Raw genomic sequence first — 230686 nt, forward strand, 5'->3', positions numbered from 1 at the left:
ACCCAAACCCAAACCCAAACCCAAACCCAAACCCAAACCCAAACCCAAACCCAAACCCAAACCCAAACCCAAACCCAAACCCAAACCCAAACCCAGACTTCAAACCTAAGACTCAGCTACACTCCAGTGAAGCCTGGGGCTTTCGGCCGTATTCATCCTATGGCGCATACTTCTCAATAATGAAAATAGCTCTCTATTCCCAATTAAGTGCAATTTTGTATCTTAATTTCCCCTTCAGAAGAGAAAAATGGAATATAAGAGCATTTTTGTACCTTATTTTAGGAGAAATAAGCCCATAGAGCGTATTTCGAGGAATATAACATACAAAAATGCACTTATTTAACTTATACCTTTATCTGCAGCTGAATTAAGGTACAAAAATGCTGCTATTTACACTTTGGGCGCGGTTAAAGCAATGTTACTCTTCAATCGGCGTTGTTTGTTACTACATTCTATTACATCAAGCTATTGTTGCTTATGATCTTAACGTTGGTGCTCCAACACAAAATGCCCGGCCGCGAAGACCGCGTACCGGGCGCAAGAAAAGTTATTTGTTTGCAGGTTGTAGGGCTGAACCGCCAGTGCCCTTTTCCAGAACAGCTTCCTGTAACATCGAGAGATACGCCTAAGTTACAGGTTTGCAAACTGTATGGAGAAATCGCCAATGCCCTTTTCCAAACCAAACTTCTGTAGTATTGAGATACACCTAAGTTACTTGCTTACAGATTGAAAAGCCGAATCCCCAATACCCTTTTCCAGAACAAATTCCTGCAGCATCGAGAGATACGCCTTAACCGGTTGACTCAGGAACTTGCCACGATTATGAATAACCGCTACCTGTCGAACGAGTACGGGATGAATGATAGGGATGGCGCGAATACTACCGTCATTGTACAGATGGATCAGCGACTTGGATAAGACACTTACGCCAGCTCCGGATTTGATAAGGCTAAAAATGGAGTCTATAGTGTTCGTTTCGATGAATGGCTCCAGTGAGAAGCCGGAGGTACTACAAGAGGCGTCTATTAACTGGCGGCACCGGTGCTCCTTAGGGAACATGATGATCGGCAGCTTCTGTACCTCAGCAAACTCAACAGAAGGCGAGTCGGCTAAAGGATGTCCGGCTGGAACGGTCAAATAAAATTGTTCCTCATAAAGCGGAATATGTTCTAACCGGTCGTCCTCAATGGGTAGGATGGTCACAGCGATATCCATCTCATTTTGCAGGATGGGGTCTATGACATTTTCAGCGGCAACGATTCTGATCTTGATCTTTGGAAATTGGCGATTGAACTCCACCAGTAGCAGTGACACGAGATGATTCAGTTCGCCTGGAAGCGAGCCGATCGTAATGGTACCCCGTTCGCCATCCTGCAATTCCTCCAGTTGCTCCTTAGCGCTGTGCATTACATTGAAGATGGTACACGCATGGGTATAGAGTATAGATCCAGCTGCTGTGATGGCAATTTTCTTACCAATCCGGTCAAAAAGCGGTATGCCAAGCTCGTCCTCCAGCGCTTTGATCTGATGACTAAGTGTAGGCTGGGTAACACCCAGCTTGTCTGCCGCACGCGTAAAATGTAGCTCATCGCAAATGGTTTTAAAATATTCGAGTTGTCGCAGTTCCATATGTCCGTATCTCCCTGTTACATTGTCGATGCCTACTATAGCAGAAGCCCTCTTGACAGGCAAATGATTTAATACTTTATAGACACAATCCGTTATAATAAGCAATGCGGAATGTCAGCAAGGGAGAGGGAGAGATGAAGATTAAGCGGATAATTTGGAAATGGTTCAGTGGAATGACGTTCAAGAGCAAGCTGCTGACTGTCTTTATACCTTTAATTGTTGTGTCGCTTAGCATTTTGGGAGTGGTGTCCAGTGAGATTTTTAGCCGTTCCCTCATCAACCGTAGCGTCAATGACGTCATTGATCAATCGAGTCTGATTATCAATAAGCTGGATTCCATTACGAAAAATATGGAGATTTGCTCCAATATGCTGGTCACGGATGTGAACCGGTTATACGATAACTTTCCCATTGAACGAACAGCTGTAGAGGAGAATCAATTCCGGCTGACCATACAGAGCCGCTTGGCGATTGATCTGTCATTGTTCGCGGAAACAGATGCAGCCGTTTTCATTGACAGTAACGGTAAAATTTATACGTCCTATCCAGCACGAAATGATGAAAGCGAAGCCATTCGCAGTGGCGTTCCTGAGGAACTGCTGAAACAGGGCAACTATGGCTCAGCTTACTGGTTTCCTATGCAGAAAAGGAATTACATGACACCAAATCCTGATGTACCTGTCCTAACACTAGGAAAGGTAGTTATTAACATCAACACTGGGGAACGCTATGGCACGTTATTCCTAATTATTAAAGAGCCTACCCTGTCAGCTTCTCTTGTAAGCGGGAACAATATTAATCAAAAGAACTATTTTCTCGTGGACGAGCGCCGGATCATCGTGGCCAGCCCGGACAAGGAGCAAGTACTGACCCCAATTACGAATCCAACAGAGCTTGCGCTGCTCAAATTAACATCAGATCAAACAGAGACGGCTACCCGAAATACAGATGGCAAGAGACTAATTACGGTTACAGATTATCCGGGGATGCAGTGGAAGCTGCTTAATGTAGCGGACCTGGATGTTCTGACGAAGGATGTTGGCAAAAACACAAAGCTCACAATTCTGATCGGCTTCACCTGTCTTCTGTTGTCTTTGCTGGGGGCCCATTTTCTCTCCAAGGTGGTCCTGAATCCACTGCAGGATTTGACGAAAAGAATGCGCCGGGTTATGGACGGTAACCTGTATGTAGAAGCACCAGTTCACACCAATGACGAAATCGGTTTGATTTCCCGTGTGTTTAATTCCATGATCAAGCAGATTCAGGAGCTGCTGCAGAATAAGGAGAAGGAACAGAAGCGGAAGCGAGAATATGAGCTGGCATTGATTACTTCTCAGGTGAAGCCGCACTTTTTGTACAATACGCTGGATACGATTTATATTCTGAATGATATGGATCGTAATCAGGAGGCTCGGGATACAACCAAGGCCTTGGCGGATTTTTATCGGGTGGTGCTTAGCAAGGGCCGTGAGCTCATTATTCTGGATCAGGAAATCAAGATGACTACCGACTATTTGTCCATCATGCAGATGAGATACCCCGATGTGTTCCAGTATGAGATTCGTATCCCGCAAGAACTGCGGAACACGCCGATTCCGAAGTTATCGCTCCAGCCGTTGGTGGAGAACGCTATCTATCATGGCCTTAAGACCAAAGGGGAGCGTGGACTCATTGTTATCTCCGCAGTGAAAGAGAAGGCGAAGATCATCCTCCGCGTGGAGGACGACGGAGTGGGAATGAGTGAGGAGCAGCTGAAAGAGGCTTGTTGCTTCCAAGAGGAGGAAAAGGTGGTTAAATCCATCGGGGTTTATAGTGTTCAGGAGCGAATAAAATTGTATTTTGGAGCAAAATACGGTTTAACCATATTCAGTGAAGAGGGAAAAGGAACAAGGGTGGATATTACTGTTCCAGGCGGAAAAACAGGAGGGAAAGCGGATGTACCGGATTATGATCGTGGACGATGAACCCTTGTTTCGAGATTATTTACGGATGAAAATGGATTGGGAAGACTATGGCTACAGGGTATGCTGCGAAGCCCGCAATGGCAAAGAAGCGCTGGAGGAAGCAGAGATTCATCGCCCTCATCTGGCCTTGATTGATATCAATATGCCGTTCATGAACGGCTTTGAGCTTGCAGAGCAACTGAAGATACGTTTCTCGGAGATGACGATTGTCTTCGTGACAGGCCACAATGAATTTGAGTATGTCCAGCAAGCGGTTCGTCTGGGCGTTCATGATTATTTGTTAAAACCATTTAATCGGGAGGAGCTCGCGGCCATGCTGGAACGGATTCAGCCGAAGCTGCCGAAGCTCCAAGAATCGCCCGAAGAAGCACAGGCTGCTCTGCAGAGTGCTGATGTCAATAACAAGCAATACCCTGCAGCCGCGATTCAGGAGAGTATCCTGATCTCGTTGCGACTTAGTGACCAGGACACATTAAGTGAGGTAAAGCGCGCCATTCAATCGCTTCGCTCCCATGATTTGAACAGCGAATACGTCTATACGATGCTTATGGGGCTGGTCTCGATCGGACTGTCCTTTGCCGGAGAGCGGGGAGTAGCCTCAGAGCATCTGCTGGAGAATCTGACTGGGTCGTCTCCTGACAAGAATCTCCGCGGGTGTGTGACCTGGGATGAGATAGAGGTTTGGTTGCTGAGCTTTTTCGAACGGCTGATTGGCTTGACGGAGAGCACAAGACAAACCAAGTCTTATAAGCTTTACAGTGATGCAAAAGCATATATTGAACAACATTACACCGAAGAAGAGTTATCCGTTGAGGCTGTTGCTGCCATCTTATTCGTGGACCCCAGCTATTTGCGGCGCGTATTCCGCAAGGAATCCGGTTATTCGGTGCTGGATCACATCACCCATATCCGAATGAAAAAGGCTAAGGAACTGATCCAGAAGGGGAATATGAAGCTATCGACGATTGCATACGAAGTTGGATACAGTGATCCGAATTATTTCAGCAAAAGCTTCAAAAAGAAATTTGGCATGACGCCTACAGAGTTTGAACAACTGAGGTAAAAGGGAGCCGGGTCTGCCCGGCTCTTTTGCATGAATATAGGAATTTATATGTTCTACGCTATAAATTATCCATACATTTCTCGCTGAAGCGGGTACTGTCCCTTAGAGGACGGCATTGCTGTTTCTACTTGTTGTCCCGTTTTTTACTTATCCGGCCCGTTTTGCTCATTCTGCAAAAGGCACAGATCATTTTATAATGAAAGCGCAAACAAGAAAGCGCTAACTAAATTAAGCTACAGGGGGAAATAAAGATGAAGAGCACATGGAATAAAACGTGGGCTGGAGTACTTGCATTGACACTGGTTGCGTCCCTGACCGCCTGTGGCGGCGGATCTTCTTCAAACAAACCGACTAACACAGGCACCTCAGGAGGAAGTGAAGCCGGAGCGAATGAGAAAGTGAAACTGAAAGTGTACGCACAGCATTTTGATGATGATACCGCCAAGCCGTTTGATTACGCAGTTGAAGAACTGAAGAAGGAAATGCCAAATGTGGAGATTGAGCTTGATCCGGCAGTTCAAGACGGATTCCAGAAGCTGAAAACCTATGCGGCGACAGGAAATCTGCCTGATATCTACTATACAGATTGGAACACACTACAAACTTTCTCCAAATCCCAAAACGTACAGGTACTCGACGATTATGATACGACCAAAGAATACAAGGCAAATCTTAATCCAGGCGTCGAATCCCGTATGGTTGCTCCAGATGGTCACGTCTATGCCTTCCCGGATACAGGTGTAGAGTTCGAGCTCCTGTATTACAACAAGAAGATTTTCCAAGAAGCTGGCATTCCGGTGCCAATCAAAACGATTGACGAACTCGCCGCAGCAGCCCAGAAATTAAAAGCTAAGGGTCTTGTACCACTCTCTATTTTTGCCAAAGAAAAATGGATCACTACAGCGTTCTACAATGCCTTCTTGACACGTGAGGATGGTATCGGAACAGGCGTATTCGAAAAGGGTAACCCTACGGAAACTCCGCAAAGTGCTGTGACTGCTGCTGAGCAAGTGAAAAAGTTGCAACAAGCCGGATTGCTTGATGTCAATGCAACCAATACGAACTATGACCAGGCCTCTTCCATGTTTTATACCGGAAAATCCGCTATGATGATTAACGGCCAATGGGAAATTTACAGTGCACAAGAGAAGATGGGCGACAATGTAGACTTCATGTACTGGCCTGCCAAAGACGAGCAAACCTATGAGAACATGAAATTCCAAATGAACGGCTCCGGTGGACCACAAGGATATGCTGTATCCTCCAAGAGCAAAAATATTGATGTGGCTGTTAAAGTAGCGGCTTTCATCGCAAAAAAATCGGCTGAGTACAAATTTACGGTACTAGGTAACCCGATCGTTGCACCGAAGATCGATAAGCCTGTTACGGCAACAGATATTCCGGCAATGATGAAGCGCCTGACTACGGATGTACTGCCTAACGCTAAGGGCTACGCTGTAGCGGTCAGCAAGTTGAGCATCAGCACGGCGATTGATGATAATACGCAAAACCTGCTGGTTGATGGATTTAGTGTAGATGATTTTGTTAAAAATATGAATCGCGCTTTGGGCAAATAAAGAGAGAGCTACAGAGAAACGTTTAAGAACCCTGGACTTCAAGCTTCGGCTTGGGGCTTCCGGGGTTCTAAACCAGAGAATATTTATTTTGGAAAGGAGCTGTGGAGGGTTATGAGACAGTATTTGGGCAATAAAAAAGCGATTCTATTCTTCCTTCTGCCCGCCATGCTAATCTACACCGTAATTATTATCTATCCCGTGCTGCAAACCGTTTACCGCAGTTTTTATAACTGGGACGGACTCAGTGAAGCTACCTTCAATGGGCTAGGGAATTTCCGCGATTTATTCACGGACCCGCTGCTCAAGACATCGCTGAAGAACGGCGGGATTTTCGCTTTAGTGCTTGTTGTGTTTCAGATCGGCTTGGGTACGATTTTGGCTCTGGTCTGTGCAGACGTTAAGGTAAAAGGACGCAAGCTGCTTAAGACGGCTTACTTTATTCCGGTTGTATTGTCTGTGACGGTTGTCTGCCAGCTCTGGATTGCGATCTATGATCCGACTAACGGGCTTATCAATCGCCTGCTGCAAATGTTAGGTATTCCTTATCAGCAGCATTGGTTAACCTCACCGACCAAATCGATTATCGCAATTGCATTTGTCAATGCATGGCAGTTCATGGGCTATCAATTCGCACTCCTGTATGCAGGCGTCAAGTCGATTCCTGAACAATACATGGAGGCCGCGACGATCGACGGCTGCAGCAAATGGAAGGCCCACTGGAAAGTAACACTACCGCTAATGAAAGAAACGTACAAGTTCTGCTTTACGATCGCTATCACCGGCGGGATTAGCGCCTTTACACAAATGCTGATCATGACCAACGGTGGACCGGGAACGAGCAATTATACGATGACCTTCATGGTATACCGTTACGCTTTCTTGGAAAGCAACTATGGTTATGCTTGCGCCGTAGCGGTAGTTCTGGTAATCATTTCGCTCATTGCAACGGTGGTTATCAACAAAGTATTTGATCGTAACGAGGCGGTCTAGGCAGAAAGGGGAACGTGACATGAAAAAGGCGTTAGGCGTACTTTACCAGGTTCCGCTGTGGATCTATTTTATCGTTTCGGTATATCCGCTAGTCTGGATGATTTCATATTCATTGAAAAATAACGACGAAATTTTCTCGACCAATCCGTTTGGCTTACCGACACACTTCCGCTTTGAGAACTATGTGACTGCATGGTCACAATTCAATATTCCAAAATACTTTATTAACAGTATTGTAGTTTCATCCATTGCTACAGTCTTCATTCTGCTCTTTGCGTTGATGTTCGCCTTTGCTGTAGCCCGGCTGACCTGGAAGTTCAGAAATGCTGTTCGGATCTATATGCTGGTCGGGATGTTTATCCCGCTTCAGGTAATTATGATTCCGCTCGCGATTCTGGTTCGGGACTTCCATTTATCTAATACGTATGGAGCTCTGATTGTTCCTTATATAGCCTTAGGGCTTCCGTTCTCAACCATGATATTCTACGGATTCATGCGTGGAATTCCAACGGAGATTGAAGAAGCGGCTTGTATGGATGGTGCGAATATCTACCGGATGTTTATGCAAGTGATCATGCCGATGGTTATGCCGGCTATTGCAACGGTTGCAATTTTCCAATTCCTTACGAACTGGAACGAATTCACCCTTGCATATATCCTGATCTCTAATGAAGCGATGAAAACTCTGCCGCTCGGTCTCTTGTTCTTCCAAGGACAATACAGCACGGACTGGGGCGGAATGGGTGCCGTAATGACGATGGCTTCGCTGCCGATGATCATCGTGTATCTGTTCTTCAGTGAGCAGGTGGAACGAGCAATGACGGTCGGCTCTGCGGTTAAGGGATAGGCGAAACAAGCTGAAACTTAGTAAGGCTAAAAACTTTCTGTCTTTCGAGACAGAGAGTTTTTTTATTGTTTTTTTGAAACGAAGCGCCCTCATGCTATAATGTTCAGAAAAACAAACGCAGGAGACTGAAATGACTACATTGATTGATAAAATAGCTTTGGTTCATATGGTTGAAGGTCGTGTGCTGGCTGCCCGCTCCACCGGAAAAGATACCTACTATCTGCCTGGAGGGAAACGTGAGCCCGGCGAGACCGATGAAGAGACGCTTGTTCGTGAGATAGAGGAGGAATTGTCCGTTCAGATTAAGCCAGAGACGATCTCGCCATTAGGGACCTTTGAAGCAGGGGCACATGGCAAAGCAGAAGGTGTGACTGTGCGAATGACCTGCTATACTGCGGAATTTGAAGGGGAGTTAGCCGCCGCCTCGGAAATTGAGGAATTGACATGGTTAACCTACAGCGATCGGGATCGCGTCTCCGCCGTCAGCCAATTGATTTTCGACAAGCTGCATGAGTTGAAGCAGCTATTCTAAATGAAGTCCTGAATGAAATTCCAAACGAAATTCCAAACGAAATTCTGAGTAAAAGTCCGTTTACAGCCTATAATAGGCGTGAAGCGGGCTTTTTTTATGCAAATATAAGAATTTATATGTTTCACTGTATAAATCATCCTTATATTTCTCGCTGAAACGGATACCGTTCCTTAGAGGACGGAAAAGCTGTTTCTACTTGCTGAAAGCGGAATTTACGAATTAAGGACAGATGTCCTTCCCGGAATGCCCCGTAATGTCTTTTAATTAGTAGGAGAGTTAAATGAAGGAGAGAGACGAGAGATGAGAGGAATTATTTTTGCATTTTTGGGTGGGGCCTGCATTACACTGCAAGGTGTCGCTAACGCGAGAATTAGTCAGGATATTGGCACCTGGCAGGCTGCGACAATCACTCAGCTGACCGGATTTTTGATAGCATTGCTGATCCTGTTGTTCGTCCGGGACGGCAAGCGGCAGGGTTTTAAGAAAGTGAAGCCTTTATATTTGCTGGGAGGCTCCTTTGGTGCTGTTATTATTTTCACCGAGGTTACAGCGATTCGGATGATGGGTGTGACCTATACGATCTCTGCGCTGCTAATTGCCCAGTTATGCCTGACATTCTTAACTGATGTTCGTGGATGGTTTGGGGTCAAAAAATTGAAGCTGCGGGTACCGCATTTTATTGGCATCGGGATGATGATCGCTGGTGTCGTAATCATGAAATTTTAAAATTGTAATACACAAATGGGGGAAACACATATGCTAGCGGGAATACTACTGGCGCTTATCGCCGGTTCACTTGTCGGCCTGCAAAATATTTTTAACAGCAAAGTTAATGAACATACCGGTTCATGGTCAACCACTACATTGGTGCTCGGTATGGGCTTCATCGCTTCACTGACCATCAGCCTGATTGTTGAAGGAAAAGGCACCTTTGCGCTGCAAAATATGCAGCCATGGTATTGGATCAGCGGAATGATCGGCGTTGGCGTTGTGATCTGTCTCGTTCAGGGAGTGAAGCTGCTGGGGCCTACCTTCGCGATCTCCATCGTGATGACTTCACAACTCGCTTTTGCCCTGCTATGGGATTCTATGGGGTGGCTTGGACTAGAAAAGGTTCCGTTTAACTTTAATCAGTTTCTTGGAGTACTGGTCATTGTCGGCGGAATTATTGTGTTTAAATTTGGAGGTAAAGCGAAAGGGACAGAAGCAGCACAAGCACCTGTCCTTGGCAGAACGGGTACACAGGAGTAACGCAGACAAGAGGTTTGAGCACCACCTTAGACCCCGCACCGCGCGCCGGGAGGCGCACGCGTTGCGGGGGAACTCTTACAGTATTTCGTGCAAATTGTATCCATTGACTTTAACCGAACGATCATTTAAGGTGAGGTCATGAGACATAAAGACGAAAAAAAGAGTGAAGCCATCTTTGAAGCAACGATTAAACTATTGAATGAAATTGGATTTTCGGATATTTCCATGTCCAAAATTGCCAAGGTAGCGAACGTTTCCTCGGCAACCATCTATGTGTATTTTGAAAATAAGGAGGATATGTTAGCCAAGCTTTACGTTAAGGTTAAGGAAAAAATGAGCCAGCAGATGAGCAAGGGACTGGATGAATCCTTGTCCTCCCAAGAATTGTGCGAGCAGCTTATGCGAAATTCTCTGGATTTTATCATGAACAACAAGGATTACTTCCTGTTGCTGGAACAGTATCAGCACTCTCCCTATGTTGAACGGCTATGCCTGGATGATACGTCATCGATGTTTGTTGGGCTGTATGAACTATTCGACAAAGGGAAGCAGAAGGGAGAGCTTAAAGCGCTGAACACTATGCTGCTCTTGTCCTACTGTTACCTGCCAGTCACGCATTTCGCCAAATCGGTATTCAAGGGGCAACTGGAGGGCAGCGAAGAGAATTTCCAGCAGATTATTCGTATGAGTTGGGATGCGGTTCGCTCCTAGATGGAGAAGCCGCTACTATATGTATGACCGAAGAAGTGTTTTACTGGGGGAAGCTAGAGAATATTTAGCACACAACGGATGACATCCAGGCGCATATAGGCGGTAAAAGAGTCTGCAAATAAAAGAACCCTGTCGCTAACCGACAGGGTTCTTTTTGGTTATGGGGGGACGCCAGCCATTAATTTGCACCATACCATTCCTTAGCCTCTGTCTTGCCGAGTCTCCAAACGACAAGGACCGGCAGGATGATGCCAACCAAGAATCCGAAGTTATGCCAGACAAAGTACTCCACGATCCGTAGAAGAATTAGAATGCTGGCGAGTACGATAGCATGGTTACGCCGGGAGGGAATGGGTTGTCCCAAGCGGCTTGCGACCCAAATGGCGACCAAGCCAAAGAGGATCATGATCGTCGCCAATGTCATTTTCAGAGAATTATTACTGCCAATGGAATAGAAACCGTTGAAAAGGTTAACAACCGCTGCGAGATATAAAAGGATTTGCGTCAGCATCACCGCCTGCGGCTTCTGACTGCTTGTCCGAAGATTGCTTGACATATGGATCACTCCTCTTCAATAGGTGAATATGATCACGTTGCTGAGAGCAATTTTTCATCGTCGCTATTAGCTGTATGACTATTCATAAAGGAACTTCACCTCTTTTTGATTCCCTGAACCACGTTGTATTATTCCTCTGACTCGGCCACCGGTGAGGTTTGTTCCACGTACGCAATAAAGCGTTTGGTAGCTGGCGAGAGGTAACGGTCTTTGCGCCACTTCAGCCCGATCTCCCAGTACCAGCCCTCCTCCTGGATGGGAATCCAGGCCAAGCCATCGAGCATGAGGCCCAGCGTCTGAGGAAGAACAGACACCCCGAGTCCGGCTTTGATAAAGCCGGCAACCGTAGCCAAATCCTCAGCGTCATATGTGGAGGTCAGCATAAAGCCTGTATTTTGAAAACGAGAGGTTAGGGTAGCCTTCAGGCCACAGTTGTTCTTGAGTCCGACAAAGGGTTCCCCGGACAGCTCCAGCAGGCTCAGTGATTCACGTCCGGCAAAGGGGTGAGTGGAGGAGACAACGATATATAGGGGCGTTTTCTCGATGATGATCCATTCGTGATTGTCCATGATGGTTTCCCTGGAAGTGATCATCAGATCAGAGTGACCGGTCTCCAGATGCTCATCAATATCGCTATTGTTGCCTTGCTTTAGTTCAAATCTCACTTCTGGATGGTCTACGCGGTAGTCCCTGATAAGAGAAGGAACTCGGTCTACACCTAAGATGTTCAAATAAGACATGGAGATGACACCTTGGTCGGGATGAATCCATTCCTCGATTTCCTGCATCCCGTTCTTGATGTCCTGCAAAGCTTGTTCCACCCATTTCACGAACATATTCCCGTAACGATTCAGTTGTATATTGCGTCCATTACGCTCGAAGAGCGGAATACCTAACTCGCTCTCCAGCTTGGTGATCGAATGGCTTAATGCAGGCTGGGTGATGTTTAAAGCCTTGGCAGCCATGGTCATATGTTGCAGACGGGCAGCAGTCAGGAAATATTCTAGTTGAGTAAGCTCCAACTTCGGCACCTTCTTTTATATGAAATATATTAATGAATTTGATTATAACTATGAATTAGACAATATAACAAGTCGGAGGATAAGATTACAGTGAACTTGATGAACAAGTGCATTTGCCTAGTCGGCATAAATAAATAGCAGGAGGATGAATCATGAATACATTTTTGAAAAATCCGTTAAACGAGTTTGCAGGAAAAACGGCGCTGGTTACCGGTGGGACAAAGGGAATGGGTAAAGCGATCGCCAGCAGACTGGCTCAAGCCGGAGCCACGGTGATGACCAGCGCCCGCTCTGTCCCCGACGAGTTGGTGGACGCTAGCTTGTTCGTCCAAGCTGACTTGGCTACTCCTGAAGGGGTGGAGAAGGTCATTCAAGCGGTGAAAAGCCGTTTTGGCAGCATTGATATTGTGGTGCACTGTGTAGGTGGATCGACAACTCCCGCCGGGGGCGCGCTCGCCTTGACCGATGAAGATTGGTTGCATGAGCTGAGCTGGAATCTGCTAGCTGCTGTTCGCCTGGATCGGGGCCTGCTGCCGCTGATGGTAGAGAAGAAGGCCGGAGCCATCGTTCACATCTCGTCAATCCAGAGAGTTCTGCCGTTGCACGAGTCGACCTTAGCGTATGCTGCAGCCAAAGCTGCGCTTACGAACTACAGTAAAGGGCTGTCTAAGGAGTTTTCGCCCCGAGGCATTCGTGTAAATACAGTAGCTCCTGGTTTTATCCAGACGGAGGCTGCCGATGCTATGATAGACCGTCTCGCTATTCAGACGGGCAGCAGAGAAAGTGCACTGGAAGAATTGTTGCAATCTCTTGGTGGCATACCCATTGGACGTCCGGGTACCCCTGCGGAGGTGGGAGAATTAGTGGCTTTCCTGGTATCAGATCGGGCAGCGTCAATCACGGGCAGCGAATTTGTTATTGACGGGGGAACGATTCCGACGGTCTAATTATTTATCCGGGTGGGCATAACCATTCTTGTAGTGCGATGGAGAAGGAATCCGCTCGGTCAACGGCACAGAATCTTAGGAAGAGAAGCACCATCAGATTGTGCGATTACAGCAAGAAAAGGCGGGGCAAGTGCCCCGCCTTTTTCATAGCGTTTAATCTATGCATCTACCGCGAAATAGTTCATACCCATCGCCTCACGCACCTCGAGCATCGTTTCTTTGGCAGCCAGGCGCGCTGTTTCCGTACCGGATATCAGAATTTCATCCACACGCTTGGGATGATTCTGATAGGTTACACGTCGTTCCCGCATAGGCTCCAGCAGCTCATTGATGACAGCGAAAATCTTTCTTTTACACTCCGAGCAACCGATCTGCCCTTTAGTACAGTCTTCATGAATTTCCTGTGCTCCTTGCGGGCGGAAGGCCTGATGATAAGCGTAGATTGGACAGATGTCAGGGTGACCGGGGTCGGATTTGCGGATACGGGCAGGATCCGTAGTCGCTTTTTGAATCTGCAGACTGATTTCCTCCGGTGTGGAGTCCAAATAGATGGCATTTCCAAGACTTTTGCTCATTTTGCTGTTTCCATCCAGACCGATGAGACGAGGGATCTCGCCTACAAGGGCTCTTGGTTCAATTAGTACAGGCTTCTTATACAGCTGATTGAAGCGGCGGACGATTTTGCGGGACTGCTCGATATGGGGAAGCTGGTCTTCACCCACTGGCACCAATGACGCTTTGCAAAAGGTAATATCTGCGGTCTGACTCACCGGATACCCGAGGAAGCCGTAATACATATCCTGAAAGCCGCGTTCTGCTGCTTCTGCCTTGATTGTGGGGTTATGGCGCAAAGCGTTCACCGTTACGAACATGGAGAAATAAGCTGTTAATTCGGCAATCTCCGGGATCAAGGACTGCACCAGAATAGTAGCCTTCTCAGGCTCAATTCCCGCCGCCAAATAATCCATAGCCACCTGACGCAGATTGCGCTGAATCAGCTCCGGCTGTTCGAAGTGGGTCGTGAGGGCCTGCACATCTGCAAGCAGTAAAAAGGTGTCATATTGATGCTGCAATTCTACCCGGTTCTTCAGACTTCCGACGTAATGTCCAAGATGGAGCTTTCCTGTAATCCGGTCTCCGGTTAATATACGTTCTTTCATGAATAATCCTCCTCAATAATAGGCTTGTGCGACTAGAATTACGGAACCACCAACCATCGTCCATGGACATCACCCCCTTTAAAAAATACAAAAAAACCCCGTCCGCAAAGGACGAGGTTATCGTGGTACCACCTTTTTAACCGCTACATAAGCTGAACTTAAGAATTTGGCTCCGTTAGATTCCTAAGTTCACATTCTATATAAGCGGTTCACTAAAAGTACAGGAAGACGCCATGAATAGGCGGTCTTGCGATACTCCTCTCTTGGTAACGGGGAGAGACTCCCGGCAACGCCTACTTAGGGTTCAGCGTAGCGACTCAGAAGCCCATTCGGCATCAGGTGAGGATCGGTTCACAGCGGCCACCGACTCTCTGGACCTCAACATCTGATGCGTACTTACTCTTCTTCAACGTCGTTCATCCGTTTCACATTTCTGTTATTATAATCGACTTTATGTTAGAAATCAAAGCCTCAGGCTTTAAAATCTTCAATTCGTTCAGGACTGGCGTCTGCCAGGGCTTGGCGGAGACTATCTGCTCCATGCTCCCGGTAGCTCGGTGTACCCGGCTGCTGACGCCAGGACTCGTCCAGTCCGCCGGCATCTACAGCGTCAAAACCCAGCTCTTCGACAAGCTGCAGCACAATGGTCTTGGCTGCGGGATCATCCCCGGCTACCGGCAGGGCAATGCGGTTAGGTGAACCAGCGGGTACTCCGCGTTCAAGCAGATTAGCAGCGGTAATCCCATTGAATACTTTATTGACGGGGCGTTTCAAGTACTGCTCGACCCACCGGCTTTCCGGCAAGCCAGCCTCGATCTCCGTAATCAAACCGTCTCGTTGACGGGGATAATAATTCCCGGTGTCAATAATGACAGCGTCTGGTGCAGTGTGATCTAAGATCCCCTCGGGAAGATCAGGAATATTCTTTTGCGGAATCGTTACAATGACTAACTCTGCTCCACGGGCGACTTCTGTAACTTCTTGAGGCGTGGCGCCAGTCTCTGCTGCGAGGTCTGTCAAAGTGTGAGGTCCGCGGGAATTGGCAATTGAGACTTCATGTCCAAGCTTGGTAAGACGACGGGCAAGATTTCCACCGATATGTCCGGCTCCAATAATGGCAATTTTCATATATTCCGACTTCCTTTCCCGATTTAATATGGTATAACATCTTCACTGTAACAGAGAAGTATAGCACTGTAAACAACTTCTTGACTGAACGTTACAAATTATCTATACTGTGATTTATTATTGTTTGGAAAGGAGGACTATTGTCATGACCAGAGGTGGGCGACCACGAGAATTTAAAGATACGACGGTGATCGACGCAGCCATGGAAGCTTTTTGGATAAACGGATATGAAGGCTGCTCTACTGAGGATTTGTGCAAACAGACCGGCCTTGGAAAAGGCAGCTTGTATAATGCATTTGGCAGCAAGCATGAGTTATACGAACAAGCCCTTCAGCGGTATCATGAGCAGGGCATTCAGGAGCAGAGCGAGCTTTTGCAGCGTCCGTTGCCATTGAAAGAAAAGCTGCGGGGACTACTGGAATGGGCCGTTCAGGAGGATTTCTCTGAAACAGGGCGCCGGGGCTGTCTCTTGATTAACGCAGCCATGGAACGGGCAGGGGTTGATCCGATGGTGGAGCAGGTGGCAACGCGGCATATCGGGTTTTTAGAGGAGATGCTTTCTGGGCTGATGGAGCAGGGGATTGAGACTGGTGAAATCACTTCAGGGAGAGCAGCCAAAGAACTAGCGGGTATGTTTCTCAGCAGTTATTACGGACTTCGTGTACTTAACAGTTCCGCACAGAATCGTGATTTGGCCAACACCATTGTGGAAGGCACATTGGCAGCCATTTACTAGCCGGGTATCCGGCACTTTTTTTTGTGCTAGAATTGTACCGATCATTACAATACTTAGATTTTACAATATTTTATGAAAAGAGGAGATTGAAATGCCATTTGCAATCTATGTACTTAGCTTGGCTATTTTTTGTATGACCACCTCAGAATTTATGGTAGCCGGAATGATGAATACACTTGCCGCAGAATTCGGAGTAACCGTATCAGCAGTAGGGTATCTTATTACCGCCTTTTCGGCAGGGATGGTTGTGGGTGGACCGTTGCTGACCGCAGCTTTGCTGAATACACCAAGGAAAAAAGCATTTATTACCCTAATAGCAGTCTTCTTCGTCGGACAACTGCTTGGTGCTGTGGCGGAAAACTATGCGCTGATGATGGTCTCACGTATTATTACCGGTATAGCCTCATCGGCAGCCTTCGGTGTATCGATCTCCATCTCTGCTTCGCTCGTGGATGAGAATACCCGCGGACGTGCGGTGTCAATTATCTTCGGCGGTCTTATGATCGCTACGGTTCTCGGTACACCTGCGGCAACATGGGCTGCGGAAGCTTATGGATGGCGATTCAGCTTCTGGGCAGTCGCGGTTCTTGTCTTGCTATCAGGAATGACCGCCTTGCGGTTGATTCCGGTATTGTCTACGCCCGAACCTACAAGTTTGCGGCATGAGCTGAAATCCTTTCGTAACCGTGGTCTCTGGGCAGCTTATCTGACCAGCTTTCTCATTATTGGGGCGACATTTGCAGCGTTCAGCTATTTTGCGCCTATTTTCACCGATTTGACAGGCTTTTCTGCAGCCTCGGTTCCACTGCTCTTTGTCGTTTATGGAGCTGCGACTGTGGTAGGGAATTTAATTACGGGCAGACTAGCCGATCGATATATGATGCCACTGCTGACCATAGGTCTGATACTCTTGTCGGTAGCGCTCCTTGCATTTGCCATTGGTGCACATGAACCGGCTGTGGTCATACCAGCTGTTATAGTTATTGGACTTGCCGGGGTTCCCATGAACCCGCCTATGGTGACCAGGGTTATTCGAGCGGGAGGGAGTGGTCTTATGGTTAACACCATTCATACCGCAATCGTTACCTTTGGTGTAGTGGTAGGCTCGTCGGTTGGTGGCCTGGCCATTAGCGCCGGTTATGGATTGGTAGCTCCGCTCTGGATAGGGCTTATCCTCGCCCTGGCGGGTGTAATCTCCTTACTGCCATTTTTGCTCGGGTTCTCCCGTAGTAAAGTGGTGGAAATAAAGTGATCATTCACAGGCTATGCTAAGCCACAGGAATATTTTTTAAAAGCGGATGTCTTGACATGGAGTGAACTCCATGGGATAAGATGCAGAAGAAATGACAAGCTTGGGTGATAAGCTGCCCAGTTGAAAGGAGCGAAAGATGGAGTCTGTGTACAGTATTGCAGACATTGCCCGGGAGACGGGCCTGACTTATGATACGATCCGTTATTATGAGAAAATCGGGCTGGTGCCGCCTTCTGAGCGGACGGAGAATGGTCAACGCCAATACGGAAAATTGGATCTGGAACGGTTCATATTCATCGTTCGGCTGAGACGAACCCGTATGCCGATAAAATCGATTGAACGCTACATGCAACTGGCGATGGATCAGCAGTATGAGAGCTGTTATAACGTATTGCTTGAGCATAAGCAGCAGATTGATCAGCAACTGACAGAAATACAGTCTACGCTTGAGGTTATGAATTTCAAGCTGGAGCATTATCAGGATATGATGAGGCTCTCAGAATTAGGAGGAGAAAACTTTATGAACAATTATTCTTATTATACTGCTACACCGCAAGCACCGCTTCCTTCCGGATTTGGAGTGACTACTACAGCCGAAGAAGCACTTGGAGGCCGTGATCTGACCGGGAAAATCGCTATTGTCACTGGCGGCTATTCCGGTATCGGTCTGGAAACGACCCGAGTACTGGCAGAAGCCGGCGCTACAGTAATTGTGCCTGCAAGAACGCTAGGGAAAGCCCGGGAAGCACTGGCGGCCATTCCACGCGTAGAGTTGGAAGAACTGGATCTGATCAATCCGGCATCCATTGATGCCTTTGCCCAGCGGTTCATAGATTCCGGACGTCCGCTGGATATCCTCATCAACAATGCAGGGATCATGGGACCTAAGGTCACACACGATGCGAGAGGGTATGAGGCGCAGTTTGCCACTAATCACTTAGGTCACTTTCAATTGACGGCCCGCTTGTGGCCAGCGCTCAAGCAATCAGGCAACGCCCGTGTAGTTTCGTTGTCTTCTATCGGGATCCATATTTCTGGTATCGACTTCGATGATCTGAACTTTGAGAACCGGCCGTATGACAAATACGTGGCTTATGGTCAATCCAAGACGGCGAATTCACTGTTTGCTATAGGACTGGATCGTCGCGGGCAGCCGCACGGCATTCGTGCATTTGCCGTTCATCCCGGCTCGATTGAGACAGACTTGGCACGGGATGTCTCGGAGGAAGAGCTGACTGCTACTAGCAGTCAATATACCTTCATCACTACAGAACAGGGGGCCGCGACCAGTGTCTGGTGTGCTGCCAATCTACAGCTTGAGGGCAAAGGCGGAGTATATTGTGAGAGTGTGGATATCTCAACGCTTGTCCCGGACGATGCTCCCTTTGGTCCTGGAGTGCTTCAACGGGCCATTGATCCCGGTTTGGCGGAGCGTCTATGGCTGCTGAGTCAGAAAATGACTGGTGTGACCTTCGATAGCTAATGCTATTTTTGGAATGTGAATGGAATCATTCCTGATTGTAATATAAGGACAAAAACAGGCCGGAGGAAAGAATCTCTAGCCTGTTTTTTTGCTGTGAACCTAAGTAGCAGATGGAACACTGTGGAAGTAGGACAGAAGCATCACATACAGGAAATTGGGCATAGTGTGAAATTCCGACTTTTGGATTATTTGCCTCAATTATCATGGAAACGCCTATATTTACCGTAGAATTGCCACTTATTTCTAGATCGATGATGCCTCTATAATGAGTGTGAATGTCATAGAAGGGAGGAGCGCCTGCGATAACAGATTGTTTAAGTAAGAGCGGGTTGGGCAAGAGGTGGTAAGCGCTTTAAAGAATGGATGCATTGTTTTGTAACCGCTAACAACTCGTCCATTGATGGGATTAAAGCTTTTTTACGTACTTACACATCACCTGAGGAGGAATATAATGCGCAACAAGTATGTTGTATGGTCACTCGTATTAACAATGCTGATCTCGAACTTATTCCTGACCGTTGGATCTCCTGAACCTGTATCGGCTGCCGGTGGACCAAACCTGGCACTGGGCAAAAATGTTACTGCGAGCGGCTACACTCAAACTTACAGTCCGAACAATGTGAATGACAGCAATCAAGGGACTTATTGGGAGAGCACGAACAATGCATTCCCTCAATGGATTCAAGTGGATCTTGGTGCCAATACAAATATTGACCAAATCGTATTGAAGCTGCCAACGGCCTGGGGTACACGGACACAAACGCTAGCTGTGCAAGGCAGCACGAACGGTTCAACGTTCTCGGACATTGCCGGCTCTGCGGATTATGAATTCAATCCAGCCGTTGCTGGCAATTCAGTTACCATCAATTTTACTGCCACGAACACACGTTATGTTCGTTTGAACGTGACGGCCAACACCGGTTGGCCAGCAGCCCAATTTTCCGAATTTGAAGTGTACGGTGCCAGTGGCCCAACGCCGACTCCGTCGCCGTCCGCAACGGCAACTCCGGTGCCGACTGCATCGCCAACCGCTGTACCTACGGCGTCGCCAACAGCCACACCAATAGTAACTCCGTCGCCAACGACCGCACCTACGGTCGCTCCTACGCCAACACCGACCCCTACGCCAACACCGACTGCAACACCTGTACCTACAGCAACGGTGACCCCGTCGCCAACGGCTAGTCCGACCGCAACGCCTACGCCACCAACAGGCAGTAACATTGCAATCGGCAAAGCGATCACTGCCTCTTCCAGCACTTTGAACTTTGTAGCTGCGAATGCTAATGATAACAACACCAACACGTACTGGGAAGGCGGCAGCAACCCAAGTTCGCTGACGCTGGATCTCGGTGCGAATCATAACATCACTTCCATTGTGTTGAAGCTGAATCCTGGTTCTGCTTGGAGCACACGGACACAAACCATTCAAGTGTTAGGCCATAATCAAGATACAACCACCTTCAGCAATCTGGTTGCTGCACAAACCTACACATTCAATCCCGCTTCCGGTAATACAGTAACGATTCCAGTTACTGCAACGGTTAAACGTCTGCAATTGAACATTACAGCCAATTCCGGCGCGCCTGCCGGACAAATTGCTGAATTCCAGGTATTCGGAACACCGGCACCGAATCCCGATCTTACAGTTACTGGAATGTCTTGGACACCGACTTCTGTAGTTGAGAATAATGCAATCACATTGAATGCAACCGTCAAGAATATCGGTTCCGCAGGTTCTCCAGCTGCTAAGGTGAACTTCTATCTGAACAATGAGCTGGCCGGGTCTGCGACAGTAGGTGCTTTGACAACAGGGTCATCGGCCACAGTATCTGTGAATGCGGGTACCAAGACTGCCGGTACGTATACGGTCAGCGCCAAGGTAGACGAGAATAATGAGATCATTGAAGAAAATAAAGCAAATAACAGCTACACACATCCATCTTCACTGGTTGTTGCGCCAATTACAAGCTCTGATTTGGTCGGCACGGTCTCTTGGACCCCTAGTAATCCAACAGTCAACAATCCAGTAGCATTTACTGTTAACCTGAAGAATCAAGGGAATCTGGCTTCGGCCGGGGGAGCTCATGGTGTTACAGTCGTTCTGAAGAACGCCGCTGGAACAACTGTTCAGACTTACAATGGTACTTATAACGGTACACTTGCGCCGGGAGCATCAGTGAATGTCAGTGTAGGTTCCTGGACAGCAGCAATTGGGAACTATACGGTGACGACTACCGTTGAGGTAGACGCCAATGAAGCTCCGGTTAAACAAACCAACAACGTCAGCACAACTAATCTGACCGTATACTCGGCTCGTGGTGCAAGCATGCCTTATACCCGGTATGATACGGAAGATGCTACCCGAGGTGGGGGTGCAACACTCCAGACCGCTCCGACCTTCGATCAAGCACTAACCGCATCGGAAGCCTCCGGGCAGAGTTACATTGCTCTTCCTTCCAATGGTTCCTACGTACAATGGACTGTTAGACAAGGGGAAGGCGGCGCGGGTGTGACGATGCGCTTCACTATGCCGGATTCAGCCAATGGTATGGGCCTTAATGGAGCACTGGATGTGTACGTGAATGGTACTAAGGCCAAGACGGTTCCGTTGACTTCTTACTACAACTGGCAGTATTTCTCCAGTGACCAGCCAGGAGATACACCGGGTGCAGGACGTCCGCTGTTCCGTTTTGATGAGGTTCACTGGAAGCTTGATACAGCCCTTAAAGCCGGAGACACCATTCGTATTCAAAAGAACAATGGCGACAGCCTTGAATATGGTGTGGATTTCCTCGAAATCGAGCCTGTTCCTGCGGCCATCGCCCGTCCGGCCAACTCGGTATCCGTAACCGATTTCGGTGCGGTTGCGAATGATGGTCAGGATGATCTTGCAGCCTTTGAAGCAGCGGTTCAATCCGCGGTTGCAACCGGCAAGACATTGTACATTCCTGAAGGCACATTCCATCTAAGCAGCATGTGGAAGATCGGTACGCCAGCCAACAAGATTAATGATATTAAGATTCTGGGTGCAGGAATTTGGCACACGAATATCCAGTTCACTAACCCGAATATTTCAGGCGGCGGAATTTCCTTCCGTGTTCAAGGCAAGCTTGATTTCAGCAATATCTACATGAATTCCAATCTTCGTTCACGTTATCACGAAGGTGCGATCTACAAAGCGTTCATGGACAATTTCGGCAAGAACTCCATAGTCAGCAATGTCTGGGTAGAGCATTTTGAGTGCGGCTTCTGGGTGGGTGACTATGCCCATACACCAGCTATCATCGCTGATGGTCTGGTCATTGAGAACAGCCGGATTCGCAACAATCTTGCTGATGGTGTGAACTTTGCTCAAGGTACCAGCAACTCTACAGTTCGTAACAGCAGCATCCGTAATAACGGTGACGACGGTCTGGCGGTATGGACCAGTAACGTCAACGGTGCGCCGGCAGGCGTGAACAACACGTTCTCCTTCAATACGATTGAGAACAACTGGCGTGCAGCAGCGATTGCCTTCTTCGGCGGCAGTGGTCACAAAGCCACCAACAATCTGATCGTGGACACTGTTGGCGGGTCTGCAATCCGCATGAATACCGTATTCCCTGGATACCATTTCCAAAATAATACAGGTATTCTGTTCTCCGATACTACTATAATCAACAGTGGTACGAGTAAAGACCTATACAATGGTGAACGTGGAGCAATAGATCTTGAAGCCTCCAATGATCCCATCAAGAACGTAACATTCACCAACATTGATATTCAAAGAACACAGCGCAGTGCTATTCAGTTTGGATATGGCGGCGGGTTCCAGAATATCGTGTTCAACAACATCAATATTAATGGCACAGGTCTGGATGGCATTGAGACATCGCGATTCACATCGCCACATAAGGGTGCAGCAATTTACACCTATACCGGCAACGGCTCAGCCACATTCAACAACCTAACAACCAGCAACATTGCCAATCCTAATATCAACTTGATTCAAAATGGTTTTAACCTAACTATCAACAACTAATAGTAAAGCCCAAAGCAGGGTACTCTTCGGAGTATCCTGCTTTTTTTCACTGGTTTAATCCGTAGAAAAATATCGAAATTTGGAACGTAGAGTTAGGAGATATAAGAGTTAATTACTATTTATTACCTCTAATATCATTAGGATGCATACATTAATCGTAGAATTACCACTTATTTCATTGGCAATGATTCATCTATAATTGGAGTATATGTCATTGAAAGGAGGATCGACAGTAATTCCGATTTATAGACAGAGAGGCGGGCAAAAGAAGAAAATAGCGTTTTACTAGACAAAATGTAACCGTTATCAATTATTCGTTTTAGGATATCTATGCTTAATCGTACTTACATTTGCCTTAGGAGGAATAGAATGCGTAAAAAATATATCGCGTGGTCTCTAGTATTGACCATGCTAATCTCAAACTTATTTCTGACAGTTGAATCTCCTGCTCCAGTGTCTGCTGCCGGCGGACCGAATCTAGCGTTAGGGAAGAATGTAAGCGCTAGCAGTTATACCCAAACCTACGGACCGGGCAATGTGATTGATAACAATCAAGGAACATACTGGGAGAGCAATAACAATGCTTTTCCGCAATGGATTCAAGTGGATCTTGGCGCGAATACGAACATTGATCAAATCGTGTTGAAACTGCCGTCTTCCTGGGGAACACGGACACAGACTTTGGCCGTACAGGGAAGTACGAATGGTTCGACATTCAACAATATCGTAGGCTCTGCCAACTATGCGTTCAATCCTAACGTTGCTGGCAATTCCGTTACCATTAATTTCGCGGCTGTAAGCACTCGTTACGTTCGTCTGAACATAACGGCTAACACGGAATGGCCTGCAGGACAATTATCTGAATTTGAAATTTATGGTGCGGGCGGTACGACCCCTACACCAACGCCAACGCCAGCACCAACGTCAACACCAGCACCTACAGCCACTCCAGCTCCAACGCCACCTGTAAATTCTAACCGTGGGGCAACCATGCCGTATACGCGTTATAATACTGAAGATGCAACCCGTGGCGGCGGGGCAACGTTAAAATCGGCTCCGAATTTCGACCAATCACAGACAGCTTCAGAAGCTTCCGGTCAGCGTTATATCGCACTTCCTTCCAACGGTTCTTCCGTGCAATGGACGGTAAGACCAGGTGAAGGCGGCGCAGGTGTGACCATGCGCTTCACGATGCCAGACTCTGCTAACGGTATGGGTCTTAACGGAGCGCTGGATGTCTACGTGAACGGAACCAAAGCTAAGACCGTTCCATTGACTTCTTACTACAACTGGCAGTACTTCTCTAGCGATCATCCAGGAGACACGCCAGCGGACGGGCGTCCGTTGTTCCGCTTCGATGAAGTGCACTGGAAGCTGGATACTCCGCTCAAAGCGGGCGATACCATCCGCATCCAGAAGAATAATGGCGACAACCTGGAATACGGTGTAGACTTCCTTGAAATCGAGCCTGTTCCGGCAGCCATTACCCGTCCGGCGAATTCCGTATCCGTAACGGATTTCGGCGCCGTAGCCAATGATGGGCAAGATGATATTGCTGCCTTCGAAGCAGCTGTTCAATCGGCAGTATCTACAGGCAGAACGCTCTATATTCCTGAAGGCACCTTCCATCTGAGCAGAATGTGGAAGATCGGAACAGAGAGCAATATGATTAACAATATTACCATTCTAGGTGCGGGCATCTGGCATACCAATATCCAGTTCACGAACCCTAACATTGCAGGCGGCGGGATTTCCTTCCGCGTTTCAGGCAAACTTGATTTCAGCAACGTCTACATGAACTCCAATCTTCGTTCACGTTATGGTGAACAGGCCATCTACAAAGCTATGATGGATAATTTCGGCAAAAACTCCAGAGTCAGCAACGTTTGGGTAGAGCACTTTGAATGTGGTATCTGGGTGGGCGATTATGCTCATACACCGGCTATGATTGCCGATGGTTTGGTGGTTGAGAACAGCCGTATTCGCAACAACCTTGCAGACGGCGTTAACTTCGCTCAAGGTACAAGCAATTCTACTGTGCGTAACAGCAGCATTCGTAATAACGGTGACGATGGTCTGGCCGTATGGACCAGCAGTGTCAATGGTGCACCTCAAGGTGTGAACAACACCTTCTCCTTTAACACCATCGAGCATAACTGGCGTGCTGCGGGTATTGCCTTCTTCGGCGGCAGTGGTCACAAGGCTACCAACAACCTGATCGTTGATACAGTAGGCGGTTCCAGTATTCGGATGAATACGGTGTTCCCTGGATACCACTTCCAGAACAACACCGGAATTACTTTCTCTGATACTACCATTATCAACAGCGGTACAAGTAAGGATCTGTATAACGGTGAACGCGGAGCGATCGACCTGGAAGCATCGAGTGATTCGATTCGTAACGTAACGTTCACGAATATCGATATCATCAACACTCAGCGCAGTGCCATTCAGTTAGGATACGGCGGCGGATTCCAGAACATCGTATTCAACAACATCAACATTAATGGCACAGGTCGGGATGGTATTGAGACTTCGCGTTTCACTTCCCCGCACAAAGGGGCAGCAATCTATACCTACACCGGCAACGGTTCGGCAACCTTCAATAACTTGAATACCAGCAATATTGCCAACCCGAATACCAACTTTATTCAAAATGGCTTTAACTTGACTATCAACAATTAATGGTTAAAGTCCAAGACAGGGTGCTCTTCGGAGAGCACCTTGTTTTTATTAACCAACGGCTCCTTCTCTAGAGTATCTCTACGGTTAACTGACAATAGGAAATGATTTACTATATTGTGTAATCATGATACGATGGCAACTGGAGATGTTACGAAAGGAGCATGGACTGGAATGGGAGATATCCTTTAATGGCTAAGTGAATGGAATAGATGGGCTGATGCCTTCTTTAAAGGAGGGTCAATTTTGTCTATTTTAAATTTAACCATTATTGGGATCGCTGGGTTCATGTGCTATAAATACGCCAAGCGAATGCCTAGTTTAGGGTATTCGTTTTTTATTGGGAAGCTTGCATCTCCAAGTAGTGCATTATTTCAGCGTTTCCGCAAGGAGATGATCTCGGATGAAATCATTAATGAATAAGATTGCGATTGTTACTGGAGCTAGCCGGGCGCAAGGAATCGGCACTGCAATCTGTCTAGAGTTAGCTAGAGAAGGCGCTGATATCTTTTTCACACATTGGTCCGTATATGATCGCGGAATGAACTATTATATGAATGAAGATTTAGACTGGCCGCAGCAGTTGAGAGAGGAAATTGTCAGCTTGGGGGTACGCTGTGAGTCCATGGCGCTAGATTTGTCGCAGCCGGATGCACCAGGGATATTGTTGGGTGAAGTTCAAAAGCAGTTGGGTTCCCCGTCTATTCTAGTGAACAACGCAACCTATTCTGTGGATGTAGATTTTCGTTCCATTGATGCAGCGATCCTGGATGCTCATTATAACGTGAATGTTAGAGGTACATGCCTCTTAATGGTTGAGTTTGCCCGCCGGATAGAAGGACAACATAGTGGGCGTATTATTAATATGGTGTCAGGACAGGACAAGTCACCGGAGCCGGGGAATTTAGCCTATGTTGCAACCAAGGGGGCGGTTTCTACGTTTACAAAATCCATCGCACTTGAATTAGCCCCGTTGCAAATTACGGTTAATGCAGTAGATCCTGGACCTACAGATAGCGGATGGATGAACAGTGAAGTGAAGGAACACTTACTCCCTAAATTCCCGATGGGACGCATTGGTGAACCTAAGGATGCTGCGAAGCTAATCGTTTTTTTGGCAAGTGAAGAAGCAGGATGGATTACGGGGCAAATCATTCATTCAGATGGGGGCTTCTGGTGAAGTAACGATTGATATACTTACTAAGGGAAGGACATGATGTCCTTCCCTTTTTTTCTCAACTATTCTCCAGGCTATTCATCGGGTATTGTAATACTCGGTTCCAGTTCCTTGAGCGTTAGCCATTTCATCCCTATTTCAAAATCTTCTTGGAATGTTGTTTCCAATAAAACTTCAGGTTCTACAGGCATGTTGTGTTTGGCCCTGTACTCCTTCCAGTATTGCGCCCAATCCGCCGGGTTCATCTGTTGCTGATAAATGACAATTTTATGCGGAGCGAGAATGGCATTGGTAATATGAATAGTTTGGCTAACAACCTCGGCAAACGCCTGAAAGTCCAGGGAGCTTCCCCAATCCACATGTAGTGGGAGGAATTTAATTTCACCGGCCATGCCGTCTTTTCCTTTGACAATTCTGCCATCCAGATAGATGCCCATACCAGGAGGGGTCTTGTCTGGAAAATAGATGCCGACCACCGTTTGCTCTTCTTCAGGCTCTCTCTCTACACAATATCCAACCACAGCAGCGTTGACGTCATTTTCAAGCACGACAGGAAGGCCAAACTCTTGCTGCAAATCTTCAATGATTCGAATCCCGTTGAGCCGTTCATGACTGCTTACGGTAATTTCACCATGAACAGATTGCCCTGGAATGCCAAGCCCGATGACATTAATGGAAGGATACTGCACTAGAAATTGGTTAATTATTGCATAGAGACGTTCTTTTTCGAACAATGCCATTACATAGTCTTCCCGTGCCAATACATCACCTTGCAGATTGATTACTGTTGCAACAACAGTATCTTGACCCTGATATTCCCTCATATAGAGGACTAATGCCAAATGATAGTTGAAATTATACCGGTAATTTAAAGCGGGTCTTCCCCCGCTCGATGAGACTAACTCATCCTCCAATAACTCTCCATACTTCACAAGATCTTTAACGAGCGAATTAATAGTCACGACACTTAACTTCGTTAATGCCGATAGCTGAGGCTTTGTTGCTGTTTGCACTTGCTTCATTACTCTTCTTACGTGATTCAGGTTGATTTCTTTGATAAGGTTCTTACTAGGCTGATTCATTGGGAGCCTCCATTATTCCTTAATGAAGATTTTTATTCACTATGCAGCAAAATTGATTCTAAAGTCAAGTGTAGTTAGAGCTCACAAGTTAGTGAAGCTTATTGTAACGGTATTGCTAGAATTAATCTTGACAATAAAATCGTACTGAATTATAAGGTGTCTCGAACCCCGATGATACGGGATACGCTGGGTGCCTCTACGGAACAAATGGGGTGGATCATATTTGGGCTGGCCACAGGCTCTCTCATCGGACTCTTGAGTGCCAGCTATTTGATTGCGCATAAAGGCGGACGTTATGTCATGATGATGGGTCTGATCATTAGCTCAGCCCTGATTGTAGTGTTAATAGCTGTAGGCATAGCGGGTTTATTCTCACATGCGGCAAAGCCAATTGGGGAAAGAGATAGCGAGTCATAAATGCTGTGAATGAATAGAAAATATGCAAGGCTTCCGAGTTGCTTTAGATTCGGCAGCCTTGTTTTTATAATTTAGGAAGAAAAGCGTGATATCCCTTTCGTTTGGTTCTCCAGCAGATTGTCATAGTCTGGAATAAAGAGTAGGATAAGAAAGATGAACCAGACTACTGCTGAAAGGGATGATTGTTTTGAGTAAAGTGCAGTTTAACCCCGTTACATCCTATGAACCATCCCGTAGAGGTGAGGGGGAGAGACACCAATGCAATCCGCAAAAATGAAACTAGAGGCTTATATTCGCAGCTATCTGGAATTGTGGGAATTCTATGGGGTTATTCAAGTAATCAGCAAAGGTGAAGTTTTATTTGAAAGCGCATACGGATACGCAAATCTTGAGTTTGGGATCAAAAATAATATCCATTCGTGCTTTTCTCTCGCTTCCGTGTCGAAGCAATTTACCGCTTTTGCAATTATGCTGTTGCATGATCAGAACAAGCTGAATATCGATCAGCCTGCGCAGGTTTACCTTCCTGAAGACATGATGATTGATGAGTCTATCCGTGTACATCATTTACTGTCGCATACATCCGGGTTATATAATTTTTATAATTTTGAAAATGACTTTTTTGCTGGATACAACAGAAACGAGTATTCGCAAGACGACTTCTTTAAAAGATATATTAACAAACAGCCTACAACACCCCCAGGTACCACCTTTGACTACAATAATTCCAACTATAATTTACTGGCCTGGATCATCGAGAATGTCTCTGGAGAGCGTTATGAGGATTTTATCCGAAACAACATTTTTAAGCCTTTGAAAATGATGAACAGTGATGTAGATGATGGCTGCAAACCTATTAACAACAAATCTACTCCGTATACAAAAGATTTTAATACAATCATTAAGAGTCCTTATCATAATGAAAAATTCAGCATCGGTGCTGGCGCTATCGTTTCTAATTGCGAAGATTTGTTTAGATGGTATACCTGTTTGCGGGATCGGAAGCTCCTTTCCCCAGAAGCCTATTCCAGGTTCTTCAACGAAAACCAAAATAACTACTGCAACGGACTGGAACATCATTATGTGTATGGGGCACACAGTTATGCTCATGGGGGAGATCACCTGGGAGTAAGCACGTATATGCAGAATTACTTCGATGAGGATCTTTGTATCATCATTCTTTCGAATAACGAAGCCATCGACCAGTACAGACTGGGTCAAGCCATTGCAGATATACTGCATCATGTAGAGGTCAAGGCTCCTACACAACATGATGAACAGATCATCAGCGAAGACATGCTTACAGAATTTTGCGGGACCTATCTGAAGGACAAGATCGAAATCGAACTTATTCAGGGGAAACTATACTTTACGAGATTTTCAGGGAATCTTCATATAGAGATTTACCCGGTAGGTGAAGGGAGATTTGTGCGTAGACATTCGGACCAGGTTGACCCCTATCGTATTGAAATGAACGAACATGGGAAGAGGACATTTTTCGGGTATCCGAAGAATGGATAGCCACTACCCGAATTGAAGTCCGCGACCGTCGCGGGCTTTTTTTCGTTAAAAGACAGTGATTACCAGCTGCGCTGCGTCAAACATATATAGACGATAGGGAGGAGAGAACAAAGTGACTTTTAAAATACGAAAAACGGCCGTACAGTCCCTCTGGATGATGTGGGAAAAAGCGTTCGCGCTGCTGTCTCATTTTCGCGGTTCGCACAAATCTCGATTTGGCATATGTACAGTGTTGCTTAAAAAACACCGGGGGAAGTCCATAGTTTGTCAGGATGACACGGTTATTCAGCACGGGGAGTGGATAGGGGAAATCCATCTCGATAATGAAATGATCCTGAAGCTGATTCAAGCCGAAGGTTCGGACCGGGCTGCGCTGCAAACCGCCCGTATGCTACGTAAATCCATGCAGCAAATCAACGATGCTTTCGAATCGCATTCCGAGTTCAAGCAGGCTAAAGCTTTGATGGGGATTACACTGCTTCACCGGGGACTAGTTCACGGTCTGGGTTTTGAACAACAAAGCCTTAAATCCGGATTTTTCGAGTGGTTCACAACGATCTATCTTCGACTGCTGCTCTCAGCTATGCACCCGGAGGGAAGACAGCGAATTCGCCGGAGGACAGAGCTGCTGGTACCCATACGGCTCATTCATTCGCGGAATTCCTTGCAAAAACGTTTCTCCCCCTTGCAGAAAACTACGGGTTAACATAGTTTATGATGAAATAGACAAACGAGCTATTCTCCCCTGACATTAAACGCATATATTTAATTTACCATCATTATTTTTCATATGGAGGAGAGTCATGCTCAAATACCTGGCAGGCGGAATATTGTGTGCAGCCTCTTGTTACATGTTTGTTCCAAGCTTGATCAGCCGAATCACCGGTTTTGGTGTTTTCCGCAAGGGAAGAGCTCAAAAGCAGGTGGCTTTTACTTTTGATGATGGCCCGCATCCGAAATATACTCCAGTATTATTAGATTTATTGGAATTGTATCAAGTTAAAGCAACCTTTTTTGTGCTTGGCGCGCAAGCAGAGCAGTATCCGGAGCTCATCCGCAGGATGGACCGGGAAGGCCATCAGATCGGCATTCATAATTATTATCATAAGACTAACTGGCTGATGCTGCCCGGTACGATCCGGCGTGAGCATCTGGAACGTTCTGCCGATATTATAGAATCGATTGTTGGAATTCGGCCGAACCATTACCGCCCGCCTTGGGGCTTGATCAACCTGTTTGATTTTTTCCATTACAGACATTACCGCATTGTTCTTTGGTCGCTAAAAGGCGGTGATTGGAGCAGCAGGGTCTGCCGCACCCGCTTACAGTCCACACTCTTAGGCCGAATTACCGATGGTTCTGTTGTCCTGTTACACGACAGCGGAGAGACCATGGGTGCAGACCCGAATGCACCGTACTACATGATGCAAGCGCTGGAGGAGGTACTGGGAGAGCTGAAGACCCGGAACCTGCAATTCGTGCGTCTGGATGAGATGGCTTAGGAAAAAGTGAGAGCTGGGATCCAGGTTATGGACCTCAGCTTTTTTGCCTTTTATCAAAAGTAATCCGGGCGATCGCATCATGGTGATGAATCGATTCTTCATTACGGCATTCCACTGTGAACCTCTCCACAAAGTCATATTCGTAGAGATCAGCAGCAATTAGCCGAGTGAGATCCTCAACAAAACGGGGATTCTCGTAGGCCCGCTCGGTCACCATTTTCTCATCAGGACGTTTCAGCACGGGGTGAAGCGCAGCACTGGCATTCGACTCAGCCGCTTCCAGCAGCATTACCTTCCAATTGTCGTTCAGAAGCTGCGGGTCAACATTGACCCGAATCGAGACCAATCCCCGCTGATTGTGTGCGCTGTATTCACTGATTTCTTTGGAACACGGACAAAGTGTAGTTATAGCAGTTGTAATACCCACCGTAATTTCAAACTTCCGGTACTTAGACCCGTCATACGCTATTTCAATATACAACTCGGAATGCCCTAACCCGATTAGATTAGAGGCAGGTGCTGAACGCTCATAGAACCAAGGGAACTCCATCACCAGCTTCGAACCAGTCTGATTCATAACTACGGCTAGTTCTTTTGTCAATTTACATAATTGAGCAAGATCTGTAGACAACCCTTCCTGCCGATAGGATTCCAAAGTTTCTGTCAAGCGGCTCATATTGATTCCCTTACTCTTTTGACCCAGATTCGTAGTCAACTCTATGCTTGCTATGGTCGTCTGAACATGAGGTGCCAAAGTTGAATGGATGGTGAGCGGATGCTTAACTCTTGTGATGCCGACCTCTTCAATTGCAAACAAATAATCTTCTCTATGATTCTGCAGGTCGGTCATCTGTTCTTTAAGGGTGGGCTTGTTTCCGTTAACGGGAGGAACAGACCCGAACAGCACATGCCTTTCTTTTTTGCTTGGAAAAGAGGATTTGCTCATCTATATTAACGCTCCTTATTGTAAAGTAAATGAATTGTTATATTAATAGTAAACATTACTAATAACAAGTCAATAGTTTTATGTGAGTAGGTCTTATATTTGCTCCCATAATTCGACAAAAAAGTTTGAATAGTTGGTTTATAATGGCTGAAGAGTTTCTGGGTAAAGGAAGTTAGTCATGCTTAGAGAATGAAGGGGATTAGTCGATGAAAAAATGGCTGTATGTGTGTTTGTGCTTTAGTTTGCTGATGAGTCTGGGTGTATCTAAGGGACCTGTAGCTTCTGCTGCAAAGGCCCAGCAGGTGTTTCGAATCGGGGTTGAACACCTGCCAGAATCGCTCGATCCAGCAGCGGCTGAGGTGGGTAGTTCTTATACGATCGTGAAAGGATTATTTGAGGGCTTGGTTCGTCTGAATAACGCAGGACAAGCTGTTCCCGGCATGGCTGAAAAATGGACGCTTTCGGATGATGGCAGAACGTATACCTTTACCCTTCGATCTGGTGCCAAGTGGAGCAACCAGCAGCCGGTGAAGGCGTCAGACTTCGAGTACGCATGGAAACGGGTCCTTGCACCGAGTGCTAACACTCTTTATGCGTACAGCTTCTTTGTGATTGCTGGCGCAGAGGACTATAACAACGGGAATTTGAAAGATCCTGCGAAGATCGGTATCAAAGCAATAAATCAAAATACGCTGCAAGTGAAGTTGAAGCAAAAAACTCCTGAGTTCCTCCAAATTCTTGCACATCCAATCTATCTGCCGGTTCATGCAGACACGGTCAAGGGAAATAAGAATTGGGGTAATACGGACAAAACCATGGTCACTAATGGCCCATTCAAGCTTAAATCGTGGGATGACGATGAGGCCGTATTGGTCAAAAATCCCGACTACTACTTGGCGAAAGAGATTTCTTTCTCAGAGGTTCGTGTAGTGGTTCCAAGAATCAGTCTGGATGGGATCAACACCGTGACATCAGCTTATCTTATGAATAATGTAGATTGGGTAGGCGGAGAAGAGAATATTGATTATGAAGGTTTGGATGACAAAACTTTCGGTGATCTAATCCACTTGCCATATGGTAGCACGTATTTCTACCAATTTAATCTTAACAAAGCGCCGTTCAAAAATGTAAAGATACGTAAAGCGTTAGCGATGGCTATTGATCGGAAGGCCTTATCTTATGGCACGCCAGCGTATGGTTTTGTGGCTCGGGGGATTCGGGGAACAAAAACGGATTTCCGCTCGGAAATATCGGATACGGCATACTTTAAAGAGGATCTGAAACAGGCTGGGCAGCTGCTAAAAGAGGGTCTGAAGGAAGAGGGACTGAAGGCACTCCCAAGCTTCTCTATTATTATTAACGAAGGTGACGGTCATAAGACTATAGCACAAGCAGTGATTGGAGATTGGAAGAAGAACCTTGGAATTAATGCAAGTATTGAAGTGAAGAGCTTTGGAGAACTGATCGATAAACGGCATAAGGGGAGCTATAGCATAGCCCGAGCAGGATGGGGGGCGGACTTCAATGATCCAGCAACCTTTTTGGAGTATTTCACCTCTTGGAGTGGCACAAATGATTCAGGCTGGAGCAGCCCACAGTATGATAATTATATCAAACAAGCCCAGCAGACCTTTGATACTCGCAAGCGCATGCAGCTATTAGCCAATGCAGAAAAAGTTCTGATCGAACAAATGGTCATTATACCGTTGTATTATTATGTGGTTGATGTTTTACGTAAGCCCGATATCAGGAATGTGTATATTGATAACGATAGATCCGTTATATTCAGCAGAGGATATTTTCAGTGAAATTTAACGCGAAATTTTGAAGATCACCACATAAGGCCCGCGTTTGCGGGCTTTTTTAGCTGTTAGCCTGTGAAATATTAGGTAGATGTATCTGTTTCTAGGGAAACATAACTTTATAGTGGGAGTGTGAAATATGAAAAAAATATTAGGGGTTTGTATTATGATAATGTTGATACTAGCATCGGCTTGTGGAAATGTTGAAATGACATCAAATCCAAATACTTCCAGTGAGCTTAAACCTGCAACGGATGAATCTATTATTCCAAAAAACACATCCGAATATTGTGATATAGAAAGTATAAATTTGGATAGTGAAACTGAAAAATATTTCTATGGAACTTGGAAAGTAGAGAAGCATTTAGGATTTGCAAACTCATATAATGATGCTTCTGAATATCCAACAGGGCAAAAATTTATTGGAGATGAAATTATCATCAAACAAGACTTTTTTTCATCAAAAGGACTTAAAAACTATAGTGTTTATCAATATGAACTAAAAAAACCATTATATGAGATTACAGCGACATGCTATAACTCTGACTCTTTTTATAGATTATATAAAATAGATATCCCAGATTTAAATATAAATGATGTAGTAAAAGTAATAAATATAAGTGACCCTTCTACAAAAATTAGAGTACCTTTAAGTTTTTTTGTTGTTAATACCGATAGGCTTATCTTGTTATCAGAGGCAACTATTTTTGAGCTTAAAAAAATTACTGATTAAATGAATTAAGGTTATGTAATAATAATGGATGCCGCTCTTCCGACTCCAGGTGTCGAGGATTTGGAAGCCGCCGTGGAGTCGATCCATCTGAGACGTAATTAGTTGACGCATATTGTGCAGCAAAGTAGGTAAGGCAGTTCAAGTAATTGCTACTGATTTACAGCTAAATTTTGTAGCAACAGATTATTATATTTAGCCGCATGTTTTTGCTCATCGAGAATAATTCCATACAAAGTATCCTTGTAAATACCGTACGGAAGACCGAACCATATCTTTCGATATTTTTCAACTGCAGATAATTCACCTTGGAAGGCTTTTTGCAACCCGGCAATATAAGAATTAACATTATCTGGAACTTCATTGCTAACTCCCATCACTTTATGTCCTGTTAATTCCCAATACATTTGGTGAAACATTTGATTATGTCCTCTTTCATCGTTCCGAATAGAGGTGATAACTTCAGCTTGTTCTTGGTTCGGAGCAAGTTTGATGAGCTGGTCATAAAAAAGCTCATCATTTCGTTCACCTTGTATCGAATTCCTCATTAATTCAAGTGCATCTTGTGTTGAAGTGGCCCAAACGGGAACGAATTGTGATCTAGACCAATGCGGATAAATCATATGCATGAGCGTAGCCTCCAGAAATATAAGTATTTATATCCTCAATTATATGCACATGAGCCTAGTGTGTGATTAATTCTGAGTTTTGGTTGAACCATACAGAGGTTGCTTATATGGGGCTACAGGGTGCCAAGTAAATGAGCAGTATACACAAGTGAGAGGTAGTAGATGTATCCGTTTCTAGTGACTTGTATTGAAACAGCATCTTACCCTAATTAGAGCGTCTCAACCAATTTCTGAATCTTTGAGTGGGAAATTAAATATACAGGACCCATTATTTCTATTTTGCCATCCTTTACACGTATAGCGCTCTTCTGTTCTGCCGCATAAACATCAATCTCTTCAGACAAGGGGAATAGGTAGCCTTGAACAAACGTGGCGTAGTCGCGTTGAGAGTGAGATTCATAGGCAAAATGATCAAAGCCAATACTATCATAAATACTACTTGTTTCAACTTCATCAGTGTTATTCAAGCTTAACCATTTTGCAGCCATGTTTAACGCACCGGCGCTGGCACCCATTATAACGGCATTGCTGTTCTTAATAACATCCGATAATTCATATTCCGCCAAAAAATCGTTCTGCAGAACAGGATCTCCACCGCATAAAAAAATGACAGAAGCGTTTTGAATTAATCGCTGGGCATCTTCCTTCTGCATCCGGTAATCAATGAAATGATATTCATTAAAAATAATGTTAGCCTGATTCAACCATGTCCATTCAGAAACATCATCAAAGTTAATTTTCTCATCTGTATAACCAGACGGTGTAGCACTAATCATAACAAGCGATTTTCTGTCTAGTATATCCTCATGCAAACATTGGACCAGCTGCTCTGGAAAAAAATCATTAAACCAACTGAAATAATAGTGAGTACTCAAACTTAATTACCTCCATATGTATTATTTACATGGAGGCCGCCGGTATTCGGCAGCCTCGTTTTTGAGCCAGGTATCCGCTAGTTGAGTGACGATCTCTTTTCTGACTTATTTCAAATTTCAAATGCTGATAAATGGTTATTGGATTGACTTCAACAACTTTATTTCGGAGGAGGGTAAAACTAAACGCTCAACCTCCACATCAAGTGGCATGAATCCTAAATTATAATAAAGGGATTCGGCATATGTTCCTTGCAACACACCAATCCTTAATATTGGATAATCCCCGTACAAATGTGTTAATGCTCTCTTTAGCATTTTGGAAGCTAATCCCTTGTTCCTGTATGTGGGGAGGACACCGATGTTAAATACACCAGGAGAAAATATTCGCTGGTGCTGGTAGTTACACAAGAATAACAAACATGCTCCGACTAATTGATTAGTATTATTATCATATACCAGCGTAGATGCATTAAGCATTGAACTGGTAAAATGATTTAAATTCAAGTTAAACATAAAGCTTTCATTTGAGGAATGACCTCTTCGAGCTGCATTAATTCCCCCTTTAAAGCTCTCAAATAACAATTCTGCTATTTCTAATTCGTTTGCATACTTTCCGTACTCGATAACAGGCGTTTCAATTCTAACACAGTCATCCCATATGATATCGAGGACTTCGGTTGGCCGTTGCATCCAACGGGAACGATTAATGTCTACCCAAAAGCCTGCTCTGGAAAATAAATCAACTTGATGCGGAAGTACATCAATCACCGTTATATCCTTAGAGCCGTCAGAAAAATCCACAAGAAGTTGCTTTATTAATTTCACTACATTTAATTCATCATTAAAAGGCGGAATAAAAAACAAGTTATACATACTACTTGCGGATAGAATTACCCCGCCAATTTTTGCCTCATCTTTAAAAACCCAAAATGAATTATCGCCATCATATACATCAAAGGCAGATTCTTTAAAAAATCCGTTATGCGCTTGATTATAATAAACACTGTAATAAATACTCCAGGCTTTAGCATCAGCTTTGCGTAAAGAGAATTGATCTGACAATGCATAGAAAGTCAGATCCGTCGACCATGTTCGGGTGTTTGTGCACATCTAATTTCCTCCGTTTTAATTGATTTAACTTGCAAAGATTAGATAATTGATAGCTGTTCGTCTTTACCATTTCACATCACCCTTTCAAAACATTATAATTACATTTTAATCCAACAATAAGTCGGAATTTTGATAAAAAACAAATAAAATAAAAAAATATTTTGTGGTTGGAGCGGACGAAATTCCATCTCGGAAATTATAAGAGTATGATCCTGCTGATGGAGAACTACGAGAAGAACACTAAGGATCTTCAGCCTGTGAAATATAAATATTAGGTGGATGTGTCCGTTTCTAGTGACTTGCATTGTTATATAAGTATTCATAAAGAGAGAGGGGGACTACATATCGACACCACAGGGATCGAAGATTATATTCAACAGGTGCAGCAGGGCGCTGCGGAAGCATTCATCTCGATTGTAGAGGCGTACCAGCCCAAGAGAGGACAGAGGCGGTGTATCTGACGTTCAGCAGTATTAAAGAGCAGTTGACGCAAACTGCGTAATAAGGACAGGAATGTATAAAAAAGACGCCGCATTATTTGCGCCGCCTACGATTATGTAAAAAACCTAGTAATACCAATGCAAAAAAGCGGTGAGGGGTATCGGTTGTTTAAGGTCTATTTGCTGATGACCATAGGAAAGAAAAAATAAAAACGTACGCTAAAAAACAAATTACAAAAGCAGCCGAGATCCATCTTATTGAAGAGTTCATTATACTTTTTTTCCCAAAAAAACTTGTTATAAAGGAGCCCGTAAATCCAAACATGAAGATATAAAGAAACTCTTTATTATATTCAATAAAAACATCAAAAAAGTAGGTTGCGAACACTACTAGAGAGACAAAAAACAAAATACGAGTGAAGTATTTCATGTTACCTCCTTAAAATGGTTTATTTACTATTATTTATACTACAGCTTATTTGGCTTATTGCCAATAAGAAGAGATGAAGGATATAACTTGAATGTAAATATTACGATAACCCAATGCAGTTTATTAAATTATGCTAAAGACCTGGCATGTAGGATATGTGCCGCTGAATTGACAGACTCGGATTAATTCCAAATTCAAAAATTTATTATTGTCATAAAGGTCTTGTGATTTTTCCACAATGAATACCTCCGTTAACAGTTAATGGACTACGCAATTAAATGTGATCTGACAGATGCTGAAGTAGCCCAAGCTTTTTAAAACGTAGTTCAAGCAGTAAAGGGACTTCATGATCGTGGTTTGATGCACAGTACGAAGATTCTTGACATTACCTGTGAAATACTATGTGGATGTGTCCGTTTCTAGTGACTTGCATTGTTATATAAGTATTCATAAAGAGAGAGGGGGACTACATATCGACACCACAAGGATCGAAGAGTATATTCAACAGGTGCAGCAGGGCGCGGCGGAAGCATTCATCCCGATTGTAGAGGCGTACCAGCGGCAATTATTTATCTACTGCTGTCGTCTGCTGGGTGACGAGCAGGATGCTGAGGATGCAGTGCAGGATATTTTTCTGAAAGCCTATAAGTCAATCTACAGCTATGCGCAGGCCGTCAGTTTTAGCGCCTGGCTATACAAGATTTCCTACCATCATTGTCTGAATCTGATTCGCAAACGCCAACTTTACGATAAGCTGAGCCGGATCTGGAAAGGGCATTTTGTTGTAGAGAGCGCCGAACAGGAGTATCTGAGAGGAATCTTCAATGAACCGCTTTCTAAAGCACTGACCAAACTTTCTGTGGAGGAAAGAAGCTTGCTGGTCCTGTATGTTTTTCATGAGAAGAGCTACACAGAGATCGGAGAAATTGCAGGCAAAAGCCCGGAAGCTGTTCGTAAAAAGATAACCCGGGTTCGCAGAAAGGTTAAGGAAGACATCAATATCTATCAGGAGGAAGGTCAATGGGAGCATACATGGATTCAGACGAAGAGTTAAGAAGGTACTCCGTTTCTGACGATCATTTTCGAGAGATAGACCTCACATCCAGCATAAGACAGGAAATTGAGAAGATGGGGCATACCAATGCTACCAAATCCCGGCCCGCTAAAAGAAAAACAGTTCTATCCATTGCTGTAAGCTGTGTTTTTCTGCTCTCATTTACCGCTTATGCGGCCTCTGGACACCTTCAAATCTTCAATAGTAAAGGGGAGGTTGTGGTTAAAACGACCGATCCATCGCCTTCGTTGCCTGATAAGCTGAGCAATGAATTGGAGATATACGGGAGACAAGTACTGAGTCTTTTAAAACCCGGCGAATTGGCGGCTTATTACATCAAAGATGATTATATCAACAAGCTGAACGGCTATGACACAGTAAATGAACTTAAATTTGAGCAACTACCTATAAATTATCGATCCTATAAAGAGTTCTTGGCTGAGCAGGCCCGGACTTCGGCACCGAGACTTCAGCAGCCCGTATATCTTCCCAAAGGGTTAAGCTTCTCATACGGTAAAGTATTTCTTGAGATGCCTCTTGGTAAGGAGAGCGAACCGTTAAAACAAAAGCTAATCGATAGGGCGAATGCTTCCAATAATAATGACAAATTATTTATCGAGAAACTGCAGGGTTCCAAAGCTTCCTCGTCAGTCCTCCATTTAACAGATGGGAAGAATGATACTGCTGTAGGCATTACGGCCAGTTATGGCCTGGGAATCAGCTTGACTAAATCGCCGGATGCCACGTCCGAGATCATCCAGTTAAAGCAAGTAGAGGCCGTCTATCTCAATCAGCCTATTCTTGGCGAAACGATCACCTGGTATGATAGCAAGCAAGGGGCTGCTTACTCTATAATGGTGAATAAGCCTGGACTGGTGAGTAAAAAGGAGCTTATAAAGATGGCAGAGAGTATGGTTACGGAGTGATTCTGCCGTTGCGCTAGCGACGGATGATTAAGAAGGAAGCTGTCATGTGGCCGAGGGCTCATAAAGTGAAGCACAACAAAGGAGGCTGTTCCCAAAGATATATCTTCTTATGGGACAGCCCCTTCTTTTTGTAATAAATCTAACTTGTTGTGATTCTAAGCGGGAAATGTAGCCGTTAAATCATCTGCCTGATTGCCTTCTTGTTCGGAAGCTTGAAATTGAATGTTATATAACTGTGCGTAAAGTCCATTTCTTTCTAACAAAGAATCATGTGTGCCTTCCTCAACAATAGCACCTTGATCTAAGACGATAATTCTAGATGCTTCTCTTACGGTTGAGAGTCTGTGCGCAATCACTAGTGTTGTTCGATCCTTCATTAACAAATCAAGAGATTCCTGAACCATACGTTCGGACTCATTATCGAGAGCGGAGGTAGCTTCATCCAGAAGAAGGAGTGGAGCATTACGTAGAAAAGCTCTGGCAATAGCTATACGTTGTCTTTGACCTCCGGATAAAGTCGATCCATGTTCACCTAGCAAAGTGTCATAGCCATTAGGCAGCTTCGAAATAAATTCTTCTGCGCCTGCAAGACGGGCAGCTTGATGAATTTCTTCATCCGTTGCTGTATTAGAACTGTAAGCAATATTATCCCGTATAGTTCCTGAGAACAAATAAGGAGTTTGTGGGACATAGGTTATCATTGCCCGGGCCTCTTCAAGCTGATCAGGAATAGATTTTCCATAAACAGAGATACTGCCTGCACTTGGCTCATACAGCCCGCAGCATAATCGAACGAGTGTCGTTTTCCCCGACCCGCTTGGTCCCACCACAGCGACGGTTTCACCATGCTGGATATGGATATCGACCCCAGCAAAAAGTGACGATTCACTTTCCTTGATAGATGAATAGTTGTAATGGACATTCTGTATCTGTAGTGCAGCCACTTCATCAGTAATTACAGGTGATGTGTTAGTTTCACGTGCAACGTGATCGTTTCCTTCATCCGCTGAATCTAATATAGCGAATACGCGGTCTGATGCGCCTAAAGCTTCCTGTACACTGCCCCATGTTTGGGACATATGGACAAATGGCCATTGAACCCTTCCCATCAGAATAATAAAGGCGAGTACTTCACCTGCAGTCGTCCCGCCTTTTAGAGCAGATAAAGCTATTAAAGCCGCACAGGTTATCATAATGAGATTGTTGATAAAAGCGGAAGATTGCCATAGGAGTCCATTCAATAGTGATTTTCTCAGCTGCATCCTTCGTAGCTTCTCACGTTCTAACGCATATTTGTTTAAGAGAATTTCTTCTAGCGAGAAAGCTCTCACGACTGCCATGCCTTGTAGTGTTTCTTGTAGAATCCCCCGTAAAACCGCCTCTTTAGCGTATATTTCAGTAGATAATTTACGTAGCCTCCGATCAAAGAAGCGGCCAGAAAGAAATACAAGGGGTCCCGATCCGAGCGCAAGCAGGGCGAGCCAGACATCCGTTTTGGCCAAGTATAGAAAGGAAATACAACATAAGAGAAGGTTATAGCCTAAATCATATACAATACTGTTAATCATACCAATGGCTGCACCTGCATCCTGATTATTACGTGAAGTCAAATCACCGGAATGCATGGATTGTACTTGCTGGAAAGGGATTCGGTTACTCTTGCCAAATAGCTTACCACGGATATCCCAGGCCATCCGGCTTTGAATGACAAAGCGGAAGTAATGCTGCAGCATAAGACAGCAAATGATAATCACACAGACAATGGCACAAATAACGGTTATCCGCGTAAGCGTATCCATATTAGAGCCGTTGATCGTATCAATAAACACCTGCTGTACAGCTGCAATTCCTACATCCATTACTAACCTGGCGGAGAGGAGGAGTAGAGCAACAATAAAGCCAATACGATAAGGCCTAGCATAAGACATTAATCGACGCAGCACATATCCTAGTTTAAGATTTTTGGATTCTTGTATATTCATTACGCTTCCTCCATGACTGCAGCAGAAATATCATTCTTCTTCAATGTTGTCTCCACCATGGTGTAATACTTTCCTTTCAAATCCATTAGCTCTACATGAGTTCTTTCCTCAACAATAGAGCCCGCTTCCATATAATAAATATGGTCTGCATTTCTGATCGTAGAGAGTCTGTGAGCAACAACAACGGTTGTTCGATCATGCATGAGTTCTTGCAGTGCTTGCCCGACAATTTCTTCATTATGACTGTCGAGCGCTGCAGTGGGTTCATCAAGTAGTAGAAGCTTAGGCTTTCGCACAAACGCCCTGGCAATGGATAGTCGCTGTCGTTCGCCTCCAGATAATGTAAGCCCCCGTTCACCGATAAAAGTCTCATATTGATGAGGGGTTGTCATAATGAATTCATGGATACCAGCGTGTTGTGCAGCTGAAATAATGTCTTCAAAAGTAGCATCAGGTCTTCCCCATGCAATATTCTCATAGAGTGTTCCGGAGAATAGATAAGATTCCTGAGATACATAAGCCAAATTGCTACGCCAGGATCGAGGTGGAATGCTGCTTAACAGCAGGTTACCGGAGTGAATTGTACCTTCATTAGGCTCATAAGATGACAGTATTAATTGAAGAAGGGTACTTTTTCCGCTACCGCTAGGACCGGCAAGCGCGGTTACCTTACCAGGTTGAATCGTCAGATTGACATTAGTTAATACTTGATCATCACCATAGCCGAAACCGACGTTGTTAAAAGAAATGGGATATAATCCGCTAACCGCCTGATTGGTGTTCATCGAGACTCCCGAATGAAGATTTTTATCATTGGAATCACGGTGTACACCTTCTTCTTGTAAATCCAGGACCTCAAATAACCGCTTACCTTGCGCCAAAGAGCCTTGTAATTCAGTCCATAGATTCGCAAGCTTCGACACTGGGTTTGCAATTTGCTCGAAGCATACAAGAAAGGCTGCCACAGCGCCCACATCCAAACGACCATGAATAACGAGATATCCACCATAGGAGAGAACATAGAGCAAACCACCAAGAATAACGGCAAGAGGCATATTATAAGCTACAGCTTCTAAGCGTGAGACCGGTAAATGTATTTTCAAATATTTCATAACCCGCCCTGTGAATTGCTGCTGAAGCTTGGGCGCAAGGGAGAAGGTACGAACAACCTCAGCACCCTGTACCGTATCCTGTATAAACATTTGTTGAGTAGTTTCAATGTGCTGTCTTTGCTCATGCATGGAACGTAGGCGAGAAGAAAAGGGAAGCATCACAAGCGGAACCAATGAGCAGATCAATAGCATCCCCAAGGTTAAGGCATATTGGAGAGAGAGCAGATAGGTCAGAAGAAATGTAATTTGCATCAGATTACTGAAGAGATCAATCGTCTTCTGATTGATGCCTTGTTGGGCAGCAGTCGCAGAATCATTAATACGACTGATGAGATCGCCAGAATGATAACGGTCTAAATCTTTCATTTGAACATTTAATAATCTGGACAGAACAGATACCTGAAGCTTGGAGGTGGATTTGAACTCAAGTACACCTGATAAGTAAGTTTTTAGAAAATTAGCCGAAGCCTCCACAGTAATGATTACTATTGCAATAATTGCTCCGGAAATCAAACTGGACAAGTCTTTATTCGTAGCAGCATTGATTATCCGCCGTAATGATTCAGCGATCCCAACTGCTGCAAGAGAAACGATTGCTGCCAAGATACACAATATGAGATACCAGCCAAAATAGGGTTTTCCAAGTTTCAGTAAACGCATAAATGTATTCGAAATGGCTCGTGATTTCTTTGTTGGCTCCGCTTGAGCATTCATCGATTTATTCAAATTAAATCCTCCCTGGTTCCTCATCTAGCATGACCTTGGTAGTGATAGCCAGCAGTTCTCGCAATTTATCTACTTGAAGATGGTAATATAACCGATGATCTTCTCTTTTGATCTCGATGAGGTCTAAGAAGAATAAGAAGTTGGCATGATAAGATACCGCTGCGGGTGTGATGCCAAGTGCTGTTGCAATTTCTTGCCCATAGTGAGGGCGATTGCGTAATAGTAACAAGAAGTCTAAACGTCTTTTATCCGAGAATGCCTTTAAGAATAATTCCGTTTTCTCCCGATCGGCGGCAGGGCCGAATATAAGATCATTATGTACTCCGAAGATTACTGTTACCACACGTTCAGATTCTGATGTGTTAAAAAAGAGACAATGGTTTCCAAATTGAGTTATGAAGCTAACGTGAAAATTAGTAGGGACGTCATATAAGGCAGGTTCATTTTTGTTAACCTCACGAATAAATCGTTCAGGATTATCTAGGAACATTTCTTCATACCGCCGGGAAGCTTCTTCAGATGCCTTTCTTAGTGGCTCTTTCAAAAGTGAAAACACATCTCGATAGAACTGTTTGAAGAGCTGCATATAACGTTGCTTCGTATCCTCCGGATGATTGAGGCATTCGAACAATGGTCCATGAGCCTCAATAACCTCATGATGTGGTTTTGTTCTAGTTAGAAGCTCTGTCATTAAGCGAAAATCCTTTTTAACGACCTCCCAATCGTTTCCATCGAGTAGTTCTTCTAATTTATCGTAATATACGCCATATACCATCTCTGCAACTACCTTCTTGGCTGGGCTTTCCTCCAAACGAGTGATCCATGCTTCAGCCGTTAGTGGTTCTGCCCAGGTACAGATGGACTCAAAGAAAGCAAAGTCCAGTGCTTTATGAAAAAAGTTAAATTGAAAGAAAAACAGGAGTTCCCGGTGTGCATGAGGCGACAAAAGTGACCGTGCTTCTTCATGATAGGATAAGGCAAGGGGATCCAGTTCAATTTTATAATCCGCTGCCCACGTCCGTATCTGCTCTTCATTAGCAATCATCCCCATGAAAAGAATGAATTCTAAAGCCTCGTTGTAAGCAAAATTAATGTTCTTTAGTAAGGTATTCTTCATCGTATCTGCCATCTTAGCCTCCATTTTTGAATAAAGTGAAATTTAAATATTATGTATGATTGATCAATGTTCAATAATCACTTAATGTTAAAATAAACCATATCCTATTTTTTGTAAAGATAAATATTTATTTCGTGATTTGACGATGTAATTCAATTTGAACAATTTTGAGGAACTGAAAAAGTTTGTGTGGTAAATTTTTCATGGTAAACTATGGAGAATTAAATCTCTTTTGGAGTAAGCATAGAGGAGGAAATGATGATATGGAAGTTGGAAAAATATTAGGTATAGCCTACAATGTGATTCCTGTTAAGGATCTGGAGAAATCGGCGGCATGGTTTGTCAAGCATTTTGGATTTAATATTAGACATCAAAGAGAAGATTATTTAAGTTTATTTAGAGAGAACAGACCGATTTTAGATTTAATTCAAAGTGATAATGATTCACGAGCGGTCTTTGAAATAAAACAGAAGAAAAGGTGGATCATTACATTCTTCACTAATGACATTGTATCTTTACATGACTACTTGAAATCAGAAGAAGTTAAGGTAGGAGATATTAGTGATGAGGGGGAATACGGGAAGTTTTTTGTGCTTGAAGATTTGGATGGTAATATATTTGATGTATGGCAACATCATGATTGTGAGCTAGTTTACTAGATATAATTCCCACGAAACGAGCCCTACAAGTGATTCTAGAGGCTCGTTTTTTCTCGTATGTTCTTAATGGAAACTCCTTCAGCGGCCTCATCACCAACAGTGTGGCTAGTTTAGTTCTTTTGATGAGACTCGTTAAACCATGCAAGTGCAAGCTGTTCCATATCTCTTACAAATCCTTTTTTGGCTGGGCTATATTCGCTTGTGTTTTCATAGTTTGTAGCTAATTCTTCTTTGAATTGAATGTACCGGACTATTTCTTCCGGATGGCACCTTAAGTAATCTCTAAATATAAGATGCCGTTTAATAATCTTCTTCCTGGAATACCCCATTCACCTGCAACGTCATATCCGAGTGAGTTCATCATGTCGATAACAGGTTTAGCTTTTAAGCCCGGAACGGATGTACTGCCAAAATGTTCAAAGCGAATGATTTCATCTCCAAATATTGCTTTTAAAAATTCGGTCTCATCTTGAAATTGTCTAACCCAGTTTTCATTATAATCAGTTAATCTTACTTTCACAGAATGCCCTCCTAAGAAGTCTTGAGGATTACGTCGCAGAACGCCGAGAGATAAATGGATTTCCGGCTTGAAAAAAGAGCAGCTCAGAAACTAGTAAATAGTTCTGGACTGCTCTTATGTGTTTGAAGTGTCGCCCCGGTTCACTTCTTCTTGGTGAGTTGTTGACGCTTCATTAAGACCGCTGCGGATGCGGAGGGTTCTTCCGATCCTCCGCTCTAATGGTTCCGTATTTTCAACCTCTGATTTTTAGATAGAGCCATAAAATCATTCCAAAAAAACTATTCCGCAGTAATAAATCTTCTGCCAAGCCACCACATTACACTGCTGATCGCGAGGAAATATAAAGGCATTGTCAGCAATGAACCATTATGGAGAAGGCTCATTCCCCAAGTAGTCAGACTCACCAGCAAGTAGTATCCCAAGCTGAATATCGCACCTGCGGTGCCAATCACGTCATGAAATTGAACCAGTGCGAGACTCAAGCTATTAGGCAAAGCCATGCCGGCTCCAATCAACATCACGAACATAGCCATTAACATGCAGATGACGACCACGATGTTCGGCACCCCGGACAGGCTGCTTCCCACAGTTAAGAGTAACGCCCCACTGGCCATGACTAGACAGCCACGGTGAATGATTTTTTCAGGTGCATAAAGGGGTAATAATCTTCTGGAGATCATAGCCCCGACAACGGAGGCCAGAGCCACGATAATGCCCATAAAACCATAGACTCCCGGGGACAGCTTAAAGTGTTCGATGAAAATGAAGGGCGCTTCGGCATAATAACTGAATAATACCCCGTTAATTCCACCGATTAAACCTCCGAATACCAGCACACGTGGCATTGCAAGCATTCTTCGAACTACCGGCAGTATCCCTACCTTTGATCTCTGAGAGACGTTAGTTGTCTCTGGCAGTTTCAAAAAGGCATACACAAACAACAACACACTCATCACTACAAGGACAAAGAACACCGCCCTGAAGCCGAAGACCTGGTCAACCCAGCCGCCAATAAGCGGTCCAACTGCGGGGGTAAACGCAATAACCGCTGATATTTGGGCAAACATGACATGTCTTCGCTCTCCCGATACACTTTCGCGGAGCATCGTTTGGGTGACGACCGAGCCTGTTGCAGCACCAAAAGCCTGGATGAAACGGCTGACCAGAAGCCAATCGATGGAATTCGCATACAAACACATTAAGCTTCCGATGCCATAGACGATGAGACCGCCCAGCATCGCAGGCCTGCGTCCGATCAGGTCAGACAACCAGCCCCAGCAGAAGACGCCCAGAGCAAATCCGATAAAATAGATACTTAATGTAAACTGTACGGAACTATTAGATACACCCAGTGCCGCTGCCAGATCCGGTAGAGATGGGGTATAGATGGTCTCACTGATTTGTGGAAAACCCACAAGAACAATCATTAATAGTAAAGATGGTACTGCATATTTCTTCATTATAGTTTAGCCCTCCTACAAGCTGAGACTCCGTTATGACAACAAGAATATGAGCCTAGCTAGGGAAAGGGGGGCATCATGATGGCGAGACGACTATAAATCATCATTTGTTGAATTACCTTTCATTGTTATAAGTGTAGGAGGGTTTGTAAATCATTGTTAATGCTCGGCCTAGGTTAACATGCTTGATATGGCAAGTCAACCATCCCAGGCCAATATTACTATAAGCCCATGCTGTCTACAATTTCTTTAGTCGTCCGTGTTCGGCCTATACGTGGGAAAATGTAATCGCGAACATGGTTATGTTCAGCTTCACTGAACCCCGTCATGGCGTCCTCTGCGAAAATGAGATTGTAGCCATGCATGAACGCTTCGCGCGAGGTCGTATCAACACCGAGTCCAGTAGCAATTCCGCATAGAACAATGGTATCAATTCCCCGTCGGCGTAATTGGAGATCAAGATCTGTTCCATAGAAAGCTCCCCATTGCTTCTTGGTCACAATATGATCGCTTTCCGTCACACCCAACTCTGGCAGAAGTTCATCCCACCCTGCAGATAAATTCATTGGAGGAGGGCTTTGGTCCAGTGTTGGACGAGGAAGATCCATCATATCTTTGCTTGATACATGTACAAGAACGACAAAGGATTCTTGCTGACGAAATGCCTGGGCTAACGAAGCGGCATTGGCTACAACCTGCTGGGAAGTATAGGGAGCATACTGGTTGCCCAGCCACTGTTGAAGATCAATGACAACCAATGCTGCTGTTGCGGGGTTAAATAAAGAATTCATATCTTATTCACTCCTCGATTAATTTATTGACTAGGTGTTCGTAATTATGTACTATGGGTCAAAAGAAGTCAAGAAGGGGTGTTATATATGGCGGTAACTAAGCAGGAGGTCTTGCGTTCGGCTTACAGGTTATTTAAGGAACGAGGATTTCTGACTACGTCCATACAAGATATTGCCGACGATTGCCAAATCGCCAAAGGTTCTGTATACAAGTATTTCTCTTCCAAAGAGGACCTATTCAGTGAAGTGTTCGATGCATGCCAGAATGATTACTTTGATATGGTGGAGAATTTACAATCCATTCGAGAACTCTCGCCTAAAGAAAAGCTTCTTCAGCAAATCGTCTTGCGATTTAGATACTTTATCGAATACAAACGTATCCTTGTAGATTTCACTGAGTTGCCCATCCAGCAAGACCCTACATTTGCTCCGCTTCGGGAACGGGTTCGGGGCCGGCTGATGATGCTGCATCGAGATTGTCTGCTGCCTGTTTACGGTGAGCCAATAACACCTTTCCTAACGGATCTGGTTTTTATTTATAAAGCGATTCTTAAAGAATATTTATACTGGCTGATTGATGGATTTGAAGTTGCATCTATCGAAGAGACAGCCCAGTTTATTGTGCAAAAAGTAGACGTGCTTGCGGATTCCATGCTGAATACCAAAGCAGCACCATTAATGCCGGCTTCTATGCTTCAATCCCATCCTCATTGGGGATTCCAGGGGAAAGAAGAAAATAGGCAAGAGGCCATCCAAGACCTGATTGCACAGATTGGGCTTCTTATAGAGAAGATCCCTGCAGGCAATACGACTCGAAAGGAACTGCAGGAATTGCTGCATTTATTTAGCGAGGAAATGAGCAAAGCCGAACCTTCCGTAGCTTTAGGAGTGGCCATCTTAACCTATTTAGAGAAAGAGAATGAAATTAAGAGCCGGGCGGTGCAGCTGAAGAATATGATTCAGGGACCATTTTATTCGTAATAGCCCTCAGTAGATTTACGAAGTTGCTTGAATTGATCCCCATCATGGCCAAACCACACTTGCGAATTCGTACGTGTAGCCAGGGTGCGGATCCTTTCTACTGTCTCCCGGTACCCAAGCAGATCATAAATAATGCCTGGCGGCCGGACGGGTGGTCCGTAGCTTTCCGCTGAATAGATCGCATCCGAAGCCAGAATAATTCCTCCTGTCTCCGGCAGTTCAATGTGCAAGCCAATCATGCCCCAAGCATGTCCGCTGCCAAAATTGAGGATCTTAATGCCCTCAGCAAGCTCCAGATTATCCTCTTGGCGTTTGATGGTTTTCCATTGCAGATGATTCTTGATCCAGGCATCAATGTCGCCCCAGACATAAGCACCGTCCTTGATATTACGGGCATAGCTCTGCAGCGCACCGTTCAACTCATCTTCATGTACGATAATAGTCGCGTTTGTGAACATCTCCAGGCATCCCGCATGATCCAAATGCAAATGGGAAGCAATGACGTACCGAATGTCTTCGGGTCGTACGTTCAGCTGTTCCAGCCGGTTATGCAGATAACATTCCTCACTGGCGACCCATGGAGAGGACAATTGGGTAGATTCAGCCCAACGTCCTTCAGGGCCCATTGAATTGGGATTACATGCAGTATCGAATAAAATCTTTCCCTCAGGGTGGTCAATCAACACGGTATAGATCGGAAATTCAACGAATTGCGTTGCCGCATTAGGGTTATTAATCGTAGCCGGATTATGCATGGCGATGATCCAGTTCTTGTCCATACTCATTACTCCGTTATCCATTACATACAGTTTGGGCCGTGGTTTAATTATATTTGACATACTCATTTCCTCCTGATAAAGAGTTATTTTCATTCCATTGCACACTCCACTCGTAACCGTTACGGTAGTGTGGCGGCAGCTATAGACATACCTTAATCTAAAATCTAAAATTACATAAGGAGGCACTTTAAAGTGCCCAGGTTACTTACAAGTTCATAAGGAGGAGAAGGTATGACATCTTCCAATAGAAAAAAACAACCCGACTTTACGCTGGCAGGCTGTGGCTATAGCAGGGTCCTTGATATTATTTCCAACAAATGGACGGGGCTCGTCATTTATGCATTAGAGAACGGCCAGATCAGGTATGGGGAAATTTCCAGAAAAGTCGATGGCATTTCCAAAAAAATGCTGACAGAAACGCTGCGAAAGCTGGAGCGCGATGGAATCGTAAAACGCCATATCACACCGGTGGTACCACCAATCGTGGACTATTCGCTAACTGCATTAGGCGAAACCTTACTTGAACCGATGAAGGAACTAAGGCAGTGGGGCAGAACGAATTATTCAGAAGTCGAAGAGGCAAGGGCCAACTATGATCGGACATTACCAGAACGAGGCTAAGCAAGTAATAGCCTCTTTTTTTGGCGATGCGAGAGTTATGTATGAATTAAGAATTCCTTAAGAATTGTTTCATAACCAGTTTATACTTGGGCATTACATTGGTTTAGACGAATTCTTGAATTGAAACGGAGTGAATATTCGTGCACCAATTATTATCCTGGATATCTGAAACAGCCCTGCATCTGGTAAACACAATGGGAGTATGGGGGATATGGATAGGCATGATTCTGGAGAGCGCCTGCATTCCGATTCCAAGCGAGGTAATTATGCTCAGCGGTGGTTGGCTGGTTGCTCAAGGCTCACTTTCATTTGTGGACGTAGCTGTAGCCGGAATCATCGGGAATCTCTTGGGTTCGATCCTTGCATATTATGTAGGCCGGGCCGGGGGACGGCGCCTGCTCCAGAAGTATGGCAAATATATTTTGCTGAATGAGCATCATCTGGAGCAAGCAGAACGCTGGTTTGAGCGTTTTGGAGAGAGTACTGTATTTTTCACCCGTATGCTACCCTTTGTCCGAACCTTTATCTCTTTACCGGCAGGGATTGCAGGCATGAAGACCTGGAAGTTTGCAGTGTTTACCTTGCTTGGCAGTATTCCCTGGAATTTGGCCCTGCTGTATTTGGGATATCGTTTGGGAGGAAACTGGAGTATTGTGGAACACTATTTACGCCCGGTTAGCTATGGCATTTGCGGTGTGGTATTGCTGCTTCTCGTGTGGTGGTTGCTGCGCAGAAGAAAGGATCGAACAGTCTGACTTTAGAGCAACGGAGGTTGTACTTTTAGATCTCATGTGAAATGACGTATGATAAGTGCATCCTGAAACAAATAGAGGTAGGGTGATTGGCCGAGATGTCCATTCGAATGAAATTTCTGCTGTCGTACGCGGCAATGCTGGTGGTACCGCTGCTTCTGATTCTGATAACAGCTATACTGCTAACTATCGTCTATCATGGGGATGTGCAAAGCCTTGAAAGTGCCTATGGGAGTAAATTTGATGGTATGGAAGAGAGAGATACCCGCGATCTGATCAAACACACCTTCATGCAGAATAAAGAATTACTAACAGACCCTGTTTTTTTGAATGATTTATCCGCAGATATGCTCAAGAAGAACACTTATATTTATATTCGTGCTGACCATAAGGCTTTGTATGCATCAGACGATTTCCTCCTTAAGAAAGGGCTGATCGACAGCCTGCCGGATTTCAAACAAGCTGGAACTCATAATGAGCCCTATCGGGAGAAATATAACAATGACTCGTATCAGATTGCTCAGTTTGATCTATTATCCAAGGATGCAGAACCGGTAAGTATTTTTTTGGTGAGTAAAATCGACCCGTTGGTTCAATTCGTGCGAACGTTTTTTCCGATTTTATTCCTCTCCACCGTCGTAGTCCTCTTGCTGACACATACCTTGCTGACAACCTATATGTCGAGACGAATTATCCGTCCCTTGCTTGAACTGCGTAAAGCTGCGCGAATGGTGACTGACGGTGATCTTGATTTCAAGGTGGAAATCCGCGGCAAGGATGAGCTCGGACAGTTAGGCATGGCCTTTGAAGAGATGAGGTCACGGCTTCAGGCGTCTATTCAAGTCCAGCAGCAATATGAGAACAACCGCAAAGAATTGATTACGAATATTTCCCATGATTTAAAAACACCGATTACTGCTATAAAAGGCTACGTGGACGGAATCTTGGAAGGTGTTGCAGACTCACCCGAAAAAACTGAAAAGTACATGCGCACCATCGCCGCCAAAGCCGGTGAAATGGATCATCTGATTGATGAATTATTTTTGTACTCCAAGCTGGATATGCAGAAGCTGCCGTTTTCCTTTGAATCCGTACCGATTCTTCCTTTTCTAAATGACTGGGCGGAAGAGCTGAAGGTGGAACTGGAAAAACAGAAGGTAGATTTGCAAATTGATATGGACGGCGGGGAAGCAGCCAAGGTTGCTGTAGACCGTGACTCGTTTAAGAGAGTGCTCGGCAACATCATTCAGAACAGTCTGAAATATATGGATAAGCCGAATAAGAAGATCGCCGTTAGCACCCGGATAGAAAATCACGCCCTTACACTGGCTATTGGAGACAATGGTCCTGGTGTTCCTTCGGAAGCCGCTGAGCATATATTCGAACGGTTTTACCGTGCGGAGCAGTCCAGAAATACGAAAACAGGCGGGAGTGGTCTTGGTCTTGCCATCGCTAAGCAGATCATAGTAGAGCATGGGGGGGGCATTTATGCGGACAGCCAGGAAGGTGAGGGAATGGTGATTCGAATTGTATTACCGATAGAAGAGGAGGCGCTGGTCCATGCAGAGAACGATACTGATCGTAGAAGATGAGCCTTCCATTGCTGAGCTTCAGCGGGATTATTTGGAGATGAACGGATATCGAACGGAGATTGCTGTTGATGGAGAACAGGGGCTGGAGCTAAGTCTTAGCGGCAAATTTGAATTAATCGTGCTGGATGTGATGCTGCCCAAGCTGAATGGCTTTGAGGTGTGCAAAAAAATCCGTGATGTACTGGATATTCCTATCCTAATGGTCACTGCACGACGGGAGGATATAGATATTGTGCGTGGGCTTGGACTTGGCGCGGATGACTATATGACCAAGCCCTTCAAGCCTGCTGAACTGGTCGCCAGAGTAAAAGCCCATTTGTCACGTTATGACCGTCTGAAGGGGAGCGGGAGTGGATCTTCCACGACAGAGCTTGAAATCAGGGGGCTACGATTGAACCCCGACTCCCGCCGTGCTTTTGTCAGAGATGAGGAGGTCACGCTGACGACCAAGGAATTTGATCTGCTCTATTTTCTTGCCCAGCACCCCAATCATGTATTCAGTAAAGACCAGCTCTTCGAGCGGTTATGGGGCATTGACTCGCTTGGCGATACCCAGACGGTGACCGTGCATATCCGTAAACTGCGGGAGAAAATCGAAGAGGACTCCGCCAATCCAGTGTATATTGAGACGTTATGGGGAGCGGGCTATCGATTCCGTCCTTAAAATGAATATGGCAAAGCCAAAGCTAATCTGCGGATGATGCTTTGGCTTTTTTTGTTATCAGGGGAGTTAATAATTATTTAAGAGTCTGTTCACAGCCATTTTAGATTTACCCAGTAGTCTAATGTTGCGGGAAAGCTTCCGGGAACTAGACATTATAGCTAAGGGGGAGTAGACATGGAGGATATAGCGAAGTTAACAGAAGTAAGCAAGGAATTCCGTAACGGCAGAGGCATTAGCGGTGTGAATCTGTCGCTGCAAAAAGGTGATATATACGGATTGCTCGGACCTAATGGTGCCGGCAAAACGACCCTTCTAAAAATGCTGACCGGACTGATTTCTCCAAGCTTCGGAAGCATTTCATTGTTCGGACAAGATTTGGAGCATTCCTTCGCATCAGGGATGCGGAAGGTGGGTTGTATGATTGAATCCGCTGATTTTTATGATTATGTCACCGCGGTTCAATATTTGAAGCTGAATGCCAGCTTTTATCCGAATATCCGAGTGCAGCGGATTGATGAAGTACTTGAGGCTGTGGGTTTAGCCGCTTTTGGCAAAGAAAAAATAAGACACTTTTCCACCGGCATGAAACAGAAGCTTGCCATGGCCTCGTCGATTCTGCACTCCCCCGAACTTGTCATCTGGGATGAGCCGACGAATGGACTGGATATTGAAGGGGTGGTTCACTTCCGCGCGCTAGTACAACAACTATCTGCTGAACAGGGGATTACCTTCCTGATTTCCAGTCATATGATTCATGAATTGGAGCAGCTCTGCAACAGAGTAGGGATCTTGAATCAAGGCGTTCTGATCCGTGAAGGCAACGTTCAGGAGCTGCTGACGGATAATCATTCTCTGGAGCAGTATTATATCGCGGAACTTCAAAAAGGAAAGGAGCTGATGAACCATGGACGGCTTGACAGCAGGATTTAAAAACGAACTCCAGCTCATGATCTATCGTAAAAAGACAATCTTCTTCTTCGCAATATCCGTATTCATTCCGTTGCTGCTGATTGCACTATTTCATTCGCTGCAGCCTGTTCTGGGACTGTTTACAGTCAGTCCAACCTATCCAGTCCAGATGCTGGAGATCTATACAATCTTCTTGATTCCGCTGTTTCTGTTTCTGGAGATTGCTGATTTATTTCCACAGGAAGTCTCCTCTAGGACCTTGAAACTGGCCCTGCTGCGGCCCATTACGAGATTAGGTGCTTATATGGCTAAGTTTCTTGCGCTGGGGGTAGCGATCGGAGCATTGCTGCTTCTTCTTGGAACCGTGAGCACCTTGTGTAATCTAATGTTTGGAACCTCAGGCACTGGAAGTATCGACGCTTTCGGATTACTAAAAGCTTACGTAGCAGCGTTCCTGTCCATGTGGTCCCTTGCAGCCTTGTTTGTATGCATGGCCCAATTTTTCCGGAGTGCTGGCGGCTTTCTTGTGTTCTCAATTCTAATATACGCAGGGACCAAAGCCGCTCCTTACTTTCTGCAAGGCTTCTCCTCCTTCTCCATAACTTCATATACAGGCTGGTATTCCTTATGGCTAGGACATTCCATCTCCGTTGCCAAGCTGGCAACGGGTTCGGTATTTGTGTTATCCAGCCTGGTTATGTTTTTGGCCCTAGGCTACATCTTCTTCGAGAGGAAGGAGGTCTAGCCTGGAATTTTGGTGGTAAGCAAATCATTCATGCTGTTATATGGAAGGGGAATGGGTCGATGAATAGCACAAGCACTTTAGTAGAGAGAGAACTCCAATTATGGAACAAGGTTCCGCAGGTCACGATCTTTTTCTGGATGATTAAAATCATGGCTACGACTGTGGGAGAAACGGCAGCAGATTATCTCAATTTCAATTTGAATTGGGGATTAACAATCACCACTCTCGCAATAACGGGTCTGCTGATTGTCGCGCTGTTTTTTCAAATGTCGGCCAATAGATATATTCCTTCGTTGTATTGGCTGGCAGTCGTACTGATTAGCGTTGTAGGGACGCTAATTACTGACAATCTCGTTGACAATCTCGGAGTTCCGCTGGAATCAACCACTCTTTATTTCTCTCTGGCCCTGCTGGTTACCTTTGTGGCTTGGTATGCAAGCGAGAAGACGTTGTCGATCCATTCCATTACCACAAGAAAGCGGGAAGCGTTCTACTGGCTGGCGATTCTCTTCACCTTTGCATTGGGAACAGCAGCCGGTGATCTTGTCGCCGAAAGTATGAACCTGGGGTACCTGGTCTCTGCAGTGATCTTTGCCGCTATTATTGGATTGATTACCTTGGCACACTTCCGCCTGAAGCTGAATACTGTTGTGGCGTTTTGGCTAGCGTATATTTTGACCCGCCCTATGGGGGCGTCACTGGGAGATTACTTATCACAGCCCCGTAGTGAAGGCGGACTTGAGCTGGGGACGACTGGTACCAGCATTATTTTTATCGTTATTATTCTGGGACTGGTTCTGTATTTGACCAAAACCAAGAAAGATCAGGTTTCTCTGTAGTCTCTTTCATTCTCTGAAATCAATGCTGAACTAGAAGGCAAGTGAAACGAGGAGTTTTTCTATGAAACAGAATCCAGTAGTACTTATTGTAACCTCCAAATTCGGAGACGGTCATGTGAAAGTCGCTGAGGCCATCGAGCTCGCTTTTAATAACAGAGGCTTTGGCCGTGTCCACACCATAGACATGCTTGCTGAAGTATACCCTCGTGTGAATGAGTTCTTCCGCAGATTCTATTTGAGTGGCTCTGTCCTTTCACAAGAAATCTACGGATTGGTGTATTCACTGACGAGCAAGATGAATCCGGGACACCCCTTGGGGAGCTGGGTTCATTCCATGGGCAAGCGGCAGGTGCAGGAGATCCTTGATAAGATACGACCGGATATCATTATTCATACCTTTCCGTATTTAGCTGCCGCTCAGCTTATCAAGGAGACGGGGCGTCCCGTCCCGTCATTCACAATCCTGACGGATTATGTATTGCATGGAAGATGGCTGCATCCCCATACCACCAAGTATTTTCTCGCCGCCGAAAGTGTGAAGCCAGCCTTCCTGGAAGCGGGAATATCGGAAGAAGCACTCATGGTTAGCGGTATTCCCATTCGTTCAGATTTTGAACAGCTTCAGGATCGTGAGGACCTCTTCGATAAATATGGACTAAGCATTAACAGGCGTTATCTTCTTCTAGCGGCAGGTGCATACGGTGTGTTGTCTAATATTAGAGGTTTGATCCAGAGTGTGGTCGATAAATCCGATTTTGATGTCATCGTCGTGTGTGGGAATAATCACAAGCTTCGAACTTCGACTGAGGATTTATTTGAGCAGAACAATCGTGTCCATGTGCTGGGCTATACGGATAAAATGCACGAGTGGATGTCTATCGCATCTTGTCTGCTGACTAAGGCGGGCGGGATCACTTTGACGGAAGCGATTGCTCAATCCCTCCCGGTGCTAGTCTATCGCCCGCTTCCGGGACAGGAAGCAGGCAATGCAGAGTCGTTGGCAAGCCAAGGAATCATTGATGTTGTTAACAATGAAGATCAGTTCATCCGTAAGCTTCGGCAGTTGGAACAAAGAAGCTATAGAGAAGTGAAGCAACAATTAATGAAGAGTTTTTCGCGAAAATCCTCTTCGGAGCTTATTGTCTCGGAAGTGCTGCAAGTGATAGAGGCTCGGCAACCGGTGGCTCGGCACACCAAACCCAGAATCACCGAAGGGCAGGCGACCACCATCCAGGGTCTCTAAAAGAAAGGGTAAGCAGCAGATCTTTACCCGACTGGCCTTGGTTCTCTTCTTTATAGAATGGATTGCACAATCATGATTTAAGATTTATTTAATAGTCTCTTCACGATGAGTTTAGGATTATCACTTAGGCTTAGCATTGTGCAAGATAAAAACTAGCAATGAAGGGAAGGAAGAAACATGAAGAAGAAATGGCTTTTAACCGGAAGTGCAGTTGGAATTAGTGGTGCGCTGATGTTGGCCACTGGCTTTACGGCGTTTGCAGGAACCTCGGGGTATGAAGATTACAAGGCTGCGCTGAAGAATACGGTGCAGAATCTGCAAAGCGTGACTGTTCAGGCAGATGCAGTTCTTAAGGATAACGGTTCCCTTCTTAGTGGGGCACAAAGTACATTGAAGGCTAACCTGAAGAATGAAGCGGTGAGTGGAACCGTTAAGATTAGCGGAAAAGCAGGTTCTCAGAACCTCAATCTTTATAGTCAGCCTGATGGGCAAGTCTGGAAAAGTGATGCCTCCGATACCTACTATGTGAAGCAAGACAAAGCAGAGAAGGATGAGCAGAAACAAGGCAAAGAGCACAAGGATGGAGCTTGGTTCAACAGTCAGGAAGAGACGGTCATTGATGCACTGATCGGTAACTTGAAGAATGAAATCACCTCTACCACTGCAAACGACGGGTCCAAGAATATTTCCCTGCAGCTGGATAGTGCGCAAATTCCGGCGGTTGTTCAAGCGCTCGCACCGGTTGCTTTCAAGCATTTGTCGGATCAATCACAGCGTGAGGACCTGCAGGACAGCGGGGCGAAAGTGCAGCTGAACGATCCGGAGAATCTATTTAAGCACAGTCTGTTTAAAGCCAAGGATATCGCGTTGACCGAGGGTGTGCAAATTCAAAGCATCCATCTGAACGCAGTGGTCAATCCGGCCAATGAAATTCAGCGCCAGCAATTCGACATTACATTTACCGGTAAGGATGCGCAAGGGGTGTCCCATACATTAACTGCAAGTCTGGATGTTCAATTGTCGGCTTTGAACACTACAACTCCTGATACCATTGATTTGAATGGGAAAAAGGTGCAGCAAGTACAGGATCATCATGAGGGTAGACATCACGACTAAACGGAGCTAGAAATAGCAATTGTACGGAATTTAGAACGGATAAGAACCTTGAGTTCCTATCCGTTCTTTTTTGAAGTCACGATAAGGATGAGGAGCGCACGATAATTGTGGAAGGCGTTAAGGCGGCTGAAGCTTTCACCCTTTGCATATTAACGGTTTAGACGTGCAGCGGTATTTGCAATCTACCTGTGGGTTCGTTAATTCCGCAGAGGACAACTTTAGCTTGATTAAAATGCAAATGAATCCGTATCATAGAGAGGAGCTATACAATGAACGAGAAGTAAAAACAAGGATTTATTAGTCCTACCTTTGGAGGAATCGACGTGAGTGCAATTTTTCAAATTCATAACTTGGCTAAATTGAATTGGTCGACAGATGCCAACGCTCTGAACAAGTATTTATTCTCACAGATCTCTGCGGAGATCGCCGAGCCGACCAGGATTGCATTGATTGGGGCTTCTGGTCAAGGGAAAAGTACGCTGCTGCGAATCATGGCGCTGCTGGACACGCCGGATGAAGGGGAACTGCTGGTCAACGGTAAGTCTTTTCAACATATTCCTGCCCGGCAATGGCGAATGACTGTTACCTATGTGGCTCAGCAAGCGGTCATGCTTCCGGGGAGTATAGAGGATAATTTACGCACGGTAAGCAAGCTGCATGGCCAGCCGTACGATTTTTCCCTTGCCGCCGAGCTGCTAGAGCAGCTTGGACTTGATTATCTGGATCTTACTAAAGTGGCGGAAGATTGTTCAGGCGGAGAGAAGCAGCGGATTTCCCTGATTCGTTCGTTGCTGCTTCGGCCTGAGATTCTTTTGCTGGATGAAATCACAGCTTCGCTGGATATCAACAGCACGCATAAGGTAGAATCGTTGCTGCTGAAATGGCACGAGGAGAAAGGCACAACCTTCATCTGGGTCACTCATGATCTGGAGCAAGCTCGTAGAATCAGTAACCGGACATGGATGATGGACAAGGGCGGGTTACAGGAATACAGCAGTGACTCTTTCTTTAATGAACCTGTGGCGGACTTAGCTAGGAGATTTGGGCATACGGAAGGAACCTTACAGTCATGACATTAACCGCACTCAGCTTCACACTGCTCTTTGTGATGGGCACGATGATGGTCTCGATCTGGCAGAAGCTAGGCCTGGAAAAGGACATTGCTGTTGGAACTGTACGGTCCGCGGTTCAGCTTCTGGTCGTTGGTTATGTGCTACAGTTTATTTTTAATGCCGAGCATATCATATACATAATTCTGATTATTCTCTTTATGATTGCTGTTGCCTCTTGGAATGCTGCCAAGCGGGGAAAGGGCTTGCCTGGACTATTTTGGAGGATTGCTCTGGCAATTTCGGCTTCGGAGCTGCTGATGATGGGAATTCTTCTGGGTCTACATATTATCAAGGCTACCCCGCAATATATTATTCCGATCAGCGGAATGACGATTGGGAGTGCTATGATTGTCTCCGGACTGTTCATTAATCATATCAAGCAGGAGGTTCAGTCGAATAAGGGAGAGATCGAGACACTGCTATCTCTTGGCGCAACCGCTCAGCAGGCGATGCAGAAAGTTCGGGCAAGCTCCGTGAAATTCAGTATGATTCCAACGATTGATGGAATGAAGACGGTAGGCCTTGTACAGCTGCCCGGAATGATGACCGGAATGATTATTGCCGGAGCCGATCCTATCATAGCTGTCCGTTATCAGATTCTAATTGTATTTTCCTTTACTGCTTCTGCTGCGATTACGAGCATGCTGCTTAGTGTGCTGATTTATCGGCTCTTTTTTACGGCTGGTTTGCAATTGAAGCACCCGCAATGAATCTAGGTTTCTGATGAAGCTAGACAGGCCTGTTAACATTGATTATAATTGATACTGATTATCATTATCTTTGTGAAATATCTATTACACAAACACTGCCCAATTGGGTAGTGTTTTTTTCTAGAGAGATGGGAGGAGGCTGTCCATGCTAACACCGGTCAAGGCAAATCATTTTCTTAAAGGTGTACTCTATGAAATCGTGGAGGCGCGCCAAGATTCTTCAGTACCGGTCTGGGCGAAGAGCGAACCTTTGGCTCATCATATGCTTTTATATATCGCACGCGGTAAAGGACAATTGTACGTTAATGGGCAGCAGCACCAGTTGGAACGGAACACTCTGCACATGCATCGGCCGGGAACCCGATTACAGCTTACGGCCAGCAACGCAGGGGATGAGCTGCAGTTCTACTGGATTGCTTTTGATATCTATCGATTGATGGAAAAGAACTTGAGCCGCAGAGAATATATGCGAGAGCTTGAATTCCCCCTCCAAGGCCAGATCGCAGTTGGTGGCAGCCAGTTCAAGAGACTCTTTTATCTCATGGTGGCCGAAGGTAAGACTGTAAACGACCGAAATCCGTTCATAAGTCAACAGTATCTGCACGATATGCTGGATGGAATATTACGTTATGCTGAGCCTCAAGCTCCCAATGATATGGATATCCGGCTGAAGCTGACGCTCGATTATTTGCAGAATCATTACCGTGAGGATATTCGGATTGATAAGCTGGCAGAGATGGCGGAGCTGCATCCGTCTTATTATTCCCAGGTATTCAAGCAGGCGATGGATAAATCCCCGGTAGTTTTCCTTACGCATCTGCGGATGAATAAAGCCAAAGAAATGCTGCTTCAATCTGACAAGGCGATTAGGGATATCGCTACGGATGTCGGGTATAAGGATGAATTCTATTTCAGTAGACGATTCAAAGAGTCCAGCGGCTATTCTCCAAGGGTTTTCACGAAGAACAAGGACAAAAAAATCATTTCGCTCTCATCGCCTTATACAGATCATTTATTTACGCTCGGCTTAATTCCTAGTGCAGCTCAATTGCATCGTCACATTCCCTTGATTACGAAAGGTCTCACACTTCCTGAGCATGCCAGAGATCCATGGGGGATTAGCCGGGAAGTCTTTCTGTCTGAACAGCCGGATCTGATTTTGTGCAAGGATAATGTACTCTCCAAAGCCCGTGAGCACATCAATGATGTCGCCCCGATTATCGCCATTCCGTGGGTAAGCCAGGATATGTACGCTCATCTAATGACCATTGCGGAGTTGGTCAACAGGAAGGATGAGGCTGTACGGTGGCTGCATAATCATGAACAGAAGGCTGAAAAAATCCGCAAATCGCTTCGCTCTACTGTCGGTCAGGGCACTGTAGCCATATGCGTATGTCGTGAGTCTGAATTGCGTATGTACGGGGCAAGGAATATCGGACATGTCTTCTACCGCTCGTTGCAGCTAGCTCCTCCTGAGAAAATGCAGAAAGAGATGGATAGACATCCGATCGGCACAGTACATAACTGGACGGCGATAACCCCAGATGAGCTGGGGGAGTATGAATCTGATTTTCTATTTTTTGCGGTGGAGACAGAAGGGGACAAGCGCCGGATCCTTGATTTGCAGAAAAACAATCCTGTCTGGAGACGGCATGCCGCGGTCAGAAATAGACGGGTCTATTTTATCGACTGGGAGAAGTGGATGATCTATGCTCCTTTTGTCATTAACCAGCAGTTGGAGGAAGCCGCTTCATTACTTACCCAATCTGCAAGCCTTGCAGAAATCTAAAAAAAGTCCATGTTCCGATCTTGGATATTGGCATGTACCTATCCGGGAAGTCAGATATAATTAGAAAATGATAATGATTCTCATGATCATTAAGTGAGGGGGAGGCTTTCAAAGCGCAGTTCTATGAGATTAAATCGAAGAATCTGTACGTATCTATGGTTTATCACCGCGATAGCGGGATTATTGCTGACGATTTTCCTGGCGATTTCCTTTGGCGCCAAAGGAATGACACTGGGCACCGTATGGTTGGCTGTCTTTCAATATGATCCTTCGATAACCAACCACCAAATTGTGCATGAACTGCGGCTTCCCCGGGTCCTTGGAGCAGCCGTAACGGGAATGGCTTTTGCTGTGGCGGGCGCAATAATGCAGGGTGTAACGCGCAATCCGCTGGCAGACAGTGGCATCCTCGGTGTCAACGCAGGCTCCGCCTTTGCGGTATGTCTATGTTTTGCTTTTATGCCGGGACTCTCCTATTGGGGACTCATTATCTTTTCATTCATGGGCGCAGCTTTAACGACTTCATTTATCGTGCTGCTCGGTTCCTCCACCCGGGGTGGACTGACTTCCATAAGATTAACCATTGCCGGGGCTGTCGTTGCAACGATCCTTCATTCACTCAGCACAGGCGTTGCGATTTATTTCGAATTAAGCCAGGATTTAGCCTTTTGGTATGCGGGTGGCGTGGCGGGAGTGAATTGGGAGCATTTGCGGATTCTGACACCGATAGTCCTGATCACGATCCTATGGGCGATTAGTATGGGGCGGCCAATTACCTTTATGTCGCTTGGAGACGAAACCGCCGCTAATCTCGGAATACATACGAACAAAATTCGTATCCTGGGGCTAATTGCAGCAGTAATTCTTGCCGGTTCGTCCGTAGCTGTAGCAGGTTCTATAAGCTTCGTAGGCTTGGTTGTGCCGCATATCGCCCGGCGTGCACTCGGAGTGGATTATCGGCTATTGATTCCATTCTCCGCCCTACTCGGAGGGATATTACTTGTCTGGGCTGATTTTGCCTCACGAATGGTCAATCCGCCGCAAGAGTTTGCAATTGGTGCAATGGTAGCGATGGTTGGGGTCCCGTTCTTCCTTTACCTGGCCCGTAAAGAAAGGAGAGATCTCTAACATGAAACCCAATATGGCGTCAATGGAGGCACAAAGGAACAGACGCGCGCTCATAGTGAGCAGCATCCTGATACTGCTTGCTGTAACCGTAATTATGATTAGTCTCAATACCGGAACAGTTTCTTTAACCCCGCTGACAGTGTGGAAGACGCTGCTAGGGTATGGCACCAGCGATGAACAGATGATTTTATTTGACTACCGCATGCCGCGGATTATCATAACGATGCTGGCCGGAATCGGACTGGGAGTAGCGGGTGCGGTATTTCAGGGAACGACACGGAATACGCTTGCCGATCCAGGCATTCTCGGAATTAATACCGGGGCGGCGCTGGGGCTTATCATCTTCGTCTCCTTTTTTCGGACAATGGAAGGTCCTGTTGCCCTTCTGATTCCGCTGTTTACCTTTGTTGGGGGGACGCTGAGCGCACTAATTATCTTCATATTCGCGTATGACCACCACAGGGGGTTAATGCCGATTCGTTTAATCTTGGTTGGGATTGCCGTTGCTGCCGGGATTAGTGCGGTTACCCTTTTACTATCCTTGAAGTTGGACGAGAAGACCTATGCCTTCACAGCACGCTGGTTAGCAGGAAGTGTCTGGGGAAGGGATTGGATACATGTAGGTGCGCTTTTGCCATGGATTTTGGTACTAGTTCCGTTAATCTATAGCCGCTCTAAAGCGCTGGATCTCTTTGTGCTGGGCGATGAGACCGCCTACAGCGTGGGCAGTCATGTTACCCGGGAACGTCTATCTTTACTGGGCATGGCTGTTGCACTCTCTTGCGCCAGTGTGTCGGTTGCAGGCGGGATCGGATTTATCGGTTTGGTCGCACCCCATATCGCCAAACGTCTGGCCGGCCCGCAGCACCGTTATTTTCTACCGGTAGCTGCGCTTATCGGTCTGGTTATTCTGGTCACAGCGGATACAATCGGCCGATCGATCTTTCGCCCCAATGCCATTCCGGCAGGTGTGGTAGTTGCTGCAATTGGCGGTCCTTATTTTCTATATTTATTGTTTAAGACAAAATAAAAGATTGAACATTCTGGAGGAAATGAATCATCATGAAAAAAATCACCTTAGCTATAATCTCAATGATGCTGCTCGCAATATTGGCTGCCTGCGGGAAGTCTAACGAATCGACAAGCTCCACAACAGCAAATTCTGCAACTACTTCGGATTCAACGCAATCGGAATCGGCTTCACCGACCCATAGTGCGGACGCCAAAATCGCCTCTATGTCCATTCATATCACCAACAATCTGCTGGCGCTGGGCATTACTCCTGCTGGTTCTGTAATCGGCGGTGATCTGAAAGATTTCCTGCCTCATGTGGCTGACCGATTGGAAGATGTGACCAAGCTCGGGGTGGTAACAGATCCGGATATGGAAGCGGTTCTAGGGTTAAAGCCGGATGTAATCTATATTGATAAGGTCTATTCCGGCGAGGATTTGCCCAAGTTCGAGAAAATCGCTCCAACCCTGACCATTGATATGGATAGCGGAACCTGGCGCGATCATCTCACACGGATTGCTGAGCATGTCGGACGCGAAAAGGAAGCCCAGGATTTCATTCAGGATTACGATGCCAAGGCCGAGCGGGTCAGTGGCTTGATTAAGGAACAGTTGGGTGAGAATGCGAAGGTTATGGCCATCCGAATGACGGCGAAAGAACTTCGTGTAATGGGAACAAAACGCCCGCTGGGACCGATCATGTTCGAGGATTTGAAGCTGAATATGGCTGATGGAGTAGAGAAAATTCCAGCCAGTGATCCATACCAGGTGATTTCCAAGGAAGTACTGCCAGACTTTGATGCTGATGCGATCTTTGTGATCATTAGTAAAGGCAATGAGGCGAAGAGCAATTTTGAAGAGCTGGAGAAGAACCCGGTCTGGAAAAATTTAAAAGCAGTCAAAAACAATCATATCTATATGCTGGATGGGCAAAAGTGGCTGGATTATTCCTCCATCGGCCAAAGTATGGCACTAGATGATGCTGAGCAGCTGTTTCAAAAGTAATTTTTGAAAAAGAAAAGAAGAGACTGTCCTTTCAATTCATTGAAGGGGCAGTCTCTTTTTCATTGAGAAGAAAAGGTATAATTGAGAAAAAATAAATCGTTTCTCGACAGAACTGCGTCTTACTTTTAGAACGAGGGGGAGTGATGGTGGAAAATACAATAGATGAGATCAGACGAACAGATTTTGCACTGTCAGAAGAAGAAGCTTTTTTTAAACGTTTGTATGTTGAACATCGTAAACTATATGCAATTGCCTACAGCTACCTTGGAAATGAAGCGGATGCGCTCGAAGTCGTACAGGAGGCCTCTTGCCGGGCCTGGATGAAGCGTAAGAAGCTGAAGGACGAGCAGGCTTTTACACCTTGGGTGATTCGGATTACCATCAATTGCTGTATGGACGAGCTCCGGCGTAAGAAACGCGTATTCCCAGCTGAGCAGCTGATAGAGAAGGCAGCGCAGGAAATGCAGAGCAACGAACGAATTGATCTGGAACGGGCGATGAATCGGATGAAGCCCAAATACCGGCATGCTGTGATCCTGAAATACTACCAGGACATGACTACTGTAGAAATTGCCAAGGTGCTTAAAAAACCCGAAGGTACCATCAAGACCTGGGTACGCGAAGGCCTCAAGCAGCTTCGGAGATATCTTTAGAGATGCAGGAGGTGAATGATAATGATCGATAAAGAGAAAGACATTCTGCTCCGGAATGCTCATGAGGTGAACCAGCATGCCGAAGCGTTCGAGGAAAAGCATCTATACAATGCCATGCGAGGTGGAATCATGACAGGGAGAAAACGAGAGCGAAGACGCAAGTATTCATTGGGTATCGGGATGGCGGCTGCGGCCGTAGCGGTTATACTAATCCTTTCAATCGTGAAAGCCCCGGTGAAAGAGGTTGTTCAGGCTACGGTACGGAGTGAAGTGAACAAGCCCTGGAGCGATTCTGAATTGTTCAGATCATCCAGCGTAAGAGATCAATCCTTTGAAGGCTTGCTGGATCGGAATCTTATAGCCCCTGTATACCATAGCGTAGAAAAAAAAGGTTTTCGGGCAGAGGTGATGGGAGCTGTTACGGATGGTCGGAAAGTGTACGTCTTGTACAATGTACAGAATGATTCAGTTCATCCGGTAGTTCATGCCGGTTTTACTCTGGATTATGGTACTGTTAAAGCGCCTTCCATAGGAACTTCACTGGACATAACTAAAGGTACGAGCGAAATTAAGCCGGGCCAAACTAAAAGTTTTATATATTCAGCTAATCTATTACCATCAGTGTCCTATCCAAAAGATGTGAAACTCAGTATTATTCTTACCGAGACTTCAGAGAAGGCCCTTCTATCCAGCAGCAAGAAATATCGGACCGAGCTTGATATCCCGTTCGAGCTTGACTCGGATATGCTCAAAGAGCAATCGCATACAGTCACTGCTAACCGCACTTTGATAGTGGATGGACAAAAAATTAATGTGCAGAAGGTACTCTATACGCCACTCGGGACCTATGTTGATATCGAATATGATAAGAATAATGAGAAGCAAATTTTTCAATTGATAAATCCTGTACTGATGGTTGAAAAAGGTGGGAAAACCGAAAAAACGTATTACCCCTCGCTGATTACATCTTACAACTCTGAAATTTATAAGGATAGTTCCAAGGCTACGCTGGTGTTCAAAAGCAGTGAGTATAATGATCCGGACTCCATCTCGTTGAAGGCTTTTGGGATTTCTGCTGTGGAGAAGGATCAGATGAAGATTGTCGTTGATCTTAATAAGAATCAGATTATTGAAGCCCCGGGAAGTAATCTTGAACTTGTCGAGCCTAAGCCAGAAGATTATGCAGAGCCCGGAGAGATCCTGTTGCGGCATAAGTTTGATAATGCGCATTACCTAAGCACAGATAACGCCTTGTCGGAAACGTTCACTGACGCGGAAGGTCAAGTGCATAAAAAAGTCAGTGTGAATAAAACCACTCCAGGAGGGAGTTGGGCTGGCTCTAGTGTGTCTAGGGATGGTACGGCAGAAGATCAGCTTCGTTATCGGTTCGGAGAGAACGCTAAGGATTATCCGCAACCGCTGACAATAACCATTGAGAGATATAAGAATCCGATTATGGATACACAGGCTGTAGAGTTGTACTCGAAAAAGTAAGAGAGGGCCTGCCTTTGAACGGCCTCTAAAATGCTAAAAAGCTGCTACGGAACCAGCAGTTCCGAGCAGCTTTTTAATTTACGCTTATACTGATCATAGCGGAGCGTAGCTACCTATGGAAGAACTGCAATCAAGCGATTTTACCCCAAGATTTGCTAGTTCTAGACTTGGTATTATGAAATTTAATGAAGCTAGCCATTCGCCAAATGGCAATATAGGTTAGGGTGAATACATTGTTCAGGAAACCAAGTGTCTTCGGATCAATGCCGGAAATGAACAAGAAGTCAAGTAAGCGGAACGAGAAGATAACAATAATTAAAACATAAAGAGACACGTTTCTTTTATAATACATCTTGCCATCCGATTTCCGTTCAAATTGTGTCACCAGAATTAATGGGATCGACAGAATCGCACCTATAGCAATTGAGCTAATAATTCTGCCAGAAGTAAGCACTAACGTAGGGTCGAACAATTCAAACAAAGATGAAGAGATATAGAGAACCGGGATCAAAAGTCTCCGACCAGATTCATGCAATGGCTTCTTACTGCCCTGGATAACGCCCCTCAAAATAAGTACGATAATTAGGAATGAGATTGTTAAAGATAATGGATTCATGGTAGCACCTCGTCTGTTTTTTGTGTAACCTAAGTATCGCGGATATTTAAAATTTTTATAAGTGTACAAAGTAATTCGTTAAGGTGACTTTTGTCATCTTCCCGCAAAAAAACAGCGTCAGACGAGGATGTGAAATTACATCCCGATCTGACGCTGTTTTAAGATTAATAACTTCTACCACACAAAAATGAACAACAGGTTAGCCAGTGAAAAGGTGAAGACTGCATAATCACTGAGCCGGAATCGATAGATACGGATCGGTGTACGGCCTTCGTCACCCTGGTAACAGCGGGATTCCATCGCTACTGCCAGGTCTTTGGCACGGAGAATGGACATCACGAACAATGGCATCAGCATTGGCAGTACACCGCTGAAGCGGGAGGTGATCCCCTTTCGGTGGAAACCGCCTCCACGAGCCAGCTGTGCCTTGCGAATTTTGTCGAATTCCTCCATAAGGATGGGCAGGAAACGCAGAGCGATGGAGAACATCATCACGGCTTCATGTACGGGGAGCCGCCATTTTTTTAAAGGCTTCAGCAAGATCTCCAGCCCCTCTGCGAGCAGAATGGGGGAAGTCGTCCGCACCAGCAGAGAGAGCAGCAGCACGATTCCGGCAATCTGCTCACACATCATGATTCCTTTGATGGCCCCTGGCCTAGAGAAATGAAGCGGTCCCCAGGTGATCATTACATCCCCTGCGCTCGTCACCAGTAAAGCTTGATAAATCATTGTCGAAGCGAAGAAGAGTGACAACGACAAGAGGGTAAAGACCAATACCCGCCAGGATAACTTAGCAACTCCCCACAGTGCAATAAGAATCAGAAGCTGAGCCGTCTTCAGCACCGGGCTATGGGTCAGCAGAAGCGCAGCCCCGAACAACAGCACAGCTAATATTTTCATCCGCGGGTCCCAGCGCTCCAGCCAGGAATTGCGTTTCTGATAAAGTAAGAAGCTTTTTCCGGACATACTATTCCCTCATTTTCATTAGACTGATATTTGCCGGCTGCTTAGCAACTTGGTGATGGTATCTGCTGCTTCCTGCAGGGAGAGGATTTCCCTGCTGGGGACGACTCCCAGCTCCCGCAGCAACCGCGTTACAGCTAAAGCGGGCGGTTCTTCCCATCCAAAGGCTTCTAGTAATAACGGATCCGACAAAAGGGCTGTGGGGTGCCCGTCGGCCAGGAATTGTCCTTCCTTCAGGGCGATGAGACGTGAAGCATGCTCCAGAATTTCCTCCAGCTGATGACTGACCCACATCACAGTCATTCCCCGTTGCCGGTTCATGGAATGCAATAGATCGAAGAGGGCGGTCCGGGACTGAAGATCCAGTCCAGCTGTTGGCTCATCAAGGATCAACACTTCTGGCTCTAACACGACTACACCGGCGATGGCGACCCGACGTTTTTCACCACCGCTCAGCTCAAACGGACTGCGGTCCTTGAATTGCTCGTAATCCAGCTGCACGGCCTCCATGGCTGCGCGTACTTTGACTTCTTTCTCTTCCGCTGTGAGCTTAGCGCTCTGGAGGCCAAAGGCGATGTCCTCGAACACGGTGGTAGAGAAGAGCTGATGCTCTGGATATTGAAAAATAAATCCGACCCGGTCAAACACCTCAGGTCGGCGGCTAAGATGCGGATCTGTGGCGTCCAGTTCTACCGTACCCTCTGAAGGAGCCAGGAATCCTTTTAGAAGCTGGAGAAAGGTAGACTTGCCTGATCCGGATTTCCCGGCGATGGCAAGCATCTCGCCGCTTTCCACGCTCAGACCTAGATGCTGCAGTACGAACGGACCGGCCAGAGGTTTATTCCTACGGCGTTTGCTGTACGAAAAGGTAACGTCATTCAGCTTTATCTGCATAATAAATCCCTCAAATTCTGTTCGTTCATATCTGCCGGAACAGAGATGCCTTGCTGGCGAAGCAGCCCGGCAAGCCTGTGGTAATAAGGCAGCTCCAAACCGCAATTCTCCAGTAACACGGTATCCTGTTCCAGTTCGGTCGGGGTACCTTCCGCTACGATCTCGCCGCTGCGGAACAGCACCCAACGGTCCGCACCAGTAACCTCTTCCAGATGGTGTGTAATGTAAATAAGGGTGAAGGGCACCTGCTTCCTGACTTCGTGCAGAGTCTCAACGAACTGCCGGCGGGCTACAGGATCAAGCATAGAAGTGGCTTCATCCAGAATGAGACAGCGTGGGGCCAGAGCGAGAACCGAGGCTAGAGCCAGTTTCTGCTTTTCGCCACCAGACAAGTTGCTGACAGGACGTTCTTCATCTGCTTCCAGCCCAACCAATTGAATGGCCCAGGCGATACGGCTTGCGATTTCCTCCTGTGGCCAGCCGATATTAGAGAGACCAAAGGCGATGTCTTCTCCGACAGTGATGCCCACCTGCTGGTTCTCAGGATTCTGAAACACGATCTGGACGGCCCGGCGGATCGCTGGAAGGGAGGAACGCTCAGACGTATTATGTCCCTCTACCAGAACTGTTCCTTCGGTTGGTAACTCTATGCCATTTAACAGCCGGGACAAGGAAGATTTGCCGGAGCCATTGCGCCCCAGAAACGCAACAAATTCACCGAAGGGAATGTTAAGGGATACATGAGATAATGCCGGCTTGTGGCCGGCATCCTCATCTTCTTCATCAGGTTCATTGTAATAGAAGGTGGCGTTCCGGATATCAATCATTGATGGTCGCCGCCTTCCCTTCGGGTTTGTCTTGATTTACTGGGCCGAAGACGCTTTTGGCATCATCAGGATTGAAGGTGCCGTCAGCCGTGTTGGGGATTTGCCAGAAGAAATCAATATCCACACCGCCCTCGTCGGCTAGCTCCAGAAAGTCGCGCATGAACACGCCTTTTCCGGGATCGCAGGAAGGACTGCCTGAAATACCAAGGCCGCCTACAATCGTATATCCGTGATCCTGATAAGTCTTGAGCTGCTCGACCACAGGCAGCAGAATTTTGCGGTTGTGTGCGCGAAACTCCGGTGTATCATATTCTTCTACGGTCATTGGAGGCCGTTCAGGCCCCAGAAATGTGAATTCGGGACAAGGCAATTGGAACATCCCGTATCCTTGCTCGTAGGTCCAGTCGACTGCCGCTTTCATGACGCCTGGACTCCGGGCTTCGCCTTCCACAACGGCATTTTGGTTAATGACGCAGTGGGAGGCGACAACGATACGTTTACTACGCTGCACGGGAAGCCTTCTTTTTCAGGGATGGACGTTTGATCAGGGATTGCGGCAGATTTTTAACTACATAGTAGACAAGAAGTGCAGACAGAATTTTATCGATCAGATTCTCGCCAAGCCGTGGCAGGAAAGCAGCCGCGAAGAGACTAGAACCCGCTTGTTTCAACCAAAGTACAGCAACATCCTGCACGCCTCCGGTCAAACCGCCGAACAAACCAATGGCGATCACGGAGCCGACTGCAGGGCAGAGAACGCCAAGTAAGATACCGGAAATTAATGCGGAAGAAAAACGGAAGCCGTTCTTACGCGCCGCGTAACCAACGACAAGTCCCACAATTACGTTAACTAGTGCAAACGGGATAGCGGTGTAGCCGGAGGTTACACCGAGTACGAGGTTGGTCAGCAGACCGACCAGCGCACCCCATAATGGTCCGAATACAGCAGCAATAAAGATGGTACCAACAGTGTCGAGGAAAAGAAAAGGGATTTTCAGATTACTGACGACGGTGCCTGCGATGACGTTGATCGCAATCGCGAGCGCGCCCAGTGTGATTACAAGTGTCTTTTGATTCATGTACTTGTTCCTCCTAGGGATTCATAATTTGTCTTATGACTTTACAAATAGATGTGCAATGTAAATATGAACCCTACTCCCCCTTTGTACATAGCGAGCTGTTGAAGGAAAGACCTCTAAGCAGAGACAACAGCTACAGACGAATCAATAAATCCAAGTGTGTATATAGGATTAATAAATTATATTCTAAGTCGAATTCCCTAGATGTCAATGGTATTTTTATTCATTTTTAAGAGAGAAATCGTTTTATTCGCATATAATCCGATAATAATACTAGTTGTTAATATTAGGGTGTCATGATATTATCGTGAAAAAATAAAGACTTCTCTAATAATGAGAACAAAGGAGATGAATCTTTTTAAACAGATCGAACTGTAATTTTTCCGGAAAATAGGCTAAAATCACAATATTACAAGTCTTCTATTGGATAAAAGAGGAGTCGTTGGCTAGTGCAAAAAATGAACGGAACGCAGACGTTAAGCCGTGCGCTGGATATCTTATTCGCTTTGTCGGAAGAGAGCGGGACGCTGACGGTGAGTGAAATCGCGCAGAAAGTGTCCATTCCGGAGAGTACGACCTATCGTTTTCTGCAGACCTTAGAACAGAATGGAATTATCGAAAGGAGGGGGAAGAACCAGATTGGCCTTGGCCTGCGCATTCTTGATTTGGCGCGTAGTCTGAACATGCAGTTCCAACGTGATTTACTGCCGCTGGCCCTCCCCATTATGGAAGAATTGACGGAGAAGGTACAGGAAACTTCAATTCTGTTTGTCCGAACGGGCAACAATGCGGTATGCATTCAGAATGTGAAGAGCCGTGGCCTGATTCAATTCTCCATCGACAATGGACGGATTCTGCCACTACATATGGGGGCTTCGGGCAAATGCATTCTTGCTTTCGAAAGCGCCAAGGTAACGGAGAGAATCTTGCAGCTGCTTAGCAGTGACAAGGAGAGGGAAGGGCTCATAGCTGAACTTGCGACCATTCGTGAGCAGAACTACAGCATTACCAAGGGTGAGGTTGACCCTGATGTGTATGCCATAGCGGCACCAATCACGGACGGTCAAGGTCCTGTAATTGCAAGCCTCGCCGTGGCTGGACCCAGCTTCCGCTGCAGCAACGAGCAGGACAAGACAAACATTGAAGCAGTAACCAAAGCGGCAGCGGAGCTGTCACGACGGATGGGTGGCGGGAATTAGTTTTTAATTCCGATTAGAATAGTTTAATTTATGATTGACAAAAGTGTATCTCACCAATATTATTGTCTTACGGTATCTAATTATCACATGACAATAATATGACTGACCATACCTATGGAGGTCTTGTTTTTCGCTCAGACGAAGAATAAGGCCTCTTTTGCTATTTGGAGGTAAGTTTTTGCACCAAAACCAAGTTTACAAATAAGAATAATACATTTTGAAGGGAGAGGGGCAGTATGGCTGAAGCAGTAGCGGTTGAGTTCAGGAATGTAAGCAAGGATTACGGTTCAGGTACAGTGCTGCGTGATTTTAACCTCACGGTACCAAAAGGGCAGATAGTAACGATTATCGGACCTTCCGGCTGCGGTAAGACTACACTGCTTAAAATGATCAACCGGCTAGAGGAGCCCAGTGAGGGACAGGTTCTTGTTGAAGGAAGGGATATCGGCTCTGTGGACGCTGTGAGTCTGAGACGGGATATTGGATATGTCATTCAGCAGATCGGTCTCTTTCCCCATATGACCATCGAAGAGAATATCGGGATTGTTCCGAGACTCAAAGGTGCAGGCAAGGGGGAGCGCAGAGAGCAGGTAACCAAGCTTCTTCAGTTGATTGGTCTTTCGCCGGAGCAGTACCGCAAACGTTATCCCCATGAGTTAAGCGGAGGACAGCAACAGCGAATAGGGGTGGCCCGTGCTCTGGCATCCGACCCTTCAATCATCCTGATGGATGAACCATTCAGTGCGCTTGATCCGATCAGCCGGGTCCAGCTCCAGAAAGAACTGATCAACCTCAACCAGCGCCTGCACAAGACGATTGTCTTCGTGACACATGACATTGATGAAGCGCTGAAAATCGCTGACCGGGTTATTCTGCTGAGCGAAGGTGAAGTGGTGCAGAGCAGTACGCCCGCTGAACTACTGGCTCACCCGGCCAATGAATTTGTGGTTGAATTTCTGGGCTCGGAACGTTTCCAGAACGACTTGTCGCCAGGGACGGCTCACCATATCATGATCGATGGTCTGTCTATTGATCATCAGGCTCCAATTGATGAAGCCCTTGAACTTCTGAGAGCAAACAGCGCAGAAGCTTTGGCTGTAACCGGGGCATGGGGTGAGCTACTGGGGATTGTCGGAATTGAAGAAATCAGCCAGCATCTTCTGCATGACAGCACGCTAAAGGTTGGCGCGATCGTCCAAAGTGATACAAGCTCCCTTTTGGCACACACACCGTTGTCCGAGGTCTTCGAGCAGATTCGCAGTCACCGGATCCTGCCTGTTGTGGATGACAGCAACCGGCTGATTGGCACCGTCACCCGTTCCAGCGTTATAGAAGCACTGGGACGACATCTTCACAGGGAGGAGCATAGCGCATGAATCATGTATGGGATACGTTAGCCGCCGACTGGCCGATGATACTGAGCAAAACGGGAGAGCACATGTATCTATCTCTGATATCTGTTCTCATTGCTGGATTCATCGCGGTTCCCCTCGGGATTTTTCTGACCAGCCACAAGCGGATGGCGAACACGATCATTACCGTTGTCTCGGCCATCCAGACCATTCCGAGCCTGGCACTGTTCGGGTTCATGATTCCACTGGTAGGTATCGGTACTACCCCAGCCATTATCGCGTTGACCTTATATGCTGTGCTTCCAATGCTTCAGAACACCTACGTTGGCATCAATGGGGTTCAGCCTTCTCTCCTTGAGGCGGGTACCGGAATGGGCATGACCAAATGGCAGATGATGAGTATGGTTCAGCTCCCCATTGCACGCAGTGTCATCATGGCAGGTGTAAGGCTGGTCGCTGTACAGACCATCAGTCTTGCTACGATTGCTACTTACATTGCTGCCGGAGGGCTTGGAGACATCATCACCAGAGGAATTGCCATGATCAACACAGTTACCATTATGGAAGGGGCCATTCCGGTCTCACTATTGGTAATCTCCGTTAACTTCATATTGCTGCTGCTGAACCGGGCACTTACCCCTAAAGGCCTGCGGCACTTGAATAAATTTTAAGAATTTACCCAGGGAGAGTGGTATGGATCATGACAACTGTAAACCCAACAAGATGGACGGCAACAAAAGGAAGTAAGCTGCTTATCACCCTAGGGTTAGTACTCACCACTGTGTTTACTGCGGCGGGCTGCTCCAATTCCAAGGCTTCTGAGGGCAAGGATACGATTGTCCTGGCTACCAAAGGATTTGCTGAGTCGGATATTTTGGCAAATGCTTTAAAACTTCTGGTTGAGAATGACACGAAGCTGAAGACAGAGATCAAGAAGCTGGACAACACGTTGCTCTGGAATGCCATTGGCTCAGGAGATGTGGATGCATATGTGGAGTACAGCGGGACGGCACTGATCAATATTTTAAAGCTAGAGCCCGAATTTGATCCGGACAAAGCATTTAAGACCGTTGTCACCCAGCTAAAGGAAAAAAACAAGCTGATCGCGCTTGATCCGCTTGGCTTTAATAATACCTATGTCTTTGCTGTACGTAGGGAAACCGCTGAAAAGTATGACTTGAAGACAGCATCACAGCTTGCTGAGAAATCGGGCGAATTGGTCTTCGGGGCCAGTGAGGAGTTCCTGAACCGTGCGGATGCCTGGCCATACGTAGAAAGTATTTATAAGCCAAAGTTCAAGGAAACGAAGTCCATTCAAGACAGTTCCTTGCGGTACCAAGCGATCAAGCAGAAGCTGATTGATGTGATGCTTCCGTATTCGACAGACAGCCAAATCTTGGCGAACGATCTCGTGGCGCTCGAAGATGACAAGCATGTGTTTGTGCCTTATGACGCTTTCCCGGTTGTACGCGAGCAGACGCTGGATGAGCATCCTGAGTTGAAAGAAACGCTCAACAAACTGGCAGGCAAATTGGACGAAACCGCTATGCAGAAGCTGAATGCCGAGGTGGAGCAGGAACAGAAACCCGCTATCGATGTCGCCCGTGAATGGCTGAAGTCACAAGGACTGATTAAGTAGGCTTTCTCATTACCGATTGAGGCCTGACAATGACATAACCCAACAATTAACGGATGAGAGGGGATAACACGTTATGAGCAACAGTACACGGCAGCTCGCCCTGGGAGCGATGATGTTTTTTCCGGCGGGTGAGCATATTTCAAGCTGGAGACATCCCAGGTCTGAGGCCGAGGGGCTTCTGAGTTTCGATTATTACAAAAGAATTGTACAAACGGCGGAGCGTGGGCGATTCGACATGTTCTTCTATGCGGATGAGCTCTATGTCTGGGACCGTTTTGAATCGGGGGTTAGCCATTCTAACCATATTCGGCCGGAGCCGTTCACCCTGCTGTCTGCACTGGCGGCGGTAACTAGCCATATTGGGCTGGCTGCAACCATCTCCACAACATATAACGATCCGTATCATATTGCGCGCAAGCTGGCAACGCTGGATCATTTCAGCGGCGGGCGGGCCGCGTGGAATATTGTGACCTCTCAAACGGACGAGGAGGCCCGGAATTTCGGAAAGGAAAGTCATTTGCAGCATGAGCTGCGATATGAGCGGGCCAAGGAGTTTGTCGATGTTACTCAGGGACTCTGGGATAGTTGGGATGAGGATGCGCTGCTGTTTGACAAGGAAACTGGCTTTTTCGCAGATAAAGATAAGCTTCATAATCTGGATCATGAGGGCAAGCACTTTAAAGTCAAAGGCCCGTTGAATGTTTCTCGTCCGCCGCAAGGCTATCCGGTATTGATTCAGGCTGGAGCTTCTGAGGCGGGAAAAGAAGTGGCTGCCGCTACAGCTGAAGTTGTGTTCGCTCCTGGCGGCACGCTGGCTGAAGGCCAGGCGTTGTACGCAGATATCAAGGGCAGATTGGCTAAATACGGCCGTTCTCCGGATGATCTCAAAATCATGCCGGCTCTGATGCCAATCCTTGGAGACACCGAAGAGGAGGCGGCGGAACGCCTCGCTGAAGTGGAGAACCAGACCCCTGACCGGCTGGCACTGGATCTGTTGTCCCATTACATTGGGGTGGACGTATCGGGTTATCCACAGGATGAACCACTGCCTTTTCTGCCGGAGGAAGAGGGGTTCAACCAGAGCAAATCTAGATTGCAAAGCATCCGCGAGCTTCTGATTAATGAGGACCTAACACTCATACAAGTCGCAAAAAGGGTCACTACGAAACGGGTTTTCGCCGGCACGCCGGAACAGGTTGCTGATTACATTGAAGCCTGGTTCACCGGTGGAGCTGCCGACGGCTTCAATATCGCTTTCCCGTATTTGCCGGGAGCGCTCGACGATTTCGTGGAGAAAGTCGTACCAATTCTTCAGCAGAGAGGTCTGCTACGCCAGGAATATGAAGGTACTACACTACGGGAACACCTAGGCTTCAGCAAGCCGGAAAGCCGGTATGCTAAAACGCCGGAAGCCGTCACACCACAATGACAGAACAGCGAACTGAAAGCGGGGGATGGCAGTGACAAGAATTACTGCGAAGAGAGGCGGAACACTGCGCTGCAAGGGCTGGAGGCAGGAAGCACTCTTGCGCATGTTAGAGAACGTGCTGGAGAACGGTGAGAACCAGAAGGAACTAATTGTGTATGCTTCTCTGGGAAAAGCGGCGCGGAATTGGCCCTCGTACAGGGCAATCGTGGAGACACTGAAGCAGTTGGAAGAGGATGAGACACTCGTCATCCAGTCCGGCAAGCCGATCGGTATCTTCAAAACGCACCGCCAGGCACCGCTGGTTGTTATGGCGAACTGCAATCTCGTGGGACGCTGGGCGACCAGTGAGAACTTCTACGAGCTGCAGGACAAAGGGTTAATCATTTGGGGCGGGCTCACCGCAGCCGCCTGGCAGTACATAGGTTCACAGGGGGTTATCCAGGGAACCTATGAGATCTTTCAAAGTATTGCCCGATTGCATTTTGGCGGCGATCTGCGTGGACGCTTCATTCTGACCGCTGGGCTCGGCGGCATGGGTGGTGCGCAGCCGTTGGCTGGCCATATGGCGAATGCCGCTATTCTTTGTGTGGAGGTGGCGGAGGAGCGGATCGACAAGCGGATCGCTGCCGGTTACCTGCAGCGGAAGACAGACAGCCTCGATGAGGCGCTGTCCTGGATTAAGGAGGCGGTAACGAATGGCACGAGTGTATCGGTCGGCCTGCTGGGCAATGCCGCCGATGTTTATCCGGAGCTGCTGCGACGGGGCGTACAGCCTGATGTTGTGACGGACCAGACGTCCGCACATGACCTGCTGTACGGATATATTCCGAGCGGCTATACACCAGCTTCAGCTGCCGCGGCCCGCAAGGACCGGCCGGCTGAGCTGCAAGCCGCTGCCGGAGCCTCCATCGCCAAGGAGGTCCAGGCGATGCTGGCGTTCAAGGAACGGGGGGCGGTTGTCTTCGACAATGGCAACAACATCCGTTCCCAGGCGGTGCAATACGGCGTAGATAACGCGTTTGATATTGATATTTTTACAGAGGCTTTTCTGCGTCCGCTGTTTGCAAGAGCAATTGGGCCTTTCCGCTGGGTAGCACTTAGCGGTGAAGCTGAGGATATTCGCATCATCGATGATTATATCTTGAAGGAATTCAGCGACAATGAGATCGTCTCTAATTGGATCAAGCTAGCCAATACGTACGTTCCATTCGAAGGCCTGCCAGCCCGGATCGGCTGGTTCGGCCACCAGGATCGCAGCAAGCTGGCGCTCGCGGTTAACCAGTTAGTACGCGAAGGTAAGCTTGCTGGTCCAGTAGCCTTCTCGCGTGACCATCTGGATGCCGGAGCCATGACGCATCCCAACATCATGACGGAGCGGATGAAGGATGGTAGCGATGCTATCTCTGATTGGCCGCTATTGAACGCGATGCTGAACTGTTCGTCGATGGCTGATCTGGTGGCCATTCATTCCGGTGGGGGAGGATACTCCGGCTATATGACCAGCGCAGGGGTTACGATTGTAGCTGACGGTACGGAGGCAAGCGATCTGCGTCTTCGTACTGCACTTGACAACGATACAGGGATTGGCGTTCTTCGCTATGCAGATGCCGGTTACGGCGAATCACTGGAAGAAGTGCAAGACAAAGGCATCGCCCGGATTGATACGACGCGCTATGAGACCATTCCAGCGGAATAACGCAATGCGTAGTCTAATGTCCCAGCGCAGAAATTGCATAATTGACATAAGGGGGAAATACACATGCGTGAACTGACAAGAGATGATGTGGAAGCAGCGGTTAAAGGGGGCTCCGTATTCGCCAGCGGCGGCGGCGGTTGGGTCGACCATGGACTGGAGATCGGCCATGCTGCTCTTGGTCTTGGCCGGCCCAAGCTTTTGTCCATAGATGAACTGCCGGATGATGCGATCATTCTGACCTGTACGGCCATAGGTGCTCCGGCAGGCCGGGACTGGCAGATGCTCGGCAAAGATTACATCAAAGCGGTACAGCTTGTGATTGATAAATATGACGGTAAGATTGCCGGAGTCATGACACCGCAAAATGGTATGTCCAGTACGATTAACGGCTGGCTGCCTGCGGCCGCGCTTGGTTTGGCAGTCATTGATGCCACTGGAGACATCCGCGCGCATCCTACTGGCAAAATGGGCTCGCTCGGCCTTGCGTCTTCCATTGATTACGAGACTATACAGGCTGTGGCCGGGGGCAATCCGGAGAACGGCAGCTACATTGAACTGGTGGTCAAAGGGACGCCAGCTCGAACTTCTAATATTCTGCGGACGGCCTCGGACATGGCGGGTGGATTCATTGCCGCTGCACGTCATCCACTACCAGCCAAGTATATCAAGGAGCATGCCGCAATCGGGGGCATTTCCATTGCTCTAGAGCTGGGCAGAACGATCTTGAAGGCTGAACCGGATGGACCAGAGGCTGTGCTGAAGGCAGTTGTTCGCAAGACGAAGGGCAAAATTCTTGGCAGAGGCACGGTGACTGCGAAGAACGTGCGTTATTCGGGCGCTTTTGACATCGGCACGATTGAAGTCGAAATTCCCAAGAAAACGCTGGTCCTTCATGTCATGAATGAATATATGGCTGTGGACGATCAGAAGGGCAAGCGTCTGACAACCTTCCCGGATGTTATTACTACGTTCGATTTGCAGACGGGATTGCCGGTGAGTGTAGGTGACATAAGAGAGGGGATGGAGGTTGCTGTATTCTCCATCGATAAATCCAAGATTCCACTCAGTTCCAGTGTAAAAGACCCTAGCGTGTATCCTGAGGTTGAAGAAGCACTCGGTATTGATCTACAAAGCTATGCCTTCGACAAAGAGAAAAAGGAAAGTAAAGTGAAGAAGGAGAGTAAGGAGATAGAGGTTTATGCCTGAGGATACAGCAGTCTTTGGAACAGTAGCTAAGGGCGATCATGGAGTGGGCAGTCATTCAGTTAATGGGATTAATCACTTGATTCTGGATGGAGACAGCTTGAGTATCGAAGATGTTGACGGTGTAGCACGACAGCGTAGGCCTGTAGTGATTGCAGCAGAGGCCCGGGAGCGGCTGGAAGCAGCCCGTAAAGTGATTTTCGAGCTCGCTGCCGAAGGCGTGCCAGTCTATGGATTGAATCGGGGAGTGGGCTGGAACAAGGACAAGATCATTGACTCTGGTTATTTTGAAGCCTATAACCGCAACTTGCTGCTATCGCACAGTGCTGGCGTGCAGCCGGACGCGCCGGAGGAAGTGGTCCGGGCAGTCATGCTGGCCCGGCTCAACGGCCTGCTGGCGGGAGCGACAGGCGCTCAGCCGGAAATTGCCGAGCGTTATGCTGAATTTCTGAACCTGGGGATTCATCCGGTTCTGCCACTGCGTGGATCTGTGGGCGCAGCGGATATCACGACCATTTCGCATATTGGCCTGGCCATGATTGGCGAAGGGGAAGTCGATGTCTCCGGCCGCCGGTTACCTGCTCTTGAAGCGCTTGCAGCAGCAGGTCTGGCACCGCTAAGTCTCGGTCCAAAGGACGGGCTGGCCATTGTCAGCTCCAATGCACTCTCTGCAGGCAATGGTGCCTTGGCATTGGTCGAAATCCGTGATCTATTGGAGGCTGCAGATTACGTCTACGCATTGTCTCTGGAAGCCATTCGCGGGAATATCAGTCCGCTGGATGAATCAGTGCACCGCAAGCGGCCGTTCCCAGGCCAGCTAGGCAGTCTGTCTCAGGTCCGGGCAGCGCTAAAGAACAGCGATCTGTGGGGCGGATTCAATCCGGAATCACTGCAAGACCCGCTGAGCTTCCGGGATGCCTGCCAGATTCACGGAGCCGCCAGGGATGCTTTGGATTACACACGTCAGCAATTGGAGATTCATTTGAATAGCTCTGACGATAATCCTTGTGTCCTGACGGAAGAACGGCGCATCTTGTCTTGCGCCAACTATGATCCGGTGACATGGACGTTAGGCTTTGAGATGCTCGGCAGTGCCCTGCATCATGTGTCCAAAAGCTCCTGCTACCGGATGATCAAGCTAGGTGATCCTGGCTTTACTGGCTTGAGCCGGTTTTTGACTGCTGACCCAAGCCGCTCGATCGGCTTTTGCACAGTACAGAAAACTGCCGCCTCCCTGGATGCGGAGATTCGTCATCTCAGCAACCCGGTCTCTGCCGATTATATGTCGCTTGCAGGAGACATTGAAGATCACGCAGCTAACTCCCCTTATGTCGTTTCCAAGCTTCGGGAGATCGCTGACCGCTTAGCTTACATTCTGGCGATCGAAGCTCTTCATGCAGCTCAAGCCATTGACCTTCGTGGCGGTTTGCGCTTGGGTGAGGGTACCGGAGCTGGATATGAACTACTGCGTTCTGAAATACCTTTCCTGTCCGAGGACCGCAATCAGACTGTGGATATCGAACGGGCTTACCGTTTGTTTAAGGATGGTAAATGGCTCAATGCAGTGAGAAATAAATTTGGTAATCATATTAATAATTAATTATATCAATAGATTGATTATGGTTTTGATCTATATTTTTCAAAATGATGATTCAAGGAGAATGGAGTCTTTCTAAATGAATGGCATCAAATGCTCACTTGAGGCAGGCCGGAGCGCCTGCTATACCATCAATCAAGCTGAATAGAACAACGCCATTTTTCAGGGAAAAAGAATTGTAGGACTGACAGCCGGGCTGCCCTTTTCGGGGAAGTTCCGGTTTTTTATGTTTATTCTCGTAAACTTAAGAATTTCCCGAATTTTTTGATCGTAACTTTCTTATTTGCCTTCCACTAAGATCACTCCTTAGCTCTCTATGCTGTGATATAATCTCAATTCAGAAAATTAGATTTGGAGTTAGAAGAGGCACGTCTCTCAAGCGTTTGGGCTGGGAAAGAAAAATCACTTGGAGTAAGTATCTTCAAACGGGAAGTTTGTCAAAACCGTATAAGCTTCTCGTCATAGGAGATAATAATAAAATTATACAGGGAGCAATCGCGTATAAATACGAAGAGGGATTTGTTTATGGCGAACTTCCCGGAAGCGCTCCTGTCAATCGTCACAACAATCCTTTGAGAGCGTTTACTAATATATTATTAGATAAAGCTTGCCGGAAAAGTTTCGAAGTTGGGTTGATGGTTTTATTTGTTTTTGCCAAGAGGTTCCTCCCTAATTAACAGCATTTTTGCACCTTATTTTTCTTGAAAATAATTAAATAAGGTAAATAAGTACATTTTTGTATCTTGTTTTCCGAAAAAACACACCGGATGGGGTATTGTGGAGGATTTAAGATACAATATTGCACTTAATCTCCATTACCCTTTAGTTGCGGCGAATTTAAGGTACGAAAATGCCGTTAATTACATTCGATCCTTCTTGTATAAGCTCTCTTTTTTTCTGGCTATGTTTGGTTTTTAAATACGTTCTATGATAAACTTAACCTGAAGCGGATGTTTCCATGGATGAAGTTGGAAAAGGCATCCACGCTTTTATCCAGAACTTCAACAATCAAATGCTGGTGAAGTAAATATATAGGGATGCGATAAACGCATTCCTTTTTGTTTGGAACAAGAATAATTCATACTTTCATATCTCCATAACTACAAGAAACAGGAGGTAAATGATGACAAGAAATATTGTTCACGTCCCTTACGGCTATGAGCCGCCCGTCGAGCAGCGTAAAGGCACTTTGATTTTCTATGATTCATTTGAGCATATCCAAAGCTTTGAGCTTGCGGCAGCAGCCAAGACCGCTACGGATCGCAAGTTCACTAAATTAGTGCTCTATCCGCTGCATGAAGAGACCGTGCGCCGTTTGTCCAAAGAACCAGTCCAAGCTTTTTACAAGCGGGAGGATCGTCTGCATGAATGGAAAAGAGAACAGGGTGTGTCCTTCATAACGGTTGAAGGCTGGGAAGGAAAGAGGAAGAAATATACACCGCTAGATTCTGCGCTTCGTCATCTGACGGAGAGATATCCGGCTCCGCATTTTTTATATCTGACACCGGATATGGCGAACCAATTCGCCTCGTTTTCCTCTTTTGAAGAGTGGATTGTGAAAATTCGCCTGCTCTTGTCGGAAGCGCCGGCATTTCTCCATCCGCGTCTGGAGAAGTATCGCCACCGCTGGGACGCAGCTGAATAATAATACTGAAGTTATATCAAATAAACCCCGGTCAGAATTATGGAATCGTGTCCATAACTCCGTCCGGGGTTTCTGTTATGACTTAATGCGTGCTGCTTTGCTTGCGACGATAGGTATACATTCTCCATTGATAATGGATGAAGCAGCCGATGCAGAAGCCGAGAATAGCTACAGTTGCAGCAACGGCAACCAGTGCAGTGAATATGTAGGCGGCAACGGTCCAGCCTACTAAGAAGCTGAGCAATCCGGCAGCAAGGCAGCCCACAGCGATGCTTTGGTTGAACTGCTGCTGATCCCAATCCTCAAGGACATACGCAGAGCGTTCTTTTCTAAGAAAAGTGGCAGCCAGCTTGATGACAGGATTATATCCGAAGATCAGGCCCGATAATCCGGCTGCGAGCGGCAGTGCAAGAATCCAGTATTGCCCGGTAAACCAGGTTATCAGGACAGAAAGAACTATAAAGCTCTGGTTGGTTTTCACAAGTGGGCGCGGAATGCCTTTGGTACCATTGCTCACATTAATCACACCTAACATATTGGAATAATTATAGTATAACGGTGGCTTAGGCGTTTGGGAAGACATCATCTGTTTTTATATAGGTTAAACAATCGTATTCAATGAGATTGCAAGCAGCATAGGGTTCGCCTGACCTACCGAAAATTGAAAGTTCGTAAATCAAATTCATGTATTGCGCTTCAACCTAAACATAAGATAGGATAGAAATTAGAAAAAAGAATATAACGTTATAATGTTTAGAATGCGAATTCGGCATAGCGTAGAGGGCACAGGGAAGGTTATTAGTGGGAATATTGAGGAGGATGAGAAGATGAAGTTGTGGTTTGAGGGTGACATATTGGCTCTGCTGCCTGGAATCGAGATTCTGGCTGATGAGTTAGGGATTCAGCTTGAGGAAGACGGAATGCCTGTCCGGGTAGAGAGTTCCAGTGAAGGCATAGAGGTCGGCTGTGAGGATGGCCAAGGGTATATTAGGTATGAACATATCCACCAGTTTTTCCGCGGACTTGGTCTACTGGTCCAACACGCTCGAAAAAGCGCGGTATTCCATATCACTGAACAGCAGCAATTTGATCTCGTCGGCCCGATGTTCGACCTATCCCGCAACGCGGTGCTGACCACGGACAGCTTCAAGGATATGCTGAACAAGATGGCCTTGATGGGACTGAATACAGTCATGCTCTATATGGAGGATACATACGAAATCGAGGGCGAACCTTATTTCGGGTATATGCGGGGCCGTTATTCGCAGCAGGAACTTCGCGAGATCGACGATTATGCGGCTCAGTTCGGCATCGAGGCCTTCCCAAGCATTCAGACGTTGGCGCATATGGAGGAATTTCTGAAGTGGGAGCCGGTGTCCCATTATAAGGATACAAAAGGTGCGCTGCTGGTAGGTGAGGATCGTACGCTGAGTTTGGTCGAACGCATGATTGAGTCGGCTAGTGCACCGTTCCGCAGCCGCAAAATCCATATCGGAATGGATGAGGCTGAGGAGCTGGGCCGGGGCAAATATCTCGACCGAAACGGATACAGTAGCCGATTCGACATCATGACTTCACATCTTGAAAAGGTGCTGGACATTGTACGCAGGCGCGGACTTGAACCGATGATGTGGAGCGACATGTTCCTGAAGCTCGCTTCCGGGAACGGCAGTGAATACTATGACGCGGAAACGTCGATACCAGAAGAGATGCAGCGCCGCATTCCTAAAGATGTAGACATGGTGTATTGGGATTACGTGCACACGGAAGCCGAGGAGTATGAGCAATTAGTCGCGAAGCACCGACCTCTCGGGTCAAAGCTGGCTTTTGCCGGAGCTGTGTGGATCTTTAATACATTCGGGGTTAACTACGGCTTGTCTCTCAAGGCGTCAGATACGGCACTGCAGGTGTGTAAAAGAGAAGGCATCAACGAGGTGTATGCTACAATGTGGGGGGATGACGGCAACGAAGGGAATCCGTTCGCTGCGCTGCTAGGCCTGCAGTTGTATGCAGAGCATGCTTACTCACCGGAACGTCCAGAGTGGGGGCATCTTGCGGAGCGTGTAAAATTCTGCACCGGGATTGAGGCAGATAGCTACCTTCTGATGAAGGATCTGGACGAAACGCCCGGGGCTGAACCGGACAACCGTGTGCAGAGCAACCCTTCGAAGTTTTTGCTGTATCAGGATATATTGCTTGGACTGTTCGACCATCAGATTGAGGGGCTGGAGCTGACCGCCCATTACGAAGCACTTGAGCAGAGCCTGGCGGAGCGCCGTGCTACCGATCCTGCCGCAGCCCAGATGCTGGAGGTTCCGGAAAAGTTGTGCGCAGTGCTGAAACGCAAAAGTCTAATCGGCATCGAATTAAAGCGGGCATATGACGCCGGCGATAAGGCAGCGCTGGTCCTGATTGCAGAGCGGGAGTTACCGGAGATTGCAAGAGCGGTTAAGGAGCTTCGGGCAGCGCACCGCACCGCATGGCACCACATGTTCAAGCCATTTGGCTGGGAGGTGCTGGACATCAGGTACGGAGGTCTTGTGAACCGTCTTGATTCCGCTGCCTTGCGGCTGCTGGATTACGCAGAAGGGCGAATCGCCAGAATCGAAGAGCTGGAGCAGGAACGGCTGCCGTACAGCTCGGCAAACCGGTTCAATAATAGAGGGGCTGGATGGTGCAGCTATTATTACCGCATGGCAACGCCAAATGTATTTTTTCACGTCTTAAATCCCTTTTAATCTTCTAATATAAGGCGGCATTTCAAGCTGTTCCGACCGGTTAGACCGGATAACCGGAGCAGCTTCTTTACTACTATTCGCAAGAAATTGGAGTATGACGAGAACTTTTTTTGATAAATAGGAGACCCGGATGGCGCATGGTGTTGTACAATGATGAGCAATCGAAACAAGGAAAGGGGGAGAGGGAAATGTGGTTCAAGCGTTCTTTGAAAAGGAAGCTATCGCTGCTGCTCCTCGTAGCGATCGTATTCCCGCTGCTTGGCGCCGGAGTCGTCACTTACCGGATCGCCTCTAATCTGACAGAAAAAATCGAAAAGCAGTCCGGGATGAATACGCTCCGGCAGCTTTCGGACAAATTGGATTTTATAATCAACGACATCGAGACCATGTCAGTGTTCATTATTGGACAGCGTAATATACAATCCTATCTCGGCAGCGATAGGGAGGACATTTCCCTATACTCGCAAAGTGTGGCCTTTTTGCTGAATCTGGCTTCTTCCAAACCGTACATTTCAAATATCACTATCACCTCTGGCAACGGATATCCGGCGCTATCTAACACGACGATACTGCACTCCGGGCTGCACAATTTATTGGAGAACTCAGCTGATTATAATCCCACTCAAAAGTGGTGGACTCCGCTCTATGAGAACCAGACGACTGACGACGGCATCAAGCGCGTATTCTCACTGGTTCGTCCGATTCGCAGTACAGATAAGTTCCAGCTGCTGGGAGAAATGTCGATCAGTGTGGATGTAGACGAAATACAAGAAATGCTGGGGGACGCAGCCTGGAATGAAACAGGTCGGCTGTGGCTCATTAATCAGGATAACCGGATCATGTCTTCCCAGACAGGTGAAGGGCTGAATCGGCCGCTTGCACAGTTGCTTCCGGGGCTGGGCGATCTGAGAGGAACCGATGGTGTCCTTAAACTGGATCAGGGTGGGGAGAGTAATACGCTGCTCTATTACACATTGCCGAGTCTGAACTGGAAGCTGGTCGGCGTCATCCCGACCACAATGTATACTGCGCAGAATGAATACGTGCTTACACTTACAGCGGTAGCGATTGGCGTTGCGGCAGTGCTCGCAGGAGGACTGGTATTGTATTTTACCGCATGGGTTACACGGCCATTGACCAAGCTAGCCAGAAAGCTGAAATCTTTAAGTCCTGGAGATCCGGTCAAACAATTCGAGGTCCGCTCCACAGACGAAATCGGGATGGTTCTGCATAGTTATAATAAGCTCGGCCAGCGGATCGAGCGCCTGAAAAGTCAATTGCAGTTGGAAGAAGCGAAGAAGAAAGAGGTGGATATCCAGGCTCTCCAGGCTCAGATTCATCCGCATTTTCTATATAACACGCTGTCATCAATTCACTGGATTGCACTCATGAACAAGGACACGCAGGTAGCAGAGATGGTCGGGGCACTCGGCGACTTTCTGCGGTTCAGCCTTAACGACGGCAAGGAGTTCTGTTCCGTAGGACAGGAGGTATCGCATGCACAGAACTATGTCCACATTATGTCAAAGCGGTTCCAGGATAAATTCGATTGCACCTTCCTGATTGATCCGGAAATACAAGGGAGGACGATGCTGAAGCTGCTGCTGCAGCCGCTGATCGAGAACAGCATCATGCACGGATTGAAGAAAAAGCAGGGCAAGGGCACGATCTTCGTCCATGCCGAGCCGCGGGGAGAAGGCATGTCCTTTGTTGTTGAGGACACGGGGGTTGGCATGGATGAGGAGAAGCTGATACAGCTGCGCAGCATGCTACTAGTAGGGGAAACCAACGAACAGTCGCGATCTGGCTCCTTGAACTCAGGATATGGCCTGAGCAGTGTACACCGCCGCTTGAAGCTGCATTACGGCAACGGAGCAGGTCTTCATATCGAGAGTACGCCGGGAGGCGGCACTCGAATCTCGTTTACTATACCTGTATTGGAGGGCTAGCTGTGAATATATTGATCGTTGATGACGAGGCCATCATTCGCATGGGACTCTGTACGGTTATTAATTGGGAGGCGCTTGGCATGACGCTGCTCCCACCGGCGGAATCGGCGGAGGAGGTATTGGAGCGTATTCCCGGCGAAAGACCTGATGTCGTGTTAACTGACATAAGAATGTCAGGAATGAACGGGATTGAGCTTGCTAAAGAGATCAAGGAGCAGTTGCCTGATGTTGAGATTATTATTTTGACCGGCTACGATGATTTTCGTTACGCCCAGCAGGCGCTGCGTGAGGGAGTGACTGACTATCTGCTGAAGACCAGCGGTCCGGAGGAAGTCATCAAAGCGGTAATGAAGGCCCAGCAGAATTTGAGTATGAAGCGGGAAGCGGCAGAGCATGGAGCGGTTTCAGCAGCAGCGCTGCGAAGTCGTCTGCTTGAAGAATGGTTGACGGGCGGGGGCAGGCGATCCTCGGACACGGCAGGCTTTAAGCCGGTAATAGACTGGCTCCAGCAGAATGGTGTCCTCTCAAAGGATGAGAGCTGCGGCGCTCAGCCGATGCGGGTACTGCTGGTCGGCGCTTCTGGCTGGGGAGATGAACGGTTCAGTGAGCTGATTTTGGGAAGCGCGGAGAACCGTCTACAAGAGCTTTTGCCGTGCGTTACGTTGGTTCGTAACCATACAATCATCGTTGCACTCCGTGCTGAAGAAGGCTGGCCCTGTATGCGAATGTTAGAGAAAGCGCTATACCAGGTGCGGGAAATGCTCAAATGCGATCTCTTTGCCGCAGCGGGAGAAATCGTTCATTCGCTCAGCGAGCTGCCACAGTCCTACGAGGAAGCAGCTAAGATTTATGCCTATCGGGTCTTGTTCGGAGATCAAGGTCTGTACGGAATGAAGGATATTGAGCGGCGCCGGGGAGGTCGAACAGTCTGTTCGGAGAAGGAGGAGCGAGAGCTTCTAGGGCTGCTGATTCAGAATTATGCGACTCAGCTGCATGCCTGGACTCACCGGATCATAGAGGAGCAACTTCAGGACCCTGATGCAACCCCGACAGCGCTGCAGGCTTATCTGCAGTCGATCATTATCGTTGCGCACCGCTGGCTGGACCGGAACCGGGAGATTGGCGCTAGCGAGCCAACGGCGGTTCCGATCTTCACCTTTGAGGCCGGCGTACGGCTGGAAGACGAGCTTTTCCGTCAGCTACTGAACGTCATGAACGAGTTTCACCAGGGGGCTAGCGACAGCCGCTACGCTTACATCCAGCGTGCCATCGCATATATACGAAATCACCTCAACCAACAACTGAGCCTGCAGCAGGTCGCCGGAGTCGTCCATTTGACCCCCAACCACTTCAGTGAGGTCTTCAAGCGGGAGACCGGTCAGGGCTATATAGAATTCGTGACCAGAGAACGGATGCTCCGGGCGGGCCGCTTGCTTCTCACGACACAGAAGAAAATCGGCGAGATTGCGGGTGAGGTCGGTTATGAGGATATGAAATATTTTAGCCAGCAGTTCAAAAAAATAATGGGCAGCACACCATCTGAATACCGATTGTCTAATGTTAACTAACGTGACTTAAATGTGTTACGTATAGGGTTATTTCACAACTATTTCTGAAAATCATGTCCGTTTTCATGCCATAAACCGAATTTTGTCTACCCTGTTCCTGTAGAATGTCTCCTGTTGGCTCCGCCCTCGCACACCTATACTAAATGTATAAATAGAACTTAAGGAGGGCATGGCAATGAAAAAGAAAACACTCGCCATTACGGCCTGTACAACAGCAATGACGTTACTGCTTGCAGCATGCGGAGGAGGTAACACGGGAAACTCAGGTACAGCGGAGGAGGGTAATAAAGCCGGAACAGCCTCCCCAAAAATCAAGCTATCCATCTGGCATAATTTCTCCGGCGACGACCTAAGAGCCAAAGCAGTACGCGCTCAGATCGACAAGTTCAAGGCCGAGCACCCTGAAATCCAGTTGGACGCCCAAGCCATTCCTCCTGACGGTTACCGCCAGCGTCTGAAGACTGTGGCTGCAGCCGATGAAATGCCGGATGTCTTCTTTACCCAATCAGGGACGTCTATCAAAGAGTTCTACGATGGCGGGTTGATCCAACCGATTACGTCCTTGCTTGATGAGCATCCTGAATGGAAGAATAATTTCATTCCAGGTTCGCTGGATACACTGTCCTTTAACGGAGAAGTGTATGCGACACCGCTAAGTGGCTCTGCAACGTCTTTCCTGTTCTATAACAAATCTCTTTTTGAAAAATACAATGTTAAGGTTCCAACCACTTGGGATGAGATGATGACGGCGGTTAAAACGTTTAACGACAATAAAATCACCCCGATTTCACTTGGTAATAAAGCATCATGGTTGGCACAGTCCAGTATCATTTCGTCCCTGGCGGATCGCGCAACTGGAACTGACTGGTTCAAGAAGGCGGTTAATCAGGACGGCGCTAAATTCACCGATCCGGAATTTGTGCAGGCCCTGACTTATTTTAAACAATTATCCGACGCTAAAGCGTTTCAGCCCGGCTTCAACAGCTTGGACAATACGCAGATGGAACAGTATTTCGTCGAAGGTAAAGCTGCAATGATGATCGATGGCGCATGGGCCCTGACAAATATGGCTGCATCCGGTACGGAAGAACAGCTGAACCAGGTGGACGTGACAATTCTGCCTTCTGTTCCTGGGGGCAAAGGTGATCCAAAATCCATGTCCGGCGGCTCGGGCGGTGGTCTTGCGCTCAGCAAGCGTGCAACAGGCGATCAGCTTAAAGCGGCGCTGGAGCTGATATATACCGTCAGCGGCCCGGATGCCATGAAAGCAATCGCAGGCAGCAACTCGATCGTGACGTACAATGTGGATCTGGATGAGTCGCAGGTTATGCCGCTGTTCTACAAAGCGTACAACCTGTACAAATCGGTGAAGCTGACGCCAGTCTATGATGCCTATCTAACCTCCTCGGCTACGGAAGCAGTGAATAACGGATTGCAGGAGCTCTCTATGGGCGGCAAACCGGAAGACATTGCGAAGAAGATTCAAGATGCCCAGGCTCGCGATCTCGGCAAATAAGTTCATCTCACGCCCTGTACCGCAACCTGAAACTTCTTGTATGAACAGTGTCCGTCTTCTGAGCGGAGACGGACGTCCGTTCACTTCTTTTATCTTACAACGACACGTAACCAAAGGAGGCCGCCTATGGCATTCACGAACCGACTCAGAAGCTTTATTATCATTGGGCTGCTGCCTGCCTTGACGATCTATTTACTCTTCGTTATTGTTCCTATTCTCTGGTCTGCGTACTACGGTTTTTTTGACTGGAAAGGCATTGGTGCCGCCCGCTTTATTGGTTTAGATAACTACGCCGAAGCGCTCAAGGACCCTATTTTCTGGCGGGCGCTCAAGAACAACCTAATCATCGTCGCCGCCTCGATTCTGGGGCAACTGCCGATCGCTCTTTTACTGTCTCTCATTCTCAGAAAAAGCACGCTGTTTCACCGGTTTGTCCGCTCCGCTGTTTTTATGCCCATGGTCGTATCGAGCATCGTGATCGGATTGATCTGGGGTTATATCTATCACCCGCAGATCGGGATACTGAATGTACTGTTGGAGCAGATTGGGCTTAGCTCCTGGATTCGCGATTGGCTCGGCGACCCGAACATCAATATGTATTCGGTCAGTGCGCCGGTGATCTGGGCGAACATCGGACCTTACCTGATTATTTTTCTATCCGCGATTCAGAACATCTCTTCGGATGTGGAGGAGGCGGCCAAGATTGACGGGGCTATTAAGGGGAAGTGGCTGTATCTCATAGTCATTCCGATGATCTGGGATACAATTAAGGTAGCAATCGTGTTATGCATATCAGGAAGTCTTAAAGCGTTTGACCTGATTTTTGTCATGACGGGTGGGGGGCCTGCGCAGTCCACTGAACTTCTGGCCACGTACATGTACAACAATACCTTTGAAATCTACCGTTACGGCTACGGGTCGGCGGTTTCTACCTTAATTATTATTATCAGCATGATTCTGGTGCTCGGCAGTCAGGTACTGATGCGGAAGAGGGGGATGGAATGAAAACGATCACTCCCGGCAGAGTGCCTAAAACCACGACGAACACTTCGTCCAGAGTCCTGAATTTCAGAGCTTCCTGGCTCCTTCATCTCTTTCTTCTTGCGTATGCGCTGGTTACGCTGTACCCGCTGCTGTGGCTATTTATTAGTTCCTTTAAATCAAATCAGGAATTCTTCGGCAGTCCATTCGCACTACCGTCCGTCTGGCAGTTCGAAAACTATACCCGGGCTTGGGAAATCGGTGGCATTGGTAAAGCATTCCTGAATTCGGTTATCGTCTCTGTCTTATCATTGGTACTGACTCTATTTCTGGGAACACTCACGGCCTTTATTGTATCCCGCCTGAATTTCCGCTTCAAAGGCTTCATTATGATGCTATTCGTGCTCGGGATGCTGATTCCCATTCATAGCACATTGGTGCCGCTCTTTATTCTGATGAAGAGTCTCGGTATCCTGGATACGTACGCTTCGCTGATTCTGCCGTATACAGCCTTTGAACTGCCGATCGCAGTCTTCGTCATTGCAGCCTATCTGACTTCCGTGCCGAAAGAGCTGGAAGAAGCGGCTATGATCGACGGCAACGGATACTGGGGGATTTTCTATCGGATTATCGTTCCACTGGCAGTTCCCGCCATGGCTACTGTGTCTATTCTCGGCTTTCTCAGATTCTGGAATGATTTTGCGTTCGCGCTCGTCTTTATCAATAAACAGGCGCTGAAGACACTGCCGCTCAGCCTGTCGATGTTCTCGGATGGCTACGGTACGGACTACAGCCTGACGATGGCCGCCATGTCGATCGCAGTCATTCCGACTATTATCATTTATCTGCTATTTCAGAATCAAATAATGAAGGGGATGGTGGCAGGAGCCGTTAAAGGCTGATCCTCATCTATATCAATATCATAATAAAGCAAAGGCAAGGCCTTCAGTTCACTGAAGTGCCTTGCCTTTTTATGCCTTGGGATTCTCCCTAAATTAAGCTGTGCCAAGCTGAATCTTGCCTGAATATATCGATGATTATTTGTTAATCGCTAGTTGTGTAAAATGTCTTAATCTTAAGAAAATAAAAATTGACACATTTCCTGGGCTGTGGTTTTATTATATAGACCAATTGTTATAATGCAAAGGAAGTGTCGGGTTGTCTAATAAGCCGAATGCACGTGAAGCCATACTGGATACTGCTTCGCGGCTATTTTTCACGCAAGGCTATCATGCAACGGGTCTGAGCCAGATTATCAAAGACAGCGAATCGCCGAAGGGATCACTCTATTATTATTTTCCCCACGGTAAGGAGGAGCTGGCACTAACTTGTATCAACCGCACCAGTGAGATTGTAGCCTGCAAGCTTAGACATTGTATGGAGACTAGCGAATCCGCTGCGAAGGGGATACAGGATTTTATTCTGGACATGGCCAAGGAGGCTGTGGATTCTTCATTCGAAGGCGTAGTTCCGTTCAGCTTCTGGCTGGCCGTAGAAACGTCCTGTATCAGCGAAGAGCTGCGAGCCGCATGTCAATCTGTATTTAAAGACTGGCAGGAGGTGATCAAAGAACGTTTGCTGACAGAAGGTACTGAAGAAGAAATAGCGACGACTCAGGCGTCCGCAGTGGTATCTTTGCTAGAGGGATCACTGCTTCAGGCGCTGACTTACCGGGATGAGCAACCGCTGCTTGCGGCGGTCAAGATTGTTCCGGCTTTGCTTAGCATAACAGAGAGAGAATAATAGATTTTCAGGAGGATAAGAGAGTGGACACAACTTTACACAAACAGCAACAGTCAGAAGAAAAAAAATTCAGGACAATGCCGATCCTGATTTCCTTGTTGCTCAGCGGTTTTATCGGGATGTTCAGTGAGACGGCACTCAATGTCGCGTTAAGCGATCTGATGAATGTACTGCAAATCACACCGTCGACCGCACAATGGCTGACAACAGCGTACTTGCTAACACTAGGTATTCTCGTGCCGATTTCCGGTTTACTGCTACAATGGTTCACAACAAGACAGTTGTTTGTGGCCGCGTTAATTTTTTCAATCTTAGGTACTTTCCTGGCGGCGATTTCGCCGAACTTTGAGTTTCTGTTGACAGCGAGAGTGGTACAGGCGATGGGTACGTCGCTGCTGCTGCCGCTAATGTTCAATACGATCCTTGTAATTATTCCAGCTGAAAAAAGAGGCGCGGCGATGGGGATGATCGGACTAGTCATCATGGTTGCCCCGGCGATTGGGCCTACGATTGCCGGTCTGTTGATCGAAAGCCTCAGCTGGCATTGGATTTTCTGGTTGTCATTGCCGTTCCTGGTGATTGCTCTGCTGTTCGGAATCGTGTACATGCAGAACGTTACCGAAGTTACTAAGCCGAAAATTGACGTGCTGTCCATCATCCTGTCTTCACTTGGTTTTGGCGGAATCGTCTTCGGGTTCAGCAGTGCTGGGGAAGCCGAGGGCTGGGGCAGTCCGAAAGTAATCTTTTCTATCGTTGTAGGTGTCGTCGCTTTGCTGCTCTTCGTTATTCGTCAAAACACAATGAAGAAGCCGATGATCAACCTGCGTGCCTTCAAATATCCGATGTTCGTAGTCGGTGTGGCGATGGTCTTCATCTGTATGATGGTTATTCTGTCGTCCATGTTGATTCTGCCAATGTATTTGCAGCAAGGTCAAGGTTATACGGCCTTCAAAGCAGGCTTGCTGTTGTTGCCGGGTGGTCTGATCAATGGTTTGATGTCTCCAATTATGGGTCGTCTGTTCGATAAGTATGGTCCAAAATGGCTGGTCATTCCGGGTCTAGTGATTGTCGCAGTTACACTGTGGTTCTTCTCCAGCATTAATGCCGCTTCGACGGTTGCTTTCATTATCGTACTGCACAGCGCGCTGATGATCGGGGTATCGATGATCTTCATGCCTGCACAGACGAATGGTATCAACCAGTTGCCGATGGAGCTGTATCCTGACGGTACGGCAATCATGAATACACTGCAGCAAGTAGCGGGTGCCATTGGTACAGCGCTTGCGGTCAGCATCATGACGGCAGGTTCGAAGAATTACCTGAAGGGTGTCGACAATCCTGCCGATCCCGCTAATCTGCTTCCTGCATTCACGCAAGGGGTGCAGAACGCCTTTATCTTTGGTCTGATTATGTCCGTAGTCGGATTGATACTGGCATTCTTCATCAGACGTGTTATTGTTCAGCATAAAGCGCAAGCTCCAATGCACTAATAGTTATTAAAAACAAAGCGCACTCGCTACGGCGGGTGTGTTTTTTCATTTTCACATAAATCCAAGCGTAACCTTCATAACCTTTATTAATCGAATCAAGAGGAGTGAAGTGGATGTCAGATATGTTCGTAGTTCGTTCTCTGGAAGAGGTTCGCTTTTGGTCGAGGATAATGAAGGAACATTCCTTTTTCTTGAGGCTCGGATTTCGTTGTGAGGATACCACACTGATTAATGAAGCCAATCACTTTTATCGAACCTTCGAAGGAATCGAGCGACGGGCGCTTGCATTCACAGATGACGCAGATCCTGCGACCATTCGTCAGTTCAATATTGAAGTTCATACCTCGGTGTGTCACATCTGGGCTTTTAAGCGTAAGGTGCTTGGGCTAATATTGACCTGCCAGCTTCCGGGAGGAACCAATTTCCCCCTTCTAGTAGATCACGTAAGCAGAGAAGCCAACTATTTTAGAAAACGTTTGGAAGAATTAAACCAGGGCCAATTAGAGCCATTACACGATGCCATTATTGATGAGAACGTGTTCTTCTTACGTATCATGGCAGACCATGCCAAATTTATAGGGCATCTTTTGGACCCCTCTGAACGAAAGCTTGTTGACCAAGCCCGTGATTTTAGTCATGATTTTGATCAATTGCTGTTCCAGGCCAGAGATATTGAATCTATGCGACCCCAATCCCAGACCGGTCCGATTTTAAGTCAATTTCTGGATCAGAACAGAGTATCCGTAAAATCATTGCGTGATTTCAAAAAGACAGCCAGGGATTTGATCGACCAATGCAAAATAAAAAGCATTATTCATCCCTTGCTTGCAGATCATGTATTCCGTGAAGCTGAAAGATTTTTAGAGATTATAGACATGTTCGAAAAATCACTTACTGGAAAAAATAACACTTGGATTCATCACTAAATACTCCATCTTGGAAATTCTCGACCAATAGCGGCACTGGTATGCGTTCAGTATAGTGAGAGGATTGGATTCAAAGCCTCTCACTATCGTCTGGACTGGACACTTCCAGTGGTTTACTGTATTATATACCTAGATTTACTAAGCATAGATATACAAGGTATACTATTTTCCCAATAACTGTGGAAGGAGTGCATCCCATTTGAAAGTGAGTAAAGAAATGCTGAAGGGCAGCACGACAACGTTGATTTTGACCCTGCTGCTAGACAAGCCTCTGTACGGATATGAATTGATCAAAGAGCTGGAGAACCGATCCCAGGGCGTTTTTTCACTTAAGGAAGGCACGCTGTATCCCATTCTGCACACGATGGAGAGCGAGCGCTGGGTAGAGGCTTACTGGCTGGAGGTAGAAGGGCGCAAGCGCAAGTATTATCGGATACTGGATGAGGGAAAAGCGAAGCTGAAGGAAAAAAGAGCGGAGTGGCTGCTGTTCCGGCGGGCCGTGGACGATGTGCTGGGAGAGGGCGGGGTATGATGAATGAACAGGGTCACCGTAAGCGGTTTCTCGATCAGGTGTGTCTGGAGGTGCGGTCCAAAGACATGCATGACGATATCCGGGAGGAGCTTTCCGGCCATCTGGAAGAGTTAATTCAGGACCGGCAAGCACAAGGCTATCCTCAGGCGGAGTCAGAGGTTTGGGCCGTTGCCCAGATGGGCGATCCTCGGTCGCTCGGCAAAACGCTGAACCGTGTACATAAACCGCGGATGAATTGGGGATTGCTAGGGGCCGTGTTGTTTTTTGCGGCATTAAGCCTTGTAATGATGCTATCTGTAGATTCGAATCCTGCAAGTGCAATGCAGGGCTGGAGCTTTTTTAGAAATCAGACCTATTACATGATCATCGGACTAATTTTAATGCTCGGACTGTACTTTGTTGATTTTCGGAAATTGCAAAAGCTTGCCTGGCCGTTGTACATCGGCACCTTGATAGGCATAATAGTATTGTACTCGGGTGGGACAACTATCAACGGTGTAGCCTTCCTGATTTTGAGAGTGGTGCATTTCCCGATTACGCTGAGTTTCTTGACTCCTTTTCTGTGTATCGCGTTAGCTGGCATCTTGACGGGTTCAAAAGAATCTTTTTTCGCCTCGGTGCGATATCGCCGATGGATAGAATTGCTGATCGTTGCTTTTCCACTTCCACTACTTGCAATGTTCCATTCCTTACCCGAATTGATCAGTTATTCATTAATTGCATTGACTGTATATGTTTGGTGTACTCGTCAATGGCAATGGGCGCTGGGGCTAGCTTCGGTTTTAGTAGCTATAACTGCCGTTAAAGCGTGGAATACACCCTCCTTTGTGGAACGGTTTCAAGGTGCATTCGATCCGAACGCACATGCGACAACTAGTGGATATATGTACATTCAGATTCGCGATGTGGTCAGATCCGCCGGATGGTGGGGTCATGGATTTGCCAATCTCCCGGAATATTTGCCTTATCCTCATACAGACATGCTTCCCGTTTACCTGGTCTATTGCTTTGGCTGGGCTGGCGGTCTGCTGCTATTAGGTATGGTGTTATGGTTTACAGCCAGACTGGTCAAGGCTTTGCACCTGATTCGAGACCCTTTTGGCAAAGCGCTGGTTTTGACACTCGGTAGTACGCTAGTCATTCGTTTGCTTTATGGATTGTCTATTATGAGTGGAAAGATGGTACTGAGTAGTATTGCTTTTCCATTTCTAAGTTATGGCGGTCATGTCATTATGGAATTCGCTGCGGTTGGGCTGCTTTTGGGTATCTATCGAAGAAAAGATATGATGCCAACAGCTCCGTTTCATCCAATAAAGTAAGTGTAACCTGCCCCTTAACGGAAGTTGGGGGTTATTTTATTGTATTTTTCTAGTAAAATAATCGACAGAGTAGATATACCTGATGATAGGAAAGAGGAGACTGTAACCATGAAGCAGCATACAAAGGTGCTGAGGAGATTTTCATGCATAGGCGCCGCTCTTATGCTATTAATGACAGCTTTGGATTTGGGGGATTATGCCTCAGCTGCGAACACTGGAGTAAGTTCTGAAAGTGTTGACAATTTGGAGAATTCCGGTCAATCCAAGTCATTGTCGACGCCTGAGAAGGGGCATAAACTACCCCAAGGTTTTGTTTATCTGGACGAAATCATTCCTTCTGCACAATACGAGATTCGTTATTACAGCAGTAACAACTTTGTTGGAAAACGTATCGATGGCTATAAAGCGCCTTTAGCGATTATGTCAAAACCCGCAGCTAATGCGCTTAAGGCAGTCAGCGATAACCTGGCACGCCAAGGCTATATTCTGAGAATCTATGACACCTACCGTCCGCAAAAGGCGGTTAATCATTTTATCAGATGGTCGAAGGATGCTAGCGACATCAAGATGAAACAGCAGTATTACCCCGCACTCGATAAAAAGAATCTGTTCAAGCTCGGCTTTATCTCCAGTAAATCCGGTCATTCGCGAGGCAGCACGGTGGACCTGACACTGGCTTACCTAAAAAACGGTGCGGCTGTGGACATGGGTAGCCCTTATGATTTTTTCGGTCCCATTTCATATTACGACACAAAGCTGATCAGTAAGACACAGATGGCCAACCGCAAAATCCTTAAGGATGCCATGATGAAGGAGGGTTTCCATCCCTACAGCAAAGAATGGTGGCATTTTACTTTAAAGAAGGAACCTTATCCCGGGAAATATTTTGATTTTGACGTGGAGTAGCATTCATTATTGAGAATGAAGGGGAGAATGATTATGAGCTTACCCGTAATTAACAAGGAACTGGCCAAACGGCTGCAGCAGGCTGAAATTAGCTTCTTTACCTCCAGAATAGCTTCCATCGGCGAACGGTCTGGCAACCCCATGGGTGTGGAGATCCGGCATTTCGGAACGGCTACAGCTTATTACATACAGGAGATGCCATGGGCGCTTTTTAACTCAGTTAAAGGGATTACAGACGCTGAGAAAGATGAGCTTGGAGCGGTTGCAGATTTCTACCGGGCCAGGGACCGGCATTTTCAAATCGAGATTGACCCCTCTGAAAGCAGTCCGGCGTTGTTGGGAACATTAGCGTCACTCGGGTTGTACCAGCACAGTTTTCAATCCGTGTTATATGGACTACCTATTGCGCAGCCAGCTCAGCTTCCCGTGAATATCACCGTTACCGAGGTGGTGGATGAGGTTCTCTTTGACACGTATGCGGAGGTGCATTGTCTGGCTTCAGGTATGTCATTGGATGCTAAAGGACACTTTATCAGCAACAATATCGGGCTTCTCCATCGTACAGGCTGGAAGCTATTCCTCGGCTTCTGGGAAGGGCAGGCAGCAGCCGTCGCCGCTATGCATATTCATGAAGGTGTTGCCTCCTGTGCACTCGCTGCGACCCTGCCAGCCTTCCGGGGACGCGGGCTCCAGAGCGCTTTGTTACAAAGACGTTTGCACGAAGCCTACAGGGCAGGCTGTGAACTGGTAGCCGGGCAGGCCGCATACGGCAGTGTCAGCCAAAATAATATGGAGCGCGCTGGACTACGGATTGCCTGGACCCGAGCGATATGGAGGCCGTTACCCTGAGATTGTGTTCTACTCATAACCCTCAGAATATATGAAAGCGGTGTTTTCCAATAAGGAGAGCACTGCTTTTTTTTACAGGTAGAAGTGTCTAATCTTAGCTATTGACAATGTCAGGTGTTCGGGTGTAAATTAATGTTCGGTTAAACAGTGTTTAAAACAGTGATTACATGAAGAGTGAAGATTGTACTAATGAATTATTTAGTATGTCTCCAGGGAAAGTATAACGTGTGATGACCAAACTGCCGGATAGAAGGAACAGAGTACACCCTTTACCTGATGTTGACTATTGACAAGAGCAGGCGTTCGGGAGTACATTAGTGTTCGATTAAACAGTGTTTAAAACAATGATTACATAAAGAAAGGAGGTTGTAACGGTAGCGATGAACACACTGGACCAGAGCGCAGACCATTCAGAGAAAGATACAAAACAAACGATTTTGGATGCTACGGTGATGTTGATCAAAGAGGAAGGGTTCCAATGCGCGACACTGCGTAAAATTGCCGCCAGAGCTGAAACTAATCTTGCGCTCGTGAATTATTATTACGGCTCCAAGGAAAGTCTAATGACTGATGCCGTTCGTGTATTGCTTTCAACGTTCGATGATGCCTTCCAGGCACTTGAAGATGTCTCCTTGCTGCCGCAGGAGCGGCTCAAGCAATTTTTAAGTCGGTATGTTGTGAATCTTCTCCGATATCCCGGGTTGGCCAGACAGGTACTGGAGCAGGGACCCCAGATCATGTGCTCACCTACAGAATATGATCGTTATGCCAAAATCCTGAGAGTCAAAAAAATGCACAATACATTGAAAGAGATCACTCATGTAGAGGACGATAACCGTCTGCAACTGATCATGCTTCAGCTGTATGGAGCCGTGGTGATTCCAGCGCTGATTACAAACATGCCTGGCAAGCGGGAACAGATCACGCCGGTGTTTAACCTTCCGGCTCTCGATGAGCAGATTGATACTCTGTTTGAGCATTATTTCAACAAATATAATTTATAGAGAAAAGAGTGGAGAAAAGCATGTCAAATAGTGTGAATGGAAATACAGCAGGAGGGCAGGCTTTCTCATTGAAAGCAATTATTCCTCCATTACTTGCGATTATCGTGGGTATGATTATGGTTATTCTGGATGGTACGGTCGTCAATGTCGCCGTTCCTAAACTTGTCGATTACTTCTCGACAGACCTCAAGACAGTGCAGTGGGCCATTACAGGCTACACACTAGCCCTGGCTGCGGTCATTCCGCTGGCTGGCTGGATGACAGACCGTTTTGGCTCTAAGCAGGTCTTTCTGGCTACGGTAATCATGTTCGTACTGGGTTCCGTACTGTGCTCCATAGCTCAAACTTCGGGCCAACTTGTTCTTTTCCGCGTAATTCAAGGTCTTGGCGGCGGGATGGTTGCCCCAATCGGGATGGCAATGGTCTTCAAACTGGCACCGCCAGAACGTAGAGGTTCCATTATGGGGATGCTCGGGATTCCGATGCTGCTTGCCCCAGCCCTTGGACCGATTCTCTCCGGTTGGCTGGTGGAGTACGTAAGCTGGCACTGGATCTTCCTGATCAACCTGCCAATTGGTATCGTAGCTGTTATTCTGGGCATTAAATACCTGCCGGCTTCCGAGAAAAAAGGCAGAACACATCTCGATCTGCTGGGCATGATCCTGGCACCGATCGCTTTCTCCATGCTGGCTTATGGCGTTAACGAAGGCGGTGGTGGCAGCTGGTCGTCCACATCGACAATCGTAGGGTTGTCCGTTGGTGGCGTAGCTCTGGTCTTGTTCGTTATCGTCGAGCTCCTGCATAAGCATCCGCTGCTGGAACTGCGCGTTTTCCGTTCTTCCGACTTTACCCGCGGTATTATCCTGACTTGGGTAACACAAGCGGCACTATTCGGTACCATGTTGTTCGTTCCGCTCTACCTTCAGCAGATCCGCAATTTCTCACCACTTGAGACTGGCTTGATACTGCTGCCGCAGGCGCTGGCTGCCGGTTTCGGAATGCCGATTGGAGGTCGGCTGTTCGACAAGATCGGTGCACGTCCGCTTGCTTTTGTCGGCTTGACGATTATCTCTATTGCACTATTCATGTTGTCGGGTATCACAATGGACACCGCACTTCCGCAGATTATGGTGTACCTGTTCATGATGGGTCTGGGTATGGGCTTGACCATGATGCCGCTGAACACACATGTTCTCAATTCCGCACCGCGTGAATGGGTTGGCCGTGTAACGCCTCTTACTGCAGCTGCACAACAAGTTATTGTTTCCTTTGCTGTAGCAGGTATGACCGGATACCTAACCAGTCAAATCGCAACCCATATGGGTGAGATGGGCAAAGGCGGCAACCCGCTGGCAGCCTCTGTATTAGCTTTCAATGATGTCTTCTTCCTGGCTGGCTGTATCGCCGTGGCCGGTGTAGTCATCAGTATTATCCTGCGCAAGCCAAAGGTAGCATCGGCTAACCCTGAAGAGGGCAAGAAGGCGGATGCGGCTATGATGATGGGGCACTAAGCCACTGATCACAGGACTCCGTAATGCATAGTTATAGCACAAAAAACCGCAAGTCTCCCGTTCATGGAGGCTTGCGGTTTTTGCTCTGTAGGAGTATAAGGGGGCAGCACAGTTGCCACGCCCCCTTAAGACTGCGCCATTAACTGGCGCCGCGTTTCCTATGCATCCAAGCCGGGGCGAAGGATGCCTTACCCAGCAGCTCGGAAGCAACAATACCGAGCAGAACGAGCGCCGCTCCGGCATACCCCTGGTTCGTCAGCTTCTCTCCGACGAACCAGTAGCCGAACAAGGCGGCGAATACTGGTTCTAACGAGAAGATGAGTCCGGTGCGTGCAGGCGAGGTGTATTTCTGTGCCACCGGCTGCAGGATGAATCCGCAGGCGCTGCACAGAATGCCCAGTGCCAGAATGGCGGTCCAGCCAGGTAAGGTAGAGGGCAGATGTGGCGTCTCGAACATTAAGGACAGCACAAGTGCGTAGCCGCCGGCAAAGCCAAGCTGCAGGATGCCGATGCTGAGCGTGTCGTGCTCTTTGACAGCTTTGCCGGTAACGATGATCTGTACGGCATAGAATACCGCCGATAGCGTACAGAGCAGATCGCCGGGCTGTACGGTCAGCGAAGCGTTCAGTGTCAGCAGACCGATTCCGCCGATGGCCAGCAGGGACCCGAAGATTTGCGGGAATCCGACTTTATTTTTGAAGAACAACATCTGAAGCAATGGAACGAAAATAACGGTCAACGCGACCAGGAACCCTGCATTTGAAGTGGTGGTTGTCTTGAGTCCGAACGTAATACACGTGAACACGCCCAGCAGCAGGAATCCAAGCAAGGCCCCATATTTCAAGGTCTTGGCATTGATCCTGCGCAGGCGCTTGTGGAAAATCGCGGCAGACAATATAAAAGCAAGTCCGAATCGGAGCGCAATCAGATTAAATTCGCCGAGGGTATCCAGCCCCATTTTCATAAACAGATAGGAAGAGCCCCAAAATACAGTTACAACCAGCAGCAAGAGATCAGCCTTAAACGGCTTCATCAGTTCATCATCCTTTTAATCATCAAAGTTAGTATAGTATAATATGCCTGATTATATAAGTTAACTGAATGTTTATCATGTCATACATGAATATAACTAATATATATGATTGAGGAGGACACGGGCTTGAGTCTCAGTAAATACGAAGTGTTTTTAAAGGTAGTGGAGCTAGGCAGCCTCACCAAAGCAGCAGAGGTTCTGGGGTTCACTCAATCGGGCATCAGTCACACCATTAACAGTCTGGAGACGGAATTTGGCTTCTCACTGTTGATCCGCAATCGCTCGGGTGTCAGACTTACGGTTAACGGGGAACAGGTGCTAAAGCCGATCCGTGAGATTCTAAACTGGAATGAGCAATTGAAGCAGAAGGTAACGCATATTCATGGGCTGGAGACGGGAACGGTTACCATCGGCACATTCACCAGTGTATCCGTCCATTGGTTGCCCGGGATGATCAAGCAATTCCGCAGTCTGTATCCCTATATCGAGTTCAAGCTTATGGAGGGAGATTACCTGGAGATTGAACAATGGATCGAGGCCGGGGTGATTGACTGCGGCTTTATTTCGCTGCCCACGCGGGATAAGTTCGAAGTTTTTCCTTTGAAAAAAGACCGTATGCTCGCCATTGTCTCGCAGGAGCATCCCATCAGCGGGGCGCCTTATTTTCCCCTGCCACAAATAGCGCATGAGGATTTCATTATCCCCAAGGCCGGCTCGGACTATGATGTTCGGCGGGTGCTGGAGAAGGCTGGTATTGAGCCAAATGTCAAATTCTCGGCAGGGGATGATTACGCGATTATTGCCATGGTGGATAAAGGACTGGGTATGAGTATCCTCCCGGAGCTGGTGCTCAAGCGTCAGAATCATAACGTGGTGATGCTGGAACTTGAGGAGCCGAGCTTCAGATCGCTGGGAATCGCCGTCCATTCGATGAAACATGCTTCCCCTGCAACAAAAAAATTCGTCCGGCATGTGCAGGAATGGGTGGAGCTCCATGCAGAAAAGAATTGACGAAGCGGGCTTTGCATGAGAGAATGTACGCGTGTACATTTTGTAAAAGGAGTTGATTCCTATCGCCAGCCGAAAAGAGGTGGCCGAGCTGGCCGGCGTATCTGAAGCCACCGTATCCCGTGTGCTGAATGATGTCGGTCCGCTCAAGGAAGAGACGAAGCAGCGGGTGCTGGAAGCAGCCCACAAGCTGGGCTATACGCCAAGCTCGCTGGCCAGAAGTTTTGCCCGTAAACGCAGTGGCAATTTGGGTGTGGTTATGCCGTATTTGCCCAAAGCGCGTCTGTTCTCTGCTTATTATTTCTCTGAGATTTTAAGCGGTATCGGGAACAAAGCCCGGGACGAAGGATATGATCTGCTCATGCTCTTTCGCAACTCGGATGGGACCATGGATTACAGCGGGCTGTTTCGAATGCGCAAGGTGGACGCCTGTATTGTACTGGGTGCCAAGGAGGAGCAGGGAGAGCTTGAGGCGCTGCGCCGCTTGAAGAAGGAAGGATACCCTTTTTGTCTTATTAACCAGCATTTTGAAGGGGAGGACTTCCCCGAAGTGGATGCAGACCATGTTCAGGGCAGCAGACTGGCAGTGCAGCATCTGCTTCAGCAGGGCTTTACGCGGATTGCCTTTCTGAATGGACCTCATGTCTATTCGAACAGTCGTGATCGGATGGCAGGGTACTCCAGCGCAATTCGTGAAGCCGGGTTATCCGTGGACCCTTCTTTGCTATTTGAAGGGAACTTCAGCCGCAGAAGCGGTGTCCAGGCGGCTTCAGAAATTGCAGCCGTTCTAGGAGAGATTGATGCCGTGTTTGCCGCCAATGACCGAATGGCGATCGGTCTGCAGCAAGGCTTATACGAACTGGGGATTACACGGGAACGCATGCCTGCTATTCTCGGTTATGACGATTCCGATGCGGCCGAATTAACTACACCAGCCTTGAGCAGCGTGCGTGTGCCATTTTATCGGCTGGGCGAGCTGGCCGCAGCCCGTGTGCTGGATACGCAGGAAGACGGAGCGGCAGAAGATAGTCCGCTGCGGATCAAGCTTCCGACAGAGCTTGTTGTACGTGCTTCAACTCTCAACTGAAACCACTAGGAGGCATTACATGAAACAGCTGCGCATTGGAATGATCGGGTATAAATTTATGGGTAAGGCCCACAGTAATGCCTACAAGACGCTGCCGATGTTTTTTCCACAGGCGCTGAAACCGGAAATGTCCGTGCTTTGTGGACGTAATGCAGAAGATTTGCAGGAAGCGGCAACCCGGCTCGGATGGCAAGATACCGTGACAGACTGGCATGAACTGGTGACCCGCGACGATATTGACCTGGTGGATATCAATGCGCCAAGTAATGTGCATAAGGAGATTGCGCTGGCTGCAGCCAAAGCTGGCAAGCATCTGTTCTGCGAGAAGCCTCTGGCGTTGTCGCTTGCGGATTCCAGAGAGATGCTTCAGGCGGCCGAGGAGGCCGGTGTCGCCCATATGGTAGGCTTCAATTACCGCTTTTCCCCTGCGGTACGACTGGCGAAGAAGCTGGTGGAGAGCGGACGCCTCGGTAAGATCCATCACTTCCGGGCCTGGTTCCTGCAGGATTGGATTCTCGATCCGGAATTTCCGCTGGTCTGGCGACTCCAGAAGGAAATTGCCGGTTCCGGTTCTCTCGGGGATCTGGGAGCGCATCTTATTGATTTGGCGCATTTCCTTGTAGGTGATGTGGAGGAAGTGATCGGTATGAGCGAGACCTTCATTAAGGAGCGCCCGCTAGCTACCGAGATGACAGGCCTTACTGCTAAGGGAAGCGGAGGGGGACCAAGGGGTGAAGTCACCGTGGATGATGCCACGCTATTCATGGCTCGTTTTGCAAACGGTGCCATTGGCAGCTTCGAGGCTACACGCTTTGCTGCGGGTCACCGCTCCACCAATTCTTTTGAGATCAACGGAAGTCTTGGCAGTGTAAGGTTCGACTTTGAGCGCATGAATGAACTGGAAGTCTTCCTGACTTCGGATGATGAGGATATACAAGGCTTCCGCCGCGTGCTGGCCACGGATCCTGTTCATGAATATGCAGCAGCCTGGTGGCCGACCGGGCATACTATCGGCTTTGAGCATACGTTCATTCATGAAGTGTTGGAATTGTCTAATGCCATCGAAGAAGGTCGTCAGCCGGAACCCAATTTCCGGGACGGCGTGAAATGCCAGGCTGTGCTTGAAGCCGTGGAACGTTCGATTGAAGAGCGACGCTGGGTCAGCCTGTCCGAAATGTAGCTTACAGACCTGAGAGGAGATTTCTAATGAGCGCAAAAAAGGCATTGATCGTATGGGGTGGCTGGGATGGCCATGAACCGCAGCAAGTAAGTGAAGTATTCGCTGGTGTTCTGCGGCAGGAAGGTTTTGAGGTGGAAGTGTCGGATACTCTGGAGGCGTTTGCAGACCGCGAGAAATTGTTAGGACTGGATCTGATTGTTCCGGTGTGGACGATGGGTGAGATCTCGCAGGAGCTTGTAGATAATGTGTCTGCGGCGGTGCAGAATGGCACTGGACTGGCGGGCTGTCACGGCGGCATGTGCGATTCCTTCCGTAACAATGTGGATTGGCAGTTCATGACCGGTGGTCAGTGGGTAGCCCATCCTGGAAATGACGGGGTGGAATATACGGTGAATATTCGTCAAAGCTCCAGCCCGCTGGTGCAGGATATCGCAGATTTCAGTGTTACTTCTGAGCAATATTATTTGCATGTCGATCCCGCTATCGAAGTTCTGGCGACCACCCGCTTCCCTGTGGCAGAAGGGCCTCACGCTGCCAACGGAGCCGTGGATATGCCAGTAGTATGGACGAAGCGCTGGGGAGCAGGACGTGTGTACTACAATTCGCTCGGTCATCATGCCGACATTGTGGAACTACCGCCAGTTAAGGAACTGATGAGAAGAGGGCTACTCTGGGCAGCTGAAGGAAAGCAGAACGGCGGACGAACCACGGCAGGTGCAGGGATCAGCTATAGCGGTATGGCAGACAGTCAACTATAATTCGGGAGAGAAGACCAATGGATAAAGTAAAAGTTGGCATCATCGGTTGTGGAAAAATCAGCGGCATCTATATGGAGAACTGCAACAAGTTCGAGATTCTGGAGTTAGTTGCCTGTGCAGATATGAATCTTGAGAGAGCGCGGGAACAGGCGCAGCAATATAATATTCCACGGGTATATACGACAGATGAGCTGCTTGCAGATCCTGAAATCGAGATTGTAATCAATCTCACGATCCCGGCTGCTCATGCCGAGATTTGCCTCCGGGCACTGGAAGCCGGAAAGCATGTCTATGTCGAGAAACCTCTCGCGGTTACAAGGGAAGAGGGACGCAAGGTGCTGGAAACAGCCAAAGCCAAGGGGCTGCTGGTGGGCAGTGCGCCGGAGACGTTCTTCGGCTCGGGCATCCAGACCTCGCTTAAGTTAATAGAGGATAGTGTAATAGGCCGGCCTATGGCAGCCACTTCGTTCATGATGTCGAGAGGCCATGAGAACTGGCATCCCGATCCGGAATTCTACTATGCCGCAGGTGGCGGACCGATGTTCGACATGGGGCCTTATTACCTCACTGCGTTAGTTCAGCTGCTAGGGCCAATCTCTGCCGTAGCCGGGATGACCGGCAAAGCACTCGCAGAACGAACCATCACCAGCGAGAAAAAAGCCGGGCAGAAGATTCCTGTGGATATTCCTACCCATGTGGCCGGAACCTTGCAATTCGCAGAGGGCGCCATTGCGATCCTCATCACCAGCTTCGATGTCTTCGGGGGCAGTGATCTGCCTCATATTGAAATATACGGGACAGAGGGAACAATTCAGGTTCCCGATCCTAATAACTTTGGCGGACCGGTTAAATTCCGGCGCACAGGTGAGAGTGAATGGAGCGAGCAGCCGCTGCTGCCTGGCTATGACCAGAATACGCGTGGTATCGGTCCAGCTGATATGGCGTATGCCATCCGCACTGGCCGGCCTCACCGGGCTAGCGGAGAACTGGCCTATCACGTGCTGGAAGCGATGTGGGCGTTCCACGACTCCTCTGATTCCCGCAGTTTCTATACCATGGAGAGCACCTGCAGCCGTCCTGCAGCGCTTCCAGTTGGTTTGACGCCGTATACACTGGATTAAATGTTGATTCAGTCATACTAAAAGAAGCCCGCCCCTACGAATGTTGTCTATGACTTTCATTCTTATGAGGGCGGGCTTTTTTGAGCAATCCAGGTAACAACATCGCTTTCTAGGCGTACTTTTCTTTCGTCCCTCATGATTTCCAGAACGTATCTGTTCACATTCTCACGCAGGATTGACCAATTTGCATATCTGTTCCGCAGAGTAGAGAGTAGGGAATTTGTCTTAAATAGAATCTCGAACATGGGTGGCAGCGGTAATCCTGTATCGATCGCTGTCTCCTGAATGTTCGAGTTAATTATAAAGCAGTGGATGCCATTCGCCTTTGTACCAAGCTCTAAGCTCTCCAACACCCTTTGGAATGTTGCAACCGTGTCCAAATGTTCTAAAGCGGAAACGCTAAATATGTAGTCATATTGATTTGTTCTGACATTGAACTCGCCGATGTCTGATTGAATCAGTTCAAGCTTCTCGCTGACGCCGTATTCCCGACTATACTTATCAAGTCCATTAATGGCCGACTCCAAAAAATCCACACACACGACTTTACTTTTTCCGTCATCCTTAAGTCTTTGTGCAAGAGGGATACTATTCCTTCCTACTCCACACCCCAAGTCAAGCAACTGCAGATCATTCTGATTCGGCAATAAATCAAAGGCATCCATGACGGATTTTACTGGAGATTGCAGCCACGAACCCTCACTAAAGAGTTTTACATTTGTGTAATATTCATCGTGATAACGCTGTTCTGTCAAGCGAATCTGTTCTAGCCGGCTTAATGACATCAATAGCTCTCCTTTTTATGGAAACAGATATGAAGATACTATCACACTTTTTATTCAAACCGCTTGATATCGTTCTCAAACAGGGTCGTCAATTATCAAACTTTACGTACCCCTGACGGGGTCATGCCCTTATACTGTTTGAACAGCTTTGTAAAATAATTGGGATTGTCACAGCCAACCCGCCCGGCGATCTCGGTAATGCTAAGATTACTCTCCAGCAACAGCCGCTCTGCTTCATTAACCCGGCACAGGTTCACATAATCAATAAAAGTACGTCCGGTCAGCTTTTTGAAGGTTTTGCAGAAATGATAAGGATTGAGATTGACGGTTTTTGCTGCCTGCTCAATGGTAATTTTATCAGCGAAATGTTCCTCTACATGGGTCAGCAGCGGCTTAAAACGTTCCCGGTTGAACGAGTGATGTTCTTTTGGACTGCCAACAAGCTGTTGAGGTAAAAAATTCCGTGACAGCAGAGTAAACAGCAGGTGAAGGTAATTCTTGATCGCCAGCTGATAAGCCGGACCCTTGACCTGATCCTCTTCAATAATGGATTGAAGTAGTGCCGATTGTGCGGCAAAAGACGGCATATGCTCAGCAGGCCTCACCGGGAACTGATAACGGTTGCTCACATATGGTTCAACAAATTGCTCATGCTGCGGGTCCTGCTTCCAGTCTTCGAAGAGCGACCCGTGGAACACGATAGAGGTATAGCAAATAGGCCCATCCTTAAGGCAGTAGCCGACATGCAGCCCCCCCGATGGAACGAACAGGACTTCGCCCGCTTCAACTTCATAAGGATGACTGTCCACATGGAAAATAGCGCTGCCGCGCTGCATCACAATAATCTCGAAATGCTCATGCCAGTGTATAAAGAGAATATTCTGACCCGCCTTTTCCTCCTGGCGGTCGTTGATGAACAAACGGAACGGATACGTCTTTTGTTCCAGTTGCGGGTATTCTTTAAGCTCCTTCGGATATGTCAATGCACTCCAGCCTCCACCACAAGATTGAACTATAATAACACAATATAATCAGAGATTTAGGTATTAATGACGAATATACTTGAAGTGTTGAATTTAATATAAACCAATATTGGAGTGGTACACAAGATGCAAGATACACTTAGAATCGGTACTTTAGTAGGCGGCGGCGATGCCGTTCGTGTGATTCCGCAAATCGTAGGACATGGCTTCGAATCCTTTAGCTTGACCTTTTGGCAAACAACCGGAGAGACCGATCTGGTAGAGACGGCTAAGCGCGTGCGTGAATTAGCGGATCAACATAACTTTGTTATTTCTTCGGTTGGTATTTTCGGCAATCCGCTCACGAATGCTAACGGCAACGAAGATACATTGGCAAGCTGGGAGCGCCTGATCGACACAGCCCACTTGTTCGGAACGGATATGGTATCCGGCTTCACCGGACGTCTACCGGGTCAATCCATTGATGACTCCCTGCCGAAGTTCGCTGAAGTATTCGGTGAACTATCGAAGAAAGCGGCTGACCGTGGCCTGCGCATTGCCTTTGAGAACTGCTCCATGGGTGGCAATTGGCAATCTGGAGATTGGAACATTGCTCACAACCCGCAAGCTTGGGAGAAAATGTTCAACGCCGTGCCTGCCGACAACCTGGGACTGGAATGGGAACCCTGTCACCAAATGGTGGCTCTGATTGATCCAATCCCGCAGCTGCGCAAATGGACGGATAAAGTATTCCATGTGCACGGCAAGGACGCAACGATCGCTTGGGATATTGTTAAGGAATATGGTATTCACGGCTCCAAGGAGTATGTATGGCACCGTACGCCAGGCTTTGGGGATACGAATTGGGCTGATATTATCACCATCCTGCGCCAAGCGGGTTATAAAGGAACGATTGATATTGAAGGCTGGCATGATCCGGTCTACAAAGATGAGCTGGAGATGACTGGGCAAGTTCATGCTCTGAACTACCTTAAGCATTGCCGCGGCGGAAGCTTCGTGCCGAATCCGACCTAATCAAAGGAGGTGCACCATGACAGTATCATATCGTATTGCTTTAGCGGGCTGCGGGGGAATGGCGAATGCCTGGGTGGAATATGCACTCGGGCGGGAGGACGCGGAAATTGTTGCACTGGTTGATCTGTATCCCTCGGCTGCACAAGCGATGGCTGCGCGGTACAATCTAACTTGTCCGACATTTACGGATCTGAAGCAAGCCATTGCCGAGACCGGTGCAAACCTTGTATTTGACGTGACGATTCCGGAAAGCCATTTCACAATTGCCCGCACGGCACTGGAAATGGGTTGTCAGGTCTTCGGAGAGAAGCCACTGGCTGGCACAATGGCCGAGTGTAATGAGATTGTGGCCTTAACGGAGCGGACGGGGAAGACGCATGCTGTGATGCAGAACCGTCGCTTTGATCATCGGATTCGTTCACTACGGAGCTTGATGGAACAGGGAACTATCGGCAGAACCGGTTATATCGGCGCAAGCTTCTTCCTGGCTCCCCATTTCGGTGGCTTTCGTGATGCGATGGAGAGTCCATTGTTGCTGGACATGGCGGTACATACCTTTGATCAGGCCCGGTACATCAGCGGAGCCAATCCGGTGACGGTATATTGCCAGGAATTTAATCCTCCGGGATCATGGTATGCTGGGAATGCCGCGGCCATATGTATTTTTGAAATGTCCGACGGTTCTGTGTTTAGTTACCAAGGTTCCTGGTGTGCGGAAGGCGCGCCGACGTCATGGGAAGCTTCCTGGCGAATTACCGGAGAGAAGGGGACTGCGCTTTGGGATGGCAATGGTATGCCTTATGCCGAGGTGGTGTCATCCGGCGACCAGACCGGCAAATTCCTCTATGATTATGAAACCGTTCAAGGCCCGGAAGTGGAAATGAAGAATACATTCCATCCAGGTTGTCTGGATGAAATGTTCTTGTCACTGGAAGAGCAGCGTCCAGCAGAGACAGACTGCAGGGATAATCGTTACAGTATGGCCATGGTGTTCGGAGCACTGGAGAGTGCTCGAACCGGGCAAAAGGTTCAAATTGCAGATTTGATGAACATTTAAAGGAATAAAAAAGCGCCAGCAAAGCGGTTACAACCGTATTTGCTGGCTTTTTGTATATATTGATTAAAAAGATCTCCGAATTAGTAATTTCTCATTGACCTACAAACCGTCCAGACGGTACACTAAATATAAAGAGGTGATGTTATTGACAGCTCATAATGTCAATTCCAAACGGGAAGCGATTCTGAATGCAGCCTCAACAATTGTACAGCGAGATGGAATGGGTCAGCTCACGCTGGATGCGGTTGCGAAGGAAGCGGGAGTCAGCAAGGGCGGACTGTTGTATCATTTTGCAAGTAAAGATGCCCTGATCACCGGCATGGTGGATAAGTGTAATGAAGAATACGGACAGAATGTTCAGCTGAAGGCAGGGGCAGATCCTACTGTACAAGGGTCGTGGAGTCGTGCATATGTGGGAACCGCCTTTGAGGAGGTGGAGCAGGGCCTTGACAGGAGTTCAGCGTTGTTCGCTGCTGCTTTTGCAAATCCCAAGCTGCTGGACGGAATGAGGGAACAGTTCAAGATCTGGCAGAATAACATTATCCATGATGGTATCGATCCCGTACAAGCTACCATCATTAGGCTGGCCGCCGATGGGCTATGGTTTACGGAGCTGTTCGGAATGGCTCAACTGGACGAGAAGCTGCGGGATCAAGTGTTTGAACAATTAATTTCATGGTCTGGAGGAAATAAAGAATAATGGGTTACTTGTATCTAGCTGTATCTATCTTATTTGAGTTGTTCGGGACGTCGATGCTTAAGGCATCACAAGGATTCAGCAAGCCGCTGCCAGTTATCGGGGTTGTTGTTGGTTTTGTGGTGGCCTTTTTCTTCTTATCGCTTACATTGAAAACAATTCCACTGAATGCCGCTTATGCTATCTGGTCAGGAGTCGGGTCGGTGGCTACCGTCATCATTTCGGTACTGATCTGGAAGGAAAAAATATCGACCGGCAGTCTTGTCGGCATCGCTCTGATCGTAATTGGCGTAGTCGTCCTGAATCTATTTGGTCCGGGTCATGGGGATACATCGAGTTCTGCACAAACCGAAGTAGTCTCTGCTAAATAAAGAATGCGGGTGTCCTAATAGCCAATGGCTGATTGGGACACCCGCATTTGTTTTAAAGGCCCAGAGATTGAATGAGGGCAAGCATACCGAAAGATAACATAACCATTCCAGACAGCTTGTTAAACAAGTTCTGCTTCGAGCCACCTGCCTTCTTTTTGCTCCGGAACAAAGTAGTGCTGCCTACCAAACAGATCCACCATATAACGGAACCGAGAAAAACACCGCCGATCAAAAATGGCATGTTGGAGTTGTTATGCGACAACTGAACACCGGAAGCGCTGAAAACGCCGAGAAAGAAAACAATCGTCATAGGATTGGATAACGTCAATAGCAGCGTTACTATGTATGCATTTAGTAAGTTTTTTGGAGAATAGGATTCGGTGCTGCTTCTCATCCGGGGAGTAAATAGTAAAGATTTCATGCCAAGATAACAAATAAACAGTCCGCCTAGGGCTTGTAGTAACGTTTTGTAGTCAACCAGAAAAGTAGTGAGAGTGGATAAGCCTAACCCGGCGATACAACCGTAGATTGCGTCCGCTGTGGCTGCTCCCAAACCACAGGATAGTCCGTTTTTGAAACCTGAGGTCAGGGTCTCTTTGATACATAATATGCTGATAGGACCTACAGGAGCTGCGATAGAAACTCCTAATAGGATTCCTTTTGCGAGCCATTCCCAAGTCATAGGGATGCACTCCTTTTTCTCTATTCTTCTTTCAGCGTAGATAATATAAAAATCGTATTGGAACGCACAACGTCATGATTCGCCTTTAGCGTATGCGTTATAAAGCTCTCCATTTCGGATAAATCCGGTAATCCAACTTTTAGGAGATAGTCATACTCACCCGAAATATGGTGACATTCTAGTACTAACGGTGACTGAGTAATGTTCTTGCGGAATGTCTCAGTTTTGGCTGAGCCATTCAGTTGTACAAAAATAAAAACCATGAAGTTGTGCCCTATAGCTTTACGGTTCAATTTGACTGTGAATTGATCAATCACTCCGTTTTTCTCTAGTTTTCGTATTCTTTCCGTGACGGCAGGCACGGATAAGTGTATGGCTTTACTAATTTCGGAACTTGTGATGCGACCGTTGGCCTTGAGCATTTCCAAAATCTGAAAATCGATGTCGTCCATTGCTTTCACTCCTTTAGGCTAATTATACAAAAAACGAAATAAATGAAAATGTATGTACTAAAAATGAAAATTTATTTAAGTGTTTATCTAATTGGGTTTAAAATAATTAAATTGAGCTTGGCTGAAAGTGGATTGAACTTTAAAACTTTAACCGCAAAAATAGTGAGATCATAAGGGAGTTCTGCACAATCGGAATAGTTCTCCCCTAAATAAAGAATGCCCTGATCCTCTAAAGGAACAGGGCATTTCTTATTTAGAAGCCTTTATATTGCGGCTCTTCTTTTTCCAATTCTTGAACCCGGCTCTCTACTTGCTGTACGATTTGCTGTGTTTGTGCTGCAGCGTTGGTAAACAGTGTTTTGGCATCCTGATTTTGTGTTGAAAGAGCGAATTGTTCCAAGCTAGCCTGAGCGCCTTTTAGAGAAGAGAGACATGTTTTTACCTGCGAAGCTACCGTCATTTGTAAGTTCCTCCTTCGGGTGATTGATACTGATTAACGTTGAATATGATTCACTCCGGTTTGCGTCATTATTCAGGGGAAAAAATCCCTGTTTTCTTCCGGTTCAATTAACAAATAATGAATGTGTTAAGCAGCATGGACACTTAAATCAAAGGAGGAGTTACAGTTGCCGTTATGGTTGGAGGTTATTGTGCGGACGCTATGCGCCGTCGTGGTTCTTTTCTTTTTAACGAGATTGCTCGGGAAGAGACAGGTGTCTCAGCTCTCGTTATTCGAATACATTACAGGCATTACCATCGGGAGCTTGGCGGCCTATATATCCATGGATACAGAGAAGAATTGGTTTCTTGGCCTCATTGCCCTTGCGGTCTGGGTTGCCGTCTCGCTTGGCACTGAATGGTTGCAGATCAAGAGTAAGAAAGCAAGAGATTTCATGGACTTCAAATCTGCGGTCCTTGTTAAGGATGGTAAAATTCTCGAAGAAAATCTCAAGAAGGAGCGCTTGTCTTCGGATGAATTGCTGGCTGAACTGCGTAAGAAGGATGTCTTCAGGCTCGCTGATGTTGAGTTTGCGATGATGGAATCCTCCGGTACAATTAACGTCCTGCTGAAAAAGGAGAACCAGCCGTTAACTGCCAAGGATCTTGGGATTATCGTTCCTCAACAGAAAGAGCCGCTGGCTGTCATTATGGACGGGAAGGTGCTGGATGAGCCGCTGGATAATCTGGGCCAGACCCGGGGCTGGCTGCAAGGCAAGCTCGAACTACTGGGATTGAATACCGAAGATGTGTTTCTGGGACAGGTGGATTCCTACGGTGATCTGACAGTGGATCTCTATGCGGACAAAATCAAAGTGCCGGAGTTACAGGAGAAGCCGCAGCTCTACGCCACCCTCAAAAAAGCCGAAGCAGACATGGAATTGTTCAGCCTTTCTACACAGAACAAGGAAGCTAAACAAATGTACGAGGACGCTTCTAAGCAGCTGCTGGAGATGGTGCAGACCTTAAAGCCTTATCTTCAGGGCTAGAGACGCGTCGCTCGTTAGTTTTCGATATCTATTTGCGCTATTGAAACACCTCACGATCCCAACAGCGGATCTCGTCAATCGTAAAGGACTGGCCATTCTCCGCGGAGTTTGTCAGCCTGAGTGAGAGGCGATCGCTGGCAAGTTCCATAGTAAACAGCTCCTCTATATGAAAAATACCGGGAGGCAGTATTGCGTCATAGATCGCTCCTGCCACAGCGGCGGCAGTCCTGGCCGTGGTTCGGGCCTCATTGCTCCCTTGAAGTCCATATTCCGCTGTAAAGGGGAGACCGTTCTTCGTGCCATAAGCATCTACCTTAATAGCAAATTGATCACTTCCATAGCGGAGCTTGCCAAAAGACCATACTGCCGCTTTACGCATCCGCTCGCTGCGGAGCATTTTTTTTAGCCCGAATTTCTGCAGTAAAGCTACAGAACCGGTAGCGATTCGGGAATCAAAGCACAGACGTGTGGAGACGGAAGGGATACCAAGTGTCCGGGGCAAGGTCTGCTGATCGGAAAAAGGAAATCGGTAGGCAGTGCGACGCCCCAGTCCCTTCCCAAGATCACTTGTCTTGCCGCTTGTAAAGCTGGTCGCTGCCACAAGGCTTCCGTTCTCCACAATATCGAAGTCTGCTCTTAGATTGTCTACGGTCCATTCAATGGCTGCTTTTCCATGACTATCACCAAGTCCGAGCATAATGGTGATGTCCGCGCGGTTCGTATGATCCATGGCTTCACTGGCTTGGCGAGCCAGCATGTTGGTCAAGCCGGGGGCTAGTCCGACACTCAATACAGCCGTTCCAGGGAGTGTTCTGGAGGGGGATGCCAGTGCTTCAAGGCGGGTAAGAAAAGCACCGTTAGCTGAAACATCCACATAATACACTCCGTTTTGCAAACAAGCTTCTGCGAAAGCGGTATCTTTCTGATCCATGCACATCACTACAAGTTTCGCCCGTTTTAGCAGCTTTGGGTCTGCTTTTTTTGTGAGGTCCAGGCGCAGCGGTTTCACCTTGCCGCCTGTGGTCTTGCTGAACTGCTCAGCACGTTCCAGGCTGCGGCCTGCGGCATAGACATGCCCAGGATAGCGTTCGCTGAGCAGGGTGCAGATTTGTGAGCCGACATGGCCGTAACCGCCGATGACGATAATATCCTTGTTCATTGTGTGTTGCCTCTCCTGACTTGATGATATAATGTGCTGCTATATAATTAGTAATTATCATCGTGAAGTTAGAATGAGACCATCCCACATTTGTGGGATTCAGAAGGAGAAGGGCATGTCACTGAGTCTGGAAGCGTTCAAGAAAGAGCTGGAGCGACTGGAGCGAAGAACGTCATCATCGTTTGAATACAGAGAGGCGATGATCAGCCGCTTGAAGGACTGGATTCCGTTCGAGGCTGCTTGCTGTACAACAGTTGATCCCTACACTCTGTTGTCCACGGGAGCCATTGCGGGGGAAGGAATTGACTCCATCCATGCCCGGCTGTTTGAATACGAATATTTGCATGAAGATTTCAACAAATACGACGCTTTGGTCCACCGGCCGGTCCCTGTGGCAACACTTAGTGGTGCCACAGAAGGAGAACTGGGGCGAAGCGGAAGATATCTTGCTGTGCTGGAGCCCGCGGGACTTGGGGATGAAATCCGTGTAGCCTTGCTGAGCGGAGGGGCCTGCTGGGGATACTTGACATTGTTCAGGGCAGCGGAAGACTCATTCTTCCAGGCAGAGGAGGAAGTCTTTCTGGCGGCTATCGCGCCATGGATCGCCCGATCCTTGCGGGGGTACACATTAAGCACGCCACCAGAGGATATCCAGGGGCTGCAGGAGGAAGTCGGCCTCCTGGTGTTGTCCCATGCGTTGAACCCGCTTGCTTCCAATGGGCAAGCCAGGAAATGGCTGGCCATGCTTGGGGAGTGGGAACAGCTTGAACCCGATATCCTGCCAAGTCCGGTGCGGGCAGTATGTTCGCGCGCGCTTGCGGAACTGACCGCTGCTGAGGAGCATCAGCCCTCAAAGGCCAAGATTTGTCTGCGATTGCCATCAGGCCATTATTTGGCCATTGCTGCCAGCAAGCTGGACGAGTCTTCTGGTCAGGTTCAGCTGGCTGTTACCTTTGAGCCAGCCCGAACCGCCGACATCTTGCCGCTCATTGCCGAGTCATATGGATTGTCATCACGGGAGAAAGAAATCGTGGAGCAAATCTCCAAGGGGCTATCGACCAAGGAACTAGCCCACAATCTACATATCTCTACGTACACCGTTCAGGATCATCTCAAGTCGATTTTTATCAAGACGGGTGTCACGAGTCGCAGAGAACTAATCTGGCGTTTGTTTTCTCGCTATAGTAGTGATAAGAAAGTGTGAGATCCTGATCCGGAAAAATCGGCTTTTCCCGGATTGGCTTTGTGTATAGGTTGATACTATTTGACTGCTAATTTCACCAAGGCGAAGAACTCCCCGCTTTACGGAATCTTGCTACATTTTTATTTCTCTACTGCAGGAGCTATACTAGTAACGTAAGCGTTCGTCATAACTTCTGGTTGAGAGGATGATGTTCAATGGATTATGCAAAGCTAGGTTCCACAGGACTTGAAGTTTCACGTATTTGCCTGGGCTGCATGAGCTATGGGATACCCGAGCGGGGGAGCCATGCCTGGACACTGGGAGAAGAAGAGAGCCGGCCGTTCATCCGCCGCGCGCTTGAGCTGGGTATTAACTTCTTTGATACGGCCAATGTATACTCCGATGGGACAAGCGAAGAGATTGTTGGGCGGGCACTGAAGGATTTTGCGGCCCGTGATGATGTGGTCATCGCAACGAAGGTCCATGGCCGGATGCGGCCGGGTCCCAACGGCGGCGGACTTTCGCGCAAAGTCATTATGAGTGAAATCGACCACAGCCTCAAGCGGCTGGGTACGGATTATGTTGACCTATACCAGATTCACCGCTGGGACAGTGAGACGCCGATTGAAGAGACCATGGAGGCACTCCATGATGTGGTCAAAGCTGGTAAAGCCCGCTATATCGGAGCTTCCTCCATGTATGCCTGGCAGTTTCTTAAAGCGCTGCATGTAGCGGAAAGCCATGGCTGGACGCGTTTTGTCTCCATGCAGAACTATCTCAACTTGTTGTACCGTGAAGAAGAACGGGAGATGCTGCCGCTCTGCCAAGCAGAGGGCATTGGTGTCATCCCGTGGAGTCCGCTGGCCCGCGGCCGGCTGACACGGGACTTCGAAGAGTCGAGTGCGCGTTCCCTGACCGATGAATTCGGGAAGCAATTATACGCCAAGACTGACGAAGCTGATCACCGTGTGACTACACAGGTGAAGGAGATTGCCGAAGAGCGCGGCATTCCGCGCGCGCAGGTGGCTCTGGCTTGGGTGCTGCAGAAGAAGCCGGTTACTGCGCCGATCATCGGCGCGACCAAGATGCAGCACCTGGAGGATGCGGTAGCAGCCGTCGACATCCGGCTGACCCCGGATGAAGTGCAGCGGCTGGAATCAGCCTATGTGCCGCACGAAGTCAGTGGTGGACTCGGCCGCACTTTTTAGCCGAGCTTATAGCCACAGCTACAGATTACACATATTCATAAAGTCAGTTCCGGGACAAGCGGGGCTGGCTTTTTTTGCATTCTGGCTTAATCAGCCGCCGTACCTCGTATCGCATAACTTATTGTTAAATTGGCAAACTAAAGCAGATTTCCATCAACTTATGACCGGAGGCGAAGACCGTGGATGCACAGATGCTCGAGACTATCAAGAAGCAGTTAGCTGGGAGCAGCGACATCGTCTATCAGGTCTTTCAGGTGCATGGGCATGCCTGTACGCTAATCTATATTCCTTCTATTGTAGACCCCCGGAGTCTTCAGGTAGGCATTAGCGAAATATTGAAAAAGGAGAGTAACTCCGGACTGGATTGGCCGCAATTTCTCGAACGGCTGGAACGAGGCTCGGCGTTCTCCATCCCCAGCCTGAAATGCTTTGATATTACTGCAGCAGCAGATCTGGTCGTCATGGGGAATGTGGTGCTGGGAATGGAGGGCTTTCCGTTCCTTTACTATTTCGATATCACCAAATATCAGAAGCGCGCAGTCAGCGAATCACAGAATGAGCTGGTGGTTATCGGCCCGCAGGAAGCTTTCATTGAGGATATAGAGACGAATTTATCGCTGCTGCGCCATAAAATCAAGCATCCTGACTTGAAAATGAAGCATTATAGCATCGGTAAATATACGAAGACCGACGTGTATGTACTGTACATAGAGGGGCTCTATAAACCAGAAGTGCTGGAGGAGATTGACCGTAAGCTCCAGGACTTGTCCATCGATGGCATCCTCGGCATCAGCTATCTGGCGGAGCATATTACATATGATGTGCTAACGCCATTTCCGTTGTTCCAGTATACGGAACGCCCGGATTCCGTGGCAGCCTCCCTCATGGAGGGCCGCATCGGCCTGCTGCAGGATGGTACACCATCTGCGCTGCTAACCCCGGTAACTCTTTTTTCCCTGCTGCAATCTTCCGAGGATTATTATCAGAGCTATTTCGCGGGCAGCTGGATACGGATTGTAAGATTCGTATTCTCCATTATCGCCTTGCTTCTTCCTTCACTATATGTGGCCATCACTACCTTTCATGCCCAGATCATACCTTCCAATTTACTGCTCACCATTGCAGCAGCACGGGAGAACATTCCTTTCTCTGCGTTGACTGAGGCTCTGATTATGGAGCTGACCTTTGAAGCGCTGCGTGAAGCGGGAACGCGTATTCCGAAGCCTGTCGGACAGACAGTATCAATTATTGGGGCGATCGTCATTGGACAGGCGGCAGTAATGGCGGGCATTGTATCGGCTCCAATGGTCATTGTCGTATCCATAACAGGTATTGCTTCCTACATCATTCCGCATCTGGAGCTTGGATTAACGTTCAGGCTCCTGCGTTTTCCGCTGCTGATTCTCGGGGGGACCATGGGCTTAATCGGTGTGTTCACGGCAGCCTTTGTCCTTTATGGTCACCTGGCCAATCTTCTTTCTTTCGGAACGCCATATATGCAGCCGATTGCGCCCTTTGTCTTTCAGGATTGGAAGGATACGTTGCTGCGGGTACCCTCTACTTATATGAACAGGCGTAGCGATGCCTTTAGCAAGCGGAACCAAAGGAGGCAGCGAAAAAAATGAACCTGCTAAAGCTGGGGATCGCCCTAATGCTGATGCTGAATCTGACGGGCTGCTGGTCCAAGGTGGAACTTGATGAATTAAGCTTCGTCTACGCAGTTTATCTCGATACGGGCAAGAAGCCAGGTACGGTCGAGCTGTCAATCAGTTCCCCCCTGACCAACCGTTTGATGAATGGGCAGCAGTCGGGCGGCGGCGATGGCAGCGGCAGCAACAAGACTTATGCGAAAGTCACCAAAACGGCGGAGACTGTCACTGACGCACTGATGCTGATCCAGAAGGATTTAACGAGAAACATCAGCCTGGCAAAGATCAAAGCGGTGGTGGTTGGTAAAGAATATGCCAGCAGCCGGATGGCCGAACTCTTGGAATGGATGAAAAGAGAACCAAGCTTGCCGCTTGGCACCTACGTTTTCGCCGCTCCGGGAAGGGCGCAGATGATCTCAAAACTTACACCAACCTTCGAGACACTTCCGGGCGAGGTCCTAATGAAGTTTGGGCAAAACAACTACGTACTGGGCACAACCATCAAGCAGTGTCTGATTGCGGAGGCAAGCGGGATGGGCTATGCCATCAATTACTTATCCTTTGGTAATAATCCGAATGATACGGTTCCGGCTATGCCTGAATATTGGGTCGGGATGCAGGGCGCCATGCTTTTCCAAAAGGATAAAATGAGGGGCACAGTCGGCCTGCAGGACGCGAGGTCACTGGCTTGGGCACTAGGGCATCCTCAGGATCCGGTGATGACGGTAACCTGGGATGAGGGGAAAAGCCGTGTGAGTGCCGTTTTCTTCACTTCCAAGGGGTCCAGAACTGTACGAATGACGGAGAAAGGGCCTGTGTTCTATGTCACACTCAAAGGGCGGGCTAGTCTGGTCTACAAGAAGGACATGGAGAGCCGGAGTAAGACTGTATTCAGTCGTATTGTAACAGAGGCATTGGAAAAGAAGGCTGTTCAAGATTTGAACGAAGCGATCAAAAAGACGAAGACAGCTGGAGCGGATGTGCTGGAACTAGGCCTGCTCATGGAATGGAACTATCCAAAGGAATGGCGGAAGATACGTGACCGTTGGGAAGATTACTATAAGAATCATGCCGAAATCCGAGTAAAGGCGAACTTCCGAATTGCCGATTATGGCACCGAGGTGTGATTCAATGTGAAGGGAGTACCGCATGCGCACAACAAAATGGCAGCTTACCCGGTTCGCGTTTATTTATCTGAATTCACAAGCGTCCATTTTTCTCGTGCCCACTCTGATTTCAAGCCCTACCTATCAATCCTGGATGGCGGTGATGGGTGGCACGTTGCTTAGCATCGGGATGATGTCCTGTGCGGTTTATGTAGGGCGGCTGAAACCGGGACAGGCTTGGGTGGATTTTGGCAGCAGTATTGTCGGCAAATGGGTTCATAAGGTTGTCATTGTGTTGCTGTTGTGCTGGTGTATATATTATGTGTCTTTGGATCTGGAGAATTTCGTGTTGTTCTTCGGCTCCAATTACTTGCGGGGAACCCCTCCATGGTTTATTCAGCTGCTCATAGGGTTGGTCATTATGTATACGGCGAAGCTTCGGTTCACAAGTTTGATTTATATGACGGATGGGTTGTTTCTGCTGATTGTTTCGGCATCGCTCTTCACTGTTTTTTTATTTGTGCAGGAAGTGGATCTTAATATGCTGCCCGCGTTGCTGCACTATCATGACCCGATCATAGCCGTTAAGGATTCCTGGATTGTGACTTCCTGGGTCTCGGAATGGATCGTCTTTCTATTCATTGTCCCGGAACTCAAACTCGATAAACATGTCTATAAAAAGCTGACAGTGGCCTCTCTGTTGGTTATGATCTCGATCCTTACAGGGTGGCTGCTCACTCTGCTCAGTCTGGGCGCCTACCTTGGCCCCCAAATTCAGTATCCTTTTCTGGAAATGATCCGCAGCTCTACACATGACAATATTATAGGGAATATAGACCCGCTTCTAATCGGGATATGGTCTTCCTCGCTGTTTATCCACAGTGCATTTCTCATTTATGTCGCTGTCCGGTGCTTGTCAAATCTGACCAACAACAAAGGGAAGAAGTACATGGTGCAGTCGCTGACGCTGATTGCTTTAGTGATTGCCTTCCTCTATTCGCAAAATGTAGCGGTGTACGACCGGGACTATAACTCCGCGGTTGCTATTTGGATTTGGTTCGGAGTGGACTGCCTTCCTGTGTTTTATTTTATCGTTGCCCTTATCCGTTTTCGAAAAAGACCGTTGGAATAGACATTATCCGGACATTTATAATGTATACGCTTTCTGGTATGATTATCCTATAGTAGATACCTTTAATCAGATAGGAAGTGTTATCCATGATAGATATCCTTGAAGGTAAGAGACTTATCAGTGATATTCGCCAGAATCTGGCCAAAGTTATTGTTGGGAAAATAGACGGAGTGGATCTGCTGCTGGCCGCATTGCTGGCTAATGGCCACGTGCTGCTGGAGGATGTGCCTGGAACGGGCAAGACCTTGCTTGCCAAGGCTCTGGCAAAGTCACTGGACTGTCATTTCAAACGAATTCAGTTTACACCGGACCTTTTACCCTCTGATTTGAGCGGCATTAATTACTATAATCAGAAGACCGGAGAGTTTCAGTTCCGTCCGGGCCCTGTATTCGCTAGCATCTTGCTGGCCGACGAAATTAACCGCGCTACACCGCGGACACAATCCAGTTTGCTGGAATGTATGGAGGAGCGCCAAATCACCATTGACGGGGTTACGCATGGGCTGGAGTCCCCGTTTCTTGTAATTGCGACCCAGAATCCTGTGGACAATCAGGGTACGTTTCCGCTGCCGGAGGCGCAGCTCGACCGCTTCCTGATGCGGATCAAGACCGGCTATCCATCCCTGGAAGAAGGGGTACATATTCTCCAAAGGTTCCGGCTCGGCAATCCGCTTGAGAACCTGACAGCGGTAGCATCGGGGGAGGAGATCCGTGCAGTACAGCAGCTGGCAGCAGAGATTAGCGTCAGTGATGATCTTCTGACTTATATCGTCCGCATCACTGAAGCTACCCGCAGGTCTACGGCGGTAAGGCTGGGTGCGAGTCCGCGGGCCAGCGGTGCACTGTTGAGATCTGCCCAAGGGTATGCGCTCATTCAAGGGCGTTCATTCGTGACACCGGATGATATCAAGGCCGTGGCTGTGCCGGTTCTGGCACACCGTCTGCTACTGCATCAGGGCATGAAAGCTCGGGAGGGGCAGGCTGCAGAAGTTGTAGAACAGGTTCTGCGAGAAGTGGAAGTGCCTGCTGAACCGCTTCTGGCTGCCAAAGGCGGAAGGGCGGACTAAGCCATGGCTTTAGTGTGGTTTATCCTCTTCGCTGCAGCGTTGCTGCTAATCATATCCTTCATTTATCAGAAGAATGCCCTGAAGGCGTTAAGCTACGACCGTTATTTCTCCAGAAAGGCCGTCTATGCAGGCGAAGAGCTGGAGATGGTTGAGGAGATTGTGAATGACAAGCTGCTGCCGCTTCCTTGGTTGCGGATGGAATCCAGTATCGCAACAGGGCTGGAATTCGGCAGACAGGATAATCTGGGGATCAGCTCCGGTGACATCTATCAGAATCATGTCAGCTTGTTCTATTTGCGCTCCTACCGTCACATCAAACGTCGCCATACCTTGGTAGGTGAACGGAGGGGCTTCTATACATTGGAATCGGTGACCATGACTACTGGAGACCTGTTCGGCTTTAGTCGGGTCGTTAAGACCTTTCCTCTTCAGCTGGAACTGCTGGTTTATCCCGAACTTATCAGCTTTGATGAGATACCCCTGCCCGTGCACAGCTGGCTGGGCGAATTGGCCATCAAGCGCTGGATTGTAGAAGACCCATTTCTGACTGCAGGCATCCGTGAGTACAGCACGGGAGATTCCATGGGTATGGTCAACTGGAAGGCTACGGCACGTACCGGAGTGATGCAGGTTCACAAGAATGATTATTCAGCTGATTCCCGGCTGATGATTTGTCTCAATGTAGAGGTTAGCGAATCCATGTGGAGGAACATAACGGATGTGGAACGAATAGAACTTGGCATTCGTTATGCAGCAGCTGTTGCCGGCTATGCACTGGATCATGGCATTGAGACCGGGTTCATCTGCAACGGGAGACTAGTAGATGGCGATGCCCGTGAGCCTGTCCTATCCGGCCCGATAGCTCAGCAAGAGGAGATGCTGGAGCTTCTCGCGCGATTGACGCTTGACCGGACACTGCCAATGAACCGTCTGTTGGAGCTGCAGGCCGAGAACGGAATCAGAGATACAGACTATCTGATCATAACCTGTCACCAGGGTGCGGATCTGCTGGAAGCGGCCGGCCAGCTTATGCAGGAAGGCAATGGTGTGGAGTGGCTGACCATTCCGGAACGAGGGAGGGAGAGCGCATGAAGCACCCTTCCCGGAGATTTTTGCAAGATTCGTTGATGTTTTGGACGCATGTGCTGATGGAACTGCTGTTATTTTTGCCTCTTCTGATGCTGTATGCCACATACCTTCTTCGTGAGTATATGACGCCGCTATGGATGATCTTATTTGCACTGTTGTCATTGGCTGGCGTGCTGCTGCGAACTCTTTGCAATATTAGGTGGAAACAGTTAGGAATGTCCTTACTGCTGGGAGCGGTGGTCGGACTTCTGTTTTCCGGAGTATCATTATCAGGCATTTCTTTGGCCATTGCTTGCCTTGTCTGTACCTATCTCGGCCTGACTACAGAGTCTAGAATTGGCCGGAATACAACGTATTACAGCGGAATCGGTCTCTATTTTTTAGCCGCTATAGTGTTTCCAAAAGTTTCACAGCTTGAACCATGGACGACACTCCTTACCTGGTGTGGCAGTCTGAGTGTCATAATTGTTCTCCTGGCATCGAACAGCGATCATTTGCGCTACACCTCTCTTTCCGGCCGGACTTCATCCTTGCCAACAGGCTTGCGGCTCCATAACCGCATTTCTGTACTCCTCATCGTGGTTGCAGCGGTAACATTGGCGGCAGGAGCGGGGCGAATGATCGGTGGTCTGCTCTTCGGCGGACTTCGTCAGCTGTTGTCCTGGATCGCCCGATTGTTATCCGGCTCGGAAGAAACTCCGCTGCAGCCGAATGAACCGGCACCTGCTACACCAGAAATGCCACCGGCAGAAGCCAATGACCCCGGTCTTATCGCACAGATCTTCAATGTGCTGTCTTATGTTATCGTAGCAGCTGTAATTGCAATAGTTGTCTTTTATATCTTACGTTGGCTCTATCGAAACACCAGCGGTCTGCTGCACAAGACCATTTCCGCTGTTCTAGCTTTATTGATGCGTAAGCAGCCGAGCCGTGACAATGAGACTTATCAGGATGAAGAGAGTAGTGTTTTTGCCTGGGAGAAAACGTTGCAGAATTTCAAACAATTCTGGACCACGGCTGTTAGCGGGGGAAGGCGGGATCGCTGGGAGCATATGCAGGGCAACAGGGATCGGGTGAGATGGCTGTACCGCCAGTGGCTGCGTTCCAAGCAGGAGAACGGCTATGAGATCAAGAAGCATCTAACCCCGCAAGAAACAGGAGCCGACGCGGCGTTGTGGAGCGCCGGCAGAAACCGGAAACGCAAGGAAAGCAGTGACACTGCCACCATGCCGGAAGAGAGGTTGCTTGATCTGTATGATCAGGCCAGGTACGGTCAGGAAGAACCTACCGATGCAGATGTGGCACAGATCACGGTATTTCATAAATCGAAATCCTGAATTTCCTATAGATAGTCCCACAAAAGCAGCAGCCCGTTTACGGCTGCTGCTTTTTTCTCGAATCTTAATTTCCAATTGAAACCTAATTAGAACAAGAAGCGTAAAATCATAAGTGAGACTATTCCAGCAATAACGGTGCCCAGCAGACTGCGTGTTTTGATGGCAATCCAGAAGGTCGGCAGGGCCGCAATCCACTCTGCGCTGTGCGAGAAGCCGGCAAGCTTGTCGTCTTGAATGAATAATTCCTGGGCGATCAGCGCCGCCATCACGGCGATAGGGATATTGTTCAGCCAGCGCATGCCCCACTCGGGAATAGTGATCCGGCTTAGAAGCATCAATGGCAGGACCCTTGGAATAAATGTCACCAGCGCTGCACCGACTATGATCAGGAAGATATCCAGCCTTACTTCCATTTTTCCATCACCATCCCTAATGTTGATGCAACGATTGTAGCAGCGATTACGCCAAGGCTTGGCGACCATAGTAAGGATACAAGCACGGCAATCAGACCTGCTGCTAGTCCGACCAGAATATCCTGTACATATTTTTTTCTGCTCATGAGGGTAAGTACCAGCAGTCCGATAAACATAGCAGGCAGGGCAAAGTCAAGACCCCACCGCTCGGGATTCGCAATCCATTGTCCAAAGAACGCGCCCAGGATGTTGGCCAGAAACCAATTCAGATAAGCAGCGACATTCAGTCCATGCATCCATTTCTCACTAAGGCGCCCTTTGGTAGTACCTGTGTTAATGGCCACACCAAAGGTTTCATCGGTTAGTAAAGAACCCACCAGCATATTGCGGAGTGGCTTCAAATGTCGGAAATAGGGGGACAGGGCTGCGCTTAACAGCACATGCCGCAGATTAACGAATAGAATCGTGAACACAATGCTGGACGCTGTACTGCCGGCTGCGATCATCCCAGCCGCAATGAACTGACCGGAGCCTGCATAGAGAATAAGAGACATTAAGGCAATCTCGGGAATGGACAAGCCCGCAGTCTTCTCCACAACTCCGGCCGCAAAGCCTATACTGAGATATCCGAGCAAGGTGGGCAGACAATCCCTGACTCCTTGCATAAAGCTATCTTCGGGTTTTTGACCCGTTCTTGATTCTGGTGAGGCCGTCTCCGGCATCATAGAAATGACCTCCTTGTCTATGCTTCATAGAATAATTTCTAATAGTCTTTGCACAAATATCATCACTATAAAATTTATCCAGTATTCTGTCAATTCATGTACCCAGAGTTTCACAAGGCGTTCAGACACATGACGGTAAATAACAGAGAAATTACAACTCTATTATAAGGGTTACAACTTGGACACAATTCCCATAGGGTTAGCCTCTATAATAATCTTTGTAAATACGTTTGGAGGGAAATCAATGAGAAAACATAGACGTACATATGTAGCCATGCTGCTCAGCACTTTTATCATCAGTCAACTATCGGCTTACTCAGCGTCTGCAGCTCCGGTCAAAACTACTAATAATGTCAATTCACCGACCAAAGTAGCGGCCCTGGAACCAAGTCCAACAACGAAATTAGGCAGTGTACAGCTGGGAGCTGGGGTCAATGCTACCCTTGAGGATATCAGGCTGTGGCCTCAAGCGGGGGGGAATATCCTCACGTATACCCTAAATTATGCCAACGGGGGCAGTAGCAATGCTGGTCTGATCCACTATTTTTCACGGGTGGTCACTTCTGGAGGCACGGTAATCCCTGGCAATCCGATAACGGCAGATGCACTGAAGAAAAGTATCGATTCCAAGCAAAATCTGCGTGTAACCTATTATGTTAACGTTGGCCAGACCAACTCCCTGAACGGCATCAAGATCGCTATGTATGTCTGGGACGCCAAAGCCAAGGGCTATTTGCGACAAGCAGGATCCATCGGCGTTCCTGCAAGCTATTCCCAGTCGACACTTCATGGGAAAATCCTGAACACCACTATGAGCGACATTCCCGTTGCTGCGTCTTCAGAATCTTTCCAAATCTATAAATATAGCAGCAAAGTCTACGCCAAGATTGGCCTGAATGTAACCAATAAAGGGAACAAAGTACTCAGCGATCCCGGTTATAAGGCTTACTTAGTAACGGCAAGCGGAACCGCCTTTGAGCTGGCATTAGACAGTTCGCAGGCCGGGTACAAGATACAACCGCAAGAGAAGAAAACCATCTATTATTTGACCGAAATTCCATCTTACCTTAAGACGGATAATATGAGACTACAATTCGTGCAAAGAGACGAGACACTGAAGGTCGACCTTCCACAGTCCGCTTACAAGCTTCCGGCTGCTACAACACCTGATTTGACGGTCGCCAAGGGCGTTACTAAAAAAATCATTATTAACAATAACTCTGTCGAGACTCAATTGAGCAATGCAGCAGTCTATGCAGAGAACGAAACCGGGATGTGGACCTTCCAACTCCGTTTCAAGAACACCGGGAACAAGGCCGTCACCTTGCCGAATTATGAGCTGGCCGTGAAATCTGCCAAAGGAACTTCATTCCCGGTAAACGCAAATGGAATTAACGGACTTCTCTTGAAGCCGCTTGAGGAGAAAGTGATCTCGCTCAAGGCCCAGGTTCCGCTGTCAGTTGAACAGAACACGTTACAGCTGCAAATGATTGAATCCGTTGGCTCTACGCCAGATAAGTCCATCTCACCGGACAATACCGGAAGTGGCGGCAGCGATGCCGGAACAGGTTCGGGAACTGGCAGTAATACGGCCAAGCTGACCATTCCAGTGGCATATTTCACCATCCCTTATACGTTAAGACCGGATACACAGAAGGGGCAGGATTATAGAACAACGAATGATTACGGGACTTTCAATTACCGTCTGCTTTCTGTGCAGCGTTTTCCGTGGAAAGACGACGATATCATCGTTGCGAAGCTGAACATTAATAACACTCAGTCTGTAAACCTGTCTCTGCCTGATCTAAAAGGCGCCGTCAAACTGGACAATAACGATCTTACCGGTTCGACTGAGTTGTTCATGGACAAGGAGTTCCAATCGCTCGCACCGGGTAAATCGGCCGACATCTATGTGATGGCCAAAGTTCCGTATACACAGAAGTTCGATAAACTAAGTATTAACCTGTATACAACCGTCAAAGAAGAACCCGTCTCTTTCCTATCGTTCACTACAGACAGTATGATCAATGCTGTGGCGCAGATTGAGCGTGGAGGAAGCTACGATGTCATTGCTAAAGGCAAGAATGCCAAGGTTCAGGAGAACAAGACCACGATCTATGAAGGCGTCAACTCCAACATTGTGTACTCCGAATTGCTGCTGAGTAGCGAAGAGAAGAGACAGGGCAAGATGGCCCGTCTTCAAGGCTACTTTGCAACGCCGAACGGTGAGCTGTTCGAAGCGGTATCCAACCAGCCGGACACCTCTGCAACACCAGGTGGCAAGCAGTTGGTCACATTCTGGGCGAAGGTTCCTAAGTCGGTGAATTTGTCCGATGTTGCGCTGTACCTGGGACCTGGCATCACTGGCAATAAGTTAAGTGAACCGGGACAGGAACCAACTGGATTTATTAACATTGCCTCACTGGATCTCAATCCAGTGGCGACTCCTCCAGAGAACAATTTGTCAAAAGTCACGCTGTATCCGTACACCTTATCTATGCTTAGATCCGATGGCCGGAATCTTCTAGGTACAGATACGATCAATATCATAATGAACTATGATCTGCTACGTGATGTTAGCTATGATATGGGGACCTTTAACCACAAGCTGGTTCTTAAAATGACAGATCCTTATGGCCAATCCCAGGAAAAGAGTCTGGCTATCGGAACAGATCTGACTGAGGGTAGTAACAATACATTCAGTCTCTCCTTCAGCAACCCGACTTACAAGAAGCTGGTTAATGGAGGAGCTTACCGTATCACCCTTTACGATGAATTCCAGGGAGAACGGATTGAGTTGGCCAGCCAGGCATACACCCTGTACATTGACAGGACGCTGACGTCAGACAAATAAGACTCTTTATTAAAGTACAGAAGGAGCAGCTTGTATGTTGCGAGTGGAAAAAGTAACCCATTCTTTCAAGAACGGCAATGAAACAACAGCCGTGCTGCATGATATCAACTTCTCGGTTCAGAAGGGCGAGATGGTCGCGCTGCTTGGCAGCTCAGGCTCCGGGAAGTCGACCATGCTCAACCTGATGGCAGGGCTGATGAAGCCTACGGAAGGACATATTTACATTGCCGACCATGATATTGTGAAAATGAGCGAGAACAAACTGTCCGAATTCAGACGAAAAAACATCGGATTCATTTTTCAGGCGTATGAGCTTATCACTAGCCTGACGGTACGTGAGAACGTGGAGCTGCCCCTGGTCTTCCAGTCAGTGGCTCCATCTGTGCGCAAGAAGAAGGCGCTGGAGCTGTTGGAGGCGGTAGGTATTCCAGATAAAGCCGATCTATTCCCTGCACAGCTGTCTGGTGGTCAGCAGCAGCGTGTTAGTATCGCGCGGTCCCTGATCACGGAGCCATCCGTTATTTTCGCGGATGAACCGACCGGGAACCTGGATTCCAAAACAGAGGAAGAGATCATCACGATTCTGCTTGATTTGAACAAGAAAATGAACACAACCTTTATAGTTGTTACGCATGAGATCGAGGTCGCAGAACAGATGCAGCGCATCTTCACACTGCGGGACGGATTTATGATCACCGGAGAACAGCCTCCTGCCGAAGTGGAGTCCAAAGGAGGAGAGCAGGATGAGAGTTAGGGATATTTCGCGTCTGGCCTGGGATCAGATCAAACGACGTAAGGTAGTTACGGGGCTTTGTATGGCGGGGATTTCTATCGGATGTGCTGCCATTATCGTTGCACTCAGTCTCGGAGATTCGGCGCAGGCATACACAGAGAAAGAGATCAACAGCCGATTCAAAATGGATGAGATCACTGTAACCCCCAACAGTGGCGTACCCAACCAAGGGAAGAATGGGAGCCAGGGGGAAGGGGATAACGAGAAGCTCGATCCCGGTAAGCTGACCCGCCAGAAGCTGGAGATCATCTCTGGACTGAAGCATGTGAATGCGGCAGCGCCTTTCCAGGAAATTGGCTGGCTTCAGATGCTCACTATTGATAACAAAATATCTGATATTCAGGTCATAGGTACCAATCTTAGCCTGCTAACAAAGTACGATAATACTTTCAAGCAAGGAGGACCTTCTGAGCTACCAGGAATGGCTGTTCTGAATTACGGAGCGACGCTGGGTCTGATTGATAATGAGACCAGGCAAAGTCTGTATGAGGCGATGGGGAATGATCCATACAACAATGATCTCAGGCTGCAATACGATAACCTTAGCCGTATGCCAACGGATCTGTATCAGCAGCAGATTCAGTTCCAATCGACCGACTTTAGCAACGGCAAGACCATTGTTAGCTCCTCCATTCGAGTCATGGGGATTCTCGCCAAGCCCAAAGGAATGGATGACAATATGGCGATGTATGACAAGAAGATCTACGTGTCTCTGGAAACGGCTGAGCGACTGCGGGATGAACTCAATCTGAACAATGATTCCAATGGACAAGCAGGTGTCTATAACAATGCGATTATCAAGGTTGATAGTATCGATAACATTGTAGCGTTGGAGAAGCTCATTCAGAAGCTTACCCTGAACACCAGCACGAATCTGTACCAGAAGGAAATGCTTGCAGAGCAGTTCAGTATGGTCAAAAAAGTAGCACTCGGGGTCGGGATATTCATTCTGATTATTGCCTCAATCTCCATTATTGTTGCCATGACCATGTCTTCCCATCAACGCCGTCGACAAATTGGAATCATGAAGGTACTGGGAGCTAATATGCGGCAAATACGCAATATGTTTATTACGGAAGCTGCATTGCTTGGTTTTCTGGGCGGACTGCTGGGCGTGGTATTCTCATATTTGATCGTTACCGGCATGAACAAAATAATCGGCTCCGCTGGCGGTATGGGTGGAAGTGAGGGAGGTCTTGTCATCGCCATTCCGCTGATGACGATTCCGATCGGCATCGCATTCGCCATTATGACAGGTGTTTTATCAGGGATTTATCCGGCCATCAGTGCATCGAGAACCAATGCGCTCACGGCTATCAAACGGGATTAGTATTTTTGTGGCAGAAAGGAAGCCGAGGGAATGAAAAGGATTATAAAGTGGGTCATCATCCTAGCGATTGTAGCCGTAGCCGGTTATTTCGCTTATGACAAAATGTTCAAGCCGCAGGAAGCACCGCCGATGGAGGAGCCTGTGCAAAGTATTACCTTCCCGGTTACCCAAGAGACGATTAACAAGACGATTCAGGTTAAAGGGAAATCTCAGTATGAACATGAAACGCTTGTCTATGCGCCGTTTGCTTCTAAAGTAACTTCCTGGAAGGTAGAGAATGGCGGACAGGTTAAGAAAGGCGATATCCTGTATACTCTGGATCAGGAGACGCTAAAGAACGATATTGCGACACAGGAAGCGACCATCCGTAAAGGCAAGCTGGAAGCAGAACTGAATGCTTTCGTGAGCCAACAGGACGAGGAGAGTGCCGCGCTGGGCGCCACCGAGGCAGATCGATTGAAGGTGCTGGCTTCCCAGGAAGCGAAGCGGATCGGCGATGAACTGAACGAGGTGACTGCGGAGATTCAGGCCCGGGAGCTTGCCAGCAAGAAGGAAAGGCTGAATACAGCGATTTACCGTGCTCCGGCAAGTGGGATTTTCCTCTTCGACAGCACTAGTGAACGTCCACAGACGGTGTCTGACAACCAGTACATCGGCAAGATTGTCGATCTTAGCAAGGTTGAATTTGTCGCACTGGTGGGAGAGCAGGATGTGTTCCGGATCAAAACCGGCATGAAGGTAGACGTGAAAATGACTGCACTCAAAGAAGAGAAGCTGTCTGGCGAAGTGACCAAGGTGGCCAAGTTCGCCACTACCACCTCAGGACAGACGAATAACACCAGTCAAGTGCCGCAATTTGAAGTCGTTATTAAGCTTGATGCCAATGAGCATCTCATCGGCGGTCTGAGTCTGAATGGCGAGATTGAAGCTATCCGAAAAGAAAAAGCAACAGTAGTCTCGAGCATGGCTGTAATCCATGATGGAGATGCTGCTTATGTCAATCTGGACAAGGGCAATGGTGAGGTCGAGCGGAGAGATATCAAGATTGGACTGGAGACAACCGACAAGACAGAGATTCTGACCGGTCTTAAGCCCGGTGATACGGTTGTTCTCCAGTAGCAGCATAGTTATTTAGCAATCGATGAACGCCAAGCTTTAATATCTTTATTGAGGGCGGTAAGATCAGGAACGGGGACAGGGTTGTCAGTCAATCCGTATTTATGCTTCAACGCTAAAATACGGTAGACACTCTCGTCAATTCGCGATTCCTTGAGCTTACCGTTTTTTACGCTCTGTAGAATCGCTTCGCGGACCCGCTTCTCATTATTATACTCATGGGCGACCAGCAGAATATCGCTGCCGGCATTGACACTGTCAAGCGCAGCTTGGCCCAGGTCGAAATGCTTCATGATTGCGCCCATTGTCAGGTCATCGGTGATAACGACACCCTTGTAGCCCATCTCTTCCCGAAGCAGATCGCCAATGATCATACGGGACAAGGATGCAGGTCTGTCGGGGTCCAGCTTGGGAAACAGAATGTGGGCCACCATGACCGCATCGGCATTCTCCTTAATGGCAGCCTGGAAGGGGAGCCATTCTAGCCCGGCCAGCTGATCCCTTGTTTTATTCACAACAGGCAACTCCAGATGAGAGTCTACGGAGGTATCGCCATGCCCGGGGAAATGCTTCACTACCGGAACAACGCTTTCGCTCTCGATGCCTTTCATCTCGGCAATGCCCAGTTTCACAACGGTGTCCGCCGAATTGCCGAAAGAACGGTCGCCGATGACAGGGTTCTTGGGATTGCTGTTAATGTCCAGTACCGGAGCGAAGTTCATATTGAATCCGGCGGACCGCACCTCCCGAGCAAGCAGCGTGCCCATGGTTCGTGCTGCATTCGTATCATTGCGGAGCCCCACCTTGGCGTTAGAAGGGATGGTAGCGTACTCCGCAGGCATACGGCTGACTTTGCCGCCTTCCTGATCGACACTCATGAACAGGGGAGCAGGATTTGCTGCGTTACTTTTCTTCATGGAATTAACCAAAGTGACCATCCCTTGCAAATTATCGATGTTGTTACTGTAGAGGATAATACCGCCTACCTTATCCTCTGTGATCATCCGTTTGGCCCCTGCATCCAGGGTTGTACCGTTAATACCGACCAGCAGCATTTGTCCGATCTTTTCCTCAAGGGTCAGGGACTGAAGCTGAAGGGCTACAGGATCAGGCTCTGCCGTAGGCGTTGCGGGAGTAGGCGTTGAGGTGTTAGCTTCTGTTGTGGACGGCCCTGCTGCTGACACGGTTGGTGCTGCGGCAGGTGCCCGTGTGGATGCTGTGGATGAGGAAGTGCTACTGCCACAGCCGCTGATAAGCGGAATCAGGAGCAGAACAGAAGCAATGGGAGCAAAGCGTTTTTTATATAAGGGAAATATCGTTAGGCGGTCTATTACTTTCATCAGTTAGAGTCTTCCTTTCCTCTACGGAATGTAATGTCGGGTGGTATCATTAAGACCTGCTTTAGTGTAACCACCTTTAAATTCCATAATACCATTATCCGTCTAACTCTCCCAAGGAGAAGCGTTGCGGGAAGTAGCTCTGAGAAGTGATATTGAGAAGTAAGGGGAAGGGCGGACTTGCCCCATTATCAGTCTGAATGATAAGATATACAGGAATCGATACATATTTTGAAATTTAAAAATTGAGGTGACGTGTCCATGAAAGACGAATTATTTAATGCACTTAATGAACAGATGAACTTTGAGTTCTATTCCGCTCACGTTTACCTTGCTATGGCAGCTTATTGTTCCGGTGAGAGTCTCGACGGATTTGCTAATTTCTTCTTGGTTCAAGCCGAAGAGGAAAGATTTCATGCAATGAAAATATACAGATTCCTCAATGACCGCGACAAACGGGCAACACTGGCTGCACTCAAAGAGCCGAAAAATGAATACAGTTCGATGCTGGATGCGTTTGAACATGCCTATGCTCATGAGCAACAAAACACCAAGAAGTTCTACCATCTTGCAGACATTGCCTTGGACGAGCGCGAGCATGCGACCATCTACTTCCTGAAATGGTTCATTGACGAACAAGTAGAAGAAGAAGCGTTGTTCAGCAACATTATTTCCAAGCTGAAACGTATCGAAAAAGACAGCAACGCTTTCTACATGCTGGATGCTGAGTTTGCTACCCGTAGCTTTACTGCTCCAGCTGAGTAACAGCAGTTAACACATATTAATCCCTGCAGCCCTTTGGCTGTGGGGATTTTTCATGTTTGTTATCGCCCGTTTAGCCTAAAAAGTTGAACGGAGTCAAATAATGTTGCATACGACAACAAAATTCATGTATTCCAACTCTATTTGGCAGGGGTAACTCTTGCGCCACTCGGCAACACTGTTTCTCTAGACCCACCCGATTAGCTGCGTGTAATATAGAACAATACTATTGCTTGGGGGTTACTGGTTTTGGATAATTACAAAGACATCAAACAGGGTGAAAGAGGTGCCTGGCTAAGCATAGCAACGTATATTTTGTTATCCGCCGTCAAGCTGTTCATAGGAACGATCTCGGGTTCCCAGGCGCTGCTTGCCGACGGATTGAACAATACTACGGATATTATAGCGTCTATAGCTGTCCTGACGGGGTTGAAAATATCGCGCAGACCTCCGGATTCCAATCACCGGTACGGACATTTCCGTGCAGAGACGATTGCGGCAATGATAGCCTCTTTTATTATGATCGCGGTCGGACTTCAAGTCTTGTACCAGGGTGTGAACAAATTCATGGAGCCGTCACTTGTGACACCGGATCTGATCGCTGCCTGGACAGCAGCGGGAAGTGCAGTCATTATGATGGCAGTCTACATGTACAACATAAAGCTGGCGCGGCGCATCAACAGCAATGCTATCGAGGCTGTGGCGCAGGACAACCGCTCGGATGCGCTGGTCAGCATTGGGGCTTTTATCGGGATTATCGGCTCCCAGTTCGGGATTCCTTGGCTGGACCCGCTTACAGCGACCATCGTCGGCCTGATGATCTGCAAAACCGCATTCGATATCTTCCGTAAGGCTACTCATGACCTCACAGACGGGTTTGATGCGGCAGAACTTGAACGGATGAAGAATACGGTGGCCGAAATTGATGGCGTGCAGTCGATCAAGGATATTAAGGCCCGTGTGCACGGCAATAACGTCCTGGTGGATACAACCGTGCTGGTGGATGCCAAGCTGAATGTGGTTCAGAGTCACGACATTACCGAAGAAATTGAAGATCAGTTGAAAGACCGTCACCAGGTTTCTTACGTGCTTGTCCATATTGAGCCTGTTTAATAGAACCAGGGATATTCCTCTTATGAGGATGTTCCTGGTTTTTCTGCGTTATTGACTGGGCACAGGGAGATGTGTGTATAATTACAATATGATATTAACAACTGGATAATATTAATGTTTTTATAGAAAAGGAGCACTGTAACCTATGTCTGATCACCCTCTTACTAATGCCAGTGGGTTAACTGAAATACAATTTCTGGCGACTTATGATGCTGATGCGTATGAACATCCTTCGGTGACAGTGGATATGCTGATTTTTACCGTGATGGACCTGGAACAAAACAATTACCGCAAGCTTCCCCAGAAATCTCTCCAGCTATTGTTGATCAAACGGGGCGAGCATCCGTACCTGGGCCAGTGGGCACTGCCGGGCGGCTTCGTAGCTGTAGATGAAAGTATTGAGGATGCGGCACGACGAGAGCTATACAGCGAAACGAATATAGAAGATCTGTATATGGAGCAGTTGTTTACATGGGGAGCTGTGCACCGTGACCCGCGTACACGGGTTATTAGCTGTTCGTACATGGCGCTCGTTGACCGAACCACGCTGGATGTGCGGGCCGGGGACGATGCTACGGATGCAGCCTGGTTCGATGTCTCTTATACAATTGAGGCTGAACACACAACAACCACTGAACAGGGAACGGAGACAGAGAAGCGGGTTCGCATCAAACTTCAGAATGAGCAACAGACTCTATCTGCAGTTGTGCGGATTGTAGAGTCCGTACAGGGACGTGTCAGAAAGCTGTCACGTGAGATTGTAGAGAGTGAGGGAATAGCGTTTGACCATTCCATCATGATTGAGTATGCGATCGAGCGTCTGAGAGGCAAGGCTGAATATACCGATATCGTGTTCAACCTGATGCCGCCATTGTTCACATTGTCTGAATTACAGCGGGTGTATGAGATTATTCTCGGAAAAGAGCTGCTGGCCGCGGCTTTCCGCCGTAAAATGGCCGATGCCGTTACCGAAACCGACGAGTACACCAAGGATGCTGGACATCGTCCATCGAAGTTGTACCGATATAACCCGGAGTGGAGCCATAGATAGCCCTCATCGATAATATTTCATGTAGAATATTGTCGTGTGATGTTGTTAACTGAACTTTCATGCAAAATGGTAGAGAATATACCTTATTTCCCATTCGAATGGTTTGGGATAACGAAGGGATGAGGCCATGATTGCCTGGAAAGATTCTTACGATATTGGGGTAGAAAAAATTGACTGTCAGCACCGACAGCTGCTGGCGAAGCTCAATGAGTTTTTCGAAGCTTGCTCGAATCAGCAGGGCCGGGACAAGATTATGGAAACACTGAAATTCCTGAAAGAGTACACACTCGAGCATTTCGGCGACGAAGAAGAGCTGATGGGAGAGATTGATTTTCCGGAGCTGACGGAGCACCGCAAGACCCATGCGGATTTTGTGAAAACAGTGCTTGAGCTTGAAGAAATGATCAACGCCAAGGGCGTATCCGTTCTGTCTACGATCAAGTTGAACCGCACCTTGACGGATTGGCTTGTTAATCACATTAACAAATGTGACAAGCTGATCGGTGAATACATGGCCAGCCGCGGCAAAGCCGTATAACATGACTTAAAGCCAGTAAAGTTCCTATCCAGAGCTTTGCTGGCTTTTTGCATACAGAATAGATATGTTTCAATAGTTGATATGAATGGATCAGTATTTGATCTACTGCTGCCTTTGATTTATTATGGCTACACCACAGACAAGAGGTGAGTAACTTGAAGCAATATGAATCGGCCACTTTAAAAAAAGGGCTTCTGATCCTGGATACGCTGCAGCAGACAGAGTCTATGAAACTAAGCGAGATCATCCAGATCGTTAATCTGAATAAATCTACCGTATATCGCTTGCTGTATACCCTGGAGCTTGCAGGCTATGTGAAAAAGACGGATTTTGCTTATAGTGTGACGGAGAAAATAGGCGGAGCCGTGAGTCACCCTTCCCCTAGACTGGAGTGGGTGGCTGTCCCGCCGTTGTATCATTTGAGCCGTGAGGTCGGTGAGACCCTGTACATTGGGATTCTTAACGGTATCCATGCCGTGACAACCCAAGTGATAGAAGGAACACATACGATGCGGATTCATTCCAAGGTGGGCGACCAGGCTTACGCACATCTGAGCGCCTTCGGCAAAGCCATTCTTGCTCATCTGGATGAACGCAAGCTGGAAGCTATACTGAAGAACGTTATCCAGCACAAAAATACCCCAAATACCTTTGACGATTTCCACTTGCTGAGAGAGCATCTTAAAGTGATTCGCCAGCAAGGGTATGCCATTGATGACGAAGAGACGGAAATCGGCCTCCGCTGTATTGCGGCTCCTGTTTTTTATAAAGAGACTGCTATAGCTGCTGTTGCCATCTCAGGTCCTTCTGCGCGGATGACCAAAAAGAAAGACCGGGCGCTGAGCAGACAATTGCTGGAATGCAGCATGCAGATATCGAAACTGCTGGAGAATGAATAACAATGCCGGCCGGGATGGCCCCGCTTTTTATCATAGAAGATTAATCTTAATAGCGGGGCGCACGCCGTAACAAGCTAAGTTGACACGACCATAACTGCGGATACTGCTTCGAGGACCAACAAAATACGCGCGGGAAGAAATACCGAGTTGAGTTCTCAGCCACCACCATGAGCAGCCAAGCGCTTCATCATTCTCGAGGATATAGTCAGCTATGATTGTTTTATCATACACATACAAGCGGCATCCATCGTTCTTTTGTATTCTGGACAATTCCGTTCCTACTGCACGACGTCTGACACCTAAAGAGTCTTCGTCAAGTTTATAGGTCAGCTCTTTCACTTCTGCAACGCTGAGCAGAAATACCTTGTCCTCCGTATCTGAACTTCCGTCCCCGTTGTCAGCGCAAAGTGTTGGCTTGATGAACTTCATCTCAGCATCATTGAACGCGGCATGATAAAACTCTTCGTTCAGCCACCTTCGCAGATCAGAGTCACGCCAAGTAATATCGACATTTTCATGATGATATCGTTTGCAGTCCAAAATGTACTGGCTCAAAACGAACAGCTCTCCACCTGAATTTTGCAGCACCCGCCACTTGATCGGCGTTTTGTCCGCGCCGTGTACAGTTTGCGGGTAAGTGCCAAAAGTTATGATGTCGCCGGGCGCTGCGCTACGGTTCTGTGTGAAGGCAAGACTGTTATTTTCCAATCAGATTCACTCCTTATCGTGTCTAGTTCAATTGTACAACATTCATGCAAGTGCTAAAGATGAAGCCGTCAAATCCTTGATTTAGCGCAATAGTAATCATAAAAAGCTTCTCACTGTTCTTGAATGTTCTTGTTTAAGATGTCATTAAAACCGACAAGTAAAAAAACAGGAAACGTCCTGGAAATTGGCTTGGCATTGTGCAGCCGCATTTTCCCGACGTTTCCCCTGAATTAATTACTATCTATAAATCGCTTAAGACCCTCTACCGCATAATCATGGTCAAGTTGACCTGTTAGTCCGGCTACTGTAACGGAGCCTATTACACCTACGTTTTTGATGCGAAGCGGAAAGGTGCCGCCTACCGCCTGATATTCAGCGGGTGATAGAAGAGAGCTCTCTGTATGCGTAGTTCCACTCTGGGCGAAACGTTCGGCAATGTAAGCGGAGCTACGGTTGTAGTGGTCGGTTACCCGCTTTTTACGGAAGAGCCAGTGGTAATTCTCATCAGAGGTGCCTTCCATCAGATGGGTGAACAATGGGACGCGGTTCCGCTCAATATGAACGGCAATTGAGGTGCCTTGTTCTTTGGCATAGTTGATAATGGTAAATCCGAGCTCCAGGGCATCCTCGTTAGTAAAATGATCTAATTGGAGTTGGTTCTCCAGTTGTTCCAGCAATTGAAGATTCATCATAATTTCACTCCTCAAAAAGTTGTTGTTGTCTGTCTAGACGATAGTTCAGCATGGCCAAAAGCATAGCTCCGCACACCATGATGGATCCAAGCCAAGCAGTGTCCAAGTAACCCAGATGGTCCACGGCATAGCCTCCTATGGTAGAGCCAGCCGCAATGCCGATATTAAAGGCGGAAATATTCAGTGCTGATGCCAGATTTTTAGCTGACGGGGCGAACTTTTCAGCGAGTGTCAGGATGTAGGCCTGTACTCCCGGAGACATCATGAAGGCGAAGAAGCCCATTAAGATGAGCCCCAGAATGGTCAGTTGCTTGCTCGGCAGCAGTACGATTTGCAGCAGTAATACAATGCTTTGGCACAAAAACACAAGCCGCAGCGATTTTACAGGGTGCGCATTGGCGAGTTTTCCGCCGACTAGGTTGCCTATCGCAACAGCAACTCCATAGACTAGCAGCAGAAGCGTAATAGAGCCGGGAGAATAGCCGCTGATATTTTCCAGAATAGGCGTAAGGTAGGTGAATAAGGTAAACGTTCCCCCGAAGCCGAGTATGGTCATCAGTAAAGCCAGCAGGATGCGGTTGTTAAAGACCAGCTTTCTGATATCGCTTAAGCGAAGCTTGCTCGAATCCTGATTAACCTTACCGATCGCCAGACCATTGGAGACCAAAGCTATGAAGCCAAGTGCGGCTACAACGCCAAAGGTAGCCCGCCAGCCGAAATGCTGGCCGATATACGTTCCCATGGGAACGCCGGCAATGGTGGCTACGGTTAGTCCGGTGAACATGATCGAGACAGCGGTACCTTTATGACTGGCGGGAACCATGTCCACAGCAACGGTAGCTGCTACTGCAAAATACACACCGTGGGCGATGGCTGTAATGACCCGTGACAACATTAGCAGACCATACGAATGCGAGAATGCTGCCAGCAAGTTGCCTAAGGTAAATATGGTCATCAAAAGGAGAAGAAGCTGCTTTTTGGGAAAACGCCCTGAAAAAGTCGCGATGAGCGGAGTTCCTACGGCAATTGCGACGGCATAGCCGGAAATAAGTGTTCCTGCTCGTGTGATACTGATGGAAAGATCATCTGCTACCGTTTGCAGCAGCCCTACCAGGACAAACTCCGTTGTTCCGATAGCAAACGCGCTGATGGCAAGGGAGAGTAGAGCGATATAAATCTTGGCTGACATTAGGGATGAAGTCACTTCCTCTCTTGAAGCTCTGTTGCTCAAGTTCCTTCTCCGGAGAAGTCTTGCAGTAAAAGCTGTCTTTATAATAACGGAAGTTAAAAACAACCCTCAAAAAATGCGTAAAAGTTTCAAAAATAGAAACGAGCGAGGACCATTACAGCACGAATAAATCTGCGGTCTTTGACGATTCCCTGCGTGGATTTTATACTGTGTTAACGGTTTGTGTTATGATTTGAGTTAGATACAGAAGAACGCGGTGAAGGGGAGAAACATAATGAAGACTTTGCAAAGAATAGCCTCGGGAGTATTGATGCTGCTTGGGTTGGTTCTAGTGAATTATTACATCGGCTATCACCTGTGGTTGTTGGTACAGGAATGGCTGCCAGGATCGTCTCCGGCCTTGTTCTGGAGTCTCTTTACAGTTGTAGCGCTGGCATACGTCATCGGAATGATTCCATGGCCGCAGGTGCTTAAACCAGCTGGAAGACTGTTTAAGGTCGTAGGCTCATACTACTTGGCTTGTATGGAATTTGCTATTCTCCTGCTGCCTTTGACAGATTTGGTTTACCTGCTGCTCTACTGGAGCGGTAAGGTGCCTGATTCCTTTGTCACTGATGCTGGCGGGGTGCTGTTGGTGCTATTGGCTCTGTTCCTGATTTGGGGTTCCAGAAATGCTTGGAGTACGGTTGTGCGGAATCATTCGCTGCCCATCGCCAAATCGCGTGGAACCCGGAAGCCGCTGACCGTTGCCGTAGCATCTGACCTGCATTTGGGGAACATCGTCGGCAATCGTCATCTGAAAAAAATGGTGGCAGAGATCAATCACATGCAGCCGGATATTGTCCTGCTGGCTGGGGATGTGCTGGATGATAGCATCGAGCCGTTCGTTCGTAATAAGATGAGCGACCAGTTAAAACTGCTTAAAGCCCGTTATGGCGTATATGCTGTGCTGGGTAACCATGAATACTACGGTGGCTCCATCGAGGAATATACTCAAGTGATGAAGAGCATCGGGATCAGGGTGCTACAGGACGAAGTTGTGGAGACTGCCGGTGTTTACATCGTAGGTCGTAAGGACAAAACTGCGGAAACGATGGAGGCCGGCGGCAGATTGAGCGTACCTGCGCTGCTTGAGGGAATTGACCATTCCAAGCCTGTCATCATGATGGACCACCAGCCGACCGGCTTTGGAGCTGCAGCTCAGGCAGGTGTGGACGTTCTCCTCTCGGGTCATACGCACCGCGGCCAGATCGCACCCAACCACTGGATAACCAAACGATTATTTGAGCTTGATTGGGGATATCTGCAAAAAGAAAACCTCCATGTAGTAGTCTCTTCTGGCTACGGAACGTGGGGGCCGCCAATCCGCTTGGCCAGCCGTTCCGAGCTAATTAAGCTGGAGGTTTTGCCGGAAGGTAGAACGAGATACAGTGAAGAGCCGGTAACTGCGAAGACTGTGCTGGTTTAACCAGCGAAAACTATCACCGAAATCAAATGATCTGGAGTCATGATTGAAGCGATGATTGTGTGCCCTGAAGCTATGGCTTCGGGGCTTTTTTGTGTAATAGTTGGAGGAGCAGACAAAATTCAGTTTTGACAAGTCTGAGGTGGTAGTGTATTTTGAATATAGTTAAGTTATTAACTAATTGGAGCTGAAAACGAAGTTATGGATGATTTGCAGAAATATGTACTGAACCAGCCGCTGCCTACAGAGGCGTTCTTTACCCTGGTGGAGACGACTGCTAAGCTGGTGGCTGTTTCCGAGAAATACTGGCAATCCAAGGGCCTGAATGGAGCGAGAATTCGCATCCTGGTAGAGATCGCCAAACAGGGTGGTAGCATCCTGCCCTCCGAGCTGGCGTCGATCATAGGCGTTACCAAGGCAAATATTAGCCTGCTGCTGACCCCAATCGAAAAGGACGGCTATATCAGCCGGGCCAGTGATGCAGCCGATGGCAGGAAGACGGTGATTTCTTTGACTGGTAAAGGTGAAGCGTTGCTGGAGGAGCATTTACCAGAGAACCGGCAAGCGGTGGGCGAGCGGATGCAGCAGCTGGAGCCGCAGGAAATCCATCAGCTGATGGGATTGTTGCGGAAGTTGACCAGAGAGTAGCTGATTGGATCAGCGTACTCTTTTTAATTATATAGTTAATAACTTAACTAAACTCAGGAGATGGAAAGGACGTTATTCATGTCGATACTTATTACCGGAGCAACCGGACAGCTTGGCACTAAAATTATCGAAAAACTCGCAGAGATTATTCCCCCGGAACAGTTGATTGCAGGTGTCCGGGACCCGCAGAAGGCAGAGTATTTGCAGCCCCTTGGAGTACAGATCCGAATTGTGGATTATGATCAGCCGGAGACCCTTGAGGAAGCTTTCACCGGGGTTTCCAGGCTACTGCTCATCTCCAGCTCAAATACGGATGATGGTATCCGCTATGTTCAGCATAGTCATGTTATCGAGGCAGCTAAGAAAGCGAAGGTAGAACATTTCTTGTACACAAGCTTTGCCTTTCCAAAACCCGGTGCCGATCCGCAGCATAATGTGCATCTGCGCACCGAGCAGGCGATTCTCGATTCCGGCCTAAATTATACTTTTCTACGCAATGCCCTTTATACGGATTTTGTCGGTGTACTTGGATTGAATGAAGCACTTGCCAGTGGGGAACTAATTACCGCCCCGGGAGACTGGGTGTTCAACACCGTTACACGCCGCGATCTCGCCCTTGGAACGGCCAGCATATTGGCTTCATCCGATCATAAGAATGCCATTTATGAATTGACTGCCTCGGAGACGTGGGATTTCCATCAGCTGGCAGTGGTACTGTCGGAGATAGCCGGTCAGCCAGTGGTTCATAAGCAGGACGCAGGGGTGCAGAACTGGATCTACCCGTTTCTGTCCAGACTCGATACCGCATCCACTTCACAGGATCTGGAGCGTTTTGTTGGAGGACCGTTGCTTTCTCTAAAAGAGAGCATAATTCCCTTCATCCGTTCCACAGCTGACTGAGCGAACGTATTGCAGATTAGATAAAGTTGTTGAATCGCTCTAATGTTGATACTATGGGAGCATTATATGATGTCCAGGTATGGCAGAGAGTGAGTGAGAAGCAATGAAGAAGATTCTAGTGACCGATGATGATATGAACATCCGCACCTTATTGAAGCATGTGCTGACAAGAGAAGGGTATCAGGTGCTTGAGGCAGGGGATGGCCGGGAAGGGATTACGGTGTTAAAAGAACACACAGTGGACATGGCGATTGTCGATGTGATGATGCCCCATGTTGATGGGCTGGAGCTGTGCCAATATATCCGTGAGACGTACGATATCCCGGTCATTCTCCTGACGGCACGGCAGCAGCTCAGTGACAAAGAGCAGGGGTACTTGCGGGGAACTGACGATTATTTGACCAAGCCTTTTGAGCCGGAGGAGCTGATCTTTCGGATGAAGGCGTTGTTCCGGCGTTATTCGGTGGCTTCCAACGATAAGATTCGCCTGAATTCCCTTGTCATTGACCGCAAAAATTATGAGATCAACGATGGGGATGATGTCCTGCTGCTTCCTGTAAAGGAATTCGAGCTGCTGGCACAGCTGGCTCAATATCCGGGTCGGCTGTTCTCTCGCTCTGAACTGATTGAGCTGGTCTGGGGAGCCGGGTACGAGGGGGATGAGCGGACGGTCGATGTACATATTAAGCGGCTGCGGCAGCGGTTTGCCGGGTATCAAGATGATTTTGTAATCCGGACGGTGCGCGGCATCGGCTACAAGGTGGAGATGATCAACGCATGAAGTCCTTGTATGTTCGGATGTGCCTTGTTTTTTGCTCTGTCATTATTGTGAGCAGTTTGCTCGGCTTCCTGATCTCTAATCTCTATTATCAGTCGCAGGTAAAGCCGGAGAACGATGCCAAGCTGACCGGGATGGCTGTACAAATCCAGCAGTTTATTGCCACGCACCCGGAGTCGCAGGAGGATTATCTGCAAAGCACGGCAGCTCTTGGTTATCGACTCTACCTAACGAATGGGAACGGCGACGAGCGAACCTATGGCGAGCCATTCCGGGTCATGGATCTGGAGAAAGAGCAGATTGACACGGTGCTGGGAGGACAGGTATACCACGGAATTGCCGAGTTTCCAAGCAAGCCGTTTATCACCGGTTTTTTTGATAACCAGCTGCGGAATTCGATAGGCGTGCCGATCCAGACGGCGGAAGGTACATATGCGCTGTTCCTACGGCCGGATGCTCAGGTTCAGTTCGGAGAGCTGCGGATCTTTTTTGCGATGATTATCGGGTTCACGATACTAATCAGTCTGGGCTTTGTGATGATCAGTGTATTTCATATTGTCCGGCCGATCACCCGGCTGACTACAGCCACGAAGCGGATCTCCAAGGGCCGGTACGATATCAGGCTGAATACGTGGCGGAAGGACGAGATCGGTCAGCTGGCTTCTCATTTTATGGTGATGAGCCGGGAGCTGGAACGGACGAACCGTGCACGGCAGGATTTTGTCGCTAATGTCTCGCATGAGATTGAATCCCCGCTTACGTCTATTCAAGGGTTTGCGCATGCGCTCAGAGAAACCTCACTGCCGGAAGAACAGCGGCTGGAGTATCTCACCATCATTGATGGAGAAAGCCGCCGTCTATCCCTGCTTAGCAAGCAATTACTTACGTTGTCTTCCCTGGATTATGATGCTGAGGCGTTGACCAAGAAAGATCTCGATCTCAAAGCACAGCTGCGTCAGGTTGTGCAGATTATGGAGTGGAGACTGACGGAGAAGCAGCTCGCTGTGCGTCTGAATCTGGTCGATATCAGTATCCGGGCTGATTCTAATTTGCTCTATCAGGTGTGGATGAACCTGGTGTCCAATGCTATAAAATACACGCCTGTCGGCGGTTCCATCGCCATAACCTCCAAAACAGCCGGAGGAAATTGTATCGTATCGGTCACAGATACTGGCGAAGGCATCGCCGAAGAAGAATTGCCGATGATCTTCGACCGTTTCTATAAAGTCGACCGGGCGCGTACCCATGAGACGCATAGCAGCGGCCTCGGACTTGCCATTGTGCAAAAGATTGTTGAAGCACATGCCGGAACCGTGGAGGTCTCCAGCAGTGTAGGTGAAGGGACCATCTTCACCGTGACCCTCCCACTATTGTAAATAGTGGGTTTTTGTAATTCTTTATTCATACTCCGTTCATTTTCACTTTCTACACTGTAGCTATACAGAGTAGAAGGAGTGGTACTATGTTTTTAGCCCTGAGAGAGATGAGGCATTCCAAAGCCAGATATTCGTTGATCATGGTGATTATGCTCTTGGTCTCATTTCTGGTCTTGTTTGTTACGGGACTAGCAAGAGGCTTGGCTTATGCCAATATTTCCGCCGTGGAGAATATGCCTGCGAATTATTTCGCGGTTCAAAGCGACGCGGAGCATACCTTCAGACGTTCCGTTCTGGGCGGTACAGAGCTTGAAGCGGTTCGGGCAGTCAGCGGAGAGGCTAATGCAACCCCGCTTGCGGTGCAAATGAGCACGATTACCGCAGGGACTAGTAACGCCGATGACGTGAAGGCTGACATTACTTATTTTGCAGTGGATATGAACGGAATGTTGGCACCCAAAGTGGTTGAAGGGGATAAGCTCACCAATGACACCACAGGCAGTGTGCTCGTAGATAAGAAGCTGGAGCAGTCGGGCATCACAATCGGGAGTACACTCCGTGATCAAGCAACTGGCAAAAGTTTTACCGTAGCCGGATTCGTGAAGGATAACTCCTATAGCCATACCCCAGTGGTCTATATCAATCAACAAGAATGGCAAGAGATGAAGCAAGGTTCCAGCCAAGGAGGGGGCTCTCCGCAAGAGGCATCCTTTAATGTTATTGCACTGAACATCACCGCTGATCAGGCCGCCGAGCTTAATGGCAAGCTCGATCATGTGGAGATCATTACCCAGAAGCAGGCTATTGAGAGCATTCCGGGATATTCCGCGGAGCAAGGTTCTCTGCTCATGATGATCGTTTTCCTATTTGTTATTGCCGCTTTCGTGCTGGCCGTCTTCTTCTATGTCATTACCATTCAGAAAACAAGCCAGTTCGGTATCCTCAAAGCCATGGGCACCAAGATGTCTTACCTTGCCTGGAGTGTTGTAGGTCAGGTCATGATTCTGTCCATTGCGAGCTTGGTTGTCAGTCTGGCACTGACCTTTGGGATGAACATGGCACTGCCGGATTCGATGCCGTTCCAGCTTGAACCGATGACGATTCTGTGGACCAGCTTATTATTTGTAGGCATGTCCTTGTGCGGATCGCTCATATCAGTGGTACGAGTAGCGAAAGTCGATGCATTGGAAGCGATAGGGAGGGCTTACGCATGAGTGCGAAACTAACAATGAAGCAAGTGACTAAAACTTATGGTGACGGGGATGCGACCATATCGGTGCTGCACAACCTGAACCTGGAAGTTCAGGCGGGCGAATTTGTAGCGGTGCTAGGACCCTCGGGTTCCGGGAAAAGTACCTTTTTGTCTACAGCAGGTGCGCTGCTCTCGCCAACCAGCGGAGAAGTTCTGATTGACGGGGAATCGTTAAAAGACAAGGATAAAAGCGCGCTGACCCAGCTACGGCTGGAGAAAATCGGCTTTATGTTCCAAAGCGCTCAGCTGCTCCCATACCTGAAGGTAGAGGAGCAGCTACTATACGTAGCCAAGCTGGCGAAGCTTGGAACGAAGGAGTCCAAACAGCGGGCGGACTACTTGCTGAAGCGCCTGGGGATCTGGGAACGGCGGAATCAATACCCGGAAGCACTCTCCGGCGGGGAAAAGCAGCGGGTCGCTATCGCCAGAGCGTGGATGAACAAGCCGGCGATTCTGTTCGCGGATGAGCCGACGGCAAGCCTCGACTTTAAGCGAGGCAAAGAGGTCGTCAGCATGATCGCCGACGAGGTGAAACGGGAAGGCAAAGCGGCGGTAATGGTCACGCATGACGAACGAATGCTGGAATGGTGTGACCGTGTGCTGCATTTGGAAGAAGGTATACTGGTTGAAGGCGTTTAGCCTTCAGCCTTCTTTTTTGCCAAAAAGCAGCTTTTGCAGGAACACATCCACCGCCATGGAGCGGGAATGCTCCTTATGACGGATGATCGAGAAATTTCGTTCTAATTGCAGCTGCCGGATGCGGAGTTCGGTAATTTCACCAGCAGCCAGTTCTTTTCGTACCACCCATCTCGACAAAAGAGCGATCCCAAGCCCGGCGGCGACGGCTTCCTTCACGCCCTGGCTGCTGGTGAAGACATGGGACCGCTTCGCTTCAATCCCCGTCTCCTGTATAAAATGATCACTGAAGGCGCGCGTGCCGGAACCTAGTTCGCGGAGTACCCAGACCTGGTTCTGTAGCATGGCCTGCTCCACAACGACGGATTGGGACATCGGGTGGCCGGAGGCGGCCACGACAATCATCTCATCCTTCATATAGGGGATAATCTCTAAGTCAGCGGAGGCTTGGACCTCCCCCTCAACAAAACCGATATCCAGCTGATTTCCCCGGATGGCCCCGATAATCTCCTGTGTATTGCCGATCGTGACCTGCATATTGACCTGCGGATACTGTCCGGCGAATGCCGCAAGCTTCCCCGGCAAAATATACTCACCGATCGTAAAGCTGGCCCCGATCAGAATACCACCGGTCACCTCATCCCGAAGCAGTTGAATCTCCTGGCGCGCCTCCTCATAGTGGGACAAGATCCGCTTAGCATGTCTATAGAGAATGGACCCGGCTTCAGTCAGGGACACCTGCTTCGGCGAACGATGCAGCAGCTTGGCTCCAAGCTCATTCTCCAGATTTTTGATATGCAGACTAACGCCCGGCTGAGACAGGTTCAGCAGCTCTGCAGCTTTGGAGAAATGGCGTTGCTCCGCAACAGTTACAAACACACGAATTGCATCAGTGATCATTATAATCCCTCATTTTTAAAATAGTTTCTGCGGCTATATGGGCTTGTTAGAGCCATTTTAGCACAGGATAGACTTTCAATCATAAGTTTTTATAATGATAAGCATCGCAAAGTCGTATTTCACTTTCGGCTTCGCTCCTTCTATAGTGAGAATATAATTTATCACATTAAGGAAGTGCAACGAAGATGATGGGACTTATACACCGAATGCCTTTAAGGGGCATGAAGAACGGCGGATTTTTGCAGGGGATAGGCTTGACGATACTGCTATCTATCATAGCTAAGCTGCTGGCGTACTTGCCATTTTTGAGTATTATGGGCCAATTGGTCATTGCGATTCTGTTAGGTATTCTGTACAGGGCGGTCAGGGGTGTACCTGTGCAGGCTCAGACCGGAATAGCCTTTTCCAGTAAAAGACTCTTAAGATTCGGTATCATACTGCTTGGATTGAAGCTGAATGTACTGGATATCGCTCATGCGGGCTATAAAGTGGTGGCGATTGCCGCCATCAATATTGTGTTCACGATTGTGGTTGTCTATGGATTAGCGAAATGGCTCAAGGTCGACAAGCGGCTGGGGCTGCTGACCGCATGCGGAACGGCCATCTGTGGCGCTGCGGCAGTGGTTGCCATTGCACCGCAAATCAAGGCGAAGGACGAAGAGACGGCAGTGGGCGCGGCTACGGTAGCCATTCTTGGCACTATTTTCACACTTGCTTATACACTGCTGTACCCGCTGCTCGGCCTAACCGTGACTGGCTACGGGATATTCGCAGGGGCAACGCTGCATGAGGTGGCGCATGTTATTGCAGCGGCGGCACCGGGAGGTCAGGGAGCGCTGGATATGGCTGTGATTGTGAAGCTGACACGTGTGGCGATGCTAGTGCCGATTGCTTTGGTGATTGGCCTTTGGGATGGGCGGCAAGCGCGTGAGGAACAATCGCAGGAACAACAAGGGCAGAAACGGCAAGGACAGAAACAGCAAGGGCAAGATCATAAAATAAAGTGGCGTGAGTTGCCGGTGCCATGGTTTATTTTTGGCTTCCTGCTCATGAGTGGGGTGAACACGCTGGGAATTATCCCAGGCGAAGTGATATCGGCACTTCTCGTGTTGTCCTATATGCTTCTGGCGATGGCTATGGCGGGCCTCGGACTGGGTGTGGATGTCGCTACCTTCCGTCGCCTGGGCAAGAAGCCGTTCTACGCCGGGCTGATCGGGTCCGTCTTGCTGTCCATCCTCGGTTTCCTGCTTATTCATGCCTTTGGGCTGAATTGAGTAAGACCCTATTAAAATAACACTTCATGTACACCTGTTGTACACATGCGGGTACTATACTTGGTTTATCAAATGACCGCTGGAGGTAATAAATAATGAAAAAAATCGCATTCCTGCTAGGACTCACAGTAGCTACAACCGCGTTGACAGGGCCGGTATGGGACGATCAAAAGGCTGGTTCCACCAAAGCTGTTTCCACTACAGTAGCAGCTCCTGCAGCTCAGAAAAGTGTCAACAATCCGTATTACAATGCAGGTTTCGATGATCCTAAGGAATTCACAATCTTCCTAGCGAAGCTACAGAAAGCAGTCTCTGAAGGCAAAAGCAAAGATGTGGCCGAGCTGATGTCCTACCCGCTTAATCTGAACAAGGGCAGCAAAACCTTTCCGATCTACACCAAAGAAGAATTCGTAATAAAATATGACCGGATTATGACCGCCAATGTACGCGCCAAGCTGCTGGCTCAAAAGCCGGATCAAGCCCTTTCCAATGCTAATGGCATTATGATCGGGGATGGGGAGCTGTGGATCAGCAAAATCAATAATCGTGTGGTTGTGTACGCGGTCAATGTGATAGAGAATCCATATGAAGTTGCGGGTATAGATAATCCTGTAGCATTTACGCACTTTTTTAACAAGCTGCAAAAGGATGTAGCCGCCAATAACAAGGCAGCAGTAGCCGACAGCATATCCTATCCGCTGCGCGTGAACACTAAAGGGAAAAGTGTGCAAATTAAAACGAAGAAAGAGTTTATCGCCAAATATAATGACATCATGACTGCCAAAGTGAAGAAGAAGTTACTGGCTCAGAAAGAAGACAAACTATTCGTGAACTGGCAGGGTGTTATGGTGGGTGACGGTGAGCTATGGATTGGACAAGTTGATAAGAAGATCAGCGTGATCGCAGTTAATCGGTAAAGCAAGTTTTTTTGACAGGCATTCACGTCTCCTGTTAAATGGACTAATGAATTTTTGGTAGATGTGGAGTGTGTACGACATGAAGAGAAGTATTTTGCTGGTGGAAGACGATGCGCTGATGCGGGAGTTTATCACGGACTATTTCAAGAAGGAACAATGGGAAGTCTATGAAGCGGAGAACGGACGGCAGGCGCTGGAGATTTTTGCACAGTCGATGGTTGATCTGGTGGTACTCGATATTATGATGCCGGAAATGGATGGCTGGTCGGTGTGCAGACGTATTCGCCAGAAATCGGATGTCCCGATCATTATCATCACGGCGAGAACAGAGGATGATGATCAGCTGATGGGCTTTGAGCTTGGAGCGGATGAATATGTGACCAAGCCATTCAGCCCGAAGGTACTGGTGGCCCGCGCCACGGCTTTGATGAAGCGAACAGAAGGGACGATTGGCCGGGAAGGCGACACGTTGATTTACGGAGAGTTGTCGGTGAATCAGAAAGCCCATACGGTAACGGTAAGCGGTGAACTGCTGAGCCTGTCGCCCAAAGAATACGATCTGCTGCTGGTGATGATCAAAAATTATGGTATCGTCCTGTCCCGGGATCATATTCTGAATGCGGTGTGGGGCTTGGATTACTTTGGCGATCACCGGGCCGTGGATACCCATATCAAAAAGCTGCGGGCCAAGCTGGGCAGAGGAGGCTCCTTAATACGGACGGTCATCCGTTCAGGCTATAAATTCGAGCTGGAGCCATGAAGAAGAACGGGGTAGTTTTGAAGCTGTTTGTTGTGACCTCCGTGATGATTGTGATTGTTTTTTCTATTGCCATGCTGGTGGAAGGGCTGTTCTTTGAGCGCTTTTACCGTACGACCAAGATCAGTAAGCTGGAACAGAATGTGCAGGAGTTTGGCCGGCAGTATGCGGCAGTGCATTCCGGCGGGGATCAAGCCGCGCATCTTCTTGGTGACTTTATGAACCAGCATGATGTCAGTATCGCGATATTTAATCATCAGTTTGAGCGTATAAGTGTAGAGCCGTATTATATTCGGATAAAGTCACCTGCCAAAAGCATTACGATTCGCATCTCGTCAGATGGAACTATGCTGAATGACATTCCTGTCGGGCTTCACATCGGTGATCACTTGGTTGTAGACGGGCTGTATATGGATGAAAAGGATACCATTATGCAGCCTGCAAAGCTGCAGCCGTCCGGTGCTCAGCCTGAGGAAGGATTGTCCCGTGTCACGGGCACAATCACAGATTTGTTACTGCCGGAGGACCGGTCATTTAACCCTTATTATCAAGACACACTAATTCAGAACGCGCTTGGCGATTGGATGAACAAGATGGACACTGACAGAGACCGTCTGACAAAAGGGCTTCCCGTTCAGATGGAGTGGACCGATAAATGGAGCGGCATTGTGTACGCAGTGGTGGTTCTTTCACTTCCTGAAGCTGGAGAGGGGGGCCGTTATGTGTTTGCGATGACATCGCTTCAGCCCGTCGGGGAAGCGGTTAGCATCCTGACACAATATTTTCTTTATTTGGCTCCGGTGATTCTGATTCTGGTGACGCTGCTATCCTTGATCTATTCCAGGATCGTTTCGTTTCCGCTAGTGAAGCTCAGCAAGGCGGCTACGCGCATGGCGGAGCTGGATTTTAGCCAGCAGCCGGCCATTAATTCGAAGGACGAGTTCGGCGATCTGTCACGGAGTATGAACAAGTTATCTCAGAACCTCGACGCTACCTTGAAGCAGCTCACTGAAGCCAACCAGGAGCTGCAGGAGGAAGTGGCCAAGAAGGAGCGCTCTGAACAGCTGCGCAAGGAATTGATCGCCAATATCTCCCATGAACTCAAGACCCCGCTGGGGATTGTTAAAGGCTTCGCAGAAGGACTGCAGGATGATGTGGCCACCGATAAAAGAGAGCGTTACCTCCATCTGATTGTGAACGAAACGGACCGGATGAACGCATTGATTATGGACATGCTGGAGCTGTCCAAATTTGAGGCCAAAGCCGTCCGCCTGCATCCCAAGGAGATTTATCTGGGGCGTCTTGTACGAAATGTGGCCTCATCGTTTGATCATCAGTTGGGAAGCAAAAATCTTCATATCGACATCCTGGAGACAGAAGAATGGGCCGTGCAGGCAGACCCTAGACGAATGGAGCAGGTTGTCCTGAATCTGTTGAGCAATGCCGTCCGGTACGCCGAGGAGAATAGCACAATCCGAATTGAGATTCAGCAGGATTCACCCGGCATTATTATGACCCGCATCGACAATGAAGGTCCGTCTATCCCTGAGGACGATCTGGAACGGATCTGGGATCAGTTCTACCGGGCTGAGCGCTCCCGGGACCGGAAGTTCGGAGGAACCGGGCTCGGCCTCGCCATTGTGAAGAATATTCTGGACCTGCACGGAAGCCGGTACGGGGCCGAGAATACGAAGCAGGGCGTCGCCTTTTATTTTACGCTGGAACAAGCAGAGCCAATGATAATAACGGAAGAAAGTTGAGGATGTATCACATGAACAAAATGGCAACGATGAATGTGCTCGCGGTACTTGCAGCAACTCTGCTGCTTAGTGCTTGCGGGGCAAAACCGGAGTCCGCAGCCAATGGTGGTACGCCTTCCGCATCACCAAGTGCTACGGCACAGGTTGTGCCTACGCTGGCACCTACAACAGTGTCAACAGAGCAGCCTTTCGGAGCAACTACAGAAGAGCCTACAAAATCGCCTACAGCAGTACCGACGGCAGTACCGACAGACGAAGCGTCAACCCCTGACGGCAGCGGCGCAAAGGCAGGAGATGCAGAGCCTAACGACGGCGCACAGACAGATCAACAGATATTGATCGTAATTGATCAGACACCTAAACCCATCGAGGGGAACAGTTTTGATTTTGCCGTCAAACAGCGGCCTGAAGGGTATGCATTGTCGCAGATCGAGTGGAAGTCGGGTAAGAACGATATCGTGAATACACTGCAAGAAGCTGTGGAGCATGGTCAGAGCGGAGGCGATGGCTTCTACATTAGCGGTGACGGCCAGTTTATGGGCTTCATTTACCCGGATAGCATGAAGGGAGAGCAAGGAGAGGTGAAGTTCACCTTCAAGAACGATCAAGGCCAGAAACTGACGTGGAAAAAGACGATTACGCTAAAGTAACGGGTATGATTGTTTAGCTGTATATAGAGATACGTATAGAGATAAGTATAGTGATAAGTATAGAGATATGAGGTTAGTGAGGTACGTATAGAGATATAAGGTTAGAAGGAAAGCCGCGTAAGCGGCTTTTTGTCTGTGCTATATGTAGTCTATTTTGTCTGTCCTATGTGGGCTATATAGCTGAATTTTAATTTTGGCTATGTGTAAAGCTTAAATCGAACTGAATGCAAACATAATTTCTGCTTCACAAACTAACTCATCGTTAACCTTAGCGACACCTTTTCCTTTGACAATCTTCCCTTTGATCCGTGTTACATCGAATTCGAGAAGGAGCTGGTCTCCTGGCTTCACTTGCCGTTTGAAACGACAATTATCAATACCCGTTAATAAGCCTATTGTTTGATCACTGCTTGCTCCATCCGACATAACGAAACCACCGACTTGTGCTAAGGCCTCTACGATTAAGACTCCAGGCATAACGGGATACTCGGGAAAATGACCCGAAAAATATGGTTCATTGATGGACACATTTTTAATCCCAACAGCTCGCTTTCCTTCATCAACTTCCAAGATTCTATCAACCAAAAGAAATGGATAGCGATGAGGAATCACCTTTTTTATAGCTTCAATATCAAGCATCACTTGCCTCCTCTGATCAGTTTATTACCATTTTAACGTCATTTGGAAAAATTGACCATAACCAAATCGGCAGCCAGTTTGTTGAGCTCGTAAACGACGTTATCTTTAGTACTGTACGGAACTGTAAAAGTGCAAACACTGCAGCGGGGCGGAGGACTCTGAAGAATCTTTTTACAACCAGGAAATCTGGCTTTAGAAGCGATCGCAAGAACCAGTGAACCCCGCAGTGGCTTACCTGTAAGTGCTGAGCAATAACTGTTGCTATCAAACAGTCTATGTCAGCTATTTTGATAGAGGATTTAGCTCTAAATGTAGCTCTAAAAGTAACTTTAAAAGTAACTCTAAATTAGTTCTGAATCACGTACTTACTGTGTGCTTTGTTCTTCATCTTCGCCATGCTAACGGACTCCAGAGCCTTTATTTGCTATAGAGTCAGGGATTACAGATTGTAACGGACTCCACAGACCTTATGAGAAGAAATCCTGTTCAAAAGCCGCTGGTGAGAAGGAAATAACGCCTCCTGAGTCCATTACATCTTCTAGAAGCAGCTATTTGCTTGAATAAGGGCGATATGGTCCGTTAGCTAAACATGTGAGCTGCAATCTTATGAACGGGTTATTCAGCTAAGCTTTGTTTTGATGAGCTTGTTTTGATGAAGTTATTTGGACGAGGCTATTTAGGAAAATGGTGTTTTGCAAGCGTTGTTTATGCGAATGTTATTTATAACCTGAGATTTTTTCAAAAAAAATTTGTTTTATAAATACAGTACATTATGCAAATCCTATCCTGGAGAATACCTGCGCCCAAATTCTAACAGGAGCTGATAACGTTATGGCGAAGAAGCAATGCTTATTCTGTGATGAAATCGTTCCACTGGAAACCAGTGGGGATTATGATAAATTTATCGACTGCCATTGTGCTCCGGGTGATTCCTACCGACTGCTTCGTGGGAGCTATGAAATCGTTAATGCCTTGAGCCATCAGGACAAACGGCAGCTTTTTCCCATTCTGTCCGCATATATCCGGGAACAGCTCGACCGGGGAAATCAGGTGGTTCTCGCTGCGAGCGAACTGGAGTCCATCGCCAACTCACCGGATATTCCGGCCACCATCGAGGAAAAGGGTGCACGTTTCCTGCAGTATCTGTACCGGCATTCAGAGGTGGCAGGTGAAGCGGTGGTTATTCAGCCGCTGGCCAACAGCTATAATATAACCTACTCGCCGAATCTACAGGAATTAGTCTATATCATAGATAAACTCGCTGGCGACGAACTGCTCGTACGCGAAGGGATGAGTTTCAGGCTGACTGACAAAGGCTGGGCGGAAGCTGCTGCAAGGGCCGGGGGAAGAAAGCTTAAGTCTTGCAGTGTGCTGTTATCGGCCGATCAGGAGCTGCTCAAAGAGTGGTCAGCCCATGTACTGCCCCGAATTGAACAATGCGGGTACAGTCCTCAAGTATTTAATGCTGCGGACCCTGACCGTCAAGCAAGTTATGCGTTGGACACTATCGCGGCAAGCAAGCTGCTAATTGCGGATGTGACCACTCATGCGCCAGAGGTCTATTTTGGAGCAGGATATGCTCTTGGACAGGACATACCTGTTCTCTGGACGATGAAGAGTGTTCATCACGATCATAGGCCTATTTTGCCAAGCGAGATACGTCCATTGCTCTGGGACACAGCAGAGGAACTGGCAGTCATTCTGCTGCAGCGGTTGAGCCACTAATTATTCCAGCCATTTCCTCCTGCTTATCAGCTTGAACAATTCTATAAAGCCGCCGGCTCACGGACGCTCCAGCAGATCCAACAGCAGATTCAACAGCATATCCAGCAGGTCCAGCAGCAGACCCCCCAGCAGATCCGGAACTTCGCCTGTCCCTTGTCGAGCTACATGCCGGACTGCTGGGATATGAACATATGAGCTGGCACCTTTATTGAAAATTACCTTTCCTTAATGAGACTCCCTTAGGAGGTTAGACACCCGAATACGCCATAAATCCACCGTCGACAGGAACCGTAATCCCCGTAATAAAGCCCGAGGTCTCTTCATCGGCGAGCCAGAGTAGTGTGCCCAGAAGGTCTTCCGGTTGGCCGAAGCGGCGCATTGGGGTATGGGCAATAATCTTCTGAGAACGCTCTGTCAGCTCCCCGTCTTCCCGGATTAGCAGTTTCTCATTCTGTTTGGTCAGGAAAAAGCCCGGGGCGATTGCGTTCACGCGAATACCCGCGTCAGCCAGATGAACAGCCAGCCAGCTCGTAAAATTGTTGATGCCCGCCTTGGCGGCGCTATAAGCCGGTATCTTGGTCAACGAGGATTCGGCGCTCATCGATGAGATATTGATGACAGCCGCACCTTGTCGTCCAAGCATCTGAGCGGCAAAAATCTGGGTAGGAATCAGGGTGCCGATCAGATTGAGATCAAGTACCTGCCTAAAGCCTGGAACGCTGAGATCGAAGAAGGAATGAATGTCGGGATTGTCCAGATCCCCCGGCTCATAGCTTTCTTTCGTTGTATTGGCCGAAGCATCATTGCCACCGGCACCGTTGATCAGCAGATCGCAAGGGCCCCAGCGCTGTTCTACTTCATTAGCGGCTTTTGCAACGCTGTTCTTGTCCGTTACATCACAGGCAATTGCATAAGCCTGCCCGCCTGCCCCTTCAATCTCGGCCTGCAAAGCCTCGCCTTTCTCCAAAGTACGATTAAGAATAGCCACCTTCGCGCCCTGGCGAGCCAGTTCAAGCGCCATCGCACGACACAAGACACCCGCCCCGCCTGTAATGACCACCACTTTTCCTGCCAGTGCAGGATGTATTGCCAGATTGCTCATAAGAATCGCTCCTTGTCATTTCATAGGATTTATAAATTATTTCGTACTGATCCGGTAAGCGGAGGGAGAGACTCCCGTATTTTTCTTGAAGCTTTTGGAGAAGTGCGCCAGCTCCATCCCGACCTGCTCGGCGACGCTGGAGATGCTGGAATCTGAATAGGAGAGGAGCCGCTTGGCATACTCCATCCGTTTGAGCTGGACATACTGCATGGGAGGGACCCCCACGAATTTTTTGAAATAGGGAATGAAGTAATTCGGATGCAAATGCACAATCTCGGCGAGATCTTCAACCTCCAGCGGCCAGTTCAGGCGTTCGTCAATGAAATTGAGGACACTCGCCAGCTTGCCCTGATCGCCGGTCATGATAAATTCTTTCATGAAGTCCTGATACCCGCCAGATTCGAGGCAAAGGGCTAAGAGATTCATCAGCGAAGCCTGTGTACGCATTTTGGAGAAAAAATCATTCCGGTGGAAGTTGGCGATCATCTCGGCAAAAATCTTCCGCACAGCATCCCGGTCCGGCGCATCGCTGATATACAGCTTGCCTGCGGCATGGAACAGCGGCCATTCCCCGATACGGGCATCGAAATGACAATAATAGCGGGTATAAGGATTTTCACGGGAAGTGTCTGTGGTCTGTGTGGTACCTGCCGGCATAATCATCAGCTGCCCTGGCTTCGGATAGTAAGTCATCCCGTTAAGCACGACCTTACCTTCACCCTTGTCTATGTAATAGAACCGGCCAAAGGAGGGGGTCTCATTGGTTCGGTTCCATCCAGGATATTTGGTGCTGACCTGGGCATAGGATACGTTGACACTCAAATTCTCCAGCATACCGCTTGTAAGATTGGGAGGGGTATTCATCATCAGGCTCCTTGTGAAAGCGTTCTAAATCCATTATAGCGATTATTGTTGATTTATCTAATGTATCTTATTTATTTACAAAAGAATCTTAATTCCTGGCATGTTCACTTTCCGTTTGTCGGTATATCCTCAAGTCATACTTATGAACAGGGAAGTGATCCATTATGTCAACCGTACGTTATGGGATTATTGGAATAGGGAATATGGGTCGTGCTCATGCGATCAATCTATTAAGTGAAATTAAAGGCGCGGAGCTGGCAGCAGTCTGCGATATCAGCCCGGAACGTCTGGAGTGGGCCGGGGAGCATTTGCCGGAAGCTGTTAAGCATTACAGCACTCCCGCAGAGCTGTTTGCAGCGAAGACTGTGGATGCTGTACTCATCGCCACACCGCATTACGACCACCCGACGCTGGCGATTGAGGCGCTGAACGCTGGGTACCATACCTTGATTGAGAAGCCGGCAGGCGTCTACACCAAGGCTGTGCAAGAAATGAATGAAACGGCTGCGGCCCATCCCGAGCTGAAGTTCGGAATTATGTATAACCAGCGTACGAACCCGCTCTACCAGAAGCTAAGAGACCTCATCCAATCCGGTGAGCTTGGTGAGATCCGCCGCACCAACTGGATCATTACGGACTGGTATAGAACGCAGAGTTACTATAACTCCGGCGGCTGGCGGGCGACTTGGGGCGGGGAAGGTGGCGGTGTGCTGCTGAATCAGGATCCGCATCAGCTCGATTTGTGGCAATGGACGACCGGGATGATGCCGAAGCGTGTGCGTGCCTTCTGTCATTTCGGCAAGTACCGGAACATTGAGGTCGAAGATGATGTAACCGCTTATGTTGAGTATGAGAACGGGGCGACTGGCCTGTTTATTACGACAACAGGAGAAGCACCGGGCACGAACCGTTTCGAGATCACAGGTGACAATGGGAAAATAGTGGTCGAGAACGGCAGCCTGACCTTTTGGCGGCTACGTACCCCTGAGCCTAAATTTAATGCTGAATTCGAAGAGGGCTTCGGCGCGCCGGAAAGCTGGAAATGCGAGATTCCGGTCGAGCCGGGCGGCGGTGATCAGCATAATGGTATTCTGCGGAATTTCACCCGTGCGATCCTGCACGATGAGCCACTACTGGCTCCGGGACAGGAAGGTATTCGCGGCCTGACACTTTCGAATGCGATGTATTTATCTTCTTGGACCGACAATTGGGTGGATCTGCCGATCGATGCTGAGCTGTTCCATAAGAAGCTGACCGAGAAGATCGAAAGCTCTACTTTTCAAAAAGCAGCAGCCGGGAACAAGACACTCGATGTCAAAGGAACGCACTAATCAACTAACATTCAGGAGATGATTTCCCTATGCAACATTCCAATATCGCATTGCAGATGTACACTTTAAGAGATTTTACCCAAACACCAGATGAGCTCAGAACAACTTTTCAGAAGGTGGCGGCGATCGGTTATACTGCTGTCCAAGTGTCTGGGATCGGACCGATTGACCCGGCAAAAGTTAAGGAATACGCAGACGAGGCAGGTTTGAAAATCTGTGCTACTCATGTTTCTTGGGACCGCTTGGAAAATGATCTGGACGCCCTGGCCCGCGAGCATCAGCTGTGGGACTGTAAGTATATCGGTCTTGGCGGGCTGCCTGATCATTATCGTACCAGCCAGGAAGGTTACCGGACGTTTGCGCAGCAGGCTTCGGAGATTGCTCGTCGTCTAAAGGAAGAATATGGCCTGCAATTTATCTATCATAATCATGATTTTGAATTTGAACGGGTAGATGGTGTCACGGGAATGGAGATTCTGCTGAATGATTCCGCTCCGGACTTCGGACTGGAACTGGACTTGTACTGGGTGCAGGCGGGTGGAGGCGATCCTATCGAATGGACACGCAAGGTAAAAGGACGGATGGGAGTCGTTCACCTTAAGGACATGGCCATTGTGGAGAGAAGGCAGACCTTTGCCGAACTGGGTGAAGGAAACATGAACTATAAAGGGATTATTGAAGCCTGCCGTGAGACGGGTGTGGAATGGTACGTAGTTGAGCAGGATGCATGCCGTCGCGATCCATTCGAAAGTGTGAGCATCAGTCTTAAGTATTTGCAGAGCTACCTTCAGGGAGGGGCCAAATGAATCGCAAGGACGGGATGAATTATGCCCCTCGCCACGAGGCTAAGCCGGTGGTGCAGACGGGAGAATTCGTGATTGCAGCAATAGCACTGGATCACGGTCATATCTACGGGATGTGCAACGGTCTAATCGAAGCTGGAGCACAGCTGAAATGGGTGTATGATCCTGATCCCGCTAAAGTGAAGGTCTTCTTGGATACCTATCCAGGCGTAAAGGCTGCCCGATCAGCGGAAGAAATTCTGGAAGATGCTGCAGTTCATCTCGTTGCTGCCGCTGCGATCCCCTCGGAGCGTGCAGCGCTCGGCTTGAAGGTCATGGCGCATGGCAAGGATTACTTCACAGATAAGACACCGTTCACAACACTGGATCAACTGGCCGCTGCCCGGGTTCAGGCGGAACGGACCCGGCAGAAGTACATGGTCTACTTCAGCGAACGGCTGCATGTGGAAAGTGCAGTCTATGCCGGGCAACTGATCCGTGATGGTCGCATTGGACGGGTGCTTCAAGTTATCGGTATGGGACCTCATCGTCTTAACGCGCCTAGTCGTCCGGACTGGTTCTTCAAACGGCAGCAGTATGGGGGGATTCTCTGTGACATCGGCAGCCATCAAATTGAACAATTCCTGTATTATGCCGGCTGCCAATCTGCCAAAGTGCTGCATAGCAAAGTGGCCAATTATAATCATGCCGACTACCCTGAGCTGGAAGACTTCGGTGATGCAACGCTTGTCGGCGATAATGGTGCCACCCAGTATTTCCGTGTAGACTGGTTCACCCCTGAGGGGCTCGGTACTTGGGGCGATGGGCGAACGATGATCCTTGGGACGGAAGGATATATTGAATTGCGCAAATACACCGATCTGGGCCGCTCGAACAGTGGGGATCACGTATTCTGGGCTGATGCGGAGGGTGAGCATTACGAGCATGTCGCAGGCAAGGTCGGTTTTCCATTCTTCGGTGAGCTGATCCTGGATGTTCTGAACCGGACCGAGCTGGCCATGACTCAGGAGCATGCCTTCAAGGCAGCAGAGCTGTGTCTCACAGCCCAGGCTCAGGCAGTCAATCTGACGCCGGACCAATTACGTTAGCGCTGGCAGCGCGGAAGGACGAGCGAACCATGCAAAATACGAAAAAGCTTGGCGCAGCGATTATTGGCTGTGGTGCAATTTTCCCGCTGCATGCCCAGGCACTGGCTGGGCTTCAAGGCGTGGAGCTGCTTGCTGTTGTGGACAGTGATCCCTCGAAGGCCGAACAGGCAGGTCGGGAATACGGCTGTATGTCCACTACTGATTATCGAACCATCATCGCCAGAGACGATATTGATGTAGTTCATTTATGTACTCCGCACCACTTACATGCGGACATGGCCGTAGAACTGCTACATGCCGGCAAGCATGTCCTGACCGAAAAGCCGCTGGCAGATAGCCTTGATGCTGCTCACCGCCTGCTTAAGGCTGCCGCCAACAGTACAGGGCAGCTTGGCGTAGTGTTCCAGAATCGCTACAATGACCCATCCGTGCGCGTCAAGCAAATGATCGAATCAGGCGAACTGGGACGGTTACTCTGCCTGAAAGGCGTAGTCACTTGGCACCGGGACGAAGCCTATTATCAGTCCAGCAACTGGAGAGGCTACTGGGCGACTGAGGGCGGAGGAGTCCTCATGAATCAGACCATTCATACGCTGGATCTTCTGCAATGGTTCGGAGGAGAGATTCGCTCGGTACGGGGAAGTGTAACGACGGATGTCCTGGACGGTGTAATCGAGGTTGAGGACACCGCACATGCGTGCATTGATTTCAGTAATGAAGCCAGAGGGCTTTTCTACGGAACGAACGCTTATCTGGTCAATTCACCAGTAGAGCTGGAAGTGGTGTTCGAGCAAGGAACACTCCTGCAGCGGAGAGATTGCCTGTATCTCTGGAAGGACGATCAGGAGACACTCTTATGTGAACCAGCCACCAAATCCGCAGGAGCCAAATCCTACTGGGGCACTGGACATTTTCGATTGATTGAGGACTTCTATAGCCATATCCGTGAGAATCGTAAATTCTGGATTGACGGTGAAGAGGGCTTCAAGGCAATGAAGCTGGCGAAGGATATTTACAGCTCATCTAACGCCAGATCATAGAAGGATATATGATTTTATAATTAAATCGACACGTATGAAGCAGGCCGCGATATTTCGCGGCCTGCTTCATTGTATAAGCCCAGTAACCGAAACCTCCCTACAGGAATAAGATAACAGATGGAGAATCAGCATTACACATTCATTAAAGAGGCGGGAGGATTGCTATGACTTCCCCTGGAAGGAACAAAAAAACAACGGTTTCATCTAGCAGATCGAAGAATGGAGCAAGCGCGGACCGTTCCATTCAGGCACTCCTTAATGGTGGAAAGAACTTGGAGATCATTGTTGCAGCCTTACTTTTAACCGGGAAGCTGAATGTAGATTCGGTAACTATATTCAAGCAAGCTACACTGCTTGTCGGGCTGACTGGTAAATATAAAACGCTGATTAAGAACGCCAATGTGGACAACATGGTGAAGTTTCTTAACGACAATGGCGATATGACGATCGACGAGGTACTTCAAGCCTTTACGCAGAAGAGCCAAAAAGGCTAGAAGAGTTCAAGACACTGCAAGTTAATTACAAGTGAAGGAGCAAATAAGTAATGAGCGAAACTGTTGGGCCGGATTTTGGGATGTGGGTTATTTTTTTTATATTGTTTGGATTATTTTTCTTTGGCTCCACCGACATCGAGACACTTTCTACTCAACCGACAGATTCCTAGTCTACGTAAACCATCCAGCATGTAGCTTGATCCATATTGACCTCAGCAGGCAAATGTGTCTTTAATATAAGTAGATACATGACTGTATAGAGAGAGGAATTATAATGATGGAACAAGCTATGTTTGCTGGAGGATGTTTTTGGTGCATGGTAACCCCTTTTGAAGAGCTGCCGGGCATTCACGGTATCGTCTCAGGATACGCCGGCGGACAGACGGTTAATCCTACTTACGAAGAGGTCAAGACAGGAGAGACAGGCCATTACGAGGTTGTACAGATTACGTTCGACCCCTCGCTATTTCCATATGAAAGACTGCTTGAGCTGTTCTGGCCACAGATCGATCCTACGGATGACGGAGGTCAATTTCAGGACCGTGGCTCTCAGTACCGGACAGCGGTTTTCTATTATAATGAAGAACAGCGCTTGGCAGCAGAAGCTTCCAAGGTGGATGTGGCTGCCAGCGGCCGTTTTGAAGGACCCATTGTGACAGAGATTCTGCCGGCTCCGGTCTTCTACCGTGCGGAGGAGTATCACCAGGATTATCATAAGAAGAACCCCAAGCATTACAAGGAGGACCGGGAACAGTCTGGTCGTGACACCTTCATCGAGAAGCACTGGTAATCAATAATTCTAATATTCGTTGTTTATTTCGGAGGGAGTTTGAAGGTGTGAGCAGAACATTGCAAAGTATTTTGTTTGATCTGGACGGTACGTTAACCGATCCGAAAGAGGGAATTACGAAGAGTGTGGCCTATGCCCTGAACCAGCTGGACAATCAGGTCGAGGATCTGGATACGCTGCTTCCCTATATCGGACCGCCATTATACGATTCTTTTATCGAATTGAATGGTTTCTCAGAGGACAAGGCCCGCCGGGCCGTTGAGCTCTACCGTGAGCGCTACAGCACCATTGGTAAGTTCGAGAACGCTGTTATTCCAGGTATTCCTGAACTGCTTGAGGGGTTAAAAGAGCAGGGATATAGCCTGTATGTGGCGACCTCCAAGCCGACCGTGTTTGCCGAACAGATTATCGAGCATTACGGACTTGCCGCTTACTTCAAGCATGTCGTGGGCAGCAACCTCGACGGAACACGATCCAAGAAGCAAGAAGTGATCCAATACGTTCTGGATCAGAACGATATCGCGCCAGAGCAAGCGGTGATGATCGGCGACCGGAAGCATGACATTATTGGTGCCATAGGCTGTGGCGTGGAATCTATCGGCGTCCTGTTCGGATATGGTTCAGAAGTAGAGCTTAGCAGTGCCGGAGCAGATCACATCGCCAGCCGAGTAGAAGAGGTTGGAGAGATTATCGCCCGAATTCGTGAGGCTGGGATCGTCAGCGGGGCCTAATCTGTAGATTGTGTAAAGAAGCGAGAAGCCCCAGATGGGCTTCTTTTTCTTTTGCTTCAGCTGAAAAATTAAACAAAACTATGGACGGCTCGTGCATGATCTGGAGGGTAAAGAACCGCTGAGCAAACCGTTCATGTTCAAGCAGGCAGCATCAGCGGCAAACGTGGAGCAAATATCTTGAATCGATACGTTTTGGACTTCTTCAACAAGGAACTAAAAGGGACGGACGGAGCCCTGATCGACGGAAGAAATGGATCATTTCCCAAGGTGAAATTCCAGCCTTCTGGCAGGGAATTTGTAGAATAAAAAACTAGTTGATTTCATGCCCATTGGTGAAGCATACTTGGTCTTGGAAGACCATTTTCTCAAGTTCTATCATCTTACCAAAGGGAGCGTTGGATTCACATGTGGCCTACACATCTTGATGAACTGTCAGGCGAAGCTATACGGCTTGTTCCAATGGAAAAAAGTCACACTGCCGGGCTGACTGCTGTATTGGCAAGCCCTTCAATCTGGGAGTATACCTGGAGGCAAGTCACTACGCCTGAGCAGATTGACCAATTACTTTTAACCGCACTCGCGAACAAAGAAAATGGCACAGAGGCTCCTTATACTATCTTCGATAGGGCTACCGATCAAATCATCGGCACCACCCGTATTCATCACCTGGAAGTGAATCACCGGAACGCGGAAATTGGCTGCACCTGGATCGCCCCGGAATACTGGCGAACGAGGGTCAACACCGAGTCCAAATCCCTGCTTCTACACTACTGTTTCGAAGAACTGGAACTTGTCCGCGTACAGTTCTCAGTGATCGGCAATAATCAAAGGTCCCAGCGGGCTGTTGAACGGATCGGCGGGGTCAGGGAAGGCGTACTGCGTAACCACCGTCTGAGGTCTAACGGCACCGTGCTGGATAATGTCATCTATAGTATTCTCGATTCAGAATGGCCTACCGTTAAAGACAACCTGCATTACTTGTTGAATCATAAATACTAATTAGCAAAAATACTCAATTATGCTATAATAGAAACATATATTCGTGTATGTTAAGAGGTAATGCTGAAATCTCCAACCCATATTTATCCCCTTCGAGGGGCGGATATGGGTTTATGTTATTTTTATGGAGGCTGATGGATTGAGAGTGGTAGTTTTAGACAATGAAGGGTTGGCTGAAAGATGAACTGGTCTGATTTTGGTGAGCGGAATAAACGCCTGAATCCCTTGTGGAATCTGGGCGCTGGTATGAACCTTGGGGAGATTCATCCTTATAAAGAGATGCTGGCGTTAAGTGTCCTGCTCCAAGTCTATTATCTGGAACTGGAATCCAATGAAAGACGCTCGAAAGAAGATATCATTGCGCTAGTCTGGACGGCGCTGGAGCGTTTTAATATAGCCCCATTAGGCACAACCGAGTCGGTGGAGCGTTTAGTAGACGGCTTGCTGTGGAGCGGGAATGGGGGGGCTTTTGAATCCTGGTATTATGATGATGACACGGGGCAGATGACGCTGCAAAAATATAAGTATTTTACGGTGGATGAAGACGCAACGCGAAGTAGCTGGGAGGAGAACGGCAAGACGATCTACCGGCTCTCGGAGTATGCCATGGAGCTGATCTTCATGAGCCACGAGATTATCGAGGAATTCCAGATCAGCATCAAGCTGTTGGAAATTCAGATGCATATCAAGCATGGCCGGGTGACCCGGGCGCTGCAGGATGTCAATGAACTGATCTCCAGGGTGCGCAAAATGACGCAGCAGCAACAGGAATACCGGAACGCGCTGCGCCGCAATCCAAAGCATATTTTCAGCGAATACGGGGTGTCACGTCACCAGCGGTTGGAGGAGATCCATCAGCAGTTCGACGAGGAGCGCAGGCACTTTGACAATATTCATCGTTCGCTGGCCCGGCTCGCCAATGATGAGAAAGATGTTATCGACTTTAACGAGATTCGTCTGCTGTCAGAGCGGGTGGAGCTGTCCAGACGGGTGCATGATGAGCTGGCCGAGATGGTCCTCAATATTTTCGAAGTGGAGACGAATCTGCGGCTGAATTTCCCGGAACTGTTCTGGGGCGCGACGGGCTTCAACTTCCGTACACATGTATGGGAGGAATGGGTCAAGGAAGAGGGACTACCTTCTGGGGACAGTCTGGATCTGTTGATCGGTGGTCTGTTCGCACCGAATCAGGATTTTGTCTATCCGCTGCCTTGGGCTTGGGAAGAACAGGACGTTGGTTTTATGCCTGAGCTATTGCCGGAAGAATTGGAGGAAGATGAGCAGGACCTCTCTCCACCCTATGTTGCCAAAGGCATTCCGTGGGCAGAGGTGGCCCTACTGTGGATGCCGGTGTTTCATACTTTGGCAGAACAGGGGTCGTTTACATTCACAGCGCAGGCTTTTACAGCAGAAGAGCAGCTCAAATGGGCTGCCACTCCCCATGCGATCGATTTATGGATTCAGTTCTTCCAGACTGAAATTACAGTGCAGGAGCAGGAGGATGACAGCGGCAGTGGCAGCGACGAATGTCAGCAACTGATTGCGCACTTGTTAACGGGTAATTCGCAACTGGAGGTACTGCGTGGTAAAAAGCTGCGGACGTCTATCGCTGTGGAAGGACCGCAGCGTGTTTCCTGGCCAGGCCTTGATATCAGTCCATATACGATTACGATTGTAGAATAGAAAGGTGAGAAGCACATCATGAGTTATTCACTGGAACAAGTGCAGCAGGCATCTCGGCTGTTTTTTGAACTGCTCCGTAAAAAGGTGCTGCCCCTCGATGATCCCGCTGCCGCTGAATGCCTGCAAGATACCGCTTCATATGACGCACTTCAATATGTCGCGAGAGAAGCGGGCTGCCGGGTGATGAATTCCGGGCATCGGCTCCACCTGCTGGTGAATCCGCTAGGCTCGGTATTCGCTACGAACTTTACGCAGCTGAAGAATAAATACTCGCGCATCGAGCGCAAAACTCATTTACATACGATTAATATCATCATCCTCGTCTTCCTGGCAGAAATGGATCAGGACGAGACAAATTTCAAGCCGGGACAGGACAGTATGTCTTATATTCAGATTGCCGATCAGGTGTCTTCGCTTTTTTCAGCCTGGATTCAGATGGATGAGGACGGCCGGTTCAGCCGCCAGTGGCAGCTCGATATTCAGGCTATGCACAAGGTCTGGTCCAGTCTGTACATGCAGACCAAGAGCCAGGAGGAGAGCGATCTTTTGTCGAGAGGCGCCAATTCGCGGATCGGCCTGATTCATGAAGGGATGAAGCTGCTGGAAGAGGAGAAGCTGGTTTTCATCTCCGAGCAGGAGAAACGGATCTTCCCGCGTGAAGAACTCTATGAGAGAATGCGCTACCTGTATCATGATGTCGACCGTTATCAGGAATTAAGAGGCTTGATTGGCCGGACTTTGGCGGAAAAGGAAGGTGAAGTCTATGCCGCGGATTGAACGAATTCGGATAACTGGACTCAAATACGAGAAAATGCTCAAGAAATATGACGATATGGTGTTGGACCTGTGCAATGAGGAAGGACCCGCCAATACGCTGATCACGCTGATGAACGGGGGCGGGAAAGGGGTATTGCTGCAATCCATCTTCCAACTCCTGATTCCGAAGACGCCATGGGGAAAAGATAGCGAGAACCAGGTCGAGGCTTTTTTCCATAATCATAAAAAACAGCTCAAGCCCTACACCTTCCACGTGGCGATAGAATGGCGGCTGGATAACAGCGAGCGTAACGAATATATCACAACTGGTATCGCCATGACGGCACATAACTCGCTGGATCAGCAGGATATCAAGGTGGATTATTTGCTATATGCGCTGCTGGAATACGGCGAGGGCGCAGAGCTGAATCTCTCCACCCTGCCTCTTTATGATCAGACCACCCGCGAACCGGCAGACTTTGACACTATTCAGCAATACGTTCGTGAACGTCGGAATGAGATCATGCCGTTTGGCAGCCACAGCTCGGACATGAAGAGATATTATGATTTCCTGGCAGTCAGGGATATACATATCGGAGAATGGCGCAATATGCGCAGAATCAACGGGGAAGAAGGCGGAATCAAGGGTTATTTTAAAAAGCATGATGCCTTCACGAACCACAACGTGTTCGAGAAGCTGATTATTCCTGAGATCGGTGCCAGCCTGAACGAAGGGTCGAAGGAGGATGATAACTCTCTGCAGCGGATGTTCATTGATGCGGCAACGATAGCTCAGCGCCTGCCTATGCTGGAGCAGCGGGAACAGGCGTATACTGAGTTTCTAGGCATGGCAGGTCCGCTATATGAATTGGTTGGTGAAGGATCTGCAGCAGAGGAAGCCGTGCAGGAGACGGAGCTGCTAGGCAGGCAGATGTTCACAGTGATCCACGAGGAGCTGAACAGCACCGAAGCCGAGCGCCGCCGAATGGCAGATGAACTCGCAGGTCATCACCAAGAGGCAGATCAGCTTCGCTTCGAAGGAGATAACCTCAAGTATCTGCGCAGCAAGGAGGAGCTGGATACCAAGCAGACTGAATTCAATAGGTTGAGCGATCATCAGAATCGTGCAAAAAGCCGGCTTGCTGACTCCAAAGAAATGGAGAAGAAGCTGGAGATTGCCCACTCCCTTGCCAAACGTAAGCTTCAGATATCGCAAATAGAGCAGTGGCAAAAGGAGATTCAAGCCATTGAAGGCTCGATGGAAATGAAAGAGCGCCAAGAGGTGATTCAGGAGACGAAGGAGAATCTGCGGAAGCAGTGGGATGTCGTTGCCACTTTGTGGCAGCAGACTCTAAGTGGCTTCGCAGCTTCTTTACATACACTCACTTGGGAAGAAGAAACGCTGCGGAAGCAGCGGGATGAATCCCTGCGGGAATTGGCCACCCTTGATGTGATGATCAATGATCTTACGTCGAACATCCGCAAGTATAGCGAGGATTTGGGTAGCTTTGCTGCCAAGCACGGATCGGAAGCTGCTCATGCGCCTGCCCCTGCGCTTCAGCGATCACTTGCCACCGTACAGGAACTGGAAGAGATGTCCGCATTGTTGAAGCAGCGAGTCAAAACATCGGAAGAACAACGTTTGACGCTGCACACAGCACATACAAGGCTAGCCGAGCAACTCGCAGCCAATGAACGAGACACTGGTGAGCTGAGTGCCCTGCTGGATACGCAGAATCAGCGGGAATCACAGCTGTGGTCACAGCTTGTTGTGCTGCTGGAGTTGTATGACGAGCATAGCCGGCTTGGAACTACAGCGCTATATGAGGTGAAGGAAGACATAACCGCAAGGTTCCTGCACCGAATCGAGGAGACTGTGCAGCAGAACAAGCGGCTGCGCCGGGATTATTATCATCAGCTACTGGATGTGGAGCTGCAGAATCAATCCTATTGGGTGCCCAATGGGGATATTCTGACTGTCAAGGACATGCTGGATAATCTGAAAATCCAGTCGGTAGCGGGCAGCTCTTACCTGAATGATCTCCCTTATCTCACCCGGGAAGAGGAGCTGGAGCGATATCCGCTCCTGCCTTATGCCCTGATTCTTACCAAGCGGGAAGCAGAGAAGATCCAGCCGGATATGCTGAAAGAGGTGCTGTTGAAATCCCCTGTACCGCTATTTATCCGTGAGGATATGGCAGCTGCGGGTTCTCCAGCCTTAATGATCCTTGCTAGCGAAGGGCCGCAAATGGTGCTGCAGCCGGAACGGTTTATGAACTGGAAGAATGGCATCACCGCCAAGCTCAAAGAGCGGGAGCAAGAGCTGCAGGACGGTGAAGCGTATCTGTCGAAGCTGAGATCCGCTCGTCAGGAGTATGATCGCCTGTTCCAGCTCGACAATACGTCGGTCCTGCGCGCCAAGATGGATGCTTTGAGACTGCTGGAACAAGACCTGCGCCAGAAGATGGGGCAGCTGAATGCGGAGCTAAAGGACCATGAGGACCTTATAGTCCAGCTCGACAGAGAGCTTGCAGAAGGGGCCGCTGCTATCTTCGAACAGCAGCAACGACTGCTCGCTCTGCAGAGCTGGATTGAGCGGACCCGGGCGCATGAAGAGGCGCGTCAGGAGAAACAGAGAGCGGTAGAACGGAAAGGCCTGCTGGTCAGAGAGCTCGCCGTCAGAGATCAGCAGCTTCTCCAGCTTGCTGGACAAAGAGAAAACATGGCCGGCCAGCGTGAGAAATGGATGGGCGATACGCGGTATTCGCTTTTCCCGAGGCTTCAGCTCTGGTTCCCGGAGCTTGTGTTCCCGGCTGATCAACAAGCGCCTATAATGGAAGAGGAAGTAGCCGCAGCTTCTGAACTTGTAGACCCCGCGGAACAGAACACGCTGCTGCAACTGCTTAGCACTGTGGAGGCTCTCCAGCAATCGCTCTCTCGTAGCGAGCTGGAAATCCGAACTCGCGGGGCGCAGATTACTGCTGCCCGTGAGAATCTGAACGAGCTGGAAGCAACGCTCGGCGGGATCGATGCCGGGTGGCGTAACGCGCCCGAGCCGTCCGACTCTGCCGATTCCATCATGGCGGCCAGAATACGCCAGAAGGATGAAACGGCGAGGCTGGAGGAGGACTATCAGCAGATCCATGATGACTATATCCGCTGCCAGACCGTAACGGACAATCTGCAGAAAGAGCTGAGCAAGGCCGAGAAAGCTATCAAGATGAAGCATGAGCGTCCGGTAGAAATCTGGACGGAAGGGCTGGATTACAAAGAGCAAGAGATTAACCAGCGTTTCCAGGACAACGAGCGCCTGCTTAGTCAATGCAAACGAAGTCTTGAACGTATAGACCGGCTGCTCCAGACCTTATCCAATCAGCGGCAAATTATGAACGCCCATATTGAAGAGCGTGTGAACCTCCGCGATATTCCGGAAGAGGTGAAGCAGCGCGTTCAGGAGAGCTGTGAGGCGTTCGTGTCACAATGGCTTCTCCAGATCAAGCAGCGCAGAGAGAAACGGGCGGAACTCTCTAAGAAAGTCAAAGAGGAGAAGAACACGCTGAGCAGCAGACTCTCCAAGAGCGGCTGGAATGCAGATCTGGAGACCAAAATTCAGGACCGGTTGAACACCGTTCACTGGGACGATTTTCACATTGCCCGCCAGGTGCTGGATTCCATGCTGCGTAGCTCCCGTGACCAGATCGAGAGCATCCAGAGCGACAAGGAAGGGATGGAACTGTCCCGCAAACTGTGGGTCGGACGGGCTTCCAAACGTGTTATTCAGATTGTGGATATTATGAAGCGGATGGAGCGGCGGATGATCATTCATAATGAGAATCAGCATGCTTTTCCACTGGTTAAGTTAAGCTATAAAAATATCAACGTGCCACGTGCCACTGACGATGTGGAGCCGCTAGTCACAGACTATTTCAATCACTGTATCCAGGATCTGTTGAAGAAATATCCGAGAATGGAGCAGGTACCTGCTTCCGCAATCAAAGAAATCATTAACGACGGCCGGATCGTCTATGCCGCCTTCCAGAACCGCTTCCCAGTTCTTCAGGTATACAAGCCGGTTACTGAGAACTACTTCCTGTATGCTGCTCCTGAGGAATATCATTATTCCGATTGGGAAGTCATTAATAGAGGGGCCTTGGATGAAGCCGTCGGCAGTGGTGGTCAGCGGCAGTCCGTTCAGCTGCTGGTAGCGATGATGATTATGACCCACAAACGGGTGAACCGTGAGAACAAAGGCTGGACTGTGTTTTTATATGATAATCCATTTGGCGAGATGGTCTCGAACAACGTGCTGGACCCGGTGTTTGAAATCTCCAAGGCACTTCGGTTCCAGTGGCTGATTGTTACTCCGCCGGAGCTGGTTAAGAATGATGTTAGTATTAGGTTCGGCGTATACTGGCAGCTTTACTTTGGTGGAACCAAAGGGGATATGCTGGAATCCACGCTGGTTAAGGGCGGCAGGAAGCTTCTGCCTTCGGCGCTGTTCTGATTTTATGTACCAACTGAATCATTGAAAAGAGGGTCCTTTCTCTTCACTAAAGGAGGGACCCCGTTTTAGATTAAGAAATAAGGTTGAGCGTATTGTAACTCGTGTGATCACGGTTGAAAAAAATAAAATATCTGCTACTATTAATACATAGTAAACAGATGGGAAAAATTGATAATAGGAGTGGGAATATGGGTAATATCTATCAAAGCTTAACCGAGCTAATCGGGAACACCCCGCTGCTTGAGATTTCCAGATACAGTGCCAGTCAGAATTTAGAGGCAAGAGTTTTGGCCAAGCTTGAATACTTTAATCCTGCGGGCAGCGTGAAGGATCGAACCGGGTATGCCATGATCAAAGATGCCGAGGAAAAAGGCTATATTAATAAGGATTCTGTCATCATTGAGCCTACGAGCGGGAATACAGGGATCGGGCTGGCCTTTGCGGCCTCCAGTCTGGGGTACAGACTAATTATTGTGCTTCCCGAGACATTCAGTGTTGAACGCCGTAAGCTCATGCTAGCCCTTGGCGCCGAGATCGTGCTGACTTCAGGTGCGGAGGGTATGAGCGGTGCTGTCAGAAGAGCGGAGCAGCTAGCCGAAAGTACGCCTGGCGCGTTCATTCCGCAGCAGTTCAGTAATCCGGCAAATCGGCAGATTCATCGGACGACAACAGCTGAAGAAATCTGGCGGGACACCGATGGACAGGTGGATGTTTTTATTGCCGGGGTCGGTACCGGCGGAACGGTCTCTGGTGTAGGCCAGTTATTGAAGGAGCGTAATCCAGATGTACATATCGTTGCTCTTGAGCCGTATGATTCTCCGGTTCTTTCGGGCGGCGCTCCGGGCGGTCATCGCATTCAAGGGATCGGTGCCAACTTTATCCCGGATAACTATCGTCCAGAGTTTGTAGATGAAATTCTCCAGGTGAAAAGCGATGATGCCTTTGCCACCGCAAGAGCATTGGCCAGAACAGAAGGACTGCTCGTTGGCATCTCTTCTGGCGCGGCGGTGTACGCGGCGGCAGAGTTGTCCAAACGTCCGGAGTTTAAGGGGAAAACGATCGTAACGATTTTGCCGGATACTGGGGAACGTTATCTGTCTACGCCACTGTTTAACTACGGAGAGTAATTCTATTTCAGCCATAATTCATGAATGATTGGGAAACGGCAGGCATCCTACTAGCAGGGTGCCTGCCGTTTCTTTGGTGATGCCACAATAGAATAGGAAGTGCAGCCCCAATGAAGGATAGCTGGAAACCTTTGTAGAATTTCTAAACATAAGCTTTGCTAATCAGGCGAAACTATTCCCGGAGCTCACCGTATCCGATAAAGAGAATAGAAACATACAGGAGGTGTACTTATGAAGCATAAACCACTAAAAATCGCTTGGATTGCCATTATACTTACGATGCTATTTCCCGTACTGAGCTTCGCGAAGAGCACATTGCCGGAGCATACCGGGGCATTCTATGTGAATGATTTTGCTAATGTGTTGAATGACAAGACCGAGAATTATATGGTGAATTACGGAATTAAGATACATAGGAAAAATGAAGCGCAGGTCGTGGTGGTGACCGTTGATTCTACCAACGGGATGCCGATCAAGGAGTATGCTACATCCTTGTTCAACAAATGGGGTATCGGCTCCAAGGAGAAGAACAATGGGGTGCTGCTGCTCCTTTCCATCAAGGATGATGATTACTGGGCGGTGCAGGGAAAGGGGATTGTGAATACGCTACCGGATAGCAAGATTTCGGAGATCCTGTCCCGGCAGCTGGAGCCTGATTTTGCAGCCAAGAATTATAGCAACGGTGTCTATAAAACATACGGGTCTTTCATTCAAGCTCTGGGTGGTACTTGGACTGAAAATGTAGGCAACAAAACCTATGTTTCGGACAATGCCGGGGTGTTCAAGCAAGTCACGAAGGATTACCTCAATCAGTCCAGCAACAGGTATAAAGATACCACCGGGAACGGGATTTATGTCGTCACAGTCAAGAACACAGGCGGCAAGACCTTGCAGGATTACACGTATATGAAGTTCGCATCGGTAGGCGCGGGATCGAAGGATACGATGCTCGTACTGGACATTGGGGGAGATAACTACCACGTGCTGCAAGGTAAAGATGTGGATCAAGTGCTCACCAATGAAGTCATCAAAGGCATTTTGAATAGCGCACTGGAGCCTTCCTTTGCCAAAAAGGATTATGCGGGTGGAGCCACAGCAACAGCGAACGCTTTCTATAATTTCTTCCTTTCTAGAGCGGAGGCCGTGCCAAATACGGTAGTCGGTGATAAGGGAGCAACTCCGGCATCTGCTACCCAAGCTGATGGTACCGGTGAGAAATCCGGAAATTCTGGAGTGACTTCTGGCGTGTTTAAGGTTTTTTTGGGAATCATAGGGCTTTTCATCTTTTCTTCCTGGCGGCGGAACCGGAATCTCTCGAAGTATGGTGTGCGATACAATCCCTACAGCCGTCGCAATAAACGTCGATATAGCCATTGGGATAGGGATGACTATCGTCATCATCATTCTTCCTCTTCTAGCGGACGTCGTTCCTCTGGGGGCAGCAATTGGGGAGGTGGCGGTTCATCCAGTGGTGGTGGCGCTGGGCGTCATTCCTCAGGAGGTAGTTCTTCGGGAAATAGCGGCGGTGGGGGTTCCAGCAGTGGCGGCGGATCAGGTAGACAAAACAGCTCTGGAGGAGGTTCTTCCGGCGGTGGTGGTGCAAGTAGCGGTGGCGGCGTAGGGCGGCATTAGAGCAGATCCTTAGAGAGGTGGTTATATGATGAATGTACACAATATTCCATGGAGTAGCGGAACCTGGACGGTTCCACCGAAAAAGGTAAATACAGAAGGTGACACTCTCAATGTTGAGGCAGTGGAAGGCAGTGATTATTGGGAGAAAACACTTTATGAATTCCAGCATGATAATGGCCATGCGCTTCTGGCTCCCTGGGAGGACGATCAGGGTGTCGAGGTGACCTTCCGGCTAGACAGCTTCACCGAGCTGTACGATCAGGCCGGCCTGATGCTCTGGCATAGTACGACCCAGTGGATCAAAGCAGGCATCGAGCTTAATGACGGGGTTCCCCACATCGGTGCCGTTGTTACCGACGACTACTCCGACTGGTCACTATCGCCGGTAGCAGAATGGGCAGGGGAGACCGTCACAATCCGTGCTTCCCGGTTCAATGATGCGGTAATCATCCGAGCTCGGACGGAGCACCATCCGTGGCGAACAATTCGCGTCGCTCGCTTCCCTCATTTGACAGGTAAGCAGGCTGGACCCTTTGTGTGCGCACCTACGCGTGCAGGGTTCCATGTTATCTTTACAGCATGGCGGCATACTCAGCCTGACGAGGCGCTTCACACCGATCCACCAATATTTTCCGACAAATAATGATTAATAGGTTGTTAGATGAAGCCAAAGAGGCTCTAAAAATTGAAGAAATTGAAACCTTTACTCTCTCATTTTCGTCTATGATTAACAGATACGTTATGTATTCTTTTTATTCGTGGCAAGAATCAGGGAGGAAAGAAAAGAGTGAATTCATCATCATTACCAGAGCGCTCGACTATGCGCAAGAAGAAGCCGGTCAAGAAGCGCAAGAAAAAGAGCTTTTTTCGTAGGCTGTCCAGGGTATTGCTGTTCTTGTTAATTCTGCTCCTTGCCGGAGGAGGCTGGCTGTATTTTGCACCGTCGGCCAAAAATCTACGCTATACGATCGCGGATACGCTGATCACCACCCAACATCGGCAGTGGGCCCAATATATTATTGGTGAGGAAGAGTTGAAGGCACGTGTAGCCGAGTACACCAAACGTTTCGATAATATGGGGGATGAGAAGGATACCCATACCATTCATACACCTCCACCGGAAGTAAAAGAGAAGCAGCTGGTGGAGATCGAGCCTGTCTCTGGTACCGGCTACTCCGGGTATGTCATGATCGTCAATGATCCGACAAAGATCCGGCTCGGTATTCCGAACAAAGTCGGCTCCGGGGAAAAGGTCACCAGTATGGTGAAACGACTCGGGGCGATCGCCGGGGTAAATGGCGGAGGATTCGCCGATCCTAACTGGAGCGGTAATGGCTTCAAGCCGATCGGCATCGTCATCTCCCAAGGAAAGCTCTATTACAACGGGCTTGGCGGGAAAAAATCAACGCAGATTGTGGGCCTCGATAAGCAAGGCAAGATGATCGCGGGGAACTACACGTTGGATGAACTCAGTAAAATGGGAGTTCAGGAGGCCGTATCGTTTCAGCCGCGTATCATCGTCAACGGCAAGGGACTGGTCAAGAACGCAGCCGATGGCTGGGGGATTGCACCACGCACAGCTATGGGTCAACGCGAGGACGGTGCTATCATCTTCGTGGTGATTGACGGCAGACAGCCAAGCTACAGCATTGGCGCGAACCTTTACGATGTACAGCAAATCATGCTCAAGCACGGTGCCGTAATCGCAGCGAATCTGGACGGCGGGTCTTCGACGGTTCTCGTCAAGGACAACGAGATTATCAACAAACCTTCTTCGCAGTATGGCGAACGTTATCTGCCGACCGCATTTCTCGTCTTTGATCATCCGGAACAGGTAGAGATTCCGAATATCTGGAAAGGCCTGGACCCTTCCAAAATCGACGCGGCGAAGAAGCGGACAAAATAATAGCGTTACAATAGTATTAGATTACGCTCCCGCATGGGGGGTGACAAGAGATCGGAGGGATGCCTCCGGTCTTTTTTTGTAATTTAGTAGAGTTCATTTAAAAGAGACAAGATTGGTGCGAACCCCAAGCTCACATGAAATACCTGGGGGATTCGCACCTGAAATATTACATTTTATGTATAATGTATTGTTTTTAAACTAATTGACGCTATGAGTTTTGCGTATTAAAGTAATTTTAGAGATGTTTTAAAAGAGATTATGCTCTATTTAAGTGTTTATTCGCTGTCGCTCCCTACGTGGGAGCGTGGATTGAAAACTCCAGTTAGGTGACTGGATGCATGATTGCCCGGGTCGCTCCCTACGTGGGAGCGTGGATTGAAAATCACAATTTAGTATAGCGTTGCCGTAGTAACGGTCGCTCCCTACGTGGGAGCGTGGATTGAAATCCGGATCGGGCGGAGCTGAGTCACTGGGACCATTGTCGCTCCCTACGCGGGAGCGTGGATTGAAATTTACCTCCAAGTGGGTACGCGTCATAAATACCTGGTCGCTCCCTGCGTGGAAGCAACGTTTGAAATAATTAAACTGCATATGCATCTGCCACTCATTGTGTGCCTCTACCGGGTTCAACTACTTTCATACTTGCCCCATAAACAACTATACAGAACGCATTAAAAAACAAATATAGCCAAGAAAAAAGAGAGCTTGTATAGGAGAGATCGAAGTGTAATTAACAGCATTTTTGTACCTTAAATTCTCTGAAGCTAAGGGTTAGTGGAGATTAAGTGCAAAATTGTACCTTAAATCTTCCAGAATCCCCCTTCCAGCGCGCTTTTTAGAAAAATAAGATACAATAATGTCCTTAATTCCCTCATTTGCCTATATTAAAGAAATATAAGGTACAAAATTGCTCTTAGTTGGGGAGGTTGACCATTTCAGCTATTAAGTTTACTGCTTTTTATCACATACAGCATCCTATTTCACATGTATCAGTGCAACAGCATTAAAAAGGTATAAAACTGGTAACTTCCCATTAGGCAAACGGGCAGTATTGCGACAAACAACGCATCTGCAACATAAAACAAACCATAGCCCTCAACAGCGCGGTCCTCTTAGGTCGCGTTTTTTTGCATATATTACCTTCATAAGGAGCGGCGAAATATGTTTTACCCGGGTAATATTGATTTTTTATTTTTACCCGGGTATAATTAGGCAATCAGAGAGGAGGTCAGCATGAGTAATTCCATAACGCACTTTTACTGCACGGCATTTTTGGGTGTCGGAGTTGTTGCCAGTGGTTCGTTACAGCACGTTGTTTCTACAGTGAAGGATGCTCTGGATGACAAAGACCTCACAGAGTTGCTTATATTTGACGATTCCACGGGGAAGCCAATAGATGTTGATTTTCGTGGGAAAACAGATGAAGTGCTCAAACGATTGGGAGTACAGTTCGGTGACTTACCCAGTACGGAAGTGGATCAGCAGCCTACTCGGCGGGTTGGTCGACCTAAGCTGGGGGTTGTATCCGGAGAGGTTACGTTATTGCCACGGCAATGGGAATGGCTCAAGGGTCAACCTGGAGGGGCGTCGGTAACCTTACGAAAACTCATTGATGAGGCTCGACGTGCTGGAGAAAAACAAAGTAATATCCGAGAGTCACAAGAAGCAACATATAACTTTATGACAGCTATGGCTGGAAACTTCCATCAATACGAAGAGGCTCTGCGGGCATTGTATGCTGGTGATTTGGATCGTTTTAACCACTTCATTGATGATTGGGCGCCTGATATCAGAAACCATGTCAAAAAATTAGCTGCTAATGCATTCCCCGAAGGGGAAGTACTTCCAATACCAGATTAATTGAAGGAGAACATAATCATGAACATTATAAAAGTTAACGGTGTTGAGTTGGCCTATGATAGTTTCGGTAACGAAAATGACGAGGCAATTATTCTGATCGCCGGGCTTGGAACCCAGATGATCCGATGGACAATTCCGTTTTGTGAGATACTGGCAGCACGGGGCTTTCGCGTCATCCGCTTTGACAATCGCGACGTAGGCTGCTCAACACATTTTAGCCATTATAAGGCGCTGGATTTTGAAGCACTGGCGACTTCTCTTATGTCGGGAAAGCGACCTGACATCCCATACACTCTGGATGACATGTCCAAAGACGTTATCGGACTGCTCGACGCGCTTTTAATTGACCGGGCACATATTGTGGGCAGATCAATGGGCGGAATGATCGCACAGATTGTAGCCAGTGATTACCCTGAACGGGTGTTATCACTCACTTCTATTATGTCTAGTTCCGGTAATCCCGCTCTTCCGCAAGCTTCCCAAGAAGTCATGGCATTGATGACTAAACCGGCACCAAATCCGTTTGAGGATGAAGCAGGATTTTTGGCGCACAGTCTCTCTTTTGCCAAGCGCATCGCCGGCACCGGCTATCCGTTTGAAGAGGATGCTTATCGGGCGCTTATTTTGGAGGAAGTCCGGCGAGCCTACGATCCAGGCAGTGTCGGACGACAAATTGCTGCGATTGCTGTCTCCGGTGACCGTCGTCCGCGGCTGGCAACTATAAAAGTACCGACACTTGTCATTCATGGAGTGGACGATCCTCTATTTGTCCCTGCGTGTGGTGAGGATACGGCTGCTGCCATCTCTGACGCCGAGCTAATGCTGATTGACGGCATGGGACACGATCTGCCTCATCAACTGTACAAAGTAACTGCTGATGGTATAGAGCGAACCGCTCGTCGCAATGGGCAGGCGTTTCCTGAATAGCAAGCAGCTCCATTTCATCATTCAAAGGGGGTTCTAACAGAGCCACCATTTGAATATGTATATGGGAACAAAAGAAAAGTGCCGGTTTCATGATAACATCGTGGGTCGGCGCTTTTTCTATGGGGATTATTCTAAACAGACGATGGTTGGATTCTGAAGCGAAATATTCAAATTACAGGCACACTATCCCATATAACATGCCCCGGCTCAGGAAAAATCTCTGTGAATCCTGCCATTTTGCGGGACACAAATCCAATCGAATCATGGCTGCCGATCATCACAATGTTTAGCACATCACTAGCATTATCAGAAGGAAGTGCAAAAGCTCTTGTATAAGCAAATGTACGGCCCAGTGTAGTATGAATAGCGTTAATCATTCGGTCCTGTTCGCCTCTGCCCATCAGATTGAGAATGACGGCGCCGCGTTCATCCAGTTTCTCAGCAGCCAGTGTGAAAAATTCCTCTGAGGTCAGGTGGAAGGGCGTACCTTTGTCTGTGAAGGCATCGACGATTATGTAATCATAAGCCTGCGACGATTCACTGTCGAGCACAGAACGTCCATCTCCCACGACGACATTGTCTCTGTCATACCCGAACCACCGTCTGCTGATCTCCAGCACCTGTTTGTTATGTTCGGCCACTTTCATTCTGCGGTCTGCAAAATAACTGGCTATGGTCCCAATACCATGCCCGATTAAAAATGCAGCTTCAAACTCCGGAACGTTATGCTCCATTAAGTGGATGATCGCTCTGGGATATTCAAAGAGCACCCGATCCGGACGGTTCAAATCCAGCGCTCCCTGGATTGCCTCGTTCGAGAATTCCAGCACCCGAAAAGCACCTTTTTCTCCATAGAGTTCTGCTGTGTCGTAAACTAATATCTCGTAGTTACCGCCAGAACCTTCGTCTATTTCCTTGTGCAGCAAGTTCAAATGCCCAATCTCCTTTTCAGTATGTTACCCGGCCAGTTCTCAAGCCACCGTTATGTATTTTCTAAATATATCTTCAATTATGGATAGAGGCAATGCCAACGATTAAAACACCAGTATCCAAAGTAATAAGCCGGCATGGCGTCTCATAATCTGTAAAAGGGGAACGAAGCAATGTCTCTTTGGGAGAGGAGATGCACGTCCGAGGAGCCATCCTTTGTGAAGGAATGGAGGCGGACGCAGATGAGTATCGATCAGCTCATTGCATTGCTCGTTCTTGTCATCATGATCATACAGCTGGCAAACAATAACAAAGGCAAGTCTTAATTACGGCGCAGCCGGATTGGCTTCCGAAGCTCAAGAACACTTGAGTCTCGGAAGTTTTTTTTGAATCACATATTAACGATCTTGAACTTCATAATCCCCGCCCGGCATACGCTTCACTTGTGTAAACGCTGCTTCACTATACACTAATCTCCCAATGCACCCCTGAATCACTCCGATGAGCCCGACCGCGGATTTTCGCTCCTGATATCCTCTTAGTTTTTCTATGATATATGGATGTTCCAGCATGAAATTCTCCCCACTTTCTCTCTTTTGTTAAGGCTAATTATGTGCTTTTCAAAAGGGGACAAAAAGCGTATAATTGCCTCTAACGATTTCCCCTTTTAGGGAAAAGCATTCGGAAGGAGGCCGCAAAAGGTGATCATGGCCGAACGATATTTAACACTTTACGAACGTTTCGGGGGTGGTAGCAGTGGGGGAATGCCTGTTGAGGCCACCTTGGAAGATCTCTCGGAAGCCTTATTCTGTACGACTCGTAATGCGAAACTTATCCTGCGTAAGCTGGAGGAAGAAGAGCTAATTGACTGGCTACCGGGCCTTGGACGCGGTAATCGTTCACGGATCGCATTCAAGGCCGATAAGGAGAGGTTTCTGCTGCAACTGGCCCAAAGCCGGGCAGAGAAGGGGGACTACAAGCAAGCCTTCGAGTTGCTGCAATCGTTCGGGGAAGGCACTCAGGCCAAGCCAAAATTTCTCGAATGGCTGAACGGCCAGTTCGGCTATCATAAAGAGGAAGCCAGCGATGGTATTTCTACAAGTGACACGCTGCGATTTCCAGTATATCGTCCTGTTACGACATTGGATCCAGCCCAAGTGAACTATTCCATTGACGCACATCTAATGCGGCAATTGTTCAGCCGCCTGCTTCAGTTCGATGAGGGGATCAGTAAGATTGCTCCCAGCATCGCTCATTACTGGACATCCAATCCAGAAGCGACGGAATGGACGTTTTACTTGCGCAAAGGGGTGCGTTTTCATAACGGCCATGAATTAACAAGCAGAGATGTGGTCTTTTCGCTGGAGCGCTTACGCGGAGATACGCAGAACCGTTGGCTGCTGCGCGGCGTGCAGCAGATTGAAATGCTCGGACCACGGGTACTGCGTGTTCATCTTAAGCAACCTAACCGGATTTTCGACCGTTACATGTGTTCCAACGCCGCGTCGATTCTGCCTGCGAACCTTGGTGGGATGGAGGAGGAAGAATTCTGGCAGCTTCCGATCGGCACCGGGCCTTTTCGAATGATCTCGCAATCGTCGCACTGCATCGAATTGGCTGCTTACACGGCCTACCATGAAGGCAGGCCGTATCTGGATGGCGTGGATGTAGTTGTTATGCCAGAGGAGTGTCGGGATTCAGCGGTCGAAATGCCTGAGATGCTGCATAAGGGCTATTCCGGGAATCCTCTTCTGGAGAAACACATGGAGAACTGGCAGCTGCTTAAGAAGCTCTGCAGAGGATGTACGCTGCTCACCTGGAATCTGCGGCGTCCCGGTATCCAACAGTCGGAGGCATTTCGCCGGGCGGTGCGCATGATTCTAAATACGAGTGACCTTGTCTTGGAACTGGGTGGGGATCGCGCCATGCCGGCCTTCGGCTTCCGACCGGAAGGGAGCCAGTCCCGCTCTGCAGATCCGCTTCTGCCGGAGCGGGTTAAGACTGCGCTGCGTGAATCTCATTATGATGGCTCGGTTATCCGTTTTACCGCCCATGAGAATTTCGAAGAGGATGCCCGCTGGATTGTAGAGCGGCTTGGGCAATGGGGCATTCATATCGACCTCAAGATTGTCTCCTGGGCAGAAGCGTCTGTCTGCTCTACACCACTCCATGACGAGGACTTAAAGATCCACAGTTTTATTTTACCTGAAGATGAAGTGTGCGAGATTGAAGCCTATGAGCATGGAGACAGTGTCTTTAAGTCCTATCTTGATGATGAATTGCTTAACTGGATTAACGGCCGGATCGACGAGGCTTTAAGTGCCGATACCGAGGTCTTAAGACGTCAACACTTGAAAGTGATTGAGGAGCACTTGCGTGACGAGGCCTCAGTTGTTTTTCTCCACCACAGGGAACTGCGTACTTATCTTCACCCGACCATTAGAGGCGTCAGTCTGAATGCCCTCGGCTGGATCGATTTCAAAGATATTTGGCTGGAAAAACTGGACTGATACCGGCCATCATCCAACCTTTCGTCTAATGAACGTGAGCTTCCCTCTACGTATATTCAACTCCTCGCCCGGAGATAATGGAACAATGATTCCAGTCTACAATTGAGGAGTTTTTGTTATGCCGATTCAAGACTCGAACCCAGCGCAAGACTCATCTGCTGTGAACAATCCAGTTTACAACCAAGATGAACCGCTGTCTTTTGTGAATCAAATCAGGGATTATTTGCACAGCCCTCCTGACCTTATCATTCACTCGCTAGTCATTTCGCCAGACATTCCGTGTAACTGTTTGTTTCTAGATACCTTAACCGACAAGGATAAGATTGAGCATGAATTGCTTTCTTTTCTCTCGGAAAAGGCTTGCTTCGAGGATGTCACCCGCGCAGATGAAATGATTAGTGTCCTCAAGGGACGGATTCCCTTCAGTTCTATTTCCTCTTCCGATGATTTCACGCTTTGTGTTAACAGTTTATTAAAAGGCGTCTGCCTGGTTGTGGTTGCTGGCGCACCTGAAGTGTTATGGATCAACGTTTCCCAGACTAGTAAACGCAGCGTAGCGGAGCCCATGACAGAGTCGACGGTACGGGGACCCCAGGTAGGATTTACGGAGGATATTACAGTTAACCTGTCGCTGCTTCGTAAGCGAGTCCGCAACGTACATTTGGTTATCGAACAGGTCACGGCTGGTACAGAAACGGAAACCAGCATGGCTTTGCTCTATCTGGACAATTTAGCCTCTGGTCCGGTCATCGAGGAATTCCGCAAACGACTCGCCGCCATCCATACGGACAGTATTTTGGATAGTGCCTATGTGGAAGAATGGTTACGGGATCGTACCTATTCACCATTCTCCACGATCCTCAGTACGGAGCGTCCAGATATTCTGACTTCGCATCTACTGGAGGGAGGAGTAGGGGTGATAGTAGATGGAAGTCCTATTGCGCTGGTCGGACCGATTACTTTTTTTCAATTCTTCATTGCCCCCGAGGACTATTACCAAAGTGCTGATATTGCTACGCTTCTGCGCTGGGTTCGCTTCCTGTCGTTCATGCTGTCCGTATTCGTACCGGCTCTGTATGTGGCAGTGGTATCCTTTCAACAGGAGCTTCTTCCTCATTCTCTCTTGATTAGCATTGCAGGGCAGAGAGAGGGCGTTCCTTTTCCCGCATTTGTTGAGGCTGCGCTGATGATGGTGACCTTTGAAGTGCTACGGGAGGCGGGTCTTCGAATGCCACGGATCGCCGGGCAAGCCATCTCGATCGTCGGTGCGCTGGTGTTGGGACAGGCGGCAGTTACAGCCGGACTTGTCTCGACCGCGATGGTCATTGTGGTAGCGATAACGGCGATCTCCAATTTCGTATCCCCTTCTTACAGCTTCGGCATCACACAGCGACTTCTGCAGTTTTTCTACCTGATGCTGGCCGGTGCGCTGGGATTGTTTGGTCTGTTGTGCGGGGTTCTGATTACGATCGTACACCTTGCTTCTCTAAAATCATTCAACGTTCCGTATCTGTCGCCGGTGGCTCCCACTGTGCTGTCCGATTGGAAGGATATTCTTGTCCGTGTGCCCCGGCCATGGATGGACACTTATCCTAAAATGAACGGGACAAGGAAAAGAAGCAGGAAAAGGCTATGAATGCTGCCTTTCAAAAGCTTGCAGTCACCGGAATCATACTGTGCTGTCTGACCGGCTGCTGGGATCGGGTGGAGATCAATGAATTGGCTGTTGCCGGACTGGTGGGATCGGAGATCGATCCACAAACCCATGAACAAATCGTATATTACCAAATTGTCAATCCCGGAGCATACGCTTCGGAATCAAGCGGTCGCAGTAAGGCTCCCGTATACACGTACAAAGTGCAGGGGAAAACCAAGGGCGAGTTAGCTCAATTATCCAGTGATACGTTGCCGCGTAAGCTTTTTACAGATCATTATCAGTCCCACATCGTGACCGAGCAGTACGCAAGGGAAGGCCTGCGCACCTTCTTGAATTATTATGAACGGCAGTTTAACAGGCGCTCGAGCCTCTATTTGTTCGTTACAGACTCTCCGCTCTCAGATGTGATGATGACCTTTACGCCGCTGGAACAGCTGCCCGGACGGCTTTTGCGGTCACTAGTTTCGAATACAAACAATGCCACAGGCCGAATCAGCCTGAAATCGCGGGTGAAGGACCTGGTAGAGAATATGGATTCAACCACACTTACGATGCTCCCCATCGTCAGTTTGAAAGGTGAGAAGCCGATTCTTTCCGCCAACCGCTTTGATGACATTAACGGCAACCAGAGTAATTTAGTGCTAACGGGAGCAGCCGTGTTCAAGCAGGATCAGATGATCGGGAAAGTCTCGCTTTGGGAGAATGGGTATTACAATTTACTGAAGGGCGAAGCAGGAAACTTCTTCGAATCGATCGTACTGGACGATCGGGTTGTGGATCTATATGCCCATAAAATAAAAACGAAACAGCAGCTGTCACTTAAGAATGGTGCACCTGTCTGGAATGTGGAGATCACAGCCCATCTGGCCCTGCGGAATGATGAGCAGACCGAGAAACTGACTTGGGACAACTTATCCAAGATTACAGATCAATTTGACCTAAAGCTCATCAAGACTTCGGAGAAGCTCTATGCACAAGCTATAGAGAAGAAGTGGGATTTGTTCGGTCTGGAGGACGAAATCAAGTACAAGCGGGGGAATGCTTGGAAGAAGCTGCAACAACAAGAGAATGCCTGGACTGGGACCAAACTACATGTAACGATCAAGAGCAAAGTTGAAAATATCGGGGAAATTGTTGATCCGTATAAAGGAGGGGCAGGGAATGGAAAAGAGTAAGCTAACGGTCTGGCAGTTCTTTGTGCTGACCCTTTCCTTCCTGATTGGCACCTCCTTTTTCTTCACCCCTGGTGGCTTAATTGCCGCTGCCAAGCAGGATGCATGGATCGTTCCATTATGGGCGGGAACTGCTGGCATTTTTGCCGCACTGATCTGGCTGCATCTATCCAAGCTGCACTCGGGATTGTCTATCGTGCAAATTTGTATCAAGGTGGCCGGCAGACCAATAGGCGGTCTCCTTGCGCTTTTGTATATCTTCTATTTCATCCAGCTTGCCGCGTTTATCACCCGGAATCTGGGCGACTTTATGAAACAAGCGCTAATGCCGTTAACACCATTAACTATATTTCATGTGATGTTCCTCTTCGTTACCGGTTACGCTATATTCAAAGGGATCGAGACCATCGCCAGGTCGTCAGAATTATTGTTCCTGATTATGGTGGCCACCTTAATTTTTGTGCTCTGCCTGGCCTTACTTGAGTGGGATTGGGGACGATTCCAGGGAATATTCCGCATGGATGTCTGGAAGACAATGAAGGAGACAAGTTCTATCTTTGGATTTCCGTTTATGGAGGGATTGGTCTTTCTCATGCTGTTTCCATTTGTCCATAGCAACAAAGTGAAGAGTAGTTTTATCCTGGCGTACGCGGTCGCAACGATCCTGCTTAGCTTTGCTACTTTTATTACTATAGGCGTACTTGGCGTGACTCGCGCTTCCCATGATACCTATCCGTTCTTTGTGATTGTCCAGGAGATTCATATCGGGACTTTTTTCGAGCATCTGGAATCAACAATGGCGCTGATTTTGCTGGTCGCAATTTTTATCAAGCTCTCCATTGCCTATTATTGCTCAGTTCTGGGAATATGCCAATTGTTCAAGATAAAGAACAGATTTTGGATAACTATCGCACTCATTCTGCTAATTTCCGGCCTCGCTATGGGCTATGATAACGTGGTCGAGAATATTGAATTCAGCAAAAAATATGATTTTGAATACACGCTATTGTACAGTGTGGTTATACCGTGTCTACTCCTGCTGGTCACCTGGATTCGGAGAATCCGAAAGAAGCGAACGGAGGAGCCTGCGTCATGATCTGGTTTATTCTTTTTATGGCGGCAGCGATTGGATTGAGTCTTAGAATCATGGTAAGAGTGCGTACCCAAACCAAAGAAATTCTGGTGTTTTTGGTTATTGTTCTGCTTGGTTTGGCGGATTGGATAAGTATTTTTACTGACCACAAATTCAAACCTACCCAGCTGATTTCAATGCTGCTAGACCTCATGGGGTTGTGATAGTGGATTTCATCTAAGAGAAGATCAGTGCTGATCCGATATAGTTAATGCTGACTTTGAGCGGATACATACGAAGTTCGCGTTTATTTTAATCCGCGTTTTTGTTAAACAGAACATTAACTCCAGCCCGAACGCTGCCAAAGAGTTAAGGTTCTGTTTAACTTATGTTTTACAAGAGCTAATCCTGGCTTGTTAGAATAAGGGGGAGATAGGCGGGGGATCTAAAAAAATAAAGCACCCAGAGAGGAACTCATTTATGAAGAAAATACTGTCTTTTTTGCTTAAAACAATAGGTGTTCTAGTCTTGGCAATTGTACTGTTTATAGTCGGAGTGTTCGTCGTCAATAAGGTCAGTAACAAAACCGAGCTGGGGAAGATAGAACCTTATGGCCAGAAAGTGTCAGTGGATGGAAAGAACATGAATGTCTTGATCCAAGGTAAGGGGGACGAGACCGTCGTGCTACTTCCAGGCTTTGCAACAGCAGCCCCAGGCCTTGATTTTAAGCCACTGATAGATCAGCTAGCTCCCTTTTATAAAGTGGTAGTGGTAGAGCCTTTCGGCTATGGACTAAGTGATGTTACGGACAAAGAACGCACCATTGATAATATCGTAGCTGAAACGCATGAAGCTCTGCAAAAGTTAAATATTAACCGCTACACGCTGATGGGGCACTCCATTGCCGGTATCTACGGACTGGAATATGTGAATAAATACGAAAATGAAGTGAAAGCATTTGTAGGGATTGATAGCAGTTTTCCAACGCAAATGAATGGGGAAGATGAAGAGTTTCCAACAGGCGTGTATAAGTTCCTTCGGGATTCCGGGTTCAACAGATTGCTCATGAAATTAAGTCCAGACCAAGTGTTTGCACCAGACGGTGATGAGGCAATCAAAGAACAAGTAAGAATGATTTCGCTCAAAAATGCGTTTAATGCCAATATGTTGAATGAAGGGGAGAACTTCACGCATAACTTTAAAGCTGCTGAGAGCTATAGCTTCCCTAAGAACCTTCCGGTACTTTTCTTCTTAGTCAAAGTTAACACAGATGTTGAAGGCTGGAAAAAAGGACATGAAGAGCAAATCGAAAACTCTGCATATGGAAAAATAATTGAACTTGAAGGGGAGCACTATCTGCACCATACTCACTCCAAAGAAATCGCCGAAGATTTCAGAAGCTTTATGGCAGAAGTTAAGTAAAATAGAAGAGCCGAATGAATCCATACTCCTATGGGTCATTCGGCTTTTCTATTACTTTGGTAACATTTTGAAATAAATATTGATTTACTTGTTGCAATTATTCCCAGCAGAGTGTATAACTATTAATGAATACGCTTTCATTAAGCTTTTAAATAAACCTTGAATCACTAAATTTGACTTGTTAAGAGGAGGTGTGAACGAAGAGAGCTAAACTAACTAGATACTGCACTATTTTTTGCTTCAAAATGAAATCGATTTCATTTCTATGTTATCTTGCTTCATTCCTACAAATCTTACAAATTTAAAAGGAGTTGAGTTCATGAAAGTATGGAAAAAGAGTGCTCTTGTATTGCTGTCCGGTCTTTTAATCTCTGCAGGTTCAACAGTACCTAATGCGGCCCACGCTGCTGGGGAACAGGTGGAGGTATGGATTTCTACCTCTGATCCCAACTCTGAACCGGCTGTTGGTCTGAGTCCGACTGCCCGGCTGACCCGGATCGCGGATAAGAATTTTAGCAGCAACTCTGGCAATGCGGACGTCACCATTACGGTGAACGAGAACCAAAGGTATCAACAGATGGATGGTTTTGGTGTCTCTCTGACGGATGCTTCCGCATGGCTTATGAACTACAAACTGGATAACAATAACCGTGCAGAAGTGATGGAGCGGCTGTTCGGATCTTCGGGAATTGGACTCAGCCTGCTGAGGCAGCCTATCGGGAGTTCGGATTTTGCCTGGGCAGCGTATACGTATGCCGATACACCAAACGATACGTCACTGAGTCAATTTTCGATCGACCGGGACAAGGCCTATATTCTTCCGATGGTGAAAGCTGCGATTGCCAAGAATCCTAATATTAAAGTGATGGGCTCACCTTGGAGTGCACCTGCCTGGATGAAATATTCCAATACGCTGAATGGCGGCAAGCTGAGAGCAGAGCATTACGGGACGTATGCGAACTATTTCAAAAAATACATCGAAGCTTATCAGGCTGAAGGAGTACCGATCTATGCAGTAACCTTGCAAAATGAACCTATGTATGAACCATCCCACTATCCTTCCATGGGCATGAACGTACAGGATCAGACAGGCTTTATCGGCGACTATCTGGGTCCTACACTGCGTAATGCCGGGATGAATACCAAGATTATCGCGTTTGACCATAACTATCTGGACTGGAACTTCCCTAACCAGGTCATTACCAATCTCAAGAATGCGGGCAAAGGCAGTTATGTTTCTGGTAGCGCTTTCCACCACTACGACAGCGGGGACGGCTCGCAAATGACTTCGATCCACAACAATCATCCAGACAAGGAAGTCTGGTTCACCGAGGGCGGCTTCGGTAACTGGAATGATCCGCAGAACGGCACATCGAGCGGGTTCGATAATATGATCAACGAGTTCATCAATATTACGAGAAACTGGTCCAAGTCGATCATTACCTGGAACGCTGCCCTGGATCAAAAAGACGGTCCGGCACTGCTTGCACCGAACAACAGCAATAAAGGAATGCTCACGATCCGCAATTCGGATAACCGTAATGACGCACCTGAAAATAATGTAACTTATCATAAACAATACTATCTGCTCGGTCACTTCAGTAAATTTGTTGTACCTAATGCTTATCGCATTGACAGTAACACCGGTTCAGAAGTTAAAAACGTAGCATTCCGCAATCCGGACGGCTCCAAAGTCGTAGTGGCTTATAACTCTTCCAGCGCGCAGCGTAATGTGAAGATCCAGTGGGGCAGTCAAAGCTTCACCGTTACCATTCCAGGCAAGTCGGTTATGACTTACAAATGGAACGGAACCGTTTCATAAAATCGTATCATCAGGCCTTCGATACTTGGTATCGGGGGTCTTTTTTTTGGTAGAGCAAGGTATCTTGACAGGACACCAAATGGTGTCCTATAATCAATTCGACACTAAATGGTGTTCTATCAGATGCTAATGAAGTATATTCAGTGGCACTACAGGTAATATTACGGAAAAGGTGGGGGTGATTTTGAACGAACGAAGTCAAGTGAGAGATGTTTATGACGCTGTTGCTGATCCAACAAGGCGACAACTAATTCAAATATTGGCAGATGTTGATGAGATTCCGCTGCATGAGATTACGGTTCATTTTCAAATGGGGCGTACTGCCGTTTCTAAGCATTTGTCTATCCTTAAAGATTCTGGTCTTGTCATTGCTCGAAAGGTTGGCAGAGAAACGAGATACCGATTAAATGCCGCGCCGCTTAAAGAAATTCAGGACTGGGTATCGTTCTACGAAGGGTTCTGGAAAGAAAGATTCGACAAACTAAAACTATTATTGGAGGAAGAACAATGAAACCAGATGTATCCTTAGATTATCAATTCACAAGTTCAATCGAGAAGGTGTGGAACGCTTTAACGGATTCGGACACTCTTGCGAAATGGATCTGGAGCAACGACTTTAAACCGGTTGTGGGACATAAATTCCAGTTCCGTGCAGAGCCGAATGAATGGTGGAATGGTATTGTTGATTGCGAGGTACTCGTAGTGGATGAGCCGCACACATTATCGTATACTTGGCAGAGTGCCGGAGAAAGCACTACCGTTACTTGGACGTTGAAAGAAGGTTCCGATGGAACCGTTCATCTGCATCTTGATCAATTCGGATTTAGTGAAGCTACCAAGTCTCGTCCGGGCGCTATTGAGGGAGCTAAATATGCTTGGACGAATAATGGCGTTCAACTTGAAAAAGTGCTAGCAGAACTGTAACAATAATCTTCTATTTCTATCAACCGGACGCTTTTCCGTAACAGGGAAGGCGTCATTTTTAGATCGGAACATGGCAATACTAGATAAGATGAACAAAAGAGAGTAACAAAAGCGAGAAGGAACGAAGGGGGAAGTTTGGAACTGTAGGAGCGTTAGCGCCCGCCTTTGTCTGCGGATTTCTACCGCAAACAGCGGTATTAAATCAAGAAATCTGCAGACAACAGCGGCCGGAAGTCCAAACATTCCACCGTAGTGACGACCGAGCCTTAAGTGAAAATCTTAAGTTCAACCTTATATAGATGGAGAGAATGGAGATGAGAGGATATCACTATGAAGATTAAACAATTAATTGCGAACAACATTAACAAGCTGGATGCCGTGCTACCAGTGGATGAATCGTTAGGCATAGCTGGCTTGTCTGGGTCCGGTAAAACAACTTTTTGTCAAACCATTGGTGAAGAATCCAAGAAACGTCTCGTTTCCTTATTGCCAAAGGCCGAATACCAGTATTTATTCCCCGATATTATGGAGACTAATTTCAGTGCGATCAAGATGGAAGAGATGCCACTGGTGCTTTTTCTAGGCAGATCATCGATATCTTCCAATCCACGCTCAACCATTGGTACACATACCGGTGTGTTTACGGAGATTCGTGTGACGCTTGCGGAGCAATTCAATCTTTCTCCGGAAGTTTTTTCATTTAACAATGAGTTAGGCTGGTGTCCGGATTGTAAGGGCCGCGGAACTACTAAAAATCTCGAATGTAAGAAGTGTAAGGGTAGACGCTATAGTCAAGAAGTTGAACAGCATACCATTGAATTACTGGATCGACCACATAGTATTTCCGATATCAACAACTTAAGCATTGAAACCATTCTCTCATTGGCAGAAGTCTTAAAGATCAGTGAGGGCAAACAACTTATTCTGCAAAATATAATCAATATGAATATTGGTTATTTAACATTAAATCGGATCATGGGAACATTGTCAGGTGGAGAATTAACACGACTTTACTTGGCAGAATTCATGGCCACCAGTGAAAATACAGTGATTATCATTGATGAAATCTCCGTGGGTCTTGATCATCAAACCCTGTTGCGAATTTTAGAGCAGATTGAACAATTAGGATATAAGAATCAGATCTGGCTCATTGACCATTCCGATACGGTGCTCGACACAGCGGACAAGCACTTGTTCTTTGGACCTGGCAGTGGTAAATATGGCGGCAAAATTGTAAAAGAGTCACCGCGACCACAGCCCATCACCTGGGAACGAAATGCGGAAGCCCCAACGGGATATTATCAGTTTCATGATCTGTATTGCCGTAATGTTCAAATCGCTGAAATACAGATTCCCCAGAATAGACTTGTAACTTTTACAGGTGAGTCTGGATGCGGTAAATCTACACTGGTCAATGAATGTATGGCCAAAGATTTTGTGAAACGATATCCTAAGGATAAACTGGTCATGGTCGGGCAAGATCGAAATCAATCGATTACCAGCCGGTCAACCGTAGCGACTTTCCTGGATATTAAAAAGAAACTTACGAAGTACAGCGAAGATATCGATGATATTTTCCAGCGCTCGATTGAAGATATTATTGAGGAACTGCCAAATGAAGACATCGCTCATAAACGCTTGAGCTTGTTGATCAAGCTTGGACTTGGTTATTTGACGTTGGAAAGAAAAACTCAGACCCTATCGACGGGTGAATTCCAATGTGTCCATTTAGTTTCCGAACTGTTCGCGGGATCGAGGAACCCACATACGCTATTTATTTTCGACGAGCCTTCCAAAGGTCTATCCCAGAACATTCTAAATCAATTCATTGATAGCATCAGGGTGATTCTGCAGGATGAATCTGTATCTATGATCATGATTGAACATAACGCGTATATGCTGGAGAACTCAGATTTTATCGCCGATTTTGGGAAAAGACAGCTTTCTCCTGTGGAGCATCTTGATGTTGTCAGGCATGATGATTATTATCGCGGGCAAAACGGTGCAGATACTGCCGCTCCAGCGCATATTTCTTCAACACTGCATGAACATAATGGCATTAACTATTTAAAAGAAGATCAGCTTGCCTATTTTAAAAATGCAGAGAACGTTTATAAGGGCGGCATCTTAAAAAGCTTATCCTCCATGGCTCGTTTGATCTACGGTGAATACGAATCGGAACGAATTGCGCCGGTCGTTGCCATTGATCTGGAACGGCACTTGTATAGCCAATATACATTTCTTTATGAAATTGGTGGCTTGATCAACCATATAGTGGCAGCACATCCCACCAATAAAGATACGAATAGCTTCGATTTCTATCATCAAGATAATCATTGTCCTAGCTGCAAGGGCCGTAGGGTGATTGAAGAATTTGATTTCGATATTGTAGTCCAAGATAAAACCGTACCGTTCTGGGATGGCATGTTGCATCCGGATGCGATGGAGATTATAAAATTCTATCAATTCTCCAAAATTGAATTCATCTTTGGGGAGATTAAGAATGAGCTCGGTCAGGATCTAAGCAAAAGTTATAACGAGTTGACGGATGCCGAGAAGCACACCTTTTTATACGGGTATTGGGAAAAGTCATTTTATGATAAAGCAAGCAAAGCATCGAGGACTTGGGAAGGCTTTAATACCATCATTGGCAACTATATGGTGATCTCGAAATCGATCATTAAAGAGCATATCAAAGCGTCCAAGAAAATGATTACCTGCCCAATCTGCCAAGGAACCGTATTAAATCATCATAAGAAGCTGAAGTTTGGCGACACAGATATTCGTGCGATTATTGGGCAGCCAGTTGATCAAGCCATTAGAACCGTGGGTGATTTGCAGGTGCTAGATAAAATACAAGCCATTGTCGGTGGCGAGATGGTGTTAACAGAAGATGTCTCTTTATTGCCTAGAGAAACACAAGCTGCTCTGAAAATGCTTGAATTAGAGCAGGCAAGCTTTGCCCACTATGAAATGGTTCTACAAAATATCCTGCCATTCTGGGACCGTATTAGCGGTAGTGTTGAATCCATCAGCCGGAACAATCGGGTCACGATCTGTGATTTTGCCGATATCACCGAGACGAGAGAGAACATCATTGATAAGTATTTCACGAATGGAAAATACAAAAAACTGACCTATGTCTATGAAGCGTTTGGTTACAAAAAAATTGTCACCTTAATTAATAAGGTTAAAGCCAGTCAGCCATGTCCATTCTGTAAGGGGAAGAAGGTCATATCTGAAGATGGACTCCATGATGGTGTATATAAATTAACAATTCCTTGTGTGAGCTGTTATGCAAGTGGTATCAATGATGAAGGGCGGAAGGAGATCGTCGAAGGCATCGACGTGCAGACCTGGCTAACGGGCAAAGTCAGTGATGTTGTTGCTGAAGGGTCGAATCTTGAAGCGGTTGGAGATATTCCGATTTTCAATCGTATTCGTGAGCTCAATAAACGGGATATGATGGCGGTACATCAATTCCTTGAGCACAATAATTAAATTAAAGAAAAGAAACGCACCCGGTCCAATGATCTGATGCGTTTCTTTGTGTAGATTACTTCATTTTAGAAATACCGCCGCTAATCAGGTTCACTTTGATATCGATCTTGTCAATGCTGTTCGAATCGAGTGGTAATTGCCCCTTATCATTTAACTTGTTCCACTCCTTTACATTGTCACGATAGAATATGTTGGATAGTCCATATACATCGGCACCGATTTCTAAACCTTTGGTGTAAGTCTTCATAATTTGCTCATTAATCTCTTCTATAGCTTTCAGTTCAAGCTTTTTCTTACTTAGATTTGTGCTGATCTCGGGAAGAGTGGCCTGCATAGACACTTTTATCTCGAAGACAGGTTTGCCATTCTTTAGCTTGGGACGTATGGAGTGTTTAATTTTGTTCATGACCAACAAAGCGAGTACGTCGTTTTGTTCATCCTTGATAACCAGGGGCGTTCTTTCCGTATTTTTTTCAAGCCATCTATTCCCTAAAATATCGTTATTCTTCAAGCAGCCCCGAAATTGCTGGTTCTGCAAAAAACAAATTCCCTTCATGCTAATATTGGGTGAGGACTCTTTGTTATTCGTCCAGGACGGTATAATTTCCAGATAAGGTAACTGAACCGTCTCAGCTTTTTCTTTCCACTTCCAAATAAACTTGTAGAGATACACCGGAGCGATGACGGAACTCTGTTCATACGTTCGCATAGGACTGTTAAGCTGGGAGTAGATCACCGATAAATCGGCGATTGAAGTCGTACTCAGCACTTTATCCATGGAATCGCTAGTCCCCATGGTCCAAACGGTATAACGAAATTCATAGTATCGGTCCCACACTTCCAATACCTGGTTAACAACATCTCTTTCCTTTAGCGCTGCTTCACTAAAAACGATCGTCTTCACATTACTCCAGATAATTCTTTGCGGGCTGGTAGCATACAAATTGAAAATCGCAGTATCAAAGGATTCCCCGTCAGCTTTTCCTATGAATGTTTTCTGTTCCTGGGCTTGACCCGCTTCTTTCTTGGCGATACCACTAAAGTTAACCATCTGGATATAAACAACGACCTTGTTATCTACATAATCGACTCCGAGTGTATTCGCATAAATCATGTGCTCAATTTCCTTTGCTCCCCAACAACCTGTAAGGAGTGTGGAAAGCAGTGCAGTAATAAGAATGCATCGGATCATTTTCATTATCGTTCTCGTCCTTTAATCCCCGTATTGTCAGTTAATCTTCTCTTCCCCCACGGCATTCTGAAAATAACCTTATACCATTCCTTAAACTTCGGCGGGGATAAAGGAGAAAGATAGTAGGTCCCGAAAGAACGTAAATTGACCAAAAAGAGGATCAGTACAAGCAGACAGATCATCGTTCCAAATAACCCAAGAAACCCGCTAATGATGAGTACGGCAATTCGAAACAAGCTAACAACGCTAACTAGTGACTGATTTACTAATGTAAAGGTGGCAAGTACTGAAATGGCTATAACCACAATAGTACCTGGACCTGCAATTCCAGCAGAAATGGCCGCCTGACCAATAATTAGACCGCCCACCACCGACAAAGTCTGGCCAAAAGCGGAAGGCAATCGCATGCCCGCTTCCCGGAAGGTTTCAAACAAAATAAGCATGACAATGGCCTCTAAAGGAGCGGGAAGAGGCACTCCCTGTCTCGAGTTGACTAAGGTTGCAAGCAATGTAAAAGGGATTTGATCCTGGTGAAACGTAGTGATTGCGATCCAAAAACCCGGTAAAAACAAGGAAAACAACACTCCGAATACTCTTAATAACCTCGAAAAAGCAACAAAGACATTCACCATATGTGCATCTTCCGAAGAATTCAACAAAAAGTTAAAGGTTACCGGCGCCATGATTACTGTAGGTGAACCATTAGTTAAAAGTACAAATTTACCATGAAGAAGCGAATTCGCAGCGTAGTCAGGTCTTCCTGTGTAAGAGAATAATGGAAATAGCGAAAATCTGGTCAGGCTCTCTTCAAGCTGGGTACTGCTAATCAGTCCTTTAACTTGAACATTAGCCAGCTTTGTCTGTATTAAATGTAAAACATGAGGCTTGATCGTGTCCTTGAGATATAAGAGATGAACTTTAGTAGCGGTTTTGGTTCCAATGGTGAATTCTTCAACCGCTAATAATTCCGTTTGGAGTCTTTTTCGAATAAGGGCAATATTGGTAAAGGATTCTTCTGTAAATCCATCTTTCGGCCCCCTGGTGGATACTTCCGTATTTGGCTCTTCAGGCTGACGTTTAGGTGGATCAGCTAATTTCACAGTGTATAACTGATTCGAAGGTGTAAATATCAGAAGAAGATCGCCGCCTAGCACGGTTTCTTTTATCGATTGTTCGATCCCATCCATTGGCAGGGCAGTCATATGAAACGGAACCTTTTGCTGAAGACCAAGCTCATCCGAGGAAAGGATAGGTTCCGGGATATCTTTTAATGCGGGTATGATGGATTGCTCCACTTTGACTACATCACACAATCCCTGACAATAAACGAGTTGTACGGCATAAGCTGAATTAGACAAAGAGAGATTTATTCTCAAGATATCTGAACTTGTCCCAAATAATGTTGTAACTATATCCTCGATTCTTTGGGAATCCTTTTGCGCTTGCTCCATCATGATGTTGCTTTCCCCTTTCGATGAGCCAGGCTAATCAACCCGGCAATAACTACAGAAAAAATCAACACCCCCCATAAAGAAAAGGGAAGTACATAGGAAGATAACAATTTCAGAAAAAAACGATCACTAAAAGGGATAGCCGTGAACACTACAATCGTTAAAAAAATGCATCCAAGTATCCACATCTTCATTTTTCTGCTTTGAATTTGGAATATGTCGAGAATAAGGAACATGGTCAGCGAAATTCTCAGAAAAGCACCGCTGAACCATTGGTAAACACTAAAAAAGTCCAAATGCTCAATGTAACTGCCGATTGTTAATAATCTCCATTCTTCATATGCAGGAAATCTGAGTTTCCCTGCCTCATCCGGACCAAATTCAACAATGGCTCCAATAATCGGTCCCATGGTGAGACCCAAAATAAGCAGGGTCATGATCAGAAATGAAATATAGGAGAGCCGAGATTTGATGTGATGCTGCATAAATACGAGCATGATAACCTCAACAAAACCTGCTCCAACGTAGAGAGTCCCGTTCCAGACGGGTTGTGTGCCATGCTCAAGTATAGGTTTTAACAAGGAATAATCTTTATGGGTTGTGTTAGAGAACATTATAAAAAAGCCCAATATAACAACAAAAGGCAATAAAATACTGGCGGTATTAGCGAGGGAATGAATGCCTAAATAAGCATTTATAGCAGAAATAATAAGCAAGATGAAAGTAAGTACGAGTATGGGGGTCTCTGGGGAGAACGTGAGATGCACCCAATATACGGTGTCCCTAGTTGTAAGCATGCATATCACAAACAAATATACGCTAGCGAACACGGCAAGAATACGGCCGACGATGGGATGATACGTTTTTCCCAGCCATTCGAAAAGATGCTGTTTCTTAATTTTGGTACTGCCAATGTGCAGAATAAAAATCCAGACTAGCGCACATGCGCCTGCCAACAGCACGGAGATCCAAGCGTCCCGCTTTGCCGCATCCAGTAGAATAGGAATGATGATGACATGATTTAGAAGGCCGGTGCTCAGCATAATAATCATGGTGGATTGAATAAAAGAAATATTTGTTTTTATTTTCATCATCCTCCTAAATAAACCGGCTCATCTTTACCTTATAGTGTCATTCTTTTCAATGAAATATTCTGTTAAGTCATCAAGAAATGGAATACTGGATTACTTTTTGGTGCCTATGGTACTTATAAGTGCGTAATTTTCTTTTGACTTTATATGCATCATAATGAGTCTTGTCAGAGGATGAAACACTGCTTGTTCAGGAGTGAACGGGTATTTTCTCTAAATTTAACAACTCAGGAGGGTTTATGAATATAAGAACTGCGCTGCAAGGTAAGATTGGATTTGGGAGTGCTCCATTAGGCAATATGTTCCGTAACATTCCGGAGGAAGAGGCCATGGCGACAGTAGATGCTGCCTGGGAGAAGGGAATTCGTTATTTTGATACAGCACCATTCTACGGAGCTGGGCTGGCAGAAATTCGACTTGGAGAAGCATTGTCCACCCGCCGTCGTGAGGACTATTTGTTAAGTACCAAAGTGGGCCGCTTGATTATGGACGAGCTGGAGGATCCGGCTGCTCGTGACTTGGGAGAGAAGGGTGGATTGTTTGAATTCGGTCGTAAGAACAAGTTGGTCAACGACTATAGCGCAGATGCGACTCTACGCTCTATTGAGCAGAGCCTTAATCGGCTGAAGACGGATCATCTGGATATCGTCTATGTTCATGATATCGCCCAGGACTTTTATGGTGATGAATGGCTAGCGCAATTTGAAATCGCTCGTACTGGAGCGTTTCGTGTGTTGACACGTTTACGTGAAGAGGGCGTGATCAAGTCTTGGGGTCTTGGCGTGAACCGCGTAGAGCCGATTGAGATCGCTTTGGAATTGGAAGAAGCACAGCCAGATGTATGCTTGCTAGCAGGTCGCTATACATTGTTAGATCATGAACGGGCGTTGCAGCGAGTGATGAACGACGCCGCCAAGAAGAACGTCAATATTATTGTTGGTGGCCCGTATAGTTCGGGTATTCTGGCAGGAGGTACTCACTTTGAGTACCAAGAAGCATCGCCGGAGATCATATCTAAGGTCGAGCGAATTAAAAATATTGCGCAGCGGCATCAGATCAGCATTAAAGCTGCTGCCCTGCAATTTTCTCTGGCTCATCCGGCAGTGGCTGCCGTAATCCCCGGGGCCAGCCGTCCTGAACGGATTGCTGAGGATCAGGCTGCGCTGAACGAAGTGATCCCGAATGCATTTTGGCTAGAATTGCGTGAACAGAAGCTGGTAACCCATGACGCACCGCTTCCGGTCAATAACTGAAGTGATGGTTTGAAGGCGTTGCGAGAAGCCTTTACGAAATAAGCAATACAACACAAAAAACCGTAGTCATTGCACTTATTGTGCAGCGGCTACGGTTTTTTCAGTGTGGGACCTCGGCTCAGTTCTTTCGAGGTTTAACTTTTGCCAATAGCTTAATGTTGCCTGATAAGAATAGCCCAATCACTACAACGACAGTTGCTACGATATCGAAGGAGGTCACTTGTTCATGGAGAACAACCGCTGCGAGAATGAAGCCGAAGATGGGCGTCATAAACAACCAGTTGTTAGCTCTTACAGGATCTTGCTTCAGCAGGAAGAACCACAGCAGCATGGTCCCTATCGAGATGACGAAGACCAACCATATCAGCGAGCCAAGGAGATGCATATCTGGTTTGAAGAAAAAGGTATCCTTTTCGAGAAAATAGGCAATGGGCAGTGATACGATACCGCCGATACATAACTGCCACGTGTTGATAACAATGCTGGGCAAGTCCAGATTGACCTTTTTGAAATATACACTTCCTACTGCCATCGAAAGCATCCCAATTCCTAAAATGATTAACCCGCTTATGCTAGCCTCGCCACCTGCGATAGACGGCCAGGTCGCTATTAACAATCCGATAGCTGCGACTAACATCCCCAGCCATTCTTTTATCGAAATGCCTCGCTTCAGCCAAAGATAGGAGAGGAAGGCAACGAGAAAAGGATTCGTGGCCACGAATAAATTAAACAAGCCCGCGGACACATAGGTTAACGCCCAGAAGGTCGCACCCAAGTAAATTGTTGTATTCAAGAGACCTAGCGCGATTAATGGTAGCCATTGCCGGGGCTTCGGCCAGGGGAATCTCCTGTTCAATCCATACACATACAGAAAAAGCAGCAGTCCGGCCGAAAGAAAGCGAAACGTGGCCAATGCCAGAGGTGTTGTAGATTCCAACCCGAACTTCGTGGCTATGGCCGCAGAAGACCATAACAATGTGAATAATAAACCCAATGCTGTCGACATGATTCTGCTCCTTCAAATGAAATGCCCAAAAACCGCGATACACAGGCAATCACAGTTATAAGGGGAACTTGCCGTGTACTTGTACGGGCCAAGTTCATATTCATTTTACAGGCTCAGGGATGGGCTCTTTTGTCTGAATTCCAGGTTGATTTTACTCCGTTCCAGATGTGGCATGCTGTTTGCGGTATTGGCTCGGGGTTATCTGTTCAAATTGCTGGAACAAACGCGTTAAGGAGGATTGATGCTCCAAGCCGACTTGTAGGGCAACCTGCAGCATAGAGTAGTTGGTCTCGCGCAGTAATTGCTTTGCTTTATGCAACCTGATTTTTTGCAAATAACTGGACGGCGTTGACCCTGTTTCTCTAACAAACCAGTCTGAATAATATGACCGGTTGTAATGCTCCAGCTCCGCCAACTGCTGCACCGATATATTCTCGTGATAATGCTCATGAATATACTGGATGGATTTGGGCTGCCGCTGGCTGATTAAATTATGCGAAATATACGGAAACAGCTCCTTAAGTGCAGAGGGAGAGGCCGATTCTTGGTTCAATTCATTCAGGATGAGATACCGGATGCCTTTCCACTTGTTGTTTAACGCGTATGTGGTGCCTTTATGGTCCAGCCTGCTGGATGGAATCATCACATCTGGAATATCCAACACCAGAAACTCATTGCGTACATTAGAATAAAAAGAATGATCACATTTAGGAGGGACGTAAAATAATAGCTCGTCACCGAGCACATGATTTTCAGCGCCTGCCTCAATAGCCATTTCACCTTGCAGTGGCATTATTAATTGCGCATAGGGGTGGGAGTGTGTCACCCGAGAGGCGGTATAGGTTCGTCGTTCTGCTATAAGTTCTCTATGGATGTTCATGGTAAGTTCCCCCTCGACAGTTCAACAACGTAATTCTACGATGAATTCATTGATCTAGCAATCCCTGTATTTCTTTCTGTAATGACTCAGTGCGAGCAGCGGCCAGATGTAGCGGTAGCTATGATAATGGATGTAAAAGTTGCCAGGGAGACCAGCGCCTGTTGGATAGGTAGTCTTCCAATTATCTTCATGCATGGAGGCAATAAGCCTTCGGATGCCTTGATCTATCGCAGGTGTTGGCTTTGGCTGCGTGGCGATCAGAGCATCTAAAGCCCAAGCAGTCTGTGAGGGGGTGCTTTCCCCTAAAGGCACATAATGCAGAAGCCGGTCGCTATGGCAGGATTCTCCCCATCCACCGTCCGGGTTCTGGATGCTTAGGAGCCACTGTGCTCCTTTTTGCACGGAATCATGATCTGTCGCCACGCCGACAGCCATCAAACCGGTTAATGCAGCCCATGTTCCATAGATATAACAAACACCCCATCTTCCGTACCATGAACCATCCTTCTCCTGATTGCGGATCAACCATTTACTTCCCCGCTTGATGAACTCATACCGCATATCTAGCCCAGCAAAATTGCCGAGATACTCTAAGGTACGACCTGTAAGGTCCGCCTCGGAGGGATCTGTGGCAGCTGATTTGGCACCGTCGATGGCGAGCCATGTGAGCATTTCTTTGTTGGTGTTCTTTTCAAAAGCAGGCCAGCCGCCGTCTTTATTCTGCATGGACAGTACCCAATTCAGTCCGCGATTCCAAGACTCCTGGTACGACCCGGATGTTCTCGACAAGCTATGAATCGCCCGTAATGCCGCTGTCGTGTCATCCACATCCGGATTGATCGTATTGGACTCGGAAAATCCCCATCCTCCCGGTTCTATGTTGTCATTATGGATGCTCCAATCTCCCCGTTTATGATGCTGTCTGGGCAGCAAATAGGATGCAGCTTGCGTAATCGCTTTGTGCTCACCGCCTATTCGGGACTCTTGCAAAGCGTAGGCAATTAGAGCTGTATCCCACACGGTGGAGGGAGAGTTTTGGATCGTTGTTTTGCCTGGGGAACGGTATTGCATCGCGGTAAGTCCTTTAATGGCTTCTGTAATCAGAGGGTGTTGTTGATCGTATTTCAGGGCCAGCAGGGCAAACACCATCAGAATTGTACTGGTAGCGTAGCTGTAAAGGGTGCCGTCAGATTCGATGCGCTGGAGCATGAACTGTTCTGCCTTGGTCCTGGCGGCTTCATGGATAGAGCGGGGTGTGCCAATAAGTCTGCTTAGACCGGAATGAATGTCTTTCTGCATTTCCTGATATCCCCGTGAAATTGGCTCCTCAGCATCTACTCGTGTATCCATGAGGTCTGACAGGTCGGGAGCATCTGCTATTGTAATCGAGAAGCGCCGGTCGGCCATGATCAGCATAGGGGTGAGATGAACTCTTGAATAGCCGGAGAACTCATAATAATTAATAGGAAAATAATTAGGGAACATCAGTACTTCCAGTGGAATGAGGGAGACCGACAAGGGCCATTTGCTTTGGCCGGTAGCAGCAAGAATGGCTCTGGTCAAAATGCTGGTGACTTTTCCAAGACCACCTTTAGACTGAATATAACGTTTGGCTCGCTGGATGGGCTCGTTTGTGATTTTGCTATATCCGGAATAGAGCAGGGCGTAGTAAGCTTCGACAGTTGCGGATAAATTCCCATCCTCTTCATCAGGGTACAATCTCCAGAAACCGCCTGGCTGCTGCTCGTTAAGAATACGGTCATACAGCTGCCGGATCAGCTCCTCATTCTGCACATTCAATATCCGAAACAGAATAATGACATAGGCATCGATGACGATCCCGTTCTCAAAACAATAATGCCACGAGCCGTCTTGCCGCTGCTGCTGCAACAGGAATGCGGTTAGCTGATCAATTTCCTTATCTATCGAATTTAGTACATCGCTCATTCTTGGGTACCTCCGAAGGCCGTAATTAGTAGCATGATATGTAATTATATGATGAAGGAATGATGGAGATGATTGAGTCAACTTTGTTGCAGCAGCCTGTGGCAGAGCCAATAAGAGTTTTTGTTAGAGCGGTTCATGTAATCCTGAATAAAAGTTATAGGGCTGCAAAGTTGCCGGGTAGCAACTCTACAGCCCTATTCGTAGTTTAAATTAGATTCCGTTTATTAATTTCAATTATTCAATTACGATGCGGTTCAGCTTGAGATTCACTGGAGCGGCAAGGCTGTCTCCCACAGGGCATTTGCTCTCCAGAAATTGCACGAATTGCTCGATCCTTTCAGCAGGCGATGAGGACTTTATGTAGAAGGTGTATCGAATATCGGAGTAGCCAGGCCGGACTTCAGATCGGTTGAAAAATCCATCGAGATCCAGATCACCTTCAACCTCGACTCTGAAATCTTCCAGCTCTACTTCAAACTTGGGAGCATAGACCCGGGCTACAATGGATTGGCAAGCGCCTAATGAGGCAAGCAAGGCCTCGACTGGATTCATTCCGGTATCCGTACCTCCAAGGCTTTGAGGTTCGTCGATGATGAGTTCGAATTGTCTTGCTTTTGTAACGACTCTGACGCCGTCTTGCAAATGGGCAGTAGCTTTGAACGTTTGAACATTTGGCATGAGGCAGGCTCCTTTTTCTGGACAATCCATAATGTGATGGGATGATTCGCGATGTTTAAATCCTAGTAATATACTTTGATTAATTTAGATTATAATTCTGTTGCTTACAATCTGTCAATCTTTGAGAGATTAGCACCTGGTTAAGGCCGCATTCAAAACAAGCTATTTAAACAGTTAGGGTTTACTTATGGGGGCTAACGGACCGTAAAGCCGTTATATTCATTAGAAGTTGCTCTTGGAACATGTAGTGGACTCAGGAGTCCGGTACTTGACGAAGAAGTACGGATCTTGAGGTAGATTCGAAACCACCCCAAATAATAATGAAAATCAAAATCTTTAGACACCGGTGAAAGATGAATACGTTACATTTTTAGTTGACTATATCACATATATAGTTGACTATGGCATATTATTAATTGACTAGGTCAAATAAATGACTTAAACTATGTTCGTACAACAAGTTTGGGAGGATTTTAAAGATGAATTCTGTAGACACATCAGTTGTCCCTATCGTCAGAAGATTCAATCGCTTCTATACGAATATTCTTGGGTTACTAGATCAACACCTATTGAATAGTGAGTTTTCGCTGTCAGAAGCGCGGGTGCTTTATGAAATCGAGAACACAGAAAACTGCACCGCTAAAATGCTCATTGACCAGCTAAAGCTTGATGCCGGATATTTAAGCCGGATTTTAAAACGATTTGAAAAGCAAGGAATCTCCTATCGGATTAAGTCCAAGGATGATGGCCGATCTTATCATCTTTTCTTGACAGATCAAGGGAAGGATATTTTCTCAAGATTGGATACCATGTCTGAGGAACAGGTTCGCCAATTGGTTAACAACTTACCGGAACAACACCAAAGAAGTATTGGTAAACATATGATGGCGATTGAAAATGTTCTGTCGGACAATTCGCATAAAGTCCAGAATGTTCACATTCGATCTGATTTGAAGCCTGGGGATATAGGCTATTTGATCCACTTGCATGGCTGGGTTTATGCGAAAGAATGCGGCTATAATCATGTGTTTGAAGGATATGTCTGCAAAACCTTCTACGAATTTTTTGAAAAATACAGCCCTGATAAGGATCGATTCTGGTTTGCAGAAGCGGGTGGCGAAATCGTCGGCGCTATTGCGATAGTGGGTCATTCGTCTGAAAAAGCGCAACTAAGATGGTTTATTCTACATCCTGAATTTAGAGGAATAGGCCTTGGAAGAACATTACTTCAGGAAGCACTAGATTATTGTAAAGAAAGAAAATATCAAACCGTATTTCTGGAAACAACAGAAGATCAGACGAAGGCGATACAAATGTATCAAAATGTAGGCTTCAAAAAAACTGCAGAACGTGAAGATCATTCCTGGGGTGTGAGTCACACTGAGGAGGTCTACGAGCTTAGTCTGATATGAAAAAAGTGTGAACAAATGGAATTCTCAACCACTGCTCTGAAGAACTAATTCAGGTCAGTGGTATTTTTGTAATATAAAATTTTCGCTATAATAGGTAAAGGGCTTGAGGAAAGGAATGTTATTGTGAAGAAAGTTATCGTCATTGGATCAGGAATTCTAGGGGCTTCGACTGCCTATCAGTTAGCAAAAATGGGTGCAGAGGTCCTTATCATAGATCGTCAGGATAGCGGACAGGCTACCGATGCCGCTGCGGGCATAATCTGTCCCTGGCTCTCTCAGCGGCGCAATCAGGCGTGGTACCAGTTGGCAAAGTCCGGCGCACGCTTTTACCCCGGGTTGATTGAGGAACTCTTGAACGAAGGGGAAACCGATACTGGTTATGCCCAAGTAGGTGCGCTTAGTATTCATAATGATCTGGAGAAAATCGGGAAGATGGAAGAGCGGGCACAGATTCGCAAAATAGAGGCACCTGAGATCGGTGAAATTACCCGGCTTGATGAAAAAGAAACCCATACGCTATTTCCACTACTTGGAGAAGGTTATCATTCTGTTCAAATTAGTGGAGGCGCCCGTGTCGATGGCCGCGCGCTTCGAGACGCGCTGCTTCGATCCGCGCAAAGGAACGGGGCAGTCCTTGTAAATGGGGATGCCGAACTGCAATTTCAAGCAAACCGTGTAATAGGGGCTAATGTCGGAGAGCAAAGCTTCCCGGCAGATGAGGTTATAGTCTGTGCAGGGGCATGGGCCCCTCAGCTGCTGCAACCTTTGGGGATTCAGTTCGAGGTTCGTTTTCAAAAAGCACAAATTATGCATCTACAGCTCGAGGACCGTCAAGATGCAGGGAACTGGCCGGTAATCATGCCGCCATCAGACCAATACTTGCTCGCTTTTGATGGGCAGAAGATTGTGATTGGCGCAACTCATGAGAATGAGGTGGAAGGCTACGATACAAGGATAACCCCAGGGGGGATGCAGGAAATTCTGAATAAAGGGTTAGAACTGGCCCCTGGCTTAGCCAATAGTACGTTTCAGGAGGTACGAGTGGGCTTCCGCCCGTTCACACCAGGTTTCCTTCCTGTGATGGGTCCTATTCCAGGCTGGGAAGGGCTTATAGCAGCCAACGGGCTAGGATCTTCGGGGTTAACGATGGGACCCTTTATTGGCAGCCAACTGGCGAAGATGGCACTGGGATTGGATCTGGATATTGATATCCTTGATTATGATATTGGCAAAGCTTTGAGTTAAGAATGACTTAAAACCGCTACCTAATTTTACGAGAGCCTCTTTATCTGTACGATGTACGGGTAAGGAGGTTCTTTCTGTTGCATCCGATGTGAACATAATATATGCATGTAAACCCAAAACAAGGTAATAATACAGTTGTTATCGGTAACAAATGGAGGACTCAATTTGAAACTTACCCGAACTCAACTGATGTGGCTCATCTTTTGCATAAATGTCGGACTTCCGATCTACCTGTCCGGGACAATGAAGGTCACGAAGCAGGACGCCTGGTTCAGCGTGATTCTGGCAGGCGTTGCAGGCTTTATCGTGCTGGCACTGGCTGTCCGGAACGCTAAATATTTCCCGGGGCAGACCTTTATAGAATTCACTCAGGAAGTACTCGGCAAATGGGTGGGGCGGTTTTGGGTGCTTCCTTATCTGGCCTTTTGGATGATTTCACTAGGGAATATCCTGCGCTCCGTCGTTGATTTTATAATCATGGCTTTATTCAAGGAAACGCCGCTTACGGCTGTAGTTATTGTCTTGTTCGTCGTTGTTGCCTTTGCTGTAGCCACGAATGGAATCAACACGATCGCCCGCTGTGCTGAACTAATGGGACCACTTATTGTGTTGATGTTTTTGTGTATTTATATCCTGAATTTGAGCAACCTCGATCTCACATTCCTTCTTCCCATTGCTGCCGATACGAGCCCATTAAACATGGCAAGAGGCACCTTTACGATGATGGAGATGTACGGGGATTCTTATTTGCTTGTATTGGTCTATGGGTTCTTGAACAAACAGAAAGGGGTCACTCCGAAGATTTATGTCGGATTTACACTTGCTGTCGGCTTAATGGTCCTTACAACGACCTTTATCCTGTTAACCTTTGGACCGGGATTGGCCGCTAAAATGCAATATCCGCTCTACGAATTGGTCCGCTATATTGAAGTCGGCGAATTTCTGCAGCGGATTGAGGTAATAATGATCGCGCTATGGGTCTGTAGCGCATTCATTAAGCTGGGGTTTTATTTATTTTGCCTCAGTTACGGGACTGCTCAGTGGCTTGGGATAAAGAAATGGAAGCTACTCATTATCCCCATTTCGGTACTCGCCGTATGGGCAGCGGGTCTTACGTCCAGTCTACTAACGACCCGAGCGCTTCTCCTGAGGTACATCGATCCGGTGATGATTCCGCTACTTTACTTGATCCTTCCGGTAATCCTCTGGATCTTGATTCTGCTTCACAGACGAAAGAAACAACAAGCGCAATCTGGAGTAGTTCCAAGAATCCCCAAGGTGAGCCTGGGGTGGAGATGGTCCGGGGTTACACTTCTGATCCTTATGCTAAGCATGTATTACTATACGTACATTCGTTATTTCAAAGTCTAGCCACATGAATAAATCAGGATAAAGCGAGGGATGGTCTTGAGTAACCTGCCACGAAACCCGTCACGGTCAGATCAAACTCCATACCGCGAGCCGCATTCTATCCATTTGACGGAAGACCTGGATCAGACTGAACATGCCATACGGGATATTTTTGAGGACTGCACGGACGTTATATTCAGACACCTTGAGTTTGAGGGACCCTCCCGGCTCCTCTTCGTCTATCTTCAGGGATTTACCGATCCCCATTTATTGAATCTCGATATTATTAAGCCCTTGAGTGCGCTTCCTGGTAACGAACCCTTTACTGCCAACATCCTCAGAACTTTCGTATCCTCGATCTCTGAACCCATCACTGATGTCAATCAGGTGGCAGCCGAGATTGCCTGCGGTGCCATTGTTTGCTTCAGTCAAGGGGAAGCAGCGGCGTACAGTATGGAAATCAGCCAGCCTCCCAAGCGAAGTATTGAGGAGCCAAGCAATGAGGTCGTGGTTCGGGGACCCCGGGAGGGATTCATCGAGGATTTAAACACCAATATTACAATGCTTCGCAGAGCACTGCCCAATCCATCGCTTAAGACAGAGGCTTTTCGAACGGGTGAGAACGCCAAACGGAAAATTGTCATAGCCTACCTTAAGCATATAGCGCCTGTTGATATCGTGAATGAAGTCAGAGAACGGATTAAGAATATTAAGGCCGACCAGGTATCGAATTATATGGAAGAGTTCATTGAAGAGTCCGCGTTCACTCTGTTTCCACAGATCCAGAACACAGAGCGGCCAGACATCGTGAGCTCCAGTCTGCTGGAGGGGAAGGTGGCCATCCTTATCGATGGCAATCCGTTCGTATTGATTCTGCCGATGACGCTTTTATCTGGTCTTCAAGCAGCAGATGATTATTACGAACGGTTCATCTATACATCGGCGATTCGGGTGGTCCGGCTAATCTTGTTTCTCATCTCCATTTATCTGCCGTCCCTGTACATTTCGATCACCTCCTATCATCCCCAAATGCTGCCGACCAACCTGCTCTTGAGCATATTGACCGCACGTGAAGGGATTCCTCTGCCCGTTGTGTTCGAGGTTCTTATTATGGAATTTATGTTCGAAGGACTTAGAGAAGCGGGTCTCAGACTTCCGAAGCAGATTGGCTCCGCTGTCAGCATTGTAGGGGCGCTGGTCATTGGACAAGCCGCTGTTCAAGCTGGAATTGTATCGGCTCCTATGGTAATCGTTGTAGCGGCTACCGGGATTTCGTCGTTTGCGGCTCCACGTTACAATGTCGGTACAGCTGCGCGCATGCTGCGTTTTCCGATGCTGATTTTCGCTGCGTTGTTCGGCCTGTTCGGAATTATTATGGGATCGATCCTCTTGATTGTTCATCTGACGAACCTGTCTTCATATGGTACACCATATCTGAGTCCACTCGTCGACAGGGAGGGCCAGTCCCTGCGTGATACCTTCATTCGCGCTCCGCGCTGGATGATGCACCGCAGACCGCGCCCGGCCGTGCAGAAATCGCCTCCAATGTCCGGCACACCACGATCAAATCCGCGTGAGGAGAGGAATTCATGAGATGGATGCTTCATAGGCTGCTTCCCTTGATTGTCATTTCGTGCCTGCTCACCAGCTGCTGGGATCGGGTGGAGCTTAATGACCGTGCAGTGATTCTTGGATGGGGGATGGACAAAGAGAAGGATGGGCAATATTTGGCCAGTGCGATGATTTTCATCCCACAATCGAATAATAACAACAGTGATGGGAATTTAGCTTCCCTGAGCAAGCATTTTGAGGTATTTACCGGAAAAGGCAGATCCATTATGGAGGCGGCGAATCAGATCCAGCCCAAGCTGTCACGTACCATCTTTGCCGGTAACCGCCGAATGATTGTCATTGGTGAGAGTATGGCCAGAGACGGACTGTCCAATATTTTGGACGAATATAGCCGGAATAAAGATGTTCGCCTTAGAACGGATATGGTCATTGTAGAAAAGGGGACCGCCTTAAGTTTACTGGAAATGGTGTATCCGCTCGAGGACTCTCCGGCGACGGGAGCTCTGAAAATACATGAAAACACAGGAGGTCTGGCGGACAAGGCCATGGTCTATTTTCTGCAAGCCATTAATGATCCCGGCAAAAGCCCTACACTTCCACAACTTTCCTTATCCAGCAAGGAGCAATCGCATAAACAGGAAATGCAAATGACAGGTATTGCGGTCTTTGATAACAACCTGAAAATGAAATATAAACTGAATGTTGATGAGACCCATTCCTTTTTTTGGCTCACTAAAAAAATCAATAAATTCAGTATCACAGTCCCCATCAAAGAAAAAGGGGTGATCAATGTAGATATGCACCGATTGTCCAGCAAAATTGCCGTGAAACTGGTTGACGGGAAACCGCAATTTGAAGTGAAACTCAAAGGTGACGTTATGATCGTAGAGAACGAAACAGCCCTGCATCTGGATCAAATGGAGGATTTCAGGAAGGTCAAAGAAGCACTTAATCTGAAATGTAAAACGGATATGGAAGCATTCCTTCACCATATTCAGCAAGAGAAAACGGACGTCGTTGGATTCAACGGTTACATTCACCGCAAATACCCCCGTACATGGAGAAAGATGGAGCCTACCTGGGGCGTTGATTTTGCCCATACATCTATTAAAGTTCAGGCGAATATGACTCTAAGACAAATCGGACTCACTGGAACCTCTATCGAAAATGAGGAGGACCCGGACTAGAAGCAGGGCTATTGTATAAAAGTTCATTGATGATGTACCTTATACTGCCTAGAATAAACCTACATCAATGCGGTAAAGGTTGAGCACAATGATTATTTTGGAATCGGAAAGACTAATGCTTCGTAATTTTGAGGCAAGTGATTGGAGGGATTTGCATGAGTACCTGTCTCAAGAAAATGTATTAATGTATGAGCCCGATACCGCAAGGAATGAAGAAGAGTGTAAATTAATGGCGGCAGAGCGCTCACAGGGGAATGCTTTTGTGGCTGTCTGCTTGAAAAATACGAATAAAATGATTGGTCATATTTATTTTGCGCAGAGAGAGCCGGAACCCTTTTTAACATGGATGATTGGATATATCTTCAACCCTGAATTTTACGGTAAAGGTTATGCCACAGAAGCTTGTCAAGCTGTATTGAAATATGGTTTTGAAGAATTAGGAGCACACCGGATCATGGCTTTATGTAACCCTGACAACGCACCGTCCTGGAGATTATTAGAGCGTCTGTCGATGCGTCGAGAGGGGCACTTCAAGAAAGAAGATTTTTTCAGAAAAACAGAAAGTGGGGAGCCCATTTGGCATGATGCGTATCAATATTCAATCCTGAACGAAGAATGGAATATTGATACATATAAACAATGAATCTTTTTATAGATTTTCATTGACTTTCTTCAACAAAGCTTTGAAGGTCTGCCGCTCATCCTCAGAGAGGGATTGAATGATTTCTGCCTCTACCTGTTGAAAAGACTGCTCGAAGGCTTCGATTAGTGCAACGCCTTTGGGCAGTACATAAATATTCTTTTGACGCTCGTTATGGGCAGGGATTTTACGTTCGATATATCCTTTTTTTTCAAGACCTTGAAGCATGCTGGTGATGCTCGCGCCGCGTACGTGGAAACGATCGGAAAGATTCTTTTGAATCAGACCCTTGTCTTGATGTTCATAAATATAGCCAATCATCTTTCCTTGCTGAGAATTTAACCCCAGCTCTTTGATGCTTTCATCTGCTCGTTTCTTTATTTTCAGTGAGATAAGCTGCAGCAAATCCAGGTAGAGTGTGTCTTGCTTGGTATCCATTAAGGCGTCCTCCTTTGGTTTTTAAATGATTATATTTCTAATTGTCAGTAATTGAACTATATAAGGATTTTCTAGGGTTTGTCAACAAACGCTGCTAACAGATGCCATCAACAGACGCCAATTAGAAAGCTTCTTGACAGATAGATTGAATTAAAGCTATCATAGATACATTAGATCTGTAATTGAGTTGATGAGTTATCGCTTAATATGCACTGCCCTTACGATTGTGAAGGTAGTGCTTAATGTTAATCAATTATAGATATAAAATGTCTTTATAGTATCTAATTTATCTTATGGAGGTTTTAAACTTATGCATATCTATGATTGTGCCATTGTCGGTGGTGGGCCGGCAGGATTAAATGCTGCGCTGGTACTAGGCAGAGCGAGAAAAAGTGTGGTGCTTCTCGACAATAGCCAGCCCAGAAACGGCGTGACACACGCCTCTCACGGATACCTTACACAGGATGGGGTTACGCCCGCCGAGTTTCGTCGTATAGCCTATGAAGAAGTGCTGCGTTACCCATCTGTCCAGCATTTGCCGGCTGAGGTGAGTGATATTCGCAGGACGGATGCTGGTTTTTCTCTATCTACCTCGGCGGGTGAGCCAGTGCTGGCCCGCAAGCTGATTCTAGCTGCCGGGCTGAAAGAGGAGCTTCCCGAAATCGAGGGGCTTCAAGACTTTTACGGAAAAAGCCTATTCAACTGTCCATTCTGCGACGGATGGGAACTACGGGATCAGCCGCTTGTTGTCGTCTCGGACAATCCTGCCGTATTCCATAAGGTTAAACTAGTCATGGGCTACAGCCAGGACATCGTGGTGTGTACGAACGGCTACGATATTCTGAATACCGAACAGCGGGAGAAGCTTGCTTCCAGAGGGATATCCATCGTGGACACACCTGTCGCATCCTTTTCCGGTCAAAATGGCTTGCTGGAACGGGTACATTTCACAGATGGCACCTCTGTAGAGCGGAGTGGAGGATTTATTGATCCCAAGCTGCTGCCCAATGCCCGATTTAATGAAGCACTGGATTATCAAATAACAGAGAACGACACGGTTATAACCGACGAAATGGGCCGGACCACCGCAACCGGAGTATACGCAGCCGGAGACTCGTCCTATGTGATGCCTTCTCAATTAATTTACGCTGCAGCCTCCGGCAGTAAAGCTGCGGTGGCTGTTGTAGCGGATCTGATGGAAGAGGATTGGGCGTAGACGCAGTACAGCGAATGTATTTGCTGATCATCTCTTCCCTAGCAACTTTTTCCGAACGTTAAAAAAAGCTCCTCAAGGTTCGATTGAACCCATGAGGAGCCTTTTTTGTATTTTAAGCCTTCATTTATGCAAATGCATTATATGAATTCATTGTGCGAAAGTATCGATCATCCATTGCGAGAATTTATCTTTTTCTTCAAATTGAGGGTAATGAGCGGATTGATCGTATTGTATAAGTTCCTTATGAGGTGCCTCTAACTTTTCCAAATAATTATTGGCTGAATTCGCAGTAGTCATATAGTCGTATTTCCCCATAATAAAGTACACAGGTAAATCTAGTTTGGTGACTAGAGTTGGTAGAGGATTATCCATAGCTGGCTTTAATAAAGTATCCTGTGAGTAAAATAAGCCGCGATAAAAACGGATGATATCCAGTAAGTTATACTCCGGTCCGAACAGGAAACCGTCCCTTATGTCGGTAGCTTCATCGATCAGTCTTGCTGCCCCGCCATATTTCCGGAGATAATCTCGTGGAGCTAACTGCTCGCCACTCTGAATTTTATCGGTTAACCCTTGCAAATGCTGGACATCGGTTGTATTGCCGCTTGATTTAGCTTGATCGATCATGTAATTCAAGGCATCCAGTTCACTCTCTACGGTATCTGCCATCTGACCAATGCCTATGTAGGCTTCATATTTTTCTGGAGCTTGATGGGCTGCCAGTGTAGCAATATAGGTACCAAACGAATGCCCCATCAGAATAACCTTCTTCTTATCCAAACGATCACTTATGTAATCTGTCAAAACCAGCAAATCCTTCACTAATAGATCACTCGTGAGATTCGAGTAGTCTTCTCCAAAGTGATACGATTTCCCGGTGGCCCGCTCGTCATAATGAACGATCGTGAAATGCTTTTCTAATTCATCCTGGTATTTGGTCACGTAAGGGATTTCCGGAACGCCGGGACCGCCATGTACAAAAATGACAACAGGGTTGTTCTTGTCCTGACCACGGATCATCAATTCATGACCGATGCCGTTAATTTCGACTTGCTTGAGTTCGCTTATGCTGTTTTCTCCTTTTATTGCGGGTGTCCATGTTGGGAAGATCAAACCTATCCCTACAAGTAAAATAATTGCGAGTCCGAGATAGAGCAGAATTCGTCTGACTTTTTTAATAATCTCATCTCCTTTGTCTAGTGTTAAAGAATAATATAGTATATCAAGAATATTTATCCAAAACAATGATGACCTTTTATATGTTTCAGCAGCTCTATATTATATATGTAGAAAATATCAATAAAGTAATATACACATAAGAACCAGGAACCCTTATAAATGCTAGTGTTATAGGGGCTCTTAGTTCTTTTTTATATGAAAAGATCACAAAAAGATCACAAAAAGATCACATTTCTTGCAATAATAGGTCATCTAATAGCTTGCTGAAGTGTGTTCTGATACCTGGAACAAAGTTAGCATTCATACGCTCTTCGGAGTGCCTATGAGAAACTCGGAATTCCGCGTAAGATCTACAATTACAAGGCGAAAGCGGTGCAGGCGTGATGCAGATAGATCCCTTCTTTAATGATATCTCGTGGGACATTATCACGGACGACAGTGGCAAGGTGATTGGAGCAGTCAACTTGACTCACCCATCCTCGCCGCCGAGGAGGACACAACCGAAATGGGCTTCAACTACTACATCACGCCCGATGAATACAAAACGGCGTCAAGTGCGGGACGTTGGAATGGCGTGTGAGAGAAGCTGGTTGGGAAAAAGAGCGGGCCATCACTACGCCTCCAAGAGCCTTGACCGATCGTAGCCAATGGAGATCTATTGCTGAACAGAACGGCATTTCAAAAGAAATATTCATTAACCGGTGTGCTAAAGGATGGTCGCCTGAACAAGCAGCAACAGAACCGTGGATGACCAGAGGTCGGAGAGTCGCCTGGATGAAGAAGAACAGACCTGCGAAAAGGAAGTATTCCGATGAGCTGCTCCAGCGCGCAGCTAGTAATGGTGTTTCAAAGGACATCTTCTATAAGCGCGTTTCTCTTGGATGAAGCATTGATCGAGCTGCGTCTGAGCCGCTTGTATCCAATAAGGAGAAAGGCCGCGGGGGACTAGCATCCACCAAGCGGCAACATGGGGATATTAATGCACTTATATTCTTGAAAAGGAAAAAACCCCTCCGAAAGGAAGGGTGATCCTTACCTACGGAAGGGTTACATCGATCCCGTACATCGCAGCAACGATCAATAAAATCGTTACGATGACGCGCGGGGCAATGATGAGCTTAAAGTTTTTGTACTCCAAGTTCATATTTTCTCGCTCCTTTCAAGATGGATCCAATTAGAGGTCACCACCCGTATCCATGGGTCTCTTATTGGCGCAGAGGTAAAGTGTTACGTGTTCTCTGCTAGGGTTCAACGCCGAAGCGGAACCGAAGTGCAACAGACCAATGGATCTGTTGCACTTCATCTTGAGGTAGCAGTTAAATATTACCATGAAAATAGTAGTTTGATAATTGGGAACTTTCGTTCTTATCAAAATGATTCATAGATTGAGGCGACATCATGCACGAACTAAACATATCGCTCGGTAAGCACCGCGGGGATACCAACTGGAAGCCGGAATACTGGACGTGGGATGAGTTCGTGGAACGGCTGCGGAAGGTCCGGCGGAGGCGGAGACGAGGATATCCTTCCAACTAAGTTGGAAGCCGGTTTGGATAGCTCCAGGTGAGGAGCAGCGACCGACAGTGCTGCAGTGATTAGGCCTGACGTGGGTCAGATGGATTCTAGTCCTTGGCCGAATTGACCCTAGCAGCCAAGCCACTATACAAGGCTAATCACAGTATGCAGAAGCATTGAAACTCTCTGGACCAATTCTATTAACTCCACCACCAAGTATCGCGTCATTATTTACTCTAATGAAAAGTGAATATACCAATTCATCATCAGTAGGTGTGGGGTTGTAGTCAGATCCGATCAAGTAAACATTGTAGAAGTTAGAAATATTCAAAGCATTAGCGTTAAAAAAAATTCTGTTTGAAGCAACTATAGTATCAGTAGATTCAGTACCTCTGACAGCGAATATCTCAAATGTATAGAATGTTGCACTGTAAAACGCAAAAAATGAAGCGGTTCCTTCCAATTGCACTCTAATGGTTCCGTCATACCCTGTTGTTATTAGTCCAACTTGACCAATTAACGTAGCTTCATTCATAGGAATTGGAATATTGATACTGTTAAAAAAGCTGGCATTTTGTGAAGTTCGCGCATCAAGTAATCGTGTCATAAAACATACCCCCAATAGTTTTTAAGATATAATATGCAGCTACTCAAACGAGTTCGTCCGCAATTTGGAAGTCATTTTATAGATTAATAGTTGCTTATGCTAGAAAGAGACTACGACAGTAACTTTATCAAGCTAACTGAGCTGATTGAAGCCCGATTTCCTTCAACAAAGATTGTCCGGACATGGAATGGGGTCATTATGAATTCCGGGATATTGAAGTTTATATCTATGATCTGCACGAGATTACAGGCAAAACTGAGGTGGAAGAGGGTTAATCACTCTTTTCCTTATAAAGTAGCTGATAAGCAATGTGTGGTCAAGAACAGGGACTCTATAACAAATATCAGATCATCAACCGGGAGACTAGCCAGGAGGCAGAGGGACAATACTTTGTGCTTAATCCGGCCAAAGACCCGGCAGCACGGGCAGCACTGATGGCCTATGCAGATGCTACAGATAACCAACAGTTGGCGATGGACATTACATTTTGGGTGTCCAATCTACCAGAATTTGCGAAATGCGACTGGTGTGATGCTGACGTTAAGGACGAGACAGAATTGAGTCACCCGCATATGTTCGATCCAGCAATCGACCACCGGATGTGCCGAAACTGCTGGGACCATGACCGCGAGGTATACAAGGGATCTTACGGTGAGGATATTGGAGAGTTCAAGCCAATTAAGAGAGAGGGTTAACCATCCTCTACCTAAACTATAAATAAGCTATAAATAAGCTAAATCACTTATAAAAGTAAGAAGGATGGTCTAGACCGGTTGGCTCATAAAATTCTTCATGAGAGTAAGTAAATCCCAACTTCTTTAACAAATTTTTAGAAGTAATATTCTGTGGATTGTGACCAGCAAATAAGTTATCAGCTTTTAAAATTTCAAAGGCATATTTTATTACGGCATTTGCGGCTTCTGAAGCATAGCCACAACCCCAAAAATCATTTTTAAGATGTATTCCAATCTCATATATATTTTTTCTTAGTTCGTACGGGCGTAGGCCACAACAACCAATAAATCCCTCAGATTCGAGATTAAACAGAGGCCAATACTGTACTTGAAATTCTTTCTGCATACTAATTTCCTTGAACAACCTATCTGCAACTTGTTCTTTAGAAAATACTCCGTTAACAGAGATATATCTTGTGACTGTTGGATCACCCCAAAGGGAATAGGCTAATTCTAAGTCACTATATTCCCAATGCGAAAAACCTAAACGAGCAGTGGTTAAAAAATAATTTTTCATTTTTGTTGGGCCTTCTTCCTAGGAATTATTTTATTTAAGGATAACATTATAGGTTAACTTGCACTGCAATATTTTACTTTCGAAAGGTAGCAATATTGCAAAATTCAGAAATATGAGGCATAACCATTATGAGCATACAACCGAAATACCGCGCTTGGTATAAGCCGAAAGGCATCATGATTGAGCCAGAAAATCTGGAAGCAATCAACTTTGAAACAAAGACAATTGCTGTCTACAAGGAAATGGACGGCAAGGGGTACAATGTGCTTCGGATGTCTGATTTTGAACTGATGCAATACACTGGCCGCAAAGACAGTAACGACAAAGAGATTCATCACAAGGATTTATGGCGTTTTCACGGTAACACATACATGGTTGAATGGGACGACGAATATGCCATGTTCTACTTTAAACACAATGGTGAACGTGCAACGGATGATGACCACATCAAGCTTTTTGTCAGTGACCAGGGCGAGGTTATCGGGAACGTATTCCAAGGAGTGGTGCAAGCATGAAGGCTATTACGATAATCCAACCCTGGGCGACACTGATTGCCATCGGTGAGAAACGTTTTGAAACCCGCAGCTGGGCAACGAAGAAGCGCGGACCACTCGCAATACATGCTGGAAAGAAGATCGACAAGGATGCCTGCCAAGAGTCGGAGATCAGCAGTGCGCTGGAGCGACACGGATACACCGCTGATAACCTTCCTACTGGGGCTGTGGTGGCAACATGTAATTTAGCGAATGTTTATCCAATTACTCATCACTTTGAGTATTCAGGCGAGGCTGCTTCAATAAACGCCGAAGGAGTAATTGAGGAAATATTCGAGGGTAACAAGCGCGTTTGGATGGTACGCGGTAGGTCGCTACGCATGGGAATTGCATGAAGTACGAAAACTATCGGAGCCAATCCCAGGCAAGGGGCAGCTGAGATTGTGGGAATGGGGTGGAGCAACATTATTTAAGTCTTGAGCGGATGAATAATACCACACCCAAAAACAGGGCGCTGTAGGAAGATTGCAACTGTAGTCTCCCAAGCTCGCCACCATTTGAGGGTAAATTAAAGAATATCTGGTACATGTAATAAAGAAATAGTGTAATGCCTATTACCACAAGAAAATTCATTACTTTCTTCATGAAGGCACGATCCTTCCAAAATAATAAACGACCCCCATATCCTTGGCCGGGGCGGGGGTCGTTAGCGGTAAAACGTGCCTCTTGACATTATAACATGACAAAGGGGAACGAGGGGAATGGCGATGGCATACGAACAAGGGGAATTGTTTGCAGAAGCATCAGAGGAGGAGATTGCATAGACCGAGTTCTACCTCGAACGATATAAGGATATGATTCTGTTCATCGCGGATTTCGAAGGAAACGAAGCTGATATGGCCCAGGTGGCCATCGATGGAGAGTCTGCTCGCAGGTTGAGTGCGAACGAGCTTCATGCTGACAAAACGGCTAATGTCGTGATCCTGACCGAAAAAAAGCAATAGATGTATGAGCGGTACCGTGTTTATACTTACATGATCTTCCGGGCATATAATCTGATCCGGCACCAGGGAATAAAGAAGGTAATCAAGGCGCGCTTCATTGAAGGGCATACGCGCGGCAATACGGTCCTGTTCGCATATGAATCTGGCAGCACTGCGGATCGATACATTGAGAAGGGCACCAAGATGATAGTAAACTCCTTGGCCCAGATGGGATTCTTCGATGAGATTCTGAAGAGGAATTGATGATAACATGGCGGAATAACGGGGTTTTCTGAACGCCACATGAGGATTTGACCGTGCTATATTGGTAATGTGGAAATCAGGCGAGAGTGACACGCACGGCTGCATCGAGGCAGCGTTAACCGAGGCGTACCTCCTCTGGTTTTTTCATGCATATGCCGTCCTTGCTCATTCCCCCTGACCTCCAGGGCAGCGACCACAGCTGATAAAGGATGGATCGTGGAGGTTGCCGGCCGCCTGAGTAAGTGCCTTGGAGCTGGGTAGAGGAAGCAACGGAATTGCAAGAATCTGACGTCGACATCCTGGATGACCGGTTGCGTGAGGTTCTGCTGAATCCAAATCTATACTATCAGATCACTTTCAGCTTTAATCCGGTGTCAGCATCTCATTGGATTAAGAGAAAGTCCTTCGATTATTCAAGCCCGGACATCTTGACTCATCATTCTACGTATCTCCAGAATCCTTTCATTGACGAAGCATACCATCGCCGCATGATGATGCGTAAAGAGCAGGATCCGGAAGGCTATGCAGTATACGGGGAAGGCGAGTGGGGCGAGCTCGGTGGCTTGATATTGGATGGTGATACAGGAGGTTGGTTATTATGTTGCCCGTACATTTGAGGTTAGCCGAAATCTTTCATATAAATATGACGGGAGCACTCACGCTGGAGGAAGCGAAGGAACTGCAGTACTGCTTGCGGGGGAATGCTAGGTATTGCTGGGACTACTTGATGATAGAGAACGACCAGTCCAGGCTGGCAAGTGCGACGAAGGATCATGAATGGCAGTTGGACCTACAGAGAAAGTTGGAGGTTCTGAGGTTGACGGGGAGAGTGCCGAAGATTTAAATACTATAATAGACTGGATTGAGATGAACGAAATTTCGAGTGTGACTTTTTAAAAAAGATCACGTAAAAGATCATACATTTGATAACAACATACAACAAATAATAAGCTCATTTAGTCAAGATATATTCATGAGAACTGGAAATAATAGTAAAAAATATAAAACAACACATTAATTGTAAATATTATCAATAAAGTAATATACTTCTTTTATTTACATAATAGCTTATGATTAGGCGATAATCATCTTTTTCACAAAGGAGCAGGATAGATCTTGATCAAAATATCCAATCACTCGCTGGACGCAATGGCCAAGAAATTCGGTACTCATATGGATGCCCTGACTTTTGTGGGCGGTGGAGGAGAGGAATCAGACGGTATTCTCTACAGCTATCGTTCCGGTTCCCGCGATATGGTTCTCAAGATTCTGGCCATTTCGAAGGGAAATGCCGATAGGGCGTTTAAAGAAATGGATGAACGCACCCGGTTTATCAACTATTTAGGAAGGCATGGGATGGACATCGCTTATCCGGTGCTGAACACGAACAATAATATCATAGAGACACTGGACACAAGTGATTATATCCTGGTTGCGTATGCGATGGATAGAATCCGCGGGAGAGTTCCGGGAGGCAATGATTATACTAAGGATTTCTACATCAGATACGGAACAATGATAGGAAAGCTGCACCGACTAACAAAGAATTATCCCACTTGGACAGGAAGTGCGCCGGATGGAGGCAGCGACGTACTGAGCTGGGAGGGGGAATGGGGCTCCTTTTATTCATGGTGCAAGGATGCGGAGGTTAAGCAAGCTTGGAAAAGTCTTAAGCGTGAACTGTCTGAACTTCCGGTAACGCGGGATACCTTTGGTTTAATCCACAACGATCCGCATATAAATAACATTATGCTAGAACATGACCGGATCGTCCTAATCGACTTTGATGTCGCCAATTATCACTGGTTCGCCAATGATATTGCTATTGCTTCACAATTTTTGTTGTTTTCGACAGCTGGTGGAATGAACGAGCCGTTCAAGGATATGGATGGTTTGAAATTTTTCTATACGCATTTTATGAATGGTTACGAAATGGAAAATCATCTGGACACATTATTTCTAAATAAGCTAGAATTATTTATCAATTACCGCAGATTGCTGATGTACACTGTTTCTCAGAGTTGGCTGGAATCGAACCCGGAGGATAAGGAATCGTGGAAGCGGATGATCCTGAACAGTCCGCAGCTCCATCTATTCAATTAAATCAAGTACAGGCGGGGATCAAAGATCACCCGTCTTTTTAATGAAGTAATTCCAAACAAATTATCGGTATTATGTCGATAAATAAATGTGAAGTTATTAATTGTAAAATCAACACGTTGGAGGGATAGTATGCAATACTCAAAATTAGGAAAACAATTTATCGCTGGGGAATGGAGAGATGGCAAAAGCGGTAAAACGCTGGCCGATATCAATCCATATAATGATGAGGTAATTACCGATTTTCAAATCGCGAGCGTGGCAGACATTGATGATGCTTATCAAGCTGCCTATAAAGCCAAGCTCGAATGGGACAAGGTTAACCCGTATCATAAACGTGATATCCTCGAGAATGCGGTTAAATATATTGAAGCGAATGAGGAAGAAATTTCGTCTATTATCGTCCAGGAGCTGGGCGGAACACGGCTGAAGGCTGCTTTTGAGATCGGTCTTGTGAAAAATATGATTAAGGAAGCAGCAACATTCCCACTTCGAATGGAAGGTAAGATTCTACCTTCTACAGAGGACGGCAAGGAGAATCGGTTGTACCGGATTCCAGCGGGCGTGGTTGGTGTAATCAGTCCGTTTAATTTCCCGTTCTTCTTGTCCATGAAGTCAGTTGCTCCAGCGCTTGGTGCCGGCAATGGCGTAGTGCTGAAGCCGCATGAGGATTCCCCTATTACTGGTGGAACACTGATTGGCAAGATTTTCGAAGAAGCGGGTATACCGAAAGGCCTATTGAATGTTGTAGTCACAGACATTAACGAGATTGGCGATGCGTTCGTTGAGCACCCAATTCCAAGAATAATTTCTTTCACAGGTTCGACAAAGGTCGGAAGCTATATTGGCCAACTGGCCGTCAAGAACTTCAAAAAACCGCTGCTGGAGCTCGGAGGAAATAGCGCATTCATAGTCCTGGAGGATGCGGATATCGACTACGCGGTACAAGCGGCGACATTCAGCAGATTCACACACCAAGGCCAGATCTGTATGTCGGCCAACCGGATTTTAGTACATAAGAACATCTATCAAGATTTTGTAGATAAATTCAGCGCAAAGGTCTCTACACTTACAACAGGTGATCCAAGTGAGCCGGGAATCATCATTGGACCTGTTATCAACAACCGTCAGGCAGATACGCTGCAGAAGCTGATTGCGAGGGGGATTGAGCAGGGAGCAGTTCCGCTGGTGCATGGTAAAATTACCGGCAGATTGGTGGAGCCTACAGTCCTCGCCAATGTCACACCGGATATGGAGGTAGCTCAAGAGGAGCTGTTCGGCCCGGTTGTATGCATTATTCCGTTCGAGACGGAAGAAGAAGCTATTAACATTGCGAACGATACCCGATTTGGTCTTAGCGGGGCCATTCACACCTCCAATCTTGAGCGTGGTGTAGAGATGGCGAAGAAGGTCCATACAGGTATGATCCATGTGAACGATGTCACGATTAACGACGAGCCCATTGTAGCTTTTGGCGGAGAGAAGCAGTCCGGCCTGGGCCGGTTGAACGGGGAATGGAGCTTGGATGAATTCACTACGTTGAAATGGATTTCTGTTAATTATGGACAAAGGACATTCCCGTACTAAGAACTGGAGGAAAATGTATGAGCACAGTCACTGAAGAGCAAACACAGCATGAGTTGATTAGATCTTTTGTAAAGGTAGCCCCACTACTGAATAGTCTTACTAACGATGACATTACGATTGGCATTTATGACACTGAGAAGCTGATCATCAACATTCCAGGTAAAACCTTCTCTCTGAATGTCACCCCCGGGGACCTGCTACGGGAAGGGGACATTGTGACGAACGCAATCAAGGCTAATAAGCCTTTGTCTGCTGTCGTTCCCAAAGAGTTGTTCGGATTTCCACTTGCTGCACACGCGATCCCGCTGCATGATGAACAAGGCAGAGTTATCGGTGGGGTAGGTATGGGGACAAGTCTTGAGAAAGCGAATAAGCTGTTTGAGATGGCCGAGAGTTTCTCGGCAATTGTCGAACAGACCACTGCCTCTATTGAAGAGATCAGCGAAGCTGTAACTCATCTAACCGACCGGGTGACTGACGTTACCACTCAAGTGAAGGATGTTAGCACAAGTGCACAGCAGATCGGTAAAATATCCACTGTTGTGAAGGAGATTTCGGATCAGAGTAACATGCTGGGTCTTAATGCTGCCATTGAAGCGGCACGAGCAGGGGAAGTGGGCAGAGGCTTTTCCGTTGTTGCCGATGAGATCCGGAAGTTGGCGACAAGCTCTAAGGAGAATGTGGACCAGATTAATGGTATTACGAAAAATATTCAGGATCTTCTCCTACGCTTAAATAATACGTTCACTGATATTCACAAGCTAGCCGATGGTCAGTCAGGCGCGATTCAGGAGTTCACTGCAACAATCCAGGAGATCAGTGCGAAAGCAGAGGAGTTAGCGCAAGTAGCGGAAGAATCCCTTTTCTCCAAAGATAACGGGTAATAAGGAGTAACTATAAGAATCCCAATTTCTCAGGTTTAACATGAGAGGTTGGGATTTTTTGTTGCTCCATTAAGGGGAAGATCAATCTCATTCGACCAAAACAACATTAAACATAGGGGGTACTTTAGTTCAAACCATTTTTTCTATATCATGTAAACCAAGCAAATGATACGGTGAATTCATAAAAATCAAATGCTGTATCTTTGGGAGGACACAATGTACAACTATCGGGAAAATGGGAGTCCATTGCACGCAATGTTGAGTGATTTTGCCCAAAATGGCTACATTCCGGCATTGGCCGTTGGAATAGTGAAGGACAATCATATTTTGTTTACTGGAGAATACGGAACAGCCAATTTATCGACTGGTGATCCTGCGGTTACCAGCACTTTGTTCCACCAAGCTTCCGTCTCCAAAACATTCGTTGTTACAGCCATTATGCAATTGGTTGAGCGTGGACAAGTAGATCTGGATTCACCAATTTCAAAATATCTCTCTTACTTTAAGATGGAGGATGATCGGCATCCATATATCACAGTTAGGCAGCTTCTGAATCATACCTCTGGCATGCCGGACGAGGAAGATTATGCGTGGGACCGGCCTGAGCACGACGAGCAAAGTCTTGAAAGATATGTTAAGAGTATCCGTTGTCACAAGCTGCTGAGCGAACCAGGTCTTAATTTCGCTTATAGTAATATAGGCTACGAGATTTTGGGCGACTTGATAGCAAAGGTTAGCGGAATGAGCTTCGAGCAGTATATGAAAGAATATATTCTTGAACCCATAGGGATGCAGTCCAGTTCCTTTTTGAAGCAGGAGGTGGAAGCTCATCTTGCTGCACCTCATGTGCTCAGAACTTCTGCTGGGTACGGCGGCTATGTCAGCGATGTTTTTCCTTACAACAGAGCGCATGCGCCTAGCTCTACACTGTATACCAATATTGAAGATATGTGCCAATATATGCTGATGCATCTTAATCAGGGACTTGCAAAGAATGGGTATCATTCCTTGCAATCCGGCAGCTATGATGAGATGTGGAAGCCTCATGCAGCAACCGGATATGGGAAAGAGAAGGCGCAAATCGGTCTGGGGTGGTTTTTGGGAGAATATAAGGGTCGCCGAATCCTTTCACATTCCGGATGGGATACTGGTTTTCTAAGTGATCTGATTCTACTTCCTGATGAGAACATTGCCATTACTGTGATGACTAATTGCGACTATATCTGGCTTGGTAGTGTAACCTTTCCAATACTTGATCTAATGCTTGGCTCGAACATTCAGCAAATAAAGAAATCAATGGCAAACAAAGTGGCAAAGTTGGTCGTATCTCATGGAGTGGAGAAGGCAATGGAAGAGTATCACCAACTCAATACCATGGAACCTGATCAGTATTATTTAGCGGATTTTGAATTTTTGCGAATTGCCGAAGCATTAACGTGGAATGGCCACGAAGAAGACGCTTTACGTATTCTGACGTGTGCTACCGCAATATTGCCTGACAGTGAGTCGATTTCTAGAAGGTTGCAGTTATAGAACTTAAACGTTGGGTATACTTCAAGATGTCTATGTCCGTTAGGAATGAGAGAAATTGATTATGCGCAGTTGTATAGAAGAACCCACCTCGGTTATTCCCGAAGTGGGTTCTTCTCCGAATAAGTTAAAGTTCTTAGCGATAAGGCGGGTGGATCACCGTATTATCGGGTGGGCAAGCTGGGTTGGGAGGGATGAAGGAGGAGTGGAAATTGTCAAAAAGGCGATGGATATGAGCAGCAGATTATAAGCATCTTGACTTGTCACACTAATCGTTGGCGTTATATTCGGTACAGAAGTATTAAATTTCAGAAAATCCTTCGTTCGAATATTGCGGTTATGCTGGGCATGATGGGCAAAGGCTTGCATCTTCTCCGCTTCCGCATTGAGAATATGGGATATTGCCAGCTCGCTCATAGCGATGGAACTGAGCAGTAGCGATATCGTCTCTTTCTTGGTAACGGAAATGATGGGGGTTATATTCGATATGGATGGTTGCGATATCTATTAATGACCTCCTAAGCGCTACTTATTCGATTACAATAAAATTCCCATTCAACTATTCTTCAATCTTAATTCAAACAGATTAATAGCTCAGGAATGAACTAATGAGAGGATGCATACCTTAGAATAGATTCTATGAGGCCTTCCCTGTTGCAGGTCTAATCGGAACGGACTCGAGGTGAACCATGACGAATCGTCCATTCAAAGATAACCATATAGAGCCTTCCGGCGACGACTTTCAGGACATTGCCCGGGAAGAGCTCGACCTCTCAAGCTGGTCCGAGTATGGTGGCCAGGAACAGAACGCCAAACCCACAGTCAAGAACGCGATAGCAGAGTTAATAGTAGCGATGGCCGCGGACGAAGTGGCTATTGCCCAGTTGATTCGCGCTGAAGCTACGAATATCGAAGCTTTTGCAGGTAAGCAAAGGGAATTCCCCACCTCACCGACAAATCAGCAGATCAATGATTTTCAGCATGAGGTTGCCCGAGTAATGGAAACGATTGTGGAGAAGCAGAAGCTCTTCCTTCGAATGATAGAGACAAGTGTAAGACTACTTCATTGGGAAGGGGAGCGGGAGGGTGATTGCGATCCATAAGAAGAGAAGGTGAGAGGAGTTACACGTATGGCACGTAACAAGGAACTTGCCTGGTAAGAGCTGCAATTAGCAGGTGAGGATACGCTGAAAAGTCTTCATCTGCTACAAATCCAATCCAGCAATCATGGATCGCTGTTAAAGGAACCTGCATTTCGGATCCAGCAAGTGACTGAACGATTACTTCAGTATATCCATGTCTTAGAGGGTGACTCGGATTATTCGTCCAAGCCTTCAGCCCCTGAGCCGAGGACGGCTCACAAACCGACGTTATTTTTCAGGAAATAACTACCACAGGTAATATCATAACCATATGATGGACAAGACCCTCTGCCGGATTAACGGCCTAGGGTCTTCTTAGTGTGGGGGGTACATATATCTAATAGGATTCAACTTTAACATTCAAGCGTCGCAATCCGTTGCAGTAAATCTGGTGCATATTGTTCCGTCTGTCTAAAAGATTTGGAAAGTTCAGTGATGATCGTTCCCATCTCTACAGCAGAAAGCGGCATGCCGTTCATTAGCCAATCAATCATGATCCCGAACGCTCCGCTCAATTGGTATTTCATCGAATATCGATAATAGAGCTGTTTACTGAATTCTTTCTCATCTCCGCACAGCTCATCACTATAGGCGCGTTCCAAACGATCGAAATGCTTCATCCATAAATGTTCAATATTGGCCTTCATCAGTCTCGTCGTGATTTGGCTCTCCCGCTCCAATCGCTCGAACAAAAGCCGTGGGATAGCATCCTCATTATTCTCACAGTCTATCTTCTTGATATCCATAATGAATTCATTGAAGAACGTCTCGAGATACGTCTCAATGATGTCATCCTTGCTCTTATAATTCCTGTAAAAGGTCTGTCTTGCAACACCCGCTTTGTTCGTAATGGCGGCAATCTTGATCTTCTCATAAGGGACAGTCTCTAAGAGGATCAGCAAGGCTTCTAATATCCATTCTCTGGTGCGTTGAACTTGTATATTGATCTCGCGTTGTGCTTGCAACACTTTCACCTCTTTTGTCCATTTTCGCCCATCAGGCGGGGATTACGTTTGAACTCCACTATTATTCAAATTATAATATACTCGCATTAGTCGTAACAAATGTTGCCCTTACAACCAACCTACAGGTGCGAAAGGAATGAACATTATGGGACAAAAATTAGAATGTGGTAAAGCTCTGGTCATCGGAGCAGGCATTGCTGGCTTAATGACCGCACGTGTTCTGTCTGATTATTATGAGGAAGTCCTGATTGTCGAACGAGAC

The 230686-nt window shown here is 47.3% G+C and carries 213 protein-coding genes, 1 pseudogene and 1 other annotated feature (1 of these 215 cut by a window edge); of the genes and pseudogenes, 158 read left to right on the forward strand and 56 right to left on the reverse strand.

Annotated features, from left to right (window positions below; translation table 11 throughout):
- Positions 1-299: hypothetical protein (locus ACFRAM_RS16235; protein ID WP_379466711.1), on the forward strand; the 299-nt coding region annotated here is incomplete at its 5' end.
- A gap of 412 nt (positions 300-711) precedes the next feature.
- Here ACFRAM_RS16235 and ACFRAM_RS16240 read toward each other — a convergent pair.
- Complete coding sequence (locus tag ACFRAM_RS16240; protein WP_379466712.1) at positions 712-1629, reverse strand: LysR family transcriptional regulator; 918 nt, start codon at positions 1627-1629, stop codon at positions 712-714.
- 134 nt (positions 1630-1763) lie between these two features.
- On the opposite strand from ACFRAM_RS16240, the gene ACFRAM_RS16245 reads away from it, so the two are divergent.
- The 9 genes from ACFRAM_RS16245 (at position 1764) to ACFRAM_RS16285 (ending at position 10564) form a co-directional block, all read left to right on the forward strand.
- On the forward strand, positions 1764-3593 hold the full coding sequence (locus ACFRAM_RS16245) for a sensor histidine kinase (RefSeq protein ID WP_379466713.1): 1830 nt from the start codon (positions 1764-1766) through the stop codon (positions 3591-3593).
- Positions 3565-4656 carry a response regulator transcription factor gene (locus ACFRAM_RS16250; RefSeq protein ID WP_379466714.1) on the forward strand — a complete coding sequence of 364 codons (1092 nt, stop codon included), beginning with the start codon at positions 3565-3567 and terminating at the stop codon, positions 4654-4656. Before ACFRAM_RS16245 ends, ACFRAM_RS16250 begins: the two co-directional genes overlap by 29 nt.
- Before the next feature lie 251 nt (positions 4657-4907).
- Positions 4908-6233, forward strand: coding sequence for an ABC transporter substrate-binding protein (locus tag ACFRAM_RS16255; protein WP_066369370.1), 1326 nt, complete (start codon positions 4908-4910; stop codon positions 6231-6233).
- A 111-nt stretch (positions 6234-6344) separates the two neighbouring features.
- On the forward strand, positions 6345-7223 hold the full coding sequence (locus tag ACFRAM_RS16260; RefSeq protein ID WP_175372659.1) for a carbohydrate ABC transporter permease: 879 nt from the start codon (positions 6345-6347) through the stop codon (positions 7221-7223).
- A 19-nt stretch (positions 7224-7242) separates the two neighbouring features.
- The gene (locus ACFRAM_RS16265; protein ID WP_175372660.1) at positions 7243-8070 is read left to right on the forward strand and encodes a carbohydrate ABC transporter permease; all 828 of its coding nucleotides are present in this window, start codon (positions 7243-7245) and stop codon (positions 8068-8070) included.
- Positions 8071-8200: 130 nt separating this feature from the next.
- The gene (locus ACFRAM_RS16270) at positions 8201-8602 is read left to right on the forward strand and encodes an NUDIX hydrolase (protein WP_379466715.1); all 402 of its coding nucleotides are present in this window, start codon (positions 8201-8203) and stop codon (positions 8600-8602) included.
- 300 nt (positions 8603-8902) lie between these two features.
- Positions 8903-9328 (forward strand): DMT family transporter, encoded by a 426-nt coding sequence (locus ACFRAM_RS16275; RefSeq protein ID WP_379466716.1) that lies wholly within the window; start codon positions 8903-8905, stop codon positions 9326-9328.
- A 30-nt stretch (positions 9329-9358) separates the two neighbouring features.
- Positions 9359-9853 (forward strand): DMT family transporter, encoded by a 495-nt coding sequence (locus tag ACFRAM_RS16280; RefSeq protein ID WP_379466717.1) that lies wholly within the window; start codon positions 9359-9361, stop codon positions 9851-9853.
- Between the two features lie 138 nt (positions 9854-9991).
- Positions 9992-10564 (forward strand): TetR/AcrR family transcriptional regulator, encoded by a 573-nt coding sequence (locus ACFRAM_RS16285; protein WP_379466718.1) that lies wholly within the window; start codon positions 9992-9994, stop codon positions 10562-10564.
- A gap of 178 nt (positions 10565-10742) precedes the next feature.
- Here the strand turns inward: ACFRAM_RS16285 and ACFRAM_RS16290 are convergent, their stop codons facing one another.
- Together ACFRAM_RS16290 and ACFRAM_RS16295 are read right to left on the reverse strand one after the other, a co-directional pair.
- Positions 10743-11120, reverse strand: coding sequence for a hypothetical protein (locus ACFRAM_RS16290; RefSeq protein WP_379466719.1), 378 nt, complete (start codon positions 11118-11120; stop codon positions 10743-10745).
- A 128-nt stretch (positions 11121-11248) separates the two neighbouring features.
- Positions 11249-12142 carry a LysR family transcriptional regulator gene (locus tag ACFRAM_RS16295; protein ID WP_379466720.1) on the reverse strand — a complete coding sequence of 298 codons (894 nt, stop codon included), beginning with the start codon at positions 12140-12142 and terminating at the stop codon, positions 11249-11251.
- Positions 12143-12294: 152 nt separating this feature from the next.
- Here ACFRAM_RS16295 and ACFRAM_RS16300 point away from each other — a divergent pair, with 152 nt between their 5' ends.
- Positions 12295-13089 carry an SDR family oxidoreductase gene (locus ACFRAM_RS16300; RefSeq protein ID WP_379466721.1) on the forward strand — a complete coding sequence of 265 codons (795 nt, stop codon included), beginning with the start codon at positions 12295-12297 and terminating at the stop codon, positions 13087-13089.
- A 158-nt stretch (positions 13090-13247) separates the two neighbouring features.
- On the opposite strand, the gene trpS is transcribed toward ACFRAM_RS16300, so the two are convergent.
- The gene (trpS, locus tag ACFRAM_RS16305) at positions 13248-14249 is read right to left on the reverse strand and encodes a tryptophan--tRNA ligase (protein ID WP_379466722.1); all 1002 of its coding nucleotides are present in this window, start codon (positions 14247-14249) and stop codon (positions 13248-13250) included.
- Positions 14250-14353: 104 nt separating this feature from the next.
- Positions 14354-14668 (reverse strand) — a binding site (T-box leader).
- 52 nt (positions 14669-14720) lie between these two features.
- The gene (locus ACFRAM_RS16310) at positions 14721-15377 is read right to left on the reverse strand and encodes an NADPH-dependent F420 reductase (protein WP_379466723.1); all 657 of its coding nucleotides are present in this window, start codon (positions 15375-15377) and stop codon (positions 14721-14723) included.
- Between the two features lie 145 nt (positions 15378-15522).
- Between ACFRAM_RS16310 and ACFRAM_RS16315 the strand changes: the two genes are divergently transcribed.
- From ACFRAM_RS16315 to ACFRAM_RS16345, 7 genes are all read left to right on the forward strand, one after another.
- Entirely contained in the window at positions 15523-16113 is a 591-nt protein-coding gene (locus ACFRAM_RS16315) for a TetR/AcrR family transcriptional regulator (RefSeq protein ID WP_379466724.1), read from the forward strand.
- A gap of 91 nt (positions 16114-16204) precedes the next feature.
- Positions 16205-17365, forward strand: coding sequence for an MFS transporter (locus ACFRAM_RS16320; protein WP_379466725.1), 1161 nt, complete (start codon positions 16205-16207; stop codon positions 17363-17365).
- Positions 17366-17501: 136 nt separating this feature from the next.
- Positions 17502-18848: an SDR family NAD(P)-dependent oxidoreductase gene (locus ACFRAM_RS16325; RefSeq protein WP_379466726.1), complete on the forward strand. Its 1347-nt coding sequence runs from the start codon at positions 17502-17504 to the stop codon at positions 18846-18848.
- 451 nt (positions 18849-19299) lie between these two features.
- On the forward strand, positions 19300-22872 hold the full coding sequence (locus tag ACFRAM_RS16330; protein WP_379466727.1) for a discoidin domain-containing protein: 3573 nt from the start codon (positions 19300-19302) through the stop codon (positions 22870-22872).
- 369 nt (positions 22873-23241) lie between these two features.
- Positions 23242-25557 carry a discoidin domain-containing protein gene (locus ACFRAM_RS16335; RefSeq protein WP_379466728.1) on the forward strand — a complete coding sequence of 772 codons (2316 nt, stop codon included), beginning with the start codon at positions 23242-23244 and terminating at the stop codon, positions 25555-25557.
- A gap of 243 nt (positions 25558-25800) precedes the next feature.
- Positions 25801-25977, forward strand: coding sequence for a hypothetical protein (locus ACFRAM_RS16340; protein WP_379466729.1), 177 nt, complete (start codon positions 25801-25803; stop codon positions 25975-25977).
- Positions 25958-26734 (forward strand): SDR family oxidoreductase, encoded by a 777-nt coding sequence (locus tag ACFRAM_RS16345; protein ID WP_379466730.1) that lies wholly within the window; start codon positions 25958-25960, stop codon positions 26732-26734. Before ACFRAM_RS16340 ends, ACFRAM_RS16345 begins: the two co-directional genes overlap by 20 nt.
- Positions 26735-26805: 71 nt before the next feature.
- On the opposite strand, the gene ACFRAM_RS16350 is transcribed toward ACFRAM_RS16345, so the two are convergent.
- A complete protein-coding gene (locus ACFRAM_RS16350) occupies positions 26806-27813 on the reverse strand; it encodes an ROK family protein (RefSeq protein ID WP_379466731.1) in 1008 nt (335 codons plus the stop codon).
- A gap of 171 nt (positions 27814-27984) precedes the next feature.
- Here ACFRAM_RS16350 and ACFRAM_RS16355 point away from each other — a divergent pair, with 171 nt between their 5' ends.
- The 4 genes from ACFRAM_RS16355 (at position 27985) to ACFRAM_RS16370 (ending at position 31253) form a co-directional block, all read left to right on the forward strand.
- Positions 27985-28230, forward strand: coding sequence for a hypothetical protein (locus ACFRAM_RS16355; RefSeq protein ID WP_379466732.1), 246 nt, complete (start codon positions 27985-27987; stop codon positions 28228-28230).
- Between the two features lie 258 nt (positions 28231-28488).
- Positions 28489-29751, forward strand: coding sequence for a serine hydrolase domain-containing protein (locus ACFRAM_RS16360; protein ID WP_379466733.1), 1263 nt, complete (start codon positions 28489-28491; stop codon positions 29749-29751).
- 112 nt (positions 29752-29863) lie between these two features.
- The gene (locus ACFRAM_RS16365; RefSeq protein ID WP_379466734.1) at positions 29864-30457 is read left to right on the forward strand and encodes a YkoP family protein; all 594 of its coding nucleotides are present in this window, start codon (positions 29864-29866) and stop codon (positions 30455-30457) included.
- Positions 30458-30554: 97 nt separating this feature from the next.
- Positions 30555-31253, forward strand: coding sequence for a polysaccharide deacetylase family protein (locus ACFRAM_RS16370; RefSeq protein WP_379466735.1), 699 nt, complete (start codon positions 30555-30557; stop codon positions 31251-31253).
- Positions 31254-31287: 34 nt separating this feature from the next.
- On the opposite strand, the gene folE2 is transcribed toward ACFRAM_RS16370, so the two are convergent.
- Positions 31288-32199 (reverse strand): GTP cyclohydrolase FolE2, encoded by a 912-nt coding sequence (gene folE2 / locus ACFRAM_RS16375; protein ID WP_379466736.1) that lies wholly within the window; start codon positions 32197-32199, stop codon positions 31288-31290.
- Positions 32200-32405: 206 nt separating this feature from the next.
- On the opposite strand from folE2, the gene ACFRAM_RS16380 reads away from it, so the two are divergent.
- Together ACFRAM_RS16380 and ACFRAM_RS16385 are read left to right on the forward strand one after the other, a co-directional pair.
- Complete coding sequence (locus tag ACFRAM_RS16380) at positions 32406-34007, forward strand: peptide ABC transporter substrate-binding protein (protein ID WP_379466737.1); 1602 nt, start codon at positions 32406-32408, stop codon at positions 34005-34007.
- 133 nt (positions 34008-34140) lie between these two features.
- The gene (locus tag ACFRAM_RS16385; RefSeq protein ID WP_379466738.1) at positions 34141-34734 is read left to right on the forward strand and encodes a hypothetical protein; all 594 of its coding nucleotides are present in this window, start codon (positions 34141-34143) and stop codon (positions 34732-34734) included.
- 149 nt (positions 34735-34883) lie between these two features.
- On the opposite strand, the gene ACFRAM_RS16390 is transcribed toward ACFRAM_RS16385, so the two are convergent.
- The 3 genes from ACFRAM_RS16390 to ACFRAM_RS16400 all read right to left on the reverse strand — a co-directional run bounded on the left by ACFRAM_RS16390 (position 34884) and on the right by ACFRAM_RS16400 (position 37345).
- Positions 34884-35360, reverse strand: coding sequence for a ferritin-like domain-containing protein (locus ACFRAM_RS16390; RefSeq protein WP_379466739.1), 477 nt, complete (start codon positions 35358-35360; stop codon positions 34884-34886).
- 209 nt (positions 35361-35569) lie between these two features.
- A complete protein-coding gene (locus tag ACFRAM_RS16395; RefSeq protein ID WP_379466740.1) occupies positions 35570-36235 on the reverse strand; it encodes a Type 1 glutamine amidotransferase-like domain-containing protein in 666 nt (221 codons plus the stop codon).
- Between the two features lie 135 nt (positions 36236-36370).
- Entirely contained in the window at positions 36371-37345 is a 975-nt protein-coding gene (locus ACFRAM_RS16400) for a GNAT family N-acetyltransferase (RefSeq protein WP_379466741.1), read from the reverse strand.
- Between the two features lie 1249 nt (positions 37346-38594).
- On the opposite strand from ACFRAM_RS16400, the gene ACFRAM_RS16405 reads away from it, so the two are divergent.
- Both ACFRAM_RS16405 and ACFRAM_RS16410 read left to right on the forward strand, forming a co-directional pair.
- A complete protein-coding gene (locus ACFRAM_RS16405) occupies positions 38595-39269 on the forward strand; it encodes an RNA polymerase sigma factor (RefSeq protein ID WP_379466742.1) in 675 nt (224 codons plus the stop codon).
- Positions 39236-40195, forward strand: coding sequence for a hypothetical protein (locus ACFRAM_RS16410; protein WP_379466743.1), 960 nt, complete (start codon positions 39236-39238; stop codon positions 40193-40195). The genes ACFRAM_RS16405 and ACFRAM_RS16410 overlap by 34 nt, the downstream gene beginning before the upstream one ends.
- Before the next feature lie 155 nt (positions 40196-40350).
- Here ACFRAM_RS16410 and ACFRAM_RS16415 read toward each other — a convergent pair whose 3' ends face one another.
- The 3 genes from ACFRAM_RS16415 to ACFRAM_RS16425 are packed head-to-tail and all read right to left on the reverse strand — an operon-like array spanning position 40351 to position 45144.
- Positions 40351-42177: an ABC transporter ATP-binding protein gene (locus ACFRAM_RS16415; protein ID WP_379466744.1), complete on the reverse strand. Its 1827-nt coding sequence runs from the start codon at positions 42175-42177 to the stop codon at positions 40351-40353.
- Positions 42177-44015, reverse strand: a complete 1839-nt coding sequence (locus ACFRAM_RS16420) for an ABC transporter ATP-binding protein (RefSeq protein ID WP_379466745.1) — start codon at positions 44013-44015, stop codon at positions 42177-42179. Before ACFRAM_RS16420 ends, ACFRAM_RS16415 begins: the two co-directional genes overlap by 1 nt.
- Before the next feature lies 1 nt (position 44016).
- Positions 44017-45144 carry a helix-turn-helix domain-containing protein gene (locus ACFRAM_RS16425; RefSeq protein WP_175372685.1) on the reverse strand — a complete coding sequence of 376 codons (1128 nt, stop codon included), beginning with the start codon at positions 45142-45144 and terminating at the stop codon, positions 44017-44019.
- 251 nt (positions 45145-45395) lie between these two features.
- On the opposite strand from ACFRAM_RS16425, the gene ACFRAM_RS16430 reads away from it, so the two are divergent.
- Complete coding sequence (locus ACFRAM_RS16430) at positions 45396-45791, forward strand: VOC family protein (RefSeq protein ID WP_379466746.1); 396 nt, start codon at positions 45396-45398, stop codon at positions 45789-45791.
- 110 nt (positions 45792-45901) lie between these two features.
- Here ACFRAM_RS16430 and ACFRAM_RS16435 read toward each other — a convergent pair.
- From ACFRAM_RS16435 to ACFRAM_RS16445, 3 genes and pseudogenes are all read right to left on the reverse strand, one after another.
- Positions 45902-46311: pseudogene (locus ACFRAM_RS16435) on the reverse strand (GrpB family protein).
- 278 nt (positions 46312-46589) lie between these two features.
- A complete protein-coding gene (locus tag ACFRAM_RS16440; RefSeq protein ID WP_379466747.1) occupies positions 46590-47771 on the reverse strand; it encodes a multidrug effflux MFS transporter in 1182 nt (393 codons plus the stop codon).
- A gap of 221 nt (positions 47772-47992) precedes the next feature.
- Positions 47993-48562: a hydrolase gene (locus ACFRAM_RS16445; RefSeq protein ID WP_379466748.1), complete on the reverse strand. Its 570-nt coding sequence runs from the start codon at positions 48560-48562 to the stop codon at positions 47993-47995.
- Positions 48563-48649: 87 nt separating this feature from the next.
- On the opposite strand from ACFRAM_RS16445, the gene ACFRAM_RS16450 reads away from it, so the two are divergent.
- Positions 48650-49543 (forward strand): TetR/AcrR family transcriptional regulator, encoded by an 894-nt coding sequence (locus ACFRAM_RS16450; RefSeq protein ID WP_379466749.1) that lies wholly within the window; start codon positions 48650-48652, stop codon positions 49541-49543.
- Here the strand turns inward: ACFRAM_RS16450 and ahlS are convergent.
- Positions 49534-50382 carry an AhlS family quorum-quenching N-acyl homoserine lactonase gene (gene ahlS / locus ACFRAM_RS16455; RefSeq protein WP_379466750.1) on the reverse strand — a complete coding sequence of 283 codons (849 nt, stop codon included), beginning with the start codon at positions 50380-50382 and terminating at the stop codon, positions 49534-49536. The genes ACFRAM_RS16450 and ahlS overlap by 10 nt on opposite strands.
- Positions 50383-50553: 171 nt before the next feature.
- Here ahlS and ACFRAM_RS16460 point away from each other — a divergent pair, with 171 nt between their 5' ends.
- The 17 genes from ACFRAM_RS16460 (at position 50554) to ACFRAM_RS16540 (ending at position 67705) form a co-directional block, all read left to right on the forward strand.
- Entirely contained in the window at positions 50554-50943 is a 390-nt protein-coding gene (locus ACFRAM_RS16460) for a winged helix-turn-helix transcriptional regulator (protein ID WP_175372688.1), read from the forward strand.
- Positions 50944-51137: 194 nt separating this feature from the next.
- Positions 51138-51698 carry a DedA family protein gene (locus ACFRAM_RS16465; protein WP_379466985.1) on the forward strand — a complete coding sequence of 187 codons (561 nt, stop codon included), beginning with the start codon at positions 51138-51140 and terminating at the stop codon, positions 51696-51698.
- Positions 51699-51793: 95 nt separating this feature from the next.
- Positions 51794-53287 (forward strand): sensor histidine kinase, encoded by a 1494-nt coding sequence (locus tag ACFRAM_RS16470; RefSeq protein WP_379466751.1) that lies wholly within the window; start codon positions 51794-51796, stop codon positions 53285-53287.
- On the forward strand, positions 53256-53951 hold the full coding sequence (locus ACFRAM_RS16475) for a response regulator transcription factor (protein WP_379466752.1): 696 nt from the start codon (positions 53256-53258) through the stop codon (positions 53949-53951). The genes ACFRAM_RS16470 and ACFRAM_RS16475 overlap by 32 nt, the downstream gene beginning before the upstream one ends.
- Before the next feature lie 174 nt (positions 53952-54125).
- Positions 54126-54881: an ABC transporter ATP-binding protein gene (locus ACFRAM_RS16480; RefSeq protein WP_379466753.1), complete on the forward strand. Its 756-nt coding sequence runs from the start codon at positions 54126-54128 to the stop codon at positions 54879-54881.
- Positions 54856-55605, forward strand: a complete 750-nt coding sequence (locus ACFRAM_RS16485) for an ABC transporter permease (RefSeq protein ID WP_379466754.1) — start codon at positions 54856-54858, stop codon at positions 55603-55605. Before ACFRAM_RS16480 ends, ACFRAM_RS16485 begins: the two co-directional genes overlap by 26 nt.
- A gap of 59 nt (positions 55606-55664) precedes the next feature.
- Positions 55665-56444 (forward strand): COG4705 family protein, encoded by a 780-nt coding sequence (locus tag ACFRAM_RS16490; protein ID WP_379466755.1) that lies wholly within the window; start codon positions 55665-55667, stop codon positions 56442-56444.
- Between the two features lie 61 nt (positions 56445-56505).
- Positions 56506-57687 (forward strand): MGDG synthase family glycosyltransferase, encoded by a 1182-nt coding sequence (locus ACFRAM_RS16495; protein ID WP_379466756.1) that lies wholly within the window; start codon positions 56506-56508, stop codon positions 57685-57687.
- A gap of 177 nt (positions 57688-57864) precedes the next feature.
- A complete protein-coding gene (locus ACFRAM_RS16500) occupies positions 57865-58803 on the forward strand; it encodes a hypothetical protein (protein ID WP_379466757.1) in 939 nt (312 codons plus the stop codon).
- A gap of 323 nt (positions 58804-59126) precedes the next feature.
- On the forward strand, positions 59127-59876 hold the full coding sequence (locus ACFRAM_RS16505) for an ABC transporter ATP-binding protein (RefSeq protein WP_379466758.1): 750 nt from the start codon (positions 59127-59129) through the stop codon (positions 59874-59876).
- On the forward strand, positions 59873-60625 hold the full coding sequence (locus tag ACFRAM_RS16510; protein ID WP_379466759.1) for an ABC transporter permease: 753 nt from the start codon (positions 59873-59875) through the stop codon (positions 60623-60625). Before ACFRAM_RS16505 ends, ACFRAM_RS16510 begins: the two co-directional genes overlap by 4 nt.
- Before the next feature lie 145 nt (positions 60626-60770).
- Entirely contained in the window at positions 60771-62414 is a 1644-nt protein-coding gene (locus ACFRAM_RS16515; protein ID WP_379466760.1) for an AraC family transcriptional regulator, read from the forward strand.
- Positions 62415-62537: 123 nt separating this feature from the next.
- A complete protein-coding gene (locus tag ACFRAM_RS16520) occupies positions 62538-63542 on the forward strand; it encodes a FecCD family ABC transporter permease (RefSeq protein WP_379466761.1) in 1005 nt (334 codons plus the stop codon).
- A 1-nt stretch (position 63543) separates the two neighbouring features.
- Positions 63544-64572: a FecCD family ABC transporter permease gene (locus ACFRAM_RS16525; RefSeq protein WP_379466762.1), complete on the forward strand. Its 1029-nt coding sequence runs from the start codon at positions 63544-63546 to the stop codon at positions 64570-64572.
- Between the two features lie 32 nt (positions 64573-64604).
- A complete protein-coding gene (locus ACFRAM_RS16530) occupies positions 64605-65558 on the forward strand; it encodes an ABC transporter substrate-binding protein (RefSeq protein WP_379466763.1) in 954 nt (317 codons plus the stop codon).
- A gap of 143 nt (positions 65559-65701) precedes the next feature.
- Positions 65702-66211, forward strand: coding sequence for a sigma-70 family RNA polymerase sigma factor (locus tag ACFRAM_RS16535; RefSeq protein ID WP_379466764.1), 510 nt, complete (start codon positions 65702-65704; stop codon positions 66209-66211).
- Positions 66212-66232: 21 nt separating this feature from the next.
- Entirely contained in the window at positions 66233-67705 is a 1473-nt protein-coding gene (locus tag ACFRAM_RS16540) for a hypothetical protein (RefSeq protein WP_379466765.1), read from the forward strand.
- A 130-nt stretch (positions 67706-67835) separates the two neighbouring features.
- Here ACFRAM_RS16540 and ACFRAM_RS16545 read toward each other — a convergent pair whose 3' ends face one another.
- From ACFRAM_RS16545 to ACFRAM_RS16570, 6 genes are all read right to left on the reverse strand, one after another.
- The gene (locus ACFRAM_RS16545) at positions 67836-68321 is read right to left on the reverse strand and encodes a CcdC protein domain-containing protein (protein WP_379466766.1); all 486 of its coding nucleotides are present in this window, start codon (positions 68319-68321) and stop codon (positions 67836-67838) included.
- A gap of 174 nt (positions 68322-68495) precedes the next feature.
- Positions 68496-69287: an energy-coupling factor transporter transmembrane component T family protein gene (locus ACFRAM_RS16550; protein ID WP_379466767.1), complete on the reverse strand. Its 792-nt coding sequence runs from the start codon at positions 69285-69287 to the stop codon at positions 68496-68498.
- A gap of 18 nt (positions 69288-69305) precedes the next feature.
- The gene (locus ACFRAM_RS16555; RefSeq protein ID WP_379466768.1) at positions 69306-70178 is read right to left on the reverse strand and encodes an ATP-binding cassette domain-containing protein; all 873 of its coding nucleotides are present in this window, start codon (positions 70176-70178) and stop codon (positions 69306-69308) included.
- Complete coding sequence (locus ACFRAM_RS16560) at positions 70169-71005, reverse strand: ATP-binding cassette domain-containing protein (protein ID WP_379466769.1); 837 nt, start codon at positions 71003-71005, stop codon at positions 70169-70171. The genes ACFRAM_RS16555 and ACFRAM_RS16560 overlap by 10 nt, the downstream gene beginning before the upstream one ends.
- The gene (locus ACFRAM_RS16565) at positions 70998-71516 is read right to left on the reverse strand and encodes a CD3072 family TudS-related putative desulfidase (protein WP_379466770.1); all 519 of its coding nucleotides are present in this window, start codon (positions 71514-71516) and stop codon (positions 70998-71000) included. The genes ACFRAM_RS16560 and ACFRAM_RS16565 overlap by 8 nt, the downstream gene beginning before the upstream one ends.
- The gene (locus tag ACFRAM_RS16570; RefSeq protein ID WP_379466771.1) at positions 71506-72084 is read right to left on the reverse strand and encodes a CD3073 family putative ECF transporter S component; all 579 of its coding nucleotides are present in this window, start codon (positions 72082-72084) and stop codon (positions 71506-71508) included. The genes ACFRAM_RS16565 and ACFRAM_RS16570 overlap by 11 nt, the downstream gene beginning before the upstream one ends.
- Before the next feature lie 458 nt (positions 72085-72542).
- Between ACFRAM_RS16570 and ACFRAM_RS16575 the strand changes: the two genes are divergently transcribed.
- The 9 genes from ACFRAM_RS16575 to ACFRAM_RS16615 all read left to right on the forward strand — a co-directional run bounded on the left by ACFRAM_RS16575 (position 72543) and on the right by ACFRAM_RS16615 (position 83844).
- Entirely contained in the window at positions 72543-73283 is a 741-nt protein-coding gene (locus ACFRAM_RS16575; RefSeq protein WP_175372773.1) for an IclR family transcriptional regulator, read from the forward strand.
- 236 nt (positions 73284-73519) lie between these two features.
- Positions 73520-74659 carry a betaine/proline/choline family ABC transporter ATP-binding protein gene (locus ACFRAM_RS16580; RefSeq protein WP_379466772.1) on the forward strand — a complete coding sequence of 380 codons (1140 nt, stop codon included), beginning with the start codon at positions 73520-73522 and terminating at the stop codon, positions 74657-74659.
- The gene (locus tag ACFRAM_RS16585; protein WP_175372710.1) at positions 74656-75306 is read left to right on the forward strand and encodes an ABC transporter permease; all 651 of its coding nucleotides are present in this window, start codon (positions 74656-74658) and stop codon (positions 75304-75306) included. Before ACFRAM_RS16580 ends, ACFRAM_RS16585 begins: the two co-directional genes overlap by 4 nt.
- A gap of 29 nt (positions 75307-75335) precedes the next feature.
- A complete protein-coding gene (locus tag ACFRAM_RS16590) occupies positions 75336-76274 on the forward strand; it encodes an ABC transporter substrate-binding protein (RefSeq protein WP_379466773.1) in 939 nt (312 codons plus the stop codon).
- A gap of 73 nt (positions 76275-76347) precedes the next feature.
- Complete coding sequence (locus tag ACFRAM_RS16595) at positions 76348-77703, forward strand: LLM class flavin-dependent oxidoreductase (RefSeq protein WP_379466774.1); 1356 nt, start codon at positions 76348-76350, stop codon at positions 77701-77703.
- A 25-nt stretch (positions 77704-77728) separates the two neighbouring features.
- Positions 77729-79399: a thiourocanate hydratase gene (locus ACFRAM_RS16600; RefSeq protein WP_379466775.1), complete on the forward strand. Its 1671-nt coding sequence runs from the start codon at positions 77729-77731 to the stop codon at positions 79397-79399.
- Positions 79400-79462: 63 nt separating this feature from the next.
- A complete protein-coding gene (locus tag ACFRAM_RS16605; protein WP_379466776.1) occupies positions 79463-80605 on the forward strand; it encodes a thiohydantoin desulfurase in 1143 nt (380 codons plus the stop codon).
- Positions 80598-82202 (forward strand): HAL/PAL/TAL family ammonia-lyase, encoded by a 1605-nt coding sequence (locus ACFRAM_RS16610; protein WP_379466777.1) that lies wholly within the window; start codon positions 80598-80600, stop codon positions 82200-82202. Before ACFRAM_RS16605 ends, ACFRAM_RS16610 begins: the two co-directional genes overlap by 8 nt.
- 1120 nt (positions 82203-83322) lie before the next feature.
- On the forward strand, positions 83323-83844 hold the full coding sequence (locus tag ACFRAM_RS16615) for a hypothetical protein (protein WP_379466986.1): 522 nt from the start codon (positions 83323-83325) through the stop codon (positions 83842-83844).
- 82 nt (positions 83845-83926) lie between these two features.
- On the opposite strand, the gene ACFRAM_RS16620 is transcribed toward ACFRAM_RS16615, so the two are convergent.
- Positions 83927-84361, reverse strand: a complete 435-nt coding sequence (locus tag ACFRAM_RS16620) for a DUF4395 domain-containing protein (protein ID WP_379466778.1) — start codon at positions 84359-84361, stop codon at positions 83927-83929.
- Between the two features lie 310 nt (positions 84362-84671).
- On the opposite strand from ACFRAM_RS16620, the gene ACFRAM_RS16625 reads away from it, so the two are divergent.
- From ACFRAM_RS16625 to ACFRAM_RS16695, 15 genes are all read left to right on the forward strand, one after another.
- Positions 84672-86582 carry a beta-N-acetylhexosaminidase gene (locus ACFRAM_RS16625; RefSeq protein ID WP_379466779.1) on the forward strand — a complete coding sequence of 637 codons (1911 nt, stop codon included), beginning with the start codon at positions 84672-84674 and terminating at the stop codon, positions 86580-86582.
- A gap of 188 nt (positions 86583-86770) precedes the next feature.
- Entirely contained in the window at positions 86771-88531 is a 1761-nt protein-coding gene (locus ACFRAM_RS16630; RefSeq protein WP_379466780.1) for a cache domain-containing sensor histidine kinase, read from the forward strand.
- A 2-nt stretch (positions 88532-88533) separates the two neighbouring features.
- On the forward strand, positions 88534-90099 hold the full coding sequence (locus ACFRAM_RS16635; protein WP_379466781.1) for a response regulator: 1566 nt from the start codon (positions 88534-88536) through the stop codon (positions 90097-90099).
- 175 nt (positions 90100-90274) lie between these two features.
- On the forward strand, positions 90275-91615 hold the full coding sequence (locus ACFRAM_RS16640; protein ID WP_379466782.1) for an extracellular solute-binding protein: 1341 nt from the start codon (positions 90275-90277) through the stop codon (positions 91613-91615).
- 126 nt (positions 91616-91741) lie between these two features.
- Positions 91742-92620 carry a carbohydrate ABC transporter permease gene (locus tag ACFRAM_RS16645; RefSeq protein WP_379466783.1) on the forward strand — a complete coding sequence of 293 codons (879 nt, stop codon included), beginning with the start codon at positions 91742-91744 and terminating at the stop codon, positions 92618-92620.
- The gene (locus ACFRAM_RS16650; protein ID WP_379466784.1) at positions 92617-93498 is read left to right on the forward strand and encodes a carbohydrate ABC transporter permease; all 882 of its coding nucleotides are present in this window, start codon (positions 92617-92619) and stop codon (positions 93496-93498) included. Before ACFRAM_RS16645 ends, ACFRAM_RS16650 begins: the two co-directional genes overlap by 4 nt.
- Before the next feature lie 256 nt (positions 93499-93754).
- Entirely contained in the window at positions 93755-94339 is a 585-nt protein-coding gene (locus tag ACFRAM_RS16655) for a TetR/AcrR family transcriptional regulator (RefSeq protein ID WP_379466785.1), read from the forward strand.
- Positions 94340-94416: 77 nt separating this feature from the next.
- Positions 94417-95829 (forward strand): DHA2 family efflux MFS transporter permease subunit, encoded by a 1413-nt coding sequence (locus ACFRAM_RS16660; protein ID WP_379466987.1) that lies wholly within the window; start codon positions 94417-94419, stop codon positions 95827-95829.
- Between the two features lie 113 nt (positions 95830-95942).
- On the forward strand, positions 95943-96755 hold the full coding sequence (locus ACFRAM_RS16665; protein ID WP_379466786.1) for a DUF2935 domain-containing protein: 813 nt from the start codon (positions 95943-95945) through the stop codon (positions 96753-96755).
- Positions 96756-96954: 199 nt separating this feature from the next.
- On the forward strand, positions 96955-97287 hold the full coding sequence (locus ACFRAM_RS16670; RefSeq protein ID WP_175372725.1) for a PadR family transcriptional regulator: 333 nt from the start codon (positions 96955-96957) through the stop codon (positions 97285-97287).
- Complete coding sequence (locus tag ACFRAM_RS16675) at positions 97284-98606, forward strand: FtsW/RodA/SpoVE family cell cycle protein (protein ID WP_379466787.1); 1323 nt, start codon at positions 97284-97286, stop codon at positions 98604-98606. Before ACFRAM_RS16670 ends, ACFRAM_RS16675 begins: the two co-directional genes overlap by 4 nt.
- 108 nt (positions 98607-98714) lie before the next feature.
- Complete coding sequence (locus ACFRAM_RS16680) at positions 98715-99512, forward strand: M15 family metallopeptidase (RefSeq protein ID WP_379466788.1); 798 nt, start codon at positions 98715-98717, stop codon at positions 99510-99512.
- Between the two features lie 33 nt (positions 99513-99545).
- Positions 99546-100361 carry a GNAT family N-acetyltransferase gene (locus tag ACFRAM_RS16685; RefSeq protein ID WP_379466789.1) on the forward strand — a complete coding sequence of 272 codons (816 nt, stop codon included), beginning with the start codon at positions 99546-99548 and terminating at the stop codon, positions 100359-100361.
- Positions 100362-100741: 380 nt separating this feature from the next.
- Positions 100742-101365, forward strand: coding sequence for a TetR/AcrR family transcriptional regulator (locus ACFRAM_RS16690; RefSeq protein ID WP_379466790.1), 624 nt, complete (start codon positions 100742-100744; stop codon positions 101363-101365).
- Between the two features lie 20 nt (positions 101366-101385).
- Positions 101386-102876, forward strand: coding sequence for an MDR family MFS transporter (locus ACFRAM_RS16695; protein ID WP_379466791.1), 1491 nt, complete (start codon positions 101386-101388; stop codon positions 102874-102876).
- A 139-nt stretch (positions 102877-103015) separates the two neighbouring features.
- Here ACFRAM_RS16695 and ACFRAM_RS16700 read toward each other — a convergent pair whose 3' ends face one another.
- Positions 103016-103909, reverse strand: a complete 894-nt coding sequence (locus ACFRAM_RS16700) for a DMT family transporter (RefSeq protein WP_379466792.1) — start codon at positions 103907-103909, stop codon at positions 103016-103018.
- A gap of 126 nt (positions 103910-104035) precedes the next feature.
- On the opposite strand from ACFRAM_RS16700, the gene ACFRAM_RS16705 reads away from it, so the two are divergent.
- Genes ACFRAM_RS16705 through ACFRAM_RS16725 form a run of 5 tightly spaced genes read left to right on the forward strand, consistent with a single transcriptional unit; the run spans position 104036 to position 109063 of the window.
- Positions 104036-104920, forward strand: coding sequence for a LysR family transcriptional regulator (locus ACFRAM_RS16705; RefSeq protein WP_379466793.1), 885 nt, complete (start codon positions 104036-104038; stop codon positions 104918-104920).
- Positions 104921-104972: 52 nt separating this feature from the next.
- Entirely contained in the window at positions 104973-106004 is a 1032-nt protein-coding gene (locus tag ACFRAM_RS16710) for a LacI family DNA-binding transcriptional regulator (RefSeq protein WP_379466794.1), read from the forward strand.
- A 19-nt stretch (positions 106005-106023) separates the two neighbouring features.
- The gene (locus tag ACFRAM_RS16715; RefSeq protein ID WP_379466795.1) at positions 106024-107184 is read left to right on the forward strand and encodes a Gfo/Idh/MocA family protein; all 1161 of its coding nucleotides are present in this window, start codon (positions 106024-106026) and stop codon (positions 107182-107184) included.
- A 26-nt stretch (positions 107185-107210) separates the two neighbouring features.
- The gene (locus tag ACFRAM_RS16720) at positions 107211-107942 is read left to right on the forward strand and encodes a ThuA domain-containing protein (RefSeq protein WP_379466796.1); all 732 of its coding nucleotides are present in this window, start codon (positions 107211-107213) and stop codon (positions 107940-107942) included.
- Positions 107943-107959: 17 nt separating this feature from the next.
- A complete protein-coding gene (locus ACFRAM_RS16725; protein ID WP_379466797.1) occupies positions 107960-109063 on the forward strand; it encodes a Gfo/Idh/MocA family protein in 1104 nt (367 codons plus the stop codon).
- A gap of 62 nt (positions 109064-109125) precedes the next feature.
- Here the strand turns inward: ACFRAM_RS16725 and ACFRAM_RS16730 are convergent, their stop codons facing one another.
- On the reverse strand, positions 109126-109848 hold the full coding sequence (locus ACFRAM_RS16730) for a class I SAM-dependent methyltransferase (protein WP_379466798.1): 723 nt from the start codon (positions 109846-109848) through the stop codon (positions 109126-109128).
- 95 nt (positions 109849-109943) lie between these two features.
- On the reverse strand, positions 109944-110831 hold the full coding sequence (locus ACFRAM_RS16735) for a helix-turn-helix transcriptional regulator (RefSeq protein ID WP_379466799.1): 888 nt from the start codon (positions 110829-110831) through the stop codon (positions 109944-109946).
- 126 nt (positions 110832-110957) lie between these two features.
- Here ACFRAM_RS16735 and ACFRAM_RS16740 point away from each other — a divergent pair, with 126 nt between their 5' ends.
- The 4 genes from ACFRAM_RS16740 (at position 110958) to ACFRAM_RS16755 (ending at position 113970) form a co-directional block, all read left to right on the forward strand.
- Positions 110958-111845, forward strand: coding sequence for a sugar phosphate isomerase/epimerase family protein (locus ACFRAM_RS16740; protein WP_379466800.1), 888 nt, complete (start codon positions 110958-110960; stop codon positions 111843-111845).
- A gap of 16 nt (positions 111846-111861) precedes the next feature.
- Positions 111862-112902: a Gfo/Idh/MocA family protein gene (locus ACFRAM_RS16745; RefSeq protein ID WP_379466801.1), complete on the forward strand. Its 1041-nt coding sequence runs from the start codon at positions 111862-111864 to the stop codon at positions 112900-112902.
- A 145-nt stretch (positions 112903-113047) separates the two neighbouring features.
- Complete coding sequence (locus ACFRAM_RS16750) at positions 113048-113602, forward strand: TetR/AcrR family transcriptional regulator (protein ID WP_379466802.1); 555 nt, start codon at positions 113048-113050, stop codon at positions 113600-113602.
- Positions 113602-113970 carry a DMT family transporter gene (locus tag ACFRAM_RS16755; protein ID WP_379466803.1) on the forward strand — a complete coding sequence of 123 codons (369 nt, stop codon included), beginning with the start codon at positions 113602-113604 and terminating at the stop codon, positions 113968-113970. The genes ACFRAM_RS16750 and ACFRAM_RS16755 overlap by 1 nt, the downstream gene beginning before the upstream one ends.
- Before the next feature lie 52 nt (positions 113971-114022).
- Here ACFRAM_RS16755 and ACFRAM_RS16760 read toward each other — a convergent pair whose 3' ends face one another.
- The 3 genes from ACFRAM_RS16760 to ACFRAM_RS16770 all read right to left on the reverse strand — a co-directional run bounded on the left by ACFRAM_RS16760 (position 114023) and on the right by ACFRAM_RS16770 (position 115564).
- Positions 114023-114652, reverse strand: a complete 630-nt coding sequence (locus tag ACFRAM_RS16760) for a LysE family translocator (protein WP_379466804.1) — start codon at positions 114650-114652, stop codon at positions 114023-114025.
- Between the two features lie 20 nt (positions 114653-114672).
- Positions 114673-115104 carry an Lrp/AsnC family transcriptional regulator gene (locus ACFRAM_RS16765; RefSeq protein ID WP_379466805.1) on the reverse strand — a complete coding sequence of 144 codons (432 nt, stop codon included), beginning with the start codon at positions 115102-115104 and terminating at the stop codon, positions 114673-114675.
- A gap of 253 nt (positions 115105-115357) precedes the next feature.
- Positions 115358-115564 (reverse strand): DUF1657 domain-containing protein, encoded by a 207-nt coding sequence (locus ACFRAM_RS16770; RefSeq protein ID WP_066368813.1) that lies wholly within the window; start codon positions 115562-115564, stop codon positions 115358-115360.
- Positions 115565-115730: 166 nt separating this feature from the next.
- Here ACFRAM_RS16770 and ACFRAM_RS16775 point away from each other — a divergent pair, with 166 nt between their 5' ends.
- Entirely contained in the window at positions 115731-116591 is an 861-nt protein-coding gene (locus ACFRAM_RS16775; RefSeq protein WP_379466806.1) for a DUF421 domain-containing protein, read from the forward strand.
- Between the two features lie 37 nt (positions 116592-116628).
- Here ACFRAM_RS16775 and ACFRAM_RS16780 read toward each other — a convergent pair whose 3' ends face one another.
- Positions 116629-117750: a saccharopine dehydrogenase family protein gene (locus ACFRAM_RS16780; RefSeq protein ID WP_379466807.1), complete on the reverse strand. Its 1122-nt coding sequence runs from the start codon at positions 117748-117750 to the stop codon at positions 116629-116631.
- A 115-nt stretch (positions 117751-117865) separates the two neighbouring features.
- Here ACFRAM_RS16780 and ACFRAM_RS16785 point away from each other — a divergent pair, with 115 nt between their 5' ends.
- The 8 genes from ACFRAM_RS16785 (at position 117866) to ACFRAM_RS16820 (ending at position 127521) form a co-directional block, all read left to right on the forward strand.
- Complete coding sequence (locus ACFRAM_RS16785; RefSeq protein ID WP_379466808.1) at positions 117866-118954, forward strand: LuxR C-terminal-related transcriptional regulator; 1089 nt, start codon at positions 117866-117868, stop codon at positions 118952-118954.
- A 194-nt stretch (positions 118955-119148) separates the two neighbouring features.
- Complete coding sequence (locus ACFRAM_RS16790) at positions 119149-120141, forward strand: aldo/keto reductase (RefSeq protein ID WP_379466809.1); 993 nt, start codon at positions 119149-119151, stop codon at positions 120139-120141.
- Between the two features lie 191 nt (positions 120142-120332).
- The gene (locus ACFRAM_RS16795) at positions 120333-121766 is read left to right on the forward strand and encodes a spore germination protein (RefSeq protein WP_379466988.1); all 1434 of its coding nucleotides are present in this window, start codon (positions 120333-120335) and stop codon (positions 121764-121766) included.
- Complete coding sequence (locus ACFRAM_RS16800) at positions 121763-122917, forward strand: Ger(x)C family spore germination protein (protein WP_379466810.1); 1155 nt, start codon at positions 121763-121765, stop codon at positions 122915-122917. The genes ACFRAM_RS16795 and ACFRAM_RS16800 overlap by 4 nt, the downstream gene beginning before the upstream one ends.
- A gap of 22 nt (positions 122918-122939) precedes the next feature.
- On the forward strand, positions 122940-124028 hold the full coding sequence (locus tag ACFRAM_RS16805) for a GerAB/ArcD/ProY family transporter (protein WP_379466811.1): 1089 nt from the start codon (positions 122940-122942) through the stop codon (positions 124026-124028).
- An 86-nt stretch (positions 124029-124114) separates the two neighbouring features.
- Positions 124115-125095: an AAA family ATPase gene (locus ACFRAM_RS16810; RefSeq protein WP_379466812.1), complete on the forward strand. Its 981-nt coding sequence runs from the start codon at positions 124115-124117 to the stop codon at positions 125093-125095.
- A gap of 3 nt (positions 125096-125098) precedes the next feature.
- Positions 125099-126187 carry a DUF58 domain-containing protein gene (locus tag ACFRAM_RS16815; protein ID WP_379466813.1) on the forward strand — a complete coding sequence of 363 codons (1089 nt, stop codon included), beginning with the start codon at positions 125099-125101 and terminating at the stop codon, positions 126185-126187.
- Positions 126184-127521 (forward strand): DUF4129 domain-containing protein, encoded by a 1338-nt coding sequence (locus ACFRAM_RS16820; RefSeq protein WP_379466814.1) that lies wholly within the window; start codon positions 126184-126186, stop codon positions 127519-127521. The genes ACFRAM_RS16815 and ACFRAM_RS16820 overlap by 4 nt, the downstream gene beginning before the upstream one ends.
- An 86-nt stretch (positions 127522-127607) precedes the next feature.
- Here ACFRAM_RS16820 and ACFRAM_RS16825 read toward each other — a convergent pair whose 3' ends face one another.
- On the reverse strand, positions 127608-127934 hold the full coding sequence (locus tag ACFRAM_RS16825) for an AzlD domain-containing protein (protein ID WP_379466815.1): 327 nt from the start codon (positions 127932-127934) through the stop codon (positions 127608-127610).
- Positions 127925-128659, reverse strand: coding sequence for an AzlC family ABC transporter permease (locus tag ACFRAM_RS16830; protein WP_379466816.1), 735 nt, complete (start codon positions 128657-128659; stop codon positions 127925-127927). Before ACFRAM_RS16830 ends, ACFRAM_RS16825 begins: the two co-directional genes overlap by 10 nt.
- Before the next feature lie 244 nt (positions 128660-128903).
- On the opposite strand from ACFRAM_RS16830, the gene ACFRAM_RS16835 reads away from it, so the two are divergent.
- From ACFRAM_RS16835 to ACFRAM_RS16850, 4 genes are read left to right on the forward strand one after another with little or no spacing between them, the layout of a single operon-like run.
- A complete protein-coding gene (locus tag ACFRAM_RS16835) occupies positions 128904-131513 on the forward strand; it encodes a hypothetical protein (RefSeq protein ID WP_379466817.1) in 2610 nt (869 codons plus the stop codon).
- A gap of 34 nt (positions 131514-131547) precedes the next feature.
- The gene (locus ACFRAM_RS16840; RefSeq protein WP_379466818.1) at positions 131548-132267 is read left to right on the forward strand and encodes an ABC transporter ATP-binding protein; all 720 of its coding nucleotides are present in this window, start codon (positions 131548-131550) and stop codon (positions 132265-132267) included.
- Positions 132257-133636 carry an ABC transporter permease gene (locus ACFRAM_RS16845; RefSeq protein ID WP_379466819.1) on the forward strand — a complete coding sequence of 460 codons (1380 nt, stop codon included), beginning with the start codon at positions 132257-132259 and terminating at the stop codon, positions 133634-133636. Before ACFRAM_RS16840 ends, ACFRAM_RS16845 begins: the two co-directional genes overlap by 11 nt.
- Before the next feature lie 30 nt (positions 133637-133666).
- Positions 133667-134755: an efflux RND transporter periplasmic adaptor subunit gene (locus ACFRAM_RS16850; RefSeq protein WP_379466820.1), complete on the forward strand. Its 1089-nt coding sequence runs from the start codon at positions 133667-133669 to the stop codon at positions 134753-134755.
- Positions 134756-134763: 8 nt separating this feature from the next.
- On the opposite strand, the gene nagZ is transcribed toward ACFRAM_RS16850, so the two are convergent.
- On the reverse strand, positions 134764-136092 hold the full coding sequence (gene nagZ / locus ACFRAM_RS16855) for a beta-N-acetylhexosaminidase (RefSeq protein ID WP_379466821.1): 1329 nt from the start codon (positions 136090-136092) through the stop codon (positions 134764-134766).
- A gap of 258 nt (positions 136093-136350) precedes the next feature.
- On the opposite strand from nagZ, the gene ACFRAM_RS16860 reads away from it, so the two are divergent.
- The 5 genes from ACFRAM_RS16860 (at position 136351) to ACFRAM_RS16880 (ending at position 140452) form a co-directional block, all read left to right on the forward strand.
- A complete protein-coding gene (locus ACFRAM_RS16860; protein ID WP_379466822.1) occupies positions 136351-136854 on the forward strand; it encodes a ferritin in 504 nt (167 codons plus the stop codon).
- A 246-nt stretch (positions 136855-137100) separates the two neighbouring features.
- Positions 137101-137964 carry a cation diffusion facilitator family transporter gene (locus ACFRAM_RS16865; RefSeq protein WP_379466823.1) on the forward strand — a complete coding sequence of 288 codons (864 nt, stop codon included), beginning with the start codon at positions 137101-137103 and terminating at the stop codon, positions 137962-137964.
- 145 nt (positions 137965-138109) lie between these two features.
- Positions 138110-139015, forward strand: coding sequence for an NUDIX hydrolase (locus ACFRAM_RS16870; RefSeq protein ID WP_379466824.1), 906 nt, complete (start codon positions 138110-138112; stop codon positions 139013-139015).
- A 127-nt stretch (positions 139016-139142) separates the two neighbouring features.
- Entirely contained in the window at positions 139143-139553 is a 411-nt protein-coding gene (locus tag ACFRAM_RS16875; RefSeq protein ID WP_083205157.1) for a bacteriohemerythrin, read from the forward strand.
- 155 nt (positions 139554-139708) lie between these two features.
- The gene (locus tag ACFRAM_RS16880) at positions 139709-140452 is read left to right on the forward strand and encodes an IclR family transcriptional regulator (RefSeq protein ID WP_379466825.1); all 744 of its coding nucleotides are present in this window, start codon (positions 139709-139711) and stop codon (positions 140450-140452) included.
- Positions 140453-140482: 30 nt separating this feature from the next.
- Here ACFRAM_RS16880 and ACFRAM_RS16885 read toward each other — a convergent pair whose 3' ends face one another.
- From ACFRAM_RS16885 to ACFRAM_RS16895, 3 genes are all read right to left on the reverse strand, one after another.
- Entirely contained in the window at positions 140483-141160 is a 678-nt protein-coding gene (locus tag ACFRAM_RS16885; RefSeq protein ID WP_379466826.1) for a DUF6273 domain-containing protein, read from the reverse strand.
- A 230-nt stretch (positions 141161-141390) separates the two neighbouring features.
- Entirely contained in the window at positions 141391-141852 is a 462-nt protein-coding gene (locus ACFRAM_RS16890; RefSeq protein ID WP_379466827.1) for a heme-binding protein, read from the reverse strand.
- A 4-nt stretch (positions 141853-141856) separates the two neighbouring features.
- Complete coding sequence (locus ACFRAM_RS16895; protein WP_379466828.1) at positions 141857-143083, reverse strand: MFS transporter; 1227 nt, start codon at positions 143081-143083, stop codon at positions 141857-141859.
- 232 nt (positions 143084-143315) lie between these two features.
- Between ACFRAM_RS16895 and ACFRAM_RS16900 the strand changes: the two genes are divergently transcribed.
- The 7 genes from ACFRAM_RS16900 (at position 143316) to ACFRAM_RS16930 (ending at position 150099) form a co-directional block, all read left to right on the forward strand.
- Positions 143316-144509 carry a metallophosphoesterase gene (locus ACFRAM_RS16900; protein ID WP_379466829.1) on the forward strand — a complete coding sequence of 398 codons (1194 nt, stop codon included), beginning with the start codon at positions 143316-143318 and terminating at the stop codon, positions 144507-144509.
- 198 nt (positions 144510-144707) lie between these two features.
- A complete protein-coding gene (locus ACFRAM_RS16905; protein WP_379466830.1) occupies positions 144708-145154 on the forward strand; it encodes a MarR family winged helix-turn-helix transcriptional regulator in 447 nt (148 codons plus the stop codon).
- Positions 145155-145232: 78 nt separating this feature from the next.
- A complete protein-coding gene (locus ACFRAM_RS16910) occupies positions 145233-146054 on the forward strand; it encodes an SDR family oxidoreductase (RefSeq protein ID WP_379466831.1) in 822 nt (273 codons plus the stop codon).
- Between the two features lie 103 nt (positions 146055-146157).
- A complete protein-coding gene (locus tag ACFRAM_RS16915) occupies positions 146158-146835 on the forward strand; it encodes a response regulator transcription factor (RefSeq protein WP_379466832.1) in 678 nt (225 codons plus the stop codon).
- Positions 146832-148208 (forward strand): sensor histidine kinase, encoded by a 1377-nt coding sequence (locus ACFRAM_RS16920; protein WP_379466833.1) that lies wholly within the window; start codon positions 146832-146834, stop codon positions 148206-148208. The genes ACFRAM_RS16915 and ACFRAM_RS16920 overlap by 4 nt, the downstream gene beginning before the upstream one ends.
- An 86-nt stretch (positions 148209-148294) precedes the next feature.
- The gene (locus tag ACFRAM_RS16925; protein WP_379466834.1) at positions 148295-149422 is read left to right on the forward strand and encodes an ABC transporter permease; all 1128 of its coding nucleotides are present in this window, start codon (positions 148295-148297) and stop codon (positions 149420-149422) included.
- Entirely contained in the window at positions 149419-150099 is a 681-nt protein-coding gene (locus ACFRAM_RS16930) for an ABC transporter ATP-binding protein (RefSeq protein ID WP_379466835.1), read from the forward strand. The genes ACFRAM_RS16925 and ACFRAM_RS16930 overlap by 4 nt, the downstream gene beginning before the upstream one ends.
- A gap of 3 nt (positions 150100-150102) precedes the next feature.
- On the opposite strand, the gene ACFRAM_RS16935 is transcribed toward ACFRAM_RS16930, so the two are convergent.
- Positions 150103-150996, reverse strand: coding sequence for a LysR family transcriptional regulator (locus ACFRAM_RS16935; RefSeq protein WP_379466836.1), 894 nt, complete (start codon positions 150994-150996; stop codon positions 150103-150105).
- Positions 150997-151202: 206 nt separating this feature from the next.
- On the opposite strand from ACFRAM_RS16935, the gene ACFRAM_RS16940 reads away from it, so the two are divergent.
- From ACFRAM_RS16940 to ACFRAM_RS16960, 5 genes are all read left to right on the forward strand, one after another.
- A complete protein-coding gene (locus ACFRAM_RS16940; RefSeq protein WP_379466989.1) occupies positions 151203-152270 on the forward strand; it encodes a YeiH family protein in 1068 nt (355 codons plus the stop codon).
- 95 nt (positions 152271-152365) lie between these two features.
- Positions 152366-153187, forward strand: a complete 822-nt coding sequence (locus ACFRAM_RS16945; RefSeq protein WP_379466837.1) for a hypothetical protein — start codon at positions 152366-152368, stop codon at positions 153185-153187.
- 79 nt (positions 153188-153266) lie between these two features.
- Positions 153267-153947, forward strand: coding sequence for a response regulator transcription factor (locus tag ACFRAM_RS16950; protein ID WP_379466838.1), 681 nt, complete (start codon positions 153267-153269; stop codon positions 153945-153947).
- Entirely contained in the window at positions 153944-155704 is a 1761-nt protein-coding gene (locus ACFRAM_RS16955) for a sensor histidine kinase (RefSeq protein WP_379466839.1), read from the forward strand. The genes ACFRAM_RS16950 and ACFRAM_RS16955 overlap by 4 nt, the downstream gene beginning before the upstream one ends.
- A gap of 11 nt (positions 155705-155715) precedes the next feature.
- Complete coding sequence (locus ACFRAM_RS16960) at positions 155716-156354, forward strand: hypothetical protein (RefSeq protein ID WP_379466840.1); 639 nt, start codon at positions 155716-155718, stop codon at positions 156352-156354.
- Between the two features lie 210 nt (positions 156355-156564).
- Here the strand turns inward: ACFRAM_RS16960 and fabZ are convergent, their stop codons facing one another.
- Positions 156565-156993 (reverse strand): 3-hydroxyacyl-ACP dehydratase FabZ, encoded by a 429-nt coding sequence (gene fabZ / locus ACFRAM_RS16965; RefSeq protein ID WP_379466841.1) that lies wholly within the window; start codon positions 156991-156993, stop codon positions 156565-156567.
- Between the two features lie 831 nt (positions 156994-157824).
- Between fabZ and ACFRAM_RS16970 the strand changes: the two genes are divergently transcribed.
- A complete protein-coding gene (locus tag ACFRAM_RS16970; RefSeq protein ID WP_379466842.1) occupies positions 157825-158718 on the forward strand; it encodes a hypothetical protein in 894 nt (297 codons plus the stop codon).
- A gap of 247 nt (positions 158719-158965) precedes the next feature.
- On the opposite strand, the gene ACFRAM_RS16975 is transcribed toward ACFRAM_RS16970, so the two are convergent.
- Both ACFRAM_RS16975 and ACFRAM_RS16980 read right to left on the reverse strand, forming a co-directional pair.
- The gene (locus ACFRAM_RS16975) at positions 158966-159820 is read right to left on the reverse strand and encodes an SDR family oxidoreductase (RefSeq protein WP_379466843.1); all 855 of its coding nucleotides are present in this window, start codon (positions 159818-159820) and stop codon (positions 158966-158968) included.
- A 36-nt stretch (positions 159821-159856) separates the two neighbouring features.
- Entirely contained in the window at positions 159857-160687 is an 831-nt protein-coding gene (locus tag ACFRAM_RS16980) for an AraC family transcriptional regulator (RefSeq protein WP_312876321.1), read from the reverse strand.
- A gap of 161 nt (positions 160688-160848) precedes the next feature.
- On the opposite strand from ACFRAM_RS16980, the gene ACFRAM_RS16985 reads away from it, so the two are divergent.
- The 18 genes from ACFRAM_RS16985 to ACFRAM_RS17070 all read left to right on the forward strand — a co-directional run bounded on the left by ACFRAM_RS16985 (position 160849) and on the right by ACFRAM_RS17070 (position 182355).
- On the forward strand, positions 160849-162015 hold the full coding sequence (locus ACFRAM_RS16985) for a Gfo/Idh/MocA family protein (RefSeq protein WP_379466844.1): 1167 nt from the start codon (positions 160849-160851) through the stop codon (positions 162013-162015).
- 29 nt (positions 162016-162044) lie between these two features.
- Complete coding sequence (locus ACFRAM_RS16990) at positions 162045-162821, forward strand: sugar phosphate isomerase/epimerase family protein (protein ID WP_379466845.1); 777 nt, start codon at positions 162045-162047, stop codon at positions 162819-162821.
- Positions 162818-163906, forward strand: coding sequence for a Gfo/Idh/MocA family protein (locus ACFRAM_RS16995; protein ID WP_379466846.1), 1089 nt, complete (start codon positions 162818-162820; stop codon positions 163904-163906). Before ACFRAM_RS16990 ends, ACFRAM_RS16995 begins: the two co-directional genes overlap by 4 nt.
- A gap of 29 nt (positions 163907-163935) precedes the next feature.
- On the forward strand, positions 163936-164946 hold the full coding sequence (locus ACFRAM_RS17000) for a Gfo/Idh/MocA family protein (protein WP_379466847.1): 1011 nt from the start codon (positions 163936-163938) through the stop codon (positions 164944-164946).
- Between the two features lie 164 nt (positions 164947-165110).
- Positions 165111-165440 carry a hypothetical protein gene (locus ACFRAM_RS17005; RefSeq protein ID WP_379466848.1) on the forward strand — a complete coding sequence of 110 codons (330 nt, stop codon included), beginning with the start codon at positions 165111-165113 and terminating at the stop codon, positions 165438-165440.
- Between the two features lie 277 nt (positions 165441-165717).
- The gene (gene msrA / locus ACFRAM_RS17010) at positions 165718-166230 is read left to right on the forward strand and encodes a peptide-methionine (S)-S-oxide reductase MsrA (RefSeq protein WP_379466990.1); all 513 of its coding nucleotides are present in this window, start codon (positions 165718-165720) and stop codon (positions 166228-166230) included.
- A 47-nt stretch (positions 166231-166277) separates the two neighbouring features.
- Positions 166278-166961, forward strand: coding sequence for an HAD family hydrolase (locus tag ACFRAM_RS17015; RefSeq protein WP_379466849.1), 684 nt, complete (start codon positions 166278-166280; stop codon positions 166959-166961).
- 177 nt (positions 166962-167138) lie between these two features.
- On the forward strand, positions 167139-167267 hold the full coding sequence (locus tag ACFRAM_RS17020) for a hypothetical protein (protein ID WP_379466850.1): 129 nt from the start codon (positions 167139-167141) through the stop codon (positions 167265-167267).
- A gap of 99 nt (positions 167268-167366) precedes the next feature.
- The gene (locus tag ACFRAM_RS17025; protein WP_066368592.1) at positions 167367-167960 is read left to right on the forward strand and encodes a GNAT family N-acetyltransferase; all 594 of its coding nucleotides are present in this window, start codon (positions 167367-167369) and stop codon (positions 167958-167960) included.
- Between the two features lie 180 nt (positions 167961-168140).
- Positions 168141-169643: a hypothetical protein gene (locus tag ACFRAM_RS17030; RefSeq protein ID WP_379466851.1), complete on the forward strand. Its 1503-nt coding sequence runs from the start codon at positions 168141-168143 to the stop codon at positions 169641-169643.
- 18 nt (positions 169644-169661) lie between these two features.
- Entirely contained in the window at positions 169662-170420 is a 759-nt protein-coding gene (locus tag ACFRAM_RS17035; RefSeq protein ID WP_175371083.1) for a DUF6063 family protein, read from the forward strand.
- Positions 170407-174903 carry a hypothetical protein gene (locus ACFRAM_RS17040; RefSeq protein WP_379466852.1) on the forward strand — a complete coding sequence of 1499 codons (4497 nt, stop codon included), beginning with the start codon at positions 170407-170409 and terminating at the stop codon, positions 174901-174903. Before ACFRAM_RS17035 ends, ACFRAM_RS17040 begins: the two co-directional genes overlap by 14 nt.
- A 188-nt stretch (positions 174904-175091) precedes the next feature.
- Complete coding sequence (gene cysK / locus ACFRAM_RS17045) at positions 175092-176030, forward strand: cysteine synthase A (protein ID WP_379466853.1); 939 nt, start codon at positions 175092-175094, stop codon at positions 176028-176030.
- Positions 176031-176261: 231 nt separating this feature from the next.
- Positions 176262-177662, forward strand: coding sequence for a TPM domain-containing protein (locus tag ACFRAM_RS17050; protein ID WP_379466854.1), 1401 nt, complete (start codon positions 176262-176264; stop codon positions 177660-177662).
- A 28-nt stretch (positions 177663-177690) separates the two neighbouring features.
- Entirely contained in the window at positions 177691-178305 is a 615-nt protein-coding gene (locus tag ACFRAM_RS17055) for a DUF1349 domain-containing protein (RefSeq protein WP_379466991.1), read from the forward strand.
- Positions 178306-178449: 144 nt separating this feature from the next.
- Positions 178450-179568, forward strand: coding sequence for a phosphodiester glycosidase family protein (locus tag ACFRAM_RS17060; RefSeq protein WP_379466855.1), 1119 nt, complete (start codon positions 178450-178452; stop codon positions 179566-179568).
- Between the two features lie 1233 nt (positions 179569-180801).
- Positions 180802-181428: a DUF2239 family protein gene (locus tag ACFRAM_RS17065; protein WP_379466856.1), complete on the forward strand. Its 627-nt coding sequence runs from the start codon at positions 180802-180804 to the stop codon at positions 181426-181428.
- Positions 181429-181446: 18 nt separating this feature from the next.
- Positions 181447-182355 (forward strand): alpha/beta fold hydrolase, encoded by a 909-nt coding sequence (locus tag ACFRAM_RS17070; protein WP_379466857.1) that lies wholly within the window; start codon positions 181447-181449, stop codon positions 182353-182355.
- Positions 182356-182522: 167 nt separating this feature from the next.
- Here the strand turns inward: ACFRAM_RS17070 and ACFRAM_RS17075 are convergent, their stop codons facing one another.
- Positions 182523-183287 (reverse strand): spermidine synthase, encoded by a 765-nt coding sequence (locus ACFRAM_RS17075; RefSeq protein ID WP_379466858.1) that lies wholly within the window; start codon positions 183285-183287, stop codon positions 182523-182525.
- A gap of 396 nt (positions 183288-183683) precedes the next feature.
- Positions 183684-183857: a hypothetical protein gene (locus ACFRAM_RS17080; RefSeq protein ID WP_379466859.1), complete on the reverse strand. Its 174-nt coding sequence runs from the start codon at positions 183855-183857 to the stop codon at positions 183684-183686.
- 135 nt (positions 183858-183992) lie between these two features.
- Here ACFRAM_RS17080 and ACFRAM_RS17085 point away from each other — a divergent pair, with 135 nt between their 5' ends.
- The 10 genes from ACFRAM_RS17085 to ACFRAM_RS17130 all read left to right on the forward strand — a co-directional run bounded on the left by ACFRAM_RS17085 (position 183993) and on the right by ACFRAM_RS17130 (position 197365).
- Positions 183993-185795, forward strand: a complete 1803-nt coding sequence (locus ACFRAM_RS17085; protein ID WP_379466992.1) for an SgrR family transcriptional regulator — start codon at positions 183993-183995, stop codon at positions 185793-185795.
- 118 nt (positions 185796-185913) lie between these two features.
- Entirely contained in the window at positions 185914-187431 is a 1518-nt protein-coding gene (locus ACFRAM_RS17090; RefSeq protein WP_379466860.1) for a spore germination protein, read from the forward strand.
- Complete coding sequence (locus ACFRAM_RS17095) at positions 187428-188627, forward strand: Ger(x)C family spore germination protein (protein ID WP_379466861.1); 1200 nt, start codon at positions 187428-187430, stop codon at positions 188625-188627. The genes ACFRAM_RS17090 and ACFRAM_RS17095 overlap by 4 nt, the downstream gene beginning before the upstream one ends.
- Positions 188614-189720 carry a GerAB/ArcD/ProY family transporter gene (locus ACFRAM_RS17100; RefSeq protein WP_379466862.1) on the forward strand — a complete coding sequence of 369 codons (1107 nt, stop codon included), beginning with the start codon at positions 188614-188616 and terminating at the stop codon, positions 189718-189720. The genes ACFRAM_RS17095 and ACFRAM_RS17100 overlap by 14 nt, the downstream gene beginning before the upstream one ends.
- Positions 189717-189920: a hypothetical protein gene (locus ACFRAM_RS17105; protein WP_379466863.1), complete on the forward strand. Its 204-nt coding sequence runs from the start codon at positions 189717-189719 to the stop codon at positions 189918-189920. Before ACFRAM_RS17100 ends, ACFRAM_RS17105 begins: the two co-directional genes overlap by 4 nt.
- 256 nt (positions 189921-190176) lie before the next feature.
- Complete coding sequence (locus ACFRAM_RS17110; protein WP_379466864.1) at positions 190177-191118, forward strand: alpha/beta hydrolase; 942 nt, start codon at positions 190177-190179, stop codon at positions 191116-191118.
- Positions 191119-191437: 319 nt separating this feature from the next.
- Positions 191438-192940, forward strand: coding sequence for a glycoside hydrolase family 30 protein (locus ACFRAM_RS17115; protein ID WP_175371068.1), 1503 nt, complete (start codon positions 191438-191440; stop codon positions 192938-192940).
- Between the two features lie 184 nt (positions 192941-193124).
- The gene (locus ACFRAM_RS17120; protein ID WP_175371067.1) at positions 193125-193451 is read left to right on the forward strand and encodes an ArsR/SmtB family transcription factor; all 327 of its coding nucleotides are present in this window, start codon (positions 193125-193127) and stop codon (positions 193449-193451) included.
- Entirely contained in the window at positions 193448-193864 is a 417-nt protein-coding gene (locus ACFRAM_RS17125; RefSeq protein ID WP_379466865.1) for an SRPBCC family protein, read from the forward strand. Before ACFRAM_RS17120 ends, ACFRAM_RS17125 begins: the two co-directional genes overlap by 4 nt.
- Before the next feature lie 330 nt (positions 193865-194194).
- A complete protein-coding gene (locus ACFRAM_RS17130) occupies positions 194195-197365 on the forward strand; it encodes an ATP-binding cassette domain-containing protein (RefSeq protein WP_379466866.1) in 3171 nt (1056 codons plus the stop codon).
- A 55-nt stretch (positions 197366-197420) separates the two neighbouring features.
- Here ACFRAM_RS17130 and ACFRAM_RS17135 read toward each other — a convergent pair whose 3' ends face one another.
- The 3 genes from ACFRAM_RS17135 to ACFRAM_RS17145 are packed head-to-tail and all read right to left on the reverse strand — an operon-like array spanning position 197421 to position 201102.
- Entirely contained in the window at positions 197421-198563 is a 1143-nt protein-coding gene (locus ACFRAM_RS17135) for a Ger(x)C family spore germination protein (protein ID WP_379466867.1), read from the reverse strand.
- The gene (locus ACFRAM_RS17140; protein ID WP_379466868.1) at positions 198563-200011 is read right to left on the reverse strand and encodes a spore germination protein; all 1449 of its coding nucleotides are present in this window, start codon (positions 200009-200011) and stop codon (positions 198563-198565) included. Before ACFRAM_RS17140 ends, ACFRAM_RS17135 begins: the two co-directional genes overlap by 1 nt.
- On the reverse strand, positions 200008-201102 hold the full coding sequence (locus ACFRAM_RS17145; protein WP_379466869.1) for a GerAB/ArcD/ProY family transporter: 1095 nt from the start codon (positions 201100-201102) through the stop codon (positions 200008-200010). The genes ACFRAM_RS17140 and ACFRAM_RS17145 overlap by 4 nt, the downstream gene beginning before the upstream one ends.
- A gap of 236 nt (positions 201103-201338) precedes the next feature.
- Here ACFRAM_RS17145 and ACFRAM_RS17150 point away from each other — a divergent pair, with 236 nt between their 5' ends.
- Positions 201339-202352 carry an aldo/keto reductase gene (locus ACFRAM_RS17150; protein WP_379466870.1) on the forward strand — a complete coding sequence of 338 codons (1014 nt, stop codon included), beginning with the start codon at positions 201339-201341 and terminating at the stop codon, positions 202350-202352.
- A gap of 118 nt (positions 202353-202470) precedes the next feature.
- On the opposite strand, the gene ACFRAM_RS17155 is transcribed toward ACFRAM_RS17150, so the two are convergent.
- From ACFRAM_RS17155 to ACFRAM_RS17170, 4 genes are all read right to left on the reverse strand, one after another.
- Positions 202471-203358, reverse strand: coding sequence for a DMT family transporter (locus ACFRAM_RS17155; RefSeq protein ID WP_379466871.1), 888 nt, complete (start codon positions 203356-203358; stop codon positions 202471-202473).
- 151 nt (positions 203359-203509) lie between these two features.
- Positions 203510-204238 (reverse strand): AraC family transcriptional regulator, encoded by a 729-nt coding sequence (locus tag ACFRAM_RS17160; protein WP_379466872.1) that lies wholly within the window; start codon positions 204236-204238, stop codon positions 203510-203512.
- Between the two features lie 54 nt (positions 204239-204292).
- Complete coding sequence (gene shc, locus ACFRAM_RS17165; protein ID WP_379466873.1) at positions 204293-206185, reverse strand: squalene--hopene cyclase; 1893 nt, start codon at positions 206183-206185, stop codon at positions 204293-204295.
- 234 nt (positions 206186-206419) lie between these two features.
- Positions 206420-206863 (reverse strand): OsmC family protein, encoded by a 444-nt coding sequence (locus tag ACFRAM_RS17170; RefSeq protein WP_379466874.1) that lies wholly within the window; start codon positions 206861-206863, stop codon positions 206420-206422.
- 479 nt (positions 206864-207342) lie between these two features.
- Between ACFRAM_RS17170 and ACFRAM_RS17175 the strand changes: the two genes are divergently transcribed.
- From ACFRAM_RS17175 to ACFRAM_RS17200, 6 genes are all read left to right on the forward strand, one after another.
- The gene (locus ACFRAM_RS17175; protein WP_379466875.1) at positions 207343-208275 is read left to right on the forward strand and encodes a bifunctional helix-turn-helix transcriptional regulator/GNAT family N-acetyltransferase; all 933 of its coding nucleotides are present in this window, start codon (positions 207343-207345) and stop codon (positions 208273-208275) included.
- 123 nt (positions 208276-208398) lie between these two features.
- Positions 208399-209520, forward strand: coding sequence for an NAD(P)/FAD-dependent oxidoreductase (locus ACFRAM_RS17180; RefSeq protein WP_379466876.1), 1122 nt, complete (start codon positions 208399-208401; stop codon positions 209518-209520).
- A gap of 165 nt (positions 209521-209685) precedes the next feature.
- Positions 209686-210891, forward strand: coding sequence for a GerAB/ArcD/ProY family transporter (locus tag ACFRAM_RS17185; RefSeq protein ID WP_379466877.1), 1206 nt, complete (start codon positions 209686-209688; stop codon positions 210889-210891).
- A gap of 36 nt (positions 210892-210927) precedes the next feature.
- The gene (locus ACFRAM_RS17190) at positions 210928-212463 is read left to right on the forward strand and encodes a spore germination protein (RefSeq protein ID WP_379466878.1); all 1536 of its coding nucleotides are present in this window, start codon (positions 210928-210930) and stop codon (positions 212461-212463) included.
- Complete coding sequence (locus ACFRAM_RS17195; protein WP_379466879.1) at positions 212460-213629, forward strand: Ger(x)C family spore germination protein; 1170 nt, start codon at positions 212460-212462, stop codon at positions 213627-213629. Before ACFRAM_RS17190 ends, ACFRAM_RS17195 begins: the two co-directional genes overlap by 4 nt.
- Before the next feature lie 88 nt (positions 213630-213717).
- Positions 213718-214272 carry a GNAT family N-acetyltransferase gene (locus tag ACFRAM_RS17200; RefSeq protein ID WP_379466880.1) on the forward strand — a complete coding sequence of 185 codons (555 nt, stop codon included), beginning with the start codon at positions 213718-213720 and terminating at the stop codon, positions 214270-214272.
- A 6-nt stretch (positions 214273-214278) separates the two neighbouring features.
- Here the strand turns inward: ACFRAM_RS17200 and ACFRAM_RS17205 are convergent, their stop codons facing one another.
- Positions 214279-214707, reverse strand: coding sequence for a MarR family winged helix-turn-helix transcriptional regulator (locus ACFRAM_RS17205; RefSeq protein WP_379466881.1), 429 nt, complete (start codon positions 214705-214707; stop codon positions 214279-214281).
- Between the two features lie 310 nt (positions 214708-215017).
- Between ACFRAM_RS17205 and ACFRAM_RS17210 the strand changes: the two genes are divergently transcribed.
- Positions 215018-215923, forward strand: coding sequence for an NAD(P)/FAD-dependent oxidoreductase (locus ACFRAM_RS17210; protein WP_379466882.1), 906 nt, complete (start codon positions 215018-215020; stop codon positions 215921-215923).
- A gap of 147 nt (positions 215924-216070) precedes the next feature.
- Here ACFRAM_RS17210 and ACFRAM_RS17215 read toward each other — a convergent pair whose 3' ends face one another.
- Complete coding sequence (locus ACFRAM_RS17215; RefSeq protein WP_379466993.1) at positions 216071-217102, reverse strand: alpha/beta fold hydrolase; 1032 nt, start codon at positions 217100-217102, stop codon at positions 216071-216073.
- A 576-nt stretch (positions 217103-217678) separates the two neighbouring features.
- Here ACFRAM_RS17215 and ACFRAM_RS17220 point away from each other — a divergent pair.
- Together ACFRAM_RS17220 and ACFRAM_RS17225 are read left to right on the forward strand one after the other, a co-directional pair.
- Positions 217679-217987, forward strand: a complete 309-nt coding sequence (locus tag ACFRAM_RS17220; RefSeq protein WP_379466883.1) for a hypothetical protein — start codon at positions 217679-217681, stop codon at positions 217985-217987.
- Between the two features lie 513 nt (positions 217988-218500).
- On the forward strand, positions 218501-218638 hold the full coding sequence (locus ACFRAM_RS17225) for a hypothetical protein (RefSeq protein WP_379466884.1): 138 nt from the start codon (positions 218501-218503) through the stop codon (positions 218636-218638).
- Between the two features lie 133 nt (positions 218639-218771).
- Here the strand turns inward: ACFRAM_RS17225 and ACFRAM_RS17230 are convergent, their stop codons facing one another.
- Positions 218772-219224, reverse strand: a complete 453-nt coding sequence (locus tag ACFRAM_RS17230; RefSeq protein WP_379466885.1) for a hypothetical protein — start codon at positions 219222-219224, stop codon at positions 218772-218774.
- Positions 219225-219532: 308 nt separating this feature from the next.
- Here ACFRAM_RS17230 and ACFRAM_RS17235 point away from each other — a divergent pair, with 308 nt between their 5' ends.
- Positions 219533-219919 (forward strand): hypothetical protein, encoded by a 387-nt coding sequence (locus ACFRAM_RS17235; RefSeq protein ID WP_379466886.1) that lies wholly within the window; start codon positions 219533-219535, stop codon positions 219917-219919.
- Between the two features lie 43 nt (positions 219920-219962).
- On the opposite strand, the gene ACFRAM_RS17240 is transcribed toward ACFRAM_RS17235, so the two are convergent.
- The gene (locus tag ACFRAM_RS17240; RefSeq protein ID WP_379466887.1) at positions 219963-220475 is read right to left on the reverse strand and encodes a GNAT family N-acetyltransferase; all 513 of its coding nucleotides are present in this window, start codon (positions 220473-220475) and stop codon (positions 219963-219965) included.
- A gap of 128 nt (positions 220476-220603) precedes the next feature.
- Between ACFRAM_RS17240 and ACFRAM_RS17245 the strand changes: the two genes are divergently transcribed.
- From ACFRAM_RS17245 to ACFRAM_RS17280, 8 genes are all read left to right on the forward strand, one after another.
- The gene (locus ACFRAM_RS17245) at positions 220604-220990 is read left to right on the forward strand and encodes a YopX family protein (protein WP_379466888.1); all 387 of its coding nucleotides are present in this window, start codon (positions 220604-220606) and stop codon (positions 220988-220990) included.
- The gene (locus ACFRAM_RS17250) at positions 220987-221364 is read left to right on the forward strand and encodes an ASCH domain-containing protein (RefSeq protein WP_379466889.1); all 378 of its coding nucleotides are present in this window, start codon (positions 220987-220989) and stop codon (positions 221362-221364) included. The genes ACFRAM_RS17245 and ACFRAM_RS17250 overlap by 4 nt, the downstream gene beginning before the upstream one ends.
- A 1094-nt stretch (positions 221365-222458) precedes the next feature.
- The gene (locus tag ACFRAM_RS17255; protein ID WP_379466890.1) at positions 222459-222833 is read left to right on the forward strand and encodes a phage terminase large subunit; all 375 of its coding nucleotides are present in this window, start codon (positions 222459-222461) and stop codon (positions 222831-222833) included.
- Positions 222815-223060: a DUF7667 family protein gene (locus ACFRAM_RS17260; RefSeq protein ID WP_379466891.1), complete on the forward strand. Its 246-nt coding sequence runs from the start codon at positions 222815-222817 to the stop codon at positions 223058-223060. The genes ACFRAM_RS17255 and ACFRAM_RS17260 overlap by 19 nt, the downstream gene beginning before the upstream one ends.
- 272 nt (positions 223061-223332) lie before the next feature.
- Positions 223333-224319 (forward strand): phosphotransferase enzyme family protein, encoded by a 987-nt coding sequence (locus ACFRAM_RS17265; protein ID WP_379466892.1) that lies wholly within the window; start codon positions 223333-223335, stop codon positions 224317-224319.
- 129 nt (positions 224320-224448) lie between these two features.
- Positions 224449-225903, forward strand: coding sequence for a benzaldehyde dehydrogenase (gene yfmT / locus ACFRAM_RS17270; RefSeq protein ID WP_379466893.1), 1455 nt, complete (start codon positions 224449-224451; stop codon positions 225901-225903).
- Between the two features lie 17 nt (positions 225904-225920).
- Positions 225921-226787: a methyl-accepting chemotaxis protein gene (locus tag ACFRAM_RS17275; RefSeq protein WP_379466894.1), complete on the forward strand. Its 867-nt coding sequence runs from the start codon at positions 225921-225923 to the stop codon at positions 226785-226787.
- A gap of 216 nt (positions 226788-227003) precedes the next feature.
- Positions 227004-228320: a serine hydrolase domain-containing protein gene (locus tag ACFRAM_RS17280; RefSeq protein WP_379466895.1), complete on the forward strand. Its 1317-nt coding sequence runs from the start codon at positions 227004-227006 to the stop codon at positions 228318-228320.
- A 153-nt stretch (positions 228321-228473) separates the two neighbouring features.
- Here ACFRAM_RS17280 and ACFRAM_RS28770 read toward each other — a convergent pair whose 3' ends face one another.
- Positions 228474-228821 (reverse strand): alpha-helical endospore appendage domain-containing protein, encoded by a 348-nt coding sequence (locus ACFRAM_RS28770; protein WP_483875010.1) that lies wholly within the window; start codon positions 228819-228821, stop codon positions 228474-228476.
- Between the two features lie 185 nt (positions 228822-229006).
- Between ACFRAM_RS28770 and ACFRAM_RS17285 the strand changes: the two genes are divergently transcribed.
- Entirely contained in the window at positions 229007-229420 is a 414-nt protein-coding gene (locus ACFRAM_RS17285; RefSeq protein WP_379466896.1) for an alpha-helical endospore appendage domain-containing protein, read from the forward strand.
- A gap of 392 nt (positions 229421-229812) precedes the next feature.
- Here the strand turns inward: ACFRAM_RS17285 and ACFRAM_RS17290 are convergent, their stop codons facing one another.
- Complete coding sequence (locus ACFRAM_RS17290; protein ID WP_379466897.1) at positions 229813-230424, reverse strand: TetR/AcrR family transcriptional regulator; 612 nt, start codon at positions 230422-230424, stop codon at positions 229813-229815.
- 136 nt (positions 230425-230560) lie between these two features.
- Between ACFRAM_RS17290 and ACFRAM_RS17295 the strand changes: the two genes are divergently transcribed.
- Positions 230561-230686 carry the beginning of an FAD-dependent oxidoreductase gene (locus ACFRAM_RS17295; RefSeq protein WP_379466898.1) on the forward strand. 1407 nt of this gene lie beyond the right edge of the window, so the window shows 126 of its 1533 coding nt (coding positions 1-126); its start codon is at positions 230561-230563; its stop codon lies beyond the right edge, outside the window.

The sequence above is a fragment of the Paenibacillus sp. NPDC056722 genome (genome assembly GCF_042790635.1).
Lineage (GTDB): Bacteria > Bacillota > Bacilli > Paenibacillales > Paenibacillaceae > Paenibacillus_AQ > Paenibacillus_AQ agri.

What these genes read in the sequence shown, in the direction of transcription:
- ACFRAM_RS16240 (WP_379466712.1), bottom strand. Translation starts at nt 1,629, where the DNA reads ATGGAACTGCGACAACTCGAATATTTTAAAACCATTTGCGATGAGCTA.
- ACFRAM_RS16245 (WP_379466713.1), top strand. Translation starts at nt 1,764, where the DNA reads ATGAAGATTAAGCGGATAATTTGGAAATGGTTCAGTGGAATGACGTTC.
- ACFRAM_RS16250 (WP_379466714.1), top strand. Translation starts at nt 3,565, where the DNA reads ATGTACCGGATTATGATCGTGGACGATGAACCCTTGTTTCGAGATTAT.
- ACFRAM_RS16255 (WP_066369370.1), top strand. Translation starts at nt 4,908, where the DNA reads ATGAAGAGCACATGGAATAAAACGTGGGCTGGAGTACTTGCATTGACA.
- ACFRAM_RS16260 (WP_175372659.1), top strand. Translation starts at nt 6,345, where the DNA reads ATGAGACAGTATTTGGGCAATAAAAAAGCGATTCTATTCTTCCTTCTG.
- ACFRAM_RS16265 (WP_175372660.1), top strand. Translation starts at nt 7,243, where the DNA reads ATGAAAAAGGCGTTAGGCGTACTTTACCAGGTTCCGCTGTGGATCTAT.
- ACFRAM_RS16270 (WP_379466715.1), top strand. Translation starts at nt 8,201, where the DNA reads ATGACTACATTGATTGATAAAATAGCTTTGGTTCATATGGTTGAAGGT.
- ACFRAM_RS16275 (WP_379466716.1), top strand. Translation starts at nt 8,903, where the DNA reads ATGAGAGGAATTATTTTTGCATTTTTGGGTGGGGCCTGCATTACACTG.
- ACFRAM_RS16280 (WP_379466717.1), top strand. Translation starts at nt 9,359, where the DNA reads ATGCTAGCGGGAATACTACTGGCGCTTATCGCCGGTTCACTTGTCGGC.
- ACFRAM_RS16285 (WP_379466718.1), top strand. Translation starts at nt 9,992, where the DNA reads ATGAGACATAAAGACGAAAAAAAGAGTGAAGCCATCTTTGAAGCAACG.
- ACFRAM_RS16290 (WP_379466719.1), bottom strand. Translation starts at nt 11,120, where the DNA reads ATGTCAAGCAATCTTCGGACAAGCAGTCAGAAGCCGCAGGCGGTGATG.
- ACFRAM_RS16300 (WP_379466721.1), top strand. Translation starts at nt 12,295, where the DNA reads ATGAATACATTTTTGAAAAATCCGTTAAACGAGTTTGCAGGAAAAACG.
- trpS (WP_379466722.1), bottom strand. Translation starts at nt 14,249, where the DNA reads ATGAAAGAACGTATATTAACCGGAGACCGGATTACAGGAAAGCTCCAT.
- ACFRAM_RS16310 (WP_379466723.1), bottom strand. Translation starts at nt 15,377, where the DNA reads ATGAAAATTGCCATTATTGGAGCCGGACATATCGGTGGAAATCTTGCC.
- ACFRAM_RS16315 (WP_379466724.1), top strand. Translation starts at nt 15,523, where the DNA reads ATGACCAGAGGTGGGCGACCACGAGAATTTAAAGATACGACGGTGATC.
- ACFRAM_RS16320 (WP_379466725.1), top strand. Translation starts at nt 16,205, where the DNA reads ATGCCATTTGCAATCTATGTACTTAGCTTGGCTATTTTTTGTATGACC.
- ACFRAM_RS16325 (WP_379466726.1), top strand. Translation starts at nt 17,502, where the DNA reads ATGGAGTCTGTGTACAGTATTGCAGACATTGCCCGGGAGACGGGCCTG.
- ACFRAM_RS16330 (WP_379466727.1), top strand. Translation starts at nt 19,300, where the DNA reads ATGCGCAACAAGTATGTTGTATGGTCACTCGTATTAACAATGCTGATC.
- ACFRAM_RS16335 (WP_379466728.1), top strand. Translation starts at nt 23,242, where the DNA reads ATGCGTAAAAAATATATCGCGTGGTCTCTAGTATTGACCATGCTAATC.
- ACFRAM_RS16345 (WP_379466730.1), top strand. Translation starts at nt 25,958, where the DNA reads ATGAAATCATTAATGAATAAGATTGCGATTGTTACTGGAGCTAGCCGG.
- ACFRAM_RS16350 (WP_379466731.1), bottom strand. Translation starts at nt 27,813, where the DNA reads ATGAATCAGCCTAGTAAGAACCTTATCAAAGAAATCAACCTGAATCAC.
- ACFRAM_RS16355 (WP_379466732.1), top strand. Translation starts at nt 27,985, where the DNA reads ATGATACGGGATACGCTGGGTGCCTCTACGGAACAAATGGGGTGGATC.
- ACFRAM_RS16360 (WP_379466733.1), top strand. Translation starts at nt 28,489, where the DNA reads ATGCAATCCGCAAAAATGAAACTAGAGGCTTATATTCGCAGCTATCTG.
- ACFRAM_RS16370 (WP_379466735.1), top strand. Translation starts at nt 30,555, where the DNA reads ATGCTCAAATACCTGGCAGGCGGAATATTGTGTGCAGCCTCTTGTTAC.
- folE2 (WP_379466736.1), bottom strand. Translation starts at nt 32,199, where the DNA reads ATGAGCAAATCCTCTTTTCCAAGCAAAAAAGAAAGGCATGTGCTGTTC.
- ACFRAM_RS16380 (WP_379466737.1), top strand. Translation starts at nt 32,406, where the DNA reads ATGAAAAAATGGCTGTATGTGTGTTTGTGCTTTAGTTTGCTGATGAGT.
- ACFRAM_RS16385 (WP_379466738.1), top strand. Translation starts at nt 34,141, where the DNA reads ATGAAAAAAATATTAGGGGTTTGTATTATGATAATGTTGATACTAGCA.
- ACFRAM_RS16390 (WP_379466739.1), bottom strand. Translation starts at nt 35,360, where the DNA reads ATGCATATGATTTATCCGCATTGGTCTAGATCACAATTCGTTCCCGTT.
- ACFRAM_RS16400 (WP_379466741.1), bottom strand. Translation starts at nt 37,345, where the DNA reads ATGTGCACAAACACCCGAACATGGTCGACGGATCTGACTTTCTATGCA.
- ACFRAM_RS16410 (WP_379466743.1), top strand. Translation starts at nt 39,236, where the DNA reads ATGGGAGCATACATGGATTCAGACGAAGAGTTAAGAAGGTACTCCGTT.
- ACFRAM_RS16415 (WP_379466744.1), bottom strand. Translation starts at nt 42,177, where the DNA reads ATGAATATACAAGAATCCAAAAATCTTAAACTAGGATATGTGCTGCGT.
- ACFRAM_RS16425 (WP_175372685.1), bottom strand. Translation starts at nt 45,144, where the DNA reads ATGGCAGATACGATGAAGAATACCTTACTAAAGAACATTAATTTTGCT.
- ACFRAM_RS16430 (WP_379466746.1), top strand. Translation starts at nt 45,396, where the DNA reads ATGGAAGTTGGAAAAATATTAGGTATAGCCTACAATGTGATTCCTGTT.
- ACFRAM_RS16440 (WP_379466747.1), bottom strand. Translation starts at nt 47,771, where the DNA reads ATGAAGAAATATGCAGTACCATCTTTACTATTAATGATTGTTCTTGTG.
- ACFRAM_RS16445 (WP_379466748.1), bottom strand. Translation starts at nt 48,562, where the DNA reads ATGAATTCTTTATTTAACCCCGCAACAGCAGCATTGGTTGTCATTGAT.
- ACFRAM_RS16450 (WP_379466749.1), top strand. Translation starts at nt 48,650, where the DNA reads ATGGCGGTAACTAAGCAGGAGGTCTTGCGTTCGGCTTACAGGTTATTT.
- ahlS (WP_379466750.1), bottom strand. Translation starts at nt 50,382, where the DNA reads ATGTCAAATATAATTAAACCACGGCCCAAACTGTATGTAATGGATAAC.
- ACFRAM_RS16460 (WP_175372688.1), top strand. Translation starts at nt 50,554, where the DNA reads ATGACATCTTCCAATAGAAAAAAACAACCCGACTTTACGCTGGCAGGC.
- ACFRAM_RS16465 (WP_379466985.1), top strand. Translation starts at nt 51,138, where the DNA reads ATGGGAGTATGGGGGATATGGATAGGCATGATTCTGGAGAGCGCCTGC.
- ACFRAM_RS16470 (WP_379466751.1), top strand. Translation starts at nt 51,794, where the DNA reads ATGTCCATTCGAATGAAATTTCTGCTGTCGTACGCGGCAATGCTGGTG.
- ACFRAM_RS16475 (WP_379466752.1), top strand. Translation starts at nt 53,256, where the DNA reads ATGCAGAGAACGATACTGATCGTAGAAGATGAGCCTTCCATTGCTGAG.
- ACFRAM_RS16480 (WP_379466753.1), top strand. Translation starts at nt 54,126, where the DNA reads ATGGAGGATATAGCGAAGTTAACAGAAGTAAGCAAGGAATTCCGTAAC.
- ACFRAM_RS16485 (WP_379466754.1), top strand. Translation starts at nt 54,856, where the DNA reads ATGGACGGCTTGACAGCAGGATTTAAAAACGAACTCCAGCTCATGATC.
- ACFRAM_RS16490 (WP_379466755.1), top strand. Translation starts at nt 55,665, where the DNA reads ATGAATAGCACAAGCACTTTAGTAGAGAGAGAACTCCAATTATGGAAC.
- ACFRAM_RS16495 (WP_379466756.1), top strand. Translation starts at nt 56,506, where the DNA reads ATGAAACAGAATCCAGTAGTACTTATTGTAACCTCCAAATTCGGAGAC.
- ACFRAM_RS16500 (WP_379466757.1), top strand. Translation starts at nt 57,865, where the DNA reads ATGAAGAAGAAATGGCTTTTAACCGGAAGTGCAGTTGGAATTAGTGGT.
- ACFRAM_RS16510 (WP_379466759.1), top strand. Translation starts at nt 59,873, where the DNA reads ATGACATTAACCGCACTCAGCTTCACACTGCTCTTTGTGATGGGCACG.
- ACFRAM_RS16515 (WP_379466760.1), top strand. Translation starts at nt 60,771, where the DNA reads ATGCTAACACCGGTCAAGGCAAATCATTTTCTTAAAGGTGTACTCTAT.
- ACFRAM_RS16520 (WP_379466761.1), top strand. Translation starts at nt 62,538, where the DNA reads ATGAGATTAAATCGAAGAATCTGTACGTATCTATGGTTTATCACCGCG.
- ACFRAM_RS16525 (WP_379466762.1), top strand. Translation starts at nt 63,544, where the DNA reads ATGAAACCCAATATGGCGTCAATGGAGGCACAAAGGAACAGACGCGCG.
- ACFRAM_RS16530 (WP_379466763.1), top strand. Translation starts at nt 64,605, where the DNA reads ATGAAAAAAATCACCTTAGCTATAATCTCAATGATGCTGCTCGCAATA.
- ACFRAM_RS16535 (WP_379466764.1), top strand. Translation starts at nt 65,702, where the DNA reads ATGGTGGAAAATACAATAGATGAGATCAGACGAACAGATTTTGCACTG.
- ACFRAM_RS16540 (WP_379466765.1), top strand. Translation starts at nt 66,233, where the DNA reads ATGATCGATAAAGAGAAAGACATTCTGCTCCGGAATGCTCATGAGGTG.
- ACFRAM_RS16545 (WP_379466766.1), bottom strand. Translation starts at nt 68,321, where the DNA reads ATGAATCCATTATCTTTAACAATCTCATTCCTAATTATCGTACTTATT.
- ACFRAM_RS16550 (WP_379466767.1), bottom strand. Translation starts at nt 69,287, where the DNA reads ATGTCCGGAAAAAGCTTCTTACTTTATCAGAAACGCAATTCCTGGCTG.
- ACFRAM_RS16555 (WP_379466768.1), bottom strand. Translation starts at nt 70,178, where the DNA reads ATGCAGATAAAGCTGAATGACGTTACCTTTTCGTACAGCAAACGCCGT.
- ACFRAM_RS16560 (WP_379466769.1), bottom strand. Translation starts at nt 71,005, where the DNA reads ATGATTGATATCCGGAACGCCACCTTCTATTACAATGAACCTGATGAA.
- ACFRAM_RS16570 (WP_379466771.1), bottom strand. Translation starts at nt 72,084, where the DNA reads ATGAATCAAAAGACACTTGTAATCACACTGGGCGCGCTCGCGATTGCG.
- ACFRAM_RS16575 (WP_175372773.1), top strand. Translation starts at nt 72,543, where the DNA reads ATGAACGGAACGCAGACGTTAAGCCGTGCGCTGGATATCTTATTCGCT.
- ACFRAM_RS16580 (WP_379466772.1), top strand. Translation starts at nt 73,520, where the DNA reads ATGGCTGAAGCAGTAGCGGTTGAGTTCAGGAATGTAAGCAAGGATTAC.
- ACFRAM_RS16585 (WP_175372710.1), top strand. Translation starts at nt 74,656, where the DNA reads ATGAATCATGTATGGGATACGTTAGCCGCCGACTGGCCGATGATACTG.
- ACFRAM_RS16590 (WP_379466773.1), top strand. Translation starts at nt 75,336, where the DNA reads ATGACAACTGTAAACCCAACAAGATGGACGGCAACAAAAGGAAGTAAG.
- ACFRAM_RS16595 (WP_379466774.1), top strand. Translation starts at nt 76,348, where the DNA reads ATGAGCAACAGTACACGGCAGCTCGCCCTGGGAGCGATGATGTTTTTT.
- ACFRAM_RS16600 (WP_379466775.1), top strand. Translation starts at nt 77,729, where the DNA reads ATGGCAGTGACAAGAATTACTGCGAAGAGAGGCGGAACACTGCGCTGC.
- ACFRAM_RS16605 (WP_379466776.1), top strand. Translation starts at nt 79,463, where the DNA reads ATGCGTGAACTGACAAGAGATGATGTGGAAGCAGCGGTTAAAGGGGGC.
- ACFRAM_RS16610 (WP_379466777.1), top strand. Translation starts at nt 80,598, where the DNA reads ATGCCTGAGGATACAGCAGTCTTTGGAACAGTAGCTAAGGGCGATCAT.
- ACFRAM_RS16615 (WP_379466986.1), top strand. Translation starts at nt 83,323, where the DNA reads ATGACAAGAAATATTGTTCACGTCCCTTACGGCTATGAGCCGCCCGTC.
- ACFRAM_RS16625 (WP_379466779.1), top strand. Translation starts at nt 84,672, where the DNA reads ATGAAGTTGTGGTTTGAGGGTGACATATTGGCTCTGCTGCCTGGAATC.
- ACFRAM_RS16630 (WP_379466780.1), top strand. Translation starts at nt 86,771, where the DNA reads ATGTGGTTCAAGCGTTCTTTGAAAAGGAAGCTATCGCTGCTGCTCCTC.
- ACFRAM_RS16640 (WP_379466782.1), top strand. Translation starts at nt 90,275, where the DNA reads ATGAAAAAGAAAACACTCGCCATTACGGCCTGTACAACAGCAATGACG.
- ACFRAM_RS16645 (WP_379466783.1), top strand. Translation starts at nt 91,742, where the DNA reads ATGGCATTCACGAACCGACTCAGAAGCTTTATTATCATTGGGCTGCTG.
- ACFRAM_RS16650 (WP_379466784.1), top strand. Translation starts at nt 92,617, where the DNA reads ATGAAAACGATCACTCCCGGCAGAGTGCCTAAAACCACGACGAACACT.
- ACFRAM_RS16660 (WP_379466987.1), top strand. Translation starts at nt 94,417, where the DNA reads ATGCCGATCCTGATTTCCTTGTTGCTCAGCGGTTTTATCGGGATGTTC.
- ACFRAM_RS16665 (WP_379466786.1), top strand. Translation starts at nt 95,943, where the DNA reads ATGTCAGATATGTTCGTAGTTCGTTCTCTGGAAGAGGTTCGCTTTTGG.
- ACFRAM_RS16675 (WP_379466787.1), top strand. Translation starts at nt 97,284, where the DNA reads ATGATGAATGAACAGGGTCACCGTAAGCGGTTTCTCGATCAGGTGTGT.
- ACFRAM_RS16680 (WP_379466788.1), top strand. Translation starts at nt 98,715, where the DNA reads ATGAAGCAGCATACAAAGGTGCTGAGGAGATTTTCATGCATAGGCGCC.
- ACFRAM_RS16685 (WP_379466789.1), top strand. Translation starts at nt 99,546, where the DNA reads ATGAGCTTACCCGTAATTAACAAGGAACTGGCCAAACGGCTGCAGCAG.
- ACFRAM_RS16690 (WP_379466790.1), top strand. Translation starts at nt 100,742, where the DNA reads ATGAACACACTGGACCAGAGCGCAGACCATTCAGAGAAAGATACAAAA.
- ACFRAM_RS16695 (WP_379466791.1), top strand. Translation starts at nt 101,386, where the DNA reads ATGTCAAATAGTGTGAATGGAAATACAGCAGGAGGGCAGGCTTTCTCA.
- ACFRAM_RS16700 (WP_379466792.1), bottom strand. Translation starts at nt 103,909, where the DNA reads ATGAAGCCGTTTAAGGCTGATCTCTTGCTGCTGGTTGTAACTGTATTT.
- ACFRAM_RS16715 (WP_379466795.1), top strand. Translation starts at nt 106,024, where the DNA reads ATGAAACAGCTGCGCATTGGAATGATCGGGTATAAATTTATGGGTAAG.
- ACFRAM_RS16720 (WP_379466796.1), top strand. Translation starts at nt 107,211, where the DNA reads ATGAGCGCAAAAAAGGCATTGATCGTATGGGGTGGCTGGGATGGCCAT.
- ACFRAM_RS16725 (WP_379466797.1), top strand. Translation starts at nt 107,960, where the DNA reads ATGGATAAAGTAAAAGTTGGCATCATCGGTTGTGGAAAAATCAGCGGC.
- ACFRAM_RS16730 (WP_379466798.1), bottom strand. Translation starts at nt 109,848, where the DNA reads ATGTCATTAAGCCGGCTAGAACAGATTCGCTTGACAGAACAGCGTTAT.
- ACFRAM_RS16740 (WP_379466800.1), top strand. Translation starts at nt 110,958, where the DNA reads ATGCAAGATACACTTAGAATCGGTACTTTAGTAGGCGGCGGCGATGCC.
- ACFRAM_RS16745 (WP_379466801.1), top strand. Translation starts at nt 111,862, where the DNA reads ATGACAGTATCATATCGTATTGCTTTAGCGGGCTGCGGGGGAATGGCG.
- ACFRAM_RS16755 (WP_379466803.1), top strand. Translation starts at nt 113,602, where the DNA reads ATGGGTTACTTGTATCTAGCTGTATCTATCTTATTTGAGTTGTTCGGG.
- ACFRAM_RS16760 (WP_379466804.1), bottom strand. Translation starts at nt 114,652, where the DNA reads ATGACTTGGGAATGGCTCGCAAAAGGAATCCTATTAGGAGTTTCTATC.
- ACFRAM_RS16765 (WP_379466805.1), bottom strand. Translation starts at nt 115,104, where the DNA reads ATGGACGACATCGATTTTCAGATTTTGGAAATGCTCAAGGCCAACGGT.
- ACFRAM_RS16770 (WP_066368813.1), bottom strand. Translation starts at nt 115,564, where the DNA reads ATGACGGTAGCTTCGCAGGTAAAAACATGTCTCTCTTCTCTAAAAGGC.
- ACFRAM_RS16780 (WP_379466807.1), bottom strand. Translation starts at nt 117,750, where the DNA reads ATGAACAAGGATATTATCGTCATCGGCGGTTACGGCCATGTCGGCTCA.
- ACFRAM_RS16785 (WP_379466808.1), top strand. Translation starts at nt 117,866, where the DNA reads ATGTCACTGAGTCTGGAAGCGTTCAAGAAAGAGCTGGAGCGACTGGAG.
- ACFRAM_RS16790 (WP_379466809.1), top strand. Translation starts at nt 119,149, where the DNA reads ATGGATTATGCAAAGCTAGGTTCCACAGGACTTGAAGTTTCACGTATT.
- ACFRAM_RS16795 (WP_379466988.1), top strand. Translation starts at nt 120,333, where the DNA reads ATGCTCGAGACTATCAAGAAGCAGTTAGCTGGGAGCAGCGACATCGTC.
- ACFRAM_RS16800 (WP_379466810.1), top strand. Translation starts at nt 121,763, where the DNA reads ATGAACCTGCTAAAGCTGGGGATCGCCCTAATGCTGATGCTGAATCTG.
- ACFRAM_RS16805 (WP_379466811.1), top strand. Translation starts at nt 122,940, where the DNA reads ATGCGCACAACAAAATGGCAGCTTACCCGGTTCGCGTTTATTTATCTG.
- ACFRAM_RS16810 (WP_379466812.1), top strand. Translation starts at nt 124,115, where the DNA reads ATGATAGATATCCTTGAAGGTAAGAGACTTATCAGTGATATTCGCCAG.
- ACFRAM_RS16815 (WP_379466813.1), top strand. Translation starts at nt 125,099, where the DNA reads ATGGCTTTAGTGTGGTTTATCCTCTTCGCTGCAGCGTTGCTGCTAATC.
- ACFRAM_RS16820 (WP_379466814.1), top strand. Translation starts at nt 126,184, where the DNA reads ATGAAGCACCCTTCCCGGAGATTTTTGCAAGATTCGTTGATGTTTTGG.
- ACFRAM_RS16825 (WP_379466815.1), bottom strand. Translation starts at nt 127,934, where the DNA reads ATGGAAGTAAGGCTGGATATCTTCCTGATCATAGTCGGTGCAGCGCTG.
- ACFRAM_RS16830 (WP_379466816.1), bottom strand. Translation starts at nt 128,659, where the DNA reads ATGATGCCGGAGACGGCCTCACCAGAATCAAGAACGGGTCAAAAACCC.
- ACFRAM_RS16835 (WP_379466817.1), top strand. Translation starts at nt 128,904, where the DNA reads ATGAGAAAACATAGACGTACATATGTAGCCATGCTGCTCAGCACTTTT.
- ACFRAM_RS16840 (WP_379466818.1), top strand. Translation starts at nt 131,548, where the DNA reads ATGTTGCGAGTGGAAAAAGTAACCCATTCTTTCAAGAACGGCAATGAA.
- ACFRAM_RS16845 (WP_379466819.1), top strand. Translation starts at nt 132,257, where the DNA reads ATGAGAGTTAGGGATATTTCGCGTCTGGCCTGGGATCAGATCAAACGA.
- ACFRAM_RS16850 (WP_379466820.1), top strand. Translation starts at nt 133,667, where the DNA reads ATGAAAAGGATTATAAAGTGGGTCATCATCCTAGCGATTGTAGCCGTA.
- nagZ (WP_379466821.1), bottom strand. Translation starts at nt 136,092, where the DNA reads ATGAAAGTAATAGACCGCCTAACGATATTTCCCTTATATAAAAAACGC.
- ACFRAM_RS16860 (WP_379466822.1), top strand. Translation starts at nt 136,351, where the DNA reads ATGAAAGACGAATTATTTAATGCACTTAATGAACAGATGAACTTTGAG.
- ACFRAM_RS16870 (WP_379466824.1), top strand. Translation starts at nt 138,110, where the DNA reads ATGTCTGATCACCCTCTTACTAATGCCAGTGGGTTAACTGAAATACAA.
- ACFRAM_RS16875 (WP_083205157.1), top strand. Translation starts at nt 139,143, where the DNA reads ATGATTGCCTGGAAAGATTCTTACGATATTGGGGTAGAAAAAATTGAC.
- ACFRAM_RS16890 (WP_379466827.1), bottom strand. Translation starts at nt 141,852, where the DNA reads ATGATGAATCTTCAATTGCTGGAACAACTGGAGAACCAACTCCAATTA.
- ACFRAM_RS16900 (WP_379466829.1), top strand. Translation starts at nt 143,316, where the DNA reads ATGAAGACTTTGCAAAGAATAGCCTCGGGAGTATTGATGCTGCTTGGG.
- ACFRAM_RS16905 (WP_379466830.1), top strand. Translation starts at nt 144,708, where the DNA reads ATGGATGATTTGCAGAAATATGTACTGAACCAGCCGCTGCCTACAGAG.
- ACFRAM_RS16910 (WP_379466831.1), top strand. Translation starts at nt 145,233, where the DNA reads ATGTCGATACTTATTACCGGAGCAACCGGACAGCTTGGCACTAAAATT.
- ACFRAM_RS16915 (WP_379466832.1), top strand. Translation starts at nt 146,158, where the DNA reads ATGAAGAAGATTCTAGTGACCGATGATGATATGAACATCCGCACCTTA.
- ACFRAM_RS16920 (WP_379466833.1), top strand. Translation starts at nt 146,832, where the DNA reads ATGAAGTCCTTGTATGTTCGGATGTGCCTTGTTTTTTGCTCTGTCATT.
- ACFRAM_RS16925 (WP_379466834.1), top strand. Translation starts at nt 148,295, where the DNA reads ATGTTTTTAGCCCTGAGAGAGATGAGGCATTCCAAAGCCAGATATTCG.
- ACFRAM_RS16930 (WP_379466835.1), top strand. Translation starts at nt 149,419, where the DNA reads ATGAGTGCGAAACTAACAATGAAGCAAGTGACTAAAACTTATGGTGAC.
- ACFRAM_RS16935 (WP_379466836.1), bottom strand. Translation starts at nt 150,996, where the DNA reads ATGATCACTGATGCAATTCGTGTGTTTGTAACTGTTGCGGAGCAACGC.
- ACFRAM_RS16940 (WP_379466989.1), top strand. Translation starts at nt 151,203, where the DNA reads ATGCCTTTAAGGGGCATGAAGAACGGCGGATTTTTGCAGGGGATAGGC.
- ACFRAM_RS16945 (WP_379466837.1), top strand. Translation starts at nt 152,366, where the DNA reads ATGAAAAAAATCGCATTCCTGCTAGGACTCACAGTAGCTACAACCGCG.
- ACFRAM_RS16950 (WP_379466838.1), top strand. Translation starts at nt 153,267, where the DNA reads ATGAAGAGAAGTATTTTGCTGGTGGAAGACGATGCGCTGATGCGGGAG.
- ACFRAM_RS16955 (WP_379466839.1), top strand. Translation starts at nt 153,944, where the DNA reads ATGAAGAAGAACGGGGTAGTTTTGAAGCTGTTTGTTGTGACCTCCGTG.
- ACFRAM_RS16960 (WP_379466840.1), top strand. Translation starts at nt 155,716, where the DNA reads ATGAACAAAATGGCAACGATGAATGTGCTCGCGGTACTTGCAGCAACT.
- fabZ (WP_379466841.1), bottom strand. Translation starts at nt 156,993, where the DNA reads ATGCTTGATATTGAAGCTATAAAAAAGGTGATTCCTCATCGCTATCCA.
- ACFRAM_RS16970 (WP_379466842.1), top strand. Translation starts at nt 157,825, where the DNA reads ATGGCGAAGAAGCAATGCTTATTCTGTGATGAAATCGTTCCACTGGAA.
- ACFRAM_RS16975 (WP_379466843.1), bottom strand. Translation starts at nt 159,820, where the DNA reads ATGAGCAATCTGGCAATACATCCTGCACTGGCAGGAAAAGTGGTGGTC.
- ACFRAM_RS16980 (WP_312876321.1), bottom strand. Translation starts at nt 160,687, where the DNA reads ATGATGAATACCCCTCCCAATCTTACAAGCGGTATGCTGGAGAATTTG.
- ACFRAM_RS16985 (WP_379466844.1), top strand. Translation starts at nt 160,849, where the DNA reads ATGTCAACCGTACGTTATGGGATTATTGGAATAGGGAATATGGGTCGT.
- ACFRAM_RS16990 (WP_379466845.1), top strand. Translation starts at nt 162,045, where the DNA reads ATGCAACATTCCAATATCGCATTGCAGATGTACACTTTAAGAGATTTT.
- ACFRAM_RS16995 (WP_379466846.1), top strand. Translation starts at nt 162,818, where the DNA reads ATGAATCGCAAGGACGGGATGAATTATGCCCCTCGCCACGAGGCTAAG.
- ACFRAM_RS17000 (WP_379466847.1), top strand. Translation starts at nt 163,936, where the DNA reads ATGCAAAATACGAAAAAGCTTGGCGCAGCGATTATTGGCTGTGGTGCA.
- ACFRAM_RS17005 (WP_379466848.1), top strand. Translation starts at nt 165,111, where the DNA reads ATGACTTCCCCTGGAAGGAACAAAAAAACAACGGTTTCATCTAGCAGA.
- msrA (WP_379466990.1), top strand. Translation starts at nt 165,718, where the DNA reads ATGGAACAAGCTATGTTTGCTGGAGGATGTTTTTGGTGCATGGTAACC.
- ACFRAM_RS17025 (WP_066368592.1), top strand. Translation starts at nt 167,367, where the DNA reads ATGTGGCCTACACATCTTGATGAACTGTCAGGCGAAGCTATACGGCTT.
- ACFRAM_RS17030 (WP_379466851.1), top strand. Translation starts at nt 168,141, where the DNA reads ATGAACTGGTCTGATTTTGGTGAGCGGAATAAACGCCTGAATCCCTTG.
- ACFRAM_RS17035 (WP_175371083.1), top strand. Translation starts at nt 169,662, where the DNA reads ATGAGTTATTCACTGGAACAAGTGCAGCAGGCATCTCGGCTGTTTTTT.
- ACFRAM_RS17040 (WP_379466852.1), top strand. Translation starts at nt 170,407, where the DNA reads ATGCCGCGGATTGAACGAATTCGGATAACTGGACTCAAATACGAGAAA.
- cysK (WP_379466853.1), top strand. Translation starts at nt 175,092, where the DNA reads ATGGGTAATATCTATCAAAGCTTAACCGAGCTAATCGGGAACACCCCG.
- ACFRAM_RS17050 (WP_379466854.1), top strand. Translation starts at nt 176,262, where the DNA reads ATGAAGCATAAACCACTAAAAATCGCTTGGATTGCCATTATACTTACG.
- ACFRAM_RS17055 (WP_379466991.1), top strand. Translation starts at nt 177,691, where the DNA reads ATGAATGTACACAATATTCCATGGAGTAGCGGAACCTGGACGGTTCCA.
- ACFRAM_RS17065 (WP_379466856.1), top strand. Translation starts at nt 180,802, where the DNA reads ATGAGTAATTCCATAACGCACTTTTACTGCACGGCATTTTTGGGTGTC.
- ACFRAM_RS17070 (WP_379466857.1), top strand. Translation starts at nt 181,447, where the DNA reads ATGAACATTATAAAAGTTAACGGTGTTGAGTTGGCCTATGATAGTTTC.
- ACFRAM_RS17080 (WP_379466859.1), bottom strand. Translation starts at nt 183,857, where the DNA reads ATGCTGGAACATCCATATATCATAGAAAAACTAAGAGGATATCAGGAG.
- ACFRAM_RS17085 (WP_379466992.1), top strand. Translation starts at nt 183,993, where the DNA reads ATGGCCGAACGATATTTAACACTTTACGAACGTTTCGGGGGTGGTAGC.
- ACFRAM_RS17090 (WP_379466860.1), top strand. Translation starts at nt 185,914, where the DNA reads ATGCCGATTCAAGACTCGAACCCAGCGCAAGACTCATCTGCTGTGAAC.
- ACFRAM_RS17095 (WP_379466861.1), top strand. Translation starts at nt 187,428, where the DNA reads ATGAATGCTGCCTTTCAAAAGCTTGCAGTCACCGGAATCATACTGTGC.
- ACFRAM_RS17100 (WP_379466862.1), top strand. Translation starts at nt 188,614, where the DNA reads ATGGAAAAGAGTAAGCTAACGGTCTGGCAGTTCTTTGTGCTGACCCTT.
- ACFRAM_RS17105 (WP_379466863.1), top strand. Translation starts at nt 189,717, where the DNA reads ATGATCTGGTTTATTCTTTTTATGGCGGCAGCGATTGGATTGAGTCTT.
- ACFRAM_RS17110 (WP_379466864.1), top strand. Translation starts at nt 190,177, where the DNA reads ATGAAGAAAATACTGTCTTTTTTGCTTAAAACAATAGGTGTTCTAGTC.
- ACFRAM_RS17115 (WP_175371068.1), top strand. Translation starts at nt 191,438, where the DNA reads ATGAAAGTATGGAAAAAGAGTGCTCTTGTATTGCTGTCCGGTCTTTTA.
- ACFRAM_RS17125 (WP_379466865.1), top strand. Translation starts at nt 193,448, where the DNA reads ATGAAACCAGATGTATCCTTAGATTATCAATTCACAAGTTCAATCGAG.
- ACFRAM_RS17130 (WP_379466866.1), top strand. Translation starts at nt 194,195, where the DNA reads ATGAAGATTAAACAATTAATTGCGAACAACATTAACAAGCTGGATGCC.
- ACFRAM_RS17135 (WP_379466867.1), bottom strand. Translation starts at nt 198,563, where the DNA reads ATGAAAATGATCCGATGCATTCTTATTACTGCACTGCTTTCCACACTC.
- ACFRAM_RS17140 (WP_379466868.1), bottom strand. Translation starts at nt 200,011, where the DNA reads ATGATGGAGCAAGCGCAAAAGGATTCCCAAAGAATCGAGGATATAGTT.
- ACFRAM_RS17145 (WP_379466869.1), bottom strand. Translation starts at nt 201,102, where the DNA reads ATGATGAAAATAAAAACAAATATTTCTTTTATTCAATCCACCATGATT.
- ACFRAM_RS17150 (WP_379466870.1), top strand. Translation starts at nt 201,339, where the DNA reads ATGAATATAAGAACTGCGCTGCAAGGTAAGATTGGATTTGGGAGTGCT.
- ACFRAM_RS17155 (WP_379466871.1), bottom strand. Translation starts at nt 203,358, where the DNA reads ATGTCGACAGCATTGGGTTTATTATTCACATTGTTATGGTCTTCTGCG.
- ACFRAM_RS17160 (WP_379466872.1), bottom strand. Translation starts at nt 204,238, where the DNA reads ATGAACATCCATAGAGAACTTATAGCAGAACGACGAACCTATACCGCC.
- shc (WP_379466873.1), bottom strand. Translation starts at nt 206,185, where the DNA reads ATGAGCGATGTACTAAATTCGATAGATAAGGAAATTGATCAGCTAACC.
- ACFRAM_RS17170 (WP_379466874.1), bottom strand. Translation starts at nt 206,863, where the DNA reads ATGCCAAATGTTCAAACGTTCAAAGCTACTGCCCATTTGCAAGACGGC.
- ACFRAM_RS17175 (WP_379466875.1), top strand. Translation starts at nt 207,343, where the DNA reads ATGAATTCTGTAGACACATCAGTTGTCCCTATCGTCAGAAGATTCAAT.
- ACFRAM_RS17195 (WP_379466879.1), top strand. Translation starts at nt 212,460, where the DNA reads ATGAGATGGATGCTTCATAGGCTGCTTCCCTTGATTGTCATTTCGTGC.
- ACFRAM_RS17200 (WP_379466880.1), top strand. Translation starts at nt 213,718, where the DNA reads ATGATTATTTTGGAATCGGAAAGACTAATGCTTCGTAATTTTGAGGCA.
- ACFRAM_RS17205 (WP_379466881.1), bottom strand. Translation starts at nt 214,707, where the DNA reads ATGGATACCAAGCAAGACACACTCTACCTGGATTTGCTGCAGCTTATC.
- ACFRAM_RS17210 (WP_379466882.1), top strand. Translation starts at nt 215,018, where the DNA reads ATGCATATCTATGATTGTGCCATTGTCGGTGGTGGGCCGGCAGGATTA.
- ACFRAM_RS17225 (WP_379466884.1), top strand. Translation starts at nt 218,501, where the DNA reads ATGCACGAACTAAACATATCGCTCGGTAAGCACCGCGGGGATACCAAC.
- ACFRAM_RS17230 (WP_379466885.1), bottom strand. Translation starts at nt 219,224, where the DNA reads ATGACACGATTACTTGATGCGCGAACTTCACAAAATGCCAGCTTTTTT.
- ACFRAM_RS17235 (WP_379466886.1), top strand. Translation starts at nt 219,533, where the DNA reads ATGTGTGGTCAAGAACAGGGACTCTATAACAAATATCAGATCATCAAC.
- ACFRAM_RS17240 (WP_379466887.1), bottom strand. Translation starts at nt 220,475, where the DNA reads ATGAAAAATTATTTTTTAACCACTGCTCGTTTAGGTTTTTCGCATTGG.
- ACFRAM_RS17245 (WP_379466888.1), top strand. Translation starts at nt 220,604, where the DNA reads ATGAGCATACAACCGAAATACCGCGCTTGGTATAAGCCGAAAGGCATC.
- ACFRAM_RS17250 (WP_379466889.1), top strand. Translation starts at nt 220,987, where the DNA reads ATGAAGGCTATTACGATAATCCAACCCTGGGCGACACTGATTGCCATC.
- ACFRAM_RS17260 (WP_379466891.1), top strand. Translation starts at nt 222,815, where the DNA reads ATGTTGCCCGTACATTTGAGGTTAGCCGAAATCTTTCATATAAATATG.
- yfmT (WP_379466893.1), top strand. Translation starts at nt 224,449, where the DNA reads ATGCAATACTCAAAATTAGGAAAACAATTTATCGCTGGGGAATGGAGA.
- ACFRAM_RS17275 (WP_379466894.1), top strand. Translation starts at nt 225,921, where the DNA reads ATGAGCACAGTCACTGAAGAGCAAACACAGCATGAGTTGATTAGATCT.
- ACFRAM_RS17280 (WP_379466895.1), top strand. Translation starts at nt 227,004, where the DNA reads ATGTACAACTATCGGGAAAATGGGAGTCCATTGCACGCAATGTTGAGT.
- ACFRAM_RS17285 (WP_379466896.1), top strand. Translation starts at nt 229,007, where the DNA reads ATGACGAATCGTCCATTCAAAGATAACCATATAGAGCCTTCCGGCGAC.